This is a genomic window from Staphylococcus sp. HMSC072E01 (assembly GCF_001814125.1).
Taxonomy (GTDB): domain Bacteria; phylum Bacillota; class Bacilli; order Staphylococcales; family Staphylococcaceae; genus Staphylococcus; species Staphylococcus hominis.
In genome coordinates, this window is sequence record NZ_KV814968.1 from 1 (window position 1) to 184,545 (window position 184,545).

The 184,545-nt window shown below is 31.4% G+C and carries 167 protein-coding genes and 2 pseudogenes; 153 read left to right on the top strand and 16 right to left on the bottom strand.

The features are described 5' to 3' along the window. From HMPREF2953_RS11055 to HMPREF2953_RS06745, 35 genes are all read left to right on the top strand, one after another. On the top strand, nt 1-72 hold a 72-nt coding region (locus HMPREF2953_RS11055; RefSeq protein WP_141754089.1), incomplete at its 5' end, for a beta-class phenol-soluble modulin. A 42-nt stretch (nt 73-114) separates the two neighbouring features. Next, the gene (locus HMPREF2953_RS06580) at nt 115-249 is read left to right on the top strand and encodes a beta-class phenol-soluble modulin (protein ID WP_002488710.1); all 135 of its coding nucleotides are present in this window, start codon (nt 115-117) and stop codon (nt 247-249) included. Between the two features lie 125 nt (nt 250-374). Next, a complete protein-coding gene (locus tag HMPREF2953_RS06585; RefSeq protein WP_002448764.1) occupies nt 375-1,064 on the top strand; it encodes a YjjG family noncanonical pyrimidine nucleotidase in 690 nt (229 codons plus the stop codon). A 373-nt stretch (nt 1,065-1,437) separates the two neighbouring features. After that, on the top strand, nt 1,438-3,051 hold the full coding sequence (bshC, locus tag HMPREF2953_RS06590) for a bacillithiol biosynthesis cysteine-adding enzyme BshC (RefSeq protein WP_070672442.1): 1,614 nt from the start codon (nt 1,438-1,440) through the stop codon (nt 3,049-3,051). A gap of 142 nt (nt 3,052-3,193) precedes the next feature. Continuing rightward, nucleotides 3,194-3,625, top strand: a complete 432-nt coding sequence (gene mraZ, locus HMPREF2953_RS06595) for a division/cell wall cluster transcriptional repressor MraZ (RefSeq protein WP_017174536.1) — start codon at nt 3,194-3,196, stop codon at nt 3,623-3,625. Nucleotides 3,626-3,639: 14 nt separating this feature from the next. Continuing rightward, the gene (gene rsmH, locus HMPREF2953_RS06600) at nt 3,640-4,575 is read left to right on the top strand and encodes a 16S rRNA (cytosine(1402)-N(4))-methyltransferase RsmH (protein WP_070672446.1); all 936 of its coding nucleotides are present in this window, start codon (nt 3,640-3,642) and stop codon (nt 4,573-4,575) included. Nucleotides 4,576-4,588: 13 nt separating this feature from the next. Further along, entirely contained in the window at nt 4,589-4,990 is a 402-nt protein-coding gene (ftsL, locus tag HMPREF2953_RS06605) for a cell division protein FtsL (protein WP_002448811.1), read from the top strand. Continuing rightward, the gene (locus tag HMPREF2953_RS06610; protein ID WP_070672449.1) at nt 4,971-7,217 is read left to right on the top strand and encodes a penicillin-binding protein; all 2,247 of its coding nucleotides are present in this window, start codon (nt 4,971-4,973) and stop codon (nt 7,215-7,217) included. Before ftsL ends, HMPREF2953_RS06610 begins: the two co-directional genes overlap by 20 nt. Before the next feature lie 174 nt (nt 7,218-7,391). After that, complete coding sequence (gene mraY, locus HMPREF2953_RS06615; RefSeq protein ID WP_070672451.1) at nt 7,392-8,357, top strand: phospho-N-acetylmuramoyl-pentapeptide-transferase; 966 nt, start codon at nt 7,392-7,394, stop codon at nt 8,355-8,357. Nucleotide 8,358: 1 nt separating this feature from the next. Next, nucleotides 8,359-9,705, top strand: coding sequence for a UDP-N-acetylmuramoyl-L-alanine--D-glutamate ligase (gene murD, locus HMPREF2953_RS06620; RefSeq protein WP_070672454.1), 1,347 nt, complete (start codon nt 8,359-8,361; stop codon nt 9,703-9,705). An 18-nt stretch (nt 9,706-9,723) separates the two neighbouring features. Continuing rightward, nucleotides 9,724-10,869, top strand: coding sequence for a cell division protein FtsQ/DivIB (locus HMPREF2953_RS06625; protein WP_070672458.1), 1,146 nt, complete (start codon nt 9,724-9,726; stop codon nt 10,867-10,869). Nucleotides 10,870-10,972: 103 nt separating this feature from the next. Next, a complete protein-coding gene (ftsA, locus tag HMPREF2953_RS06630; RefSeq protein ID WP_070672462.1) occupies nt 10,973-12,406 on the top strand; it encodes a cell division protein FtsA in 1,434 nt (477 codons plus the stop codon). 29 nt (nt 12,407-12,435) lie between these two features. Beyond that, nucleotides 12,436-13,614, top strand: a complete 1,179-nt coding sequence (gene ftsZ / locus HMPREF2953_RS06635) for a cell division protein FtsZ (protein ID WP_049336584.1) — start codon at nt 12,436-12,438, stop codon at nt 13,612-13,614. Nucleotides 13,615-13,768: 154 nt separating this feature from the next. Continuing rightward, nucleotides 13,769-14,599: a peptidoglycan editing factor PgeF gene (gene pgeF / locus HMPREF2953_RS06640; RefSeq protein WP_049336582.1), complete on the top strand. Its 831-nt coding sequence runs from the start codon at nt 13,769-13,771 to the stop codon at nt 14,597-14,599. Between the two features lie 62 nt (nt 14,600-14,661). Further along, nucleotides 14,662-15,336 carry a YggS family pyridoxal phosphate-dependent enzyme gene (locus tag HMPREF2953_RS06645; protein ID WP_017174546.1) on the top strand — a complete coding sequence of 225 codons (675 nt, stop codon included), beginning with the start codon at nt 14,662-14,664 and terminating at the stop codon, nt 15,334-15,336. Between the two features lie 5 nt (nt 15,337-15,341). After that, entirely contained in the window at nt 15,342-15,932 is a 591-nt protein-coding gene (locus tag HMPREF2953_RS06650; protein ID WP_070672465.1) for a cell division protein SepF, read from the top strand. Between the two features lie 22 nt (nt 15,933-15,954). Next, nucleotides 15,955-16,251 (top strand): YggT family protein, encoded by a 297-nt coding sequence (locus HMPREF2953_RS06655; RefSeq protein WP_049431814.1) that lies wholly within the window; start codon nt 15,955-15,957, stop codon nt 16,249-16,251. Between the two features lie 75 nt (nt 16,252-16,326). After that, entirely contained in the window at nt 16,327-17,100 is a 774-nt protein-coding gene (locus HMPREF2953_RS06660; protein ID WP_029376746.1) for a YlmH family RNA-binding protein, read from the top strand. A 63-nt stretch (nt 17,101-17,163) separates the two neighbouring features. Continuing rightward, complete coding sequence (locus tag HMPREF2953_RS06665) at nt 17,164-17,844, top strand: DivIVA domain-containing protein (protein WP_002448772.1); 681 nt, start codon at nt 17,164-17,166, stop codon at nt 17,842-17,844. A 219-nt stretch (nt 17,845-18,063) separates the two neighbouring features. Beyond that, nucleotides 18,064-20,814, top strand: coding sequence for an isoleucine--tRNA ligase (gene ileS, locus HMPREF2953_RS06670; RefSeq protein WP_002455455.1), 2,751 nt, complete (start codon nt 18,064-18,066; stop codon nt 20,812-20,814). Between the two features lie 202 nt (nt 20,815-21,016). Beyond that, complete coding sequence (locus tag HMPREF2953_RS06675) at nt 21,017-22,534, top strand: NAD(P)H-binding protein (protein WP_070672468.1); 1,518 nt, start codon at nt 21,017-21,019, stop codon at nt 22,532-22,534. Between the two features lie 193 nt (nt 22,535-22,727). Next, nucleotides 22,728-23,522, top strand: coding sequence for a VOC family protein (locus HMPREF2953_RS06680; protein WP_002448857.1), 795 nt, complete (start codon nt 22,728-22,730; stop codon nt 23,520-23,522). Nucleotides 23,523-23,526: 4 nt separating this feature from the next. Further along, nucleotides 23,527-24,003 carry a CHAP domain-containing protein gene (locus HMPREF2953_RS06685; RefSeq protein WP_049336571.1) on the top strand — a complete coding sequence of 159 codons (477 nt, stop codon included), beginning with the start codon at nt 23,527-23,529 and terminating at the stop codon, nt 24,001-24,003. Nucleotides 24,004-24,087: 84 nt separating this feature from the next. Next, complete coding sequence (gene lspA / locus HMPREF2953_RS06690) at nt 24,088-24,564, top strand: signal peptidase II (RefSeq protein WP_002448847.1); 477 nt, start codon at nt 24,088-24,090, stop codon at nt 24,562-24,564. Nucleotides 24,565-24,575: 11 nt separating this feature from the next. Continuing rightward, a complete protein-coding gene (locus HMPREF2953_RS06695; RefSeq protein WP_070672471.1) occupies nt 24,576-25,493 on the top strand; it encodes an RluA family pseudouridine synthase in 918 nt (305 codons plus the stop codon). A gap of 267 nt (nt 25,494-25,760) precedes the next feature. Beyond that, the gene (pyrR, locus tag HMPREF2953_RS06700) at nt 25,761-26,288 is read left to right on the top strand and encodes a bifunctional pyr operon transcriptional regulator/uracil phosphoribosyltransferase PyrR (RefSeq protein WP_070672474.1); all 528 of its coding nucleotides are present in this window, start codon (nt 25,761-25,763) and stop codon (nt 26,286-26,288) included. 224 nt (nt 26,289-26,512) lie between these two features. Continuing rightward, nucleotides 26,513-27,826 carry a uracil-xanthine permease family protein gene (locus HMPREF2953_RS06705; RefSeq protein WP_002448743.1) on the top strand — a complete coding sequence of 438 codons (1,314 nt, stop codon included), beginning with the start codon at nt 26,513-26,515 and terminating at the stop codon, nt 27,824-27,826. 25 nt (nt 27,827-27,851) lie between these two features. After that, a complete protein-coding gene (locus tag HMPREF2953_RS06710) occupies nt 27,852-28,745 on the top strand; it encodes an aspartate carbamoyltransferase catalytic subunit (RefSeq protein ID WP_070672477.1) in 894 nt (297 codons plus the stop codon). 2 nt (nt 28,746-28,747) lie between these two features. After that, on the top strand, nt 28,748-30,022 hold the full coding sequence (locus HMPREF2953_RS06715; RefSeq protein WP_049336561.1) for a dihydroorotase: 1,275 nt from the start codon (nt 28,748-28,750) through the stop codon (nt 30,020-30,022). Between the two features lies 1 nt (nt 30,023). Beyond that, complete coding sequence (locus HMPREF2953_RS06720; protein WP_070672481.1) at nt 30,024-31,130, top strand: carbamoyl phosphate synthase small subunit; 1,107 nt, start codon at nt 30,024-30,026, stop codon at nt 31,128-31,130. Beyond that, nucleotides 31,123-34,296: a carbamoyl-phosphate synthase large subunit gene (carB, locus tag HMPREF2953_RS06725; RefSeq protein ID WP_070672483.1), complete on the top strand. Its 3,174-nt coding sequence runs from the start codon at nt 31,123-31,125 to the stop codon at nt 34,294-34,296. The genes HMPREF2953_RS06720 and carB overlap by 8 nt, the downstream gene beginning before the upstream one ends. Nucleotides 34,297-34,396: 100 nt before the next feature. After that, entirely contained in the window at nt 34,397-35,089 is a 693-nt protein-coding gene (pyrF, locus tag HMPREF2953_RS06730; RefSeq protein ID WP_070672488.1) for an orotidine-5'-phosphate decarboxylase, read from the top strand. 1 nt (nt 35,090) lies between these two features. After that, a complete protein-coding gene (gene pyrE, locus HMPREF2953_RS06735; protein ID WP_070672493.1) occupies nt 35,091-35,699 on the top strand; it encodes an orotate phosphoribosyltransferase in 609 nt (202 codons plus the stop codon). Between the two features lie 14 nt (nt 35,700-35,713). Beyond that, nucleotides 35,714-35,938 carry a hypothetical protein gene (locus HMPREF2953_RS06740; protein ID WP_239665837.1) on the top strand — a complete coding sequence of 75 codons (225 nt, stop codon included), beginning with the start codon at nt 35,714-35,716 and terminating at the stop codon, nt 35,936-35,938. A gap of 319 nt (nt 35,939-36,257) precedes the next feature. Beyond that, nucleotides 36,258-36,662: a VOC family protein gene (locus HMPREF2953_RS06745; RefSeq protein ID WP_049336550.1), complete on the top strand. Its 405-nt coding sequence runs from the start codon at nt 36,258-36,260 to the stop codon at nt 36,660-36,662. Between the two features lie 61 nt (nt 36,663-36,723). Here HMPREF2953_RS06745 and HMPREF2953_RS06750 read toward each other — a convergent pair whose 3' ends face one another. Beyond that, nucleotides 36,724-38,427, bottom strand: coding sequence for an Rqc2 family fibronectin-binding protein (locus HMPREF2953_RS06750; protein ID WP_049431824.1), 1,704 nt, complete (start codon nt 38,425-38,427; stop codon nt 36,724-36,726). Between the two features lie 158 nt (nt 38,428-38,585). Between HMPREF2953_RS06750 and gmk the strand changes: the two genes are divergently transcribed. The 4 genes from gmk to priA all read left to right on the top strand — a co-directional run bounded on the left by gmk (nt 38,586) and on the right by priA (nt 43,295). Further along, entirely contained in the window at nt 38,586-39,209 is a 624-nt protein-coding gene (gmk, locus tag HMPREF2953_RS06755; RefSeq protein ID WP_002448723.1) for a guanylate kinase, read from the top strand. Further along, nucleotides 39,209-39,421 carry a DNA-directed RNA polymerase subunit omega gene (gene rpoZ / locus HMPREF2953_RS06760; protein WP_002448867.1) on the top strand — a complete coding sequence of 71 codons (213 nt, stop codon included), beginning with the start codon at nt 39,209-39,211 and terminating at the stop codon, nt 39,419-39,421. Before gmk ends, rpoZ begins: the two co-directional genes overlap by 1 nt. 257 nt (nt 39,422-39,678) lie before the next feature. Then, nucleotides 39,679-40,887, top strand: coding sequence for a bifunctional phosphopantothenoylcysteine decarboxylase/phosphopantothenate--cysteine ligase CoaBC (coaBC, locus tag HMPREF2953_RS06765; protein WP_070672496.1), 1,209 nt, complete (start codon nt 39,679-39,681; stop codon nt 40,885-40,887). Next, nucleotides 40,887-43,295, top strand: a complete 2,409-nt coding sequence (priA, locus tag HMPREF2953_RS06770; protein ID WP_070672498.1) for a primosomal protein N' — start codon at nt 40,887-40,889, stop codon at nt 43,293-43,295. Before coaBC ends, priA begins: the two co-directional genes overlap by 1 nt. A 23-nt stretch (nt 43,296-43,318) precedes the next feature. On the opposite strand, the gene HMPREF2953_RS06775 is transcribed toward priA, so the two are convergent. Beyond that, on the bottom strand, nt 43,319-43,558 hold the full coding sequence (locus HMPREF2953_RS06775) for a TM2 domain-containing protein (RefSeq protein WP_070672503.1): 240 nt from the start codon (nt 43,556-43,558) through the stop codon (nt 43,319-43,321). 175 nt (nt 43,559-43,733) lie between these two features. Here HMPREF2953_RS06775 and HMPREF2953_RS06780 point away from each other — a divergent pair, with 175 nt between their 5' ends. From HMPREF2953_RS06780 to HMPREF2953_RS06820, 9 genes are all read left to right on the top strand, one after another. Then, on the top strand, nt 43,734-44,222 hold the full coding sequence (locus HMPREF2953_RS06780) for a peptide deformylase (RefSeq protein ID WP_002448820.1): 489 nt from the start codon (nt 43,734-43,736) through the stop codon (nt 44,220-44,222). Beyond that, entirely contained in the window at nt 44,215-45,147 is a 933-nt protein-coding gene (fmt, locus tag HMPREF2953_RS06785) for a methionyl-tRNA formyltransferase (protein ID WP_049336628.1), read from the top strand. The genes HMPREF2953_RS06780 and fmt overlap by 8 nt, the downstream gene beginning before the upstream one ends. Beyond that, nucleotides 45,144-46,451 (top strand): 16S rRNA (cytosine(967)-C(5))-methyltransferase RsmB, encoded by a 1,308-nt coding sequence (gene rsmB / locus HMPREF2953_RS06790; RefSeq protein WP_049336537.1) that lies wholly within the window; start codon nt 45,144-45,146, stop codon nt 46,449-46,451. Before fmt ends, rsmB begins: the two co-directional genes overlap by 4 nt. 1 nt (nt 46,452) lies before the next feature. Further along, nucleotides 46,453-47,547: a dual-specificity RNA methyltransferase RlmN gene (gene rlmN / locus HMPREF2953_RS06795; protein WP_049336535.1), complete on the top strand. Its 1,095-nt coding sequence runs from the start codon at nt 46,453-46,455 to the stop codon at nt 47,545-47,547. A gap of 5 nt (nt 47,548-47,552) precedes the next feature. After that, the gene (locus tag HMPREF2953_RS06800) at nt 47,553-48,296 is read left to right on the top strand and encodes a Stp1/IreP family PP2C-type Ser/Thr phosphatase (protein WP_049336532.1); all 744 of its coding nucleotides are present in this window, start codon (nt 47,553-47,555) and stop codon (nt 48,294-48,296) included. Further along, complete coding sequence (gene pknB / locus HMPREF2953_RS06805) at nt 48,293-50,317, top strand: Stk1 family PASTA domain-containing Ser/Thr kinase (protein ID WP_070672506.1); 2,025 nt, start codon at nt 48,293-48,295, stop codon at nt 50,315-50,317. Before HMPREF2953_RS06800 ends, pknB begins: the two co-directional genes overlap by 4 nt. 297 nt (nt 50,318-50,614) lie before the next feature. After that, a complete protein-coding gene (rsgA, locus tag HMPREF2953_RS06810) occupies nt 50,615-51,490 on the top strand; it encodes a ribosome small subunit-dependent GTPase A (protein ID WP_002448849.1) in 876 nt (291 codons plus the stop codon). Next, nucleotides 51,490-52,134 (top strand): ribulose-phosphate 3-epimerase, encoded by a 645-nt coding sequence (gene rpe / locus HMPREF2953_RS06815; RefSeq protein ID WP_002455440.1) that lies wholly within the window; start codon nt 51,490-51,492, stop codon nt 52,132-52,134. The genes rsgA and rpe overlap by 1 nt, the downstream gene beginning before the upstream one ends. A 4-nt stretch (nt 52,135-52,138) precedes the next feature. Further along, nucleotides 52,139-52,780, top strand: a complete 642-nt coding sequence (locus HMPREF2953_RS06820; protein WP_049336527.1) for a thiamine diphosphokinase — start codon at nt 52,139-52,141, stop codon at nt 52,778-52,780. Nucleotides 52,781-52,831: 51 nt separating this feature from the next. Here the strand turns inward: HMPREF2953_RS06820 and rpmB are convergent, their stop codons facing one another. Then, nucleotides 52,832-53,020, bottom strand: a complete 189-nt coding sequence (gene rpmB / locus HMPREF2953_RS06825; RefSeq protein ID WP_002448748.1) for a 50S ribosomal protein L28 — start codon at nt 53,018-53,020, stop codon at nt 52,832-52,834. 269 nt (nt 53,021-53,289) lie between these two features. On the opposite strand from rpmB, the gene HMPREF2953_RS06830 reads away from it, so the two are divergent. The 18 genes from HMPREF2953_RS06830 to rplS all read left to right on the top strand — a co-directional run bounded on the left by HMPREF2953_RS06830 (nt 53,290) and on the right by rplS (nt 71,407). Further along, nucleotides 53,290-53,664: an Asp23/Gls24 family envelope stress response protein gene (locus tag HMPREF2953_RS06830; protein ID WP_002448841.1), complete on the top strand. Its 375-nt coding sequence runs from the start codon at nt 53,290-53,292 to the stop codon at nt 53,662-53,664. A 14-nt stretch (nt 53,665-53,678) separates the two neighbouring features. Beyond that, a complete protein-coding gene (fakA, locus tag HMPREF2953_RS06835) occupies nt 53,679-55,337 on the top strand; it encodes a fatty acid kinase catalytic subunit FakA (RefSeq protein ID WP_070672509.1) in 1,659 nt (552 codons plus the stop codon). A 1-nt stretch (nt 55,338) separates the two neighbouring features. After that, the gene (locus tag HMPREF2953_RS11570) at nt 55,339-55,521 is read left to right on the top strand and encodes a hypothetical protein (RefSeq protein ID WP_077699670.1); all 183 of its coding nucleotides are present in this window, start codon (nt 55,339-55,341) and stop codon (nt 55,519-55,521) included. Nucleotides 55,522-55,911: 390 nt separating this feature from the next. Continuing rightward, complete coding sequence (gene recG / locus HMPREF2953_RS06840) at nt 55,912-57,963, top strand: ATP-dependent DNA helicase RecG (RefSeq protein ID WP_049336519.1); 2,052 nt, start codon at nt 55,912-55,914, stop codon at nt 57,961-57,963. Nucleotides 57,964-58,101: 138 nt separating this feature from the next. Beyond that, complete coding sequence (gene fapR, locus HMPREF2953_RS06845) at nt 58,102-58,671, top strand: transcription factor FapR (protein WP_049336517.1); 570 nt, start codon at nt 58,102-58,104, stop codon at nt 58,669-58,671. Beyond that, nucleotides 58,664-59,650, top strand: coding sequence for a phosphate acyltransferase PlsX (plsX, locus tag HMPREF2953_RS06850; RefSeq protein ID WP_049336515.1), 987 nt, complete (start codon nt 58,664-58,666; stop codon nt 59,648-59,650). Before fapR ends, plsX begins: the two co-directional genes overlap by 8 nt. Then, the gene (gene fabD / locus HMPREF2953_RS06855; RefSeq protein WP_070672511.1) at nt 59,643-60,569 is read left to right on the top strand and encodes an ACP S-malonyltransferase; all 927 of its coding nucleotides are present in this window, start codon (nt 59,643-59,645) and stop codon (nt 60,567-60,569) included. The genes plsX and fabD overlap by 8 nt, the downstream gene beginning before the upstream one ends. Next, nucleotides 60,562-61,296 carry a 3-oxoacyl-[acyl-carrier-protein] reductase gene (gene fabG, locus HMPREF2953_RS06860; RefSeq protein WP_049336512.1) on the top strand — a complete coding sequence of 245 codons (735 nt, stop codon included), beginning with the start codon at nt 60,562-60,564 and terminating at the stop codon, nt 61,294-61,296. Before fabD ends, fabG begins: the two co-directional genes overlap by 8 nt. 128 nt (nt 61,297-61,424) lie before the next feature. Then, a complete protein-coding gene (locus tag HMPREF2953_RS06865; RefSeq protein WP_001830184.1) occupies nt 61,425-61,658 on the top strand; it encodes an acyl carrier protein in 234 nt (77 codons plus the stop codon). A gap of 81 nt (nt 61,659-61,739) precedes the next feature. Beyond that, nucleotides 61,740-62,471 carry a ribonuclease III gene (rnc, locus tag HMPREF2953_RS06870; RefSeq protein WP_002448736.1) on the top strand — a complete coding sequence of 244 codons (732 nt, stop codon included), beginning with the start codon at nt 61,740-61,742 and terminating at the stop codon, nt 62,469-62,471. Nucleotides 62,472-62,540: 69 nt separating this feature from the next. Next, nucleotides 62,541-66,110: a chromosome segregation protein SMC gene (smc, locus tag HMPREF2953_RS06875; protein WP_070672514.1), complete on the top strand. Its 3,570-nt coding sequence runs from the start codon at nt 62,541-62,543 to the stop codon at nt 66,108-66,110. Continuing rightward, nucleotides 66,107-67,336, top strand: coding sequence for a signal recognition particle-docking protein FtsY (gene ftsY, locus HMPREF2953_RS06880; protein WP_070672516.1), 1,230 nt, complete (start codon nt 66,107-66,109; stop codon nt 67,334-67,336). The genes smc and ftsY overlap by 4 nt, the downstream gene beginning before the upstream one ends. Continuing rightward, nucleotides 67,323-67,655 (top strand): putative DNA-binding protein, encoded by a 333-nt coding sequence (locus HMPREF2953_RS06885; RefSeq protein ID WP_049336506.1) that lies wholly within the window; start codon nt 67,323-67,325, stop codon nt 67,653-67,655. The genes ftsY and HMPREF2953_RS06885 overlap by 14 nt, the downstream gene beginning before the upstream one ends. Before the next feature lie 20 nt (nt 67,656-67,675). Beyond that, nucleotides 67,676-69,046 (top strand): signal recognition particle protein, encoded by a 1,371-nt coding sequence (gene ffh / locus HMPREF2953_RS06890; protein ID WP_002448737.1) that lies wholly within the window; start codon nt 67,676-67,678, stop codon nt 69,044-69,046. 261 nt (nt 69,047-69,307) lie between these two features. Next, complete coding sequence (rpsP, locus tag HMPREF2953_RS06895) at nt 69,308-69,583, top strand: 30S ribosomal protein S16 (RefSeq protein WP_002448807.1); 276 nt, start codon at nt 69,308-69,310, stop codon at nt 69,581-69,583. Between the two features lie 131 nt (nt 69,584-69,714). Further along, nucleotides 69,715-70,215, top strand: a complete 501-nt coding sequence (gene rimM / locus HMPREF2953_RS06900) for a ribosome maturation factor RimM (RefSeq protein WP_070672519.1) — start codon at nt 69,715-69,717, stop codon at nt 70,213-70,215. After that, nucleotides 70,215-70,952, top strand: a complete 738-nt coding sequence (trmD, locus tag HMPREF2953_RS06905) for a tRNA (guanosine(37)-N1)-methyltransferase TrmD (protein ID WP_070672522.1) — start codon at nt 70,215-70,217, stop codon at nt 70,950-70,952. The genes rimM and trmD overlap by 1 nt, the downstream gene beginning before the upstream one ends. 104 nt (nt 70,953-71,056) lie before the next feature. After that, on the top strand, nt 71,057-71,407 hold the full coding sequence (gene rplS, locus HMPREF2953_RS06910; RefSeq protein WP_002448843.1) for a 50S ribosomal protein L19: 351 nt from the start codon (nt 71,057-71,059) through the stop codon (nt 71,405-71,407). On the opposite strand, the pseudogene HMPREF2953_RS11300 reads toward rplS, so the two are convergent. The 3 genes and pseudogenes from HMPREF2953_RS11300 to HMPREF2953_RS06925 form a co-directional block, all read right to left on the bottom strand. After that, nucleotides 71,346-71,948: pseudogene (locus HMPREF2953_RS11300) on the bottom strand (transposase); the annotation flags it as partial. The gene rplS and the pseudogene HMPREF2953_RS11300 overlap by 62 nt on opposite strands. Before the next feature lie 379 nt (nt 71,949-72,327). Next, nucleotides 72,328-74,946: a YfhO family protein gene (locus HMPREF2953_RS06920; RefSeq protein WP_070672529.1), complete on the bottom strand. Its 2,619-nt coding sequence runs from the start codon at nt 74,944-74,946 to the stop codon at nt 72,328-72,330. Further along, complete coding sequence (locus HMPREF2953_RS06925) at nt 74,936-77,542, bottom strand: YfhO family protein (RefSeq protein ID WP_070672533.1); 2,607 nt, start codon at nt 77,540-77,542, stop codon at nt 74,936-74,938. The genes HMPREF2953_RS06920 and HMPREF2953_RS06925 overlap by 11 nt, the downstream gene beginning before the upstream one ends. Before the next feature lie 255 nt (nt 77,543-77,797). Between HMPREF2953_RS06925 and ylqF the strand changes: the two genes are divergently transcribed. The 42 genes from ylqF (at nt 77,798) to rny (ending at nt 127,859) form a co-directional block, all read left to right on the top strand. Further along, entirely contained in the window at nt 77,798-78,682 is an 885-nt protein-coding gene (ylqF, locus tag HMPREF2953_RS06930) for a ribosome biogenesis GTPase YlqF (protein WP_070672536.1), read from the top strand. Continuing rightward, a complete protein-coding gene (locus HMPREF2953_RS06935) occupies nt 78,666-79,433 on the top strand; it encodes a ribonuclease HII (protein ID WP_049336488.1) in 768 nt (255 codons plus the stop codon). Before ylqF ends, HMPREF2953_RS06935 begins: the two co-directional genes overlap by 17 nt. 127 nt (nt 79,434-79,560) lie before the next feature. Next, on the top strand, nt 79,561-80,727 hold the full coding sequence (sucC, locus tag HMPREF2953_RS06940; protein WP_070672539.1) for an ADP-forming succinate--CoA ligase subunit beta: 1,167 nt from the start codon (nt 79,561-79,563) through the stop codon (nt 80,725-80,727). Between the two features lie 21 nt (nt 80,728-80,748). After that, entirely contained in the window at nt 80,749-81,654 is a 906-nt protein-coding gene (gene sucD / locus HMPREF2953_RS06945; protein ID WP_002448725.1) for a succinate--CoA ligase subunit alpha, read from the top strand. Nucleotides 81,655-81,911: 257 nt separating this feature from the next. Next, complete coding sequence (gene dprA, locus HMPREF2953_RS06950; RefSeq protein WP_002455422.1) at nt 81,912-82,784, top strand: DNA-processing protein DprA; 873 nt, start codon at nt 81,912-81,914, stop codon at nt 82,782-82,784. A gap of 138 nt (nt 82,785-82,922) precedes the next feature. Then, nucleotides 82,923-84,992 (top strand): type I DNA topoisomerase, encoded by a 2,070-nt coding sequence (topA, locus tag HMPREF2953_RS06955; protein ID WP_049418187.1) that lies wholly within the window; start codon nt 82,923-82,925, stop codon nt 84,990-84,992. 24 nt (nt 84,993-85,016) lie between these two features. Then, nucleotides 85,017-86,324, top strand: coding sequence for an FADH(2)-oxidizing methylenetetrahydrofolate--tRNA-(uracil(54)-C(5))-methyltransferase TrmFO (trmFO, locus tag HMPREF2953_RS06960; RefSeq protein WP_002448834.1), 1,308 nt, complete (start codon nt 85,017-85,019; stop codon nt 86,322-86,324). 105 nt (nt 86,325-86,429) lie between these two features. After that, nucleotides 86,430-87,323: a tyrosine recombinase XerC gene (xerC, locus tag HMPREF2953_RS06965; RefSeq protein WP_002448815.1), complete on the top strand. Its 894-nt coding sequence runs from the start codon at nt 86,430-86,432 to the stop codon at nt 87,321-87,323. After that, nucleotides 87,324-87,869 (top strand): ATP-dependent protease subunit HslV, encoded by a 546-nt coding sequence (gene hslV, locus HMPREF2953_RS06970; RefSeq protein WP_002448739.1) that lies wholly within the window; start codon nt 87,324-87,326, stop codon nt 87,867-87,869. Nucleotides 87,870-87,935: 66 nt separating this feature from the next. After that, nucleotides 87,936-89,336: an ATP-dependent protease ATPase subunit HslU gene (hslU, locus tag HMPREF2953_RS06975; RefSeq protein ID WP_002455418.1), complete on the top strand. Its 1,401-nt coding sequence runs from the start codon at nt 87,936-87,938 to the stop codon at nt 89,334-89,336. A 21-nt stretch (nt 89,337-89,357) separates the two neighbouring features. After that, nucleotides 89,358-90,134, top strand: a complete 777-nt coding sequence (codY, locus tag HMPREF2953_RS06980) for a GTP-sensing pleiotropic transcriptional regulator CodY (protein WP_002448767.1) — start codon at nt 89,358-89,360, stop codon at nt 90,132-90,134. A gap of 217 nt (nt 90,135-90,351) precedes the next feature. After that, entirely contained in the window at nt 90,352-91,140 is a 789-nt protein-coding gene (gene rpsB / locus HMPREF2953_RS06985) for a 30S ribosomal protein S2 (RefSeq protein ID WP_002448842.1), read from the top strand. 260 nt (nt 91,141-91,400) lie between these two features. After that, nucleotides 91,401-92,279, top strand: a complete 879-nt coding sequence (tsf, locus tag HMPREF2953_RS06990) for a translation elongation factor Ts (RefSeq protein WP_002448836.1) — start codon at nt 91,401-91,403, stop codon at nt 92,277-92,279. A gap of 137 nt (nt 92,280-92,416) precedes the next feature. Then, nucleotides 92,417-93,139, top strand: a complete 723-nt coding sequence (gene pyrH, locus HMPREF2953_RS06995; protein WP_002448742.1) for a UMP kinase — start codon at nt 92,417-92,419, stop codon at nt 93,137-93,139. 16 nt (nt 93,140-93,155) lie between these two features. Further along, on the top strand, nt 93,156-93,710 hold the full coding sequence (frr, locus tag HMPREF2953_RS07000; protein WP_002448791.1) for a ribosome recycling factor: 555 nt from the start codon (nt 93,156-93,158) through the stop codon (nt 93,708-93,710). Nucleotides 93,711-93,895: 185 nt separating this feature from the next. Further along, complete coding sequence (locus tag HMPREF2953_RS07005) at nt 93,896-94,666, top strand: isoprenyl transferase (RefSeq protein ID WP_002448749.1); 771 nt, start codon at nt 93,896-93,898, stop codon at nt 94,664-94,666. Nucleotides 94,667-94,669: 3 nt separating this feature from the next. Beyond that, nucleotides 94,670-95,452 (top strand): phosphatidate cytidylyltransferase, encoded by a 783-nt coding sequence (locus HMPREF2953_RS07010; protein WP_002448762.1) that lies wholly within the window; start codon nt 94,670-94,672, stop codon nt 95,450-95,452. 205 nt (nt 95,453-95,657) lie between these two features. After that, nucleotides 95,658-96,944, top strand: a complete 1,287-nt coding sequence (rseP, locus tag HMPREF2953_RS07015) for an RIP metalloprotease RseP (protein WP_002448812.1) — start codon at nt 95,658-95,660, stop codon at nt 96,942-96,944. Between the two features lie 16 nt (nt 96,945-96,960). After that, a complete protein-coding gene (locus HMPREF2953_RS07020; RefSeq protein WP_070672540.1) occupies nt 96,961-98,661 on the top strand; it encodes a proline--tRNA ligase in 1,701 nt (566 codons plus the stop codon). Nucleotides 98,662-98,829: 168 nt separating this feature from the next. Further along, on the top strand, nt 98,830-103,140 hold the full coding sequence (locus HMPREF2953_RS07025) for a PolC-type DNA polymerase III (protein ID WP_141754091.1): 4,311 nt from the start codon (nt 98,830-98,832) through the stop codon (nt 103,138-103,140). 144 nt (nt 103,141-103,284) lie between these two features. Then, nucleotides 103,285-103,752: a ribosome maturation factor RimP gene (gene rimP / locus HMPREF2953_RS07030; RefSeq protein ID WP_049336458.1), complete on the top strand. Its 468-nt coding sequence runs from the start codon at nt 103,285-103,287 to the stop codon at nt 103,750-103,752. A 20-nt stretch (nt 103,753-103,772) separates the two neighbouring features. After that, entirely contained in the window at nt 103,773-104,999 is a 1,227-nt protein-coding gene (nusA, locus tag HMPREF2953_RS07035; RefSeq protein ID WP_049336455.1) for a transcription termination factor NusA, read from the top strand. 29 nt (nt 105,000-105,028) lie between these two features. Continuing rightward, nucleotides 105,029-105,313 carry an RNase P modulator RnpM gene (gene rnpM, locus HMPREF2953_RS07040; RefSeq protein WP_002448835.1) on the top strand — a complete coding sequence of 95 codons (285 nt, stop codon included), beginning with the start codon at nt 105,029-105,031 and terminating at the stop codon, nt 105,311-105,313. Beyond that, nucleotides 105,310-105,627, top strand: a complete 318-nt coding sequence (locus tag HMPREF2953_RS07045; protein ID WP_002448860.1) for a YlxQ family RNA-binding protein — start codon at nt 105,310-105,312, stop codon at nt 105,625-105,627. The genes rnpM and HMPREF2953_RS07045 overlap by 4 nt, the downstream gene beginning before the upstream one ends. A 4-nt stretch (nt 105,628-105,631) precedes the next feature. After that, nucleotides 105,632-107,728: a translation initiation factor IF-2 gene (infB, locus tag HMPREF2953_RS07050; protein WP_070672546.1), complete on the top strand. Its 2,097-nt coding sequence runs from the start codon at nt 105,632-105,634 to the stop codon at nt 107,726-107,728. Between the two features lie 94 nt (nt 107,729-107,822). Then, a complete protein-coding gene (gene rbfA, locus HMPREF2953_RS07055; protein WP_002448740.1) occupies nt 107,823-108,173 on the top strand; it encodes a 30S ribosome-binding factor RbfA in 351 nt (116 codons plus the stop codon). A gap of 211 nt (nt 108,174-108,384) precedes the next feature. Further along, nucleotides 108,385-109,302 (top strand): tRNA pseudouridine(55) synthase TruB, encoded by a 918-nt coding sequence (gene truB / locus HMPREF2953_RS07060; protein WP_070672549.1) that lies wholly within the window; start codon nt 108,385-108,387, stop codon nt 109,300-109,302. Nucleotides 109,303-109,319: 17 nt separating this feature from the next. Then, nucleotides 109,320-110,291, top strand: a complete 972-nt coding sequence (ribF, locus tag HMPREF2953_RS07065; RefSeq protein ID WP_070672552.1) for a riboflavin biosynthesis protein RibF — start codon at nt 109,320-109,322, stop codon at nt 110,289-110,291. Nucleotides 110,292-110,401: 110 nt separating this feature from the next. Continuing rightward, entirely contained in the window at nt 110,402-110,671 is a 270-nt protein-coding gene (rpsO, locus tag HMPREF2953_RS07070) for a 30S ribosomal protein S15 (RefSeq protein WP_002448819.1), read from the top strand. A 135-nt stretch (nt 110,672-110,806) separates the two neighbouring features. Then, nucleotides 110,807-112,903 carry a polyribonucleotide nucleotidyltransferase gene (gene pnp, locus HMPREF2953_RS07075; RefSeq protein ID WP_002448862.1) on the top strand — a complete coding sequence of 699 codons (2,097 nt, stop codon included), beginning with the start codon at nt 110,807-110,809 and terminating at the stop codon, nt 112,901-112,903. A gap of 204 nt (nt 112,904-113,107) precedes the next feature. Then, entirely contained in the window at nt 113,108-114,781 is a 1,674-nt protein-coding gene (gene rnjB, locus HMPREF2953_RS07080; RefSeq protein ID WP_049336443.1) for a ribonuclease J2, read from the top strand. A 441-nt stretch (nt 114,782-115,222) separates the two neighbouring features. Further along, entirely contained in the window at nt 115,223-117,541 is a 2,319-nt protein-coding gene (locus tag HMPREF2953_RS07085) for a DNA translocase FtsK (protein ID WP_371091008.1), read from the top strand. Between the two features lie 2 nt (nt 117,542-117,543). After that, complete coding sequence (locus HMPREF2953_RS07090; protein ID WP_002448813.1) at nt 117,544-118,260, top strand: GntR family transcriptional regulator; 717 nt, start codon at nt 117,544-117,546, stop codon at nt 118,258-118,260. A 93-nt stretch (nt 118,261-118,353) separates the two neighbouring features. After that, nucleotides 118,354-119,553 carry an EF-P 5-aminopentanol modification-associated protein YfmF gene (gene yfmF, locus HMPREF2953_RS07095; protein WP_371091009.1) on the top strand — a complete coding sequence of 400 codons (1,200 nt, stop codon included), beginning with the start codon at nt 118,354-118,356 and terminating at the stop codon, nt 119,551-119,553. Further along, nucleotides 119,553-120,839 (top strand): EF-P 5-aminopentanol modification-associated protein YfmH, encoded by a 1,287-nt coding sequence (gene yfmH / locus HMPREF2953_RS07100; RefSeq protein ID WP_070672557.1) that lies wholly within the window; start codon nt 119,553-119,555, stop codon nt 120,837-120,839. The genes yfmF and yfmH overlap by 1 nt, the downstream gene beginning before the upstream one ends. 2 nt (nt 120,840-120,841) lie before the next feature. Continuing rightward, complete coding sequence (gene ymfI, locus HMPREF2953_RS07105; protein WP_002488706.1) at nt 120,842-121,546, top strand: elongation factor P 5-aminopentanone reductase; 705 nt, start codon at nt 120,842-120,844, stop codon at nt 121,544-121,546. Between the two features lie 117 nt (nt 121,547-121,663). After that, the gene (locus HMPREF2953_RS07110; protein WP_070672559.1) at nt 121,664-122,506 is read left to right on the top strand and encodes a DUF3388 domain-containing protein; all 843 of its coding nucleotides are present in this window, start codon (nt 121,664-121,666) and stop codon (nt 122,504-122,506) included. Nucleotides 122,507-122,526: 20 nt separating this feature from the next. Beyond that, nucleotides 122,527-122,919 (top strand): helix-turn-helix domain-containing protein, encoded by a 393-nt coding sequence (locus HMPREF2953_RS07115; RefSeq protein ID WP_002448763.1) that lies wholly within the window; start codon nt 122,527-122,529, stop codon nt 122,917-122,919. A gap of 32 nt (nt 122,920-122,951) precedes the next feature. Continuing rightward, entirely contained in the window at nt 122,952-123,527 is a 576-nt protein-coding gene (gene pgsA, locus HMPREF2953_RS07120) for a CDP-diacylglycerol--glycerol-3-phosphate 3-phosphatidyltransferase (RefSeq protein ID WP_070672561.1), read from the top strand. Between the two features lie 133 nt (nt 123,528-123,660). After that, nucleotides 123,661-124,800 (top strand): CinA family nicotinamide mononucleotide deamidase-related protein, encoded by a 1,140-nt coding sequence (locus tag HMPREF2953_RS07125; protein WP_070672564.1) that lies wholly within the window; start codon nt 123,661-123,663, stop codon nt 124,798-124,800. A gap of 176 nt (nt 124,801-124,976) precedes the next feature. Further along, nucleotides 124,977-126,023: a recombinase RecA gene (gene recA / locus HMPREF2953_RS07130; protein ID WP_002448773.1), complete on the top strand. Its 1,047-nt coding sequence runs from the start codon at nt 124,977-124,979 to the stop codon at nt 126,021-126,023. A gap of 276 nt (nt 126,024-126,299) precedes the next feature. Beyond that, nucleotides 126,300-127,859 (top strand): ribonuclease Y, encoded by a 1,560-nt coding sequence (gene rny / locus HMPREF2953_RS07135; RefSeq protein ID WP_070672567.1) that lies wholly within the window; start codon nt 126,300-126,302, stop codon nt 127,857-127,859. 74 nt (nt 127,860-127,933) lie between these two features. Here the strand turns inward: rny and HMPREF2953_RS07140 are convergent, their stop codons facing one another. Continuing rightward, on the bottom strand, nt 127,934-128,149 hold the full coding sequence (locus HMPREF2953_RS07140) for a hypothetical protein (RefSeq protein ID WP_002448781.1): 216 nt from the start codon (nt 128,147-128,149) through the stop codon (nt 127,934-127,936). Between the two features lie 153 nt (nt 128,150-128,302). On the opposite strand from HMPREF2953_RS07140, the gene HMPREF2953_RS07145 reads away from it, so the two are divergent. The 17 genes from HMPREF2953_RS07145 to hfq all read left to right on the top strand — a co-directional run bounded on the left by HMPREF2953_RS07145 (nt 128,303) and on the right by hfq (nt 147,805). Beyond that, a complete protein-coding gene (locus HMPREF2953_RS07145; RefSeq protein WP_049336420.1) occupies nt 128,303-129,097 on the top strand; it encodes a TIGR00282 family metallophosphoesterase in 795 nt (264 codons plus the stop codon). Between the two features lie 109 nt (nt 129,098-129,206). Then, a complete protein-coding gene (locus HMPREF2953_RS07150) occupies nt 129,207-130,967 on the top strand; it encodes a 2-oxoacid:acceptor oxidoreductase subunit alpha (protein ID WP_049336418.1) in 1,761 nt (586 codons plus the stop codon). Next, entirely contained in the window at nt 130,968-131,834 is an 867-nt protein-coding gene (locus HMPREF2953_RS07155; protein WP_049336416.1) for a 2-oxoacid:ferredoxin oxidoreductase subunit beta, read from the top strand. A gap of 146 nt (nt 131,835-131,980) precedes the next feature. Continuing rightward, complete coding sequence (locus HMPREF2953_RS07160; RefSeq protein WP_070672571.1) at nt 131,981-132,601, top strand: poly-gamma-glutamate hydrolase family protein; 621 nt, start codon at nt 131,981-131,983, stop codon at nt 132,599-132,601. A gap of 63 nt (nt 132,602-132,664) precedes the next feature. Then, nucleotides 132,665-132,961 carry a thiamine-binding protein gene (locus tag HMPREF2953_RS07165; protein WP_070672574.1) on the top strand — a complete coding sequence of 99 codons (297 nt, stop codon included), beginning with the start codon at nt 132,665-132,667 and terminating at the stop codon, nt 132,959-132,961. Nucleotides 132,962-133,144: 183 nt separating this feature from the next. Next, the gene (gene miaB / locus HMPREF2953_RS07170) at nt 133,145-134,689 is read left to right on the top strand and encodes a tRNA (N6-isopentenyl adenosine(37)-C2)-methylthiotransferase MiaB (protein WP_070672577.1); all 1,545 of its coding nucleotides are present in this window, start codon (nt 133,145-133,147) and stop codon (nt 134,687-134,689) included. A 1-nt stretch (nt 134,690) separates the two neighbouring features. Then, complete coding sequence (locus HMPREF2953_RS07175; protein ID WP_049336408.1) at nt 134,691-135,059, top strand: YlbF/YmcA family competence regulator; 369 nt, start codon at nt 134,691-134,693, stop codon at nt 135,057-135,059. Nucleotides 135,060-135,079: 20 nt separating this feature from the next. After that, nucleotides 135,080-135,568, top strand: coding sequence for an energy coupling factor transporter S component ThiW (gene thiW / locus HMPREF2953_RS07180; RefSeq protein WP_070672580.1), 489 nt, complete (start codon nt 135,080-135,082; stop codon nt 135,566-135,568). A gap of 203 nt (nt 135,569-135,771) precedes the next feature. Further along, nucleotides 135,772-138,393, top strand: coding sequence for a DNA mismatch repair protein MutS (mutS, locus tag HMPREF2953_RS07185; RefSeq protein WP_070672583.1), 2,622 nt, complete (start codon nt 135,772-135,774; stop codon nt 138,391-138,393). Nucleotides 138,394-138,405: 12 nt separating this feature from the next. Further along, nucleotides 138,406-140,430: a DNA mismatch repair endonuclease MutL gene (gene mutL / locus HMPREF2953_RS07190; RefSeq protein ID WP_070672585.1), complete on the top strand. Its 2,025-nt coding sequence runs from the start codon at nt 138,406-138,408 to the stop codon at nt 140,428-140,430. A 15-nt stretch (nt 140,431-140,445) separates the two neighbouring features. Beyond that, the gene (locus tag HMPREF2953_RS07195) at nt 140,446-140,979 is read left to right on the top strand and encodes a glycerol-3-phosphate responsive antiterminator (protein WP_002448755.1); all 534 of its coding nucleotides are present in this window, start codon (nt 140,446-140,448) and stop codon (nt 140,977-140,979) included. A 254-nt stretch (nt 140,980-141,233) separates the two neighbouring features. Then, complete coding sequence (locus HMPREF2953_RS07200) at nt 141,234-142,052, top strand: MIP/aquaporin family protein (protein ID WP_049336403.1); 819 nt, start codon at nt 141,234-141,236, stop codon at nt 142,050-142,052. A gap of 94 nt (nt 142,053-142,146) precedes the next feature. After that, nucleotides 142,147-143,646 carry a glycerol kinase GlpK gene (glpK, locus tag HMPREF2953_RS07205; RefSeq protein WP_049336401.1) on the top strand — a complete coding sequence of 500 codons (1,500 nt, stop codon included), beginning with the start codon at nt 142,147-142,149 and terminating at the stop codon, nt 143,644-143,646. A gap of 149 nt (nt 143,647-143,795) precedes the next feature. Beyond that, nucleotides 143,796-145,466: a glycerol-3-phosphate dehydrogenase/oxidase gene (locus tag HMPREF2953_RS07210; RefSeq protein WP_070672587.1), complete on the top strand. Its 1,671-nt coding sequence runs from the start codon at nt 143,796-143,798 to the stop codon at nt 145,464-145,466. A gap of 205 nt (nt 145,467-145,671) precedes the next feature. After that, complete coding sequence (locus HMPREF2953_RS07215; protein ID WP_049416220.1) at nt 145,672-146,607, top strand: alpha/beta hydrolase; 936 nt, start codon at nt 145,672-145,674, stop codon at nt 146,605-146,607. A 3-nt stretch (nt 146,608-146,610) separates the two neighbouring features. After that, nucleotides 146,611-147,609, top strand: coding sequence for a tRNA (adenosine(37)-N6)-dimethylallyltransferase MiaA (gene miaA / locus HMPREF2953_RS07220; RefSeq protein ID WP_070672591.1), 999 nt, complete (start codon nt 146,611-146,613; stop codon nt 147,607-147,609). Further along, a complete protein-coding gene (hfq, locus tag HMPREF2953_RS07225; protein ID WP_002448741.1) occupies nt 147,563-147,805 on the top strand; it encodes an RNA chaperone Hfq in 243 nt (80 codons plus the stop codon). Before miaA ends, hfq begins: the two co-directional genes overlap by 47 nt. A gap of 189 nt (nt 147,806-147,994) precedes the next feature. On the opposite strand, the gene HMPREF2953_RS07230 is transcribed toward hfq, so the two are convergent. Further along, a complete protein-coding gene (locus HMPREF2953_RS07230) occupies nt 147,995-148,471 on the bottom strand; it encodes a glutathione peroxidase (RefSeq protein WP_002448833.1) in 477 nt (158 codons plus the stop codon). 109 nt (nt 148,472-148,580) lie between these two features. On the opposite strand from HMPREF2953_RS07230, the gene hflX reads away from it, so the two are divergent. The 5 genes from hflX (at nt 148,581) to glnA (ending at nt 154,151) form a co-directional block, all read left to right on the top strand. After that, entirely contained in the window at nt 148,581-149,819 is a 1,239-nt protein-coding gene (gene hflX, locus HMPREF2953_RS07235) for a GTPase HflX (RefSeq protein WP_049336394.1), read from the top strand. 25 nt (nt 149,820-149,844) lie between these two features. Continuing rightward, complete coding sequence (locus HMPREF2953_RS07240) at nt 149,845-151,083, top strand: methionine gamma-lyase family protein (protein ID WP_049336391.1); 1,239 nt, start codon at nt 149,845-149,847, stop codon at nt 151,081-151,083. 140 nt (nt 151,084-151,223) lie between these two features. Then, on the top strand, nt 151,224-152,198 hold the full coding sequence (locus HMPREF2953_RS07245) for a tRNA dihydrouridine synthase (RefSeq protein ID WP_070672594.1): 975 nt from the start codon (nt 151,224-151,226) through the stop codon (nt 152,196-152,198). Between the two features lie 223 nt (nt 152,199-152,421). Beyond that, on the top strand, nt 152,422-152,790 hold the full coding sequence (locus tag HMPREF2953_RS07250) for a MerR family transcriptional regulator (RefSeq protein ID WP_161800506.1): 369 nt from the start codon (nt 152,422-152,424) through the stop codon (nt 152,788-152,790). Nucleotides 152,791-152,810: 20 nt separating this feature from the next. Further along, nucleotides 152,811-154,151, top strand: coding sequence for a type I glutamate--ammonia ligase (glnA, locus tag HMPREF2953_RS07255; RefSeq protein WP_070672597.1), 1,341 nt, complete (start codon nt 152,811-152,813; stop codon nt 154,149-154,151). A gap of 950 nt (nt 154,152-155,101) precedes the next feature. On the opposite strand, the gene HMPREF2953_RS07260 is transcribed toward glnA, so the two are convergent. Beyond that, nucleotides 155,102-156,127 carry a threonine aldolase family protein gene (locus tag HMPREF2953_RS07260; protein ID WP_070672600.1) on the bottom strand — a complete coding sequence of 342 codons (1,026 nt, stop codon included), beginning with the start codon at nt 156,125-156,127 and terminating at the stop codon, nt 155,102-155,104. Between the two features lie 224 nt (nt 156,128-156,351). Between HMPREF2953_RS07260 and HMPREF2953_RS07265 the strand changes: the two genes are divergently transcribed. The 6 genes from HMPREF2953_RS07265 (at nt 156,352) to HMPREF2953_RS07290 (ending at nt 161,502) form a co-directional block, all read left to right on the top strand. Then, nucleotides 156,352-156,546: a hypothetical protein gene (locus HMPREF2953_RS07265; RefSeq protein WP_002448761.1), complete on the top strand. Its 195-nt coding sequence runs from the start codon at nt 156,352-156,354 to the stop codon at nt 156,544-156,546. 32 nt (nt 156,547-156,578) lie between these two features. After that, a complete protein-coding gene (cls, locus tag HMPREF2953_RS07270) occupies nt 156,579-158,060 on the top strand; it encodes a cardiolipin synthase (RefSeq protein WP_070672603.1) in 1,482 nt (493 codons plus the stop codon). Nucleotides 158,061-158,202: 142 nt separating this feature from the next. Beyond that, nucleotides 158,203-159,081 carry an ABC transporter ATP-binding protein gene (locus tag HMPREF2953_RS07275; RefSeq protein ID WP_070672606.1) on the top strand — a complete coding sequence of 293 codons (879 nt, stop codon included), beginning with the start codon at nt 158,203-158,205 and terminating at the stop codon, nt 159,079-159,081. Beyond that, nucleotides 159,074-159,808, top strand: coding sequence for an ABC transporter permease (locus HMPREF2953_RS07280; protein WP_049336379.1), 735 nt, complete (start codon nt 159,074-159,076; stop codon nt 159,806-159,808). The genes HMPREF2953_RS07275 and HMPREF2953_RS07280 overlap by 8 nt, the downstream gene beginning before the upstream one ends. Further along, nucleotides 159,809-160,903, top strand: coding sequence for a sensor histidine kinase (locus HMPREF2953_RS07285; RefSeq protein WP_049336377.1), 1,095 nt, complete (start codon nt 159,809-159,811; stop codon nt 160,901-160,903). Then, on the top strand, nt 160,900-161,502 hold the full coding sequence (locus HMPREF2953_RS07290; RefSeq protein ID WP_070672609.1) for a response regulator transcription factor: 603 nt from the start codon (nt 160,900-160,902) through the stop codon (nt 161,500-161,502). Before HMPREF2953_RS07285 ends, HMPREF2953_RS07290 begins: the two co-directional genes overlap by 4 nt. 109 nt (nt 161,503-161,611) lie before the next feature. Here HMPREF2953_RS07290 and HMPREF2953_RS07295 read toward each other — a convergent pair whose 3' ends face one another. Continuing rightward, on the bottom strand, nt 161,612-161,803 hold the full coding sequence (locus HMPREF2953_RS07295) for a hypothetical protein (RefSeq protein WP_002448766.1): 192 nt from the start codon (nt 161,801-161,803) through the stop codon (nt 161,612-161,614). Between the two features lie 168 nt (nt 161,804-161,971). Here HMPREF2953_RS07295 and HMPREF2953_RS07300 point away from each other — a divergent pair, with 168 nt between their 5' ends. After that, nucleotides 161,972-162,517, top strand: a complete 546-nt coding sequence (locus HMPREF2953_RS07300; RefSeq protein WP_070672613.1) for a thermonuclease NucI — start codon at nt 161,972-161,974, stop codon at nt 162,515-162,517. Nucleotides 162,518-162,568: 51 nt separating this feature from the next. Here HMPREF2953_RS07300 and HMPREF2953_RS07305 read toward each other — a convergent pair whose 3' ends face one another. Continuing rightward, nucleotides 162,569-163,426 (bottom strand): hypothetical protein, encoded by an 858-nt coding sequence (locus HMPREF2953_RS07305; protein WP_070672616.1) that lies wholly within the window; start codon nt 163,424-163,426, stop codon nt 162,569-162,571. Between the two features lie 317 nt (nt 163,427-163,743). Between HMPREF2953_RS07305 and HMPREF2953_RS07310 the strand changes: the two genes are divergently transcribed. Then, nucleotides 163,744-164,325, top strand: coding sequence for a hypothetical protein (locus HMPREF2953_RS07310; protein ID WP_070672617.1), 582 nt, complete (start codon nt 163,744-163,746; stop codon nt 164,323-164,325). A 50-nt stretch (nt 164,326-164,375) separates the two neighbouring features. Here the strand turns inward: HMPREF2953_RS07310 and HMPREF2953_RS07315 are convergent, their stop codons facing one another. Then, entirely contained in the window at nt 164,376-165,755 is a 1,380-nt protein-coding gene (locus HMPREF2953_RS07315) for an aspartate kinase (RefSeq protein WP_049336367.1), read from the bottom strand. A gap of 199 nt (nt 165,756-165,954) precedes the next feature. Here HMPREF2953_RS07315 and HMPREF2953_RS07320 point away from each other — a divergent pair, with 199 nt between their 5' ends. The 4 genes from HMPREF2953_RS07320 to HMPREF2953_RS07335 are packed head-to-tail and all read left to right on the top strand — an operon-like array spanning nt 165,955 to nt 170,072. Continuing rightward, nucleotides 165,955-167,232 (top strand): homoserine dehydrogenase, encoded by a 1,278-nt coding sequence (locus HMPREF2953_RS07320; protein ID WP_049336365.1) that lies wholly within the window; start codon nt 165,955-165,957, stop codon nt 167,230-167,232. A gap of 5 nt (nt 167,233-167,237) precedes the next feature. Next, nucleotides 167,238-168,299 carry a threonine synthase gene (gene thrC / locus HMPREF2953_RS07325; RefSeq protein WP_002449107.1) on the top strand — a complete coding sequence of 354 codons (1,062 nt, stop codon included), beginning with the start codon at nt 167,238-167,240 and terminating at the stop codon, nt 168,297-168,299. Nucleotide 168,300: 1 nt separating this feature from the next. Continuing rightward, entirely contained in the window at nt 168,301-169,218 is a 918-nt protein-coding gene (gene thrB, locus HMPREF2953_RS07330; RefSeq protein WP_070672622.1) for a homoserine kinase, read from the top strand. A 50-nt stretch (nt 169,219-169,268) separates the two neighbouring features. Next, nucleotides 169,269-170,072, top strand: a complete 804-nt coding sequence (locus HMPREF2953_RS07335; RefSeq protein WP_070672625.1) for a Cof-type HAD-IIB family hydrolase — start codon at nt 169,269-169,271, stop codon at nt 170,070-170,072. 83 nt (nt 170,073-170,155) lie between these two features. Here HMPREF2953_RS07335 and HMPREF2953_RS07340 read toward each other — a convergent pair whose 3' ends face one another. Both HMPREF2953_RS07340 and HMPREF2953_RS07345 read right to left on the bottom strand, forming a co-directional pair. After that, complete coding sequence (locus HMPREF2953_RS07340) at nt 170,156-170,470, bottom strand: hypothetical protein (RefSeq protein ID WP_070672628.1); 315 nt, start codon at nt 170,468-170,470, stop codon at nt 170,156-170,158. A gap of 136 nt (nt 170,471-170,606) precedes the next feature. Next, nucleotides 170,607-172,055 carry an amino acid permease gene (locus tag HMPREF2953_RS07345; RefSeq protein WP_070672631.1) on the bottom strand — a complete coding sequence of 483 codons (1,449 nt, stop codon included), beginning with the start codon at nt 172,053-172,055 and terminating at the stop codon, nt 170,607-170,609. Between the two features lie 248 nt (nt 172,056-172,303). Between HMPREF2953_RS07345 and rpmG the strand changes: the two genes are divergently transcribed. The 4 genes from rpmG to HMPREF2953_RS07365 all read left to right on the top strand — a co-directional run bounded on the left by rpmG (nt 172,304) and on the right by HMPREF2953_RS07365 (nt 175,106). Further along, the gene (gene rpmG / locus HMPREF2953_RS07350; RefSeq protein ID WP_001265708.1) at nt 172,304-172,453 is read left to right on the top strand and encodes a 50S ribosomal protein L33; all 150 of its coding nucleotides are present in this window, start codon (nt 172,304-172,306) and stop codon (nt 172,451-172,453) included. A 171-nt stretch (nt 172,454-172,624) separates the two neighbouring features. Continuing rightward, on the top strand, nt 172,625-172,894 hold the full coding sequence (rpsN, locus tag HMPREF2953_RS07355) for a 30S ribosomal protein S14 (RefSeq protein ID WP_002449108.1): 270 nt from the start codon (nt 172,625-172,627) through the stop codon (nt 172,892-172,894). A 194-nt stretch (nt 172,895-173,088) separates the two neighbouring features. Then, complete coding sequence (guaC, locus tag HMPREF2953_RS07360; RefSeq protein ID WP_070672634.1) at nt 173,089-174,066, top strand: GMP reductase; 978 nt, start codon at nt 173,089-173,091, stop codon at nt 174,064-174,066. 14 nt (nt 174,067-174,080) lie between these two features. Beyond that, on the top strand, nt 174,081-175,106 hold the full coding sequence (locus HMPREF2953_RS07365) for a CAP domain-containing protein (RefSeq protein ID WP_049336351.1): 1,026 nt from the start codon (nt 174,081-174,083) through the stop codon (nt 175,104-175,106). 204 nt (nt 175,107-175,310) lie between these two features. On the opposite strand, the gene lexA is transcribed toward HMPREF2953_RS07365, so the two are convergent. Beyond that, nucleotides 175,311-175,931, bottom strand: coding sequence for a transcriptional repressor LexA (lexA, locus tag HMPREF2953_RS07370; protein WP_049336350.1), 621 nt, complete (start codon nt 175,929-175,931; stop codon nt 175,311-175,313). Between the two features lie 143 nt (nt 175,932-176,074). On the opposite strand from lexA, the gene sosA reads away from it, so the two are divergent. The 7 genes from sosA (at nt 176,075) to sbcC (ending at nt 184,219) form a co-directional block, all read left to right on the top strand. Then, nucleotides 176,075-176,308, top strand: a complete 234-nt coding sequence (sosA, locus tag HMPREF2953_RS07375; protein WP_049336348.1) for a DNA damage-induced cell division inhibitor SosA — start codon at nt 176,075-176,077, stop codon at nt 176,306-176,308. 185 nt (nt 176,309-176,493) lie between these two features. Further along, on the top strand, nt 176,494-176,733 hold the full coding sequence (locus tag HMPREF2953_RS07380; RefSeq protein WP_002449118.1) for a DUF896 domain-containing protein: 240 nt from the start codon (nt 176,494-176,496) through the stop codon (nt 176,731-176,733). A gap of 101 nt (nt 176,734-176,834) precedes the next feature. After that, complete coding sequence (gene tkt / locus HMPREF2953_RS07385; protein ID WP_049336346.1) at nt 176,835-178,823, top strand: transketolase; 1,989 nt, start codon at nt 176,835-176,837, stop codon at nt 178,821-178,823. Nucleotides 178,824-179,054: 231 nt separating this feature from the next. Further along, nucleotides 179,055-179,297 (top strand): YneF family protein, encoded by a 243-nt coding sequence (locus HMPREF2953_RS07390; protein ID WP_037541068.1) that lies wholly within the window; start codon nt 179,055-179,057, stop codon nt 179,295-179,297. A 132-nt stretch (nt 179,298-179,429) separates the two neighbouring features. Continuing rightward, nucleotides 179,430-179,897: a CcdC family protein gene (locus HMPREF2953_RS07395; RefSeq protein WP_049336344.1), complete on the top strand. Its 468-nt coding sequence runs from the start codon at nt 179,430-179,432 to the stop codon at nt 179,895-179,897. Between the two features lie 160 nt (nt 179,898-180,057). Beyond that, the gene (sbcD, locus tag HMPREF2953_RS07400; protein ID WP_070672638.1) at nt 180,058-181,182 is read left to right on the top strand and encodes an exonuclease subunit SbcD; all 1,125 of its coding nucleotides are present in this window, start codon (nt 180,058-180,060) and stop codon (nt 181,180-181,182) included. A 1-nt stretch (nt 181,183) separates the two neighbouring features. Next, the gene (sbcC, locus tag HMPREF2953_RS07405) at nt 181,184-184,219 is read left to right on the top strand and encodes an exonuclease subunit SbcC (RefSeq protein ID WP_070672640.1); all 3,036 of its coding nucleotides are present in this window, start codon (nt 181,184-181,186) and stop codon (nt 184,217-184,219) included. Nucleotides 184,220-184,283: 64 nt separating this feature from the next. On the opposite strand, the pseudogene HMPREF2953_RS11070 reads toward sbcC, so the two are convergent. After that, nucleotides 184,284-184,545 (bottom strand): annotated as a pseudogene (locus HMPREF2953_RS11070) (IS3 family transposase); the annotation flags it as partial.

Genomic DNA, 184,545 nt, shown 5'->3' on the forward strand with positions numbered 1-184,545 from the left:
AAATTAGGTACAAGCATTGTTGACATCGTATCAAATGGTGTAAGCATTCTAGGTAAATACTTAGGATTCTAACGTAATAATATTTAAAAATAAAAACAGAATGGGGAAATTCAAATGACTAAATTAGCAGAAGCAATTGCAAATACTGTAACAGCAGCACAAAATCAAGACTGGACAAAATTAGGTACAAGCATTGTTGACATTGTATCAAGTGGTGCAAGTGTATTAGGTAAAGTATTTGGTTTCTAATACTTAATAGCAAGTATTCAACACTTAAGGATTAATCCTTAAGTGTTTTTATTTTTTAGTATTATTTAATGAATCATGACAAATCTGCTAAAATAATATACATACTATAATTTAGGAGTATAAAAATGAAATACGATACTATTTTACTTGATTTTGATGATACAATTGTGGACTTTTTTGATGCAGAAGATAGAGCATTTCATCAAATGGCACATCATTTCGGTCATTATCCAACTGAAGAAGATTTTCAATATTTTAAGAAAGTAAATCAAAATCATTGGGAAGCATTTCAAAAAAATGAACTATCTAAAGAAGAAGTATTAACACATCGTTTTATTAATTATTTTAAAGAGTATGGTATAGACGTAGATGGTAAAAAAGCCGATGTTTTATTTAGAGACGAACTAGCTAAAGCACCATTAAAATTCTTCAACTCTACTTTAGAAACAATTGATCGATTAAGCCAAGAATGTGAATTGTTTATTGTGACTAATGGTGTTACAGATACCCAAAAACGTCGTATTGCTCAATTAGAGTTTAAAGACATCTTATCTGGAGTATATATATCAGAAGAAACAGGATATCAAAAACCTATGAGTGAATTTTTTGATTATATCTTTGAGAGAATTGGTGAAGAAAAAAGAAAGACTTCAATAATAGTAGGAGATTCTCTTACATCAGATATACTAGGTGGAAAAAATGCCGGTATTACAACATGTTGGTTTAATTATCGTAATAAAGAAAATAACAGTGATATTGTACCAGATTATGAAATACAATCTTTATATGAATTGGTTAATTTAGTTGAAGAATAATTAATAAGAGACCTGAGCTAAATGGCTCAGGCTTATTTATGCAAATAGCGTTTATAGCTTAATTGTTTAGAAATCATACAAGTATATTGACTTCTTATGCAAGTCTTCATTATCAATTTCTCTAAATGCCTCAAATAATTCAACAGTTTTTTAATTTATTTCAAAATGTTGAACTTTAGTTATGTTCTCATCATCATTTAAATGCTTTATATATATTGTATCTCTATTAATATACGATTTTCATTTAATAACATATTAATTACTTATAATCTGATAAAATGGATGTGAATTTCAATAGTTAAGCCGTAAAATTGTCATCTAGGGATATAATCTTTATACTGAATAAGTAATGTTATATTGAAGGAGTAAGGGAATGAACTGTAAAGTAACTAATTTTCAAGAAAAAGATTCATTTATTACTAAATTAGAAAACAGTGATGAAACATTATTGAAATTTTATCAATATAATCCAGTCAAACCATCTAGTTTTGATCAAAGAATGGATCGTCCTAATAATGGTAGAGAGCAACAACTTGCTCAAGTGATTAAATCATATATGTCAGATTTGAATATAACAGAAATTCAACAGACTCATCTTACTGCACTCAGTGAAGGAGCTAAAGTGGTAATTGGTGGCCAACAAGCTGGTCTTTTTGGTGGACCTTTATATACGTTTCATAAAATTCTTTCAATTGTTAATTTAAGTCGTGAATTAACTGAAACATATCAACAAACTGTTGTACCTGTTTTTTGGATTGCAGGTGAAGATCATGACTTTGAAGAAGTAAATCATACGTATGCTTATAATGCAAAAGATGCTCATTTACATAAAGTAAAATATCATACAATGACACCGCCTGAAACAAGCGTTTCTCACTATATTCCAGAAAAGGAACAGATGATTGAAGCACTTAATCAATTTTTTAAAGAATTAAAAGAAACGAAACATACTAACGCACTTTATCAAGTATGTTTAGAGATTATAGAAAAGTACAATAATTGGACTGATATTTTTAAAGGGTTACTTCAAGAAGTATTTAAAGATTACGGTGTACTATTTATTGATGCTCAATATGAAAAAATTCGTGAATTAGAGAAGCCATTATTAAAAAATATTATTCAAAAACATAATGAAATTAACCAAGCGTTTAGAAAAACACAAAAATTAACTACACAATCAGGTTTAAACAAAATGATTGAAACAGATACCAATGTCCATCTGTTCCTTCATGAAGATAGTATGCGTCAACTAATTACTAAAAAAGATGATGTATTCAAATTGAGTAAATCAGATATTACATATAATAAAGATGAATTGTTAAAATTAGTTGAAAAAGAACCAACTCGTTTTTCTAATAATGTTGTAACTAGACCAGTAATGGAAGAATGGCTATTTAATACGGTAGCTTTTATTGGAGGGCCAAGTGAAATTAAATACTGGGCTGAATTGAATGAAGTATTTAAAATTTTAGATGTTGAAATGCCTATTGTTTTACCAAGAATGAAAATCACTTATTTACCAATTAGAATAGAAAAACTAATTAATCAGTATAAGTTAAATGCTGAAAATGTTATTATGAATGGCATAGAAACGGATAGAGAAAAATTCGTTCGTAGCAAAGCTTCAGATACATTTATTAAAAAAGTAGAGTCTTTAAAAGAGAATCATGCCAAAATATACGAATCACTTCGTAAAGAGGTTAATGATAATCATGATAATATCAATTTATTAAAGAAAAATTATGACATTCATAATAAACAATTTGAATATTTATTAAATCGCTATTTACTTAACATTGAAAGAGATAACGATATAAGTATGAAACATTTTAGAGAGATTGAACATGTATTGCATCCAATGGGTGGCCTACAAGAAAGAATTTGGAATCCACTTCAAATGATGAATGAATTTGGGATAGATGTGTTTAGTCCCTCCACTTATCCTCCACTTAAATATACATTTAACCAAATAGTTATAAAACCTTAATTTATAAGGAAAAGACCCATATTATTTTAATAGATAATATGGGTCTTTTTATGTCAAATTAAAGAATTTTAAGATATTTTACATAATTAGTGGAGGATAGTGGTGAGATGTGGTAAATTATTAATAAGGTGAGGTGGTAATAATGTTCATGGGAGAATACGAGCATCAATTAGATGCTAAAGGACGTATGATAATTCCATCTAAGTTTAGATATGACTTAAATGAACGTTTTATTATCACACGAGGCCTTGATAAATGTTTGTTTGGTTACACGCTTGAAGAATGGCAACAGATAGAAGAGAAAATGAAAACCTTACCTATGACAAAAAAAGACGCACGTAAGTTTATGCGTATGTTCTTCTCTGGAGCTATCGAAGTAGAACTAGATAAGCAAGGGCGTATTAACATTCCTCAAAATTTGAGGAAATACGCAAATTTAACAAAAGAATGTACGGTAATAGGTGTCTCAAATCGTATAGAGATTTGGGATAGAGGAACTTGGAATGAATTCTATGAAGAATCAGAAGAAAGTTTTGAAGATATTGCCGAAGATTTGATAGATTTTGATTTTTAATGGAGGAATTTATAGTGTTTCATCATGTAAGCGTTATGCTAAAAGAAACAATAGATGAATTAGACATCAAAGAGGATGGCATATATGTAGATTGTACGCTTGGTGGATCCGGTCATGCACTCTATTTATTAAATCAATTAAACGATGACGGTAGGTTGATTGCAATTGATCAAGATACTACTGCCTTAGAAAATGCTAAAGAAGTACTAAAAGATCACTTACACAAGGTCACGTTTGTACATAATAACTTTAGAGAATTAACTGATATTTTGAAAAATTTAGGAATTGAAAAAGTAGATGGTATTTACTACGACTTAGGTGTTTCAAGTCCACAGCTTGATATACCTGAAAGAGGATTTAGTTATCATCATGATGCAAAGTTAGATATGCGTATGGATCAAACGCAAGAATTAACTGCATATGATGTTGTTAATGATTGGCCTTATGAGGCATTGGTTAAAATCTTTTATCGTTATGGAGAAGAAAAATTTTCTAAACAAATAGCGAGAAGAATAGAAGCACACCGTGAACAACAACCTATTGAAACAACATTAGAGCTTGTAGACATTATTAAAGAAGGTATTCCAGCTAAAGCTCGAAGAAAAGGTGGTCATCCTGCTAAACGCATTTTCCAAGCGATAAGAATAGCAGTGAACGATGAACTATCTGCGTTTGAAGATTCAATTGAACAAGCCATTGAGCATGTTAAAGTAAAAGGTAGGATTTCAGTCATTACTTTCCATTCTCTGGAAGATAGATTGTGCAAGCAAATTTTCCAAGAATACGAAAAAGGACCTGATGTGCCTAGAGGGTTACCAATTATTCCTGAAGCTTATACACCTAAGTTAAAACGAGTAAATCGTAAACCAATTACTGCTACAGAAGAGGATTTAGACGAAAATAATAGAGCACGTAGTGCAAAATTACGTGTTGCTGAAATATTAAAATAAGGAGTAATTGAGGATGGCTGTAGAAAAAATTTACGAACCATATGAACACATTCAGCACACTAGCATACCGAAAGAACAACCAAAGACACAAACTGAGACGAAAACAGTAACTAAAAAGGTTGTTGTTCAACTTACGCGATTTGAGAAATTTTTATACATAACGCTTGTCACAGCAATTGCTGTTCTAGCAATCTATATGCTATCTTTAAAAATGGATGCGTACGATACAAATGATAAAATTGCCGAGCTAGATCAAAAGATTGAACAACAATCTAATGAAAATAATGCAATTCAATCTGAAATTAAGAAAAATTCTTCTTATGAGCGCATTTACGATCAGGCTAAAAAACAAGGTATGAGCCTAAAGAACGATAATGTAAAGGTAGTGCGTACTAATGGCGAAGCGAAAAATTAAAATTAGAAAAAATAAATTAGGAGCAGTCCTCCTTGTTGGATTATTCGGACTGCTCTTTTTTGTATTGGTTTTAAGATATTCATATATCATGATAACTGGACATTCAGACGGACAAGATTTAGTGATGCGCGCTAATGAAAAATATCTCGTAAAAACGCAAGAACAGCCTGAAAGAGGGAAAATATACGATAGAAACGGTAAAATTTTAGCCGAAGATGTTCAACGATATAAATTAGTTGCTATTATTGATAAAAATGCTGGAGAAGTTGGTGATACACCAAGGTATGTTAAAGATAAAAAGAAAACAGCAAAACAATTATCAAAAATTATTGATATGAAACCTGATGAAATTGAAAAACGTCTTAATCAAAAGAAAGCCTTTCAAGTTGAATTTGGACAGAAAGGGACAAATTTAACATATCAAGATAAAGTTAAACTCGATAAAATGGACTTACCAGGAATCACCTTATATCCAGAAACTGAACGATTCTATCCTAACGGTAATTTTGCTTCTCATTTAATTGGTATGGCTCAAAAAAATCCTGATACTGGGGAATTAAATGGTGCATTAGGTGTAGAAAAGATTTTTAATAGTTATCTAAATGGACAGAAAGGCTCGCTATCTTATATACATGACATTTGGGGTTATATTGCACCAAACAGTAAAAATGAAAAAGCGCCAAAACGTGGTGATGACGTTCATTTAACCATTGATTCAAATATACAAGTATTTGTCGAAGAGGCTCTTGATGATATGGTGAAACGATATGAACCAAAAGATTTATTTGCAGTGGTTATGGATGCTAAAACAGGAGAAATTCTTGCATATAGTCAACGTCCAACATTCAACCCCGAAACGGGTAAAGACTTTGGAAAAAAATGGGCTAATGATTTATATCAAAATGCATATGAGCCTGGGTCAACATTTAAATCATATGGATTAGCAGCCGCCATTCAAGAAGGTAAATTTAATCCTAAAGAAAAATATGAATCTGGTCATCGTGATATTATGGGTTCAAGAATTTCTGACTGGAATAAAACCGGTTGGGGAGAAATACCAATGTCATTAGGTTTCACATATTCATCTAATACATTGATGATGCATCTTCAAGATTTAGTTGGTGCTGATAAAATGAAATCTTGGTACGAGCGCTTTGGTTTTGGTAAATCTACAAATGGTATGTTTGACGGAGAATTAAAAGGAAATATTGCTTGGTCAAATGAATTACAACAAAAAACATCAGCATTCGGTCAATCGACCACAGTAACGCCTGTACAAATGATACAAGCACAATCAGCTTTCTTTAATAAAGGAAATATGTTAAAACCTTGGTTTGTTCAAAGTATAGATAATCCAATTTCAAAGAAAACATTCTATAAAGGTGAAAAGAATATAATTGGAAAACCTATTACTTCAGAAACTGCGGATAAAGTTGAAACAGAATTAGATAAAGTAGTAAATAGTGATAAAAGTCATGCTTCCAATTATCGTATTGATGGTTATGATATTGAAGGGAAAACAGGTACTGCTCAGGTCGTTAATGAAAATGGTAGTGGATACGTTAAAGGAGCAAATCCCTACTTTGTAAGCTTTATGGGAGATGCGCCAAAAAAACATCCAAGAGTTATTGTTTATGTTGGTATGAGTCTTGCTCAGAAAAATGATCAAGAAGCATATGAATTAGGGGTAAGTAAAGCTTTTAAACCTATCATGGAAAATACACTTAAGTATTTAAATGTAGGCTCTAAAAAAGATGAGACTCAATCAGCACAGTATAGTAAAGTGCCAAATGTTGTAGGGCAATCAAGTCAAAAAGCCCAAGATAGTCTTAAAGGAAAAGATTTACAACCTGTCATTATTGGTAATGGTAATACAATAAAAGCTCAATCTACTAGAGCTAATACAAAATTATTACCGAATAGTAAAGTGTTAGCAGTGACAGATGGCGATATTACTATGCCAAATATGAAAGGTTGGACAACAGACGATGTCCTAGCCTTCCAAGAATTAACTGGAATCAATGTTACGACTAAAGGCAGTGGATATGTAACAAATCAATCTGCAGCGAGTGGGTCAACACTCAAAAGTAATAAGAAAATTGAAATAGAATTATCTACTGATGATCCTAATGAAAATACATCCTTAACTGATTCGAGTGAATCTGATTCAAATAACACTTCAGATAATTCAACTGATACAACGTCTAATGATAAAAACGATTCATAAGAACAAATGACGTCATTTTAAATGATTATAAATAAGGTGTCATATATGATGGATACCTTATTTATAATCTCAATTTCTTACATAATATATATAAAATTAGTTTGAAAATTGATAAGATTATAAAGGAAATAAAGTGAAAAACGAATAAATTTAAAATACATAAAGGAGATTACCATGCTTTTTATATTTGCGATTATCGCATTACTTATCACATTTATTTTAGTTCCTGTACTTATACCGACACTTAAACGAATGAAATTTGGTCAAAGTATCCGCGAAGAAGGTCCTCAAAGCCATATGAAAAAAACGGGTACACCAACCATGGGTGGTTTAACGTTTTTAATTAGTATTATTATTACATCTATTATTGCTATATTTTTCACAGATCATTCTAATCCCATTATTCTATTACTCTTTGTCACAATAGGATTTGGACTCATTGGTTTTATTGATGATTACATTATTGTAGTTAAAAAAAATAACCAAGGACTTACAAGTAAGCAGAAATTTTTAGCTCAAATTGCAATAGCAATTATATTTTTCATTCTAAGCGATGTTTTTCATTTAATAGAATTTTCAACAAGTATAAATATTCCCTTTACTAATTTTGGAATTCCATTGTCGTTTGCGTACGTTATTTTTATTGTTTTTTGGCAAGTTGGATTTTCAAACGCAGTTAATTTAACTGATGGATTGGATGGATTAGCAACTGGCTTATCAATTATTGGATTCACTATGTATGCAATTATGAGTTTCATGTTAAATGCTCCTGCAATTGGTACTTTTTGTATTATTATGATTTTTGCATTACTCGGTTTCTTACCGTATAACTTAAATCCAGCCAAAGTATTTATGGGAGATACGGGAAGCTTAGCATTAGGAGGTATTTTTGCTACAATTTCAATCATGTTAAACCAAGAATTTTCATTACTTTTTGTAGGTTTAGTATTTGTTATCGAAACATTATCAGTAATGTTGCAAGTATCATCTTATAAATTAACTAAAAAAAGAATCTTTAAAATGACACCAATTCATCACCATTTTGAACTTAGCGGATGGAGTGAATGGAAAGTTGTTTCAGTATTTTGGTTTGTGGGGTTAATTTCAGGATTAATTGGATTATGGATAGGAGTGCATTAGAATGCTAAATTATACAGGATTAGAGAATAAAGATGTTCTTGTAGTTGGATTAGCAAAAAGTGGTTATGAAGCTGCTAAGTTATTAGTTAAATTAGGTGCAAATGTAACTATAAATGATGGGAAAGATTTATCTAAAGATCCCCATGCAAAAGACTTAGAAACATTAGGTGTGAAAATTGTTGATGGTGGTCATCCATTATCATTACTTGATAGCAACCCAATTATTGTTAAAAACCCAGGTATACCTTATACAGTTTCAATTATTGATGAAGCATATCAACGAGGTCTTAAAATTTTAACTGAAGTAGAATTAAGTTATTTAATTTCTGAAGCTCCAATTATCGCCGTAACTGGTACAAATGGTAAAACAACAACAACTTCTCTCATTGGAGATATGTTTAAAAAAAGTAGATTAACTGGAAGACTTTCAGGAAATATTGGGTATGTTGCTTCTAAAGTAGCTCAAGAAACGTCACCTGATGAATATCTAATCACTGAATTATCTTCATTCCAATTACTTGGCATTGAACATTACAGACCTCACATTGCCATCATTACAAATATCTATTCTGCTCATTTAGATTATCATGAGTCATTAGAAAATTATCAAAATGCGAAGCGACGTATTTACAAAAATCAAACAGAAGATGATTATTTGATTTGTAATTATCATCAACGTCATTTAATTGAAACTGAAAATTTAAAAGCTAAAACATTATATTTTTCTACTCAACAAGAAGTAGATGGCATCTATATTAAAGATAATTATATCGTTTATAATAATGTTAATCTTATTAATATTGATGACTTAGTTTTACCAGGAGAACATAACTTAGAAAATATTTTAGCTGCTGTTTTAGCTGCAATACTTGCAGGCGTGCCAATTAAGGCTATCGTAGATAGTTTAACAACATTCTCAGGTATTGAACATCGATTACAATATATTGGAACGAATCGAACAAATAAATACTATAATGACTCTAAAGCAACCAATACATTAGCAACACAGTTTGCTTTAAATTCATTTAAACAGCCTATTATCTGGTTATGTGGTGGTTTAGATCGAGGTAATGGATTTGATGAATTAATTCCTTATATGAAACATGTTAGAGTAATGGTAGTTTTCGGTGAAACTCAAGATAAATTTGCTAAATTAGGTAATAGTCAAGGTAAAGAAGTAATCAAAGCAGTTGATATAGAAGATGCAGTAAAAAAAGTTCAAGATGTCATTGAACCTAATGATGTTGTTTTACTTTCACCAGCATGTGCAAGTTGGGATCAATATAAAACATTTGAAGAACGTGGCGAAAGATTTATTGAAAGTTTCCGTGCATACCTACCATCTTAATTAAAGGATGTGAAGTAATTGGATGATACAAGGGGCAATAGAAATAAAAAGATTCGTTCTATCAAGCGTTCATTTGATAAAGACAAAACTGAATTAGAAAATGATAAAAATAAAAAAATTAAAGATGATGTTAAATCAAAAGATAGACTCCAAAAAGAAAAGAATCTTTCAAATGATAGAAGGTCAAATAAATCTTTAAATTCTTCGAAAAATAAAGGTGAAAATTTAAAGAAAGAAGTAAAAACAAAGTTAAGAGAAAAGCGCAATAAATTTCAAAATGATAAATATAGTCACTTAACGGTAGCTGAAAAACGAGAACAACAAAAGATAGATAAAAGAAAGCGACAAAAACGTATTCAATATATTATTGTTACTACTTTAATACTTTTAATTATATTATTTCTACTATATATGTTTACACCATTAAGTAGAATTTCTCATGTTAATATTAGTGGTAATCATAATGTAAGTGATAGTCAAGTTGAAAAAGAATTAAATATCAAAAAAGGATCACGCATTTATACTTTTAGTAAAAGCAAAGCTATCAATAATTTAAAGAAAAATTCATTAATCAAAGATGTTCAGATTAATAAACAGTTGCCTAATACTTTAAATGTTAAAATTATTGAAAATAATTTAGTAGGTATTGTAAAAGATAAAAATAAATATGTGCCAATAATTGAAGGAAATAAAAAATTAGACAATTATAATGGTGATATTGCGAATAGTGCACCTGTGTTAGAAGATTTTAAAGGTGACAATTTAAATAGTATCACGAAAGCATTATCTAAAATGTCTAATGAAACGAGAGATATGATTTCAGAAATAAAATATGCACCTTTACAGAATCAACAAAATCGAGTCCTTTTATATATGAAAGATGGCATGCAAGTAGTAGGAGACATCAATACTCTAGCTAACAAAATCGAGTATTATCCTCAAATGTCTCAATCTCTTGCAAAAGATAGTTCAGGTCAATTAAAAACACAAGGATATATTGATTTATCTGTAGGAGCATCATTTATTCCATATAATGAAAATAGCAGTATTAATTCTAAGTCTGATCAAAATGTTCGTCAAAAAACACAGCAAGAAACAGAAGCAAAAAATGAATTACAAAGTGCATTAAATAAAATAAGCGAACAATCGGATACAAATAATTAAAAAATTTCGATAATAATATGTGTTTATAGTTCACAAGCTAAACGACGTATTGTAAACTAAATATAGTGTATTTTAATAGTATTTTGTCAGGAGGTGCCTATCTATGGAGGAACATTACTATGTAAGCATAGATATTGGTTCATCAAGTGTTAAAACAATAGTAGGCGAAAAATTTCACAATGGTATTAATGTGATAGGTACAGGGCAAACCTACACTAGCGGTATTAAGAATGGATTGATTGATGATTTTGATATTGCGAAACAAGCAATTAAAGATACAATTAAAAAAGCTTCTATCGCATCAGGTGTGGATATAAAAGAAGTTTTCTTAAAATTACCTATCATTGGTACTGAAGTGTACGATGAAGAAAACGAAATTGATTTTTACGAAGATACAGAAATTAGTGGATCACATATTGAAACAGTATTGGAAGGTATACGTCAAAAAAATGATGTAGCTGATACAGAAGTTATTGATGTGTTTCCGATTAGATTCATTGTAGATGGAGATAACGAGGTTTCGGATCCTAAAGAACTCATTGCAAGACACTCGTTAAAAGTAGAAGCAGGTGTTATTGCAATTCACAAGTCAATTCTAATTAATATGATTAAATGTGTAGAATCTTGTGGAGTAGATGTATTGGACGTCTATTCAGATGCTTATAACTATGGCTCTATTTTATCTGCAACTGAAAAAGAATTAGGTGCATGTGTAATTGATATTGGTGAAGATCTCACTCAAATCGCCTTTTATGAACGCGGTGAACTTGTAGATGCCGATTCAATTGAATTAGCTGGACGTGATATTACAGATGATATCGCAGAAGAATTAAACACTACATATGAAACAGCTGAAAAAATTAAACATCAATATGGACATGCTTATACACAATCAGCGTCTGATCAAGACGTTTTCAGTGTTGATCAGGTAGATAGTGACGAATTAGTAGAGTATACTCAAAAAGATTTAAGTGCAGTTATTGAAAGAACAGTGCAAGATATCTTTGATGAAGTATTTGATGTGTTGGTAGATTTAGGATTAACTAAAGTAAATGGTGGATTCATTGTTACAGGTGGTTCTTCAAACTTATTGGGCGTTAAAGAATTACTAAGTACAATGGTTAATGAAAAAATAAGAATCCATACACCTTCTCAAATGGGAATTAGAAAACCTGAATTTACTTCAGCGATTTCTACAATATCTAGTAGTATCACATTTGATGAATTATTAGATTATGTTACAATAAATTATCAAGATAATGATGAATTTGAAGAAGAAGTCATTGAAAATGACGAACACAATCATACTTCAAAATCAGGTGGCTTTGACTGGTTTAAACGTAAATCTAATAAAAACGAAGACACTGACGAAAATCATCAGCCGGAAGTACGTGAAAAAGCGGAGAAACATGATGATTATGAAACGTATGATGAAAACAACCATCAAGATGGAACACATCATTATGATGATGAACATGAAAAATCTGATAAAGAAGAAAGCAAATTTAAAAAGCTTATGAAATCTCTATTTGAATAATTGGCCATTAAGACTAGGAGGAAAAATAAATGTTAGAATTTGAACAAGGATTTAATCATTTGGCGACATTAAAAGTCATCGGTGTAGGTGGCGGCGGTAACAACGCTGTTAACCGCATGATTGATCATGGAATGAATAATGTTGAATTTATTGCTATTAACACTGATGGGCAAGCTTTAAACTTATCTAAAGCAGAATCTAAAATACAAATCGGTGAAAAATTAACACGTGGTTTAGGTGCAGGTGCAAATCCAGAAATTGGAAAAAAAGCTGCTGAAGAATCACGTGAACAAATTGAAGATGCTATTCAAGGCGCTGATATGGTATTCGTTACTGCTGGTATGGGTGGCGGTACTGGTACAGGTGCTGCACCAGTAGTTGCTAAAATTGCTAAAGAAATGGGAGCATTAACAGTGGGTGTTGTAACTCGTCCATTTGGCTTTGAAGGACGTAAACGTTCTACACAAGCAGCAGCAGGTGTTGAAGCTATGAAAGCGGCAGTTGATACATTAATCGTTATCCCTAACGATCGTTTATTAGATATTGTTGATAAATCAACTCCTATGATGGAAGCATTTAAAGAAGCAGATAATGTTTTACGTCAAGGTGTTCAAGGTATCTCTGATTTAATCGCTGTATCAGGTGAAGTGAACTTAGACTTTGCTGACGTTAAGACAATTATGTCTAACCAAGGTTCTGCATTAATGGGTATTGGTGTATCTTCAGGCGAAAATAGAGCAGTGGAAGCTGCTAAAAAAGCTATTTCATCTCCATTACTTGAAACATCAATTGTTGGTGCTCAAGGTGTGTTAATGAACATTACAGGTGGTGAATCTTTATCTTTATTCGAAGCTCAAGAAGCAGCTGATATTGTACAAGATGCAGCAGATGAAGATGTAAATATGATTTTCGGTACTGTAATTAATCCAGAATTACAAGATGAAATTGTTGTAACAGTAATCGCAACTGGATTTGAAGACAAACCAACATCTCAAGGACGTAAAGCGTCAAGTACTGGTTTTGGTTCAAGTGCAACTTCTAGTCCATCAACTCAAAGTGCACCAAAAGAAGACTCATTCACACATAGTGCATCTAATTCACGTCCTTCTGATGGTCTAAGCGAAAGAAGTCATACTACTAAAGATGATGATATTCCTAGCTTTATTCGTAATAGAGAAGAAAGACGTTCTAGAAGAACTAGACGCTAATATTAAAGCATAAATATAAAATAAGGAGCAGTGATTTCTGAAGAGAATGCTGCTCTTTTTATTTTGTTTAATTTAAAAAGAAATATGTTATATAATACATTTATATACATCTTTTAATCGAAATGCAGATAAAATATAAAACAATAGTCTAGATATGATTATTCTTAAAAGTGAGGGTGGTTTTCACAACGTGGAAAAATTTATAAAACAGCCACATTATTTGAGTTATACATCACAATATGATCAGTTAACACTTGGTTTTACTACACGCGAAGATGGAAAGAGTCCATATCCAAGAGATGCATTTAATATGGCACGTTATATTGATGATGAACCTAGTTATGTGACGCATCATCAAGAGATATTAGCTAATGCTATAAACTTTCCTACACAACAATGGGTTTTTCCTATTCAAACACACGAAAATAATATCGCTCACATTACTAAAGCACATTGTGGCGCTAATATTAAGACATTAGGTAATGAATTATATGGAATTGATGGTATGTACACTTATGATTCAGATATATTATTAACGATGTGTTATGCTGATTGTGTACCTGTATATTTTTATAGTGAAAAACATCATTTTATCGCTCTAGCTCATGCGGGGTGGAGAGGAACATATGGTCAAATAGTAGTAGAAATGCTTAAATATGTAGAATTTGACTATCAAGATTTAAATGTAGTCATAGGTCCAGCGACTTCTTCAACCTATGAAATAAATGATGATATTAAAAAGAAATTTGAAACATTGCCTATTAATTCTGACAAATATATTGAAACACGAGATACTGATCGACATGGTATTGATTTAAAATTAGCCAACGCTTTATTATTAATAAATAGTGGCGTACCAGCTGAAAATATTAACATTACAAAATATACTACGTCAGAAGACTTATCGCTTTTTTTCTCTTATCGTGTTGAAAAAGGTAAAACTGGCAGGATGCTAGCATTTATAGGTCAAAAAGGAGAAGTGTAGTGTAATGCAGTTATATCACTATAATCCTTTATGTCATTACAAAGTTAAGAGGTTGATATATAATGAAAGTGACAGAAAATTTAGAAAAAATACAAACGGAAATTAATCATCATCTTGAAAAAAGTGTGATTAAGACCGCTCCAAACGTGATTGCAGTAACAAAATATGTTACAATAGACCGAGCAAAAGAAGCGTATGATGCTGGTTTAAGACACTTTGGAGAAAATAGAGTAGAAGGTTTTCTAGAAAAAAAACAAGCCTTACCTAAAGATGTTACAATGCATTTTATCGGTTCACTACAGTCTAGAAAAGTAAAAGATGTGATTAATGACATCGATTATTTACATGCACTAGATCGTTTGAATTTAGCAAAAGAAATTAATAAAAGAGCAACTCACACTATTTCATGCTTTATCCAAGTGAATGTTTCTGGTGAAGAAACTAAACATGGTATTGCGCTTAGTGAAGTTAATGATTTTATTGAACAAATTAAAGCATTCGACAATATTAAAATTGTTGGATTAATGACAATGGCGCCTTATACCGATGATAAGGACTACATACATCAGTTATTTAAACAATTGAGATTAAAACGAGATGAAATTAAAAACCTTAAATTGAATTATGCACCATGTGAATATTTATCTATGGGAATGAGTAATGATTATACTATTGCTGTAGAAGAAGGTGCTACATTTATAAGAATAGGGACTAAACTTGTTGGAGAAGAGGAGTGAGCCCCGTGGCTATCAAGGATTTATTTAATAATTTTTTCCTAATGGAAGATGAAGAAGAAGTCGAAAGCCCTGCTGAAAGACAACAGCGTGTAACACAAAATGAAGAAAATCAAAATCGTAATATGCAACAGCAACCTATTGAAAGAACACAGAATAATCAAAATCACTTAAAAACTGTACCTCAAAAGAAAGTATCAAAAAATTACAATACTGAAGAAAGGAATTATCGTATGGGAAATACATCAAATAAGTCTAATTTAAAAAATGTTGTTACTATGAATCAATCAGCTGGTACAGGTTATAGTAATTACGAAAATTCAAAAATGTGCTTATTTGAACCTCGTGTATTTTCAGATACTCAAGACATTGCAGATGAACTTAAAAATCGTCGTGCGACATTAGTTAACTTACAACGTATTGATAAAGTATCAGCGAAACGTATTATTGACTTCTTAAGTGGAACAGTTTATGCCATTGGCGGAGATATACAACGTGTAGGTGCTGATATCTTCCTTTGTACACCTGATAATGTTGAGGTGGCAGGTAGTATTACCGATCACCTTGAACAGATGAATACACAACAACATTACGAATAATTTAAGGAGTAGAATATAATATATGGATGTTGGTATATTAGCTAGTATATTTAACTTTATATTATTACTAGTTCAAATTTATTATTGGGGAATGATTATTTATTTTTTTACTTCATGGGTTCCAACAATTAGAGAATCTAAATTTGGATCATTTTTAAGTAAGATATATGAACCTTTCTTAGAGCCATTTAGAAAGATTATTCCACCCATTGGTATGATTGATATTTCATCAATTGTAGCATTATTTGTACTTGTATTATTTCAATATGGATTGCAAAGTATTTTTGATATGATATTAAATTATTTAATACTAAAATAATTTTATAATAAGTTAGTAGAGCCTGTGATATGCATAATGTCTCAGGCTCTTTAACACTTAAAAGAGGAGGCGTTAATCATCGATATTTATCAGCACTTTAGAAATGAAGAACAACCACTTATTGATCAATTATTAGATAAATGTGAACAAGTTAATCAACAATATGCACCTGTATTGACTTCATTTTTAGATCCTAGAGGACAATATATATTAGAAGTCATCGTCGGTAGTTTTGAAGATATGAAAGTGAGCTATTTCGGTGGTCAATCGGCAGAAAGAAAGAGAGCAATTATTGCGCCTAGTTATTTTGAACCTACTGAAGGTGATTTTGAAGAAGTATTAATCCAAATTAATTATCCTGAGAAATTTGTGTCTATTCAACATCAACATGTACTTGGAACTTTAATGTCTTTAGGTATAGAAAGAGAACAAGTAGGAGATATACTTGTTGGTGATACGATTCAGTTTGTTTTGACAAAGCAATTGGAATCATATATTATGATGGAATTAACAAAGATTAAAGGTGCTACAGTCAAACTTGATTCTATTCCATTTAAAGATATGATACAATCAAAAGAGAATTGGAATATTCATCATAGTACAGTCAGTGCTTTAAGATTAGATGTCGTTTTAAAAGAAATGATTCGAAAATCTAGATCAATTGCTAAACAATTAATTGAAAAAAAACGGGTAAAAGTGAATCATACTTTAATCGATTCTCCCGATTTTCAACTTCAAAACAATGATTTGCTCTCTATTCAAGGATTTGGACGTGCTCGAATTATTGATATAGGTGGCAAAACTAAAAAAGAAAAAGTTCATATAACGTATCAAACACTATTTAAGTAAATGATATTGATTGATAAATAATAAAAACACCTTTATGATGGTTTGTTTTAAGGAGGATAACAGATGGCTTTTACACCTAATGAAATAAGAAATAAGGAATTTACAAGAGTGAAAAATGGTTTGGAGCCTGCTGAAGTTAGCGATTTTTTAACTCAATTAAGTAATGAGATTGAAAGACTTAAAGAAGAAAAAAAACAACTTGAAAAAGTGCTTGAAGAGAGAGATACTAATATTAAATCTTATCAAGATGTTCATCAATCAGTAAGTGATGCGCTTATTCAAGCTCAACAAGCTGGAGAACAAACAAAAATTGCTGCCACAAAAGAATCAGAAGCAATTATCTCTAAAGCAAAAGCGCAAGCTGATGTGATTGTAAATGATGCTATTGAAAAAGCACGTCATTTATCTTTCCAAACTGAAGATATGAAACGTCAATCTAAAATATTTAGATCAAGATTTCGTATGCTTGTAGAAGCACAGCTGGATTTATTGAAAAATGATGATTGGGATTACTTATTAAATTATGATTTTGATGCAGAACAAGTGACACAAGAAAACATACAGCATTTAAATCCACAAGATGTAAATCCAAATGCGAATAGTGAAACTCCAACGAGTGAAACAACTGAGACAGTATCAAATGAGGAAAATCAGTCAATCAATTCTAATGAAACAACTAATACAAATAAGTCTACTTCTGAAAATAAGGATGTTTCAAGTAGCGAATCATCATCAAATAAATAGTTAATAAAATGTCAGACACGTAAAAAATAATAAACTTTTCACAGCGAGTTAGGACACGGTGGAAGCCTAATATAAGTCTATTTTTTATATCACTGGCAAATTAAAATTTTATAATATTAAGAAGAGAACTCTAAGTTGAGTTAAGAAGGGTGGTACCGCGGATTTCCCGTCCCTATTAATTGAACTTAGAGTTCTTTTTATATTTAAGGAGTGGAAAATATGAATTACAAAGAAACTTTATTAATGCCAAAAACTGACTTTCCAATGCGAGGAGGTTTACCTAATAAAGAGCCAAAAATTCAAGAGCAATGGGAAGCAAATAATCATTATCAAAAAGCTTTAGAGAAAAATGAAGGAAATCAATCATTTATTTTGCATGATGGCCCACCTTATGCAAATGGTAATCTTCACATGGGACATGCATTAAATAAAATTATTAAAGATATTATTGTACGTTATAAAACGATGCAAGGATTTTACTCACCTTACGTTCCAGGATGGGACACACATGGTTTACCAATTGAACAAGCATTGACTAAAAAAGGCGTTGATCGCAAAAAAATGTCAATTGCTGAGTTTAGAGAAAAATGTAAAGAATTTGCTTTAGAACAAGTTGAACTTCAAAAACAAGATTTTAAACGTTTAGGTGTACGTGGAGACTTTAATAATCCATATATTACTCTTAAACCTGAATATGAAGCAGCTCAAATTCGTTTGTTTGGCGAAATGGCTGATAAAGGTTTAATTTATAAAGGTAAAAAACCAGTATATTGGTCACCATCAAGTGAATCTTCACTTGCTGAAGCTGAAATTGAATATCATGATAAACGTTCAGCATCTATTTATGTAGCCTTTGATGTTAAAGATTCAAAAGGTACTATCGATGAGGATGCTCAATTTATTATCTGGACAACTACACCTTGGACATTACCTTCTAACGTAGCAATTACAGTTCATCCAGACTTGAAATATGGTCAATATAATGTAAATGGTAAGAAATACGTGATTGCTGAAGCTTTAGCTGAAAGTGTTTCTGAAGCATTAGGTTGGGATAAAGATACTATTCAATTGGAAAAAGAATTTACAGGGAAAGAGTTAGAGTATGTTGAAACACAACATCCTTTCATAGATCGAGTGTCATTAGTCATTAATGGTGGTCATGTAACAACTGATGCTGGTACTGGTTGTGTACACACTGCCCCTGGTCACGGGGAAGATGACTATGTTGTAGGTCAAAAATACGATTTACCTGTCATTAGTCCTTTGGATGATAAAGGTGTCTTCACAGAAGAAGGCGGACAATTTGAAGGTATGTTCTATGATAAAGCAAATAAAGCTGTAACAGACCTTTTAACTGATAAAGGTGCCTTATTAAAATTAGACTTTATTACGCATAGTTATCCGCATGATTGGCGTACTAAAAAACCAGTTATTTTCCGTGCAACACCTCAATGGTTTGCTTCAATTAATAAAGTGAGACAAGATATCTTAGATGCGATTGAAGAGACTGATTTTAAAGTAGATTGGGGTAAAACACGTATTTATAATATGATTCGTGACCGTGGTGAATGGGTGATTTCTCGTCAACGTGTATGGGGTGTACCATTGCCTGTATTTTACGCTGAAAATGGCGATATTATTATGACAAAAGAAACAGTCAATCATGTAGCTGATTTATTTGAAGAATATGGCTCAAATGTTTGGTTTGAAAGAGAAGCTAAAGATTTATTACCTGAAGGATTCACACATCCTGGAAGTCCTAATGGAGAATTTACTAAAGAAACAGATATTATGGATGTTTGGTTTGACTCTGGTTCATCTCATAGAGGCGTGTTAGAAACTCGTCCAGAATTGCATTTCCCAGCCGATTTATATTTTGAAGGTAGTGACCAATATCGTGGTTGGTTTAACTCTTCAATTACTACAGCAGTTGCGACTAGAGGACAAGCGCCTTATAAATTCTTATTGTCACATGGTTTCGTAATGGATGGCGAAGGTAAAAAAATGAGTAAATCTTTAGGTAACGTTATCGTGCCTAATCAAGTAGTAAAACAAAAAGGTGCAGATATTGCACGATTATGGGTAAGTAGTACAGACTATTTAGCAGATGTACGTATTTCAGATGAAATTTTAAAACAAACGTCTGATGTTTATAGAAAAATCAGAAATACTTTAAGATTTATGTTAGGTAATATTAACGACTTTAATCCTGAAACAGACAGTGTACCTGAACATGAATTATTAGAAGTAGATCGCTACTTATTGAATCGCTTACGTGAATTCACTGCTAGTACTATTAATCACTATGATAACTTTGATTACTTAAATATTTATCAAGAAGTTCAAAACTTTATCAATGTTGAATTAAGTAACTTCTATTTAGATTATGGTAAAGATATTCTGTATATTGAACAAAAAGACGCACATAAACGTCGTAGCATGCAAACAGTGTTGTATCAAATTTTAGTAGATATGACCAAATTACTCGCTCCTATTTTAGTACACACTGCCGAAGAAGTATGGTCTCATACACCACATGTTAAAGAAGAAAGTGTTCATTTAGCAGATATGCCAAAAGTTGTGGACGTTGATCAAGAGTTATTAGATAAATGGAATCAATTTATGTCATTACGTGATGATGTAAACCGTGCATTAGAAGCAGCACGTAATGAAAAAGTTATCGGTAAATCTCTTGAAGCTAAAGTAGTGATTGGAAACAATGATCACTTTAAAGCTGCAGAATTTTTACAACAATTTAATGACTTACAACAATTATTTATCGTCTCTCAAGTTGAAGTGACTGAAAAAGTAGACAATGGAAATGAATACCAACATGGTGACATTCGTATTGACCATGCTTCAGGTGAAAAATGTGAAAGATGTTGGAATTATAGTGAAGCATTAGGATCTGTTGGTGAACTTGATCATTTATGTCCACGTTGTCAAGAAGTCGTAAAAACTTTAGTTTAATTCAATAAAGATAGAACGCTTGTAACCTAATTAAGGATTACGAGCGTTTTTTTAAAGTATATAAATATTAAATAATAATAGTTTGAAAATATAGCTGAATAGAGTTTCAAGTTTAGATGAAGAGGAACTAGGTTGTAACACATAATAAGTGATGGAATATTTCTCGTATGTTTATGATAGATATAGGAAGAGGGATAAAATTATGGGCAAGATTTTACTAACTGGGGCTTCTGGATATATCGGTAGTCATTTAAAAGATAAATTAAAAGATAATCATGAGATTATCGCAATATCAAGAAATGCTCAAAATAAAAAAAATGAAAGAAATGTAACTTGGAAATCAGCGGATTTATTTGATTTAGATGCTATAACTGAGGTAATGGAAGGTATAGATACTGCGATATATCTTGTTCATTCAATGATGCCAAGTGCTAAACTTACACAAGCGAATTTCGAAGATATGGATGCACTACTAGCTGATAATTTTGGACGTGCAGCAAAAAAGCAAGGTGTTAAACATATTATATTTATGAGTGGTATTATCCCAAATGATACTCAGTTATCACCTCACTTAAAAAGTCGGTTAGAATGTGAAAAAATATTAGGATATTATGACATCCCTGTAAGCACATTACGTGCTGGTCTAATTATAGGTTCAAAAGGTAGCTCATATCCTATTTTAAAAAGAATGATAGAGCGTTTGCCAGCAATGATTCTACCGAACTGGGCTCACAATATGATTGCGCCAGTATCTATTGATGATGTTATTGATAAATTAGCTATGTTAGTTGAACGTTCTCCACAAGAAAATGAAGCATTTGATATTACAGGACCTAAGGTAATGAATTATCAAGAATTATTTGAACGTACAGCGGCTATTCTTGATAAACGTTTACCTACGTTGAATTTACCAATTATTCCTATTTGGTTAAGTCGATTTTGGGTTAGACTGATTTCGCAAGTACCTAAAGAAATGGTATACCCACTTATGGATAGTTTAGTGCATGATATGATTCCGCAGCCTGAGCGTATAAAACCAGAAATATCGTTAGGGAAAATGAATTATGAAGAAAGTGTAAGAAAAGCACTGAAAGAAGAACAAGATGAACAACAAACAATAACTACAAAACAGTCTAAACCTAAATCAAAGCAAGATAAGAAAAATGAAGTGAAAGATGTTAGAGCAATGACGCGTTTTAAAATTCCTGAAAGTTATTCAATAAGTGATGTAACAAGAGAATATGCAGAATTTATAAATGATATTACGCTTCATTTAATAGATGGTACCATTAATGAGCATGATTTTAATATTCAATTACCACTAATAAAGAAATTCATTTTAAAAATGACACGACATAATCATGATTCTACGAGTGAAATGATTGTATATAAAATTGTTGGTGGAAATTTAGCAATGGCTAAAGACGGCGGTAATGCACGATTTGAATTTAGGCGTATATTAGATACTAATGAAGGTATTGTAGCATTACAAGAATATGAACCAACATTACCATGGGGAGTTTATAAGTTTACTCAAGCCAATGCACATAAGTTTGTGATGGATGTGTTTAAACACCATATGAATCATTTAGCTAATGATGAAGAAGATAAACAAGATCCTGTTAATAAAATTTTTACTAATCTTGCTATGACTACTGGTGCAATAATTGGCGCATTTGTTGGTGCAAGAACATACAATAAATTTTTAGTTAAAAAATAGTATACTTTATGTATTTAAAAGTTTTCGATGGAAGAGCAATGAAGTTCTCTCTCTATCGAAAGCTTTTTTTAGCCTAAATAGTTGAATATTACGCATTAAGACTGATAAAATTTTAATTATTTTATTATAGAATAATCATTAATCGTAGCTATTTTAAATTGAAAGAGAGATTTTAAAATTTAGGAGGTATCCTATGTTTCATGATAATGATGCACATTTTATTAATGGTATCACTTTAAATGTAAGAGATTTACGTACGTTACAACCGTTTTATGAAGAATTATTAGGATTTAAAAAGGTGGAAGAGACATTAACGGCTGTCAAATATCAAATTGGAGATCGTCACCATTATATTACTTTAAGAGAGATAAAGTCTGGACGAAATCCTTTATCTCAAGAAGCTGGTTTATTTTATATAGGAGTTCAATTATCCAATACACACCATCTGGCAGATCTAATCGAAAAGTTAAATGACTATGAGTTACCAATTAATGGTGGAGAACAAAACGTATGTACATTTATTTTTGTCGAAGATCCAGAAGGTCATATGTTTAAATTTTATGTTGATAAATCGATTTCTGATTGGAAACAAGAAAGTGAATGGATTAGACTCGATATTAAGCCACTCGATGTTTCTTCATTATTACCATATGCATCAACCATCGGATGGCAAGGTTTACCTAATGATAGTAAAATTGGGAATATTAGTTTAAAAACCATTCGATTAAATGAAGTAAGAGAGTATTATCTAAACTATTTTGGACTAGTACCTTCTGCATATTTAGATGATGAATCGTTTTATTTAGCTTCTGAACAATATTATTGTCATCTTTCAATGAATCAATGGAATTCAAAAATAAAGCGAATAGATAATGAACATACTTATGGTCTATCTATCGTTGACTTTCATTATCCAGAAACACATCATATCAATATTAAAGGCCCAGATGGTATCCAATTTAGATTTAATTTTATAAAGGTAGAGTGATGAAATGAAAAAATGGATTTTTTTAATGGTATTTGTATGCATGATATTTACGGGCGGTGCAATTTTTGATGGTCTAGACAATCAAGATATGACTGAACCTACAATTCATTTTTGGGAAAAAAATCCTATGAAATATAACACATACGCTAAAGGTCAATGTACTTACTATGTATTTGATCGAGTAAAAGAAGACCATCATTTAATAAGTAACCAATGGGGTGACGCTAAACTTTGGGCAAACAAGGCTAAGAAACAAGGGTATACAGTCAATGAAAATCCAACTAAAGGTTCTATTTTACATTATCCAAAAGGAAAACATGGACATGTTGCTTATGTAGAACAAGTCAATAATGATGGCTCTTTAATAGTCTCTGATATGAATTTCAGAAAACCTTACGAAATTACAACACGTTTTGTAGATGTTTATCAAGTCGATCAATTTAATTATATTCATCCTAAAAGTAACACAAATATGACATAGAAGATTGTAGCTTTTTTTATGCTAAGTAGTAGGCTATAATGTAGAGTGTTGTCAAAGAGTTGAGGGCTGAATGGAGGCACATGAATGAAAAAGAAATATTATATTGGTTTATCTTTAATAGTAGCCATCGTGATTTTAATTATAGACCAATTAACTAAAAAAATAATTACAGCAACTATGAACATTGGTGATTCTTATGAAGTGATTCCTCATTTTTTAAATATTACCTCACATAGAAATAATGGTGCAGCATGGGGGATTTTAAGTGGTAAAATGGGATTTTTCTATATTATTACTCTTATTATTTTAGCTGTACTTATTATATTTTATATTAAAGAAACTAAATATAATGCGTTTATGCAAGTTGCAATTAGCTTATTATTTGCAGGTGCATTAGGTAACTTTATCGATCGTTTATTCAATGGTGAAGTTGTTGATTTCATTGATACAAATATTTTTGGATATGATTTTCCAATTTTTAATATCGCAGATTCAAGCTTAACAATTGGTGTTATTTTTGTCATTATTGCATTGGTTAAGGATGCAACTAAAAAAGAATAGGAGGGCACGTAGTGGAAACGTATAAATATAAAATAGAAGATGAAGCACTCGTAGGTCAGCGTATTGATAAATTATTATCTGATTTCAATAGTGAGTGGTCTAGAAGTCAACTTCAAGATTGGATTAAAAATGATTTAGTCACTGTTAATGGTAAAATAATCAAATCAAATTATAAAGTTAAATTAAATGATGAGATTCAAGTGACTGAAAAAGAAGTAATTGAAGCCGATATTTTACCGGAGAACCTCAATTTAGATATTTATTATGAAGATAAAGATGTAGCCATTGTTTATAAACCTAAAGGTATGGTTGTACACCCTTCACCAGGTCATTATACAGGTACATTAGTTAATGGATTAATGTATCAAATTAAAGATTTATCAGGTATCAATGGAGAGATACGTCCTGGTATTGTTCATCGTATTGATAAAGATACGTCTGGGTTACTTATGGTAGCTAAAAATGATGTAGCACATCGTGGTCTAGTAGAACAACTTATGGATAAAACAGTAAAGCGTAAGTATACAGCTTTAGTACATGGTAATATTCCTCATGATTATGGAACAATTGATGCTCCAATAGGCAGAAACAAAAAAGACCGTCAATCTATGGATGTTGTTGATGATGGAAAAGAAGCAGTGACTCATTTTAATGTATTAGAGCATTTCAATGACTATACATTGATTGAATGTCAATTAGAAACAGGGCGTACTCATCAAATTCGTGTTCATATGAAATATATTGGGTTCCCACTTGTTGGAGATCCTAAATATGGTCCTAGAAAAACATTAGATATTGGTGGACAAGCGTTACATGCTGGAGTTATTGGTTTTAAACATCCTGTCACTCATGAATATATTGAACGTCATGCTGAGTTACCTCAAGCGTTTCAATCGCTATTAGAAGATATTCGATTAAGAGAATCATAAAATTAGAGAATAAAGTCGTAAATTAAAAGAAAGCATATTGACTTATGAACTAAAAAGATTTAAGCTAATAACAGTTAAAATTAAACAAAACAGTGTCTTTTAAAAAGAGTCCAGAGAGGCTCAAAAGACAGGGTGACTAATGATATAAATATGATTAACTTCAATTGTTCGATTACTATCAGACTAATCATATAAAATATTTTTATATACATTAAACCTCATGTCTTTATAAAAGGCATGAGGTTTTTTCTTTTAAGAGGTGTAATCATGTCAGAACGTATTATTATGGACGAAGCAGCTATACAACGTACTGTTACACGTATAGCACATGAAATTCTAGAATATAATAAAGGAACTGAACGACTTGTTCTTTTAGGTATTAAGACAAGAGGCGAATTTTTAGCACGGCGTATTCAAGAAAAAATTAAACAAATTGAACATCATGTAGTTCCAACAGGTACGATTGACATTACTCATTTTAGAGATGATATTGAAAACTCTAAAAAGCCTATCACTAAAGATGCCATTGAAATTGATCAAGATGTTACAGATAAGATAGTGATTATTATTGATGATGTACTTTATACTGGACGAACAGTTAGAGCATCTTTAGATGCAATTTTATTACATTCTCGACCTATAAAGATTGGCCTCGCTGCCCTTGTGGATCGTGGCCATCGTGAACTGCCAATTAGAGCAGACTTTGTTGGAAAGAATATACCTACTGCAAAAGATGAAGCAGTATCTGTTTATCTTGAAGAAATAGATGATAGAAATGCAGTAATAATTGAATAACTAACCTTTTAAACCAGTACGAGAGACTGAAAAAGGTGAAGTATGTAATGGTGAGCGTGTAATGTATTTATTAAATGGATAGATGAGATGTCTCACTTAAATTAAATACTTTTCCTATGTCATGTTATAAAAAACTTAAAGAAGCTTTTTATAATATTTCATTAATTTATTTTAGTCTCTTTACCATAGTGTAAAGAGACTTTTTTAGAAAGGAAGAACATTTCATGGAAAATGAGCAAATGTTTGAACGTACTGTCAAACCAGTACTAGATGTAAAAGATAAACCAAAACCAGCACAATGGGCGTTTTTAAGCTTACAACATCTATTTGCAATGTTTGGGTCAACTGTCCTTGTTCCATTTTTAACAGGGTTACCTATTTCTGCTGCATTATTAGCATCGGGTATAGGAACATTACTATACATATTAATTACTAAAGCAAAAATACCTGCCTATTTAGGTTCAAGCTTTGCATTTATTACTCCAATTATTACGGGGTTAAGTACGCACAGTTTAGGAGATATGCTTGTCGCATTATTTGCTAGTGGCGTAATGTATATCATTATTGGTATTTTCATAAAATTAAGTGGTACCGGTTGGTTGATGCATCTTTTACCCCCAGTTGTTGTTGGTCCAGTTATTATGGTCATTGGATTAAGTCTCGCACCAACAGCAGTAAACATGGCAATGTATGAGAATTCAGGAGATATGAAGGGTTACAATTTAAGCTATTTATTAGTCGCATTAGTAACCTTACTAGTAACTATTATTGTTCAAGGATTTTTTAAAGGTTTCCTTTCACTTATTCCTGTGTTAATAGGAATTATTGTAGGTTATATTGTGTCAATTTTTGTAGGCATTGTTAATTTTAAACCAATTGCTAAAGCCAGTTGGCTAGATTTTCCAGATATATATTTACCATTTAAAGATTATGTTCCATCGATACATATCGGACTTATTTTAGTCATGTTGCCTATAGTATTTGTAACAGTCAGTGAACATATTGGTCATCAAATGGTGATTAATAAAATTGTAGGACGTAATTTCTTTGAAAATCCTGGTTTACATCGTTCAATTATAGGTGATGGCGTTTCAACAATGTTTGCTAGTATTATTGGAGGACCGCCTAGTACAACTTATGGTGAAAATATTGGTGTGCTCGCAATTACAAAAATATATAGTATTTATGTCATTGGTGGTGCAGCAGTGATTGCAATTATCTTATCATTTATAGGTAAGTTCTCAGCATTAATTTCATCAATTCCTACACCAGTGATGGGTGGTGTATCTATCTTATTATTCGGTATTATTGCAGCAAGTGGACTTAGAATGTTGGTAGAAAGTCGTGTTGATTTTGCTAGTAATCGTAATTTAGTTATTGCGTCAGTAGTACTAGTAGTCGGTATTGGAAATTTACTTATCAATTTAAAAAGTCTTGGTGTGAACCTACAAATTGAAGGCATGGCTTTAGCAGCATTATCAGGAATCATATTAAATCTTATTTTGCCAAAAGAAAAAGAAGAATCAGATATTAAATAAAAGAGGATCTTTTAGGAGGCACGTTATGAAACATTTATTTTCAATGGAATATTTAACAAACGACGATATTTTTAATCTTATTCAAACAGCGAGTCGTTTTAAATCAGGAAAAGAAACTGTCCCTCAGTATGAAGGGAAATATGTATCTAACTTATTCTTTGAAAATTCAACACGCACAAAATGCAGTTTTGAAGTAGCTGAACTTAATCTTGGATTGAAACAAGTTAACTTTGAAACAAGTACTTCTTCAGTACAAAAAGGGGAATCGCTTTATGACACTTGTAAAACGTTAGAGAGTATTGGCGTCAATTTATTAGTTATTAGACATCCTCAAAATGCATATTACGAAGAACTAGAAAATTTAAATATTCCGATTGCAAATGCTGGAGATGGTAGTGGTCAGCATCCTACTCAAAGCTTATTGGATATAATGACGATTTATGAAGAATATGAAACATTTGAAGGATTAAATATTTTAATATGTGGAGATATTAAAAATTCTCGTGTAGCGAGAAGTAATTATACAAGTTTAACCTCGCTTGGTGCTAAGGTGATGTTCTCAAGTCCAAATGAATGGGTAGATGAAACATTAGATGCTCCTTATGTAAATATTGATGATGTGATTGATAAAGTTGATATTATTATGCTTTTAAGAGTTCAACATGAAAGACATGGTATTACTGATGAAGCAAACTTTAAAGCTGATTATTATCATGAACAATATGGGTTAACTAAAGAAAGGTATCGTCGTTTAAAAGATGATGCGATAGTGATGCATCCTGCTCCAGTAAATCGTGGCGTAGAAATCGATAGTGAACTAGTTGAAGCACCTAAGTCAAGAATCTTTAAACAAATGGAAAATGGAATGTATTTAAGAATGGCTGTAATAGATAAACTTTTATCAAGAAAAGGAGAATAATTATGAAACTTATAAAAAATGCTAAAATTTTAGACAATGGTGAACTTAAATCAACGTCAATTTTAATTGATGGACAATATATCAAGGAAATGAATGAAAATATTAATATTGATGAAGGTACTGAAGTCATTGATGCAAATGGTCAATTTGTAGCACCAGGTCTAGTAGATGTGCATGTACATTTAAGAGAACCAGGTGGGGAACATAAAGAAACAATTGAAACTGGAACAAAAGCAGCTGCACGTGGAGGATTTACAACAGTATGTCCAATGCCTAATACACGTCCTGTACCTGATACAGTAGAACACATGGATCAGTTGCAATCATTAATTAAAGAAAATGCACAAGTCCGTGTCTTGCCTTATGCATCAATTACCATTCGTCAAGCTGGTAAAGAGCATGTTGATTTTGAAGCACTTGCAAAAGAGGGTGCATTTGCATTTACAGATGATGGTGTGGGTGTTCAGGAATCAGCAATGATGTATGAAGCGATGCAACAAGCAGCAAAATTAAATAAAGCAGTTGTTGCTCATTGTGAAGATAATAGCTTAATTTATGGTGGTGCAATGCATCAAGGTAAACGTAGTGAAGAATTAGGTATTCCTGGTATTCCAAATATTTGTGAATCTGTACAAATTGCACGAGACGTTTTATTAGCAGAAGCAGCTAATTGTCACTATCACGTGTGTCATGTTTCAACAAAAGAAAGTGTAAGAGCAATTCGTGATGCTAAAGCAGCAGGCATTCATGTTACAGCTGAAGTGACACCACATCATCTGTTATTAACTGAAGATGATGTTCCAGGCGATAATGCCATTTTTAAAATGAATCCACCATTAAGAAGTAAAGAAGATAGAGATGCATTATTAGAAGGATTACTAGATGGTACCATTGATTGTATTGCTACAGATCATGCGCCTCATGCCAAAGAAGAAAAAGCTCAGCCAATGACAAAAGCACCATTTGGTATTGTAGGAAGTGAAACGGCCTTCCCATTATTATATACTCATTTTGTTAAAAATGGAGACTGGTCATTACAACAACTTGTTGATTACTTAACAATTAAACCAGCACAAATATTTGATTTACCTTATGGAAAATTAGAAGAAGGCAGCTATGCAGATTTAACAATCATCAATTTAGATGAAGAAAAAGAAATTCGTGGTAAAGACTTCTTATCTAAAGCAGATAATACACCATTTATAGGATATAAAGTATATGGTAACCCTGTTTTAACAATGGTTGAGGGCGAAGTTAAATTTAAGGAGGACAAGTAAAATGTTTGAACGTAGATATCTCGTATTTGAAGATGGTTCATATTATGAAGGATATAAATTAGGGTCAGATCAATTATCAATCGGTGAAATTGTATTTAATACAGCGATGACTGGATATCAAGAAACGATTTCTGATCCATCATATACTGGTCAAATTGTTACATTTACTTATCCTTTAATTGGAAATTATGGTATTAATAGAGACGATTTTGAATCACTTACACCTACATTAAATGGGGTAGTGGTTAAGGAAGCAAGTACGCATCCAAGTAATTTTAGAAAACAAAAAACATTACATGAAGTGCTTGTTCAATATCATATTCCTGGTATTTCAGGGGTAGATACGCGTAGTATTACTAGAAAAATTAGAAAATATGGTGTATTAAAAGCAGGATTTACCGACAATAAAGAGGAAATTGAATCACTTGCAGCTAACTTAAAAACTGCAGAGTTACCTCGTGATGAGGTGACTAATGTGTCAACAAAAACACCGTATGTATCAACAGGTTCAGATTTAAGCGTCGTGTTATTAGACTTTGGTAAAAAGCAAAATATTGTTAGAGAGCTTAATTCAAGAGGATGTAATGTTACTGTAGTACCTTATGATACTTCAGCAGAGGAAATATTAGCAATGTCACCAGATGGTGTCATGCTTTCAAATGGACCTGGAGATCCAGAAGAAGTTGATGTTGCTTTAGATATGATTAAAGGTGTTTTAGGAAATATACCATTCTTTGGTATTTGTCTTGGTCATCAGTTATTTGCATTATCTCAAGGCGCCAAAGCATTTAAGATGAAGTTCGGACATCGTGGCGCGAATCATCCTGTAAAAGATTTACGCACAGGTAAAGTAGATATCACAAGTCAAAATCACGGTTATGCTATTGATAAAGATTCTTTAAAAAATACAGATTTAGAAGTGACACATATTGCTTTAAATGATGGTACGGTTGAAGGATTAAGACATAAAACATTACCAGCCTTTTCAGTGCAATATCATCCAGAGGCAAGACCAGGCCCAAGTGACTCAAATTACTTATTTGATGAGTTCTTAGATATGATGAGAGATTTTAAAGATAATAAAAAGGAGAGTAAAACGAATGCCTAAACGTGACGATATTAAAACGATTTTAGTAATTGGTTCAGGTCCTATTATTATTGGACAAGCTGCAGAATTTGACTATGCTGGAACACAAGCGTGTCTTGCTTTAAAAGAAGAAGGATACCGTGTTATTTTAGTGAACTCAAATCCTGCAACCATTATGACTGATAAAGAAATTGCAGATAAAGTATATATTGAACCTTTAACTCATGACTTTATTGCACGTATCATTCGTAAAGAACAACCTGATGCATTATTACCTACATTAGGTGGACAAACAGGTTTGAATATGGCAATACAATTACATGATAGCGGTGTATTAAAAGCAAATAATGTAGAGTTATTAGGTACAAAACTAGAATCTATACAACAAGCAGAAGATAGAGAATTATTCCGATCATTGATGAATGATTTAGATGTTCCAGTACCTGAAAGTGATATAGTAAATACTGTAGAACAAGCATTTGCATTCAAAGAACAAGTGGGATATCCATTAATTGTACGCCCTGCCTTTACAATGGGAGGTACTGGTGGTGGTATCTGTCATAATGATGAAGAATTAAAAGAAGTTGTAAGTAATGGATTACATTATAGTCCAGCGACTCAATGTTTAATTGAAAAATCAATAGCAGGATATAAAGAAATTGAATATGAAGTTATGCGTGATAAAAATGACAATGCCATTGTAGTATGTAATATGGAAAATATTGACCCAGTAGGTATCCATACTGGAGATTCAGTGGTTGTAGCTCCTAGTCAGACACTATCAGATGTTGAATACCAAATGTTACGTGATGTATCGCTTAAAGTGATTCGTGCTTTAGGTATTGAAGGTGGTTGTAATGTACAACTGGCTTTAGATCCATATTCATTAAATTATTACATTATTGAAGTTAATCCACGTGTGTCTCGTTCATCTGCACTAGCATCAAAAGCAACAGGCTATCCAATTGCTAAATTGGCGGCTAAAATTGCGGTTGGTTTAACATTAGATGAGATGCTAAATCCTATAACTGGAACATCTTATGCTGCTTTTGAACCAACACTTGATTATGTCATTTCAAAAATTCCACGTTTCCCATTTGATAAATTCGAAAAAGGGGAACGTGAATTAGGAACGCAAATGAAGGCTACTGGTGAAGTGATGGCTATTGGTCGTACATATGAAGAATCATTATTAAAAGCGATTCGTTCATTAGAATATGGTGTCCATCATCTTGGTTTACCAAATGGTGAAAGTTATGACTTAGATTACATTAAAGAACGTATCAGTCATCAAGATGATGAGCGTTTATTCTTTATTGGTGAAGCGATTCGACGTGGCACATCATTACAAGAAATTCATGAAATGACTAAAATTGATTATTTCTTCTTAAATAAATTCCTTAATATTATTCATATTGAACATGAACTTAAAGCGCATCCAGGAGATTTAGAATATCTTAAATATGCAAAAGATTATGGTTTCAGTGATAAAGTGATTGCTCATCGCTTTGATATGACAGACGAAGAAGTATATCAATTACGTCAAGATAATGATATTAAACCTGTGTATAAAATGGTAGACACGTGTGCAGCAGAATTTGAATCATCTACACCATATTATTACGGAACATATGAAACAGAAAATGAATCTGTAGTTACAGATAAAGAGAAAATTTTAGTATTAGGTTCTGGACCAATACGTATCGGACAAGGTGTAGAGTTTGATTATGCGACAGTACATGCAGTTTGGGCAATTCAAAATGCCGGATATGAAGCGATTATTGTTAATAATAATCCAGAGACAGTATCAACAGACTTTTCAATTTCAGATAAATTATATTTTGAACCGCTAACTGAAGAAGATGTAATGAATATCATTAATTTAGAGCAACCTAAAGGTGTAGTAGTTCAATTTGGTGGTCAAACAGCAATCAATTTAGCTGATAAATTAGCTAAACATGGTGTGAAAATCTTAGGAACATCACTAGAAGATTTAAATCGTGCAGAAGATAGAAAAGAATTTGAAGCGCTTTTAAGAAAAATTGATGTTCCACAACCTAAAGGTAAAACAGCCACTTCTCCTAAAGAGGCATTAGAAAATGCACGTGAAATTGGTTATCCAGTAGTTGTACGACCTTCTTATGTATTAGGTGGCCGTGCCATGGAGATTGTAAATAGTGATGCAGAATTAGAAAATTATATGGAACAAGCTGTTAAAGCAAGTCCAGAACATCCAGTATTAGTGGATAGATATTTAACAGGTAAAGAAATAGAAGTCGATGCAATTTCTGATGGTGAAACAGTTATTATTCCTGGTATTATGGAGCATATTGAACGTGCAGGTGTTCATAGCGGTGATTCAATTGCAGTGTATCCACCACAAACATTGAGTGATGAAGAAATAAAAACACTCGAAGATTATACAATTAAATTAGCTAAAGGATTAAACATTGTGGGCCTCATCAATATTCAATTCGTTATTGCACATGATGGTGTGTATGTATTAGAAGTTAACCCACGTGCAAGTCGTACAGTGCCTTTCTTAAGTAAAATTACTGATATTCAAATGGCACAACTTGCCATGCAAGCGATAATGGGCACAAAGCTTAAAGATTTAGGCTATCAACAAGGTATTCAACCATATTCAGAGGGTGTGTTTGTTAAAGCACCGGTATTTAGTTTTAATAAATTAAAAAATGTTGACATTACACTTGGACCTGAAATGAAATCTACCGGTGAAGTGATGGGTAAAGATTTAACGCTTGAAAAAGCTTTATATAAAGGTTTAACAGGTAGTGGGGTAGAAGTAAAAGATCATGGTACAGTATTAATAACAGTAAGTGATAAAGATAAAGAAGAAATCGTTGATATTGCTCACCGTTTAAATGAAGTAGGTTATAAAATCTTAGCTACACAAGGTACTGCACAAAAATTAGAAGCGCACAATATCCCTGTTGAAGTTGTGGGTAAAATCGGTGGAGAAGATGATTTATTAACACGTATTCAAAATGGGGATGTACAAATTGTTATTAACACAATGACAAAAGGTAAAGAAGTTGAAAGAGATGGCTTCCAAATTCGACGTACTACTGTAGAAAACGGAGTGCCATGTTTAACTTCATTAGATACTGCAAGTGCATTAACAAATGTCATTGAAAGTATGACATTTTCAATGAGAAATATGTAATGCCATAATTATAAGCGACTTATGTGTTAACTTGCTTTATGTTTAAGCACAAGTCGCTTCTTTTTAAAATAAAAGTGAGTTATTTAAAGGAGTTTAATGAATGAGAGATTTACCAATTATAGCTTTAGATTTTGATTCTGAGAATCATGTTCTTGATTTTTTAGATCAATTTGATGAACCACTTTTTGTAAAAGTAGGAATGGAATTATATTACCAAACTGGACTAGCTTTAATTAAGAAAATAAAAGAACGTGGACATGATATATTTTTAGACCTTAAGTTACACGATATTCCTAATACAGTTCAAAAAGCAATGGAGGGTTTAGGTAAGTTAAATGTTGATTTAGTTAACGTGCATGCTGCTGGTGGAACTGAAATGATGAAACATGCTGTAAAAGGGTTACGTAAATATAATGAAACTACTAAAATAATAGCAGTGACTCAATTAACATCAACGACTGAAGAAATGCTTCATCAAGAACAAAATATCCAAACGTCTATTGAAGAAGCAGTGTTGAATTATGCAAAATTAGCGCAAGAGTCAGGATTAGATGGCGTAGTATGTTCGCCATTAGAAGCTAAATTACTGACAAAGTCCCTGGGTTCTGAATTTTTAAAAGTGACGCCTGGTATCAGACCTAAAGGTGCAGCGGTGAATGATCAAAAACGTATTACAACTCCAGAAGACGCAAAACAATTAGGTTCAACTCACATTGTAGTGGGTCGTCCAATAACTCAAAGTGAGCATCCACAAGAGAGTTATACAAAAATAAAGGAAAGTTGGTTAGGTTAATATGTCAAAACACATAGCAAAATCATTATTAGATATTGAAGCAGTAAGTTTATCACCCAATGACTTATTCACATGGAGTTCAGGCATAAAATCACCTATCTATTGTGATAATCGTATTACATTAGGTTACCCTAAAGTACGTCAAGACATTCGTGATGGATTAAGTGAACTTATTACAGAACATTTTGGTAATGTAGAGGTTATTTCAGGAACAGCAACTGCTGGTATTCCACATGCTGCCTATATTTCTGAAAAACTAAACTTACCAATGAACTATGTACGATCTAAAAGTAAAAGTCATGGTAAACAAAATCAAATTGAAGGCGCACAAAGTAAAAATAAAAAAGTCGTTGTCGTTGAAGATTTAATTTCAACGGGTGGATCATCAATTACTGCAGTGGAAGCTTTAAGAGAAGCAGGGGCTGAAGTCGTAGGTGTAGTTGCAATCTTTACTTATGGTCTAGCTAAAGCAGACGACATGTTCAAACAAGCGAATCTGCCATTCTATACGCTAAGTAATTATAATGAACTTATTGAAGTAGCTAAAGAAGAAGGCAAAATTTCAGAAAATGATATTCAAACATTAGTGGATTGGCGCGATAATCTCTAATTATCGCTTAAAGGATGATAAAGTTGTCTAAAGACAAAGATAATAATGCATTTTATAATCATTTAAAACATGTGAATCAATTTTTATACAGTGAAAAAGAATTTAAACAAACAGCACATGTATTAACTATTAAAGAAAGTATTAAACATATGCATCACGCACAAATGGAATCTTTTGAGCATACAAGTGACTTCTTTAAAAAAGCCAAAGCACGTTTACGTCAAAAAGATAAAATCTAAATATAGAAAAAAGATACATATAAATAATGAATCAACATGTTTATATGTATCTTTTTATATCAATCTATAATTAACTTAACGTATAAAAATTTTAATTAACACCCATCCGATTAATAAAACGATGACCATTGCTAATAGTGGTAGAATATAATGCATCATATTAAATGCCTCCTATTATACTTTTATTTAATTTTAACTGTTTATGGAAAGTTTTCAAAATTAAAGCTACGTTTAATTCAAAGTTCTTAATAGCTAACTTTTTATTATTTTTAAAAATAGTTTAAAATAGACATTAATTATAAATTATAGGAGGATTACAATGGAAATACCTAAAGTAACACCATTTTTAATGTTTAATAATCAGGCTGAAGAAGCAGTTAATTTATATACGAGCTTATTTAAAAACAGTGAGATTTTAACAATGGTAAAATACGGAGAAGACGGCCCTGGAGAACCTGGGACAGTTCAACATTCTATTTTCACATTAAATGGCCAAGTCTTCATGGCGATAGATGCCGATAATGGTGAAGAATTACCAATGAATCCTTCCATCTCTTTATATATCACTGTTGAAGATGCCATGGAAATGGAACATTTATTTAATGGTCTAAAAAAAGAAGGCGCTATACTTATGCCTAAAACTTCTATGCCACCATTTCGTGAGTTTGCATGGGTGCAAGATAAATTTGGAGTAAGTTTCCAACTTGCATTACCAGAAAAATAGACACTATGATATATAAAATCCGTAGATGACTTGAAAAAAGCATCTACGGATTTTTATTTTTTTAATTTTTATCCTGCTTCATACGCTGGATTTGGTCATAATCAGGTGTTGCATATAACGTTTTTTGATTATCATATGTGACAAATCCTGGTTTAGCGCCAGAAGGTTTATGGACATTTTTAATTTCTGTATAGTCTACCGGTATCTGACCAGAATTTCCAGCTTTAGAGAAATATCCCGCAAGCATTGCTGCCTCTTTTATCGTAGTCTCACTCGGTGCATCATTTAAAATGACCACATGCGAACCTGGAATATCTTTAGTATGGAACCATAGATGTGATTTTTGAGCTTTACGATTTGTTAAATAATCATTTTGCTTATTATTTTTACCTACTAAAATCGTGGTACCATCTGAAGATATATATGTTTGTAAATGGATTTTATCTTGTTTTTTCTTTTTAGTATTTTTACGTTGTTTCATAAATCCTTGTTCTGCTAATTCATCACGAATGTCATCAATTTCATCAACTGTAATATGTTCTAATTGCTGTTCAATATTGGCAAAATAGTCAATATTTTCACGTGTAAGAGCAATTTGAAGATCGAGTTCTCTTTCTCGTGTCTTCATTCGGTTATATTGCTTATAGTAGTATTGAGCATTCACAGATGGTGACTTAGTAGGGTCTAATGGAATCGTTACTTCTTCATTAGTATAATAATTTAGAACGTTTATAGACGCGTCACCTTGTTGAATACGATAAATATTAGCAGTAATGAGTTCACCGTATAATTGTTGTGTATCTTTATCTTTAGCACTTTCGTATTCCTCTACAAGTTTACTTAACTTGTGTTGATATTTTTGTAATTGTTGTTGTACGAAGCGTACTAAATCATTCGCACGTTGTTTTACACGCTCTCGCTCACCTCTAGCATCATAATAACGATCTAATAAATCATGTAACGAATCATAGATAACAATATCATCCGAGAATTGTTTTAATTTCATAAAATAGAAATCTTCTTTACCTGTTTCATGATTTTTATGAAATACTGGTACGGGTACTTTTAATGTTTGGTCAATGACTTCTTCAAAAGCTTGAGGAAGCGTATCTTGATTCATAAATGGGTAACGATTTGTAATTTCATTTGTAATTAGAGGACTAAAGCCTTCAAACGCATTGAGTAATTGTTTAGCAATTTTTCCGGCATTAAAGTCAACGAATTTGAGCACCTCATCACTTGAAATATCATATGGATTTCGTTTGTTTTGAGTAGGAGGAGCTTCATATTTGAAACCAGGCATCACTGTACGATACTGATTTGTATTTGGCGTCAAGTGTTTAAAGCCTTCTATAATTTTATATTGATCATCTACTAGTATTAAATTACTATGTTTACCCATAATTTCCAATATCACTGTTCGATATATCGTATCGCCAATTTCATCTTTACTTTCAATGTCAATTTCTACTCTACGATCATTACCTATTTGTCGTATTGATTTAACAATACCTCCCTCTAAATGCTTACGAAAGACACGTGCAAACATTGGTGGGTCAAAGGGATTGTCGTATTTTTTATTGGTGAGATGCATTCTTGAAAAGTTGGGATGAATGGATAATAATAGATGATGGTTTTTACGATTTTGACGAATAATCATAATGATTGTGTCATTTTCAGGTTGATTAATTTTGTGAATTCTACCTGTTACTAAAAATTGTAGTGATTCTATTATCTTTTTTGTGAATAAGCCATCATAAGCCATAATTTTTTCCACCTTCACTTTTGTCATTCATTATATTGTAACATGGTAACAATAGAGCGTCATGAGTTAAGTTTATCCTAGTACACTCTATACAATGTAAACAACAATGTGATATCATATTTAAATAATAGAAGAATAGCTTAGAGAGGTCGTAAGGCATGGATAATGAAAAAGGATTACTAATTGTTCTTTCAGGTCCTTCAGGAGTAGGTAAAGGAACTGTTCGTAAAGAGATATTTGACGATCCAACTACATCATATAAATACTCAATCTCGATGACTACGCGTCAAATGCGAGAAGGAGAAGTTAACGGTGTAGATTACTTTTTTAAAACGAAAGAAGAATTTGAAGCATTAATTCAAGAAGATCAATTTATTGAATATGCCGAATATGTAGGAAATTACTATGGGACACCCGTACAATATGTTAAAGATACAATGGCTGAAGGTCATGATGTATTTTTAGAAATTGAAGTTGAAGGTGCGAAACAAGTAAGAAAAAAATTTCCTGACGCATTATTTATCTTTCTTGCACCGCCAAGCTTAGATCATTTGAAAGAACGTCTTATTGGTCGCGGTACAGAAACAGATGAAAAGATTCAAAGCAGAGTAAATGAAGCACGTAAAGAAGTAGAAATGATGAATCTTTACGATTATGTCGTTGTTAATGATGAAGTTCATTTAGCTAAAGAAAGAATTCAATCAATTGTAGAAGCCGAGCACTTAAAAAGAGAACGCGTTGAAGCGATATATAGAAAAATGTTATTGGAGGCAAAAAAATAATGTTAAACCCACCGTTAAATCAATTACAATCACAAATTAATTCAAAATATTTAATTGCAACAACAGCTGCTAAACGTGCACGTGAATTAGACGAAAAGCCTGAAACTGCATTACTAAATGGTTATCATTCAGCAAAACCTGTAGGTGAAGCACTAGAAGAAATCGCAAGCGGAAAAATTTCACCTGTTGTACCTGAAGAATTTCAAGCATAAATAAAATTATTTCGTTATCAGTTAAGATGTTGTTCTGAAATATAAGTTATCATGTGTTTCAGACTTTTAAACATTTTTGCAATCTCTGATTCAATTGAAAATATACTTATATAAGCGTTTTTAGAATCAGTTAATCTTGCGGGAGTAGAACAGTGAATTAAAAATCTGTTCTACTCCCGTGTTTTTAGTTTTTCATCTTAGTTGTGTATAATAAATTTAAAAGTGAAGACTATAAATATAACTAAAGGAGTCGAATCATGAAGAACATTCTATTAGTTGTTACAGGAGGCATTGCTGCTTATAAAGCAATTGATTTAACTAGTAAACTTACTCAAGCGAATTATGATGTAAGAGTAATGCTTACGAATCATGCACAAGAATTTGTTACACCTTTAGCCTTTCAAGCCATTAGTAGAAACCCTGTATATACCAATACATTTATTGAAGAAAATCCTGAAGAAATTCAACATGTAGCATTAGGTGATTGGGCAGACTGCATCGTTGTTGCACCTGCTACTGCTAATACTATTGCCAAATTAAGTGTAGGCATTGCTGATGATATCGTCACATCAACGCTACTTGCTACAGAAACCCCTAAATTTATTGCTCCAGCTATGAATGTTCATATGTATGAAAATAAACGTACGCAACATAATATTTCTGTATTAAAAGACGATGGATATCGTTTCATTGAACCTGGAGATGGTTTTTTAGCATGTGGGTACATTGCAAAGGGACGTATGGAGGAACCTCTTCAAATTGTCAAAATAATCAATGATTATTTTAAAAATAAGAATAAACTATCACATAGATCTCATACTTCTTTTGAAGGAAAACATGCTTTAGTTACTGCAGGCCCTACAATTGAAGTGATTGATCCAGTAAGGTTTGTATCTAATCGTTCCTCTGGAAAAATGGGGTATGCAATTGCAGAAGCTTTAGCTAAAAGAGGTGCAAAGGTGACGCTTGTGGCAGGACCAACGCAACTTGATAATCCAGAGAATGTAGAAGTCATTCATGTAGAAAGTGCAGAAGAAATGTTTAATGCAGTTATAAGTCGATATGAAGAACAAGATATTGTTGTTAAAGCAGCAGCCGTCTCAGATTATACGCCGGCCGATGTATTGAATCATAAAATGAAAAAACAAGATGGCAATCTTTCTGTCACTTTTAAACGAACAAAAGACATTTTGAAATATTTAGGTGAACATAAAACGCACCAATACTTGGTCGGATTTGCAGCTGAAACCCAAAATATTAATGCTTATGCACAAGATAAATTAAAACGTAAAAATGCTGATATCATTATTTCGAATAATGTAGGAGATCAAACCATTGGATTTCAATCTGATGATAATGAACTCACTATGCACTTTAAAGATGGACAACGTATTAATATAAAAAAAGGAAAGAAAGTGCAACTTGCACAACAAATTTTAGATGAATTGGAAACTAGGTGGCAATAATGATTGCGAAGGTCATTGTAGATATTCCTTCTAAGAGTGTTGATTTTAAATTCGATTATCTCGTACCTGACCATTTAAAAGATTTTATAAAAGTGGGTGTAAGAGTTGTTGTACCGTTTGGTCCACGCACAATTCAAGGATATGTTATGGATATACAACAACAACTAAGTGAAGATGTCAATATAGATAAATTGAAAGCAATTAAAGAAATTCGAGATATTCGACCAGAATTAACACCTGAACTTATCCAATTAAGTGAATGGTTGAGTCATTATCATATTTCAAAACGTATTTCTGTGTTAGAGGCAATGCTTCCAAGTGCGATTAAAGCAAAATATACTAAAGTATTTAAAATAGTCCGTCACAATGATATTGAAGATGATATATTAAAATACTTTGATAACAACGGATATTATAAGTATAAAGATGCGCAAAAAAATAATCATTTAAATATATTAAATCGTTTACTTGAACAACATTTAATAGAAGAAGAAACAATATTATCTCAACATACAAAAAGAAAAACACAGCGTGCAGTACGAGTTGTTGAAGGATACAATCCAGATGATATATTAGCTTTACTAGAAAAGAAATTAAAACAATATGATGTGTATGCTTATCTTTTAGAAGAACATCATAGAAATGTATTTTTAAAAGAACTTGAAGATATGGGATTTTCTAAATCAAGTATAGATGGTCTCGTTAAAAAAGGTTTCCTTGAAAAATATGATGCAGAAATTGAACGAGATCCTTTTGCGAATCGTATCTTTGAAAAAGAAGAAAAACGAACGTTAACCCCTGCTCAAAATGATGCATTTCAACAAATTAAAGAAAAAATAGATCACAATGCACAACGTACATTTTTATTACACGGCGTCACTGGTTCAGGAAAAACTGAAGTTTACTTGCAAGCCATTGAAGAAGTATTAAAAAAAGATAAACAAGCCATGATGCTTGTTCCAGAAATTGCGTTGACACCACAAATGGTTTTACGCTTTAAGCGACGTTTTGGTGATGATGTAGCTGTCTTACATTCAGGTTTGTCAAATGGTGAACGATATGATGAATGGCAAAAAATTAGAGATGGCAGAGCACGTGTAAGTGTAGGTGCTAGATCAAGTATCTTTGCACCATTTAAAAACTTAGGCATTATTATTATTGATGAAGAACATGAATCAACATATAAACAAGAAGATTATCCACGTTATCATGCTAGAGACATAGCAGAATGGAGAAGTCAATTTCATCAATGCCCATTAATATTAGGAAGTGCGACACCAAGTCTTGAATCTTATGCACGGGCAGAAAAAAATGTATATCAATTACTTACTTTACCTGAAAGAGTGAATCAACAAGCTTTACCTTCAATAGATATCATTGATATGAGAGCAGAACTAAGTTCAGGTAATCGTTCCATGTTCTCTGAAGAATTAAGACAAGCGATTCAAGATAGACTGAATAAAAATGAACAAATCGTTTTATTTTTAAATCGACGGGGTTATGCTTCGTTTATGTTATGTCGAGATTGTGGATATGTCCCACAATGTCCACATTGCGATATTTCGTTAACTTATCATAAGACGACAGACCAACTAAAATGCCACTATTGCGGCTATCAAGACTTGCCTCCTAACCTGTGTCCTAATTGTGAAAGCCCACATATCAGACAGGTTGGAACAGGTACACAAAGGGTAGAAGAAATTTTACAACAAGAATTTGAAGAGGCACGTATTATTCGTATGGATGTAGATACGACGTCAAGAAAAGGTGCACATGAAAAGCTATTGACTGATTTTGAAAATGGAAAAGGCGATATTTTATTAGGCACACAAATGATTGCAAAAGGTTTAGATTATCCAAATATAACATTAGTTGGTGTGCTTAATGCCGACACAATGTTAAATTTGCCCGACTTTAGAGCGAGTGAACGAACGTATCAGTTACTTACACAAGTTTCAGGTCGTGCTGGTCGTCATGAAAAACCCGGTAAAGTGATTATTCAAACATATAATCCAACTCATTATGCAATAGAAGATGTTCAAAAAAATGATTATTTAACGTTTTATCATAAAGAAATGCAATTTAGAAAATTAGGTAAATATCCACCTTATTATTATTTAATTAATTTTACTATTGCGCATAAAAATATGAAAAAAGTAATGGAAGCTGCTAAACATGTACATCAAATTTTACTTCAACATCTTTCAGAAAGAGCACTCGTACTTGGACCTTCTCCAGCGGCAATTGCTAGAATTAATAACGAACATCGTTTTCAAATATTGGTTAAATACAAGCGTGAGCCAGAATTAATTCATGCATTACAGTACTTAGATGATTATTATCATGAAGCATATATTAAAGATAAATTATCGTTAAAGATTGATATCAATCCTCAAATATTAATGTAAAAAAAGAGTTGCACCGTTTGCGTTTAGTTGCGTGGTGTAACTCTTTTTGTATTTACAGGTTGCATTGTTACGTTTCCATTTTCATCTGCTGGTCTTAGTAATGTCAGAATCGCACTGATGATTGTAATAATATGAGGAATTCCTGTCCAACAAAATAATAAATGAAGAAGACCAGACATCATTTTACCAGCATAAAATTTGTGTACGCCAAAGCCACCTAAAAAGACAGCTAGGATAATGTAAATCACTTTATTGACTTCCATTCTTTATACCTCTTTAGTCTATTTAATATATTAATGTCTTCATGATTATTTTAGATATGAAAAAAATTAAAAGTAATTAAAGTTATCTAAGAAGAGTGAAGGTAAGACTAAGGTCGCATTTTAATTTGAATTACGTTATAATAATATGATGAATTTTTTTCGGGAGGCGTTCTAAGTGGCAATAAAGAAATTAGTTCCATCGACTCATCCTGTTTTATTTAAAAAAGCAAAAAAGATAACAACTTTTGATGAAAATTTAAAACGTTTATTATTAGATATTGAAGACACTTTATATTCTGAAGAAGCATCAGCTTTATCAGCGCCACAAATTGGTGTAAGTCAACGTGTTGCTATGATTGACATGGAAGCAGAAGGACTTTTGCAATTAATCAATCCTAAAATCAAAACAGAATCTAATGAGAAAATCATTGACTTAGAAGGTTCGGTTAATCTTCCTAATGTATTTGGTGAGGTAGAACGTAGTAAAATGATAACTGTAGAAGCAAATGATTTAGAAGGTCACGAGATTGAATTAACTGCTTATGATGATGTAGCTAGGATGATACTACACATCATTGATCAATTAGATGGTATTCCATTTACCGAACGTGCTATAAAAATATTGACTGAAAAAGAAGTGGAGGCATATTTTGACAATGAGTAAGATAATTTTTATGGGAACACCAGATTTTTCAACAAAAGTACTAGAGATGTTAATCGCTGAACATGAAGTCATCGCAGTAGTTACTCAACCAGACAGACCAGTAGGACGTAAGCGTGTATTAACGCCTCCTCCTGTAAAGAAAGTGGCAGAAACATACCACATTCCAGTATATCAACCTGAAAAGTTAAAAGATTCTAATGAGTTAAATGAACTTATGGATTTAAATCCTGATTTAATTGTAACGGCAGCATTTGGACAATTATTACCTGAAAGTCTATTAAAGCTCCCTAAGTTAGGTGCTGTAAATGTACATGCCTCATTATTACCAAAATATCGCGGTGGAGCACCTATTCACCAAGCCATTATAGATGGGGAAGTACAAACGGGTATTACAATCATGTATATGGTGAAAAAGTTAGATGCAGGTAATATTATTTCTCAAAAGGCCATCGACATTGAAGATGATGATAATGTAGGATCAATGCACGATAAATTAAGCTTTTTAGGTGCAGATTTATTAAAAGAAACATTACCTTTTATTCTAGATGGTTCAAATGAAAGTATTCCACAAGATGATTCAAAAGCAACGTTTGCGTCTAATATTAGTAGAGAAGACGAACGTATCGATTGGACTAAAAGTGCTAAAGAGATACACAATCATATTCGCGGGTTATCACCATGGCCAGTGGCTTATACAACTATGAATGATAAAAATTTAAAACTATATCAAGCTCATATTGAAAAAGGAAAAAACGGAGAACCAGGTGAAATTATAGAAGTCACTAAGAATGCAATTATTGTAGGAACTGGCTCTTTGGATGCTATTGCATTAACAGATATTCAATTATCTGGGAAAAAACGAATGCTTGCTGCTCAATATTTAAGTGGTGTACAAGATTCATTAGTGGGGACTAAATTAGTATGACACAATCAGTAAGAGACCTTGCATTTCAGACTATTCAAGATATTTTAAACGATAATGCTTATAGCAATTTAAAAATTAACGAAGTCATTAACCAATATAATATTGCAACTGTCGATAAAGCATTGTTTACAGAATTAGTTTATGGAACAATAAAGCGTAAAATGACTTTAGATTTTTATTTAAAACCCTTTGTTAAGACTAGAATTAAAGGTTGGGTACGTCAATTATTATGGATGAGTTTATATCAATATGTCTTCCTAGATAAAATACCTAACCATGCAATTATAAATGAAGCAGTTAATATTGCTAAACGTCGTGGTGGCCAGCATAATGGGAACATTGTTAATGCTATACTTCGTCATATATTTAAAAGTGACTTACCGACATTGGAAACAATTAAGAATGAAAAGCAACGCATGACGATTGAGTATAGTATACCAAGATGGATTATTGAGCATTGGATTACACATTACGGAATAGAAACGACACATAAGATTGCAAAATCATTTCTAGTACAATCTGCAAGTACAGTAAGAGTGAATACAAGTCGTACGGATGTTGAAACAATAAGTAAGGCGCTTTTACAAGAAGGCTATCATGTGGATATCGATCAACTCATTCCATATTGTTTACATCTTACAGGTAAACCAGTGATTGAATCTCGAGCTTTTAAAGATGGACTTATTTCCATCCAAGATAAAAGTTCAATGTTAGTAGGGTATTTAATGGATGTCCAAAAAGACGATACCATACTAGATGCATGCAGTGCTCCTGGCGGTAAGGCTTGTCATATGGCAGAATTACTAGCATCCACTGGCCATGTAGATGCTACAGATATTCATAAGCATAAAATTGGTTTAATTAAAGAAAATATCAAAAAGTTAAAATTAAAGAATGTGTCCACTTTCGATCATGATGCAACACAACCATATTCAGAACTATATGACAAAATTTTAGTAGATGCACCTTGTAGTGGATTAGGTGTATTAAGACATAAGCCTGAAATTAAATATGTACAATCTAAGGATAGTATTAATGATCTTGTAGAAATTCAATTAAGTATATTAGATAATGTTAAACATAACTTGAAACCAGGCGGTTCACTTATTTATTCAACCTGCACAATTGAACAAATGGAAAATGAAAATGTAATTTATACATTTTTAAAGGAAAATAAAGATTTTGAATTTGAATTGATAACGCATCCTATTACTGGTGAAAAAGTAAAAACACTACAAATTTTGCCACAAGACTTTAATTCAGATGGCTTTTTCATTACTAAAATAAAAAGAAAGGAAAGTTAAGATGATAACTGCTGAAAAAAAGAAAAAAAATAAATTTTTACCAAATTTTGAAAAACAATCAATATATTCGTTAAGATATGATGAAATGCAAAATTGGTTAGTTGAGCACGGACAACAAAAATTTAGAGCTAAACAAATTTTTGAATGGTTATATCAAAAGCGTGTAGACACTATTGATGAGATGACTAATTTATCTAAAGACTTAAGACAATTGTTAAAAGATAACTTTGTTATGACAACGTTAACTACCGTAGTTAAACAAGAAAGTAAAGATGGAACAATTAAGTTTTTATTTGAATTACAAGATGGTTATACTATTGAAACGGTATTAATGAGACACGATTACGGTAATTCTGTATGTGTAACGACTCAAGTTGGCTGTCGAATTGGTTGTACATTTTGTGCTTCAACTTTAGGTGGTTTAAAGCGTAACTTAGAGGCTGGCGAGATTGTATCTCAAGTACTTACAGTTCAAAAAGCACTTGATGCTACTAATGAACGTGTATCACAAATTGTTATTATGGGAATTGGTGAACCCTTCGAAAATTATGATGAAATGATGGACTTTTTAAAAATAGTCAATGATGATAATAGTTTAAACATTGGAGCGCGACATATTACAGTATCAACGTCAGGAATTATCCCACGTATTTATGACTTTGCTGATGAACAAATTCAAATTAATTTTGCAGTAAGTTTACATGCTGCTAAAGATGAAATTCGTTCAAAATTAATGCCAATTAATAGAGCGTATAATGTTGAAAAATTAATGGAAGCAATTAAATATTATCAAGAAAAAACGAATCGTCGAATTACATTTGAATATGGATTGTTTGGAGGCGTAAATGATCAACTTGAACATGCAAGAGATTTAGCACATTTAATTAAAGATTTAAACTGTCATGTAAATCTTATACCAGTCAATCATGTTCCTGAACGTAATTATGTTAAAACACCAAAAGATGATATTTTTAAATTTGAAAAAGAATTGAAACGTTTAGGCATCAATGCAACAATTAGAAGAGAACAAGGCTCAGATATAGATGCAGCATGTGGACAATTAAGAGCTAAGGAACGACAAGTAGAAACGAGGTAATCATCATGCTTAACGCACAGTTTTTCACAGATACTGGACAACATCGAGAAAAGAACGAAGACGCGGGAGGTATATTTTATAACCAAACACATCAGCAATTGTTAGTGTTGTGTGATGGAATGGGTGGTCATGAAGCAGGTGAAGTTGCAAGTCAATTTGTTACTAATCAATTACAAGACTATTTTGAAAAAGAAAATTTTATTGAATTAGACCGAGCTGAATCATGGTTAAGTCAAACATTAAAAGATATTAATCTCGAATTATTTGAATATGCTACAACGAATGAAGAATATCGTGGTATGGGCACAACGTGTGTATGTGCCCTCATATTTGATAATAAAATTGTAGTAGCAAATATTGGTGATTCTAGAGCATACGTGATTAATTCAAGAGAAATTGAACAGATTACCTATGATCATTCATTTGTTAATCATTTGCTTATGACTGGACAAATTACTGAAGAAGAAGCGTTTAATCATCCTCAACGTAATATAATTACTAAAGTAATGGGTACCGATCGCCGAGTAAGTCCTGATATTTTTACAAAACGCATCAGTTACTATAATTATATATTACTTAATTCTGATGGACTGTCAGATTATGTAAGAAATCACGAAATAGAAACGTTAATGAATCAGTCTACATCATTAAATGAACTTGGAGAAGCACTGATACAAGCCGCCTTAGATCATCAATCTAAAGATAATGTGAGTGTACTATTAGCTGAAATTGAGGGTAATAATGTATGAATGGCAAGCTAATTAATGATCGCTATCAACTCTTAGATAAACTTGGTGGCGGAGGAATGAGTATGGTTTATCTTGCTGAAGACACTATACTTGAACGTAAAGTGGCTATTAAAGCAATTTCTATTCCCCAAAGCGAAAAAGATGAAACTATGAAACGTTTCTACAGAGAGGTAAATAGTGCTACACAAATTGTTCATGAAAATATCGTGGAAGTATATGATGTTGAAGAAGATGATGATAATTTCTATCTTATTATGGAATATATTGATGGGCCGACACTATCTGAGTATATACATAGTCATGGTCCATTAAATATAGAAACAGCTATTGATTTTATTAAGCAAATTTTAAATGGAGTAAAACAAACGCATGAGCAACGTATTATACATAGAGATATTAAACCTCAAAATGTGCTAATTAATAAAGATAAAATTTTAAAAATTTTTGATTTCGGCATCGCAAAAGCGTTAAGTGAGACATCAATGACTCAAACAAATCATGTGCTTGGAACGGTTCAATATTTATCTCCAGAACAAGCTAAAGGAGATAAAACGAATGAAACAACCGATATCTATTCAATTGGTATAGTGTTGTATGAAATGTTAGTTGGTGAACCACCTTTTAGTGGAGAGACAGCTGTAAGTATTGCTATTAAACATATTCAAGAAACGGTTCCTAATATTACTGAAAAATATCCAAATATTCCACAATCTTTAAGTAATGTGGTACTTAAGGCGACTGAAAAAAATCCTAAAGATCGTTATCAAACGATAGAAGAAATGTATAATGATTTGAGTAGTGTGCTTGTTACAAGCAGATTAAATGAAGAAAAGCATACGCGTATAAGTGATACCACCCAAACAGTACCCATTGATAAAAAAGAAATAAAAAATAAACTCGACGAAGAAATTCATAAAAAAGATATAGCGCAAACGATGCAAATTCCTATTATCAATCATCATAAATTTCAAGCAAGTGAAAATAATGTATACACACCTAAACGTAAAAAACGTTCTAAAAAGAAAAAGTTCGCTATTATTTTTATTTTAGCGCTTTTATTATTAAGTTTGATTGGGTTTATCGCTTGGGGCATGCTTAGTGATAAATATACAGAAATGCCTGATTTAACGGGTAAAACTGAAAAAGAAGCAGAAAAAGTATTAAAAGCTTCGCATTTAGAAATAGGACATATATCTAGAGAATATAATGATGACTATCCCGAAAATAAAATTATTAACTCCAATCCTAAAGCAGGAGAACGTGTTAACCAACAAGAAAAAGTAGATGTTGTGTTATCAAAAGGCCCAGAAAAGATAAATATGCCTAATGTGATCGGGATTAAAAAAGAAGAGGCTATAAAAAAACTTAAAGATCATAAATTAAATCATGTGACAATTAATCAAGAATATAATAGTCAAATGCCAAAAGGATATATTTTCAAGCAAAATATTAACCCTAATGAATCGGTGAAACTTAACGATCATCATATTGTACTGACTGAATCGTTAGGTGTAAAAAAAGTTTACGTCAAAGACTATGAAAATAAAAACTATCAAAATGCTAAAAAGGAATTAGAGTCGATGGGTCTAAACGTACAAGTTAAGACGACTAATAGTGATACTAAAGATAAGGATATCATTATTTCACAATCTCCAAAGCAGACTGAAGTAAATGAAGGAAGTACAGTAGAATTTATGGTTTCTAAGGGTAAAGATAAAAAAGAAGATTCAAAAGAGGACTCAGATTCTTCTGATGATAAGAAAGATAATCATACGACAAGCGTAAAAAATTATACGGAAACTTATCATATTCCGTATACTGGAAATGATGGAGAAAGCCAAAAGGTAAAGATTTATATTAGAGATAAAAATAATAGTGGTACACAGGTAAGTCAAACATACAATATTCACAAGGATAAAATTATTACTATTCCATTAAAAATTGAACAAGGTGATTCTGCTGGCTATAAGATTGAAGTAGATGACAATGTTATTGCAGATAAAGATATTGACTACGAATAAATTTCAAATATCAGAACGAGAGTAAGATAGTAATGATAAGTTATGCATCGTTTACTGTTTATACATTAATATATATTTTATGATATAAATGATGTCAATTTAAAAAGACAATTTCTATTGAAATAATATAGAAATTGTCTTTTTAACAACTATAATTTTATTATGTAAAGTTAATTATTTTGAGCGATTTCAATGTCTTTCTATCCTTATCTTTATGATGATGGTATAGAATATATATTATTAATTCTATGTTTGCTATAATAATATAAATATAAATACTTAATTTGAGGTGTTAATTTGGAAACAGGACGTATTGTTAAATTAATTAGTGGAGTATATCAAGTAGATGTAGGTGGAAAAAAATATAATACTAAACCTCGTGGTCTTTTTAGAAAGAAAAAATTTTCTCCTGTAGTAGGAGATATCGTTGACTTTGATATTCAAAATGAAGATGAAGGTTATATTCACCACGTACATGAACGCCACAATGCATTAAAGCGTCCTCCAGTAAGTAATATTGATGGTCTGGTTATTGTAATGAGTGCGGTTGAACCTAATTTTTCAACACAATTGTTAGATAGATTTTTAGTGATTGCACATTCTTACAACTTATCTCCTAGTATATTAGTCACTAAAAAAGATATTGCTAGTGAAACGCAAATCAGTCATATCGAAACATTACTAAATACATATAAGGAAATAGGATATTCTGTTCAATTTGTAGGTAAAGAAACTGATAAAGTTGATATTGTGAATACCTGGCCTAATGGTCTAATTGTGCTAAGTGGACAATCTGGTGTTGGAAAATCAACATTTATAAATACGTTTAAACCAGAACTAAATCTTGAAACCAATGATATTTCTAAATCACTTAATCGAGGTAAACATACGACAAGACATGTAGAACTATTTGAAAGAGAAAATGGTTTTATAGCAGATACACCTGGTTTTAGTGCACTTGATTTTGATCATATTGAAAAAGATGATGTAAAGTATTACTTTAAAGAAATTAATGCTTTTGGAAATGATTGTAAATTTAGAAATTGTAATCATATTAAAGAACCTAAATGCAATGTTAAACATCAATTAGAAAACAATAATTTAGCGCAATTTCGCTATGAACATTATTTACAATTAGTTAATGAAATTTCGAATAGAAAGGTTAGATATTAATGAGACACATTTTTCCATCTTTATTATCAGTCGATTTTTTGAATTTAAAACAGGAAATACAATTATTAGAAGAAGCAGGCGTTGACGGTCTACATTTTGATGTTATGGATGGTCAATTTGTACCTAATATATCAATTGGATTACCCATATTAGATGCAGTAAGATCAACTACGCAATTACCAATTGATGTACACCTCATGATTGAGAATCCTGAAAACTATATTGAGACATTTGCAAAACATGGGGCAGACATGATTTCAGTCCATATTGAATCAACCCCTCATATTCATCGTGCTATTCAACTTATCAAAAGTCTAGATAAAAAAGCAGGTGTAGTAATTAATCCTGGCACCCCTGTAGATAGGGTTGTACCTGTTCTTTCTATGGTGGATTATGTTTTAGTAATGACGGTTAATCCTGGATTTGGTGGACAAACATTTATCGACATGTGTGCTTCAAAAATTAAGTTATTAAATGATTTGAAGTCATCTTTTAATTTAAATTTTGATATTGAAGTAGATGGCGGTATAAATGATAAAACGATAGATATTTGTGCAAAACATGGGGCTAACCTTTTTGTTACAGGTTCATACTTTTTTAACCAAGATGATTATAAAACAGTGACTAAAATATTGAGAGGTTGAGATAATGAAAATTAATTTACTATGTGGAGATCGGCATTTACCCCCTCATATTTTTTCAAAATTATCAACTGAACCGTGGGGCGGAATAGACCGTGGGACTTTAATTCTTTCTGAACAAAGTATTGTACCTGTTTTTTCAGTGGGCGATTTCGACTCCGTCAATGATGAAGAAAGAGAAATTTTAAAAAAAACATTAAATATTCATCCAGTTAAAGCTGAAAAAGATGACACTGATTTAGCATTAGGCGTAGAACAAGCCATTCAAAAAGGATATACAGAAATAGATATCTATGGAGCAACGGGTGGAAGATTAGATCATTTTATGGGAACATTACAAATTCTTTTCAAGTCAGTCTATATAAAAAAAGAAATTATAATTAAAGTAATAGATAAGCAAAATGAAATCATGCTACTTAATACTGGGACACATCAACTTCATAAATCTGATAAATATCAATATGTTTCATTTATTCCAGTAAATGGAGAAGTGATAGTATCTTTATCTGGGTTTAAATATAATTTAGATCATCAGCATTTAGAAATAGGCTCTACACTGACAATTTCTAATGAAGTCGATCAATCAATAGCGATTATCGAAGTTGAAAAAGGTCAAGTATTGCAAATGAGAAGTAAAGATTTAGAGTAATAAAAAAATGCCTTCACCACATATGAAGGCATTTTTAGTGCATTATATTTATTAAACTCTAGTAACTTTACCAGATTTTAAAGCACGAGCAGAAACCCAAACTTTTTTAGGTTTACCGTCAACTAAAATTCTAACTTTTTGAAGGTTAGCGTTAAATCTGCGTTTGTTCGCATTTAAAGCGTGTGAACGATTATTACCAGTCGTAGCTTTACGACCTGTTACGTAACATTGTTTACCCATCAAAGTACCTCCTTTAATAAATATAAATACACTTAACTACTTATATACTTTAAATAAGATACCATATATCAATATTTAAAGCAATAAAATCATATGTAATTTATGTTAATTGTTTTGAAAATGTAAATCTATGGTATAATTAACTATTGTGGAGTTATTATAATATATTTTTATGTAGATTGGCTTATTTATAAAATAGTTATCTTTATCATATATGTATACATCATTTTTAAATATGATTTTAACCATAATTCAGGAGGATAATGAAGATGACATTAGAGATCTTAAATGACTATGGCAAAATTGATATCTCAAATGAGGTCATTGCTTCTGTTGTAGGAAGTAAAGCTGTAGAAAGTTATGGCATTGTTGGCATGGCATCTAGACAACAAGTAAGAGACGGTATTGCTGAAATATTAGGACATGAGAATTATGCTAAAGGTATTGTTGTTAAAGAAGATAATGGTGTGATTGATATAGATATGTACATCATTGTAAGTTATGGTGTCAAAATTTCTGAAGTAGCTAACAATGTACAATCATCAGTAAAATATACACTCGAAAGTTCACTTAATATTAAAGTGAATTCTATTAATATTTTTGTACAAGGTGTAAGACTTAATAACAAGGGCAAGAAGGTATAGGAGGACAAAGCACGATGATTAGCAAAATTAATGGTAAATTATTTGCCGATATGATAATACAAGGGGCACACAATTTATCTAATAATGCAGATTTAGTTGATTCCCTTAATGTATATCCGGTACCTGATGGTGATACAGGAACAAATATGAATTTAACAATTACCTCAGGTCGCGAAGAAGTTGAAAATAATTTATCTCAAAGTATTGGTGAATTAGGTAAAACTTTTTCTAAAGGACTTTTAATGGGAGCACGTGGTAACTCTGGTGTTATTTTATCTCAATTATTTAGAGGATTTTGCAAAAATATTGAAGATGAAAAGGAAATTAATGCTCAACAATTTGCTAGTAGTTTTCAAGCAGGTGTCGATACAGCTTATAAAGCAGTCATGAAACCAGTTGAAGGAACTATTTTGACTGTTGCCAAAGATGTAGCAAATGCAGCTATGACTAAAGCAGAAGAAACAGATGATTGCATCGAAGTAATGGAATATACAATCGAAAAAGCTGAGCAATCTTTAAATAATACGCCAAATTTATTAGCAGTTTTAAAAGAAGTAGGCGTAGTGGATAGTGGCGGTAAAGGTTTATTGTGTGTCTACGAAGGCTTTTTAAAAGGACTAAAAGGCGAAAAAGTTGAAGCTAACAAACAAAAATTAGACACAGAAGATTTGGTTCATGACGAACATGATTTTCATGGGGTTATTAATACAGAAGATATTAAGTACGGTTATTGTACTGAAATGATGGTACGCTTTGGAAAAAATAAAAAAGAATTTAATGAACAAACATTCAGAAATGACATGAGCGAATTTGGTGATTCGTTATTAGTTATTAATGATGATGAAATAGTTAAAGTCCATGTACATACAGAAACACCAGGTGAAGTGTTCAATTATGGACAACAATATGGTGAACTTATTAAATTAAAAGTAGAAAATATGCGTGAACAACATCGTGAAGTAATTAGAAAAGAACAAAGTCATCAACAAGCAACAGCTTCGCAACAACCTAAAACAGTTGAAACAGCAGTAATTGCCATTTCAATGGGTGAAGGTATCTCTGAGTTGTTCACTTCAATGGGTGCGACACACATTATTAGTGGTGGGCAAACAATGAATCCTTCTACAGAGGATATTGTTAAGGTGATTGAACAGTCTGAATGCCAGCGTGCAATTATCTTGCCAAATAATAAAAATATTAGAATGTCTAGTGATCAAGCAGCACAACTTGTTAAAGCTGACACGGTAGTCATTCCAACTACATCTATTCCTCAAGGTATTGCAGCACTTTTCCAATATGATGTTGCATCTACGTTAGAAGAAAATGCGTCTCATATGAATACAGCGTTAGAAACAGTTAAATCTGGTTCAATTACATTTGCTGTCAGAGATACTAAGATTGATGGTGTAGATGTTAAAAAAGATGAATTTATGGGATTAGCTGAAAGTAAAATTGTGACTAGTAATGCAGATGAATTTAAAACTATTACTAGCTTATTAAGTACATTGTTAAATGAAGAAAGTGAAATCTTAACAGTGATTACTGGTGAAGATGCACAATCTGATATGACAACTCAATTAGAAGAATGGGTAGAAAATGAATATCCAGATGTTGAAATAGAAATTCATAAAGGTGATCAACCAATTTATCCATATTTATTTGCGGTAGAATAAAGTGAGATTTAATAGTGGGAGTGATAACGATGAAATGATTGTCGTTGTCACTCCCCATTTTATATTTAATAAAAGTATTGAAAAATATGACACTGGAAAACTTACTTTAATAGGTTTTTCAAGACATAATGACCAGTCAATATATATTAAAATAGAAAAATATGCTATCAATAATGAACTGTAAAATAGAGGAAGATATCACAATTAAGAAGATAACTAATATTCAAAGAGTGATTAAAAAAATATCATATAATTTAGCAGTAATAATAACTGGGAATGTATGTATAAATCGTTTTTTGATTTAAACCTTGATGGAACATAAAAATACTTCGTACTTCTAAAATTTAAATAAGATTAAGAGCTAATGCAAAATCAATTAAAATAGATTTATGCTCTCTTTTATATTATTAGTTAAGTATGATAAACGATATTAGTATTAAAAGTGAATGTTGTACGTTTAAATGAAGTGAGTGATATTCATTTGTCAAGTGGACTATAGTAAGATGGTATCACTAAATATTTATAATAAACGTGATAAAATATAAATAAGATTAAAAATATTAGGTGAGAAATAATGTCGAAAGTTAGTTTAATTGAAAGTCCATATCCGCTTCAATCTATAAAAGGACTTGGACCAAAGAGAATTGCTTTACTACATGAATTAAACATTCACACAATAGAAGATTTAGTGTTGTATTTACCAACACGTTATGAAGATAATACTGTTGTAGATTTAAACTTAGCTGAAGATCAATCTACTGTGACAGTAGCAGGAGAAATTTATTCTGTACCCACGGTAGCCTTTTTTGGTCGGAATAAATCAAAATTAACTGTCCATTTAATGATTGATAATATCGCAGTTAAATGTGTATTTTTTAATCAACCGTATTTAAAAAAGAAAATTGAGTTAAATCAAACAGTGACAATAAAAGGTAAATGGAATCGTGCTAAACAAGAAATTAATGGCAATCGTATTTTTTTTAATGACACTCATACCTCTACTGAAGAAGTGAGATTAGAACCGGTATATCGACTTAAAGAAGGTATTAAACAAAAACAAATGCGTGATATGATTCATCAATCTCTTAATGATGTCACTATACATGAATGGATTACAGAGGAATTAAGACAAAAGTACAAATTGGAATTACTAGATTATACTATTAAAACGTTGCATCTACCTAAAGATAAACAAGCTCTTATGCGTGCGAGACGTACATATGCTTTTACTGAATTATTTATGTTTGAACTACGTATGCAATGGTTAAATCGCTTAGAAAAAGCTTCAGATGAAGCCATTGAAATTAATTATGATATTAATAAAGTGAAGTCATTTATCCAGTCGTTACCTTTTGAATTAACAGATGCACAGAAATCGAGCGTTAATGAAATATTTAGAGATTTGAAAGCGCCAATACGCATGCATCGTTTATTACAAGGTGATGTTGGGTCAGGGAAAACAGTTGTAGCAGCAATTTGTATGTATGCACTCAAAACTGCTGGATATCAATCTGCACTGATGGTACCTACAGAAATTTTGGCTGAACAACATGCAAATAGTTTAACAGAACTTTTTGGTGACCATATGAATGTTGCTTTATTAACTGGATCGGTAAAAGGAAAAAAAAGACGTGTATTGTTAGAACAATTAGAGAATGGAACGATCGATTGTTTAATTGGCACGCATGCATTGATTCAAGACGATGTACAATTTAAAAATGTAGGGTTAGTTATTACTGATGAACAGCATCGTTTTGGTGTGAATCAACGTCAATTACTAAGAGAAAAAGGTGCTATGACCAACGTATTGTTTATGACTGCGACGCCTATACCGAGAACGTTAGCCATTTCAGTATTTGGAGAAATGGATGTGTCCTCAATTAAACAATTACCTAAAGGTCGAAAGCCAATTATTACACATTGGGCGAAACATGAACAGTATGACCAAGTGTTAGCTCAAATGACAAGCGAACTAAAAAAAGGACGTCAAGCCTATGTGATTTGTCCACTAATTGAAAGTTCTGAACACCTAGAAGATGTACAAAATGTTGTTGAACTTTTTGAGTCACTACAAGCGTTTTATGGTAAAACACATGTAGGTTTATTACATGGGAAAATGTCAGCAGAAGAAAAAGATGATGTAATGGCACGTTTTAGTAATCATGATATTGATATCTTAGTGTCGACAACCGTAGTTGAAGTAGGCGTTAATGTTCCTAATGCTACATTTATGATGATTTATGATGCTGATCGCTTTGGATTATCTACACTACATCAACTTAGAGGTCGTGTTGGACGTAGTGAACATCAAAGTTATTGTGTATTAATTGCATCACCTAAAACAGAAACTGGCATAGAAAGAATGACCATTATGACACAAACTACAGATGGATTTGAATTAAGTGAACATGACTTAGAAATGAGAGGCCCTGGTGATTTCTTTGGAGTTAAACAAAGCGGGTTACCAGATTTTATGGTTGCTAATATAGTAGAAGATTATCGTATGCTAGAAGTAGCTCGTGATGAGGCCGCAGAACTCATTCAATCTGGGGAGTTTTTTACTGAGAAATATGAACGTTTAAGAGCATTTATCAACGACCACTTACTTAACATGAGTTTTGATTAACATCAGTAAACTGATATTTAATTCAAATTATTTATTATATGAGAATGTAATATTTGTTGAGGATAATAAATAGAAAGTGTTATGATATGTGAGGAATGATTAAGACTTGGTACTAAAATATTTAAAGGGGAGGAAAGTATGAAATTAAAAAAAACAGAACGTCGTCATGAGATTAAGAAGGCGATTAATGAAAACCCCTTTATTACGGATAGTGAATTGTGTGAATTATTCAACGTAAGTATTCAAACTATCCGTCTGGATCGCACACAACTTAATATTCCTGAATTACGTAAACGTATTAAATCTGTAGCCAAACAAAATTATGAATATATCAAAGGATTGGAAGCTAATGAAGTAATTGGGGATCTTATTCAAGTTAAACCTAATTATTCTGCCCAATCTATTATAGAAATTACAGAAGAGTATGTGTTTCAAAAAACACGTATTGCACGTGGGCATATTTTATTTGCTCAAGCTAATTCATTATGTGTAGCCCTAATACATAACTCTACTGTTTTAACTCAAGAAAGTAATTTGAAATTTATTGAAAAAGTAAAGTTGCATGATAATGTTAGAGCAGAAGCAACCGTAATCAATAGAACAAATCGACATTATGATATAAAAGTGGAATCTTTTGTAAAAGATACACTCGTTTTTACAGGCATATTTAAAATGTTTTATATAAGTGAGGATGAAAACCATGGTTAAAATTGCTGTAGATATGATGGGTGGCGACAATGCACCAGGCATCGTATTAGAAGCTGTAGAGAAAGCAATCAATGATTTTAAAGATTTAGAAATTATTTTATTTGGTGATGAAAAACAATATACATTAAATCATAAGCGTATAGAATTTAGACATTGTTCAGAAAAAATTGAGATGGAAGATGAGCCTGTACGTGCCATTAAAAGAAAAAAAGACAGCTCAATGGTACGCATGGCAGAAGCGGTTAAATCTGGTGAGGCAGATGGTTGTGTATCTGCTGGTAATACAGGTGCTTTAATGTCAGCAGGGCTATTTATCGTCGGACGTATTAAAGGCGTAGCTAGACCAGCACTTGTTGTCACATTACCTACTATCGATGGTAAAGGATTTGTCTTTTTAGATGTTGGAGCCAATGCAGATGCAAAACCTGAACACTTACTGCAATATGCACAGCTAGGTAATATTTATGCTCAAAAAATTAGAGGTATTCAACAACCTAAAATATCATTGTTGAATATCGGAACTGAACCAGCAAAAGGAAATGCTTTGACTAAAAAAACATATCAATTATTAAAAGATGAAGCGAGTCTCCGATTTAATGGAAATATTGAGGCTAAAACATTGATGGAGGGTGACACAGATGTAGTTGTCACTGATGGTTATACTGGAAATATGGTACTAAAAAACATCGAAGGTACTGCTAAATCAATTGGAAAAATGTTAAAAGGTACACTACTAGCTAATTTAAAAAATAAGCTTGCTGCTGCGATATTGAAAAAAGATATCAGTAAGTTTGCGAAAAAATTAGACTATGCAGAATATGGTGGGTCTGTTCTTTTAGGGTTAGATGGTACTGTAGTAAAAGCACATGGTGGTTCAAATGCACGTGCATTCTATTCTGCAATTCGACAAGCTAAAATTGCTGGTGATGAACAAATAGTAAAAATTATGAGAGAAACGGTAGGTGGTGACAATGAGTAAAACTGCAATTGTTTTTCCTGGACAGGGTGCACAAAAAGTAGGAATGGCTAAAGATTTATATCATGTTAATAAAGATGCGACTTCTGTTTTAGAATCAGCGCAAACAACTGTTGATTTTGATTTATTAGAAACGATGTTTACAGATAAAGAGAAAAAATTAGGAGAAACTGAGAATACTCAACCTGCATTGTTAACACATAGTATTGCATTACTAGAAGCACTAAACCGTATAGATGCTGACTATACAATGGGGCATAGTCTTGGTGAATATTCAAGTTTAGTGGCTGCTGGCGTACTAAAATTTGAAGATGCAGTGAAAATTGTGCGTAAGCGTGGCGAATTAATGACTCAAGCTTTTCCAAATGGTGTAGGAAGTATGGCTGCTGTTTTAGGGTTAAGTTATGAAGAAGTAGATGAAATTTGTAAAGAAATTTCATTTGGAGATCAATTAATTGAACCTGCCAATATTAATGCACCAGGTCAAATTGTTGTATCTGGGCATAAGGCGCTGATTGATAAATTAACTAAAGAAGGAAAAACTTTAGGTGCGAAGCGTGTGATTCCTTTAGCAGTATCAGGTCCCTTCCATTCTTCAATGATGCAAGTAATTGAAGAGGATTTCGCTTCATTTATTGATCAATTCACTTGGAATGATGCTCAATTTCCTATCGTTCAAAATTATAATGCTCATGGAGAAATAAAAGCAGAAACGATTAAACAAAATATGGTGAAACAACTCTATTCACCAGTACAATTTATTAAATCTACAGAGTGGTTAATAGACCAAGGCGTGGATCATTTTATTGAAATTGGGCCTGGTAAAGTATTATCTGGTTTAATTAAAAAAATTAATCGAGATGTAAAAATTACATCGATTCAAACATTAGAAGATGTGAAAGGATGGAATGAAAATGACTAAAAGTGCATTAGTAACTGGTGCTTCTAGAGGAATTGGACGTAGTATTGCATTGCAATTAGCAGAAGATGGATTCAATGTAGCAGTTAATTACGCGGGTAATAAAGAAAAAGCAGAAGCAGTGGTTAAAGAAATCAAAGAAAAAGGCGTAGAAAGTTTTGCAATACAAGCAAACGTTGCTGAAGGTGATCAAGTCAAAGCCATGATTAAAGAAGTTGTAAATCAATTTGGCTCTTTAGATGTTCTTGTAAACAACGCAGGTATTACAAAAGACAATTTATTAATGCGAATGAAAGAGCAAGAATGGGATGACGTTATTAATACTAACTTAAAAGGGACATTTAATTGTATTCAAAAAGCTACGCCACAAATGTTACGCCAACGTAGCGGTGCTATTATCAATTTATCTAGTATTGTAGCGGCTATGGGTAATCCTGGACAAGCTAATTATGTAGCGACAAAAGCAGGTATTGAAGGACTGACAAAATCAAGTGCACGTGAACTTGCTTCACGTGGTATTACTGTTAATGCAGTTGCGCCTGGGTTTATCGTCTCAGATATGACAAATGCATTAAATGAAGATCTTAAATCACAAATGTTGGAGCAAATTCCATTATCACGTTTTGGAGAAGATAAAGATATTGCCTATGCAGTGTCATTTTTAGCATCTGATCGTGCGAAATATATTACAGGTCAAACGTTATCAGTTAATGGTGGCATGTATATGTAATATATACGTCATGTATTTAAAAGGATAAATAGTCATTATATCCTTTTAATAAATACTTGTGTTTTAGCCCTTAAAATGGGAAAATATAATAGTCTATGGATAGACACTTTTAAAGGAGGTGAATCGACGTGGAAAACTTCGATAAAGTAAAAGATATCATCGTTGACCGTTTAGGTGTAGACGCTGATAAAGTAACAGAAGATGCATCTTTCAAAGATGATTTAGGCGCTGACTCACTTGATATCGCTGAATTAGTGATGGAATTAGAAGACGAATTTGGTACTGAAATTCCTGATGAAGAAGCTGAAAAAATCAACACTGTTGGTGATGCAGTTAAATACATCAATAGTCTTGAAAAATAAAAACTTACATCTGAGTCGTCGTCATGATGGCTCAGATTTTTTTCATAGGACATCAATAACATGAACGGAGGTTTATCAATCATGCACCCGAAACAATCAGAAATGATTAAAGATTTTCAATATCAATTTGATAAAAAAATGAAGATGCTTGGTCTTAGTTATACTCATTTAGATGTGTACCAACAAGCGTTTTCGCACTCTAGCTTTATTAATGATTTTAATATGGATCGATTAGCGCATAACGAGCGTTTAGAATTTTTAGGAGATGCGGTATTAGAATTGACGGTTTCACGTTACCTTTTTGACAAATATCCTAATTTACCAGAAGGAAATTTAACTAAAATGAGAGCGACAATCGTATGTGAACCCTCACTTGTAATATTTGCAAATAAAATTGAATTAAATCAACTCATTTTACTTGGAAAAGGTGAAGAAAAAACAGGTGGTAGAACAAGACCTTCATTAGTATCAGATGCTTTTGAAGCGTTTATTGGGGCTTTATACTTAGACCAAGGCTTAGAAGTAGTCTGGAAGTTTGCTCAAAAAGTCATTTTTCCATATGTAGAACATAATGAATTAATTGGCGTGGTCGATTTTAAAACACAATTCCAAGAATATATTCATAGTCAAAGTAAAGGGGATGTGACGTATCATTTGATTAAAGAAGAAGGTCCAGCACACCATCGTTTATTTACATCTGAAGTGATTTTAGAAAATAAAGCAATCGCAAAAGGACAAGGCAGAACAAAAAAAGAATCTGAACAAAAAGCAGCTGAAAGTGCTTATCATAAGTTAAGAGATGAGAACAAATAATAATGAACGCATTTCATATATTATCTTCTTTTCAACAAGAATGAGTATGAATGAATTAAGGAGAAGAGTATGGTTTATTTGAAATCTATAGATACCATTGGCTTTAAGTCATTTGCAGATCGTACGAATGTACAGTTCGATAGAGGCGTGACAGCAATTGTTGGTCCAAATGGTAGTGGAAAAAGTAATATTACTGATGCGATTAAATGGGTTTTAGGAGAACAATCTGCTAAGTCGCTTCGTGGCTCTAAAATGGAAGATATTATTTTCTCAGGGGCAGAACATCGTCAAGCACAAAATTATGCAGAAGTACAATTAAAATTAGATAATTCTACAAGAGAGTTGCAGATTGAGGCTGATGATGTGATTGTAACACGTCGTCTTTATCGTAGTGGAGAAAGCGAATATTATTTAAATAATGATAGGGCACGTCTACGCGATATTACAGAGTTATTTTTAGATTCTGGTCTAGGAAAAGAAGCGTTTAGTATTATTTCACAAGGTAGAGTAGATGAAATTTTAAATGCTAAACCTGTTGACCGACGTCAAATCATAGAAGAATCAGCGGGTGTTTTAAAATATAAAAAAAGAAAAATGGAATCTTTACAAAAGCTAGGTCATACAGAAGATAATCTATCTCGAGTAGAAGATATTTTATATGATTTAGAAGGGCGTGTTGAACCTCTAAAAGCAGAAGCATCTATTGCTAAAGAATACTTACAATTATCAAAAGAGATGGAGCATAGTGATGTTGTCGTAACTGTACACGATATTAATCAATATGATGAAGAGAATCGTCAACTCGATGAACGATTGAATCATCTAAAAAGCCAACAAGCTGAAAAAGAAGGCCAACAAGCTCAATTAAATCAATATTTACAAAAACAAAAAACACAACGTCAAAAGCTTGAAAGAGATACCGACCACGTTAATATAGATTTAATTACTACAACTGAGGAATATGAAAAATTTATTGGAAAATTAAATGTCCTTGAAGAGCGAAAAAGAAATCAATCAGAAACGAATGCACGTTTTGAAGAAGAATTAGATAATTTACAATATGAATTAAAGAATGTTCAAGATGAAAGAGAACTTTCTTTAGAACAAGTATCTAAACTTAAAAAACAGCATCAATCGCTTAATAAAGAGATTAAACAGTTAGAATCAAAACTTAATCTTACAGATGCACAACATGATGAAAAATTAGAAACTATTAAAAATGAATATTATGAATTAATGTCCGAGCAATCTGAAGTGAATAATGATATTCGTTTTTTAGAACGTACTATTCAAGAAAATGAAACCAAAAAAACACGTCTCGATGCAAGATTAATAGAAGTATTTGATCAACTTAAACATATTCAAAAGGACATACATCAAACCGAACAAGCGCATACTACTACATCACAAAAAATGAATGTAACAGAGAAAGACATGCGTGACGTTGAATATCGTTTATCTGAAGCAAAACGTATAGAAGCGACATATGAAGATAAGTTATATCAAGCGTATCGATATACTGATAAAATGCGTGTGCGTATGGAAAGTTTAGAAACACAAGCAGAAGACTATTCCTACTTTTTTAATGGAGTAAAACATATATTAAAAGCAAAAGAGAATACTTTAAGTGGTATTCATGGTGCAGTAGCCGAAGTCATCAAGGTACCATCAAAATTAACACAAGCGATTGAAACAGCGTTAGGAGCCTCCTTACAACACATTATTGTAAATAATGAAAAAGATGGTCGCCAGGCGATAAAATTTTTAAAACAACGAGGATTAGGAAGAGCAACATTTTTACCACTAAATGTAATTAGAGCAAGAAGTTTATCTCATCATATCCAAAATGTAGCTCGAAATTTTGATGGTTTTATTAATATTGCATCTGAAGCGGTTGAAGTTAATCAAACGTATCAAGCTGTCATAGATAATTTGATGGGTACTACAATTATAGTGAAGAATCTTAAAATTGCGAATGAACTTGCAAGAGCGATTCAATATAAAGCGCGAATCGTTACCTTAGAAGGAGATATCGTTAATCCAGGAGGATCAATGTCAGGTGGCGGAATGCGTCAATCAAAAAGTATTTTAGCTCAAAAAGATGAATTGACAACAATGAAAACACAATTAAACGACTACGAAGAGAAAACAAAAGAATTCGAACAACAATTACAAAATCAAAAAGAGGAAGTTGAGACATTAAGTAATAAATATGTAGATTTAAGTCAACAATATCATCAATTAAAAGCCACCGCTCACGAAGAAACATTGACTTTAGATCGATTAAAAAAACAAGAAACACATATAAAAAATGAACATGAAGAATTTGAATTTGAGAAAAATGATGGCTATCAAAGTGAAAAAAGTCGTCATACATTAAAACAACAACAATTACGGTTATCTGAAATTCAAGAGCAACTAAAACAACTTGAAAAGGACATAGAGGTATATTCAAAGCTCTCTAAAGAGGGTAAAGAAAATGTATCGCAAGTTGAAAAAGAATTAAATCAAAAACGTTCTGATGTTGCAGTCGTTAAAGAAAAAATAAGCCATCAAACTATGTCGTTGGAAAGAATAGACAAACAACATGCACAAATTAACCAACAAATCATAGCCACTAAAGAGAAAATAGAATTATTTAATTCTGACGATATGATGGGCGAAAAAGCATTTCAACAGCTTCAATCAAGTATCCAAGATAAAGCGTCTCAACGTGACACATTAAAACAAAAACTTGATGCTTTAAAAGAACAAAAAGAGTCTATAAATGAAGATATTGAAATTCATGAGTACAAACTCGAACAATGCCATCAAGATTTATTATCCATTGAAAGTTTTTATCAAGATATTAAGGCCCAACAGTCTAAATTAGATGTTCTTATTAATCATGCAATGAATCACTTAAATGAAACGTATCATCTTACACTTGAACGTGCGAGAGAAACGTATCAATCAGATGTTCCAATAGAAACATTAAGAAAAAAAGTGAAATTAACTAAGATGTCAATTGAAGAATTAGGTTCAGTTAATGTTAATGCTATTGAACAATTTGAAGAATTAAATGAGCGTTATACATTTTTGAATGAACAGAGAAATGATTTAAGAGAAGCAAAACAGACTTTAGAACAAATCATTGATGAAATGGATCAAGAAGTAAAAGATCGTTTCAAAGCTACATTTTTTGAAGTACAAGATTATTTTACATCTGTATTTCAATCACTTTTTGGTGGTGGTCATGCTAAGTTAGAGCTTACGGATGATGATTACTTGTCTGCAGGAGTAGATATTATTGTTCAACCACCAGGTAAAAAATTACAACATCTTTCTCTATTAAGTGGTGGCGAACGCGCATTAAGTGCTATTGCATTACTATTTGCTATTTTAAAAGTAAGATCAGCACCATTTGTTATACTAGACGAAGTGGAAGCAGCTTTGGATGAAGCCAATGTTATTCGTTACGCACAATTTTTAAATGATTTATCTGAAAAAACACAGTTTATCGTCATTACGCATAGAAAAGGTACCATGGAGTATTCGGATCGTTTATATGGTGTTACAATGCAAGAGTCAGGCGTTTCAAAATTAGTAAGTGTAAATTTAAATACAATAGATGAGGTTATGAAGGAGGAAAATGCATGAGTTTTTTCAAACGACTAAAAGATAAATTTTCTACAAAGTCGACTGAAGATATTGAAAAGGAATTAACGGAAGATGAGGAATTAGATCAACCATCAACAAAAGACAATGAACAAGAAAATGAAGAACCTGCACCAAAAAAGAAAAAACCACGTAAATTAAGCGAAGCTGACTTCGATGAAGATGGGTTAATTTCAATTGAAGATTTTGAAGAAATTGAAGCTCAAAAAATGGGAGCGAAATTTAAAGCAGGTTTAGAAAAATCAAGAGAAAACTTCCAAGAGCAATTAAATAACTTGATTGCACGTTATCGAACTGTAGATGAAGATTTCTTCGAAGCTTTAGAAGAAATGTTGATTACTGCGGATGTAGGTTTCAATACGGTTATGCAATTAACGGATGAATTACGTACAGAAGCACAACGTCGTAATATCAAAGAAACTGAAGGTTTAAGAGAAGTTATCGTTGAAAAAATTGTAGAAATTTATCACCAAGAAGATGATCATTCAGAAGCAATGAATATCGAAGATGGCCGATTAAATGTCATTTTAATGGTTGGGGTCAATGGTGTAGGTAAAACTACAACGATTGGTAAATTGGCACATCGTTATAAAATGGAAGATAAAAAAGTTATGTTGGCTGCTGGTGATACTTTCAGAGCAGGTGCAATTGAACAATTACAAGTTTGGGGCGATCGTGTAGGCGTAGAGGTAATCAGACAAAGCGAAGGTTCTGATCCTGCAGCAGTTGTTTATGATGCAATCAATGCGGCTAAGAATAAAGGTGTAGATATATTAATTTGTGATACAGCAGGTCGTTTACAAAATAAATCAAACTTAATGCAAGAATTGGACAAAATGAAAAGAGTCATTAGTCGTGCTGTTCCAGATGCACCACATGAAGCATTATTATGTTTAGACGCAACCACTGGTCAAAATGCACTATCACAAGCACGTTCATTCAAAGAAATAACCAACGTTTCAGGGATTGTGCTCACTAAATTAGATGGCACAGCAAAAGGTGGTATTGTACTTGCTATTCGAAATGAATTGCATATTCCTGTTAAATACGTTGGTTTAGGTGAAAAACTAGATGATTTACAACCATTTAATCCTGAAAGTTATGTATATGGATTGTTTGCTGATATGATTGAGCAAAATGATAATATCCCTGATGAAATGCAAAGCTTAACAGATAATAATGAGGAACACCAAAATGGGGAAAAATGATTTAGTTAAAACGTTAAGAATGAATTATCTATTTGATTTTTATCATTCTTTGCTTACTGAAAAACAAAAGAATTATCTTGAATTATTTTATCTAAATGATTACTCATTAAGTGAAATTGCTGAAACGTTTAAAGTGAGTAGACAAGCGGTTTATGATAATATAAGAAGAACTGGCGATTTAGTAGAAGACTATGAAACTAAATTAAAGTTATATGGGAAATTTGAACAACGTCAAATGATTTATAACGAAATGAAACAATCTATTCATGATACTAAAAAACTGGAACATTTAATCCAAAAATTAGAAGAACTAGAATAATTTATAAGGAGGTTGTTAATATGGCATTTGAAGGATTATCCGATCGTTTACAAGCCACGATGCAAAAAATTCGCGGTAAAGGTAAAGTAACAGAAGCGGATATTAAAACAATGATGCGTGAAGTTAGATTAGCATTGTTAGAAGCCGATGTTAACTTCAAGGTAGTCAAAGACTTCGTTAAAACAGTTTCCGAACGTGCTTTGGGATCAGACGTTATGCAGTCTTTAACACCTGGACAACAAGTTATAAAAATAGTACAAGATGAATTAACACAATTAATGGGTGGAGAAAATACATCTATTAAAATGGCTAATAAGCCACCCACAGTTGTAATGATGGTTGGTTTACAAGGGGCAGGTAAAACAACTACCGCTGGTAAATTGGCATTGTTAATGCGTAAAAAATATAATAAAAAGCCAATGTTAGTAGCAGCCGATATATATCGTCCAGCTGCGATTAATCAATTACAAACAGTAGGTAAACAACTTGATGTACCTGTTTATAGTGAAGGTGATCAAGTTAAACCACAACAAATTGTAGATAACGCATTAAGATATGCTAAAGAAGAACATTTGGACTTTGTAATTATCGATACTGCGGGACGTTTACACATTGATGAAACATTAATGAATGAATTAGCTGATGTTAAAGAAATCTCAAAACCAGATGAAATTATGCTTGTTGTAGATGCGATGACAGGACAAGATGCTGTGAACGTTGCGCAATCATTTGATGAGCAATTGGATGTCACTGGTGTGACTTTAACTAAATTAGACGGAGATACTCGTGGTGGTGCGGCACTTTCTATTCGTGCAGTAACACATAAACCAATTAAATTTGTTGGTATGAGTGAAAAAATGGATGGTTTAGAATTATTCCATCCAGAGCGTATGGCATCTCGTATACTAGGTATGGGTGACGTATTAAGTCTTATCGAAAAAGCGCAACAAGATGTGGATCAAGAAAAAGCTAAAGATTTAGAAAAGAAAATGCGTGAGTCTTCATTTACATTAGATGACTTCTTAGAACAATTGGATCAAGTGAAGAATTTAGGACCACTGGATGATATTATGAAAATGATTCCAGGTATGAATAAAATGAAAGGCTTAGATAAGCTAAATATGAGTGATAAACAAATTGACCATATTAAAGCTATTATTCAATCAATGACACCTAATGAAAGACAAGATCCAGCAATTTTAAATGTTTCAAGAAAGAAACGTATAGCAAAAGGCTCAGGCCGTTCATTGCAGGAAGTGAATCGTTTAATGAAACAATTTAATGATATGAAAAAAATGATGAAACAATTTACGGGTAATGGTCGTAAAGGTAAAAAAGGTAAACGTAGCCAAATGGAAAATATGTTAAAAGGCATGAATTTACCATTCTAAAAAGTAATGAAAGCGGAATAACATCCTAAGTGTTATTCCGCTTTTTCATAAATAAGTAAAGGAACGCATGTACATTGGCACATGCATAACCAAAATGAATAAAGGTAAGCTCTAGTTAAAGCTAGTACATCATCAAATCTACAATTTATTTCATAAATCTAGATTTGGTAAAGAAAAAAGTCTTTACAAAGTTGGAGGTTCCTGTTATTATTATTTCTTGTAGAAAATAAAAATTAAAAGATTTAAAGGAGAGTTTTATAAATGGCAGTTAAAATTCGCTTAACTCGTTTAGGTTCAAAAAGAAATCCATTCTATCGTATCGTTGTAGCTGATGCGCGTTCACCACGTGATGGTCGTATCATCGAACAAATTGGTACTTACAATCCAGCAAGTGTAAATGCACCAGAAGTTAAAATCGATGAAGAATTAGCTTTAAAATGGTTAAAAGACGGTGCAAAACCAACTGATACTGTTCACAATATCTTATCAAAACAAGGTATTTTAAAAACATTTGATGAACAAAAACGTTCAAAATAATTGATAATAATATCAATATCATATAATAACAGGTCTGTGGCATAAGATATGTCACAGGCTTTTATTATATTCTCACTTTATAAGAAACATGTTAATATGTATAAATAAACGACTATGTAAGGAGGATAAGGATGCAAGTAGAAGTAGGACAAATTGTAAATACACATGGGATTAAAGGAGAAGTAAAAGTAAAATCTAATTCCGATTTTACTGATACACGTTTTCAACCTGGAGAAGTCCTTATCGTGAATCACCACCATAATGAAATAGAAATGACTATTACATCATATCGTATACATAAAGGATTTCACATGCTTAAATTTAAAGGTATTAATCATATTAATGACGTCGAACAATATAAAGGAGATTACTTATTCCAAGAACGTGATCATGAGGATATTGAATTGAATGAAAACGAATTTTACTATTCTGATATTATTGGGTGTACGGTTTTTAATAATGATACACCAATTGGAAGAGTAATTAATATTTTTGAAACAGGTGCCAATGATGTATGGGTTGTTAAAGGTGACAAAGAATACCTTATTCCATATATAGCAGATGTCGTTAAAGAAGTAGATGTTGAACATAAAACAATTCGTATTACGCCAATGGAAGGATTAATAGAATAATGAAAATAGATTACCTAACATTATTTCCAGAAATGTTCGACGGCGTTCTAAATCATTCGATTTTGAAGCGTGCGCAAGATAAAAATATTATTGAAGTTAATACTGTAAACTTTAGAGACTACGCTGAAAATAAACATAATCAAGTGGATGATTATCCGTATGGTGGCGGTCAAGGAATGGTTTTAAAACCAGAACCAGTGTTTAATGCAATGAAAGATTTAAAACGTACTGATAAAATGCGTGTCATTCTTATGTGTCCTCAAGGACGACCATTCTCTCAAGCAATTGCTGAAGAATTGAGTGAAGCTGAACATATTGTATTTATTTGTGGACATTACGAAGGATATGACGAAAGAATTAGAGAAAATTTAGTAACCGATGAAATTTCAATGGGGGATTATGTACTGACTGGTGGAGAATTACCAGCTATGACTATGACTGATGCTATCGTTAGATTAATTCCTGGAGTACTTGGTAATGAACAATCCCATCAAGATGATTCTTTCTCCGATGGTTTACTTGAATTCCCACAATATACGCGTCCAAGAGAATATAAAGGTATGACTGTACCTGACGTATTATTATCTGGAAATCATGCAAATATAGAAAAATGGCGTCATGAACAAAAATTAATACGTACTTTGCATAAACGTCCGGACTTACTAGAAAAGTATCAATTAAGTGATAAGGATAAAGAATTTTTAGAAAGCTATAAAAACCAATTGAAAAACAACTAGGAGTATGCTAATATATATCAAGTGTGAAAAGACACTAAAAATCACTATGATCCGCTGCTATATGATTGTCTAGGCAAGAACATAGGTTGAAGGAGAGTATAAAAATGAGTAATCATAAGTTAATCGAAGCAGTTACAAAATCACAATTACGCACAGACTTACCAACTTTCCGTACTGGTGACACTTTACGTGTACACGTACGTATCGTCGAAGGTTCACGTGAACGTATCCAAGTTTTCGAAGGTGTTGTAATTAAACGCCGCGGTGGAGGAATTTCTGAAACTTTCACAGTTCGTAAAATTTCTTCAGGTGTAGGTGTGGAACGTACATTCCCATTACACACTCCAAAAATCGAAAAAATCGAAGTTAAACGTCGCGGTAAAGTACGTCGTGCTAAATTATACTACTTACGTAGTTTACGTGGTAAAGCTGCAAGAATTCAAGAAATTCGCTAATCAGTATATAGAAAACTATACTAAAAAATGGGTAAGTTAATACGCATTTAAAAAAGAGTCTTGGATATAAAGTTCCAAGATAAGTAAAGACAATTTCTATTGAAATACTATAGAAATTGTCTTTTTTATAATTTTTTTGATTATTTTTTTGCTCGTTGAGCTGCTACTTTTCTTATATTAAGTGCCATTAATACAAATCCTAGTTCTGTTTTGGCTTTATTTATCCCTCGAACGGATATTCGATAGCCTTCATAAATTCAAAAACAGGCTCCACGTTAATTTTTCTTTGACTGTAGATGGTTTTTGTTTTTGGTTCTGAAAGTTTTTTATTAATTTGGGCTTTAAATTATTGTCAATTATAATTCTTCATTATTTTTTTATTTGTTTTTGTATTAAAGTTTATACATGGGTGTTTCAGAGGACATTCTGAACAATCATCACATTCATATCATTTAAAGTCTCATTTAAAACCATATTTATCATGACGATAGGCATATCTTTTAAAATCTAATCGCTTATTGTTTGGACAAATGTATTCATCGAATTCAGTGTTAGTAATTATTTCTACAATATCATTTATGGGAATAAGAACTGAAGTTGCCATTGGTAGAGTAAGTTGAATCATATTATAATCATTATACATAAGGCATCTCGTTAATTTAGTTTAGTGATGTTTATTAAATTATACGAATATGCCTTATTTTTTAAGTATTTCAATGTAAAATTACATATAAATACAAAGTATTTTGGCGAGACTTTTAAGGGAACAGGACAAGCTGAAGACTACAGGCTGAAGCTGTCCCCTAAGAAAGCGAGCCAACAATACGCAGTATTGTAAATAAAGAAGCCAGTAAATGAATTTATTATAAATTCATTTACTGGCTATTTTGCTAGGAATTATGACCCAGGCGCTTTTTATTTTAATTGTTTTTTCTTTTTAAATATCTGCTAAATATTATACTGCTTATTATTCCGATAACGCTCAAAATTAATAGTATATAAAAATATGGTGGTGTATAAGATAATTCAATATGAGTATCATTTTTCTTGACTGGAATAGCTGTCATAATACCGTTAGCTTTTTTTACATCTACATCGTGTCCATTAACACGTGCATGCATACCGTTAGCATAGACGATTGGTACCACTAAGTATCCAGAAGTTCCTTTAGGTTTAGTGAATGTATAGCCACTTCTAAATTGTGAAATAGTCACAGGTTTAAGTGATTTAGAAGCTTGTTTCAATGTATGATAATCTTCTCCATAGATACCTTTAATTGATAGTCGATAATGTCCTTTAGTAAGACGAATCTTTAATTGATCCGAAGCTTTTACTCTCATTGTTACAGGAGTTACAAAACGTCGATATTTATAACTTAGCATATTACGATTTTGAGCATATTCATTTACTCCTATAGAATGCTCAATATCGGGAGCTAACAATTCTACATCCATTTCGACATACATATCTTTATATTGATTAGCTAACGTTTTAGGTAATGTCAATGTGATACCACCATTATTTTTTTCTACGTTTAAATGAGTTTTATCTTTCCAAGTAGCATTATTTGTAGATTGATATGCTTTACTTAATAGGTTTTTATTTTGAGTGAAAGAAGTATTCGCTTTTATTGAATCATCATCTAATACTACACCTTGTAGCATCGCTTGCTCACGATCTAATGGCGATTTGAGATCATGTTTATTAAAAATCTTATTAGTAATATGAGTGGCTGGATAATTAATAGTATTTTCTGAATGAATTAATTTATCTGAACCATTATTGATAGTATCTACCTTTTTAAAACCATAAGGCATATTCAGATCATTAGGATGTCGGAATCGATCTTGAACATCCCACATGGCTTCTAAATTTGCTCGATTCCCTAAGTATCGATATGTACTATTCTTATCAACAGGCATATTAATTTGCATTTCTTTATCATAGTATTTTAATATGTCACCATCAAAAATACTTGAGTAAAGTGAAATGCCATTATAATGGTAAATAAATGGTGAATTGAGTGCATAGGCTGACATATAATCAATACGATGGAAAGGATTTTTATTATCTTTTTGTTTCTTAATATTATTAATTTTTTTAGCAAGTTTATGATTATAATAACTTGAATCTGTTAATGTTTTCGTAGTCGTTGCATATGGATCAATAGTACGGGCTCGTGAATCGTGTGTCATCATAATTTGTTGTACAAAGAATAGTAACACAATAGCTATTAGTATATAAGGTTGATATAACCATTGTTTTTTCCATACTACAAAGGTTAAAACGATGATTAAAAGTAATGGTACAATCATCCAATTGACATAAGCACTTACAAATATATAGTGATATAAACCAAATATAAATACCGGAATTGCTACAAGTAAATATTGTTTTAATGTAAGTTCAGATAAATATTGAATATATAATGCAATTAAGATACTAGTTGAAATAGATAAAAAGTATACCCATCGACGTTGTGGTAATGAAAAGCCATTAAATGCACTATCAAAGTATTGTGATAAAGATCCAATAAGTAAAAACCAAGTGATGATAGCAAAAATTTTATAATAGTAGTGACGATATAACTTAAACGTAAATAAAGCCATTAATGCAATAATCGAAACTGTGATATAAAAACCATCAGAAAAAATATGATATTTATTTTGTGTTAAATCTGTAAATAATGTAATATTAAAGTCATCGTTTTGAGCTCTATCATTGTTTAGGAATGAAGATACACCTGTATAGAATCCTAAAATACTAGATAAAAGCGCAAGTATTGCACCAATAACGAGTAAATAAAATTTTTCCCATCTTGATACGATATCACAACGATATTTAAAAATGACTCTTAATATGAAATAAATCCCTAATACAATAGCTTGGTAGTAACTGAAATAAAAATTAGAAAATAAGGTCAGCGCAACTGAAAAGATAAATAATCCTATTCTTCTTTTTTGGAAGAAACGTTCCATTCCCCATAAAGATAAAGGTAATAAAATCAATAAGTCTCCATAAAATGACCATGTATAGTTATAGTAAAGGACAAGCGTGGATGCACCATATAAAATAGTAGCGATAAGCAATGGCGCTGTTTTCAACTTAAGCCATTTTAAATAGTAAAATACAACAATAATTGTAATAATCGTTCTAGCGTAAGCGATTATTAATTGGTTAGTTGCCCAAAAGGCGATATGATTCGTTTGCCAATGAAATAAAAAATGACTTATCCAGATTATAAAAAAATTAATCCACATTATGGGAGATAAAGAATAATAATAGGCCAATCCCTTAATGTAATCTCCACCTAACCCAAAAGATTGATCATAGGCTCCTTTGAACTTACTGTAATGTTCATATAAGTACATTTGAAATGGCATCATTTGTCTAAAACCATCTCCGGAACCACTAAATACAAATCCTTCTTTGAAATAATCTCGAATAAACGGATAATAGACTGCTAAAGAAATGATATTAGCAATTATAAATATAGATAAAAAGGTCAATAATCGATTGGACCGAATTTTATTGATCAATGTTTTTCCTCATCTTTCTCTTTTTGATATTAACAAATCTAACAAATACAACACTTATTATTATACTGATTAGTGAAATTAAAATCATAGTATTCCAATAAGGTGGTTGATATTTAATAATAATTTTTTTGGCAGATGAATTAACAGGAACGCCTGTCATCATGTAATTAACTTTCATAGGTTTAATACGGTGTCCATCAACATACGCTTGCATACCTTCTCTAAAAGGAATATTAATTGAAGCGATCCCTTTATCATGTTTATCTAAATTGACTTCGACGCCGTTTTTAATATCTTTATATTTGTTATTAAAATCAGCTTTTTTATGCATTTGTTTTAACATTTTATAGTTTTCTCCATTTAATTGTTGAAGGTTTAAATAAAATGTTCCTTTAGGAGATAAAGTGATATTAATGTTTCCTTTATTATCAGGTTGTGTTCGGTAAAGTTGTGTATCAATGCCAGTACGATAAGTAGAATTATTAAATAATCGGTGATTTGCATAATTATTCACAGAGACTGTGTAATTACTATCGGGATTACCACGCTTTATTTTCATCGTAACGTAAAAATCATCATACTTTTGGCGTAGTGATTGGGGTAAGTGTATCGTTAATGTTCCACCTTTATCTCCAATTACTTTATAGACATCACCATTTAAATGTTTTAGATTTTTATAACTCAATGACGATTGAGTTAATAAATTAGGAGCTTTATCTTTATAACTTGTGCCTTCATTATTTAAAATCACACCTTTTAACATTGCATGTTCTCTATCAATTGCAGTCGTCAATTTTTTACTATTGTATATAGAATCAGTTACTTTAACGGATGGTAAGTTAAGTGTATTTTCATAAATACCATACTGTCCACTTGATTTTATTTTTTTGAAGTAGGAAGGTAAGTTATTTTGGTAATTTTTTAGCATCATATAACGCACTGAAAATAGACTCGCGATATTTTGTCGTCCATTCGTTGATTGATATCTACTCAATGACTCCTCAGCTAAATTAATTTTTAAAGCATCGTAATAATAATCGAGTATATTATGATGGAAAATACTTGAATACAAACTTAAACCTTTAAAATGTTGATACATCGGTGTATTATCCTGCTCATTGACTCTCCAATCGATACGTTCATCTTCATGCTTATTTTGATTCATTTCTTTGACAAGCGCACGTTGTAAGTCGGAACTATATAAACTGGAATTAATATAAAACGTATTTCCACGATCAGTGTGATCTTTATAGTAAATTTGATTTTTTATAAATACTATAGAGACCAAAATACTTAATAGTATAATTGAAATACTATATAAATAACTTAATTTAAAACGGTATGTACGATCTTTAATGATAAGAACCATCAGTCCAATCAAAGATACAATAGGGACTAATATGAACCATGCTAAAAATTTATGATATATCATAGCGCTTATAAATATAACTAATTCTGCAATAATATTACTTATTAGATAAGATTTTGTAGTTAGTGTTTTGAAATATTTTAAAAATAATCCGATTAATAGTGTGGAATTAAAAGCTAAAATAAAATGCCAACGCTTTTGAGGCGCTGAAAAACCATTAAATACTTGGTCGATGAAAGGTATAAAACTAAATATGATAAATACAAAGGTAAGGATAGCAAATAAACGATAATAATAATGTTTATATAATTTAAAACTTAAAAGAGCTTGAATGGTAATAAATAATAATACAATTAAATAATTATCAAAGAAAATATTTGTATTAATATCTAATTGTTCAAATGTATCAACTGCTCCAGAAAAAGGCACACGACGGTTATTTAAAAAGCTTTGAGCACCATGAAAAAAGATAAATAAACTATTGCCTAAACCTAACAAGGCACTAATGATTAAAGTTAAAAATGCTTTACTTCTTGAGAGAATATCTTTTGGGTGTCTAAATATTACACGAATCAATATATAACCCGCACCTATTAAACAAAGATAATATGCAAAATAAAAGTTATTAATTAGTATTAAAGAAACAGTAACAATGAATAGTCCAAACTTTTGTTTTTGCAAGACTCTTTCAATAGAGAGTAATAATAACGGCATCCAAACAAACACATCACTAAAGAAGGGCCAATACACTGTAAAGCGATAATATAAGGGTGACATAACAAATAAAAACGCTACTACTAAGCTTAACCATTTGTTATTTGAAATGTATTTACTATATAAGTAAGTGCAATACATAGCAATCGTTGCTTTAATCATGGACATAACAAGTGCATTAATCATCCAAAATAATATATCATGCGTATGTAAAGGAATAAAAATTTTAATAAGTGCAATAAATACTACATTTATTATAAATAAAATATTTGTGGAGAAGTAGTAACTAAGATCTGTAAAGAAATCTCCACCTAATCCAAAATCGGTGGAATAAAACAAATTGCCACTACTCCATTTATCAAATAAATACATTTGAATTGGAACCATTTGTTCCATTCCATCATTTGGACCTGTAAATAAAATGCCATCGTGAATAAAACGATAAATGACATAACTATGTCCTATGATGGACAATGCTATAAAAAGTCCTAGATAAGTAAAAAATTTTTTCATATTAAACCTCTGTAGTTAGAATGTCCTATTAATAATCAAAAAATGACTACATACTAAATTGTAGTGTATTAAACTTCCTAATAAAAGTATTTATATGTTTTATAAAAAGTTAGAAATTTGTTTTTAATATTAGCGATTTAATGAATATGAAATAGCATGTTAAAATATAATAGAATTGATAATAGTAGTGAAGATTTTAAATATTGATTATAATCGAACGGTTGAAATAAATTTAATGAAAGTAGGGTGAATGTCATGGTGATTCAATGGTATCCAGGGCATATGGCAAAAGCCAAAAGAGAAGTGACAGAACAACTTAAGAAAGTAGATGTGGTATTTGAACTTGTTGACGCACGTATACCGTATAGTTCAAGAAATCCAATGATTGATGATGTCATTAAACAAAAACCACGCGTAGTTATCTTAAATAAAAAAGATATGTCGAATTTAAATGAAATGCAAAAGTGGGAACATTTCTTTACTGATAAAGGTTTTTATCCTGTAGCAGTTGATGCGAAACATGGCAAAAATTTAAAAGGTGTAGAAAATGCTGCAATTGAAGCGACTAAAGAAAAGTTTGAGAAAGAAAAAGCGAAAGGACTTAAACCTAGAGCTATACGTGCCATGATTGTTGGTATACCTAATGTGGGAAAATCTACATTAATTAATAAGTTAGCTAAAAAAAACATTGCTCAAACAGGAAATAAGCCGGGAGTAACGAAACAACAACAATGGATTAAAGTAGGTAAAGCATTACAACTGCTAGATACGCCAGGTATTTTATGGCCCAAATTTGAAGATGAAACTGTAGGTAAAAAACTAAGCCTTACTGGTGCCATTAAAGATAGTATCGTGCACTTAGATGAAGTAGCAATATACGGTTTACAATTCTTAATTAAACATGATGTTGAAGGATTGAAGAATCATTACAATATTGATGTAGAAACTGATGCAGAAATTTTAGAATGGTTTAATGCTATTGGACGTCGACGTGGGTTATTACAAAAAGGAAATGAAGTCGATTACGAGGCTGTCATCGAATTGATTATTAATGATGTGCGTAATGCTAAAATTGGAACTTATTGTTTTGATATTTATTCAGAAATGAAAGGGGACTTAGATTATGCCTCAAACAATTAAAGAGATTAAAGCATTATTAGACACAATTGATTCAATTGAAGCACTTGAACAACATGAATTAATGAGTGATACAAGAAAAGGGGTACAGCAAAATATAGTACGACGTCGTAAACAGCTTTTAAAAAATCAAGAAACACAAGAACATTATCAACAAATGAATAAATATGAAAATGAAATATTAAAGGACAATCCTAATGCTTTAATATGTGGGATTGATGAAGTAGGTCGTGGCCCACTTGCTGGGCCTGTTGTAGCTTGTGCAGTCATTTTAAATAAAGACCATCAATATTTAGGATTAGATGACTCGAAGAAAGTTTCAGCAACAAAGCGAAAAATACTTAACGAACAATTGAAAGAAGGCGTTTATGACTATGCTTACGGGATAGCAAGCGCTGAAGAAATTGATGAGTTCAATATTTACAACGCAACCAAATTAGCTATGGAACGTGCTATTAATCAATTAAAACAACAACCTAATCATTTACTTATTGATGCTATGACATTGGATAATGCAATGCCTCAAACTTCTATTATTAAAGGAGATGCTAAAAGTGTTTCTATTGCTGCTGCTAGTATCATGGCAAAAGAATATAGGGATGGTTTAATGGCGGAAGTAGCACTGAAATATCCTGGTTATGATTTTGAAAAAAATGTAGGATATGGCACTAAATCACACCTTCAAGGATTAAAACAATTAGGCATAACGCCATATCATCGTAAAACGTTTGAGCCTGTTAAATCAATGATATAATTAAAATAAAATTAAAATTATTTGAATTTAAAAACTATTGCAAAAAGTATAACACTTCCAGTTTACAAAAGCGCTTACATTTTCTATAATTAAAGTGAACTTAACCTAAGAAACAGGAGGATGGAAGATGAATATCCACGAGTATCAAGGTAAAGAAATATTTCGTGCTATGGGTGTAGCCGTTCCAGAAGGACGTGTAGCATTTACTGCTGAAGAAGCGGTGGAAAAGGCAAAAGAATTAAATTCAGATATTTATGTAGTGAAAGCACAAATTCACGCTGGGGGTAGAGGTAAAGCAGGTGGAGTTAAAATTGCTAAATCACTGTCTGAAGTTGAAACTTATGCTAATGAATTATTAGGCAAGCAATTAGTAACGCATCAAACTGGACCTGAAGGTAAAGAAGTTAAACGCTTATATATCGAAGAAGGTTGTGATATTCAAAAAGAATATTATGTAGGCTTTGTCATTGATCGTGCCACTGATCGTATTACATTGATGGCTTCTGAAGAAGGTGGAACTGAAATTGAAGAAGTTGCAGCTAAAACGCCAGAAAAAATCTTTAAAGAAACAATCGATCCAGTGATAGGGTTATCACCATTCCAAGCACGTCGTATTGCATTCAATATTAATATTCCAAAAGAATCTGTAAATAAAGCAGCAAAATTCTTACTTTCTTTATATAATGTTTTTGTTGAAAAAGATTGTTCTATTGTTGAAATTAATCCACTTGTAACAACTGGTGATGGTGATGTTTTAGCTTTAGATGCAAAATTAAATTTTGATGATAATGCATTATTCAGACATAAAGATATTTTAGAGTTACGTGATTTAGAAGAAGAAGATCCAAAAGAAATTCAAGCATCTAAATATGATTTATCATATATTGCCTTAGATGGTGACATTGGTTGTATGGTTAATGGTGCCGGATTAGCCATGGCTACAATGGATACAATTAATCATTTCGGTGGTAATCCAGCTAACTTCTTAGACGTTGGTGGCGGTGCTACAAAAGAAAAAGTAACTGAAGCATTCAAAATCATCTTGGGTGATGATAATGTAAAAGGTATTTTTGTAAATATCTTCGGTGGAATTATGAAATGTGATGTGATTGCAGAAGGTATTGTAGCAGCAGTTAAAGAAGTCGAATTAACTTTACCTTTAGTTGTTCGTTTAGAAGGTACAAATGTTAAACGTGGTAAAGAGATTTTAAATGAATCCGGTCTAGCAATTGAACCAGCAGCAACTATGGCTGAAGGTGCACAACAAATTGTTAAACTTGTTAAAGAAGCGTAAGGAAAGGATGGGAACACTAAAATGGGTGTATTTATAGATAAGAATACTAAGGTAATGGTGCAAGGTATTACAGGGTCTACTGCCCTTTTCCATACAAAACAAATGCTTGATTATGGCACACAAATTGTCGCAGGGGTAACACCAGGTAAAGGTGGACAAGTGGTTGAAGGCGTGCCAGTGTATAATACAGTAGCTGAAGCTAAAAAAGAAACAGGTGCTAACGTATCAGTAGTATACGTACCAGCACCATTTGCTGCAGATTCAATTTTAGAAGCAGCTGATGCAGAATTAGATATGGTGATCTGTATTACTGAACATATTCCAGTTGTTGATATGATTAAAGTGAAACGTTATTTAGAGGATAGAAAAACACGTTTAGTTGGACCAAACTGTCCTGGTGTAATTACAGCAGATGAATGTAAAATTGGTATCATGCCAGGTTATATTCATAAAAAGGGACATGTAGGCGTTGTCTCTCGTTCAGGTACTTTAACATATGAAGCAGTACATCAACTAACTGAAGAAGGTATTGGTCAAACCACAGCAGTAGGTATCGGTGGGGACCCAGTTAACGGTACAAATTTTATCGATGTACTTAAAGCATTTAATGAAGATGAAGAAACAAAAGCTGTTGTTATGATTGGTGAAATCGGTGGTACTGCTGAAGAAGAAGCAGCTGAATGGGTCAAAGCAAACATGACTAAACCAGTTGTTGGTTTTGTTGGTGGACAAACAGCACCTCCAGGAAAACGTATGGGCCATGCAGGTGCAATCATCTCAGGTGGTAAAGGAACTGCTGCAGAAAAAATTAAAACGCTTAATGAATGTGGCGTTAAAACAGCAGATACACCATCAGAAATTGGTACAACACTAATTGAAGCGGCAAAAGAAGCAGGCATTTATGAAGAATTATTAACAGTGAAGTAGTAATGATGTAATTAATAATTGAATTCAAACTGTCAACAATTACTGAAATTTGTTGGCAGTTTTTCTTATATATATCGTAGACTACCAATATATTATAAATGACTGAACGCTCTATTTTTTTATGTTATGAAATCAAAAAGTATACATAATCTTTTAATATTATTACTCCTTACATTTATATTTCAAATTTGTCTTATAAATGAAATTTTACTATTAATTATTCACGGTATAATAAATTAAAAGGAGACATTTATTTCATGAATGATTTTATTTTATTAAAAATGAGATGGATAGGGTATACGACCCAACATATTCATCATTTACTAAATGTATTTCCAAAATTTTTCAATGTTAATGAACATGTTCAATTTGAAATGATTAATGAATGGGAATCTCTATATTTAAAAAAGAAGCGTTTTACTCAATTAGAAGAGATTTCTTACGATTACATTCAAACTCAACTTTCTAGATCTCAGGTTAACTATGTTACTTCATTTTCTTCTCAATATCCTCCATTGCTTAAAACTATTTACGACTATCCTTTTATATTATTTTATCGTGGAAATATACATTTATTATCATCTACATATACTTTAGGTGTTGTAGGTTCACGTGAGGCCACACATTATTCTAAGTGTGCACTAGATTATCTATTTCCTCACTTTATAAATATTCCACTAACGATTGTATCCGGTTTAGCGAAAGGTGCTGATAGCATAGCTCATCAATTCGCATTAAAACATCATCTCCCAACTATTGCAGTTCTAGGTTTTGGTCATTTAAATCACTATCCAAAGGAAACCCGAAAGTTACGTAATATAATTGAAGAAACTGGTTTAGTCATAAGTGAATATCCTCCTTTAACAAAAATAAACAAATATCAATTCCCTGAAAGAAATCGTCTGATAAGCGGGTTGTCTCGTGGTGTATTAATTACTGAAGCTAAAATTAAAAGTGGTAGTCAAATTACAATAGATTGTGCTTTAGATCAAAATAGAAATGTTTATGTATTACCTGGATCAATGTTTAACCCTTTGACAAAAGGAAATTTATTACGTGCTCAAGAAGGTGCAATGATTGTTTCAGAAGCAGAAGATATATTATATGATTATCGTTTTTTAAACAATTAAATATATATATAATTAATTGTGAAAATTCAAAGGATAGTTCATAAAAAAATATCTATATTGGATTAAAATATTGACAAAAACAAAATTAACCGTTTATCATTTATCTTTAGTAATTGAAAAAGCAAGGGGGAATTCACTTTGGCAGATAATTTAGTCATCGTTGAGTCGCCTGCAAAAGCGAAAACCATTGAAAAATATTTAGGTAAACGATATAAAGTTATTGCTTCTATGGGACACGTACGTGATTTACCAAGAAGTCAAATGGGTGTAGACGTAGAAGATAACTATGAACCAAAATATATAACTATTCGAGGGAAAGGTCCTGTTGTTAAAGATTTAAAAAAATATGCGAAAAAAGCTAAAAAAGTTTTCTTAGCTAGTGACCCTGACCGCGAAGGTGAAGCGATTGCTTGGCATTTATCAAAAATTTTAGAACTTGAAGAATCAAAAGAAAACAGAGTAGTATTTAATGAAATCACTAAGGATGCAGTAAAAGAAAGTTTTAAACATCCTCGTGGTATCGAAATGAATTTAGTTGATGCACAACAAGCGCGTCGTATTTTAGATAGACTTGTAGGTTATAATATTTCTCCAGTACTATGGAAGAAAGTAAAAAAAGGATTGTCAGCTGGTCGAGTACAATCAGTTGCTTTAAGATTAGTCATTGACCGTGAAAATGAAATCCGTAATTTTAAACCAGAAGAATATTGGTCAATTGAAGGAGAATTTAGATATAAAAAATCGAAGTTCACTGCTAAATTCTTACATTATAAAAACAAACCATATAAATTAAAAACAAAAAAAGATGTTGAAAAAATTACATCCGAATTAAATGGTGATGCATTTGAAATCACTAATGTAAATAAAAAAGAAAAAACAAGATACCCGGCAAATCCATTTACAACGTCTACGTTACAACAAGAAGCAGCACGTAAACTTAATTTTAAAGCACGTAAGACTATGATGTTAGCACAGCAATTATATGAAGGTATCGATTTGAAACGACAAGGCACAGTTGGATTAATCACATATATGAGAACGGATTCAACACGAATCTCACAAACTGCTAAAGATGAAGCAAAATCATATATTGAAGAGAAGTATGGTACTGAGTATACTTCAAACCGTAAAACAAAAGGTAAACAAGGGGATCAAGATGCCCATGAAGCTATTCGTCCAACAAGTACATTACGTACACCAGATGAAATGAAAGCTTATTTAACACGTGATCAACATCGCTTGTATAAATTAATTTGGGAACGTTTTGTAGCAAGTCAAATGGCTCCTGCAATTTTAGATACTGTGGCTTTAGATGTAACACAAAATGACATTAAATTTAGAGCAAATGGACAAACAATCAAATTTAAAGGCTTTATGACATTATATGTTGAAGCAAAAGATGACAAAGATAATGATAAAGAAAATAAATTGCCAAAATTAAATCAAGGTGATAAAGTAACTGCAACACAAATTGAACCGGCACAACATTTCACTCAACCACCTCCAAGATACACAGAGGCACGATTAGTTAAGACATTAGAAGAATTAAAAATTGGTAGACCTTCAACATATGCTCCAACGATTGACACAATTCAAAAACGTAATTATGTTAAACTTGAAAGTAAACGTTTTGTACCAACTGAACTAGGAGAAATCGTGTATGAGCAAGTGAAGGATTACTTCCCAGAAATTATTGATGTTGAATTTACAGTTAATATGGAAACCTTGCTCGATAAAATTGCAGAAGGTGATATCGGTTGGAGAAAAGTTATCGATAATTTCTATGGTAGTTTTAAATTAGATGTTGCGCGCGCAGAGGAAGAAATGGAAAAAGTTGAAATTAAAGATGAACCAGCCGGCGAAGATTGCGAAGTATGTGGAGCCCCTATGGTAATAAAAATGGGACGTTATGGTAAATTTATGGCGTGCTCGAATTTCCCAGATTGTCGAAATACAAAAGCTATTGTTAAAACTATTGGTGTCACTTGTCCAAAATGCAAAGATGGCGATGTAGTTGAGAGAAAATCCAAGAAAAATAGACTATTTTATGGTTGTTCGAATTATCCAGAGTGTGACTTTATTTCTTGGGATAAACCAATAGGAAGAGATTGTCCAAAATGTAATCATTACTTGATGGAACATAAAAAAGGACGTAGTTCTCAAGTGATTTGTTCTAATTGTGATTATAAAGAAGAAGTACAAAAATAGAATTTTTATTAAAGGAGAATGTATATGAGTCAAACTGTTAATGTTATAGGCGCAGGATTAGCTGGTTCAGAAGCAGCTTATCAATTAGCAGAACGTGGTATTAAAGTGAATTTAATCGAAATGCGTCCTGTTAAACAAACGCCTGCCCATCATACAGATAAATTTGCTGAGTTAGTATGTTCTAATTCACTACGTGGTAACGCATTAACAAATGGTGTAGGTGTGCTTAAAGAAGAAATGCGACGTTTAGATTCATTAATCATCGCAGCAGCTGATAAAGCCAGAGTTCCAGCTGGTGGTGCATTAGCAGTAGATAGACATGACTTTGCTGGTTATATTACAGACACATTGAAAAATCATCCTAATGTAACTGTTTTGAATAAAGAAATTCACAGTATTCCAGAAGGACATACAATCATTGCAACAGGACCGTTAACAACTGAAAATTTAGCTAAAGAAATTGTAGAAATTACAGGTAAAGATCAACTATATTTTTACGATGCAGCAGCTCCAATCATTGAAAAAGATTCAATTGATATGGATAAAGTCTATTTGAAATCACGCTATGATAAAGGTGAAGCAGCATATTTAAACTGCCCTATGACTGAAGAAGAATTCAATCGTTTTTATGATGCGGTATTAGAAGCTGAAGTTGCACCGGTAAATGAATTTGAAAAAGAAAAATATTTTGAAGGATGTATGCCATTTGAAGTGATGGCTGGTAGAGGTCGTAAAACATTACTATTTGGTCCAATGAAACCTGTAGGATTAGAAGACCCTAAAACTGGTAAACGTCCATATGCAGTAGTGCAATTACGTCAAGATGACGCGGCTGGTACGCTTTATAATATTGTTGGATTCCAAACACATTTAAAATGGGGCGCTCAAAAAGAAGTCATTCAATTAATTCCAGGTTTAGAAAATGTTGATATTGTGAGATATGGTGTGATGCATAGAAATACCTTCATCAATTCACCTGATGTTTTAAATGAAAAATATGAATTAATTAATAATGATAGAATTCAATTTGCAGGACAAATGACAGGTGTGGAAGGATATGTTGAAAGTGCAGCAAGTGGCCTTGTAGCAGGTATCAATTTAGCGCATAAGTTACTTGGGAAAGGAGAAGTGATTTTCCCAAGAGAAACAATGATAGGGAGTATGGCTTATTATATTTCTCATGCTAAAAATGAAAAAAACTTCCAACCGATGAATGCTAACTTTGGTTTATTGCCATCACTTGATCGCCGCATTAAAGATAAAAAAGAACGTTATGAAGCACAAGCATATCGTGCTCTAGACTATCTAGAAAATTTCAAAAAAACGTTATAGATTTAAATTATTCATAAATTCTCAAAAGATTTTGAATTCTATAGCTAATTATTTTAGTCCCCCTCAGTTTATATGCTACAATGCATATGATGGAGGGGATTTTTAGTGGAAGAAATCCAAAAGAAATTTTTGAATATGCTTAAAGTTGAAAGAAATTTCTCCGACCATACATTAAAAGCGTATCATGACGATTTAGCTCAATTTAATCAGTTTTTAGAACAAGAACTGTTAAATTTAAGAACGTTTGAATATAAAGATGCAAGAAATTATCTAAGTTATTTATATTCCAATAATTTGAAACGTACTACTGTATCAAGAAAAATATCAACATTAAGAACATTTTATGAGTTTTGGATGACTCAAGATACATCAGTAAATAATCCTTTTATACAACTTGTACATCCTAAGAAAGAGCAATATCTTCCTCAATTTTTTTATGAAGAAGAGATGGAAGCATTATTTAATACTGTTTCAAACGATGCAAAAAAAGGATTAAGAGATAGAGTAGTAATTGAATTATTATATGCAACAGGCATTCGTGTTTCAGAACTTGTGAATATAAAGGTTATGGATTTAGATATGAATCTTCCAGGGGTAAAGGTATTGGGTAAAGGAAATAAAGAACGATTTGTGCCTTTTGGAGAGTTTTGTAGACAAAGTATTGAACAATATTTAGAAAAATTCAAACCACTTAAAAGTAAAAGTCATCCTTATTTAATTGTTAATATGAAAGGTGATCCTATTACTGAGAGAGGTGTTAGATATCTTCTCAATGATGTAGTTGAACGTACAGCGGGGGTAACAGAAATTCATCCTCATAAATTAAGACATACATTTGCTACACATTTATTGAATCAAGGTGCAGACCTAAGAACAGTTCAATCTTTATTAGGACACGTTAACCTTTCTACAACTGGTAAGTATACACATGTATCAAATCAACAATTGCGCAAAGTGTATTTAAGTGCACACCCTCGAGCAAAAAAGGAGAGTAAATAAATGAGTAAGACATCATTACATGCTACAACGATATATGCTGTAAGACACAATGGAGAAGCGGCAATGGCTGGAGACGGCCAAGTTACACTTGGTGAACAAGTAATTATGAAGCAAACAGCTAGAAAAGTAAGACGCTTATACGAAGGTAAAGTGTTAGCAGGATTTGCAGGAAGCGTAGCCGATGCATTTACATTATTTGAAAAATTTGAAACTAAATTACAACAATTTAGCGGTAATTTAGAACGCGCTGCTGTAGAACTTGCTCAAGAATGGCGTGGAGATAAGCAATTACGTCAACTGGAAGCCATGCTTATCGTAATGGATAAAGATGGTATTTTAGTGGTAAGTGGTACAGGTGAAGTCATTGCGCCTGACGATGATTTAATCGCTATTGGTTCAGGAGGAAACTACGCATTAAGTGCAGGAAGAGCGCTTAAACGTCATGCTTCACATATGACTGCGAAAGAAATGGCATATGAAAGCTTAAAAGTCGCTTCAGATATTTGTGTATTTACAAATGATAATATTATTGTTGAGACTTTATAAATAACATATATAAACAAAACGGAAATGAATTGATATGGACATACATTAAGGTGGAGGTAATAGTAAATGGATACAAACGGTATAAAATTAACACCTAAAGATATCGTATCTAAATTGGACGAATATATTGTAGGTCAAGAAGATGCAAAACGTAAAGTAGCAATCGCGTTAAGAAATAGATACAGAAGAAGTCTTCTTGGCGAAGAAACTAAGCAAGAAATTGCGCCCAAAAATATTTTAATGATTGGCCCAACGGGTGTAGGTAAAACAGAAATTGCACGTCGTATGGCAAAAATCGTAGGTGCACCATTCATTAAAGTGGAAGCTACAAAATTCACTGAAGTTGGATATGTTGGACGTGATGTAGAAAGTATGGTTAGAGACTTGGTGGACGTGTCTGTAAGACTCGTAAAAGAGCAAAAGAAATCATTAGTTAAAGATGAAGCAACACAAAAAGCTAATGAAAAATTAGTAAAATTACTTGTTCCTAGTATGAAGAAAAAAGCAGCTCAAAATAATAATCCACTTGAATCTCTTTTAGGTGGTGCTATTCCTAATTTTAATCAGAATGACGAGGAAGAAGAAGCACCTACAGAAGAAATCAAAACAAAACGTTCAGAAATAAGACAACAACTTTTAGCAGGCAAGCTAGAAGAAGAAAAAGTTAGAATCAAAGTTGAACAAGACCCTGGTGCATTAGGAATGTTAGGCACGAGTCAAAATCAACAAATGCAAGATATGATGAATCAATTGATGCCTAAACGAAAAGTAGAAAGAGAAGTGCCAGTAAAAATAGCACGTAAAATTCTTACTGATGATTTTGCAGATGAATTAATTGATCAAGAAACTGCTAATCAAGAAGCTTTAGAAATAGCAGAACAAATGGGAATTATCTTTATCGATGAGATTGATAAAGTCGCTACAAACAATTCTAATAGTGGTCAAGATGTATCAAGACAAGGTGTTCAAAGAGATATATTACCAATCCTTGAAGGTAGCATGATTCAAACTAAGTATGGTACTGTAAATACTGAGCACATGCTATTTATTGGTGCTGGCGCTTTCCATGTTTCTAAACCAAGTGACTTGATTCCTGAGTTACAAGGGCGTTTTCCAATTCGAGTTGAACTTGAAAGCTTAACAGTTAATGATTTCTATAGAATATTGACTGAACCTAAGTTATCTCTTATAAAGCAGTATGAAGCACTGTTAAAAACTGAAGAAGTTACTGTCAACTTCTCTGACGAAGCGATAACACGATTAGCTGAAATGGCATATCAAGTGAATCAAGATACAGACAATATTGGTGCACGTCGATTACACACTATTTTAGAAAAAATGTTAGAAGATTTATCTTTTGAAGCACCAAATATGCCAAATGCAGTAGTAGATATAACACCACAGTATGTTGATGATAAGTTGAAATCTATTTCAACAAACAAAGATTTAAGTGCATTTATTTTATAATATAAATAAAGGAGAAATTTTATGAGCTTATTATCTAAAACTAGAGAATTAAATACATTATTACAAAAACATAAAGGCATTGCGGTAGACTTTAAAGATGTTGCTCAGACTATTAGTAATGTAACTGTTACAAATGTCTTCATCGTTTCTCGTAGAGGTAAAATTTTAGGGTCAAGTTTAAATGAACTTTTAAAGAGTGAACGAATTAGTAATATGTTGACTGAAAGTAAACATATTCCAAGTGAATACACTGAACTACTTATGCAAGTTCAACAAACTAAAGCGAATATTGATATTGATTCAGACTTGACAGTATTCCCTCCAGAACACAGAGAAGTATTTATTAATAGTAGAACAACTATCTTCCCGATTTTAGGGGGAGGCGAACGCTTAGGTACACTGATTCTAGGACGAGTTAAAGATGACTTTAATGAAAATGATTTAGTGCTTGGCGAATACGCTGCAACTGTTATTGGTATGGAAATATTACGTGAGAAACATAATGAAGTTGAGAAAGAAGCCCGTGATAAAGCTGCTATTACAATGGCAATCAATTCATTATCTTATTCTGAAAAAGAAGCGATTGAACATATTTTTGAGGAACTTGGTGGCAATGAAGGTCTATTAATTGCATCTAAAGTAGCAGATAGAGTAGGTATTACACGTTCTGTAATTGTAAATGCGTTACGTAAATTAGAAAGTGCTGGTGTAATAGAATCACGATCGCTTGGCATGAAAGGTACATTTATCAAAGTTAAAAAAGAAAAATTCTTAGATGAACTTAATCGAAGTGAATAAATTATTTTTAAAACTACTATCTATTAAAATTAAGATAGTAGTTTTTTTATTTTACGCAGTCAAAAAATGTTGCGTAATGATTCTATATATGATATTATTATTGACGGCTATAAAGCCAATACACACGTAGTGAATGTAAATATAAAGGGTGCAGTCTTAAGTATTGTCTTTATATTAGTTTACTATGGAGGTAATTAACCAATAGGAGGAATTTAACATGGCAGTAATTTCAATGAAACAATTACTAGAAGCCGGTGTTCACTTCGGTCACCAAACACGCCGTTGGAACCCAAAAATGAAAAAATATATCTTTACTGAAAGAAATGGTATTTATATCATTGACTTACAAAAAACAGTAAAAAAAGTTGAAGAAGCTTATAACTTCTTAAAACAAGTATCTGAAGATGGTGGTAAAGTCTTATTCGTAGGTACTAAAAAACAAGCACAAGAATCAGTTAAAGCTGAAGCAGAACGTGCTGGTCAATTCTACGTTAACCAAAGATGGTTAGGTGGAATCTTAACTAATTATAAAACAATCTCAAAACGTATTAAACGTATTTCTGAAATTGAAAAAATGGAAGAAGACGGTTTATTTGACGTTTTACCTAAAAAAGAAGTTGTTGAACTTAAAAAAGAATATGACCGTTTAATCAAATTCTTAGGCGGTATTCGTGATATGAAATCTATGCCTCAAGCATTATTCGTAGTTGACCCTCGTAAAGAGCGCAATGCGATTGCTGAAGCACGTAAATTAAATATCCCTATCGTTGGTATCGTTGACACTAACTGTGATCCTGATGAAATCGACTATGTTATCCCAGCGAATGATGATGCTATTCGTGCCGTTAAATTATTAACTGGTAAAATGGCTGACGCTGTCTTAGAAGGTCAACAAGGTATTTCAAACGATGAAGTAGCTGCAGAACAAAACATCGATTTAGATGAAAGTGAAGAAACTCAAAAAGCAGAATCAACTGAAGAAAATACTACTGTTGAATCAAACTAAGATATAGTTTAAATGGGTGATAAGATGTAATGCTTATCGCCCTTTTTTTAAAATATTTATTTAAAACGGATAGTAAATTGGGTATAAATATAAAGGATAAATATTCAATTATGCTTTTAAATCGTATTTTATTTTTAAAATAACCTTAATTAAAAAAATTATTAATAAATTGTAATAGAGTATTGGAAATAATAGTACCTTTAATGGTAATATTTAAATATCATCTATTATTACAATTAGACATATTGGAGGAATAATTAATGGCAATTTCAGCAAAACTTGTTAAAGAATTACGTGAAAGAACTGGCGCAGGTATGATGGATTGTAAAAAAGCGCTAACTGAAACTGATGGAGATATCGACAAAGCAATCGACTACTTACGTGAAAAAGGTATCGCTAAAGCAGCTAAAAAAGCTGATCGAATCGCTGCTGAAGGTTTAGTACATGTAGAAGTAAAAGGTAATGAAGCAGCAATCGTTGAAATTAACTCTGAAACTGATTTCGTTGCTCGAAACGAAGGATTCCAAGAATTAGTTAAAGAAATTGCTAATCAAATCCTTGAAAGTAAAGCTGAAACAGTAGAAGCTTTATTAGAAACTAAATTATCAAGTGGTCAAACAGTTGATGAAAGAATGAAAGAAGCTATCTCAACTATCGGTGAAAAATTAAGCATTCGTCGTTTTGCAATTAGAACTAAAACTGATAACGATGCTTTTGGTGCATACTTACACATGGGTGGACGTATCGGTGTATTAACTGTAGTTGAAGGATCTACTGATGAAGAAGCTGCTAAAGATGTAGCAATGCATATCGCTGCAATTAACCCTAAATATGTTTCTTCAGATCAAGTAAGTGATGAAGAAATTAATCACGAAAGAGAAGTATTAAAACAACAAGCGTTAAATGAAGGTAAACCTGAAAAAATCGTTGAAAAAATGGTTGAAGGTCGTTTACGTAAATATCTTCAAGAAATTTGTGCAGTTGATCAAAACTTTGTTAAAGATCCAGATCAAACAGTTGAAGCTTTCTTAAAATCTAAAGGCGGTAAATTAGCTGACTTCGTACGTTATGAAGTAGGCGAAGGTATGGAAAAACGCGAAGAAAACTTTGCTGATGAAGTTAAAGGTCAAATGAAATAATTTGTTCACATTATTCTAACAAGAAAGAAGACACCTTTAAGGATTCTATATAATAAAATTCTTTTATTATAGAAGACCATTAGTGTCTTCTTTACTTGTATATATTACATATCATTAATCATAGAGAGGAAAAAATAATGGCGCATACTTCTAAATATAAACGTGTAGTACTGAAACTTAGTGGTGAAGCACTTGCAGGTGAAAAAGGTTTTGGTATCAATCCTATCATCATTAAAAGTGTAGCAAAACAAGTCGCTGAAGTAGCTAAAATGAATTGTGAAATAGCGGTTATCGTTGGTGGCGGTAATATTTGGAGAGGTAAAACAGGTAGCGATTTAGGCATGGACCGTGGTACAGCTGATTATATGGGCATGCTTGCTACTGTAATGAATGCATTGGCATTACAAGATAGTTTAGAGCAATTAGATTGTGATACACGAGTATTAACTTCAATTGAAATGAAACAGGTTGCTGAGCCTTATATTCGTCGTCGTGCAATTAGACATTTAGAGAAAAAACGCGTAGTTATTTTTGCAGCTGGTATTGGTAATCCATACTTCTCTACTGACACAACTGCAGCACTACGTGCAGCTGAAGTAGAGGCCGATGTCATTTTAATGGGTAAAAATAATGTTGATGGTGTGTATTCTGCCGATCCAAAAATTGATAAAAATGCTGTGAAATATGATCATCTAACACATATTCAAATGTTACAAGAAGGCCTGCAAGTTATGGATTCAACTGCTTCTTCATTCTGTATGGATAATAACATTCCATTAAATGTATTCTCTATTATGGAAGAAGGCAATATTAAACGTGCCGTTATGGGCGAAAAAATTGGTACATTAATTACTAAATAATTAGAGGTGTAAATGTATGAGTGAGATAATTCAAGATACAAAATCTAGAATGAAAAAATCAATTGAAAATTTATCACGTGAATTAGCTAATATTAGTGCGGGTAGAGCGAATTCTAATTTATTAAATGGAGTAAATGTTGATTATTATGGTGCGCCAACACCAGTTCAACAGTTAGCGAGTATAAACGTGCCTGAAGCACGCTTACTTGTCATTTCTCCATATGATAAAACATCTGTAGCTGATATTGAAAAAGCGATTATTGCTGCTAATCTAGGTGTGAACCCTACTAGTGACGGTGAAGTTATTCGTATCACTGTTCCTGCTTTAACTGAAGAACGCCGTAAAGAATTAGTTAAAAATGTTAAAAAAATCGGTGAAGATTCAAAAGTTTCAATCCGTAATATTCGTCGTGATATCAATGATCAATTGAAAAAAGACGAAAAAAATGGAGACATTACTGAAGATGATTTAAGAAGCCAAACAGAAGATGTTCAAAAAGTAACAGACAATTCAATTAAAGAAATTGATAATTTAGTTGATGAAAAAGAAAAAGATATTATGTCTGTTTAATATTTCATCATACTCTTCTATGACAAGATTATAAATTGTTTTAGTCTAAACTGTGCCAAGTCAGACTTTGGTACAGTTTTTTAATTTGCTTATTCAATGCCATTATTTAGTATGATAAAATGATAGATGATTTCTTAAATAACCTATATAATATAACAGAAATGATCAGGCTCGGAGGAAAGACCATGTTTAGAAAGCTAATAAAAAGAAATAAGACTAAAATCAATCAAAATGATGATTTAGATATACATAATTTACCTGAACATATAGCAATTATCATGGACGGAAATGGTCGTTGGGCAAAAAAGCGTAAAATGCCTAGAATTAAAGGTCACTATGAAGGTATGCAAACCATAAAAAAAGTGACACGTCAAGCAAGTCATTTAGGTATTAAATATTTAACTTTATACGCTTTTTCAACGGAAAATTGGTCAAGACCTGAAAGTGAAGTTAATTATATCATGAATTTACCTGTGAATTTTTTAAAAACATTTCTACCAGAACTTATAGAGAAAAATGTTAAGATAGAAACTATTGGTTTTTTAGATGCAGTACCTCAATCAACAATTGAGGCAATTAATTATGCTAAAGAAAAAACCAAAAATAATACAGGATTGAAATTAGTATTTGCCATTAATTATGGTGGACGAGCTGAACTTGTTCAAAGTATGAAATCAATTTATGATGAACTTCAACGTAATGGTCAAAACAGTGATGATATTGATGAATTGATGATTTCCAAACATTTAATGACCCATCCATATCCAGATCCAGATTTATTAATACGTACATCTGGAGAACAACGCCTTAGTAACTTCTTAATTTGGCAAGCTTCGTATAGTGAATTTATTTTTAATGAGAAGTTATGGCCAGACTTTGATGGTGAAGAATTAAAACAATGTATAAAAATATATCAATCTCGCCAAAGACGTTTTGGAGGATTAAGTGAGGAGTAAATTATGAAAGTAAGAACATTGACCGCGATTATAGCATTGCTTATTTTTCTACCTATATTATTAAAAGGTGGAACTGTTTTAATGCTTTTTGCTTATTTGCTGGCGCTAATTGCTTTAAAAGAATTGTTAAATATGAATATGATTACATTTTTATCAATTCCAGGTAGTTTTAGTGCTTTAGCGCTTATCATTATTATGCTTCCTCAGTCTGCCGGAGATTGGGTGAGTGATGTTCAATTAAAAAGTTTAATTGCAATGAGCTTCATACTATTAAGTTATACTGTACTTTCGAAAAACAGATTTAGCTTTATGGACGCTGCATTTTGTTTAATGTCTGTAGCATACGTTGGAATAGGATTTATGTATTTTTACGCTACACGTTCTTATGGTTTACATTATATACTTTTTGCATTCTTGATCGTATGGTTAACAGATACTGGCGCATATATATTTGGACGATTAATGGGAAAACACAAATTATGGCCAGTGATTAGTCCAAATAAAACGATTGAAGGTTTTATTGGAGGACTCATTTGTAGTTTAATTGTTCCACTTGTAATGATGTTTTTTGTAGATTTTCATCTGAATATTTGGCTGTTATTATTAATTACAATTATTTTAAGTGTATTTGGTCAATTAGGTGACTTAGTAGAATCTGGTTTTAAACGTCATTTTGGTGTTAAAGATTCAGGCAGAATCTTGCCAGGACATGGTGGTATTTTAGATAGATTTGACAGCTTTATGTTTGTTTTACCACTGTTAAACATTCTATTACTACAAATGTAATAAAAAATTAATGTTTTATTTATTTATGAAAAGCATATAATGATATAATTGAGGAGTTATTGAGTTCACATTTGATTAATATTATACAATCGTGTACTTTATAGCTCTTTTTTTAAAACTGTTTTTTTATACTAGGAATTATTATAAAATTTAAAATCTTATAATCTAGATAATTTAAATATTAAAATTAATTGAGGTGTTGTAAGTGAGTTACTTAATCACAATCGTCTCATTTATTATCGTATTTGGTGTACTCGTTACAGTACATGAATATGGACATATGTTTTTTGCAAAACGTGCAGGTATTATGTGTCCAGAATTTGCGATTGGAATGGGACCCAAAATTTTCAGTTTCCGTAAAGATGAAACGTTATATACAATACGTTTACTTCCAGTTGGTGGATATGTAAGAATGGCAGGAGATGGGTTAGAAGAACCACCAGTTCAGCCAGGAATGAATGTTAAAATAAAACTAAATGAACAAGATGAAATAACACATATTATTTTAGATGATCAACATAAATTCCAAAAAATTGAAGCGATTGAAGTTAAACGATGTGATTTTAAAGATGATTTATATATTGAAGGTATTACAGCATATGATAATGAAAGACATCATTTTAATATTGCTAAAAAAGCTTACTTTGTTGAAAATGGTAGTTTAATTCAAATTGCACCAAGGCATCGTCAATTTACACATAAAAAACCATTACCTAAGTTTTTAACTTTATTTGCGGGCCCATTATTTAACTTTATTTTAGCTCTCGTACTGTTTATTGGCTTAGCTTATTATCAAGGTACGCCTACTCCTACGGTAAAACAATTAGCAGACCATTATCCAGCACAAGAAGCTGGATTAAAACCTGGAGATAAAATTGTTCAAGTTGGACACTATAAAATTAACGATTTTAGCGATATTCAAAATGCACTTAATAAAACAAAAGACCACCAAACAACAATTAAAATTGTACGAGATGGTCACACCAAATCACTAGATGTTACACCTAAAAAACAAGTAATTAAACAAACAAAATTAAATTCTAAAACTTCTTATGTATTAGGTTTTCAACCTGCGAATGAACATTCACTATTTAAGCCATTAGCATTAGGCGTACAACAATTTTTTGATAAAAGTGTACTTATTTTTAAAGCAGTTGGAACAATGATTGGAAGTATTTTTACAGGTGGCTTTACTTTTGACATGTTAAATGGTCCAGTTGGTATTTATCACAATGTAGATTCTGTAGTAAAACAAGGTATTATTGCATTAACATACTATACGGCATTGTTGAGTGTTAACTTAGGGATTATGAACTTATTACCTATTCCAGCTTTAGATGGTGGTAGAATTTTATTTGTTATTTATGAAGCGATATTTAGAAGACCAGTAAACAAAAGAGCTGAAACTGCAATTATTGCTGTTGGAGCTATATTTGTAGTGATTATTATGGTCTTAGTCACTTGGAATGATATACAACGTTATTTCTTATAATTTAGGAGGATAAAAAATGAAACAATCGAAAGTCTTTATACCAACAATGAGAGAAGTCCCTTCTGAAGCTGAGGCTTTAAGTCATCAGTTGTTATTAAAAGCAGGTTTAATTAAACAAAGCACAAGTGGTATTTATAGTTATTTACCATTAGCAACACGTGTACTAAATCATATTTCTAGAATCATTCGTGAAGAAATGGAAAATATTGATGCAGTTGAGATTTTAATGCCAGCATTACAGCAAGCAGAACTTTGGGAAGAGTCAGGACGTTGGGGAGCTTATGGTCCTGAATTAATGCGATTAAAAGACCGTAATGGAAGAGAATTTGCTTTAGGACCTACTCATGAAGAAGTAGTGACTTCTATCGTTAGAGACGAATTAAAGTCTTATAAACAATTACCATTAACATTATTCCAAATTCAATCTAAGTTCCGTGATGAAAAACGTCCACGTTTTGGTTTATTACGTGGAAGAGAATTCATCATGAAAGATGCTTATTCTTTCCATGCTGATGAAGCATCATTAGATCAAACGTATCAAGAGATGTATAATGCTTATAGTCGTATTTTCAAACGTGTTGGAATTAACGCGCGTCCAGTAGTAGCTGATTCTGGTGCTATTGGTGGTCATCATACACATGAATTTATGGCTTTAAGTGAAATTGGTGAAGATACGATTGTGTATAGTGAAAATAGTGATTATGCAGCAAACATTGAAAAAGCTGAAGTTAAGTATTATCCCAATGAGAAACATACAGACATTAAATCACTAGAGAAAATAGAAACACCAAATATTAAAACAGCTCAAGAATTAGCTGACTTTTTAAATCGTCCAATTGATGAAATTGTAAAAACAATGATTTTCAAAGTGGATGGAGAATTCATGATGTTCTTAGTAAGAGGTCATCATGAGCTCAATGATGTGAAGGTGAAAGCATACTTTGAAACTGATAATGTGGAAATGGCGACTCCAGATGAAATTGTAAATTTACTTGGAGCACATCCTGGTTCATTAGGACCTATTCATAATAAAGACATTAAAATTATTGCTGATAATTTTGTTAAAGATTTAAATAACATAGTGATAGGTGCTAATGAAGATGGCTATCACTATATTAATGCAAATGTTGAGCGTGATTTTAATATCGATGAATACGGAGACTTTAGATTTATTTTAGAAGGTGAACCATTAAGTGATGGTTCTGGAAGTGCAAAATTTGCAGAAGGTATTGAAGTTGGACAAGTATTTAAACTTGGAACGAAATATTCTGAAGCAATGAATGCTAAATTTTTAGACAATCAAGGTAAAGCTCAACCTTTAATTATGGGTTGCTATGGTATCGGAGTGTCTAGAACATTAAGTGCGATTGTTGAGCAAAATAATGATGAAAATGGTATTATTTGGCCAAAGTCAGTCACTCCATTTGATTTACATTTAATTACAATCAATCCTAAAAAAGAAGAACAACTTGAATTAGGAGATAAATTATACTCAGAATTGCAATCTAAATATGATGTACTTTATGATGATCGTAAAGAACGTGCAGGCGTTAAATTTAATGATGCTGATTTAATTGGTTTACCGATAAGAATTGTTGTAGGTAAAAATGCAAGTGAAGGCATTGTTGAAGTTAAAGTGCGTCAAACGGGTGAAAGTGAAGAAGTTCATATTAATGAATTAGACAATCACATTGCTTCACTCTATGAAAAACTATAGGTACACATGAATAAAAATGGTTGGAACATTTTGTTGTTTCCAACCTCTTTTATTGTTTTTATTAGTTAAACTGTAATCATGAAAAATAAATGTGAAAGTAGTATAATATAAATCAAGTTTTTTAAAGTAAATGATAAGTTCGAAATAAGGTGGTTATTCTTTGTGGCAATGACAAGTCAGGAAAAATTTAGAGTACTTGCCGATCAAATTAAGATTTCAAATCAATTGGATAAAGAAATACTTGAAAAAGGTGAACTCACACGAATAGATGTATCAAATAAAAATAGAAGTTGGGAATTTCAGATTACGTTACCTTATTTTCTTTCAAATGAAGATTATTTAATATTTACTCATGCAATTAAAGAAGAGTTTAAAGATATTGCACATGTGGACTGGCATTTTACAATTCAAAATACATCGAATCAAGATGAACATGTGATTAAATATTTTGGACATTGTATTGAACACACAGCTTTATCACCAAAAGTGAAGGGTCAACTTAAACAAAAACGTTTAATTATGTCAGGCAATGTTTTAAAAATAATGACTTCAAATGATATTGAAAGAAATCATTTTGATAAAGTATGTAATGGTAGTTTAGTAAAAGCATTTCAAAAATGTGGCTTTGATATAGATAAAGTAATATTTGAAACTGACGATTCGAATAGAGATGAAGATCTTGCTTCATTAGAGGCACATATTCAAGAAGAAGATCAACAAAGTGCTAAAGAAGCTACAGAAAAAATTGAAAAAATAAAAGCTGAAAAAGCAAAACAACAAGATAATAACGGTAGTAGTGTTGAAAAATGTCAAATAGGAAAGCCAATTCACGTTGAAAATATTAAACCTATTGAAACAATTATTGAAGAAGAATTTAAAGTAGCCATTGAAGGGGTTATCTTTGATATTAATATTAAAGAACTAAAAAGTGGACGTCACATCGTTGAACTTAAAGTGACAGACTATACAGATTCTTTAGTATTAAAAATGTTTACTAGAAAAAATAAGGATGATTTAAATCACTTTAAAGCCTTAAGTGTAGGTAAATGGGTGCGTGCACAAGGTCGTATAGAAGAAGATACATTTGTCCGTGATTTAGTCATGATGATGTCAGATATTGAAGAAATCAAAAAGACACCTAAACAAGATAAAGCAGAAGAGAAACGTGTTGAATTTCATTTACATTCATCAATGAGTCAAATGGATGGTATTCCAAACATTAGTGCGTATGTTAATCAGGCTGCAGCATGGGGACATAAAGCAATAGCTGTTACTGATCATAATGTGGTTCAAGCTTTTCCAGATGCTCATAATGCAGCAGAAAAAAATGGAATTAAAATGATTTACGGGATGGAAGGCATGTTAGTCGATGATGGTGTGCCTATTGCTTATAAACCGACCGATAGAAATTTAAAAGATGCGACATATGTAGTGTTTGATGTCGAAACAACAGGCTTATCTAATCAATATGATCAAATTATTGAACTTGCTGCTGTCAAAGTTAAAGATGGCGAAATTATAGATAAATTTGAAAGATTTAGTAATCCACATGAAAAATTATCAGAAACAATAATTAATCTGACACACATTACAGATGACATGCTAGTGGATGCACCAGAAATTGAAGAAGTACTGACAGAATTTAAGGAATGGGTAGGAGATGCGATTTTTGTAGCGCATAATGCTTCATTCGATATGGGCTTTATTGATACAGGGTACGAACGATTAGGTTTTGGTCCATCAACTAATGGAGTGATTGATACCCTTGAATTATCACGTACTATTAACACTGAATACGGTAAACATGGGTTAAATTTCTTAGCTAAAAAATATGGCGTTGAACTCACTCAACACCATAGAGCGATTTATGATACTGAAGCAACAGCTTATATTTTCATTAAAATGGTTCAACAAATGAAAGAACTAGGTGTGACTAACCATAAAGATATTAATAAAAAATTATCAAATGAAGATGCCTATAAACGTGCACGACCAACCCATGTCACACTCATAGTTCAAAATCAAGATGGACTCAAGAATTTATTTAAAATCGTAAGTGCTTCTTTAGTAAAATATTATTATAGAACACCTAGAATTCCACGATCATTATTAAATGAATATCGAGAAGGTATTTTAGTTGGTACAGCTTGTGATGAAGGGGAATTATTTACAGCTGTGATGCAACGTGATCAATCTGAAGTTGAAAAAATAGCAAAGTATTATGATTTTATAGAAGTACAACCACCTAAACTTTATCAAGATTTAATCGATCGTGAATTAATTCGTGATACTGAAACATTGTATGAAATATATGATCGTATTTTAAAAGCGGGAGAAAGTACAGGAATACCTGTCATAGCTACTGGTAATGCTCATTACCTATTTGAACATGATGCTATTGCTCGTAAAATTTTAATTGCATCACAACCAGGTAATCCATTAAATCGTTCCACACTTCCGGAAGCACATTTTAGAACAACAGATGAAATGTTAGATGAATTTCACTTTTTAGGAGAAGATAAAGCCTATGATATTGTTGTTAAAAATACAAATGAATTAGCAGACCGAATTGAGAAAGTCATTCCAATTAAAGATCAATTATATACGCCACGTATGGAGGGCGCTAATGAAGAAATACGTGAATTAAGCTATACAAATGCTAAAAAATTGTATGGTGATGACTTACCGCAAATTGTAATTGATCGTCTCGAAAAAGAATTAGATAGTATTATTGGTAATGGCTTTTCAGTTATCTATCTCATATCACAACGGTTAGTTAAAAAGTCATTAGATGATGGATATTTGGTAGGGTCACGTGGTTCTGTAGGTTCGAGTTTTGTTGCAACAATGACAGAGATTACAGAAGTGAATCCACTCCCTCCACACTATATATGTCCACATTGTAAGACGAGTGAATTTTTTGATGATGGGTCGGTAGGTTCTGGATTCGACTTACCTGATAAAACGTGTGGAACTTGTGGTGGCGAATTAATTAAAGAAGGTCAAGATATTCCATTTGAAACTTTCTTAGGATTTAAAGGAGATAAAGTGCCAGATATTGACTTGAACTTTAGTGGTGAATATCAACCGCATGCGCATAACTATACGAAAGTACTTTTTGGAGAAGATAAAGTATTCCGAGCAGGTACAATTGGTACAGTGGCTGAAAAAACAGCGTTTGGTTTCGTTAAAGGATATCTAAATGATCAAGGTATTCATAAACGTGGTGCGGAAATCGATAGACTTGTCAAAGGATGTACAGGTGTTAAACGTACAACTGGACAGCATCCAGGAGGAATTATTGTAGTTCCTGACTATATGGATATTTACGATTTTACACCGATACAATATCCAGCAGATGATCAAAGTGCATCTTGGATGACAACACACTTTGATTTCCACTCAATTCATGATAATGTGTTAAAACTTGATATACTTGGACACGATGATCCTACAATGATACGTATGTTACAGGATCTATCGGGTATCGATCCTAAAACGATTCCTGTTGATGATAAGGAGACAATGCAAATATTTAGTAGTCCGGCCTCTTTAGGTGTAACAGAAGAGGATATTTTATGTAAGACAGGCACATTTGGTGTACCTGAATTTGGTACTGGATTCGTTCGTCAAATGTTAGAAGATACTAAGCCGACAACATTTTCTGAACTTGTACAAATTTCAGGATTATCACATGGTACCGATGTGTGGCTCGGTAATGCACAAGAGTTAATTCGCTCAGGCATCTGCGATTTATCCAGTGTAATTGGTTGTCGTGACGATATCATGGTATATCTTATGTATGCTGGGCTTGAACCATCAATGGCCTTTAAAACAATGGAGTCTGTGCGTAAAGGTAAAGGACTTACGGATGAAATGATAGATGCGATGAAAGCAAATGATGTACCTGATTGGTATTTAGATTCATGCTTAAAAATTAAATACATGTTCCCTAAAGCTCACGCAGCTGCATACGTACTTATGGCTGTACGTATTGCATACTTTAAAGTGCACCATCCGTTATACTATTATGCAGCATATTTTACAATTCGTGCATCAGACTTTGATTTAATTACAATGATTAAAGATAAAGAGAGTATTAAGAACACAGTTAAAGATATGTATTCTCGTTATATGGATTTAGGAAAAAAAGAAAAAGATGTATTAACAGTATTAGAAATAATGAATGAAATGGCACATCGTGGATTTAAAATGCAGCCGATTAGTTTAGAAAAAAGTCAAGCTTTTGATTTCGTTATTGAAGATGATACATTGATTCCACCATTTATTGCTGTGCCAGGATTAGGTGAAAACGTAGCTAAACGTATTGTTGAGGCACGCGAAGACGGGCCGTTTTTATCTAAAGAAGACCTTAATAAAAAAGCAGGTTTGTCTCAAAAAATCATTGAATACCTTGATGATTTAGGTTCATTACCAGATTTACCAGATAAAGCACAGTTGTCCATTTTTGATATGTAAATTGAGAACTTAGAAGTATTAATAGTAGCTTTATTTGTTTAAGCATATAAAGTGTGTTATAATTGTTTTGTGTAAAAATTTAGACTCAGGCAGAAAGAGTGGGCATATACCCGCTCTTTTCTATTTGCCAAAAAGGAGGCCTGTATGAGTAAAATTACTGAAGAAGTAGAAACTATCATTACTCCCATTTTAGATGATTTAAACTTTGAATTAGTTGATGTTGAATATGCAAAAGAAGGCAAAGATCGTTTTTTGAGAATCTCTATTGATAAAGAAGGTGGCGTGGATTTAAATGATTGTACGCTTGCTTCTGAAAAAATAAGTGAAGCAATGGATCAAAATGATCCTATCCCTGAAATGTATTATCTTGATGTAGCTTCACCTGGAGCTGAACGTCCACTAAAAAAAGAAAAAGATTATCAAAATGCGATAGAGCAACCTGTATTTGTATCTCTTTATGCGCCAATTGAAGGTGATAAAGAATGGTTAGGCATTCTGAAGTCTGTCGATGATGACACAATAATTATGGAAGTTAAAGAAAAAGCAAAGAAAAAAACAATTGAGATACCAAGAAATAAAATTGCAAAAGCACGTCACGCTGTAATGATTTAACGTGATGAGGAGGAATAATTGTGGCAAGTAATGAATTACTATTAGCAACTGAATACTTAGAAAAGGAAAAGAAAATTCCAAGAGAAGTTTTGATTGATGCAATTGAAGCAGCTTTAATTACTGCATATAAGAAAAATTATGATAGTGCTAGAAACGTCCGTGTAGAATTAAATATGGATGAAGGTACATTTAAAGTCATCGCACGTAAAGAAGTTGTAGAAGAAGTATTTGATGATCGTGAAGAAGTTGATTTAAGCACAGCTTTAGTTAAAAATCCTGCTTATGAAATAGGTGATATTTATGAAGAAGATGTCACACCTAAAGACTTTGGTCGTGTTGGTGCACAGGCTGCTAAACAAGCAGTAATGCAACGTCTAAGAGATGCTGAAAGAGAAATTTTATACTCTGAGTTTATTGATAAAGAAGAAGATATTTTAACAGGTGTGATTGATCGTGTTGATCATCGATATGTGTATGTTAATTTAGGTAGAATCGAAGCGGTTTTATCTGAAGCTGAAAGAAGTCCCAATGAAACATACGTTCCAAATGAAAGAATTAAAGTCTATGTTAATAAAGTAGAGCAAACAACAAAAGGTCCACAAATTTATGTATCAAGAAGTCATCCGGGTTTATTAAAGCGTTTATTTGAACAAGAAGTCCCAGAAATTTATGATGGAACTGTTATTGTGAAATCAGTTGCACGTGAAGCAGGAGACCGTTCTAAAATTAGTGTATACTCTGAAAATCCAGATATAGATGCAGTGGGAGCTTGTGTAGGCGCAAAAGGTTCACGTGTTGAAGCGGTTGTTGAAGAATTAGGTGGAGAAAAAATCGATATTGTCCAATGGAATGAAGATCCAAACGTTTTTGTACGTAATGCTTTAAGCCCATCACAAGTTTTAGAAGTTATTGTTGATGAAGATAACCAATCTACTGTAGTGGTAGTACCTGATTATCAATTATCATTAGCTATTGGTAAACGTGGACAAAATGCGCGCTTAGCTGCTAAACTTACAGGATGGAAAATTGATATTAAATCTGAAACAGATGCTCGCGAAGCAGGGATTTATCCTGTAATTGAATCTGAAGAAAAAGCTGATGAAATAGTATTTTCTGAAGATAAAGATATTGAAATTGATGACATCAATTTAGAAGAAACAAACTTAACAACAGCTGAATTATCAGCGGAAGTTGATGAAACTTCAAATGAAGCACAAGACGCTTCAGATAATAAAGAAGAACATTAATACGTTTAAGCATGTGGGGTGAGTAGTAAATGAAGAAGAAGAAAATTCCAATGCGCAAATGCATCATCACGAATGAAATGCGTCCTAAAAAAGACATGATTCGAGTAGTAATTAATAAAGAAGGCGAAATTTTCGCTGATGGTACTGGAAAACAACAAGGTAGAGGTGCATATGTTTCAAAAGATGTTAAAAGCGTAGAAGATGCTCAAAAAAATGGTGTACTCGAGAAGTATTTTAATGAAAGTCCTGAAAAATTAGATCCTGTATATAAAGAAGTAATTCGATTAATTTATAGAGAAGAGATTCCTAAATGACAAAAGAACAGATATTTAATTTTTTAGGCTTAGCGATGAGAGCTAGAAAAGTTAAAGTTGGAGAATCAGTACTCATATCAGAAATAAAAAAACGTAATATTAAGCTTGTGATTTTATCTACTGATGCTTCAGATAACGCTAAAAAGAATATAAAGAATAAATGTGACACATATCATGTTCCATTTAGAGTTTTCGGTACGAGAGTAGAATTAGGACAATCATTAGGCAAAGAAGAACGTGTAAATGTTGGCGTAACAGATTCAGGTTTTGCCAAAAAACTTATGTCGATGATTGATGAATATTGTAAGGAGTGATTATATGAGTAAAAAGAGAATTTACGAATATGCGAAAGAAGTAAATGTTAAAAGTAAAGAGATTATAGATGAGTTAAAGAAAATGGACGTTGAAGTATCCAATCACATGCAAGCATTAGAAGATGACCAAATTAAGATGCTTAATAAAAAGTTCAAATCATCAAAAAATGAAGAAAATAAAAAACAAAACACTCAAAATAATCACCAAAAACAGCAAAATAAAAAAGATAATAATCAAAACAAATCTAATTCAAAGAAAAAAAACAATAAAAATAGCAAAAACAATAAAAACAACAAAAATAATAAAAAAGGTAAGAATAACAAACCTGCTGCTGAACCCAAAGAAATGCCTTCAAAAATCACGTACGAGGAAGGTATTACAGTAGGAGAACTTGCTGATAAATTAAATATCGAATCATCTGGCATTATTAAAAAATTATTCTTATTAGGTATTGTTGCTAACATTAACCAATCATTAGATGAAGAAACATTAGAACTTATCGCAGATGATTATGGTGTTGAAATTGAAAAAGAAGTTGTTGTTAACGAAGAAGACCTAACAACTTATTTTGATGATGAAGAAGACGATCCAGATGCAATCGAACGACCAGCAGTTGTGACAATTATGGGACACGTTGACCATGGTAAAACAACATTACTAGACTCAATTAGAAATACTAAAGTAACAGCAGGAGAAGCAGGTGGTATCACACAACACATTGGTGCATATCAAATTGAAAATAATGGTAAAAAAATAACTTTCTTAGATACCCCTGGACATGCAGCGTTCACAACAATGCGTGCACGTGGTGCTCAAGTAACAGATATCACTATTTTAGTAGTAGCAGCAGATGATGGCGTTATGCCTCAAACAATTGAAGCAATTAACCATGCTAAAGAAGCGGATGTACCAACAATTGTTGCGGTCAACAAAATTGATAAACCAACTGCAAATCCAGATCGAGTGATGCAAGAGTTAACTGAATATGGTTTAATTCCAGAAGATTGGGGCGGCGACACAATCTTTGTACCACTTTCAGCATTAAATAGTGATGGTATTGATGACTTATTAGAAATGATTGGTTTAGTTGCCGAAGTACAAGAATTAAAAGCTAATCCTGACAAGCAAGCAGTAGGTACTGTTATTGAAGCAGAATTAGATAAATCACGTGGGCCAGCTGCGTCATTATTAGTTCAAAATGGTACGTTACATGTAGGTGATTCAATTGTAGTTGGCAATACGCATGGTCGTGTAAGAGCTATGGTAAATGATTTGGGTCAAAGAATTAAAACAGCTGGACCTTCTACACCGGTTGAAATTACTGGTATTAACGATGTACCTCAAGCAGGTGACCGCTTCGTTATTTTCAAAGATGAAAAACAAGCGCGTCGTATTGGTGAAGCTCGTCATGAAGCAAGTGTGATTCAACAACGTCAAGAAAGTAAAAATGTTTCATTAGACAATTTATTCGAACAAATGAAACAAGGAGAAATGAAAGATCTTAATGTCATTATTAAAGGTGATGTACAAGGTTCTGTAGAAGCTTTAGCTGCATCTCTTATGAAAATTGATGTTGAAGGCGTAAATGTTCGTATTATTCATACAGCTGTAGGGGCAATCAATGAATCAGATGTTACATTAGCTAATGCCTCAAATGGTATTATTGTTGGATTTAATGTACGTCCTGATGCAGGTGCGAAACGTGCAGCAGAAGCTGAAAATGTTGATATGCGTCTTCATAGAGTCATCTACAATGTTATAGAAGAAATTGAATCAGCGATGAAAGGTTTATTAGATCCTGAATTTGAAGAACAAGTTATCGGACAAGCTGAAGTACGTCAAACATTCAAAGTTTCAAAAGTTGGAACAATTGCCGGTAGTTACGTAACTGAAGGTAAAATTACTCGTAACGCAGGCGTACGTGTCATTCGTGATGGTATCGTTCAATTCGAAGGTGAACTTGATACGTTAAAACGTTTTAAAGATGACGCTAAAGAAGTATCACAAGGTTACGAATGTGGTATTACAATTGCAAACTTTAATGACATTAAAGAAGGCGACATTATTGAAGCATTCGAAATGGTAGAAATTGAAAGATAACTCATTTGTAAAGAGCTGAAGTGTATATGATATAGGTAGACACTTTAGCCTTCTTTTCTAATCATATGTTAAATAATAAAGAGGTGACATATCCATGAGTAATATGAGAGCTGAACGTGTTGGCGAACAAATGAAAAAAGAAGTTATGGATATCATTAATAATAAAGTTAAAGATCCAAGAGTAGGATTTATTACTATTACTGACGTTGAATTAACAAATGATTTATCACAAGCCAAAGTTTTCTTAACAGTGCTTGGTAATAAGAAGGAAGTTAATGATACGTTTAAAGCTTTAGATAAAGCAAAAGGATTCATTAAATCTGAGCTAGGTTCAAGAATGAGATTACGTATAGTACCAGAGTTATTCTTTGAATATGATGAATCAATTGAATACGGTAATAAAATTGAAAAAATGATTCAAGATTTACACAAACAAGATAAATAATACTTTATCATTGTTATTAATCAGTGACATTCAATCAAATAACTTCAGAAAAAGAAATTTAGATGTAACATATAATGGGGGTAGGACGATAACATTTACATGAATTCAGTCCTACTCCTTTTTATATGATTAATACTGATAAAACATGGATAAGACATTAGATGATTTAATAATACATAGTGAGACATAATAAACTAAAGGGTGTGAAAAAATGTACAACGGTATATTACCAGTGTATAAAGAGCGTGGTTTAACCAGTCATGATGTTGTATTTAAACTTAGAAAAATCTTAAAAACTAAAAAGATAGGTCATACTGGAACATTAGATCCTGAAGTTTCAGGTGTACTACCTATCTGTATAGGGACAGCAACAAGAGTGAGCGACTATGTCATGGATATGGGGAAATCTTATCAAGCAACCATTACATTAGGTGAAAGTACGACAACTGAAGATCAAACTGGAGAAGTAATAGAAAAAGTAAATATAGCGGCGAATACGATTACTTCTATAGAAGTTGATCGTGTTTTAGAAGAATTTAAAGGAGTAATAGAGCAGATTCCTCCAATGTATTCCTCTGTAAAAGTAAATGGAAAAAAATTATATGAATATGCTAGAAAAGGAGAAACTATTGAACGGCCAAAACGACAAGTTAAAATTGATGAAATTGAACGAATATCTGATTTAACATTTATAGAACAAACATGTCATTTTGATATAAAAGTAACGTGTGGAAAAGGTACCTATATCAGAACGTTAGCAACAGATATTGGCAAAGCTTTAGGCTATCCTGCTCATATGTCGTTGTTAACTCGTATAAATGCGGGTGGATTTAATATAAATGAGAGTTTATCACTTGAAAAAATTTCTGAATTACATGAGCATGAAACATTACAACATTATCTATTTCCTATAGAATATGGTTTGAAAAGTTTACAACATGTAGTCATTGATGATGACACTTTAAAGTATAAAATCTTAAATGGTCAAAAACTCCTAAAAAAAGATTTTACTCTATCATTAGAAAAGCAATTTGTGTTTATTGATAAGATAAGTGAAAAAGCATTAGCCATTTATGAACATCATCCTAACAAAATTAACGAAATAAAGCCTAAAAAAGTATTTAATTAAAGGAGCCTTTGATTGATATGAAAGTGATAGAAATAACACATCCAATACAAAATGAACAACTCATAAAAGAAGATGTTGCAATGGCATTTGGTTTTTTTGACGGTATGCATCGTGGTCACAGTAAAGTATTTGAAGCATTAGATATACGTGCAAAAGAAAAAAATTTAAAAAAGGCAGTAACAACATTTGATCCGCATCCATCAGTAGTATTAAATCCTGAACGTAAACGTACAGATTACTTAACGCCACTATCTGATAAATTAGAAATGATAGAACAGCATGATATTGATTATTGTATTGTTATCAATTTCTCATCACGTTTTGCTAACGTCACAGCTGAAGAGTTTATCAAAGACTATATTATTAATAATCATGTTAAAGAAGTTGTTGCAGGATTTGATTTTACATTTGGTAAATTTGGTAAAGGAAATATGGCCGTGTTAAATGAAATAGATGAATTTAATACTACAATAGTCGGTAAATTAGATTTAGATTCTGAAAAAATTTCAACAACATCAATTAGACAAGCGTTACATGAAGGCAATCTACAAAAAGCTAATGATGAATTAGGTCATTTATATCGAATTAAAGGTACAGTTGTTCAAGGAGAAAAAAGAGGTCGAACAATCGGTTTTCCAACAGCTAATGTCCAACCTAGCGATGATTATGTACTTCCTAAAAAAGGGGTATATGCGGTAAGTATTGAAATAGGTGCCGAACACAAAATATATCGTGGGGTAGCTAACGTAGGTGTTAAGCCGACATTCCACGATCCATCTAAAGCAGAAGTGGTGATAGAGGTGAATATTTTTGATTTTGAAGAAAATATTTATGGAGAACGTGTAATCGTATATTGGCACCATTATTTAAGACCAGAGGTAAAATTTGATGGTATAGATGCTTTAGTCAGTCAAATGAATGATGATAAAGAACGTGCAAAATATCTTTTAGCAGTTGATTTTGGTGATGATGTATCGTATAATATTTAAAGTTGAGTTTTTGAAAAACTTATTACTATTGAATCCTTTATCTTGGCAGGTTGAAACTCCGACGCCTTGCTCAGATTAAGGTGTAAACAAAAATTAGGAGGAATTTAATTATGGCTATTACTCAAGAACGTAAAAATGAAATTATTAAAGAATATCGTGTACACGAAACAGATACTGGTTCACCAGAAGTACAAATCGCTGTTTTAACTGCAGAAATCACTGCATTAAATGAACACTTACGTGAACACAAAAAAGATCACCATTCACGCCGTGGATTATTAAAAATGGTTGGTCGTCGTAGACATTTATTAAACTACTTACGTAGTAAAGATATTCAACGTTACCGTGAATTAATTAAATCATTAGGTATTCGTCGTTAATTTTAAATATATTGAAGGGAAAGCACCATTTAGATTGGTACTTTCCTTTTTTGTATTTTTATCATAAACACTAATATAAAAATATATAAATAAATGATATGATGTAAGTATTAGATTTCAGAGAGGAGATTCATAATGTCTCAAGAAAAGAAAGTGTTCAAAACTGAATGGGCTGGAAGATCGTTAACGATTGAGACAGGTCAATTAGCGAAACAAGCTAATGGTGCAGTTTTAGTACGTTATGGTGATACTGTTGTATTATCTACAGCAGTTGCTTCTAAAGAGCCACGTGATGGTGATTTTTTCCCCTTAACAGTTAACTATGAAGAAAAAATGTATGCGGCTGGTAAAATTCCAGGTGGATTTAAAAAACGCGAAGGTCGTCCTGGAGATGAAGCGACACTTACTGCACGTTTAATTGATAGACCAATTAGACCATTATTCCCTAAAGGTTATCGACATGACGTTCAAATTATGAATACTGTATTAAGTGCGGACCCAGACTGCTCCCCAGAAATGGCAGCAATGATTGGATCGTCAATGGCATTGAGCGTGTCTGATATTCCATTCCAAGGACCAATTGCCGGTGTTAATGTAGGATATATTGATGGAACATACGTGATTAATCCAACACTTGAACAAAAAGAAGTATCTCGTTTAGATTTAGAAGTTGCTGGTCATAAAGATGCTGTAAATATGGTTGAAGCAGGTGCGAGTGAAATTACAGAACAAGAAATGCTTGAAGCGATTTTCTTTGGTCATGAAGAGATAAAACGTTTAGTTGCTTTCCAAGAAGAAGTTGTTGAGCATATTCAACCTGTAAAAAAAGAATTTATTCCCGTTGAACGTGATGAAGAATTAGTACAACGAGTAAAATCTTTAACGGAAGAAAAAGGATTAAAAGAAACTGTATTAACATTTGACAAACAACAACGTGATGAAAATTTAGATGCACTTAAAGCAGAAATCGCTACTGAATTTGTAGACGAAGCGGACCCAGAAAATGAGTTGCTTATCGATGAAGTATATGCAATCTTAAATGATTTAGTAAAAGAAGAAGTTCGTCGATTAATTGCAGATGAAAAAATTAGACCTGATGGACGTAAACCAGATGAAATTCGTCCGCTTGAATCAGAAGTTGGTTTATTACCACGTGCACATGGTTCTGGATTGTTTACCCGTGGACAAACTCAAGCATTATCTGTACTTACTTTAGGAGCATTAGGAGACTATCAACTTATTGATGGATTAGGACCTGAAATTGAAAAACGTTTTATGCACCACTATAATTTTCCTAATTTCTCAGTAGGTGAAACGGGTCCAGTAAGAGCGCCAGGTCGTCGTGAAATTGGTCACGGTGCACTAGGTGAAAGAGCGCTTAGATATATCATTCCTGACACTACAGAGTTTCCTTACACAATTCGTATTGTGAGTGAAGTATTAGAGTCAAATGGCTCATCTTCACAAGCTTCAATTTGTGGATCAACATTAGCGTTAATGGATGCTGGTGTACCTATTAAAGCTCCAGTAGCCGGTATTGCTATGGGTCTTGTCACTCGTGAAGATAGTTATACAATTTTAACTGATATTCAAGGTATGGAAGATGCCTTAGGTGATATGGACTTCAAAGTTGCTGGAACTAAAGAGGGTATTACTGCGATTCAAATGGATATCAAAATTGATGGTTTAACACGTGAAGTGATTGAAGAAGCTCTTGAACAAGCTCGTCAAGGTCGTTTAGCAATTATGGATCATATGTTACAAACAATCGATCAACCACGTAGTGAATTAAGTGCATATGCACCTAAGGTAGAAATTATGCATATCAAACCTGAAAAAATTCGTGATGTCATTGGTCCAGGTGGTAAAAAAATTAATGAAATTATTGACGAAACTGGCGTTAAGTTAGATATTGAGCAAGATGGTACTATCTTTATTGGCGCTGTTGATCAAGAAATGATAAATAGAGCTCGAGAAATTATTAATGAAATTACACGCGAAGCTGAAGTGGGCCAAGTATATCATGCAAAAGTAAAGCGTATTGAAAAATATGGTGCTTTTGTAGAATTATTCCCAGGTAAAGATGCTTTATTACACATTTCTCAAATTTCTAAAGATAGAATAAATAAAGTTGAAGACGTTTTAAAAATCGGTGATACGATTGAAGTTAAAATTACAGAAATTGATAAACAAGGCCGTGTAAATGCGTCTCATAAAGTTTTAGATGAATAAATGATTGAAGTTAAGGTTAGGACAAGATGAAGTCCTAACCTTCTTTATATATATAAAGAATGGTTTTATGAAAGTATATATTTTTTATTAAAGGTCTTTTACTCCTTAGTTACAACACACTTTAATAGTGTACATCCTTCGTAAATTAAATTATAATAAATTATGAGTTTATATGGACGGGAATTAATTATAGGAGGTAACATTTTGAGTTTAGTAAAGAAAAAGAATGACGATATTCGCATTATTCCACTTGGGGGCGTAGGCGAAATCGCTAAAAATATGTATATCGTCGAAGTAGATGATGAGATGTTTATGTTAGATGCGGGATTAATGTTTCCTGAAGATGAGATGTTAGGAGTAGATATTGTTATTCCTGACATCCAATATGTAGTAGAAAACAAAGATAAATTAAAAGGGATATTTTTAAGCCATGGCCATGAACATGCAATTGGTGCAGTGAGTTATATTTTAGAGCAAGTTGATGCACCAATTTATGGATCAAAACTTACTTTAGCTTTAGTTAAAGAAAGTATCAAAGAAAGAAATATAAAGAAAAAAGTACGATATTATACTGTGAATCATGATTCAGTGATGAGATTTAAAAACGTCAATATTACTTTCTTTAATACATCACATAGTATTCCAGATAGTTTAGGTATCTGTATTCATACTTCATACGGTTCAATTGTATATACAGGTGAATTTAAATTTGACCAAAGTTTACAAGGACATTATGCTCCTGATATGAAACGTATGGCTGAAATTGGAGAAGAAGGTGTTTTTGCTTTGATTAGTGATTCAACTGAAGCAGAAAAACCTGGTTATAATACTCCAGAAAATGTCATAGAATCGCATATTTATGATGCATTTGCTAAAGTAAAAGGACGCTTAATTGTTTCATGCTATGCATCGAATTTTATTAGAATTCAACAAGTATTAAATGTTGCTAGTAAATTAAATCGTAAAGTATCTTTCTTAGGAAAATCTCTTGAAAGTTCATTTAATACTGCACGAAAAATGGGATATTTTGATATTCCTAAAGATTTATTGCTTCCAATCAATGAAGTTGAAAATTATCCTAAAAATGAAGTCGTTATTATAGCAACAGGTATGGAAGGCGAACCTATTGAAGCGTTAAGTCAAATGGCCCAACATAAACATAAAATTTTAAATATTGAAGAGGGCGATTCAGTTTACTTAGCCATCACTGCTTCAGCAAATATGGAAGTTATTATAGCCAATACGTTAAATGAACTTGTTCGAGCAGGTGCACATATTATTCCAAATAATAAAAAAATTCATGCCTCTAGTCATGGTTGTATGGAAGAATTAAAAATGATGATTAATATTATGAAACCTGAATACTTTATTCCTGTTCAAGGTGAATTTAAAATGCAAATTGCTCATGCAAAATTAGCAAATGAAGCAGGTGTTGCACCTGAAAAGATTTTCCTTGTCGAAAAAGGTGATGTGATTCATTTTGATGGCTCACACATGGTATTAAATGAAAAAGTAAATTCAGGTAATATTCTTATCGATGGTATAGGTGTAGGAGACGTTGGAAATATTGTGTTAAGAGATCGTCATCTTCTTGCAGAAGATGGTATCTTTATTGCAGTAGTAACATTAGACCCTAAAAATAGACGTATAGCTGCTGGACCTGAAATTCAATCACGCGGATTCGTTTACGTACGTGAAAGTGAAGAATTAATGAAAGAAGCGGAAGATAAAGTTCGAGAAATTGTGGAAGCTGGACTACAAGAAAAACGCATTGAATGGTCTGAAATTAAACAAAATATGCGCGACCAAATTAGCAAGCTTTTATTTGAAAGTACAAAACGTCGCCCAATGATTATTCCAGTTATTTCTGAAATTTAAGAGACATACATTTAATAAAGAGGTCGGGACAATATCACTTTTATAAAATAATTAAAAATATAAACGTTTATCATTCTTATTTATAGATTCATTGATGTATTAAATTGAAAGTATATAAAAGATAAGACATTTACCCTAACTTTTATAGTGAACTCTATAAATTTAAAAGATGATTTGACTCATTTATTTTTAATTATTTTAAAATGGGCTTAAGAGTCTATGTGATATATATTGTCTCAACCTCTTTCATACTTTTAACTCTAAAACATAACTTACATTTTTTTATATTTTTGAAAATGTCATTATTATAATTAAAAATAAAAGAAGGTGTAACATTTGCCACGAACTAAGAAAAAAACAACGACTAGAAAAACCAATTCAAAGACGAAAACGAAAGCACGCCAATCTAAAAAGAAAAAGCAACAAAAAACAGATAGTTCTATAAGGTATATTATTACTATTATAATTGTGATTATATCTATTTTAGGAATATTTCAATTAGGGCTTGTTGGTAGAATGATTGATAGCTTTTTCAATTATTTATTTGGCGCAAGTCGTTACCTTACATATATTTTAGTAAGTTTAATTACAATTTATATTGCAATGCAAAGACATTTTCCAAAAACTCGTCGTACGTTCGGTCTCATTTTATTACAATTTGTATTACTGATTGTTTCTCAACTCATTTATTATTTTTCTAAAGGAGAAGTTGCGAAAAGAGAACCGGTATTGTCTTACGTCTATAAATCTTATGAACATACTCATTTTCCAAATTTCGGTGGAGGTATTATAGGTTTTTATTTATTAAAATTATTTGTACCTTTAATCTCTATTGCTGGGATTATCATTGTGACTTTGATTTTACTGATATCAAGTTTTATCCTATTACTAAAATTACATCATAGAGATGTGGCGAGAAGCACAATTGATTATTTTAAACGTTCTACTCAGAGTGCCTCATCTACTTTAAAAGAAAAAAGAGAAGCAAATAAAATTAGAAGAGAAGAACGATTACGTGAAAAAGAAGAACAGCGTCAAGCATTGGCACACCAAAGAGAATTAGAAGAACAACAAAGGAAAGATGAAGTCATGAAAGATGTGAGTGACTTCCCAGAAGTGAAACAGCAACATGAAGATATTCCTATATATAGCCATCATGCAGCAACGGATGAAGAAAAAGTACGACCTAAACGTAAAAAACGTCAATTTGACATGGACCATCAAGATAAAGAACCTACTCATATGTCTTCATCAAATTCTATGAAAAAAGATAAAATAAAACACGTCTCTAATGATAACGATACGAATAATAGTTCAATCATAGAAGCGGGAGAAGTTGGCAATGTAGCCTATCACATTCCTCCTTTATCATTACTTAAACAGCCAACAAAACAAACGACAACTTCAAGAGCTGAAGTACAACGTAAAGGTCAAATATTAGAATCAACCATGAAAAATTTTGGAGTTAATGCTAAAGTGACTCAAATTAAAATTGGACCGGCTGTCACTCAATATGAAGTTCAACCTGCTCAAGGTGTTAAAGTAAATAAAATCGTTAATTTACATAACGATATAGCTTTAGCACTTGCTGCGAAAGACATTCGTATTGAAGCGCCTATACCTGGACGTTCAGCTGTAGGTATTGAGGTTCCAAATGATAAAATTTCTTTAGTTACGCTAAAAGAAGTTTTAGAATCTAAGTTTCCAGCAAAAAATAAATTAGAAGTCGGTTTAGGACGAGACATCTCCGGAGAACCAATGACTATTGAATTGAATGAAACACCTCACTTATTAGTGGCTGGTTCTACAGGTAGTGGTAAGTCAGTATGTATTAACGGTATTATTACGAGCATTTTATTAAACGCTAAGCCACACGAGGTAAAATTAATGTTAATTGATCCAAAAATGGTAGAATTAAATGTATATAATGGTGTTCCACATTTATTAATACCCGTAGTAACAAATCCTCATAAAGCATCACAAGCATTAGAGAAAATTGTAGCTGAAATGGAACGTCGTTATGATTTATTTCAACATTCGTCTACTAGAAACATTGAAGGATACAATCAATTTATAAGACGTCAAAATGAAGAACTTGATGAAAAGCAATCAGAACTTCCTTATATCGTTGTCATTGTTGATGAATTGGCAGATTTAATGATGGTGGCAGGAAAAGAAGTTGAAAATGCAATACAGCGTATTACACAAATGGCTCGTGCAGCGGGTATACATTTAATTGTAGCAACACAACGTCCTTCTGTAGATGTTATCACGGGTATTATTAAAAATAATATTCCTTCAAGAATTGCATTTGCTGTAAGTTCACAAACAGATTCTAGAACAATCATAGGCTCTGGAGGAGCAGAGAAATTATTAGGTAAAGGTGACATGCTTTATGTTGGTAATGGTGAGTCTACACAGACACGTGTTCAAGGTGCATTTTTAAGTGATCAAGAAGTACAAGAAGTTGTAAATTATGTAGTTGAACAACAAAAAGCAAATTACGTAAAAGAAATGGAACCTGACGCACCTGTAGAAAAATCAGAAATGAAAAGTGAAGATGCACTATATGATGACGCATACGCTTTTGTAATTGAGAAACAAAAAGCAAGTACGTCGCTTTTACAAAGACAATTCAGAATTGGATATAATCGTGCATCAAGATTAATGGACGATTTAGAGAGAAATAATGTTATTGGTCCACAAAAAGGCAGTAAACCAAGACAAGTTTTAATAGATTTTGAGAATGAAGAGGTGTGAGTATGACGGAATTAAACTCAGTTTTTAAAGTAAAAGAATATATTTTTAAAAAAATAAAAAATCATTCTTTGAAACCTGGTGATAAACTTCCTAGTAATTTATCTATTGCTAGAGAAGTTAACGTTAAAACAGATGATGTCTATGAAGCGATTGGAGAACTTATTATTGAACAAGTTTTAACTGATAATTTTGAAGAAGGAACAAGTATAAAGGCTCTACGTCCCTTTTATTATCCTTTAAATAAATTATTTAGTATTAGTGAAATGATTAAAAAAGCGGGATATGAAGCAAGTACAGAATATTTAAGTTTAGAGCAACAACCCGCTTCTTTATTAGATGCAAAAATGTTAGATATTGAAGATAAACAGCCTATAACAATTATTGAAAGACTACGTACTGCGAATCATCAACCAGTTATTTATTGTTTAGATAAGATTGCTGAGCATCATTTAACTTGTACCGAATATCAAGAAAGTGATGGTTCGATGCTTAATGCAATTGAACTTAATACTGGTCATAAGGTAGCTTCTGCTGAAACTGAAATTGAAGCAATCAGTTATGAACCTCATATTTCTAGCATATTGAATGCTGAACCACATGAGGGATTAATGTTATTAAAGGTTGTACATTATGATGAAATGGGTAAACCTATTTTATATTCATTAAATTATATAAAAAGTAGCCTAGTGAAGTTTAAATTAACACGCACAAAAATTTAATAACAGGTAAAGGAGTGATTGATTATTTTGAAACAACATACTAATCATCAAATACATATTGATGTTCTTCCGACTGAGAAATTTAAAACAACGATGATCACATTTAAATTTATGGCACCACTTGATTACGAAACAATTACTGCTCGTTCATTACTAAGTAAAGTATTGGTTCGTGCCACAAAAAAATGGCCAACAGATAAAACATTTAATCAACAATTATCAGAGCTTTATGGGGCTTATATTAATAGCTTTGTTTCTAAATTTAAAGATAAACATGTCATTACTATTTCTTTAGAAATTGTAAATGAACGTTATCTTAAAGATACTACACCATTATTTGAAAAAGGTTTAAATTTATTAAAAGAAGTCATCATGAATCCACTTGTTGAGAACAATTCATTCAACTCTACATTTGTTACTCAAGAAAAATCATTATTACATAAAAAAATAGAAGCGATGATTGACAATAAAGCGCAATATTCATTTATTAATTTATTAAAATATATGTTCAAAAATGAAGCTTATCGTTATTTGGCTATAGGTCAAATAGAAAATATTGCGCGTATTACAAATGAAAGTTTGTATGATACATATAAATCTATGATAAATAATGACATGTGTTCAGTGTATGTAGTGGGAAATGTAAATAAAAAAGAAGTTACATCACTTATAGAAAATTCATTTAGTCTTAGCTCAACTACGTTTGACTTTAATCATAATGTAAATACTGACTGTAACGCCCAATCTACTGAAACAATCATTGAAAAAGATACCGTCGACCAAGCTAAATTAAATTTAGGTTATCGTTTTCCAACTCATTATGGGAATGAAGATTACTATGCACTTGTCGTATTAAATACTATGTTTGGCGGTGATCCTTCTTCAGTACTATTTAATGAAGTACGTGAAAAACAAAGTCTAGCTTATTCTATTCATTCACAATTAGATGGAAAAAATGGCTATTTATTTGTATTAAGTGGTGTATCTGTTGAAAAATACGATACTGCAAAAAACACAATTATTGAAGAATTCGAGAAGTTTAAAGTAGGGGAATTCTCTGAAGAAAAATTAGCATTAGCTAAAAAAATTATCATTTCACAACGACAAGAAATTGCAGATAGACCTAAAGGTATTATTGAAGTTATGCAAAATCAACTACTTTTGAATCAACCTCAATCAGATAAAGAATACATGGAGTTAATTAATAAAGTGACTAAAGAAGATGTCGTTAAAATGGCAAACCAAGCCTATTTAGATACGATATATGTATTAACGAAAGGAGGTCAATCATAGTGCAAGAACAATATTATGAATTAATTGATGAACGCGTCTATAAACATGAACTAAATAATGGATTACGCTTATTTGTAATTCCTAAAAAAGGATTTCAAAAAACATATGTGACCTATACAACTCAATTTGGTTCGTTGGATAATACATTTAAACCTCATCATAAAGATCAATATGTGACTGTACCAGATGGAGTAGCACATTTTTTAGAGCATAAGTTATTTGAAAAAGACGATGATGAAGATTTATTTACTGCATTTGCCAATGATAATGCTCAAGTCAATGCATTTACAAGTTTTGATCGTACGAGTTATTTGTTTAGTGCAACTGATCAAGTTGAACGTAATATTCTACGTTTACTTGATATGGTAGAAACACCCTATTTTTCAAAAGAAACAGTAGATAAAGAAAAAGGAATTATTGCTGAAGAAATTAAAATGTATCAAGAACAACCAGGATATAAAATTATGTTCAATACATTACGCGCAATGTATCATCATCATCCAATTAAAGTAGATATCGCAGGTAGTGTTGAAAGTATTTATAGTATTACTAAAGATGATTTATACTTATGTTATGAAACGTTTTATCATCCATCCAATATGGTATTATTTGTCGTAGGAGATGTGGATCCTAAACATATTTGTAATGTTATTGAAGAACATGAAAATCGTCGTCATAAAACAAATCAACCTTCTATCCAAAGAGGAGCAATAAAAGAACCAAATGAAGTAGTTCAATCATTTGTATCTGAAAAAATGAAATTACAGTCTCCCCGTTTAATGTTAGGGTTTAAAAATGAACCTTTGGATGAAGCACCTGAGAAATATGTTCAAAGAGATTTAGAAATGACTTTATTTTTTGAACTCGTATTCGGTGAAGAAACAGATTTCTATCAATCTCTTCTTAATGATGATTTAATTGATGATTCATTTGGATATCAATTTGTTCTTGAACCTACTTATAGTTTCTCAATTATTACAAGTGCTACTCATGAACCAGATCAATTAAAAGATAGGTTACTTACTGAATTAAAGAAATATAGAGGAAACTTAAAAGATTCAGAAGCGTTTGAATTATTGAAGAAGCAGTTTATTGGCGAATTTATCTCTAGTTTGAATTCCCCAGAATATATTGCAAATCAATATGCAAAATTGTATTTTGAGGGCGTAAGTGTATTTGATATGTTAGATATTGTAGAGAATATCACTTTAGATAGTATTAATGAAACTGCCAAACAATATCTAAATATTGACCGTCTTGTTGATAGCCGTTTGGAGATAGATTAAATATGAAAGCATTAGTATTTGGTGGTTCAGGTAGTATTGGTAGTGCGATTGTAGATCGTTTATTAAAAGATGGATATGAAGTAATACTTCAATATTATCAATCTGATATCTCATCCTTAGAAAAAAAGTATAAAGGTGAAGCCGTAGAATTTATTCAAATGGATTTGACTCATGATATTGATTTTAATGATATATTTAGTCATATAAAACATTTAGACTGTTTAATTTATAGTAGTGGTACATCATTATATGGGATGTTACAAGATATGAAAGATAAAGAGATAGATGAATGTTATCATATTCATGTTAAACAGTTAATTCGATGCTGTCGATATTTCATAGACATATTGAGAAAAAGTACAAATGGTAGAATTATTGTTATCTCATCAATTTGGGGTGAGACGGGAGCAAGTATGGAAACTATTTATTCAGCAATGAAAAGTGCTCAAATTGGATTTGTAAAGGCTCTCAGTCAAGAGCTAGCATTGACGAATGTCACTGTGAATGCTATAGCACCTGGTTTTGTTTCAGGACGTATGGCTAAAGCATTCAGTGATGAAGACAAAGCTGTTATCTTATCTGAACTACCACAACAAAGAATGATAGCTCCACAAGAAGTAGCACACGTGTGCGCTTATTTATGCCATCCTAATGCTAAGAGTATTACAGGAACAGTCCAAAAGGTTAATGGTGGTTGGTATATTTAAAAAGTATCCTAAATTTTAAATGCAGATTTGACGATTCGTTTTTTATAATCAATGATATAATAAATTTAATTATATAAGGGGAATATTTCAAATTGTATTTAAACAAGGGGTGGTTAGATGACTGTTGCTAAAAAAAGGGAATGGTATTTAGAATACGAGATAATTGTTAATCGAGCTGGACTTTTAGGAGACGTATCGAGTTTACTTGGTATGTTAGGAATTAGTATTATTACTATAAATGGTGTTGATCAAGGGCGTCGTGGATTACTTATTAAGACAGATAGTCTTGAAAAAGTCACACGTTTTGAAAATATTATTCATGAATTGAAAGAAATAGAAATAACAAAGTTAAGAATTCCAGAGTTACGTGATCGTTTAGCAGTGCGTCATGGTCGCTATATTGAACAAGATGAAGGTGACAAAAAAACATTTCGTTTTGAACGTGAAGATTTAGGTTTACTTGTCGACTTTTTAGCAGAGTTATTTAAAGAAGATGGACATAAATTAATAGGTATTAGAGGGATGCCTCGTGTTGGAAAAACAGAATCGATTGTTGCAGGTAGTGTCTGTGCGCATAAACGATGGTTATTTATAAGTTCAACATTAATTAAACAGACAGTTCGTAGTTCTCTTATAAAAGGTGAATATGATGCTAATCATGTTTATATTATTGATGGTGCAGTAACTGCTAGAGAAACAAATCCTAAACATCAACAGTTAGTGGAAGAAGTGATGACTTTACCATCAATAAAAGTAGTTGAGCATCCAGATTTATTTATAGAAACAAATCAATATAGCATCGATGATTTTGATTATATTATTGAGCTACGTGAACATGAGAATCAAAAAATTGAATATGATCATATGAAACAACAAGTTAAACAACAAGCAATTAAAAGCAAAAACACATTAGATTTTGGAGAAGATGTGTTTGGCGGTGGCTTCGGTTTTTTTGAGTAATAAGGGTGGAGGCGTCAAACGTGAAAACAATTGGTGAAACCTTAAAAGGTAGAAGAGAAAGATTAGGAATGACATTAACAGAATTAGAACAACGTACACAATTAAAGCGAGAAACGTTAAAATATATTGAAGAGAATAAATTTGATCAACTTGCCAAAGTGGATTACGCTGAAGGATTTATTAGACGTTATGCAAGTGTAGTTAATATGGATGTAAATCAACTCATTAAAGTGCATCATGAAGAAATTCCTAATCACCACAATCAACTCGATACACTTTTACATCATTATCGACACAACGAAGTGCCCGAATATCGTACTAAAAATAAAGAACCTATTCAATTATTGATTATGATTAGTATTGTTATAATTATTACTTTAATTATATGGGTGTTAGCAGTATTATTAATATAATTTACATATAAATTAAGAAATGAGGTATTAAAATGAATATACCTAACCAGATTACAGTTTTTAGAGTGATTTTGATTCCAGTATTTATATTATTTGCTCTAGTAAACTTTGGTTTTGGAAATGTGTCTGTATTAGGTGGCTATGACATAAGAATAGAGCAATTTATTGCTGCTATTATTTTTATTGTAGCTTCTTTAAGTGATTTTTTAGATGGTTATTTAGCAAGAAAATGGCAACTTGTGACAAATATGGGTAAGTTTTTAGATCCATTAGCGGATAAATTATTAGTTTCTAGTGCTCTTATTGTTATGGTTCAATTAGGTCTAACTAATTCAGTTGTAGCAATTATTATTATTGCTCGTGAATTTGCGGTTACAGGTTTACGTTTGCTTCAAATTGAACAAGGGTTTGTAAGTGCAGCAGGCCAATTAGGTAAAATTAAAACAGCTGTTACAATGGTAGCAATTATTTGGATTTTACTTGGTGATTTATTCTCAAATTGGATTGGATTCCAATTAGGACAAGTATTATTATATATTGGCGTATTCTTTACAATATTATCAGGAATTGAATATTTCTATAAAGGTAGAGATGTGTTTAAGCAATAAAAAGTATAATCAAATAAAGTGAAATGTAATGAGAGTCGCATAAAATGACTCTCATTTTTTTGAGTTATTTTTTAGATTATATAATAGATTAAGTATAAAATATGAATTAAGACTAAATAAGGGAGAGGGACATATGAATACATCTATCATAGCAGTAGGTTCAGAATTATTATTAGGCCAAATAGCAAATACAAATGGCCAATATTTATCAAAACTTTTCAATCAAATTGGAAAGAATATAGTTGAACATACAGTTATCGGTGATAATCCTGATCGTTTAGAATTCATTATTAGAGAAGGACTAAAAAGATTTGACACACTAGTGCTCACGGGTGGATTGGGTCCGACTAAAGACGATTTAACTAAACAAACAGTAGCAAAAGTATTAAATAAAAACTTAGTGACTAATGAAGAAGCATTAAATTATATTGAAGATTTTTTCAAAGAACAAGGGCAAGAAATGACATCTAATAATAAACAACAAGCACTTGTGATAGAGGGAGCGAAAGTATTGAAAAATCATTATGGTATGGCTCCAGGCATGTTTATTGAAATGAATGATAAAAAAGTAATTCTGTTACCTGGTCCTCCGAGTGAAATGCAACCTATGGCTAAAAATGAGTTGCTTCCATTACTTATAGATAATGACAATACTATTTTTTCAGAGCAACTTAGATTTGCAGGAATTGGAGAATCGAAAGTTGAAACAGAACTTATGAATTTAATTGAAAAACAAACGAATCCTACGATAGCTCCGTTAGCAGGGAAACACGAAGTATATATTAGATTAACAGCAAATGCTTCTACACAAAGCGAATGTAAAACATTGATTCAACCTATAAAAGAAGAAATTCTAGAACGAATTGGTCAATTTTATTATGGTTCAGATGACACATTGTTAGAACAATCTGTAATGGAACAAATGAATTCTACAGTAAGTATATATGACGGGGTAACTGATGGAGCGATTTATACTCGTTTAAAACGTTTTGATAAACAAAATATATTAAAAGGAATATTACCAGATAATGACATATTTTTAAATCATCATTCAAGTATTGAAATGCAATTAAGAGAGGCCACATCATATGTAAAAGATTTATATAAAACTGAAATGGGTATAGCAATATTACATGAGAAAGAGAATGTTTATCTAGCAATTAATACAAAAGATGATTTTAAAATGACTACATTTAAGATAACGCAATCAAGAAATATACTGCCCAACAGAAGTCAAAATTATGTATTAATAAGATTATTAAATTGGCACTAAAATGTACTTAAATTAAAAAAAAGTTATAATTTCAGGGCACATTTGTTCGATTTTTCGGATAGTGTTCTCTTTTTATGCGAACAAATATTCGCAAAATGCTTGTGTTTGAATATAGTTAAGAGTATAATATATATATAATATTAAATAGATAACTATCTCATATAGGAGGTTTCGCTTTGGATAATGATCGTCAAAAAGCTTTAGATACAGTTATAAAAAATATGGAAAAATCCTTTGGTAAAGGTGCAGTAATGAAATTAGGCGATAATAAAGGTCGTCGTGTATCTAGTGTATCAAGTGGTTCAGTTACTTTAGATAATGCACTAGGTGTAGGTGGTTATCCTAAAGGAAGAATTATTGAAATATATGGTCCTGAAAGTTCCGGTAAAACAACAGTAGCACTTCATGCTATTGCCGAAGTGCAAAAAAATGGAGGCGTTGCTGCGTTTATTGATGCTGAACATGCACTTGATCCAGTATATGCTGAAGCATTAGGTGTTGATATAGATAATTTATATCTTTCTCAACCTGACCATGGTGAGCAAGGTTTAGAGATAGCAGAAGCTTTCGTAAGAAGTGGAGCTGTTGACATTGTTGTTGTAGACTCAGTTGCTGCTTTGACTCCTAAAGCTGAAATTGAAGGTGAAATGGGAGATACACATGTTGGTCTTCAAGCACGTTTAATGTCTCAGGCTTTACGTAAACTTTCAGGTGCAATTTCAAAATCAAATACTACTGCTATATTTATTAACCAAATTCGTGAAAAAGTTGGAGTAATGTTTGGTAACCCAGAAACTACACCAGGTGGTAGAGCCTTAAAATTCTATAGTTCAGTACGTTTAGAAGTGCGTCGTGCAGAACAATTAAAACAAGGTCAAGATATTGTAGGTAACAGAACTAAAATTAAAGTTGTTAAAAATAAAGTAGCACCACCATTTAGAATTGCTGAAGTAGATATCATGTATGGTCAAGGTATTTCAAAAGAGGGAGAATTAATTGACTTAGGTGTAGAAAATGATATTGTCGATAAATCTGGCGCTTGGTACTCATATAATGGTGAGAGAATGGGTCAAGGTAAGGAAAATGTTAAAACATATCTTAAAGAAAACCCTCAAATTAAAGATGAAATCGATCGCAAATTACGTGAAAAATTAGGCATTTTCGATGGTGATGTTGAAGAAAATGAAGATAAATCATCACAAACATTATTCGATGAAGAATAATGTTGAATTTTTAATGCTTTAACTAGAATATACTTTTAATATATATTTAAAAATATTAAAATTATTTTGTGTGAGAGTGAATAATGAGTTCGAAATGAATTCAATGTCACTCTCTTTCTTTTATAAGTAGGTGTAGTGAAATTGAAGTGAAATTTCATATCTTGACACTACTGAGTACATAAACGTACAATTAATATGTATATTATTTATACAATTTATAAAAAATCATAGAGATTTTAATATACAAGCAAATACCTAGAAAAAGGAGGTGTTTATGTGAATTTATTAGACCTCCTACTCATTTTGCTGGGGATTATTCTAGGGGTTGTTGTAGGGTATTTTTTAGCCCGAAATATATTACATCAAAAGCAAATTCAAGCTAGACAAACTGCTAATGATATTATCAAACAAGGACAAAAAGAAGCAGATAATATCAAAAAAGAGAAATTATTAGAGGCAAAAGAAGAAAATCAAATTATTAGAGAACAAGTTGAAACAGAGCTACGTGAAAGACGTAGTGAGCTTCAAAGACAAGAAGCCCGAAATCTTCAAAAAGAGGAAAATTTAGATCGTAAATCAGAATTATTGGATAAAAAAGATGAGATTTTAGATCAAAAAGAATCCAAAATTGAAGAAAGACAACAACAAGTAGATGCAAAAGAGAGTAGTGTTCAGACGTTAATAATGAAGCATGAACAAGAATTAGAACGCATCTCCGGTCTCACTCAAGAGGAAGCAGTTAATGAACAACTTCATAGAGTGGAAGAAGAACTGTCACAAGATATTGCAGTACTTGTTAAGGAAAAGGAAAGAGAAGCAAAAGAAAAAGTTAACAAAACAGCAAAAGAATTGTTAGCTACTACTGTACAAAGATTAGCTGCTGATCATACAACGGAATCTACTGTTTCAGTAGTTAATTTACCAAATGATGAGATGAAAGGTCGAATTATTGGTAGAGAAGGTAGAAATATTCGTACTTTAGAAACGTTAACAGGTATCGACTTGATTATTGATGATACTCCTGAAGCAGTGATTTTATCTGGATTTGATCCTATTAGACGTGAAATCGCTAGGACTGCATTAGTGAATTTAGTCTCTGATGGAAGAATTCATCCAGGTCGTATCGAAGAAATGGTAGACAAAGCTAGAAAAGAAGTAGATGACATCATTAGGGATGCAGGTGAACAAGCAGCATTTGAAATCAATGTTCACAATATGCATCCAGATTTAGTGAAAATTTTAGGTCGTTTAAACTATAGAACAAGTTACGGCCAAAATGTCTTAAAACATTCTATGGAAGTCGCACATCTTTCTGGAATGTTAGCTGCTGAATTAGGCGAGGATGTTAGTTTAGCAAAAAGAGCTGGATTACTACATGATGTAGGTAAAGCAATTGATCATGAAGTTGAAGGTAGCCATGTTGAAATTGGTGTTGAATTAGCTAAAAAATACGGTGAAGTTGAAACTGTAATTAATGCGATTCATTCACATCATGGAGATGTTGAACCAACATCTATTATTTCAATTCTAGTAGCAGCTGCAGATGCATTATCGGCCGCACGTCCAGGAGCACGTAAAGAAACACTTGAAAATTATATTCGTAGATTAGAACGCTTAGAAACTCTTTCAGAAAGTTATGAAGGTGTTGAAAAAGCGTTCGCAATTCAAGCTGGTAGAGAGATTAGAGTTATTGTTTCTCCTGAAGAAATAGATGATTTAAAATCTTACCGATTAGCTAGAGATATAAAAAATCAAATTGAAGAAGAATTACAATATCCAGGACATATTAAAGTGACAGTTGTTAGAGAGACTAGAGCAGTAGAGTATGCGAAGTAATTTTTAAAATTAAATAGGAACTCACTGATTACTAAAAAACCTGAGACATATTTAAAATGTCTCAGGTTTTTTCATTATTTAAGTTGTAAATCTGTTTTTTTGATTTCAGAAAGAATTTCAGCTGTATCATAACAATTTGTAGCAATATTAGAATATCTTTCTGCTAAACGGTATGCGTTAATATATAATTCTAAGCTTTCTTTAGCCATATCTTCTGCATCTTCTGATTTTGATGGGTTTGCTTTTACAACTAGTTCTGCAAATTTTTCTGGATCGATATTAATTGACATCTAATTATACAACTCCTAAATTTTTATAATATTATAATAACATATGCTGTATGCATGCTAAAGTTAAGACTGTATAATTTTAAAAAATATGAAACTCTACCTTTAATTATATAGTTATTTCAATTACACTATATTGTGAGAGGATGAACATTAATGCGAATTTTATTTATTGGAGATATCGTAGGAAAAGTAGGTAGAAATGCCATTGCTGAATATTTGCCTAAATTAAAGCAAGCTTATAAGCCTACGTTGAGCATTGTTAATGCAGAAAATGCGGCTCATGGAAAAGGTTTAACTGAAAAATTATATAAACAATTGCTTAGAGATGGCGTGGATTTTATGACAATGGGGAATCATACTTATGGTCAAAGAGAGATTTATGACTTTATTGATGATGCTAAAAGAATGATAAGACCTGCTAATTTTCCGAGTGAAGCGCCAGGTGTTGGCATGCGTTTTATTCAGGTTAATGATATTAAAGTTGCCATCATTAACTTGCAAGGACGTTCATTTATGCAAGATATTGATGATCCTTTTAAAAAAGCAGATCAATTGATTGAAGAAGCTAAAAAAGAAACTAATTATATTTTTGTAGATTTTCATGCAGAAACTACTTCAGAAAAAAATGCAATGGGTTGGTATTTAGATGGAAGAGTCAGTGCTGTTGTAGGCACACATACTCATATTCAAACATCTGATGAGCGTATTTTGCCCAATGGTACAGGCTATATTACAGATGTAGGTATGACTGGTTATTATGATGGAATACTAGGAATTAATCGCGAGGAAGTTATTAAGCGTTTTATTACAAGTTTGCCACAACGACATGTAGTGCCTGATAATGGTAGAAGTGTACTTTCAGGTGTTATTATAGATTTAGATAAAAATGGAAGAACCAAACTCATAGAACGCATTTTAATCAATGAGGATCATCCTTTTGATAAATAGCGTATAGTCCATTAGTATGAATTTAAATAAAAGCCACTGTTGACATAGTAAGACGGTGGTTATTTTTGTTATGATTTAGTATGAATTAATTCCACAGGAGGCTAATGATATGAAACCACAAATATCATGGAAAGTGGGCGGACAACAAGGTGAAGGTATTGAGTCAACAGGAGAACTATTTGCTACTGCAATGAATCGAAAAGGTTATTATTTATATGGATATCGACATTTCTCAAGCCGAATTAAAGGCGGTCATACAAATAATAAAATAAGAGTCTCAACTTCTCCAGTTCATGCAATTAGTGATGATTTAGATATTTTAGTTGCATTTGATCAAGAGACAATTGAATTAAATCATCATGAAATGAGAGAAGATAGTATTATTATTGCAGATGCTAAAGCTAAACCTTCTAAACCAGATGATTGTCGTGCGCAACTTATTGAATTACCGTTAACATTAACAGCTAAAGAATTAGGTACTGCACTGATGAAAAATATGGTAGCGATTGGTGCAACTTGTGCAGTAATGAAATTAGATACAACACCTTTTGAAACGTTAATTACAAATATGTTTACTAAAAAAGGTCAAAAAGTTGTTGAAATGAATATAGAAGCGCTTCATCAGGGTTATGAGTTGATGAAGGATAAATTAGATACAGTAAATGGTGATTATTTACTAGAAGATAGTGAGGGCACACCACATTTATACATGATTGGTAACGATGCAATTGGATTAGGCGCGATTTCAGCTGGTTCAAGATTTATGGCAGCTTATCCAATTACGCCTGCTTCAGAAATTATGGAGTATATGATTGCAAATGTTCCAAAAGTAGGAGGTACTGTAGTACAAACTGAAGATGAAATTGCTGCAGCGAATATGGCAATTGGTGCGAACTATGCAGGAGTTAGAGCATTTACTGCGAGTGCAGGGCCAGGTTTATCTTTAATGATGGAAGCCATTGGTTTATCAGGTATGACTGAAACACCACTAGTTATTGTTAACACGCAACGTGGAGGCCCTTCAACTGGATTACCTACAAAACAAGAACAATCAGATTTAATGCAAATGATATATGGAACACATGGAGATATTCCTAAGATAGTAGTAGCACCAACTGATGCTGAAGATGCTTTTTATTTAACTATGGAAGCTTTTAATTTAGCTGAAGAATATCAATGTCCGGTTATCGTATTAAGCGATTTGCAATTGTCATTAGGTAAACAAACAGTAAAACAACTCGATTACAATAGAATTCAAATTAAACGTGGAGAGCTTATTCAATCAGATATTGAACGTGATGAAGATGATAAGTCATACTTTAAACGTTATGCACTTACAACATCTGGAATTTCACAACGTCCAATTCCTGGTGTTAAAGGTGGTATTCACCATGTTACTGGTGTTGAACATAATCAAGAAGGCAAGCCAAGTGAAGCTGCTGATAACAGACGTGAACAAATGGAAAAACGTATGAGTAAAACTGCGAACTTACTTATTGAAACACCTGTTGATTATGATGAGAAACATGAGAAAGCAGATATTTTATATATCGGATTTATTTCAAGTAAAGGTGCAATTGAAGAAGGAAGTAAACGATTAAATAATAATGGTATTAAAGTTAATACGATGCAAATTCGTCAACTTCACCCATTACCAAAAGATATTATTCAACAAGCTATTGATAAAGCTTCAAGCGTCATAGTAGCTGAGCATAACTATCAAGGCCAATTATCAAATATCTTAAAAATGAATACTGCCATTCAAGACAAATTAGTTAATCAAGCTAAATATGATGGTACACCTTTTTTACCACATGAAATAGAAGAAAAAGGACTTTCAGTAGCTAAAGATATGAAGGAGATGATGTAATTGGCTACATTTAAAGATTTTAGAAACAGTGTGAAGCCAAACTGGTGCCCAGGATGTGGAGACTTTTCAGTACAAGCTGCAATTCAAAAAGCAGCAGCAAATTTAGGTTTAGAACCTGAAGAAGTGGCATTAATTACGGGAATAGGTTGTTCAGGTCGTTTATCAGGCTATATTAACTCTTATGGGGTACATGGTATTCATGGGCGTGCATTACCTCTTGCCCAAGGAGTGAAAATGGCTAATAAAGATTTAACAGTCATTGCTTCAGGTGGCGACGGTGATGGTTATGCTATTGGCATGGGTCATACAATTCATGCATTACGCCGCAATATGAATATTACTTATATTATTATGGATAACCAAATTTATGGCCTAACTAAAGGTCAAACGTCTCCATCTTCTGCTGTTGGATTTGTAACTAAATCAACACCTAAAGGAAATATAGAAAAAAATGTTGCGCCATTAGAACTAGCACTATCATCAGGTGCTACATTTGTAGCACAAGGTTTTTCAAGTGATATTAAAGCATTGACAAAATTAATTGAAGATGCAATTAATCATGATGGTTTTTCATTTGTAAATGTGTTTTCTCCATGTGTGACATATAATAAAGTGAATACGTATGATTGGTTTAAAGAACACTTAACTAGTATTGAAGATATTGAAAATTATGATCCAACAGATAAACAATTAGCGATGAAAACTGTATTAGAACACGAATCACTAGTTAAAGGTATTGTATATCAAGACACAACAACACCTTCATATGAATCACAAATTGAAGAATTAGATGAAAGTGCATTAACTAAAAGAGATATCCATCTTTCTGAGCAAGAGTTTAATGACTTAACTGCTCAATTTGTATAATTTTTTTAAAGACATTCTTGAAAGCATCATATGACTTCAAGAATGTCTTTTAATTTAAGTTTAAATTTATAAAAATCTTGTTAAATTTCATTTATTTATTTTTATTAGGGAAGAAAATAATATAGTAAATAAAAGGAGTGGAAATGTTGGATAAATTTAAATCAATGCAAGAATTGGAAAAAGAAACGATTGAAAATGAAGACTGGAAAATAATAACTAAAAACCGAAATAGCAGCGTTTCAATACTAGCAATTCATGGTGGAGGCATTGAACCTGCTACAACTGAATTAGCAAGTATAATTGCTGATGAAGGCGGATATAATTACTTTACTTTCGAAGGTTTACGTAGTAAAGGAAATAAAGAATTGCACGTAACTTCTACACGTTATGATAATAAAGATGCAATGAATTTGGTAACTGAAAGTAACCAAGCTATTGCTATTCATGGTTGTGAAGGGAACGAGAGCATTGCTTATGTTGGTGGGAAAGACGAACGTCTAAAATCACTCATCAAAGAACAATTAAATAATATTGGTATAAAAGCAAAAGAAGCACCAAGCCATATTTCAGGTCAACAGGATAATAATATTGTTAATTGTACAACTAGAGGTAGGGGCGTACAAATTGAGTTAACTACCTCATTACGTAAAGCTTTTTTCAAAAATAATAAAACAAATCGAAATAGTAGAGAAAATCAATTAAATTGGGACAAATTAATGTACGACTTTGCAAAAGCTATAAAATCTGCAATAGAAAATATAGAATAACTCAGATTTATAAAGATAATCATGATAAAATAAAATCATAAATAAATCATAGAGGTGAAATTTATGCAAGATACGTTAATGAGTGTACAAATAGTTCCTAAAACACCTAATAATGATGATGTTATTCTTTATGTAGATGAAGCGATTAAAATTATTGATCAGTCGGGACTACATTACAGAGTAGGTCCTCTTGAAACGACTGTCCAAGGTGATATGAGTGAATGCTTAATTTTAATTCAAAAATTGAATGAAAGAATGGTTGAATTAGAATGTCCTAGTATTATTAGCCAAGTGAAGTTTTATCATGTGCCAGAAGGTATATCTATTGAAACTCTGACTGGTAAATATGACGAAGCATAACATATTTTAAAGTTAAATAACGTTTAGTTAAAGTGGAGTAAGATTCAATATGACATCTATTCCACTTTTTATTCAATATTTAATAATAAAATATATTAATTTTTAAACTCTTTTTGCACTTTAATGCTAATTTTAATATAATGTACTAATAATATTAGGGCATATAGAAAGGATTTTTGTAAAGTGAACGAAGAGCAAAGAAAAGCTGGTACGATAGATATTTTAGACGAACGTAATAAAAAAGCAGAAAAAGACTATAGTAAATATTTCGAACATGTTTATCAACCACCTAATCTTAAAGAAGCAAAAAAACGTGGTAAACAAGATGTTCAATATAATCGAGATTTTCATATTGAAGATAAATATAAAGGTATGGGAAAAGGACGAACATTTTTAATTAAAACATATGGGTGTCAAATGAATGCACATGATACTGAAGTAATGGCAGGAATTTTGCAAGCTTTAGACTATCAAGCAACTGATGATATTAATGAAGCAGATGTTATATTAATTAATACATGTGCTATTCGTGAAAATGCTGAAAATAAAGTATTTAGTGAAATAGGTAATTTAAAACATTTAAAGAAAAATAGACCTGAAACGTTAATTGGTGTATGCGGATGTATGTCACAAGAAGAATCCGTTGTAAATAAAATTTTAAAATCATATCAAAATGTGGATATGATTTTTGGAACGCATAACATACATAAATTACCTGAAATTTTAGAAGAAGCATATTTATCAAAAGCCATGGTCGTTGAGGTTTGGTCTAAAGAAGGCGACGTTATTGAAAACCTACCTAAAGTGCGTGAAGGAAGTACAAAAGCATGGGTTAATATTATGTATGGATGTGATAAATTCTGTACATACTGTATTGTACCTTTTACACGAGGAAAAGAACGCAGTCGTAGACCACAAGATATCATTGAAGAAGTTCGAGGTCTCGCTCGTGAAGGTTATAAGGAAATTACACTTCTAGGACAAAATGTTAATTCATATGGAAAAGATATTAAAGATTTAGATTATGGCTTAGGTGATTTATTAGAGGATATTTCTAAAATTGACATTCCACGTGTACGTTTTACAACGAGTCATCCTTGGGATTTTACAGATAGAATGATTGAAGTGATTGCAAAAGGTGGAAATATCGTTCCTCACATTCATTTACCTGTGCAATCTGGAAATAATGCTGTATTAAAAATAATGGGACGTAAATATTCACGTGAAAGTTACTTGGATTTAGTTGATAGAATTAAAGAAGCTATTCCTAATGTCGCCCTTACTACTGACATAATAGTAGGATATCCTAACGAAACAGAAGAACAATTTGAAGAAACACTTTCATTATACGATGAAGTTCAATTTGAACATGCTTATACGTATTTGTATTCACAAAGAGATGGTACGCCTGCTGCTAAAATGAAAGATAATGTTCCAACTGAAGTGAAAAAAGATCGCTTGCAACGTTTAAATAAAAAAGTTGGTCAATATTCAGAAAAAGCAATGCAACATTATGAAGGACAAGTTGTTACTGTTTTATGTGAAGGAACAAGTAAAAAAGATGAAACAGTTCTAGCAGGTTATACTGAAAAAAATAAATTAGTTAACTTTAAAGGACCTCGTGAAGCTATTGGTCAACTTGTTGATGTTAAAGTTAAAGAAGCAAAACAATACTCACTAAATGGTGAATTTTTACATTTTCATAATCAAGTCATGGTGACTAATTAATATGTATGAGAAAGAAGATATTCTAAAGCAAGCAGATAGTGTATCGAACAAAATAAAGGCACTAGAATTGATTAAACAATATCAAAATGTAGAGCAACAAATTCATGAGAATGCATCAATTGAACAAAAAATGAAACAATTAAAATTGCAACAAAAACAATCAGTAAATTTTCAAAATTATGGTAAGCATCAGGCTTATCAAAAATCTGAAGAAGAAATTTCTCAACTTGAAAAAGAAATCAATGCATTACCTATTGTTGAAGAATTTCGGTCAGCGCAATTTGAAGCAAATGAGTTGTTGCAATTGATGGTTTCTACTATGGAACAAAGTTTAAATAATCATAATGAAAAAGCACATCACGACTCATAAACAGAAGGGAATATTCAAAGATGAAAACTAAAAAACTTACCATTACAGCTTTACTCATTGCTTTTAATGTCGTATTTAGTAGTTTTATTATTATACCTTTAGGTCCAGTAAAAGCAGCCCCAGTACAACATTTTGTAAATGTACTATGTGCGGTTTTTGTAGGACCATGGTATGGTTTAGCACAGGCTTTGATTTCTTCTTTAATAAGAATAATATTTGGAACTGGCAGTGCTTTTGCCTTTCCTGGTAGTATGATTGGTGTGTTTCTAGCTAGCCTCTTCTATATGTATAGAAAGCACATATTTATGGCTGCAGTTGGAGAAGTGATTGGAACTGGAATCATTGGTAGTTTAATGTGCATTCCACTATCTTGGATATTAGGTTTGCAACATTTCTTTATCAAACCATTAATGCTTGTATTTGTAGTTTCAAGTTTTCTTGGTGCAGCGATTAGTTATATCTTACTTATAGTGTTAAAAAAACGAGGATTATTAGATAAATTCAAATAAATATTTTATTTAAGATTATCATTTCATACACTTAATAAGTTTAGTGCTTATTAAGCGTAGTAAAGAGATGATAATCTTTTATTTTTAAGTTGTAGAATAATATTCTAATTTGGATAACGAGCGCTTCAGTATGACATATGTTAAAATATACAAGTTAAAATGTGAGAAGAAAAAAGTATATATCAGTAAGGTTGTGAAAAAATATGGCTAATGTGACACCTATGATACAACAATATTTAAAAATAAAATCTCAATATCAAGATTGTTTATTGTTTTTTAGATTAGGCGATTTTTATGAAATGTTCTTTGAAGATGCTAAAGAAGCATCTAGAGTATTAGAAATTACCTTAACTAAAAGAGATGCTAAAAAAGAAAATCCAATTCCAATGTGTGGCGTTCCGTATCACTCAGCAAATAGCTATATTGAAACACTCATTAACAATGGATATAAAGTTGCTATTTGTGAACAGATGGAAGATCCAAAACAAACTAAAGGCATGGTTAAAAGAGAAGTAGTTAAAGTAGTCACGCCTGGAACAATGATGGAACAAGGCGGAATGGATGAAAATCAAAATAATTATATTCTTAGTTTCATTCAGAATGAAAATGGATACGCATTAAGTTATTGTGATGTTTCTACTGGTGAATTAAAAGCTACCAATTTTGAAGATGAAAGCACGTTAATTAATGAAATCATTACGATTAACCCAAATGAAATTGTAGTACGAGAAGACATAAATGAAGATTTAAAAAAACAAATTTCACTTACTACTGAAACGATTACAGTTAGAGAAGAAATTTCTGATATGGAATATAGTGTCAATACATTAGAAAATAATTTAATGTTTTTGACAACACAATTATTGTTAGATTATATTCATCATACTCAAAAAAGAGATTTGTCTCATATTGAAGATGTGATAACTTATGCAGCGATTGACTTTATGAAAATGGATTATTATGCAAAACGCAATTTAGAGCTTACTGAAAGCATACGTTTAAAAAGTAAAAAAGGAACATTATTATGGTTAATGGATGAAACAAAAACACCTATGGGTGCAAGACGCTTGAAACAGTGGATTGATCGCCCACTTATTCATAAAGACAATATTGAACAACGATTAGATATCGTAGAATCATTTATTGATCATTTTATAGAAAGAGATACTCTAAGAGGTTACCTTAATCAAGTATACGATATTGAAAGATTAGTAGGACGAGTAAGTTATGGAAATGTAAATGCTCGAGATTTGATTCAACTCAAACATTCTATTTCTGAAATTCCAAATATTAAATCACTTCTTGAACAAATGGATAATGTGACAACAACGCAGTTTAGCACATTAGAACCATTAGAAGATTTACTGAAAGTGTTGGAAGATAGTTTAGTAGAAGAACCACCTATTTCAGTCAAAGATGGAGGGCTGTTCAAACAAGGATTCAGTAAACAACTAGATGAGTATTTAGAAGCATCTAAAAATGGAAAAGATTGGCTAGCACAACTTCAAGCGAAAGAACGTGAAAGAACAGGTATCAAATCTTTAAAAATTAGCTACAATAAAGTTTTTGGTTACTTTATTGAAATCACACGTGCTAATCTTCAAGGATTCGAACCAAGCGAGCATGGCTATCATCGTAAACAAACTTTATCTAATGCAGAAAGATTTATTACAGACGAATTAAAAGAAAAAGAAGATATTATTTTAGGTGCAGAAGATAAAGCAATTGAATTAGAATATCAACTGTTTATTCGATTGAGAGAGCATGTTAAATCATATACTGAAAGATTACAAAGACAAGCAAAAGTGATATCAGAGCTTGATTGTTTACAAAGTTTTGCAGAAATTGCACAAAAATATAACTATGTTAGACCAAAATTTAGTGATGATAAGACATTGAACTTAGAAAATTCTAGACATCCCGTTGTAGAACGCGTGATGGATTATAATGATTATGTACCAAATGATTGTTATCTTGATCAAAATAACTTTATTTACTTGATTACTGGCCCAAATATGTCCGGTAAATCAACTTATATGCGTCAAGTGGCAATCATTAGTATCATGGCACAAATGGGAGCTTATGTACCATGTAATAATGCAATATTACCTATTTTTGATCAAATTTTCACAAGAATTGGTGCAGCAGATGATTTAGTATCCGGTAAAAGTACCTTTATGGTTGAAATGCTAGAAGCACAAAAAGCATTAACATACGCAACAGCAGATAGTTTAATCATCTTTGATGAAATCGGGCGAGGAACGTCAACATATGATGGCTTATCTCTAGCGCAAGCTATGATTGAATATGTAGCTGAAACATCACATGCTAAGACGCTTTTTTCAACCCATTATCATGAATTAACAACATTAGATCAACAGCTATCTAGTTTGAAAAATGTACATGTAGCAGCAGATGAGTATCAAGGTGAACTTATTTTCCTTCATAAAGTTAAAGAAGGTGCCGTTGATGATAGTTATGGTATTCAAGTTGCTAAACTAGCAAATCTTCCTGAGAAAGTAATTGAAAGAGCTCAAGTTATTTTAAATGCGTTTGAACAAAATGGATTATCAGATGAGAATGTCAATCGTCAACAGTATAATGACAACTCTAAAGATATTGAAAATAAGGATCATTTAATTAATAAGGAAGAACACTCAACTATTAAACAAACAGATGTGTTTGAACAAACAAGTTTTGACTTATTTAATTCGAATGAAACACAAAGTGAAATAGAGGCACAAATTAAAAATTTAAATATTTCAAATATGACACCTATTGAAGCATTACTTAAGTTAAGCGAATTACAAAATCAGTTAAGATAGAGGTGTTAATTCATGGGTAAAATTAAAGAATTACAAACATCTTTAGCAAATAAAATTGCTGCAGGTGAAGTGGTTGAACGTCCTAGTTCAGTAGTAAAAGAACTACTTGAAAATGCAATTGATGCTAAGGCGACTGAAATTAATATAGAAGTAGAACAATCAGGTATTTCCTCAATTCGTGTAGTCGACAATGGAACTGGAATTGAGCAAGATGATTTGCAACTTGTTTTTCATCGTCATGCTACCAGTAAAATAAATGATGATGACGATTTGTTTCATATCAGAACATTAGGATTTCGAGGTGAAGCACTGGCTAGTATTTCATCTGTAGCTAAAGTGACACTTAAAACGTGTACAGATAATGAAAATGGTCACGAAATTTATGCTGAAAATGGTGAAATATTATCTCAAAAACCAGCAAAAGCCAAAAAAGGAACAGATATTAAAGTAGAATCATTATTTTATAATACGCCAGCTCGGTTAAAATATATTAAAAGTTTATATACAGAATTAGGAAAAATTACAGATATTGTTAATCGAATGGCAATGAGTCATCCAAATATTCGCTTTTCACTTATATCTGATGGAAAAACGATGTTAAAAACGAATGGCTCTGGAAGAACAAATGAAGTGATGGCTGAAATATATGGTATTAAAGTTGCAAAAGATTTAGTTCACATTTCTGGCGATACGAGTGACTATCATTTAGAAGGATTTGTTGCTAAACCGGAACATTCTCGTAGTAATAAACATTATATTTCAATTTTTATTAATGGTCGATATATCAAAAATTTCGCTTTAAATAAAGCTATTACTGAAGGATATCATACACTTCTAACCATAGGTCGTTATCCTATTTGCTATATCAATATAGAAATGGATCCAATTTTAGTAGATGTCAATGTGCATCCAACGAAACTTGAAGTTAGACTTTCAAAAGAAGAACAACTTTATAATTTAATTATTGAAAAAATTAGACATGCATTTAAAGATAGAATATTGATTCCTAAAAATGATTTAGATCGAACACCTAAAAAAAATAAAGTATTGCATACATTTGAACAACAAAAAATCGATTTTGAACAAAAACAACAAAATATTTCAAATAACATAAAACAATTAGAAAATAAAAATGACCCCAACGTTTCGACTAACAATACCTTTTCAACAATAAGTCATCAATATGATGAAGAACATACCTCTGATGATTCTTACACTAGAGAAGATAACGAAAATTCTAGTGTCTATAATAATAAACGTAGTATGGATAAAGATTACTTCGACATTCAAAAAGATATTTTAAATAGTTTAGATCGTGCTGAGTCTTCAATCGATAACACTCGACATGATGAAACCAATATTTATAATTATGATGAAAATGATGACTTTCAAGAGAATGTTACAAATCAAGAAGAACAAGATATTAAAGGTAAAGTAAGTTCAACACCGTCTCGACGTGTGCCATATATGGAAGTAGTTGGCCAAGTACACGGTACCTATATTATTGCTCAAAATGAAAATGGAATGTTTATGATAGATCAACATGCTGCTCAAGAACGTATTAAATACGAATATTTCAGAGAAAAGATAGGCGAAGTATCAAATGAAGTACAAGATTTGTTAATTCCTTTAACATTTCATTTCTCAAAAGACGAACAATTAATTATTGATCAATATCGAGAAGAACTTGATAAAGTAGGGGTTCATTTAGAACATTTTGGTGGATATGATTATATTGTAAATAGTTATCCAGTATGGTTTCCTAAAGTGGAAGCAGAGGAAATTATTAAAGATATGATTGAACTAGTATTAAATCATAAAAAAATTGACGTTAAAAAAATGCGCGAAGACGCAGCTATTATGATGAGTTGTAAGAAGTCAATTAAAGCAAATCATTACTTGAAAAAGAATGAAATGGCAGATTTAATTGATCAATTAAGAGAAGCGGAAGATCCATTTACTTGTCCTCATGGTAGACCAATTATTATTAACTTTTCAAATTATGAATTAGAAAAATTATTTAAACGAGTAATGTAGAAGGGATGCATAGAAATGAAAGAACACGTACTACCAGCAATTCGAAATATGAAAGATTTAGAGAAATTAACTCAAACGGATTATAAAGTGTGTGTCCTTTTAGATATGCATGTAGGTCATTTAAGAAGCATTATAGAGTTACTTAAAAAACATGACATTGAAGCATATATTCATATTGATTTAATTAAAGGAATGGCACATGATGAATATGCATGTGAATATATCATTCAAACTTATAAACCAAAAGGGATTGTTTCAACAAAAACAAAAGTCATTCAAAAAGCAAAATCATTAAATGTACTTACTATTTTTAGAGTTTTTATTATTGATAGTCAAGCACTCAATCGTAGTATACAACTCATAAAGAAAGTGGACCCAGATTATGTTGAAGTACTACCAGGTATTGCTCATAAAATTGTTGAAAATGTAAGAGAAGCAACGGGTGCTAAAATTATAGCAGGTGGGTTAATCGAAGAAGAAAAAGAAGTGAATGATGCGATTAATAGTGGTGCAAGCTATGTAACCACAAGTAATAGAAAATTGTGGTAGAAATTATCTTTTTAACCTGAGACAAAAATTGAGGTCTCAGGTTTTTTATGTATTACTAAAAAAATAATTATAGTACGTTGTTTTAATCTACAAAATAAATTGTGACAACTTTTTTACAAAATCTATTGACAACGCTTACAATTATTTTGTATGATTTATACAAGTTAATATTTGAATGAGAGATGAAGAGATTTCTGCAAGCTTAATTATATTATAGTTTGTAGAAGTCTTTTTGCCTTGTAGGAGGTTAAAACATGAATGCTTATTTAGCAGAGTTTTTAGGCACGGTCATTCTTATTTTGTTCGGTGGAGGCGTATGTGCAAATGTAAATTTAAAACGTAGCGCTGGACAAGAATCTGATTGGATCGTTATTGCCGCTGGATGGGGCTTAGCTGTAACTATGGGAGTTTATGCAGTAGGACAGTTTTCTGGAGCTCATTTAAACCCAGCTGTGACAATTGCTTTAGCAGTTGAAGGAAGTTTTAGTTGGGTAAAAGTACCAGGATATATTGTTGGTCAAATGTTAGGAGGAATTGTAGGAGCTACACTTGTTTGGTTAATGTATTTACCACATTGGAAGGCAACTACAGAGCAAGGTGCAAAATTAGGTGTGTTCTCTACTGCACCTGCTATTAAAAATTATTTTGCTAACTTTTTAAGTGAAATTATTGGAACAGCTATTTTAAGTTTAGGGATTTTATTTATTGGGGTAAACAAAATTGCAGACGGATTAAATCCATTAATTGTGGGTAGTTTAATTATGGCAATAGGTTTAAGTTTAGGAGGACCTACAGGTTATGCCATTAATCCAGCTCGTGACTTAGGACCAAGAATTGCACATGCAATTTTACCAATTGCTGGTAAAGGCGGATCTAATTGGTGGTATGCTATTGTACCAGTACTAGGGCCAATTGCTGGCGGTATGATAGGTGCTGTGATTTATCAGGTTTTTTATAAAAATGAATTTACTTTTATGAGTGGTGTTAGCATTGTAGTTTTGATTGTTACATTACTGATTGGTTTAGCGCTTAATAAATCAAATAAACATAAAGATATTGAATCGATTTATTAAAAGAAAAATTTTAGTTTTAAATCATATAATATATTGACTATGTGATTCAAAGGATACTTAACACATACAGTCAGAATGAAAGAAGGAGAAAATTATGGAACAATACATCATGTCAATAGACCAGGGCACAACTAGTTCTAGAGCAATTTTATTTGATGAAGAAGGACAAATTCAAGGCGTTGCGCAAAGAGAATTTAAACAATACTTTCCTAAATCTGGTTGGGTAGAGCATGACGCTAATGAAATTTGGACATCAGTATTAGCAGTAATGGCTGAAGTGATAAATGAAAATGAAATTGATGCTGAACAAATTAAAGGTATTGGTATTACTAACCAACGTGAAACAACGGTCATTTGGGATAAGAAAACAGGCCGCCCAATTTATCATGCAATTGTTTGGCAATCTCGTCAAACACAACATATTTGTAATGAATTAAAAGAACAAGGCCACGAAAAGACATTTCGTAATAAAACAGGTTTATTATTAGACCCTTACTTCTCTGGAACAAAAGTAAGATGGATATTAGATAATGTTAAAGGTGCAAGAGAGAAAGCCGAAAATGGGGATTTATTATTCGGAACTATCGATACCTGGTTAGTGTGGAAACTTTCTGGTGGAGAAGCACATATTACAGACTATTCAAATGCCAGTCGTACATTAATGTATAACATTCATGAACTTAAATGGGATGATGAATTATTAGAATTACTAGATATTCCTAAAGCGATACTTCCAGAGGTTAAAGAATCTAGTGAAGTTTATGCACATACTAAAGATTATCATTTCTTTGGTCAAGAAGTACCAATTGCTGGTATTGCTGGTGACCAACAAGCAGCATTATTTGGTCAAGCTTGTTTCGAACGTGGTGATGTGAAAAATACGTATGGTACTGGCGGATTCATGTTAATGAACACTGGTGAAGAACCTGTAACGTCTGAAAGTGGATTATTAACTACAATTGCTTATGGTCTTGATGGTAAAGTAAACTATGCACTTGAAGGATCAATTTTCGTATCTGGATCAGCAATTCAATGGTTACGTGACGGTTTAAGAATTATTAATTCTGCACCGCAAACTGAAAACTATGCAACACGTGTTAATTCTACTGATAATGTCTACTTTGTTCCTGCATTCGTAGGACTTGGTACACCATATTGGGATTCTGAAGCACGTGGCGCGATTTTTGGATTAACTCGTGGTACTGAAAAAGAACATTTCATTCGTGCAACTTTAGAATCTTTATGTTATCAAACACGCGATGTTATGGAAGCAATGTCTAAAGATTCAGGACTTGAAGTAAATAATTTACGTGTTGATGGTGGCGCAGTAAAAAATAACTTTATAATGCAATTCCAAGCAGATATTGTTGATACATCAGTTGAACGTCCGGAAGTTCAAGAAACAACAGCACTCGGAGCTGCTTATCTAGCAGGTTTAGCCGTAGACTTTTGGGAAGATAAACAAGACATTGCTGAAGGATGGAAATTAGAAAAAGAATTTAATCCAGAAATGTCTGAAGAAACAAGAACTAAGTTATATAAAGGTTGGAAGAAAGCAGTAGAAGCTACTCAGGTCTTTAAACTAGAAGATTAATTTTTAATTATGGCTTAGTTACAAAGAATATGTTATGATGTAGTTAAGTTAATACATTAGTCGAGATTTGAGAGACCTGTTATCATGCAGTATGCTTCTGTGTGTGTATAGGTCTCTCTTTTTTTAATATAAATTTTGGAGGGTATATTATGGCATTATCTACTTTTAATAGGAACTTAATTAAAAAGAATTTAAGAAATAAAGAATTTGACGTTGTAGTTATTGGTGGAGGAATTACTGGTGCAGGTATTGCATTAGATGCTACACAACGTGGTATGAAAGTAGCTTTAGTAGAAATGCAAGACTTTGCGCAAGGGACAAGTTCTCGCTCAACTAAATTAGTACATGGTGGTTTACGTTACTTGAAACAAGCACAAATCAAAGTTGTTGCTGAAACAGGTAAAGAACGTGCAATAGTTTATGAAAATGGTCCCCACGTAACAACTCCTGAATGGATGTTATTACCGATGCATAAAGGGGGTACATTTGGTAAATTCACAACTAATATCGGGTTAACAATGTACGATCGTTTAGCAGGCGTTAAACGTCATGAACGTAAAAAAATGTTATCTAAACAAGCGACTTTAAATAAAGAACCTCTTGTGAAAAAAGATGGTTTAAAAGGTGGCGGTTATTACGTAGAATATCGTACTGACGATGCTCGCTTAACAATTGAAGTGATGAAACGTGCTGCTGAAAAAGGCGCTGAAGTCATTAATCACACTAAATCTACTGACTTCGTATACGATGCTAAAAATAAAGTAAGTGGTATTAAAGTAAAAGATATGCTTACAGGTGAAGAATATCAAATCAACGCTAAAAAAGTAATCAATGCTGCTGGTCCATGGGTAGACGAAGTGAGAAAGAAAGATTATACACGTAATAATAAACAATTACGTTTAACAAAAGGTGTTCACGTAGTTATCGATCAATCAAAATTCCCATTACGTCAAGCGGTTTACTTTGATACTGAAAAAGATGGTCGTATGATTTTTGCTATTCCTCGTGAAGGTAAAGCATATGTAGGTACTACTGATACATTCTATAATAATGAAAAAACAAAACCTTTAACTAACCAAGAAGATAGAGACTATTTAATTGATGCAATCAATTATATGTTCCCTGATGTGCATGTTACAGATGCTGATATTGAATCAACTTGGGCTGGCGTACGTCCATTAATTTTAGAAGATGGAAAAGACCCTTCTGAAATTTCACGTAAAGATGAAATTTGGGAAGGTAAATCAGGATTATTGACCATTGCTGGTGGTAAATTAACTGGATATCGTCATATGGCATTAGAAATTGTTGATTTATTAGCTAAGCGTTTAAAACAAGAATATGGTCTAAAATTTGCGGATAGCAAAACTAAAAATACACCTATTTCTGGTGGAGATGTTGGCGGTAGTAAAAACTTTGAAAACTACGTAAATCGTAAAGTCCAAGAAGGTAAAGCACTTGGATTAAGCACAGATGGGGCACATAATTTAGCTTCAAAATACGGTTCAAATGTAGATAAATTATTCGCAATTGCACAATTAACGAATGAAAAAGATTTAAATATGCCATTAGAATTATACGTTCAATTAGTTTATAGTGTACAAAACGAAATGGTATATAAACCAACTGATTTCTTAATTCGTCGTACTGGTAAATTATATTTTGACATCAATACAGTTAAACAATATAAACAAGCAATTATTGATGAATTAGATAAATTATTAAATTATACTGCTGAACAAAAAAATGAATTTTCTAAAGAAGTTGATGAAGCTATTGAAGAAGCAACACATGGTAATCATCAACCTGCAGAAAAATAAATATAGTTAAAATAGTATATTAACTGAGATTGGGTAAAAGCACTCAATCTCAGTTTTTTATATTTTGATAAAATTTTTGAATTTAAAGTATATATAACCTATTAAAAAGTGACAAACTATTTGATAACATTAAAGAGTATAGGTATATTAGTAGGAATAGTACGTTGTTAACATATCATTATAGAAAGAGATTGGAGGCATATACATGGGGCAAAGTGCTTATAAAATAACTGTAGAAGATGGAACAACTTTAGAAGTTAAAGTAGATAAAGCGAACATAGCGACTTATGGTATTATACATATATTTCATGGTATGGCTGAACATATGGATCGATACGAAACACTTGTTAATGCTTTAACACATCAAGGTTATGATGTGATTAGACATAATCATAGAGGACATGGGAAAGAGATTGATGAGAAAGAACGTGGACATTACGACAGCATGAATCAAGTCGTTCAAGATGCGTTTGAAATTGCACAAACATTATATGATAGTGAGAAAGGATTACCCTATATTGTATTAGGGCATTCAATGGGATCTATTATTGCACGTTTATTCGTTGAAACTTATCCAAATTTTGCTAATGGATTGATATTAACTGGAACAGGACAATATCCTAAATGGAAAGGAATTCCTGCAGGGATCAGTTTGAAATTAATTTCTATTTTTACTGGGAAGCGCAAGCGTTTAAAATGGGTCAATCAACTCATTTACAAATCATTTAACAAAAAGATTGATCAACCACGAACTGAAAGTGACTGGCTTTCATCACAATCTACAGAAGTTGATAAATTCGTAAACGATGAGTATACCGGCTTTTTAGTTTCAAACCAATTAATTTATGAAACAGTAAAACATATGACACGTACTGCAAATTATAGTCAATTAAAAAAAATAAATAAACAGTTACCAATATTGATGATTTCAGGAAAAAATGATCCTTTTGGAGAGTATGGCAGAGGTATTAAATCCTTAGCCAAAAAATTTAAAAAGGCTGGTATTAAACATATTACGGTACAACTTTATGCAAATAGAAGACATGAAATATTATTTGAAGTTGATCAACAAATGATATGGAATCATATGTTTGATTGGATTCAAAAACAAGTATTGAAAAATAATCAGAGTGAGGCGTAATCATTGCAAGCATCAAAAAAACCTTTTCTAGTAGTCATTGTAGGGCCGACAGCTTCGGGTAAAACAGAATTGAGTATCGAATTAGCTAAAAAAATGAATGGAGAAATCATTAGTGGCGATTCGATGCAAGTATACCGTCAAATGAATATAGGTACTGCAAAGGTAACAGAAACAGAAATGGAAGAGATCCCCCATTATTTAATAGATATCTTAAATCCTGATGAATCATTTTCTGCATACGAATTTAAAAAAAGAGCAGAAGTGCTTATTGAAGATATTACAAAAAGAGGTAAAGTACCTATTATTGCAGGAGGTACAGGTTTATATATTCAATCTTTAATTTACGATTATCCTTTTGATGATGAAAATATATCAGTAGAAAAAGAATTAAGAGTAAAAGAAAAAATAGATGCATTAAATCAATTAAATAATGATGACTTACATCGCTACTTAGCATCGTTTGATGAAACATCAGCTAAAGATATTCATCCAAATAATAGAAAAAGAGTACTTAGAGCGATTGAATATTACTTAAAAACAAAAAAACTTTTAAGTTCTCGAAAGAAAGTTCAACAATTTACAGAAAATTATGATACATTATTAGTAGGGATTGAAATGTCGCGCAAAACATTATATACAAGAATAAATAAACGTGTTGATATTATGTTGGGCCACGGATTATTTAATGAAGTGAAAGCACTAGTTGAACAAGGTTTTGAATCTAGTCAGAGTATGCAAGCAATTGGTTACAAAGAACTTGTCCCTGTTATAAAAGGAGAAATGGAATTAGAACCAGCTATAGAATTATTGAAACAACATTCAAGGCAATATGCGAAAAGGCAACTCACATGGTTTAAAAACAAAATGAATGTTCAATGGTTTGATAGAGAGACAATGTCACTTCAAATGATGTTAGATGAGATTACAACCCAAATAAATAAAAGGAGTTCTAAACATGATTGCAAACCAAAACATCCAAGATCAAGCACTAGAGAACTTTAAAGCAGAACAAACGGAAATTACTGTATTTTTCTTAAATGGTTTTCAAATGAAAGGCGTTATCGAAGACTTTGATAAATACATGATTAGCTTAGTTTCTCAAGGCAAACAACATTTGATTTACAAACATGCGATCAGCACTTTCACTGTGGATACAGAATCTACTGATTCAGAAGCTACAGGTGAAGGTGAAGAATAAGTTGTAATTAAAGTGCCAAGTTACTGACTTTTAGAGCGTAGTCCACGGTCAAAATGTATACGTAGCTTGCAAAATTCTCATCAATTTTTGCACTTTTGAACAAATAGAGGAAATGTTTGTAATAAAACAAAGCTTCAATATAGAACGATTGTCTATGACATAGTCATCTATATTGAAGCTTTTATTTATTTATAGAAGTTTTTCAATATCTTTTTCAATTTGAGCAGGTTTTTTCTGAGGTGAGAAGCGTTGAACAATATTACCTTCACGGTCAACTAAAAACTTAGTAAAATTCCATTTAATTTTTTCACTTAACATACCTTTAGCTTGACTTGTTAAATAACGAAACAATGGATGTTGGTTATCGCCTTTAACGTCAACTTTTTCGTGAATAGGGAATGTGACACCGTAGTTAATTTTACAATTTTGATTTGCTTCAGCACCAGAACCAGGTTCTTGACCACCAAACTGATTGCATGGGAAACCTAAAACAATAAATCCTTGGTCCTTATATTTATTATATAGTTCTTGTAATCCTTCAAATTGTGGTGTAAATCCACATTCACTCGCTGTATTAACGATAAGCATAACATCGCCTTTATATACATCTAATTTATAATTTTCACCATTAGATTTTTGAACTTCAAAATCATAAATATTTTCCATACTATCACCCTTTCAACTTAGCTTTAATTTAACATAGTTTTAGTCGTTAGTCTTTAAACTTGCTCTATGATAGAATATGTAAGACATGTTAAAAAAGGAGATGTATATCATGGCTCAGCAACACACTTATGATACAAAGAAAAAGCTAGAAACTGCTGTATTAGTTGGTGTACATGCTCAAAGTGATCATCAATATAATTTTGAATCTACAATGGAAGAATTAGAAGCTTTAGCGTTGACTTGTCAATTAGATGTTATAGGACAAGTCACTCAAAATAAAGATCAATTTGATTATAAATATTATGTTGGCAAAGGTAAGATTGATGAAATTAAAGCTTTTATAGAATTTCATGACATCGATGTTGTTGTGACAAATGATGAATTAACAACAGCACAATCAAAAACATTAAATGATAATTTGGGCATTAAAATTATCGATAGAACACAGCTCATTCTTGAAATTTTTGCTTTAAGAGCGCGTAGTAGAGAAGGTAAATTACAAGTTGAATTAGCTCAACTCGATTACTTACTCCCTAGATTACAAGGACATGGAAAAAGTTTATCTCGTTTAGGCGGGGGAATTGGTACGCGTGGTCCTGGTGAAACAAAATTAGAAATGGATAGACGTCATATTAGAACACGTATGAATGAAATTAAACATCAACTTAAAACAGTGGTCGAACATCGTGAAAGATATCGTAATCAACGCGAACAAAATCAAGTATTTCAAATTGCACTTATTGGCTATACCAATGCTGGAAAATCTTCTTGGTTTAATGTTTTAGCAAACGAAACGACTTTTGAAAAAGATTTACTATTTGCCACACTTGACCCTAAAACACGACAAATACAAATTAACAATGGGTTTAATTTAATTATTTCTGATACCGTAGGCTTCATTCAAAAGTTGCCTACAACATTAGTAGCAGCATTTAAGTCGACATTAGAAGAAGCAAAAAGCGCAAATCTACTTCTACATGTTGTTGATGCAAGTCATCCAGAATATCGAGCTCAATATGATACGGTTAATCAATTGGTAAAAGACTTAGATATGGATGGCCTTCCACAAGCAATCATTTTTAATAAAAAAGATCAATGTTCTGAAGAAACTGATGTACCGGTATCAGACCATCCGTCTGTATTTGTATCAAGTCGCAATAGTGAAGATAAATTAAAAGTGAAGCAGTTACTGTTTGATCAAATAAAAGCGACTTTGTCATATTACGTAGAAACTGTATCTAGTGAAGATGCAGATAGATTATATTTTTTAAAACAACATACACTTATCGAAGAAATGAAATTTGATGAGAATAATGAAAGTTATATCGTTAAAGGATATAGAAAATAATTATATATAAAGGAAGATAAATTGCATGTCAGATATTCAACACATCGTTTCTGAAGTAGAAGAAACGTTAACACCCTTTTTTAAAGAAATTGAAGAAACTGCTTATATCAACCAAGAAAAGGTTCTTGATGCTTTTCATCATGTTAAAGCGAGCGAGAATGATTTAGTAGGTTCTACAGGATATGGTTATGATGATTTTGGACGTGATCATTTAGAAGAGATATATGCTTATACGTTTAAAGCAGAAGATGCAATTGTTAGACCTCAAATTATTTCAGGTACTCATGCAATTACATTAGCATTGCAAAGTACACTCAAATATGGCGATGAATTGATGTACATTACAGGTAGTCCCTATGACACCTTACTTGAAGTGATTGGTGTTAATGGTAATGGTATTGAAAGTCTCAAAGAGCATGGCGTGACATATAAAGAAGTTGCATTAAAAGATGGAATGATTGATATTGAAATGGTTTTAAATACTATTTCGAAACAAACGAAAGTTGTTGCTATTCAACGTTCAAAAGGGTATGGCCAACGACCTTCAATTACAGTAGATGAAATAGAAAATGTTATTTCTCAAATTAAACAACGATATCCAAATGTAATTGTTTTTGTAGATAATTGCTATGGAGAGTTTGTAGAGCGTCGAGAACCAATAGAAGTGGGCGCAGATTTAATTGCAGGGTCATTAATAAAAAATCCTGGTGGTGGATTAGCCAAAATTGGTGGTTACATTGCAGGACGAAAAGATTTAATCGAACGATGTGGTTATCGTTTAACTGCACCTGGGATTGGTAAAGAAGCGGGTGCTTCATTATCTTCATTGCAAGAAATGTATCAAGGATTCTTTTTAGCACCGCATGTAGTGAGTCAAAGTTTAAAAGGCTCACTATTTACAAGTTTACTTCTTGAAAAAATGAATATGAACACAGTACCCAAGTACGATGCTAAGCGTACAGACTTAATTCAAACCGTTCAATTTGATACAAAAGAACAGATGATTGCATTTTGTCAAAGTATTCAACATGCTTCACCAATTAATGCACACTTTAGTCCTGAACCTAGTTATATGCCTGGTTATGAAGATGATGTCATCATGGCAGCAGGAACATTTGTGCAAGGCTCCTCTATTGAATTATCAGCAGATGGTCCGATTCGTCCGCCTTATGAGGCATATGTGCAAGGTGGTCTAACTTATGAACATGTTAAAATTGCAGTAACACGTGCGGTAATGAATTTAAAAGAACAGAATTTAATTTAAGTAGTATAACAAAATATTCAAAAATAAATAGTAATAAAAATAATGAGAGTGAATTTCTTTTTGTATATGGATTTATTTTATGATAATATATCATGGTTAATTATACGAGATACTAATGAATAAGAAGGTTTAAATCAATTATGAAAGAAAATTTTTGGAATGAATTACCACGTCCATTTTTCATTTTAGCGCCGATGGAAGACGTGACAGACATTGTTTTTCGACATGTAGTAAGTGAAGCAGCGAGACCGGATGTATTTTTTACTGAATTTACAAATACGGAGAGTTTTTGTCATCCAGAAGGGATACATAGTGTACGAGGACGTTTAACATTCAGTGAAGATGAACAGCCTATGGTTGCTCATATATGGGGTGATAAGCCAGAACAATTTAAAGAAATGAGTTTTGGTTTAGCAGATATGGGCTTTAAAGGTATTGATTTAAATATGGGCTGTCCTGTCGCAAATGTTGCCAAAAAGGGTAAAGGGTCTGGGTTAATTTTACGACCAGAAAAAGCAGCTGAAATTATTCAAGCAGCCAAGGCAGGTGGACTACCTGTTAGTGTTAAAACACGTCTAGGTTATTATAATATAGAGGAATGGAAAGAATGGTTAAGACATGTATTTAAGCAAGACATTGCAAACTTATCTATCCATCTTCGTACACGTAAAGAAATGAGTAAAGTTGATGCACATTGGGAATTAATTGAAGCCATTAAAAAAATGCGTGATGAAGTGGCGCCTCAAACATTATTAACTATTAATGGTGATATTCCAGATAGACAAAAAGGAATGGAACTTGCGACGAAATATGGTATTGATGGAGTGATGATTGGAAGAGGTATTTTCCATAATCCTTTTGCTTTTGAAAAAGACCCACGCGAACATACAAGTAAAGAACTCTTGGATTTATTTAGATTACATTTAGAGTTATTTGAAAAGTATTCAAATGAAGAAACACAACAATTTAAAAGTTTACGACGTTTCTTTAAAATTTATGTGCGAGGTATTAGAGGTGCAAGTGAATTACGACATCAATTAATGAGTACAGAAAATGTGGATGAAGCTCGAGCATTACTTGATGATTTTGAAGCAAATATGGAAGGTAACCATTAATAAAGCTTAAGTTTTCAAAACTCAACAATAAGAATACGCTATCGTATTGATGTCGTAAAAAATAATTTTTAAATAGTAAAAAGCCTGTAGATAACTGTATCTATGGGCTTTATATTTATATGTAAGAAATATTTAATTTTCATGTAAGAAAACCTGACATATTTTTGTATTTCGTATTAATCTATGCTAAATTATAGACAAGTTCAAAAGTAGAGGTGAGGTTATAGTGTCTAACGATACAATAAGACGTAATATGGCCGTGTTCTCTATGAGTGTTGTTTGTAAATTGACAGAACTCACAGCAAGACAAATACGTTATTATGAAACACATGAACTCATTAAGCCCGAACGTACCGAAGGAAATAAAAGGTTATTCTCTATGAATGATTTAGAGAGACTGTTAGAAATTAAAGCGTTAATTGAAAAAGGTTTTAATTTAAAAGGTATTAAACAAATAATTACAAATAATCAAGGGCACTTAACTACTGATGAACAAGAAACGAGAAAAAGAATGATTGTAGATGCAACTCAGAAACCGCGCAGTGAAGCTTTACCGATAAACCGTGGCGATTTATCACGATTTATTAATTAATTACTTGGAGGATGTCTACCATGCCAAAACGTACTTTTACAAAAGAAGATATTCGCAAATTTGCCAAAGAGGAAAACGTAAGATATCTAAGATTACAATTCACTGATATCTTAGGCACAATTAAAAATGTTGAAGTTCCAGTAAGCCAATTAGAAAAAGTGTTAGATAATGAAATGATGTTTGATGGATCTTCAATCGAAGGTTTCGTACGTATTGAAGAATCAGATATGTATTTATACCCAGATTTAGATACTTGGGTTATCTTCCCTTGGACAGCAGGTCAAGGCAAAGTAGCACGTTTAATTTGTGATGTTTATACAACTGATGGAGAACCATTTGCTGGGGATCCACGTACGAACTTAAAACGTATATTAAAAGAAATGGAAGACTTAGGTTATACAGATTTCAACTTAGGACCTGAACCGGAATTCTTCTTATTCAAATTGGATGAAAAAGGTGAACCAACATTAGAATTAAATGATAATGGTGGTTACTTTGACTTAGCACCAACTGACTTAGGTGAAAATTGTCGTCGTGACATCGTCCTTGAATTAGAAGATATGGGCTTTGATATCGAAGCAAGTCACCATGAAGTAGCACCAGGTCAACACGAAATTGACTTCAAATATGCAGATGCAATTTCAGCATGTGACAACATTCAAACATTTAAATTAGTTGTTAAAACAATTGCACGTAAACATAATTTACATGCGACATTTATGCCAAAACCATTATTTGGTGTAAATGGAAGTGGTATGCACTTCAACGTATCTTTATTCAAAGGCAAAGAAAATGCATTCTTTGATCCAAACGGCAAAGATCAATTAACTGAAGATGCTTATTACTTTACTGCAGGTATCTTAAATAATGCACGTGGATTTACAGCAGTATGTAACCCATTAGTCAATTCATATAAGCGTTTAGTACCTGGTTACGAAGCGCCATGTTACATTGCTTGGAGTGGTAAAAACCGTTCTCCATTAGTACGTGTACCTACTTCAAGAGGTTTATCAACTCGTATTGAAGTACGTTCAGTTGACCCAGCTGCTAACCCATATATGGCTTTAGCTGCGATCTTACAAGCTGGTTTAGACGGTATTAAAAACAAAACTAAAGTACCAGAACCAGTAAACCAAAATATCTATGAAATGAATCGTGAAGAACGTGAAGCAGTAGGTATTCAAGATTTACCATCTACACTTTACACTGCATTAAAAGCAATGCGTGAAAACGATACAGTTAAAAAAGCATTAGGTAATCACATCTATAATCAATTTATTAATTCTAAATCTATCGAATGGGACTATTACAGAACTCAAGTGTCTGAATGGGAACGCGATCAATACATGAAACAATACTAATCGCTAAGCAAAAAGGGGAAAAACTTAGGGATATAAGAAGTTAAGGCATTTGCCTTAGCTTCTTTTTTGTTTAAAAATAATCTATTTTTACTTGATCACTTTCTTAAAAGTAGTGAATTGGTCAATTTTTGGTCAAGTAAGTATTAAAAAACATTCTTTATATACTTTTCAAAATTTTTTAGTTTAATCATAGATCGTTTAGCTTTTTATTTAATTTTCAATATTGGTTTATAAATGTTAATTTTTATTTAGAACATTCAAAGTAATATTATGACAGAAAGACAGAACAATAAGAGTTTAGACAATAATGACGAACAAATATAGAAAATGAGAAAAACTTCTTTTAATTAGAAATATTCCGAAAATAAATAAAAGTATATACATTAATTTTAATGTTGCTTTGACCAATCAACTTGATATTGTATCTATTAATCAAGTGATTACGGACTTTTTGCTCTTCTTTCGTTCTGTAAATTTCGTTATGATTATAAGTTTTCTGGTTACTATTTTGTTGTGACGGAGATATATAGTACACTGTGTATCATCAGGTGTGATGTATCCAATCGTATCATCAGTTAATACCATTCATTATGATATTGATTTTGTTTACTATTATTATTTTGAATAGTATTGAATTGTATTGCTGCTTGATTCTTATTTGCAGTTTGATTGAGAGTTTTAAGTAATCAAATGATAAGATGATGTGTTTTTTATTTTTGTTATTATCTTGCTTTTTTTATCTTTTTTATCGATATTTTAAGAAGTATATTTTTTAGTTTTTCATGTTCGTCTACCACTAATTATATTTTTATAGTATGTAGCTCTTATTTTTAGATAATATTTATTAAATATATCTGTAAAACCTGTATGAATTATAAAAATATTATGTAAACATAAAAATATAGACCCAGAGTACGTCATCTTAAGGTCTATATTAAATCAATTAATAATTAAATTAATTCTAAAAGTTTGTCTACATTTTCCTCAGTTGTTGCCCAACTCGTTGCAAATCTCACAACACGATGTGTATCATCGTATTTTTCCCAAATTGCAAATCTCACTTTACTCTGAAGATCTTTAATCTTATCATCACTTAATACGAAAAACTGTTGATTAGTAGGAGAATCAAAATACACTTTATATCCTTTATCGATAAATCCTTGCTTCATTTTATTCGCCATATTAATAGCATGTCGACTAATGTCAAAATACAAGTTATTAGTAAATAATTCCAAAAATTGAATACCAACTAAACGCCCCTTAGCAAGTAGGGCACCATGCTGTTTAATACGTGTAGTGAAATGTTTAGGTTCATTATTGTTTGTGAATACAATCGCTTCACCACATAGTGCACCAATCTTTGTACCACCAATATAAAAAATGTCACAGTAATTAGCAATATCTTCAATTGTGACATCTGTTTCATTACTCATTAAACCATAACCTAATCGTGCACCATCCATAAATAATGGAATATGATGTTCCTTACAGACGTCTGATAAATTCTTGAGTTCTTCTTTGCTATAAAGCGTTCCATATTCAGTAGGATGAGAAATATATACCATACCAGGAAATACCATATGTTCACGCTTGAAATCACTATAAAAAGTTTCAAGATAGGTATTTACTTCTTTAGGTGAAATTTTACCTTCATAAGATGGCACTGCTAATACTTTATGACCACTAAATTCTATAGCGCCCCCTTCATGTACTGCCACATGACCTGTATCTGCTGAAATAACTCCTTCATATGGCTTTAATACAGTATTAATAACAACTTGATTTGTTTGTGTACCACTAACTAAAAAGCGAACAGTGGCTTCAGGACATTGAATCGTTTTTCGAATTTGATCAGCGGCTTGTTTTGAAAATTGATCATCCCCATAACCCGAAGCTTGAATATAATTTGTATTAATAAAACGTTGTAAAATTTTTGGATGTGCACCTTCTAGGTAATCATTTTCAAAAGATATCATCGAATTCCTCCCTAACTTCCTTATGCTTATTCTAAACTGATTATTCTGAAAATTCGAATAGAATGTGTTTAGTATACACCACCTTTTTACAAATGTGAATTTAAGTGAATAAAAATAAAAATGTAAGCGTTTTTAAAAGATATCCTATTATCCTTACAATTTAGTTGATAAATATATGTAAAAAGACTATGATTTAAACAAATATATGAAATGGAGTGTTACAAATGAGCAAAGTAAAATTTAAAAGAATTCAAGAACAAACAATTGAAGAGTTGGAAAATGAAATTAATCAATATTTAGCAAGTGAAGAAGGTAGTCGCTATGAATTATTAAATGTTTCAATTGATAAAATTGAAGAACGCCAATTTCCTAATAATGAAGAAATATTAAGTGCCTTTTTAATATTAGCCGATAAATAAAAGTTGAATTTGAGAAGTAGGAGTTTAGAATTATGATAAGTCTTTTTGGCCCTAAAATTGGTACAATATTGAATATCATTTTAGTGCTTGGATTTTTAGTCAATTTAGTGTTGGCTTTTATTTTGATTTTTCTAGAGCGTAACAGACGTAGTGCATCTTCGACATGGGCTTGGATATTTGTATTATTTGTATTACCAGTGCTTGGATTTATTCTCTATCTATTTTTCGGTAGAACAGTTTCAAAAAGAAAAATGGAGAAAAATAATGGTAAAGAGTTAGATGTTTACAAAGATTTGATTGATGAACAAGCTCATAAAATTGATCATCACAACTATCATACAGAAAATAAACAGCTACAAAATCATCAAGATATGGCAAGAATGCTATTAAAGAAACAAGATGCTTTTATTACTGAAGACAATACAATTGATTTATTTATTGATGGTCATGAATTATATGACAAAGTAATCGAAGATATTTATAATGCGAAAGATTACATACATTTAGAGTACTTTGGATTTGAAATCGATGGTCTAGGCAAACGAATTATCGATGCCCTAGAAACAAAGTTAAAAGAAGGTTTAGAAGTTAAATTACTCTACGATGATGTGGGTTCAAAAAAATTAAAACGTCACAAATTTAAACGTTTTGAATCATTAGGTGGAGAGGTAGAAGCATTTTTTGCATCTAAACTACCAATTATTAACTTTAGAATGAATAATCGTAACCATCGGAAGATTATTGTTATTGATGGTCAAATCGGGTATATTGGTGGATTTAACGTAGGTGACGATTATTTAGGTTTAGGTAAACTAGGATACTGGAGAGATACGCATTTAAGAGTACAAGGTGATGTTGTAAATGCACTTCAAATTAGATTTATTCTTGATTGGAACTCTCAAGCACATCGTCCACAATTTGAATATGATAATAAGTATTTTCCTAAAAAGAAAGTACACAATGGTCATTCAGCCATTCAAATTGGTTCAAGTGGACCTGCATATGAATTACATCAAATTGAGTTTGGATATACCAAAATGATTATGAGTGCGAAAAAATCTATTTATATTCAAACCCCTTACTTTATACCAGATCGAGCTTACATTAATGCATTGAAAATGGCAGCCAATACTGGCGTTGATGTTAACATAATGATTCCATGTAAACCTGATCATCCCTTTGTCTACTGGTCTACATTTTCAAATGTTGCTGAATTACTTGAGTATGGAGTAAAAGTGTATACGTATCAAAATGGATTTATACATTCTAAAATGTTAATGATTGATGATGAAGTCAGTAGTGTAGGTTCATCTAATATGGACTACAGAAGCTTTGTATTGAACTTTGAAGTTAATGCATTCGTATATGATGAACAATTAGCTAAGAAGTTAAAAGAGGCATATAAAGAAGATATTAAAAAGTCTAAACAACTTACACTTGAGAAATATAAAAAACGACCATTATCAATTAAATTCAAAGAAGATATTGCCAAATTATTATCACCGATCTTGTAAGAATAATAAAACCGATAAAGCATTGTGCTTTGTCGGTTTTATTAATGTGACAAATGTCACTTAAAAATAATGACATTTTTATCTGAAATTATAACTTGTTTGTTGATAAATTATTGATATTAACAAAAGGAAGTGATGAGTTATGATTCAAATTCGATATTTATCTAAAAGATATAATGGAAAGACAGTATTGAAAAACATATCACTAAATATAGAAAAGGGTATGAGTACTGCATTAATAGGAAAAAATGGAGCCGGAAAATCAACTTTAATTAATATTTTAATTAATCATTTGAAAGCAGATACGGGAGAAATTATAGATATAGATCATGAATTAAATTTAAATCATATTGGTGTATTATTTCAAAAAACATCTTTTCCTAGGTTAATAAAAGTAAAAGAATTATATAAATTATTTTGTCAACTGTACAAGGATGCAATTTCAATAGATGAATTTAAAAAAATTACAAAATTGAATGATAGCCAGTTGAATCTGTATGCAAATCACTTATCTGGTGGACAACAACGTATATTATATTTTGGATTGTGTTTAATAGGAAAACCAAAGCTTCTCATTTTAGATGAACCTACTGCAGCTATGGATGTTGAAATGAGAGAACATTTCTGGACAATGATAGGGAAATTAAAAAAAGAAAATGTATCTATTTTTTATACTTCCCATTATATTGAAGAAGTAGAACGAATGGCAGATAAAGTTATATTTCTTGATCAAGGTATTATTAAGTTAAATGATTCACCTAGAAATATATTAACCAACCAACAATATTCAATAATTAAAGTGCCAAATACAGTAGACAATGATTTACAGAATTTAACAAATTATTTTGATGTAAAAATTGAAGATACTATTTTAAAAATTAAAACATCTGATGTTAAGAAAGTAATATATTATTTGGAAAAATTAAATATAAATTTAAATGACATTACTATCGAAAAGCAAACATTGTTAGAAACAATTTTATTTGCGGACGTAAAAGAGGTAGGGATTCGAGATGAATAATATCATTTTATTAAAAACAGAATTGAAAATTATTTTTCGAAAGAAACTAACTACATTCTTATCAATCATATTACCGGTAGGCTTTTATTTATTATTTACTTCTTTACTAGACTTACCTGAAGAGGCGAAACAGCAGTTCTATAAAGAATATATGTATAGTATGACAGTGTTTAGCTTGATGAGTTATTGTTTAATGCAATTTCCTATAGAGATTATTGAAGAAAGAAACACAGGTTGGATTAAACGATTAATGGTAACGCCTTTATCTAGTAAAACTTATTTTACTACTAAAATTATAAAAACAATATTGTTATTTTTATTGGCTATTATTTTAATTTTTACTGTTGCTCATCTTTATAAAAATGTAAATATGAGTATACAACATTGGTTACTTTCAGGTGTTTCGTTATGGATAGGTGCAAGTTTATTTTTAACCTTAGGATTAGTAATCGCTCAATTTAATGAGACTCAAAAGGCAAATAGTATAGCAAACATAATTAATATGTTGTTAGCGATATTAGGAGGATTATGGTTTCCAGTTCAAACATTCCCAATTTGGTTACAAAAAATTTCGAAAATTACTCCAACATATCATTTGAAAAATTTGGCACTGGAATTAGTTAAAAATCAAGGATTAAACATTACTTCATTATTTACTTTAATTGTATATAGTATACTGTTTTTAATTCTTGCAATGTGGATTAACCAAAGAAAAGAAGTGAACTAGATGGAAAAAAGAAAATGGAGTATTAGATTAGGAGAACTTTCTACGCTTTTATATTTGTTATTTCCAATTATAAGTATCTTTGATGAAAAACGAGGTTCTCAAACTGTATATTTAATTGTTTTAGCTATTTTCATTGTGTCTTATCTTATGTTAGTAATATATTATTATCGATTTAACAATAACGTAATATATAGTCTATTAGTGGTTCATTATGTAGGAATTATATATTTTGTTTATACTATTAATCCAATGAATAGCTTATTCTTTTTCTTTAGCGCATTTGCATTACCTTTTATGTTTGAAGTAACAATTAAGTCTAAAGAATTTATTACATTTATAATTGCAATGCTGTTATGTCTCACAATTACAAGTTTTTATCAAATAGAATATGTTTCTGTATTAATTATCTTTTATTTAGTTATTTTAATTATTACACTAGGAAATTTTAAAACTAAAAAAGATAGAGCATTAAAAAAAGAAATAGAAGAGAAAAATAAATATATTAATACATTAATTGCAGAACAAGAACGTCAACGTATAGGGCAAGATTTACATGATACACTAGGGCATGTATTTGTAAGCCTTAGTTTAAAATCAGAATTGGCATATAAGTTGATTGATAAAGATCAAGAAAAAGCTAAAAATGAAATATTAGCGATTAATCAGATATCTAAAGATACCTTAATTAAGGTAAGAAATATTATTGAAAATTTAAAATCTCAAAGTTTTGAAGAGGAAATTCAATCTATAAAAACTGTTTTAAAAGATGCAAACATTCAATTTGAATTAAAAAATATAAGAAAGGTAAATGTTTTAAATCCAACAAAGCAATCTATACTATCAATGATTTTGAGAGAAGCAATCAATAATGTCATTAAACATGCAAAGGCTAGTAAGATTTATTGTGAAATGATACAAGAAGATAATAACCTATCCCTAATTATTCAAGATAATGGAAAAGGTTGTAACACCACTGAAGACTTTAAATTAAAAAGTATAGAAAATAGAGTTCAACTTCTTAAAGGAAAATTAGAAATTAAATCTAAAAATGGTATGCATATACGTATTATGATACCAAGAGAGGATATTAAATGATTAGCATTATAATAGCTGAAGATCAATATATGTTGAGAAAAGCGATGATTCAACTAATTGAATTTAACGATCAAATGAAAGTAGTTAATGATTATGATAATGGAGGTGACGCATTTGAGTTCATTGAAAAATATCATCCAGATATTGCAATTTTAGATATCGAAATGCCAGGGCTAACAGGTTTAGAAGTATTATCTAAAATAAGAGAATTTAAAATTGATACTAAAGTAATAATTGTAACTACATTTAAAAGACCAGGTTATTTTGAAAAAGCTGTGGCAAATGAAGTAGATGCTTATGTATTAAAAGAACGTTCTGTAGAAGATTTAATACAAACTATTAAACATGTTATGAATGGTGAAAAAGAATATAGTACTTCATTAATGACTACTTTATTCAAAGAATCTAATCCCTTAACACATAAAGAACAAGTTGTATTACGTGAAATTGGAGATAATCTAAGTAGTAAAGAAATTGCAGAAAAACTTTATCTTTCAGATGGAACAGTTAGAAATTATACGTCTAATATAATTGATAAATTAAATGCAGAGAATCGATTTAATGCTTGGAAGAAAGCAAAGGAAAAAGGCTGGATATAAAAAGTAAGAAAAATATTTAAATAAATAATGTATAAAAAAGACTGAATTGAATGATATTTAATGTTTTCAATTCAATCTTTTATTGAGAGTGACATTGTATGATACTCTCTTATTTATCTTTTCGTTTACGTATAATACTTTGAATAATATAAACAATAAATCCAACTAAAATGCCTAACAATACTGCTATAACAACCGAAACAATAATAGGCAGTTTATAAACGATTTGTAAAATAACGCCAACGATAATAGCAATTACGACAGCAATCATCGTGACTAAATTTTCATTACGTTCGCTCATGTATTTCACTCCTAACATGTATAATTATATCATGTTGAATATCAATTAATCATTTTTTGAAAATAAATTCAATATAGGTAGACTTTTTAGGTCGAAAGTATTGATTGATTATTAAATACATATTATATATTATATTTGAGTATTAAAAATATAATATAGGAGGCACCTATGAATTCAAAGAAAAATTCAACAATAATTGTTTTTGCTGTCATTGTTATTGGCGTATTAGCATTTCAATTTTTAAATCATACAGGGCCATTTAAAGACAATAGTCAACATTCTTCATCTAATTCAACACAGACAGAATTTAAAGGAAAAGAAAAAGTCCACGTTAATCGGGTTGTAGATGGAGACACATTTGTGGCTAAGAAATCAAATGGTGAGCAAATTAAGGTACGTTTAATTGGTGTTGATACACCAGAAACGGTTAAACCTAACACACCAGTTCAACCTTATGGAAAAGAAGCTTCTAATTACAGCAAACAACATTTAAATAATAAAGATGTGTATTTAGAATATGATAAGGAAAAAGAAGACCGTTATGGTCGTACATTAGCCTATGTATGGTTAGATGAAAAAACAATGTATAACGAAGAATTAGTTAAAAAAGGATTAGCTCGTGAAAAATACTTTTCACCTAACGGTAAATATAGAAGTACATTTGAAAAAGATGAACAGCAAGCTAAAAAAGATAAAGTGAATCTTTGGAGTTAAACAATGAGTATGGGAGAACATTCGTCAAGAATGTTCTCCCATACTCATTGTTTAGTTATGAAAATTTTCAACAATAGTATTAACTTGAGTTTCAGATAGAGGGTGTTTAGATAATTCAATAGCATTATTAATCACAGATTCTAAAGAAGATTTTGTGGATACTGTATCAATATATTTCTCTCTTTCGTCAGCACCTTCAATTATATTAACACTACCATCACTAAAATAAATGACCCCAATACTTTGAACTTTATGATTAAAATATTTTTCAATGCCATCTTTTAAGATTTTTGCATTAATAGCAGCTTGTTCATAAGGATCATGTTGATAAAATTCATAGATGACTCGATTGTTTTGAATTTTTTCAACAAAAGTATATATTTCATCACGATTTGAATCAAATTGACTATGATATTGCTTACTAATATAATGACCTACAATTTGTTCTACACTTTGATCATTACCCTCTAAGTGATCAGAAGTAGGTAAATCAAAATGATAAAATGTTTTTTGTTTCCAACTTTTAACGTCAATATTAATAAGACCTACGTCAGATACAACTATATAGTCAAAGGTTCTTGCATACTCAAACAGTGGATGTTTAGTAGCTAAATTACTAGTCGTAATGATATTATAATATTTTAATTTTCCTGAAGCTTTAAAACGGTCTAAGATATCTTGTAATTCACGTTTAGCATTACGTTTTGAATGAGGACTAATCTCGTTATTAGAACTTAATATTTTATTTTTAAGTTCTAAATTTTCTTTACTGAGTAAAGAATTTTTAGAGACCATTTGATTTTTAGCGTAAACTTCAGTATCTATTCTATCTTGCATGTATTTTTGATTAAGTATAAATGCAAGTATAAGAATAACAATAATAATAAGAAGAATAATCGTATGTGTCATATGTTCACCTCCTGTTTAATATTTGTAAATTAGAAGATTAATGATTAAATTAATTTTCTATAGAAATCAATAATTAATTATAAACAAAATATATTTAATGTTCAATAAACAAAAAATGATAATTTAAGTTGAAAAAGAACATAATAACAGGATATAATTTATTCATTATTATAAATATAAAATTGTGTAAAATTATATCTTATAACCTAAAGAAGAGTTAAAAGATTTACAAATTTTTCACAAATTAAAATTGAAAATATAAAATTGTGTCTGTATAATTAACTTATGAAAGCGTTTCCTTTAAGGAGGACAGTTGTATGTCTCATCACCAAAATCATGTAGAAGAACTAGTTGGAATATTAAAAAATCAATGCCGTACAGCGTTCAAATTTCACGGTGAAGTTGCTATTCAACTATTTTTAAATGAACTTTTTGAATTACCTTCGAAAGTCGATATTTGTGTAGAAAGAAAACGAATAGTAGAGGTTTTAAAAGTTATTCCTTCAAGTTATACATTTAAATATTATGATATGTCCAATCATAACATGGATAAAGATAATTTAGATATTCTATCTATTTCTCAAATAAACGTTGTTAATAATGATAAAGTTATTTTAAGTATTTTTATTTATGATGTTATAAATGAGGAATGGATATTTAGACTAAACACTAATATCCGACTACCTAAAAGTAGTATTTACTTTCATTCATTAACTTGGGATGTCGATTATATTAAACCTGAAATCGTATTAATGTATGATTTACTAGATTATCAACAAAACAATTCAGAAGCCAATTATAAGTCAGTTTTAGATGCTCTAAGCTATTATCAATTTGTGATTTTAAAAATGGTAGTTGGAGAGCATAAAATTGAAAAAGCACTTACACAAAAAGTTTAATATAAAAAATCTGAGACAAAATAAATGTCTCAGATTTTTTTATGTAATGGTTATTTAGGACATAAATTTTTTAAGCATACACCATGATAGCAATACTCATAAGTTGATAACACAGCTTTATCTGCATTTTCTCTTGAAATACCAAACATCATAGAAATTTCAGAAGCACCCTGATTAATCATTTTTAGGTTGATATTGGATTCTGCTAGGGCATGTGTGATTGTGTTAGCAGTTCCGACAGATTGAGTCATTCCTTCACCGACAATCATTAAGATGGCAAGGTCATGGTCAATGCTTAATTCATCAATATCACATTTTTTTCTAATCGTACTCAATACTTCATTCTCTTTGTCTTTAATTTGATTAGAACGCATAATAATACTAATATTATCAATACCTGATGGCATATGATCGAAAGAGATATGATAGTCTTCTAATATTTCTAAAATTCTTCTTGTAAAACCAATTTGTCTATTCATTAAGTATTTCTTAATATTTATAACTGTGAAATCTTTATCGCAACTAATGCCAATAATTTGATTTTTATCTGTGACTTCACGATCATGGCGAATAAAGGTTCCTTTGTCCTCTGGATGATTTGTGTTTTTAATGACTACGGGTATTCTATGTTTATATAAAGGCTGTAATGCTTCATCGTGAAAAACACTGAAGCCGGCATATGATAACTCACGCATTTCTCTATATGTAATTTCTTCAATAAGTTCAGGATGTTCAATTACATTTGGATTTGCCTTAAAAATACCAGATACATCTGTAAAATTCTCATATAATGATGCTTTAATACCACGTGCTATGATTGCACCTGTGATATCTGAACCGCCTCTCGGAAAAGTAACAACATAGTTATGTTTAGAAACACCAAAGAAACCTGGGATAATAATTTTTCCTTCAATTTCTCTTAATTTATAAATTTTATCATAAGCGTCTTCTAAAATTTGTGCTTGTTGTGGTAAGTCAGTTACTAAGATACCAGCATCTTTTGGTGAGAGATATGTTGTTTTAATGCCTTGAGAATCGTTGTATTTAGCGATAAGTTGAGCATTAAAATTCTCACCACATGATAACAATGCATCGTATAAACGATCATGCTTATCGTTTAATTGTTTAATGATTGTTTCAAGTGTTTCATCTATTGTTTCTAAGAGTGTAGACTCCATATTTAATTCTTCTAAAATATCTGCATAACGTTGAATAATCTCTCTTTTTTTATCTTGATAATCCAATTGATTGATTACTTTTTCATATAGACGAATAAGTAAGTCAGTTGTTTTAACATCATTCTTATGTCTTTTACCAGGTGCAGATACAATAATAATTTTTCTGTCTGGGTCATCATTGACGATATTTAGGACTTTTTTAATTTGTGTTGCATTTGAAACAGAACTTCCACCAAACTTAGCAACTTTCATAAAATATACCAACCTTTCTAAAAAATCAGAAAATTCTATTTAATTTCCTGATACTACATGATAATATATATCTACATATTCACTTTTTCTTTTAAAAGTCCTATTCAACTAATTTGATTTAATAGTATAATAAATTTAAGTGTTTTTCAATAAAACAATTGTACTTCTCAATAATACAAATGGGAGGAAGATAAAAATTATGAAGGAATTAAACGTCGCATTACTGGGGTTAGGAACAGTAGGCTCAGGTGTAGTAAAAATTATTGAAGAAAATCGACAACAAATTAAAGATACTCTAAATAAAGATATTGTTATTAAACATATTTTAGTAAGAGATACCACTAAAAAAAGACCTATTAATATTAGTCAATATCATTTAACAGAAGACATTAATGAAATTTTAAACGATGAAGATATAGATATCGTTATAGAAGTAATGGGAGGAATTGAACCAACTGTTGATTGGTTAAGAGAATCTTTAAAAAGAAAAAAACATGTCATTACAGCAAATAAAGATTTACTTGCTGTGCATTTAGAATTACTAGAGAACCTAGCAGAACAACAAGGCGTAGCCTTAAAATTTGAAGCAAGTGTTGCAGGTGGTATTCCCATTGTTAACGCGATTAATAATGGGTTAAATGCTAATAATATCTCTAAATTTATGGGGATTTTAAATGGTACGTCAAATTTTATTCTTTCAAAAATGACAAGAGAACAAACTTCATTTGAAGATGCACTTGCTGAAGCACAAAGATTAGGATTTGCTGAAGCAGATCCTACTGATGATGTAGAAGGTATTGATGCAGCTAGAAAAGTAGTGATTACTTCTTATTTATCATTTAACCAAGTAATTAAGTTAAATGATGTGAAAGTAAAAGGTATCAGTAAAACAACGTTATCTGATATTAATGTAGCAGACAAATTAGGTTATAAGATTAAATTAATTGGTAAAAGTACATATCATCATAGCGAAGTTAATGCATCCGTTGAACCAACCTTAATACATAAATCACATCAGCTTGCAGCAGTAGAAAATGAATACAATGCAATTTACGTTATTGGAGATGCTGTAGGGGATACTATGTTTTATGGTAAAGGGGCAGGTAGCTTAGCTACTGGTAGTGCAGTAGTGAGTGATTTATTAAATGTAGCACTCTTCTTTGAGTCAAATTTACATACACTTCCACCTCATTTCGAATTAAAAACAAATAAAACTCGAGAATTAATGGATAATGGTGACGCAATTGCTATTGGTGAAAAATTAAATTACTATGTTGTCATTCATAGTAATGAATCAATTGATAAACTTAAAGATCAACTTAAATCAGATTTACCCTTCCATAAATCACTTCAAATAGAACAACGTGATTCTAGTTCTTATGGCGTTGTGATTATCGGATTAGACCAATCACCTGAATCACTACTTAGTAAAGCAAATTACAACATTGAAAAAATTTATCCAGTTGAAGGAGTTTAATAATTATGAAAAGATGGCAAGGTTTAGTAGAAGAATTTAAAGATTATTTACCGGTTAATGAAGATACACCTAAACTTACTTTAAATGAAGGACATACACCACTGATTCACTGTGCTAATATATCAGAAATGCTAGATATTGATTTATATGTTAAATATGAGGGTGCTAATCCAACCGGTTCTTTTAAAGACAGAGGAATGGTAATGGCTGTAACAAAAGCGAAAGAACAAGGTAAAAAAGTAGTGATTTGTGCTTCAACAGGAAACACTTCTGCCTCAGCAGCAGCTTATGCTGCACGTGCAGGTTTAAAAGCAATTGTAGTGATTCCCGAAGGAAAGATTGCTTTAGGTAAACTTTCGCAAGCGGTCATGTATGGTGCAGAAATTGTCTCAATTGAAGGTAACTTCGATGAAGCATTAGAAATCGTTAAAGAGATTGCACAAAATGATGATGATATTGAATTAGTAAATTCTGTTAATCCATTTAGAATAGAAGGACAAAAAACAGGGGCATTTGAAATTGTGGAGCAATTAGAAGAAGCTCCAGATGTTCTAGCAATCCCAGTAGGCAACGCAGGAAATATTACTGCTTATTGGAAAGGCTTTAAAGAGTATCATGAGAAAAAAGGAAGTCAACTTCCTCAATTATTTGGTTTCCAAGCAGAAGGAGCCTCACCAATTGTTCAAAATAAAGTCATTAAAAATCCTGAAACAATCGCTACAGCAATCCGTATCGGTAATCCAGCAAGTTGGAAAAAAGCGACTGTTGCGTTAGAAGAATCAAATGGTCTCATTGATAGTGTGACTGATGATGAAATTTTAGAAGCGTATCAATTAATGACATCTAAAGAAGGTGTATTTAGTGAACCAGCAAGTAATGCTTCAATTGCTGGTTTAATCAAATTACAACGTGCAGGAAAATTGTCGAAAGGTAAAAAAGTAGTAGCAATATTAACTGGTAATGGACTAAAAGATCCAGACACTGCTATCTCAGTTTTAGATAATCCAATTCAACCGCTTCCAAACAATAAAGAAAGTATTATCAATTATATTAAAGGAACACTTTAATATGAAGCCATCACTTCACCTGAAAATACCTGCATCAACTGCTAACTTAGGAGTAGGATTTGACTCTATTGGTATGGCAATTAATAAATATTTATACCTATATGTTGAGGAAGCGGAAGGAAGTAACTGGGAATTTAGATATTTAAACGAAGAGTTAGACTCATTACCGAAAGATAAAAGTAATTATATCTATACAGTTGCACAACAAGTAGCTGAAAAATATAATGTGACTTTACCTAATTTAAAAGTGTCGATGAGAAGTGAAATTCCATTAGCAAGAGGGTTAGGATCATCTGCATCCGCTTTAGTTGGAGCATTATATATCGCTAACTACTTCGGTAATATCCAATTATCTAAGTATGAGTTACTACAACTAGCTACTGAAATAGAAGGGCATCCTGATAATGTAGCGCCTACAATTTATGGTGGATTACTCGCAGGATATTATAATCCTGAAACCAAAGAAACAAATGTGGCACATATTGATATACCTGATGTAGATGTGATTCTTACTATCCCAACATATGAACTCAAAACAGAAGACTCACGTAGGGTACTTCCAGATAAGTATTCTCATGAGAAAGCAGTTCAAAATAGTGCGATTAGCAATACAATGATTTGTGCATTAATTCAACATAATTATGACCTTGCTGGAAAAATGATGACACAAGATGGTTTTCATGAACCTTATCGTCAACACTTGATTCTTGAATTTGAAAAAGTAAAAGTACTATCCCAAAAATATGATGCTTATGCTACAGTGATTAGTGGAGCAGGCCCAACGATATTGACATTGAGTCGTAAAGAAAAAAGTGGAGAACTTGTGAGAACATTAAAATCAGAAATAACAACTTGCGATTCTGAACTTGCAACAATTAATAATGTAGGTGTTATTGAAGAAGTTGTGTATCCTTCATAAAATTATTGTAAAATAGATAAGAGCAAAAATGAAAGGAGAGCAACTAAGAAATGAGTAAATATAAAATGATTGTTATGGATATGGATGACACTTTAATGACAAGTGATAATGTTGTTAGTCCTGAAACCAAAGACTATTTAATTCAACTACAAGAAGAAGGATATAAGATTGTTTTAGCTTCTGGAAGACCAACTGAAGGAATGATTCCAGTAGCTAAAGAATTAAAGTTAGATCATTATCAAAGCTATATCGTTAGTTATAATGGTGGTAAAACAATTAACGCTAAAACAGAAGAAATTGAAGTAAGTAAAAGTGTAACTAAAGATCATTTTGATAAAATTACAGATTATTGTCGCGAAAAAGGCTTTTTAACATTAACGTATCAAGACGGACAAATTATCTTTGATACAGAACATGAATATCGTAAAATTGAATCAGAATTAACTGGTCTACCTATGAAACAAGTGGATGATATTAAAGCGTATATTCAGTCTGATGTACCTAAAGCAATGGGCGTTGATTATGAAGAAAATATTTCAAAAGCACGTAACGAATTAAATGGAACATTTAATTCTGATATTGATGTGACGACGAGCAAACCTTTCTTCTTGGAATTCATGGCTAAAGATGTTTCTAAAGGTAATGCAATTAAAGCTTTATGTGAAACGTTAAATATTTCATTATCAGAAGTGGTTTGTTTTGGAGATAGCCTCAATGACCAATCAATGTTTGAAGTTGTAGGATATGCTGTAGCAATGGGAAATGCGAGTGAAGAATTAAAAAAGATTGCAGATAAAGTTACATTAGATAATGATTCTAATGGTATACCAGTAGCACTTAAAGAATTGCTATAAAACATTTATATAAATTAAAGAGGAAGCGGAATGAATTCGTAATGAATCAAGTTTCGCTTCCTCTTTTTTATTATCATAACTAGTTATTTAGCAGTGTGTGTCCAGTCGTGTTTACCTTTATTTCTTTTTACATAAGCATAGACTTGATCAGCTGCATAATCTAAATTTGTATATACTGTGATTGTATATGCAGATTGGTTATCGTGAAATGGCTCATCTTGAAATACATCTTTTAAATGTGTAAATAAGTTTTCCATTTGATCATGAGTTAGACTAGGATACTCACGTAATGTGCGTTTCAGTAATTGTCCATTTCTTTCTTCTAAAGATTGTACGACAATAAGAAAACGTTCATCACTCTTTATTACGTCATCAAATAAATTTGTTTGACCTACCATATTCAGTCACCTCTAAGTCATTATCATTATACTCATTATACAAAATAAACGACTATTAGAAAATATATATATTGTGTTTAATAATAAAAATAGGAGTAGAATTGTATTTAATTCTACTCCTAAATAAACGATGATATTAATCATGATAATGATGAGTTGTAAGATCCATATGATCTAATTTTACAAATTTAGTTTTACGAATCAATTTATGTACGATAAAGATAATTGCTAAGACAATTAAAGGCATGATATTAACAAAAAAATCACCTATATTACCATTAAATAAATCACCGATAGAATTACCAAGGTATAAGAAGATTAATGTAGCAAACACAATGATAGGACCTAGAGGGAAAAGCGGTGATTTGTAAGGCAATAATGTATTAATGTCTTTGCCTTGACGTTTAATACCTCTACGTAAACGTATTTGAGCCCATGCACTTATTGCCCATACAATAATCACTAACGATCCAATGATATTTAACAAGCTAAATACTGCATTAGTATAAAAATTAGCTAGAATAATAATTGCTACTACTAAAATGTAAGTAGTAACTAATGAACGCATCGGTAATTTTGTTTTATTATTTAATTTACTTAAAAACTTTGGTGCTTGCTTTTCATCACTCAAAGAGAAAAGCATTCTACTTGTTGTATACATTCCAGAATTCGCTGCAGATAGTAACGATGTAAGAATAACAGCATTAATAATTGATGCTGCAAATGCTATACCAATTCGATCGAAAACTATAGTAAATGGACTTTGAGATACTGATTGATTTTTATTTAATAATAAAGGATCAGTATAAGGAATAATAGCTGCAATGACGACAATAGATAAAACATAAAATAATAAAATTCTCCAAAATACTTGCTTAACAGCCCTTGGCATAGTTTTTTCTGGATTATCAGATTCACCTGCAGTGACCGCTACAACTTCCGTACCACCCACAGAAAATCCTGCTACAAGTAATACTGCTAAGAAGCCAGATAAACCACCTACAAAAGGTGCTTCACCTTTGGTATAATTCTCGAATCCATATGTATGTCCACCAAGAATACCAAAAATCATTAATATACCGACAACAATAAATACAATAATTGTGACTACTTTAATTAATGATAACCAAAATTCTGTTTCGCCAAATGCTTTAACAGTAAAGATATTTAATAGGAATATAATCGTTATAAAAATTAAACTCCATACTAGAGGACTGAAAATTTTAAATACATCCCAATAAAATAAAACATTAGAAGCTACCATTACATCAACGCTTGATACTAAAGACCATAGAATGTAATACAACCAACCCATTGTAAAACCGATAGACGGATCAATGAAACGGGTAGCATATGAACTAAACGAACCAGATACAGGATAAAATGTAGCAAGTTCTCCAATAGATGACATTAAAAAGTAAAGCATGATTCCTATCAATAAATAAGCTAAGATAGCTCCTCCAGGTCCTGCTTGAGAAACGACACTACCTGTAGCAACAAAAAGTCCAGTGCCTATTGCACCTCCGATAGCAATCATAGATATGTGTCTTGACTTAAGACCGCGTTTCATATTGTTATCTTCCATATAATATCTCCTAAATTAAAATTTAAAATATACAAATCATTTTAATCGTTTTGGTTCAAGTATTCAATAACTTTTGAACTATTTGTTTTAAAAATTTTAAATTTTCTGATTTTTTAAACGCTTAGTTTTTGATATGTAGAAGGAAACGGACTAAATTAAAATAAACTTATTGCGTAAAAATAAAGAATATGATAGAATTTTAAATCGTAAGAATTCCTAATTATATATAACGAGAAAGGATGTTATTGATGCGCGTTAATGTAACTTTAGCTTGCACTGAATGTGGCGATCGTAATTATATTACAACAAAAAATAAACGTAATAACCCTGAGCGTATTGAAATGAAAAAATATTGCCCAAGATTAAATAAATACACGCTACACCGTGAAACTAAATAATTCCTTATCTTTTAAATACGACAAAAAGATAAACTATTATAGACTCATACATGTTTAAAATGAATAACATGTATGAGTCTTTTAATTTTAAAATAAATGTCTTTGTAATTTTTTAAAAGTATGTTAAGATATAAAACGTAATTATTACGATTTATAAAAAGGAGAGAATATATGGCTAAAAAATCTAAAATAGCTAAAGAATTAAAAAGAGAAAAATTAGTAAATCAATATTATGAATTACGTAAAGAACTGAAGGAAAAAGGAGATTATAAAGCATTAAAGAAATTACCAAGAGATTCATCTCCAACTCGTTTAACAAGAAGATGCAAAGTGACAGGACGTCCTAGAGGTGTAATGAGAAAATTTGAAATGTCTAGAATTGCATTTCGAGAACATGCTCATAAAGGTCAAATTCCTGGTGTGAAAAAATCTAGTTGGTAATTGAAATTAATACTTTAGTCCGTTTACATTGTATTTAAAAAATTGTAAAGTATATAAGGATATAAATAATAAGAGCGAGAAAAAGGTGATTTCTCGCTCTAGATTACGTTATAAATAATTGTGTAAAGAGTCAGATATTTTATTTATGTCTACAGTGTCTTTTAAATATAAAATGTATAGGAGAAATTTAAAGTATGAAAATTTTTGATTATGAAGATATTCAATTAATTCCAAATAAATGTATTGTTAATAGTAGATCTGAATGTGATACGACTGTACAATTTGGACCTAAAAATTTTAAGTTACCAGTGATTCCTGCTAATATGCAAACAGTTATGAATGAATCTTTAGCTGAATGGTTTGCAGAAAATGATTATTTTTATATTATGCACCGTTTTGATGAAGCAGGTCGTATACCTTTTATAAAAAAAATGCAAAATAAAGGACTTTTCGCTTCTATTTCAGTGGGTGTAAAGGAAACTGAATTTGAATTTATAGAAAAATTAAAAACTGAACATTTAATACCTGAATATATTACAATTGATATCGCTCATGGTCATGCTAATTCGGTTATTAATATGATTAAACATATTAAAAAACATATTCCTCAATCATTTGTTATTGCGGGTAATGTAGGAACCCCTGAGGGAGTAAGAGAGTTAGAAAATGCTGGTGCAGATGCTACTAAAGTTGGTATAGGACCAGGACGAGTGTGTATTACTAAAATTAAAACTGGATTCGGTACAGGCGGTTGGCAATTAGCTGCATTAAACATTTGTAGTAAAGCTGCACGTAAACCAATTATTGCTGATGGAGGTATTAGAACACATGGTGATATTGCGAAATCTATTCGTTTTGGAGCCACTATGGTTATGATTGGTTCATTATTTGCAGCGCATGAAGAATCTCCTGGCGAAACAGTTGAGTTAGATGGTAAACGTTATAAAGAATATTTTGGTAGTGCCTCCGAATTCCAAAAAGGGGAACATAAGAATGTTGAAGGGAAGAAAATGTTTGTGGAACATAAAGGTTCATTAAAAGATACCTTAGTTGAAATGCAACAAGATCTTCAAAGTTCAATTTCCTATGCTGGTGGCAAAGATTTAAAATCACTAACTACTGTTGACTATGTTATTGTAAGAAACTCAATTTTTAATGGCGATAGAGATTAATATATATTTAGTAGGTGAATATTATTAAAAAGTTCCTTTTATTTACTGCAATATTTTTGTTATTTATCATTATAAAACCCATTGAAGAAAACCAGTTTTTTATTCATTTACAAAATAATGTAAGAGATAAAGTAGAAGTTTTATTAAATGAAGATACAAGTTTTAAAAATAATGTGCTTAAAGTTCCAAAAAAACAAGAATTTGCAGTTAATAATATTCAATTAAATATGTCTCAAAAGGAAGTAGAAAATAAGATAGGGCGACCAAAAAGAGTGACATCAAATGAATATGGTACAAAATGGTACACTTATTACAATGATGATTATCAAAATTTTTTAATGGTAAGTTACATTAATAATAAAGTTAATGCTTTATTTAGTAATCAAAATATTATAACTTCTAAATCTAAAATTAAATATAATACCCCTAAAAAAGTGGTTGAACAACGTCTCGGTAAACCAGTAGATAAAATTACAAAAGGACGTTATCGTTTTGTTGTAAAAAATAATGAATATGATGTTTTTTATAAAGATCACATTTATACCACTGCATTTTACGATAAACATAATAAAAATAACTTAACAGGGTTGTTGCAAGTGAGTGAATCGATGGAAAACCGATTACAAAAGCAATATGGTGCACCATCTACAACGCTAGAAAAAAGCTTTGAATATCAAAATTTTGATTTAGTTAATGCAGAAAGAAAACAACACGGATTAAATACATTGGATTACTCTAAAAAAATATCTCATACTGCAAGAAAACATAGTGAAGATATGGTTAAAAATAATTATTTTGATCATACTGATTTAAATGGTCATTCACCTTTCGATAGAATGAAACGTGATGGTATTCAATTTAATGCTGCTGCTGAAAATTTAGCTTATGGTCAACAAAGTAGTATTTATGCTCACGAAGGACTTATGAATTCTCTAGGACATCGAGAAAATATTTTAAATACGCATGTGAATACATTAGGTGTAGGTGTAGATTTTAATAAAAATCGACAACCATTTTGGACAGAAAACTATGCTGGATAATGTTTGATTTATAATATATAGGGGTATGTTCTTTTTGCAAGGAAGTTGATATTATGCCTACAAAGAAAAATAAAAAAAAGATATACTTGATAAAGTTAAAGAGATTTTAAATAAAAAATAAAACTAGAAGTGCTTAAGCACTTCTAGTTTTTTGTATATTAAACATATATATAAGAGATTTTAACGTAACAAACAAGAGATAAACTACAATTCTCTATAAAGACCAATGACTTTACCGATAACTGTTACATTATCTAAGTAAATAGGACTCATAGCACTATTTTCTGGTTGTAAACGATATCGATTTTTTTCTTTAAAAAAACGTTTTACAGTAGCTTCATCATCTTCAGTCATTGCTACGATAATATCTCCATTTTCAGCAATAGTTTGGCTTCTTACAATTACTTTATCTCCGTCTAAAATACCCGCTTCAATCATACTTTCACCGATAACATTTAAAATAAACACATCACTATTATGTGTGGATGTTAAATGTTCTGGTAATGGAAAGTATTCTTCTATATTCTCTACTGCTGTAATTGGAACTCCAGCTGTAACTTTACCGATAACAGGAACATAGATAGTTTCTTCTCTAGTCATATCATTATTTTGGTCATTCACGATTTCAATTGCTCTAGGTTTAGTAGGATCTCTTCTAATATATCCTTTTTCTTCTAATCTAGATAAATGACCATGCACAGTTGAACTTGAGGCAAGACCAACAGCTTCACCAATCTCTCTTACACTTGGTGGATAACCTTTTATTTGAACAACATGTTTAATATAATCATAAATCTCACTTTGTCTTTTAGTTAACTCTCTCATATATAGGCACTCCCTAAGTTTATTTTAATATAGTATATCATTTTTTGATTTTTTAAACAAACATTTGTTCGTAATTCTATTGACTAAGAACACTAGTTCTGTTAAGGTATTTATACAAACAAACGTTCTAGGAGTGAAAATAAATGCTTAGTAATCATACTAGTAATATCATTAAAAATATAATTGTCCTAGTAGTATCTTGCATCGTTTTTTTGGTGTTTTTTACTAACTTATATCAGAACGCTCATACGGAACACATGTACGAAATTACCGATCATACGATCCCTAAAAAAGCGATGTTAAACGATGATTATAAGAACGATATACCCAATAATACAGAACAAACAGACTATAAAGTGTTCGCCTTAGTTAAATAAATATTTAAGAGATATAGATAAAAAGTTATTACTTCTAAGAAATGGGAATATGAAGTATTATATAAAAATACTTCATTTATTTTAGAAAGAGTTTATGATGCTTAGATTTTTTATCTATGTCTCTTTTTGTTATATTAATTAAGTATTTTATATGTATTAAAGAAAAGAATAGGAAGTGTAATGACATGTCAAATAATAATTTAAATATAGATAGAATTAATGAATTAGCAAAAAAGAAAAAAGAGCAAGGTTTAACAGAAGCTGAAGCAAAAGAGCAATCTAAGTTGCGTAAACAATATTTAGATTCTTTTAGAGAGGGATTTAAACAACAAATTGAAAGTACCAAAGTCATTGATCCAGAAGGCAACGATGTAACGCCTGAAAAACTTAAAAAAATTCAAGAAAGAAAAAAGAATGATCAATAGTTAATAACATTTTAATCATTAACATTATAATCTTATCATTTACTATATTTTTAAGTTATAATATAAAAAAGATGATTAATTCTAGAAGGGAAGTATGTAAGATGTTTAATGAAAAAGACCAATTAGCTATTGATACTATACGTGCATTAAGTATTGATGCAATTGAAGAAGCAAATTCTGGTCATCCTGGTCTGCCTATGGGAGCTGCACCAATGGCCTACACGCTTTGGACTCGCCACTTAAACTTTAATCCACAATCTAAAGATTACTTTAACAGAGATAGATTTATATTATCTGCAGGTCATGGTTCTGCTTTACTATATAGTTTATTACATGTCTCTGGAAGCTTAGAATTAGAAGAATTAAAGCAGTTCAGACAATGGGGTTCTAAAACACCTGGACATCCTGAGTTTCGTCATACAGATGGTGTTGAAGTTACAACAGGTCCATTAGGACAAGGATTTGCTATGTCTGTAGGAATGGCTTTAGCTGAAGCTCATTTAGGTGGTAAATTTAATAAAGGTGATATTAACGTTGTAGATCATTATACTTACGTGTTGGCTTCAGATGGAGATTTAATGGAAGGTATTTCTCATGAAGCAGCTTCATTTGCTGGTCATAATCAATTAGATAAACTTATTGTATTATACGATTCAAATGATATTTCACTTGATGGTGAACTTAACAAATCTTTCTCAGAAGATGTAAAACAACGTTTTGAAAGTTATGGATGGAACCATATTTTAGTAAAAGATGGCAACAATTTAGAAGAAATTGATAATGCGATTACTAAAGCTAAACAGCAAAGTGGTCCTACGTTAATTGAAGTTAAAACAATTATTGGTTACGGCGCGCCAAATGTTAGCGGTACAAATGGTGTTCACGGAGCGCCACTTGGTACTGATGAAAGAAAACTTACATTTGAAGCATATGGATTAGATCCAGAAAAACGTTTCAATGTTCCAGAAGAAGTATATGAAATCTTCCAAACAACAATGTTAAAACGTGCAAATGAGCATGAAGATGAGTGGAAAGAAAAATTAGAAACATATACAGAAAAATATCCAGAATTAGCTGAAGAGTTTAAATTGGCAATCAGTGGTAAATTACCTGAAAATTATAAAGATGAATTACCAAAATTCAGTAGTGACCATAATGCAGCTACTCGTGCAGATTCTGGAGAAATCATTCAAGCAATTAGTAAATCTGTTCCTTCATTCTTTGGTGGTTCTGCAGATTTAGCAGGATCTAATAAATCAAATGTTAAAGAAGCTACAGATTACAATCCTAATACTCCAGAAGGTAAAAATGTTTGGTTTGGTGTAAGAGAGTTTGCTATGGGTGCTGCAGTAAACGGTATGGCAGCACATGGAGGTTTACATCCTTATGGTGCTACATTCTTCGTATTTAGCGATTACTTAAAACCAGCATTACGCTTATCTGCAATTATGGGATTGAATGCAACATTTATCTTTACACATGATTCAATTGCTGTAGGTGAAGATGGTCCAACACACGAACCTATCGAACAGTTAGCAGGTTTAAGAGCTATTCCAAATATGAACGTCATTCGTCCAGCAGACGGTAATGAAACAAGAGTAGCATGGGAAGTTGCATTAGAATCTAAACAAACACCAACATCTCTAGTTTTAACTCGTCAAAACCTTCCTTATTTAGATGTAGATGAAGAAACGGTTGAAGAAGGCGTACGAAAAGGTGCATATATTGTATTTGAAACTGAAACTAAACCTGAATATCTATTGTTAGCAACTGGCTCAGAAGTAAGCTTAGCTATTGAAACAGCTAAAGATTTAGATAAACAAGGCAAAGGTGTAAGAGTAGTTTCTATGCCAAACTGGTTCGCTTTTGAGCAACAATCAGACGAGTATAAAGAATCAGTTATTCCAAAAGAATTAACTAAACGTGTTGCAATTGAAATGGCTTCACCACTCGGTTGGCATAAATATGTAGGCACTGAAGGTAAAGTAATTGGAATCGATGGTTTTGGTGCAAGTGCACCAGGAGACTTAGTTGTTGAAAAATATGGCTTTACTAAAGAAAATATTTTAAATCAAATTCGCACTTTTTAATATTATGATTTAGTCAACATAGAGAGGGCGGGAAATGAATTCAAAATGAGTTCTTTCCTGCTCTTTTTTATTTTATGAATAGTACTTTATATGAAGTTATTTATAAATATTAGTATTCGTGTTAAACAGTTTGTTAATATAAAAACGAAGTGGTGTTATTCTAAAACTAACTCTTGAAATCAAGATAGTTATTTAGTAAAATTCAGTAGGATATAGAAAGTGGGTGAAACAATGGCAACTTGGTTAGCAATTTTATTAATCATTGTAGCACTTATCATCGGACTAGTTGGTGGTTTCTTCTTAGCAAGAAAATATATGATGGACTATTTGAAAAAAAACCCACCTATCAATGAAGAAATGTTACGTATGATGATGATGCAAATGGGACAAAAACCGTCTCAAAAGAAAATCAATCAAATGATGACGATGATGAACAAAAACATGGATCAAAACATGAAGAGTTCAAAAAAATAATAGTTATTAAAGGATTGTATGCCATAAGGGTTTACAATCCTTTGTTTTTGTTGTAAAACATTTTTAGTTGGAGTATTTAAGAATTATAATAGTATTAAACTTTTAGTTATGTGAATATAAGAAGGTGTAAATTTGGCATATTTAATTTTTTCCATAGTATTTGCATTGTTTATGGGGATTGTTGTCATAGTTATTCGTATGAAAGCACAAAAGTTCCCTGTAAATGAAAAGAAAATTATTTTACCTCCTATCTTTATGTCGACAGGTGCTTTGATGTATGTCATTCCATATTTTAGATTAACTGGGGCTGAAATTTTAGAATCTATCATTTTAGGTGTGATATTTTCGTCTGTACTTATCTGGACAAGTCATTTTGAAGTTCAAGGTGCTGAGGTATATATGAAACGATCAAAAGCGTTTCCAATCATTTTAATTTCGCTTTTAATTATTAGAACAATCATAAAAATATTTATTAGTAGCTCTATTGATCCAGGAGAAATCGGAGGCATGTTCTTTTTATTGGCATTTAGTATGATTGTTCCTTGGCGTTTAGCTATGTTATATAAATATAAAAACGTTAAAAAATCTTTAGTCTCATAATAGAGATTAATAATATTAGCTTATCTAAAATTAAATAAAATATTATTTTTTGATATTAAATTGAATTGAAGTTTAGAGCGAGTATGTGAGTTCATTGAGAATTCAATCTCGCTCTTTTTTAAAATTAAATTATAATTCTTTAAAAAGTAAGGGGAATGTTATGAAAATTATACATACTGGAGATTGGCATTTAGGAAAGATACTTAACGGAAAACAATTTCTTGAAGACCAATCATTTATTTTAGAACAATTTATCCAATGTTTAAAAGATGAGAACCCTGATGTAGTTGTGATTTCTGGGGATATTTATGATACAACTTATCCAAGTAAAGAAACTATTCATCTTTTTGAAAATGCTATTCATACTATTAATATAGATATGAATATCCCTATGATTATTTCTAATGGTAATCACGATGGTAAAGAACGATTGAATTATGGGGCTTCATGGTTTGAACATTCCAAACTCTTTATTCGTACAAAATTAAAACATATGAATCAACCTATCGTATTTAATGATGTACATTTTTATGTACTTCCATTTGCTACTATTAGTGAAGTAAAAGAATTTTTTAAAGATGCTTCTATTCAAACGTATCAACAAGCAACAGAAAAATGTATTAATTATATAGCAGAAAATTTGAATAAAGAGAAAATAAATATTTTAATTGGTCACTTAACGATAAATGGAGGAAAAACTTCGGATTCAGAAAGACCTTTAACAATTGGGACTGTTGAAAGTGTTACTAAATCATGTTTTAACGTATTTGATAAAGTGTTATTAGGACATTTACATCATCCATTTAGTATTAAAGATGACATTATTGATTATTCTGGTTCACTGTTACAATATTCATTTTCAGAAATAAACCAGCCTAAGGGATATAAACGTTTGGTGGTTCAAGATAAAAATGAACTATCAACATCATTTGTGCAACTTAAACCTTTAAGAGAACTTGAAGTGGTGGAGGGCGAATATGATGAAGTGATTCAAGGACATATTCAACCTAAAAATAAAGATAATTATATACATTTCAAACTTAAAAATATGTCGCATATTAGTGATCCAATGATTCATTTAAAACAACTATTCCCTAATACTCTTGCGCTTAGCAATATTACTTTTGAAAATGAGGGACCTTTACATCAGACACAAATACAACAACAAGACGATCAAACTATTATTAAGCAATTTTATAAGATGATTACAGATAATGAGATGACAAAGTATCAGGAAGAAAAAATAAATAATTTAATCACTTTGGTATCGAATAAGGAGGTCTAAAATGAAACCAATAAAATTAACGTTAAATAATTTTGGCCCATTCTTACATGAAATGATTGATTTTACTCAAATTAAAAACGATCAACTTTTTTTAATTAGTGGTAAAACTGGTTCGGGAAAAACCATGATATTTGATGCAATTGTATTTTCGTTATTTGGAAAAGCTTCTACAGAAGGCAGAAGTGAAGCGGGATTAAGAAGTCATTTTGCAGAGGCAAAATCTCCTATGTGGGTTGAATATGAATTTCAACTCAATGAAAAATATTTCAAAATTATTCGTCAAGGCGCTTTTACTAAAGAGGGAAACACTAGTCAAACACCAGGAAAACTAGATGTGTATGAATATGATTCTAAAAGTGAAACATATGAATTAAGAGAAAGTAAAATCAGCGCTGGAAATCAATATATTAAATCATTACTAGGTGTTAATGCTGAACAATTTAGACAGTTATTTATTCTTCCACAAGGTGAATTTAAAAAATTTTTAGTATCCAATAGTACAGATAAACAGGGGATATTAAGAACTTTATTTAATAGTATACGTTTTGAGGAAATTCAAAATTTGCTCAAAAATGAAATGAAAGAAGAGAAAAAACAAATTGAAAAAAGATATGATCAAATTAAATTACTATGGGAAGATATTGACACATTTGATGATGAGCAATTAATTCAATTGAAACAAATTCATCATATAAAAACTCAAGAATTAATACAGACTATTCCCAACTTCAAAACGATAGGTCATCAACTTGAAGAACAAAGATTGCACATAAAAAATGAGCAAAAAGAACAATTACATTCTATAATAAAACGCATTGATTTAAATAAAAAGTTAGAACAACAACTGATTGAATTAGAAGAATATCATCAATTAAAACATCAATTAGATGAACAGATTGAAGACATACAAGCGTTAAAAGTAAAATTAAATCGATTAAAAGATACTGGTATGCTATTTAATTTATATGATCAACAACGTTTGAAAGAAGAAAAGTATCAAATAATAAAAACCAAAATAATAGAGACTGAAAATAAAATATCGCAAATAAATAATAAAATAAGTATACTTGAAAAAGAACATAAACAATTAAACAAGATGAGTGACTCATACCACTTAAAAAGTGAGAATTTAGAACAATCGAAGCCTTTTTATCATCAATTGGATAAATATCAACAAGCATTTGAAGAGCAAGAACATATTATTCATAATTATAATGAAATGATGAAAGAGCAAGAGCAGTTAATTAATAAAGAACATAAAATGAGTAAATCTATTGATAGCTATAAAGTGGATAATAAAGCTATTGATGAGCTAACTGAACAAATATATCAATTACAAAAACAATTAGATGAACAACAGAATTTAAAAGATAAGTATGAAAAACAAGTTTCCCTAAAACGACAATATCATCAACATTCAAAAGAGGTACAAAATTTAAAAAATGACATTGATACACTTAATCAACAGTTAGAAATCATTGATAAACGTAATATTGATTTAAATGATAAACAAACCTTTATTATTGAAATACAATCAGCGTTACGTATTGGCGATACATGTCCAATATGTGGAAATGAAATTGAATCTTTAAATCAGCATATTGATTTTGAAACTATTAATCAAAATCATCAATTACTTGATAAACTTTCTAATGAAATTAATGAAAAAAAACAGCATTTAAGTAAAAGCGAAACGACGTGTGAATTACTTTCTCAAAACATATCAGATTTAGGAGAGATAGAGTATAAATCGATTAATTTAGACCAAATCAAAGAAAAGTTACAAAGTGCAAAGTCTGAAAAAATACAATTACAACAACAATTAGAAGAGTTAGATAAATTACAACAAAAATTTCATGCATTACAGCAAGAGAAGCATCAGCAAGAACTTAAATTAGAGAAATTAGCTTCTCAAAAACGTCAGAATCAAACTTTAATTCAAGATTTTGAAATAAGTACAGGATATTCAAGTATTGAAACTTTTAAAAATTATTACTTAAGTCTTCGAAAAGAGATTGATGAATATCATCAACATGTTGATGATACTAATAAAAACATGCAATCATATCAAAATGCGCTAGCTATAGAAAATAATAGTGTTGATAATTATTTAGCTACGAGTAAAGAACTACAAAAAGAATTAGATTATTTTGCAACAACTATCCGAAAAGAAATGAAACGATTAGGTTTAGAAAATGAAGATGAAATAAAAAAATTAAAGCAGGAACTTCAAAATAAAGAACATATTGAGAAAAGAATTAATCAATTCGATAAGGAACAACATAAATATAACGTTGAAATAGAACGATTAACACGCCTTACAAGTGAAAAAGAACTTGAAGATATATCTAATCTTGAAATGCAAAAAGAACATATCGAAGAAAAATATAATCAGTATGTTAATGAGGTTGTATCAATACAATATAAAATTAAGAAGAATGATGAAAAATTTGCAAAAATAGAAAAACATATTCACTATTTAGATGAAGAGTTAAAAGAGCAGCAACAAATTTTTAATTTATCTGAGGTTTTATCTGGAAAGAATCATCAAAAATTATCGCTTGAAAACTATGTATTAATTTATTATTTAGAAAGAATTATACATCAAGCAAATATTAGATTAGATATAATGAGCGGGCGAAGATACCAACTTAAACGAAGAGAATCAATATCACAAGGATATAGTGGATTAGAAATCGATATATTTGATTTATATTCTAATAAGTCAAGACATATTAGTTCATTATCAGGGGGAGAAACGTTTCAAGCATCCCTGGCTCTAGCATTAGGATTAAGTGAAGTCGTACAACAAGAATCTGGAGGTATTACGTTAGAATCAATGTTTATCGATGAAGGATTCGGCACACTTGATCAAGAAACTTTAGAAACATCTCTTGATACATTATTAAATTTAAAAACATCTGGACGGATGGTAGGAATTATCTCTCATGTGAGTGAATTAAAACAACGAATTCCATTAATACTTGAAGTAAATACAAATCAGTATCAAAGTTACACAAGATTTAAATGGAAATAACAAAAAACCATTGGAATATTGGCACTGAACCCTTAAAATGGGAACTTAATAAAAACACTATGTTCTAGGCTGCTAATTCTCTGTATTTTACAGGGGATAAGTAGCCTAGTTTTTGTTGAATTCGATTATTAATATAGTTTTTAATGTATTTTTCGACAATATCTATTACAATATGATTAGAGCTATTAAGCTGATTATTGATGTAAAAAGTTTCAGACTTTAGCGAGGAATGAAAACTTTCTATCGGGGCGTTATCGGCAGGTGTTCCCTTTCGGGACATACTTCTGATAATGCCTTTTTCTTCGCATCATTGATAATAAGCATAA

Excerpts from the sequence above, each read along its gene's own strand:
- HMPREF2953_RS06580 (WP_002488710.1), top strand. The coding sequence starts at position 115 with ATGACTAAATTAGCAGAAGCAATTGCAAATACTGTAACAGCAGCACAA.
- HMPREF2953_RS06585 (WP_002448764.1), top strand. The coding sequence starts at position 375 with ATGAAATACGATACTATTTTACTTGATTTTGATGATACAATTGTGGAC.
- bshC (WP_070672442.1), top strand. The coding sequence starts at position 1,438 with ATGAACTGTAAAGTAACTAATTTTCAAGAAAAAGATTCATTTATTACT.
- mraZ (WP_017174536.1), top strand. The coding sequence starts at position 3,194 with ATGTTCATGGGAGAATACGAGCATCAATTAGATGCTAAAGGACGTATG.
- ftsL (WP_002448811.1), top strand. The coding sequence starts at position 4,589 with ATGGCTGTAGAAAAAATTTACGAACCATATGAACACATTCAGCACACT.
- HMPREF2953_RS06610 (WP_070672449.1), top strand. The coding sequence starts at position 4,971 with ATGGCGAAGCGAAAAATTAAAATTAGAAAAAATAAATTAGGAGCAGTC.
- mraY (WP_070672451.1), top strand. The coding sequence starts at position 7,392 with ATGCTTTTTATATTTGCGATTATCGCATTACTTATCACATTTATTTTA.
- murD (WP_070672454.1), top strand. The coding sequence starts at position 8,359 with ATGCTAAATTATACAGGATTAGAGAATAAAGATGTTCTTGTAGTTGGA.
- ftsA (WP_070672462.1), top strand. The coding sequence starts at position 10,973 with ATGGAGGAACATTACTATGTAAGCATAGATATTGGTTCATCAAGTGTT.
- ftsZ (WP_049336584.1), top strand. The coding sequence starts at position 12,436 with ATGTTAGAATTTGAACAAGGATTTAATCATTTGGCGACATTAAAAGTC.
- pgeF (WP_049336582.1), top strand. The coding sequence starts at position 13,769 with ATGATTATTCTTAAAAGTGAGGGTGGTTTTCACAACGTGGAAAAATTT.
- HMPREF2953_RS06645 (WP_017174546.1), top strand. The coding sequence starts at position 14,662 with ATGAAAGTGACAGAAAATTTAGAAAAAATACAAACGGAAATTAATCAT.
- HMPREF2953_RS06655 (WP_049431814.1), top strand. The coding sequence starts at position 15,955 with ATGGATGTTGGTATATTAGCTAGTATATTTAACTTTATATTATTACTA.
- HMPREF2953_RS06665 (WP_002448772.1), top strand. The coding sequence starts at position 17,164 with ATGGCTTTTACACCTAATGAAATAAGAAATAAGGAATTTACAAGAGTG.
- ileS (WP_002455455.1), top strand. The coding sequence starts at position 18,064 with ATGAATTACAAAGAAACTTTATTAATGCCAAAAACTGACTTTCCAATG.
- HMPREF2953_RS06675 (WP_070672468.1), top strand. The coding sequence starts at position 21,017 with ATGGGCAAGATTTTACTAACTGGGGCTTCTGGATATATCGGTAGTCAT.
- HMPREF2953_RS06680 (WP_002448857.1), top strand. The coding sequence starts at position 22,728 with ATGTTTCATGATAATGATGCACATTTTATTAATGGTATCACTTTAAAT.
- HMPREF2953_RS06685 (WP_049336571.1), top strand. The coding sequence starts at position 23,527 with ATGAAAAAATGGATTTTTTTAATGGTATTTGTATGCATGATATTTACG.
- lspA (WP_002448847.1), top strand. The coding sequence starts at position 24,088 with ATGAAAAAGAAATATTATATTGGTTTATCTTTAATAGTAGCCATCGTG.
- pyrR (WP_070672474.1), top strand. The coding sequence starts at position 25,761 with ATGTCAGAACGTATTATTATGGACGAAGCAGCTATACAACGTACTGTT.
- HMPREF2953_RS06705 (WP_002448743.1), top strand. The coding sequence starts at position 26,513 with ATGGAAAATGAGCAAATGTTTGAACGTACTGTCAAACCAGTACTAGAT.
- HMPREF2953_RS06710 (WP_070672477.1), top strand. The coding sequence starts at position 27,852 with ATGAAACATTTATTTTCAATGGAATATTTAACAAACGACGATATTTTT.
- HMPREF2953_RS06715 (WP_049336561.1), top strand. The coding sequence starts at position 28,748 with ATGAAACTTATAAAAAATGCTAAAATTTTAGACAATGGTGAACTTAAA.
- HMPREF2953_RS06720 (WP_070672481.1), top strand. The coding sequence starts at position 30,024 with ATGTTTGAACGTAGATATCTCGTATTTGAAGATGGTTCATATTATGAA.
- carB (WP_070672483.1), top strand. The coding sequence starts at position 31,123 with ATGCCTAAACGTGACGATATTAAAACGATTTTAGTAATTGGTTCAGGT.
- pyrF (WP_070672488.1), top strand. The coding sequence starts at position 34,397 with ATGAGAGATTTACCAATTATAGCTTTAGATTTTGATTCTGAGAATCAT.
- pyrE (WP_070672493.1), top strand. The coding sequence starts at position 35,091 with ATGTCAAAACACATAGCAAAATCATTATTAGATATTGAAGCAGTAAGT.
- HMPREF2953_RS06740 (WP_239665837.1), top strand. The coding sequence starts at position 35,714 with ATGATAAAGTTGTCTAAAGACAAAGATAATAATGCATTTTATAATCAT.
- HMPREF2953_RS06745 (WP_049336550.1), top strand. The coding sequence starts at position 36,258 with ATGGAAATACCTAAAGTAACACCATTTTTAATGTTTAATAATCAGGCT.
- HMPREF2953_RS06750 (WP_049431824.1), bottom strand. The coding sequence starts at position 38,427 with ATGGCTTATGATGGCTTATTCACAAAAAAGATAATAGAATCACTACAA.
- gmk (WP_002448723.1), top strand. The coding sequence starts at position 38,586 with ATGGATAATGAAAAAGGATTACTAATTGTTCTTTCAGGTCCTTCAGGA.
- rpoZ (WP_002448867.1), top strand. The coding sequence starts at position 39,209 with ATGTTAAACCCACCGTTAAATCAATTACAATCACAAATTAATTCAAAA.
- coaBC (WP_070672496.1), top strand. The coding sequence starts at position 39,679 with ATGAAGAACATTCTATTAGTTGTTACAGGAGGCATTGCTGCTTATAAA.
- priA (WP_070672498.1), top strand. The coding sequence starts at position 40,887 with ATGATTGCGAAGGTCATTGTAGATATTCCTTCTAAGAGTGTTGATTTT.
- HMPREF2953_RS06775 (WP_070672503.1), bottom strand. The coding sequence starts at position 43,558 with ATGGAAGTCAATAAAGTGATTTACATTATCCTAGCTGTCTTTTTAGGT.
- fmt (WP_049336628.1), top strand. The coding sequence starts at position 44,215 with ATGAGTAAGATAATTTTTATGGGAACACCAGATTTTTCAACAAAAGTA.
- rsmB (WP_049336537.1), top strand. The coding sequence starts at position 45,144 with ATGACACAATCAGTAAGAGACCTTGCATTTCAGACTATTCAAGATATT.
- rlmN (WP_049336535.1), top strand. The coding sequence starts at position 46,453 with ATGATAACTGCTGAAAAAAAGAAAAAAAATAAATTTTTACCAAATTTT.
- HMPREF2953_RS06800 (WP_049336532.1), top strand. The coding sequence starts at position 47,553 with ATGCTTAACGCACAGTTTTTCACAGATACTGGACAACATCGAGAAAAG.
- pknB (WP_070672506.1), top strand. The coding sequence starts at position 48,293 with ATGAATGGCAAGCTAATTAATGATCGCTATCAACTCTTAGATAAACTT.
- rpe (WP_002455440.1), top strand. The coding sequence starts at position 51,490 with ATGAGACACATTTTTCCATCTTTATTATCAGTCGATTTTTTGAATTTA.
- HMPREF2953_RS06820 (WP_049336527.1), top strand. The coding sequence starts at position 52,139 with ATGAAAATTAATTTACTATGTGGAGATCGGCATTTACCCCCTCATATT.
- rpmB (WP_002448748.1), bottom strand. The coding sequence starts at position 53,020 with ATGGGTAAACAATGTTACGTAACAGGTCGTAAAGCTACGACTGGTAAT.
- HMPREF2953_RS06830 (WP_002448841.1), top strand. The coding sequence starts at position 53,290 with ATGACATTAGAGATCTTAAATGACTATGGCAAAATTGATATCTCAAAT.
- fakA (WP_070672509.1), top strand. The coding sequence starts at position 53,679 with ATGATTAGCAAAATTAATGGTAAATTATTTGCCGATATGATAATACAA.
- recG (WP_049336519.1), top strand. The coding sequence starts at position 55,912 with ATGTCGAAAGTTAGTTTAATTGAAAGTCCATATCCGCTTCAATCTATA.
- fapR (WP_049336517.1), top strand. The coding sequence starts at position 58,102 with ATGAAATTAAAAAAAACAGAACGTCGTCATGAGATTAAGAAGGCGATT.
- plsX (WP_049336515.1), top strand. The coding sequence starts at position 58,664 with ATGGTTAAAATTGCTGTAGATATGATGGGTGGCGACAATGCACCAGGC.
- fabD (WP_070672511.1), top strand. The coding sequence starts at position 59,643 with ATGAGTAAAACTGCAATTGTTTTTCCTGGACAGGGTGCACAAAAAGTA.
- fabG (WP_049336512.1), top strand. The coding sequence starts at position 60,562 with ATGACTAAAAGTGCATTAGTAACTGGTGCTTCTAGAGGAATTGGACGT.
- rnc (WP_002448736.1), top strand. The coding sequence starts at position 61,740 with ATGCACCCGAAACAATCAGAAATGATTAAAGATTTTCAATATCAATTT.
- smc (WP_070672514.1), top strand. The coding sequence starts at position 62,541 with ATGGTTTATTTGAAATCTATAGATACCATTGGCTTTAAGTCATTTGCA.
- ftsY (WP_070672516.1), top strand. The coding sequence starts at position 66,107 with ATGAGTTTTTTCAAACGACTAAAAGATAAATTTTCTACAAAGTCGACT.
- HMPREF2953_RS06885 (WP_049336506.1), top strand. The coding sequence starts at position 67,323 with ATGGGGAAAAATGATTTAGTTAAAACGTTAAGAATGAATTATCTATTT.
- ffh (WP_002448737.1), top strand. The coding sequence starts at position 67,676 with ATGGCATTTGAAGGATTATCCGATCGTTTACAAGCCACGATGCAAAAA.
- rpsP (WP_002448807.1), top strand. The coding sequence starts at position 69,308 with ATGGCAGTTAAAATTCGCTTAACTCGTTTAGGTTCAAAAAGAAATCCA.
- rimM (WP_070672519.1), top strand. The coding sequence starts at position 69,715 with ATGCAAGTAGAAGTAGGACAAATTGTAAATACACATGGGATTAAAGGA.
- trmD (WP_070672522.1), top strand. The coding sequence starts at position 70,215 with ATGAAAATAGATTACCTAACATTATTTCCAGAAATGTTCGACGGCGTT.
- rplS (WP_002448843.1), top strand. The coding sequence starts at position 71,057 with ATGAGTAATCATAAGTTAATCGAAGCAGTTACAAAATCACAATTACGC.
- HMPREF2953_RS06925 (WP_070672533.1), bottom strand. The coding sequence starts at position 77,542 with ATGAAAAAATTTTTTACTTATCTAGGACTTTTTATAGCATTGTCCATC.
- ylqF (WP_070672536.1), top strand. The coding sequence starts at position 77,798 with ATGGTGATTCAATGGTATCCAGGGCATATGGCAAAAGCCAAAAGAGAA.
- HMPREF2953_RS06935 (WP_049336488.1), top strand. The coding sequence starts at position 78,666 with ATGCCTCAAACAATTAAAGAGATTAAAGCATTATTAGACACAATTGAT.
- sucC (WP_070672539.1), top strand. The coding sequence starts at position 79,561 with ATGAATATCCACGAGTATCAAGGTAAAGAAATATTTCGTGCTATGGGT.
- sucD (WP_002448725.1), top strand. The coding sequence starts at position 80,749 with ATGGGTGTATTTATAGATAAGAATACTAAGGTAATGGTGCAAGGTATT.
- dprA (WP_002455422.1), top strand. The coding sequence starts at position 81,912 with ATGAATGATTTTATTTTATTAAAAATGAGATGGATAGGGTATACGACC.
- trmFO (WP_002448834.1), top strand. The coding sequence starts at position 85,017 with ATGAGTCAAACTGTTAATGTTATAGGCGCAGGATTAGCTGGTTCAGAA.
- hslV (WP_002448739.1), top strand. The coding sequence starts at position 87,324 with ATGAGTAAGACATCATTACATGCTACAACGATATATGCTGTAAGACAC.
- hslU (WP_002455418.1), top strand. The coding sequence starts at position 87,936 with ATGGATACAAACGGTATAAAATTAACACCTAAAGATATCGTATCTAAA.
- codY (WP_002448767.1), top strand. The coding sequence starts at position 89,358 with ATGAGCTTATTATCTAAAACTAGAGAATTAAATACATTATTACAAAAA.
- rpsB (WP_002448842.1), top strand. The coding sequence starts at position 90,352 with ATGGCAGTAATTTCAATGAAACAATTACTAGAAGCCGGTGTTCACTTC.
- tsf (WP_002448836.1), top strand. The coding sequence starts at position 91,401 with ATGGCAATTTCAGCAAAACTTGTTAAAGAATTACGTGAAAGAACTGGC.
- pyrH (WP_002448742.1), top strand. The coding sequence starts at position 92,417 with ATGGCGCATACTTCTAAATATAAACGTGTAGTACTGAAACTTAGTGGT.
- frr (WP_002448791.1), top strand. The coding sequence starts at position 93,156 with ATGAGTGAGATAATTCAAGATACAAAATCTAGAATGAAAAAATCAATT.
- HMPREF2953_RS07005 (WP_002448749.1), top strand. The coding sequence starts at position 93,896 with ATGTTTAGAAAGCTAATAAAAAGAAATAAGACTAAAATCAATCAAAAT.
- HMPREF2953_RS07010 (WP_002448762.1), top strand. The coding sequence starts at position 94,670 with ATGAAAGTAAGAACATTGACCGCGATTATAGCATTGCTTATTTTTCTA.
- HMPREF2953_RS07020 (WP_070672540.1), top strand. The coding sequence starts at position 96,961 with ATGAAACAATCGAAAGTCTTTATACCAACAATGAGAGAAGTCCCTTCT.
- HMPREF2953_RS07025 (WP_141754091.1), top strand. The coding sequence starts at position 98,830 with ATGACAAGTCAGGAAAAATTTAGAGTACTTGCCGATCAAATTAAGATT.
- rimP (WP_049336458.1), top strand. The coding sequence starts at position 103,285 with ATGAGTAAAATTACTGAAGAAGTAGAAACTATCATTACTCCCATTTTA.
- rnpM (WP_002448835.1), top strand. The coding sequence starts at position 105,029 with ATGAAGAAGAAGAAAATTCCAATGCGCAAATGCATCATCACGAATGAA.
- HMPREF2953_RS07045 (WP_002448860.1), top strand. The coding sequence starts at position 105,310 with ATGACAAAAGAACAGATATTTAATTTTTTAGGCTTAGCGATGAGAGCT.
- infB (WP_070672546.1), top strand. The coding sequence starts at position 105,632 with ATGAGTAAAAAGAGAATTTACGAATATGCGAAAGAAGTAAATGTTAAA.
- rbfA (WP_002448740.1), top strand. The coding sequence starts at position 107,823 with ATGAGTAATATGAGAGCTGAACGTGTTGGCGAACAAATGAAAAAAGAA.
- truB (WP_070672549.1), top strand. The coding sequence starts at position 108,385 with ATGTACAACGGTATATTACCAGTGTATAAAGAGCGTGGTTTAACCAGT.
- ribF (WP_070672552.1), top strand. The coding sequence starts at position 109,320 with ATGAAAGTGATAGAAATAACACATCCAATACAAAATGAACAACTCATA.
- rpsO (WP_002448819.1), top strand. The coding sequence starts at position 110,402 with ATGGCTATTACTCAAGAACGTAAAAATGAAATTATTAAAGAATATCGT.
- pnp (WP_002448862.1), top strand. The coding sequence starts at position 110,807 with ATGTCTCAAGAAAAGAAAGTGTTCAAAACTGAATGGGCTGGAAGATCG.
- HMPREF2953_RS07090 (WP_002448813.1), top strand. The coding sequence starts at position 117,544 with ATGACGGAATTAAACTCAGTTTTTAAAGTAAAAGAATATATTTTTAAA.
- yfmF (WP_371091009.1), top strand. The coding sequence starts at position 118,354 with ATGATCACATTTAAATTTATGGCACCACTTGATTACGAAACAATTACT.
- ymfI (WP_002488706.1), top strand. The coding sequence starts at position 120,842 with ATGAAAGCATTAGTATTTGGTGGTTCAGGTAGTATTGGTAGTGCGATT.
- HMPREF2953_RS07110 (WP_070672559.1), top strand. The coding sequence starts at position 121,664 with ATGACTGTTGCTAAAAAAAGGGAATGGTATTTAGAATACGAGATAATT.
- pgsA (WP_070672561.1), top strand. The coding sequence starts at position 122,952 with ATGAATATACCTAACCAGATTACAGTTTTTAGAGTGATTTTGATTCCA.
- HMPREF2953_RS07125 (WP_070672564.1), top strand. The coding sequence starts at position 123,661 with ATGAATACATCTATCATAGCAGTAGGTTCAGAATTATTATTAGGCCAA.
- HMPREF2953_RS07140 (WP_002448781.1), bottom strand. The coding sequence starts at position 128,149 with ATGTCAATTAATATCGATCCAGAAAAATTTGCAGAACTAGTTGTAAAA.
- HMPREF2953_RS07145 (WP_049336420.1), top strand. The coding sequence starts at position 128,303 with ATGCGAATTTTATTTATTGGAGATATCGTAGGAAAAGTAGGTAGAAAT.
- HMPREF2953_RS07150 (WP_049336418.1), top strand. The coding sequence starts at position 129,207 with ATGAAACCACAAATATCATGGAAAGTGGGCGGACAACAAGGTGAAGGT.
- HMPREF2953_RS07165 (WP_070672574.1), top strand. The coding sequence starts at position 132,665 with ATGCAAGATACGTTAATGAGTGTACAAATAGTTCCTAAAACACCTAAT.
- HMPREF2953_RS07175 (WP_049336408.1), top strand. The coding sequence starts at position 134,691 with ATGTATGAGAAAGAAGATATTCTAAAGCAAGCAGATAGTGTATCGAAC.
- thiW (WP_070672580.1), top strand. The coding sequence starts at position 135,080 with ATGAAAACTAAAAAACTTACCATTACAGCTTTACTCATTGCTTTTAAT.
- mutS (WP_070672583.1), top strand. The coding sequence starts at position 135,772 with ATGGCTAATGTGACACCTATGATACAACAATATTTAAAAATAAAATCT.
- mutL (WP_070672585.1), top strand. The coding sequence starts at position 138,406 with ATGGGTAAAATTAAAGAATTACAAACATCTTTAGCAAATAAAATTGCT.
- HMPREF2953_RS07195 (WP_002448755.1), top strand. The coding sequence starts at position 140,446 with ATGAAAGAACACGTACTACCAGCAATTCGAAATATGAAAGATTTAGAG.
- HMPREF2953_RS07200 (WP_049336403.1), top strand. The coding sequence starts at position 141,234 with ATGAATGCTTATTTAGCAGAGTTTTTAGGCACGGTCATTCTTATTTTG.
- glpK (WP_049336401.1), top strand. The coding sequence starts at position 142,147 with ATGGAACAATACATCATGTCAATAGACCAGGGCACAACTAGTTCTAGA.
- HMPREF2953_RS07210 (WP_070672587.1), top strand. The coding sequence starts at position 143,796 with ATGGCATTATCTACTTTTAATAGGAACTTAATTAAAAAGAATTTAAGA.
- HMPREF2953_RS07215 (WP_049416220.1), top strand. The coding sequence starts at position 145,672 with ATGGGGCAAAGTGCTTATAAAATAACTGTAGAAGATGGAACAACTTTA.
- hfq (WP_002448741.1), top strand. The coding sequence starts at position 147,563 with ATGATTGCAAACCAAAACATCCAAGATCAAGCACTAGAGAACTTTAAA.
- HMPREF2953_RS07230 (WP_002448833.1), bottom strand. The coding sequence starts at position 148,471 with ATGGAAAATATTTATGATTTTGAAGTTCAAAAATCTAATGGTGAAAAT.
- hflX (WP_049336394.1), top strand. The coding sequence starts at position 148,581 with ATGGCTCAGCAACACACTTATGATACAAAGAAAAAGCTAGAAACTGCT.
- HMPREF2953_RS07240 (WP_049336391.1), top strand. The coding sequence starts at position 149,845 with ATGTCAGATATTCAACACATCGTTTCTGAAGTAGAAGAAACGTTAACA.
- HMPREF2953_RS07245 (WP_070672594.1), top strand. The coding sequence starts at position 151,224 with ATGAAAGAAAATTTTTGGAATGAATTACCACGTCCATTTTTCATTTTA.
- glnA (WP_070672597.1), top strand. The coding sequence starts at position 152,811 with ATGCCAAAACGTACTTTTACAAAAGAAGATATTCGCAAATTTGCCAAA.
- HMPREF2953_RS07260 (WP_070672600.1), bottom strand. The coding sequence starts at position 156,127 with ATGATATCTTTTGAAAATGATTACCTAGAAGGTGCACATCCAAAAATT.
- HMPREF2953_RS07265 (WP_002448761.1), top strand. The coding sequence starts at position 156,352 with ATGAGCAAAGTAAAATTTAAAAGAATTCAAGAACAAACAATTGAAGAG.
- cls (WP_070672603.1), top strand. The coding sequence starts at position 156,579 with ATGATAAGTCTTTTTGGCCCTAAAATTGGTACAATATTGAATATCATT.
- HMPREF2953_RS07275 (WP_070672606.1), top strand. The coding sequence starts at position 158,203 with ATGATTCAAATTCGATATTTATCTAAAAGATATAATGGAAAGACAGTA.
- HMPREF2953_RS07280 (WP_049336379.1), top strand. The coding sequence starts at position 159,074 with ATGAATAATATCATTTTATTAAAAACAGAATTGAAAATTATTTTTCGA.
- HMPREF2953_RS07285 (WP_049336377.1), top strand. The coding sequence starts at position 159,809 with ATGGAAAAAAGAAAATGGAGTATTAGATTAGGAGAACTTTCTACGCTT.
- HMPREF2953_RS07290 (WP_070672609.1), top strand. The coding sequence starts at position 160,900 with ATGATTAGCATTATAATAGCTGAAGATCAATATATGTTGAGAAAAGCG.
- HMPREF2953_RS07295 (WP_002448766.1), bottom strand. The coding sequence starts at position 161,803 with ATGAGCGAACGTAATGAAAATTTAGTCACGATGATTGCTGTCGTAATT.
- HMPREF2953_RS07300 (WP_070672613.1), top strand. The coding sequence starts at position 161,972 with ATGAATTCAAAGAAAAATTCAACAATAATTGTTTTTGCTGTCATTGTT.
- HMPREF2953_RS07305 (WP_070672616.1), bottom strand. The coding sequence starts at position 163,426 with ATGACACATACGATTATTCTTCTTATTATTATTGTTATTCTTATACTT.
- HMPREF2953_RS07310 (WP_070672617.1), top strand. The coding sequence starts at position 163,744 with ATGTCTCATCACCAAAATCATGTAGAAGAACTAGTTGGAATATTAAAA.
- HMPREF2953_RS07315 (WP_049336367.1), bottom strand. The coding sequence starts at position 165,755 with ATGAAAGTTGCTAAGTTTGGTGGAAGTTCTGTTTCAAATGCAACACAA.
- HMPREF2953_RS07320 (WP_049336365.1), top strand. The coding sequence starts at position 165,955 with ATGAAGGAATTAAACGTCGCATTACTGGGGTTAGGAACAGTAGGCTCA.
- thrC (WP_002449107.1), top strand. The coding sequence starts at position 167,238 with ATGAAAAGATGGCAAGGTTTAGTAGAAGAATTTAAAGATTATTTACCG.
- thrB (WP_070672622.1), top strand. The coding sequence starts at position 168,301 with ATGAAGCCATCACTTCACCTGAAAATACCTGCATCAACTGCTAACTTA.
- HMPREF2953_RS07335 (WP_070672625.1), top strand. The coding sequence starts at position 169,269 with ATGAGTAAATATAAAATGATTGTTATGGATATGGATGACACTTTAATG.
- HMPREF2953_RS07340 (WP_070672628.1), bottom strand. The coding sequence starts at position 170,470 with ATGGTAGGTCAAACAAATTTATTTGATGACGTAATAAAGAGTGATGAA.
- HMPREF2953_RS07345 (WP_070672631.1), bottom strand. The coding sequence starts at position 172,055 with ATGGAAGATAACAATATGAAACGCGGTCTTAAGTCAAGACACATATCT.
- rpmG (WP_001265708.1), top strand. The coding sequence starts at position 172,304 with ATGCGCGTTAATGTAACTTTAGCTTGCACTGAATGTGGCGATCGTAAT.
- rpsN (WP_002449108.1), top strand. The coding sequence starts at position 172,625 with ATGGCTAAAAAATCTAAAATAGCTAAAGAATTAAAAAGAGAAAAATTA.
- guaC (WP_070672634.1), top strand. The coding sequence starts at position 173,089 with ATGAAAATTTTTGATTATGAAGATATTCAATTAATTCCAAATAAATGT.
- lexA (WP_049336350.1), bottom strand. The coding sequence starts at position 175,931 with ATGAGAGAGTTAACTAAAAGACAAAGTGAGATTTATGATTATATTAAA.
- sosA (WP_049336348.1), top strand. The coding sequence starts at position 176,075 with ATGCTTAGTAATCATACTAGTAATATCATTAAAAATATAATTGTCCTA.
- HMPREF2953_RS07380 (WP_002449118.1), top strand. The coding sequence starts at position 176,494 with ATGTCAAATAATAATTTAAATATAGATAGAATTAATGAATTAGCAAAA.
- tkt (WP_049336346.1), top strand. The coding sequence starts at position 176,835 with ATGTTTAATGAAAAAGACCAATTAGCTATTGATACTATACGTGCATTA.
- HMPREF2953_RS07390 (WP_037541068.1), top strand. The coding sequence starts at position 179,055 with ATGGCAACTTGGTTAGCAATTTTATTAATCATTGTAGCACTTATCATC.
- sbcD (WP_070672638.1), top strand. The coding sequence starts at position 180,058 with ATGAAAATTATACATACTGGAGATTGGCATTTAGGAAAGATACTTAAC.
- sbcC (WP_070672640.1), top strand. The coding sequence starts at position 181,184 with ATGAAACCAATAAAATTAACGTTAAATAATTTTGGCCCATTCTTACAT.